General features: G+C 67.6%; 225 protein-coding genes and 2 pseudogenes (2 of these 227 cut by a window edge). 118 read left to right on the forward strand and 109 right to left on the reverse strand.

What is annotated here, in order from left to right:
- Positions 1-28, reverse strand: the beginning of a protein-coding gene (locus LTV02_RS11820) for a DUF5995 family protein (protein ID WP_233040029.1). Its footprint begins 986 nt before the window's first position; the window shows 28 of its 1,014 coding nt (coding positions 1-28); it begins with the start codon at positions 26-28; its stop codon lies off the left edge, out of view.
- Between the two features lie 272 nt (positions 29-300).
- On the opposite strand from LTV02_RS11820, the gene LTV02_RS11825 reads away from it, so the two are divergent.
- The 12 genes from LTV02_RS11825 (at position 301) to LTV02_RS11880 (ending at position 12,694) form a co-directional block, all read left to right on the forward strand.
- On the forward strand, positions 301-1,005 hold the full coding sequence (locus tag LTV02_RS11825; RefSeq protein WP_233040030.1) for a hypothetical protein: 705 nt from the start codon (positions 301-303) through the stop codon (positions 1,003-1,005).
- Between the two features lie 177 nt (positions 1,006-1,182).
- Positions 1,183-2,238, forward strand: coding sequence for an agmatine deiminase family protein (locus tag LTV02_RS11830; protein WP_233040031.1), 1,056 nt, complete (start codon positions 1,183-1,185; stop codon positions 2,236-2,238).
- The gene (locus LTV02_RS11835) at positions 2,235-3,173 is read left to right on the forward strand and encodes a nitrilase-related carbon-nitrogen hydrolase (RefSeq protein WP_233040032.1); all 939 of its coding nucleotides are present in this window, start codon (positions 2,235-2,237) and stop codon (positions 3,171-3,173) included. Before LTV02_RS11830 ends, LTV02_RS11835 begins: the two co-directional genes overlap by 4 nt.
- A gap of 76 nt (positions 3,174-3,249) precedes the next feature.
- Entirely contained in the window at positions 3,250-4,890 is a 1,641-nt protein-coding gene (locus LTV02_RS11840) for an ABC transporter substrate-binding protein (protein ID WP_233040033.1), read from the forward strand.
- Position 4,891: 1 nt separating this feature from the next.
- Positions 4,892-5,839 (forward strand): ABC transporter permease, encoded by a 948-nt coding sequence (locus LTV02_RS11845; RefSeq protein WP_233040034.1) that lies wholly within the window; start codon positions 4,892-4,894, stop codon positions 5,837-5,839.
- Complete coding sequence (locus tag LTV02_RS11850) at positions 5,836-6,717, forward strand: ABC transporter permease (protein ID WP_233040035.1); 882 nt, start codon at positions 5,836-5,838, stop codon at positions 6,715-6,717. The genes LTV02_RS11845 and LTV02_RS11850 overlap by 4 nt, the downstream gene beginning before the upstream one ends.
- Positions 6,714-7,748, forward strand: coding sequence for an ABC transporter ATP-binding protein (locus LTV02_RS11855; protein ID WP_233040036.1), 1,035 nt, complete (start codon positions 6,714-6,716; stop codon positions 7,746-7,748). The genes LTV02_RS11850 and LTV02_RS11855 overlap by 4 nt, the downstream gene beginning before the upstream one ends.
- Positions 7,745-8,569 (forward strand): ABC transporter ATP-binding protein, encoded by an 825-nt coding sequence (locus tag LTV02_RS11860; RefSeq protein ID WP_233040037.1) that lies wholly within the window; start codon positions 7,745-7,747, stop codon positions 8,567-8,569. Before LTV02_RS11855 ends, LTV02_RS11860 begins: the two co-directional genes overlap by 4 nt.
- Positions 8,563-9,537, forward strand: a complete 975-nt coding sequence (locus LTV02_RS11865) for a nitrilase-related carbon-nitrogen hydrolase (protein WP_233040038.1) — start codon at positions 8,563-8,565, stop codon at positions 9,535-9,537. Before LTV02_RS11860 ends, LTV02_RS11865 begins: the two co-directional genes overlap by 7 nt.
- A 31-nt stretch (positions 9,538-9,568) precedes the next feature.
- Positions 9,569-10,714, forward strand: coding sequence for a serine/threonine-protein kinase (locus tag LTV02_RS11870; RefSeq protein WP_332909595.1), 1,146 nt, complete (start codon positions 9,569-9,571; stop codon positions 10,712-10,714).
- A gap of 169 nt (positions 10,715-10,883) precedes the next feature.
- Complete coding sequence (locus LTV02_RS11875; RefSeq protein WP_332909573.1) at positions 10,884-12,014, forward strand: agmatine deiminase family protein; 1,131 nt, start codon at positions 10,884-10,886, stop codon at positions 12,012-12,014.
- Positions 12,015-12,121: 107 nt separating this feature from the next.
- Complete coding sequence (locus tag LTV02_RS11880) at positions 12,122-12,694, forward strand: TetR/AcrR family transcriptional regulator (protein WP_233040040.1); 573 nt, start codon at positions 12,122-12,124, stop codon at positions 12,692-12,694.
- A 15-nt stretch (positions 12,695-12,709) separates the two neighbouring features.
- On the opposite strand, the gene LTV02_RS11885 is transcribed toward LTV02_RS11880, so the two are convergent.
- On the reverse strand, positions 12,710-13,282 hold the full coding sequence (locus LTV02_RS11885; RefSeq protein ID WP_233040041.1) for a TetR/AcrR family transcriptional regulator: 573 nt from the start codon (positions 13,280-13,282) through the stop codon (positions 12,710-12,712).
- 17 nt (positions 13,283-13,299) lie between these two features.
- Entirely contained in the window at positions 13,300-14,445 is a 1,146-nt protein-coding gene (locus LTV02_RS11890; protein WP_233040042.1) for an agmatine deiminase family protein, read from the reverse strand.
- Between the two features lie 270 nt (positions 14,446-14,715).
- On the opposite strand from LTV02_RS11890, the gene LTV02_RS11895 reads away from it, so the two are divergent.
- Positions 14,716-16,056, forward strand: coding sequence for a hypothetical protein (locus LTV02_RS11895; RefSeq protein WP_233041937.1), 1,341 nt, complete (start codon positions 14,716-14,718; stop codon positions 16,054-16,056).
- Positions 16,057-16,114: 58 nt separating this feature from the next.
- Positions 16,115-16,618 carry a hypothetical protein gene (locus LTV02_RS11900; RefSeq protein ID WP_233040043.1) on the forward strand — a complete coding sequence of 168 codons (504 nt, stop codon included), beginning with the start codon at positions 16,115-16,117 and terminating at the stop codon, positions 16,616-16,618.
- Positions 16,619-16,840: 222 nt separating this feature from the next.
- On the opposite strand, the gene LTV02_RS11905 is transcribed toward LTV02_RS11900, so the two are convergent.
- A complete protein-coding gene (locus LTV02_RS11905) occupies positions 16,841-17,269 on the reverse strand; it encodes a hypothetical protein (protein WP_233040044.1) in 429 nt (142 codons plus the stop codon).
- Positions 17,270-18,460: 1,191 nt separating this feature from the next.
- Here LTV02_RS11905 and LTV02_RS11910 point away from each other — a divergent pair.
- Positions 18,461-18,850 (forward strand): hypothetical protein, encoded by a 390-nt coding sequence (locus LTV02_RS11910; protein WP_233040045.1) that lies wholly within the window; start codon positions 18,461-18,463, stop codon positions 18,848-18,850.
- A 220-nt stretch (positions 18,851-19,070) separates the two neighbouring features.
- Here LTV02_RS11910 and LTV02_RS11915 read toward each other — a convergent pair whose 3' ends face one another.
- From LTV02_RS11915 to LTV02_RS11925, 3 genes are all read right to left on the reverse strand, one after another.
- The gene (locus tag LTV02_RS11915) at positions 19,071-19,955 is read right to left on the reverse strand and encodes a hypothetical protein (protein WP_233040046.1); all 885 of its coding nucleotides are present in this window, start codon (positions 19,953-19,955) and stop codon (positions 19,071-19,073) included.
- Between the two features lie 103 nt (positions 19,956-20,058).
- Positions 20,059-20,382 carry a hypothetical protein gene (locus LTV02_RS11920; RefSeq protein ID WP_233040047.1) on the reverse strand — a complete coding sequence of 108 codons (324 nt, stop codon included), beginning with the start codon at positions 20,380-20,382 and terminating at the stop codon, positions 20,059-20,061.
- Between the two features lie 394 nt (positions 20,383-20,776).
- On the reverse strand, positions 20,777-21,646 hold the full coding sequence (locus LTV02_RS11925) for an AraC family transcriptional regulator (RefSeq protein WP_233040048.1): 870 nt from the start codon (positions 21,644-21,646) through the stop codon (positions 20,777-20,779).
- 44 nt (positions 21,647-21,690) lie between these two features.
- Between LTV02_RS11925 and LTV02_RS11930 the strand changes: the two genes are divergently transcribed.
- On the forward strand, positions 21,691-22,260 hold the full coding sequence (locus LTV02_RS11930; RefSeq protein ID WP_233040049.1) for an NAD(P)H-binding protein: 570 nt from the start codon (positions 21,691-21,693) through the stop codon (positions 22,258-22,260).
- A gap of 253 nt (positions 22,261-22,513) precedes the next feature.
- On the opposite strand, the gene LTV02_RS11935 is transcribed toward LTV02_RS11930, so the two are convergent.
- Entirely contained in the window at positions 22,514-22,942 is a 429-nt protein-coding gene (locus tag LTV02_RS11935; RefSeq protein ID WP_233040050.1) for a hypothetical protein, read from the reverse strand.
- 312 nt (positions 22,943-23,254) lie between these two features.
- Positions 23,255-23,845, reverse strand: coding sequence for a hypothetical protein (locus LTV02_RS11940; protein ID WP_233040051.1), 591 nt, complete (start codon positions 23,843-23,845; stop codon positions 23,255-23,257).
- Positions 23,846-24,188: 343 nt separating this feature from the next.
- On the opposite strand from LTV02_RS11940, the gene LTV02_RS11945 reads away from it, so the two are divergent.
- The gene (locus LTV02_RS11945) at positions 24,189-24,983 is read left to right on the forward strand and encodes a PIG-L deacetylase family protein (protein ID WP_233040052.1); all 795 of its coding nucleotides are present in this window, start codon (positions 24,189-24,191) and stop codon (positions 24,981-24,983) included.
- A gap of 209 nt (positions 24,984-25,192) precedes the next feature.
- Here the strand turns inward: LTV02_RS11945 and LTV02_RS11950 are convergent, their stop codons facing one another.
- The 18 genes from LTV02_RS11950 to LTV02_RS12035 form a co-directional block, all read right to left on the reverse strand.
- A complete protein-coding gene (locus LTV02_RS11950; RefSeq protein ID WP_157762846.1) occupies positions 25,193-25,408 on the reverse strand; it encodes a hypothetical protein in 216 nt (71 codons plus the stop codon).
- 78 nt (positions 25,409-25,486) lie between these two features.
- The gene (locus LTV02_RS11955) at positions 25,487-26,722 is read right to left on the reverse strand and encodes a DUF3558 domain-containing protein (protein WP_233040053.1); all 1,236 of its coding nucleotides are present in this window, start codon (positions 26,720-26,722) and stop codon (positions 25,487-25,489) included.
- Positions 26,723-26,882: 160 nt separating this feature from the next.
- A complete protein-coding gene (locus tag LTV02_RS11960) occupies positions 26,883-27,554 on the reverse strand; it encodes a DUF6461 domain-containing protein (RefSeq protein ID WP_233040054.1) in 672 nt (223 codons plus the stop codon).
- Positions 27,555-28,216: 662 nt separating this feature from the next.
- Positions 28,217-28,723, reverse strand: a complete 507-nt coding sequence (locus tag LTV02_RS11965) for a hypothetical protein (RefSeq protein ID WP_233040055.1) — start codon at positions 28,721-28,723, stop codon at positions 28,217-28,219.
- 365 nt (positions 28,724-29,088) lie between these two features.
- Positions 29,089-30,642 carry an aldehyde dehydrogenase family protein gene (locus LTV02_RS11970; RefSeq protein ID WP_233040056.1) on the reverse strand — a complete coding sequence of 518 codons (1,554 nt, stop codon included), beginning with the start codon at positions 30,640-30,642 and terminating at the stop codon, positions 29,089-29,091.
- A gap of 46 nt (positions 30,643-30,688) precedes the next feature.
- Positions 30,689-31,702, reverse strand: coding sequence for an NADP-dependent oxidoreductase (locus tag LTV02_RS11975; protein WP_233040057.1), 1,014 nt, complete (start codon positions 31,700-31,702; stop codon positions 30,689-30,691).
- A gap of 63 nt (positions 31,703-31,765) precedes the next feature.
- The gene (locus LTV02_RS11980) at positions 31,766-33,220 is read right to left on the reverse strand and encodes a carotenoid oxygenase family protein (protein ID WP_233040058.1); all 1,455 of its coding nucleotides are present in this window, start codon (positions 33,218-33,220) and stop codon (positions 31,766-31,768) included.
- A 10-nt stretch (positions 33,221-33,230) separates the two neighbouring features.
- Entirely contained in the window at positions 33,231-33,455 is a 225-nt protein-coding gene (locus LTV02_RS11985) for a lipoyl domain-containing protein (RefSeq protein WP_233040059.1), read from the reverse strand.
- A 59-nt stretch (positions 33,456-33,514) separates the two neighbouring features.
- Positions 33,515-33,706 (reverse strand): ferredoxin, encoded by a 192-nt coding sequence (locus tag LTV02_RS11990; protein WP_067721310.1) that lies wholly within the window; start codon positions 33,704-33,706, stop codon positions 33,515-33,517.
- A gap of 17 nt (positions 33,707-33,723) precedes the next feature.
- The gene (locus tag LTV02_RS11995; RefSeq protein ID WP_233040060.1) at positions 33,724-34,875 is read right to left on the reverse strand and encodes a thiolase family protein; all 1,152 of its coding nucleotides are present in this window, start codon (positions 34,873-34,875) and stop codon (positions 33,724-33,726) included.
- Positions 34,875-35,648 carry an OB-fold domain-containing protein gene (locus tag LTV02_RS12000; protein ID WP_233040061.1) on the reverse strand — a complete coding sequence of 258 codons (774 nt, stop codon included), beginning with the start codon at positions 35,646-35,648 and terminating at the stop codon, positions 34,875-34,877. Before LTV02_RS12000 ends, LTV02_RS11995 begins: the two co-directional genes overlap by 1 nt.
- A gap of 6 nt (positions 35,649-35,654) precedes the next feature.
- Complete coding sequence (locus tag LTV02_RS12005; protein ID WP_233040062.1) at positions 35,655-36,866, reverse strand: acyl-CoA dehydrogenase family protein; 1,212 nt, start codon at positions 36,864-36,866, stop codon at positions 35,655-35,657.
- Positions 36,850-37,971 (reverse strand): acyl-CoA dehydrogenase family protein, encoded by a 1,122-nt coding sequence (locus LTV02_RS12010; protein ID WP_233040063.1) that lies wholly within the window; start codon positions 37,969-37,971, stop codon positions 36,850-36,852. The genes LTV02_RS12005 and LTV02_RS12010 overlap by 17 nt, the downstream gene beginning before the upstream one ends.
- Positions 37,968-39,509, reverse strand: a complete 1,542-nt coding sequence (locus LTV02_RS12015) for an AMP-binding protein (RefSeq protein WP_233040064.1) — start codon at positions 39,507-39,509, stop codon at positions 37,968-37,970. Before LTV02_RS12015 ends, LTV02_RS12010 begins: the two co-directional genes overlap by 4 nt.
- 2 nt (positions 39,510-39,511) lie before the next feature.
- Positions 39,512-40,522 carry an alpha-ketoacid dehydrogenase subunit beta gene (locus LTV02_RS12020; protein ID WP_408639398.1) on the reverse strand — a complete coding sequence of 337 codons (1,011 nt, stop codon included), beginning with the start codon at positions 40,520-40,522 and terminating at the stop codon, positions 39,512-39,514.
- An 11-nt stretch (positions 40,523-40,533) separates the two neighbouring features.
- A complete protein-coding gene (locus LTV02_RS12025; RefSeq protein ID WP_233040066.1) occupies positions 40,534-41,523 on the reverse strand; it encodes a thiamine pyrophosphate-dependent dehydrogenase E1 component subunit alpha in 990 nt (329 codons plus the stop codon).
- Positions 41,524-41,578: 55 nt separating this feature from the next.
- A complete protein-coding gene (locus tag LTV02_RS12030) occupies positions 41,579-42,973 on the reverse strand; it encodes an aromatic ring-hydroxylating oxygenase subunit alpha (RefSeq protein WP_233040067.1) in 1,395 nt (464 codons plus the stop codon).
- A gap of 48 nt (positions 42,974-43,021) precedes the next feature.
- Positions 43,022-43,795 carry an SDR family NAD(P)-dependent oxidoreductase gene (locus LTV02_RS12035; protein WP_233040068.1) on the reverse strand — a complete coding sequence of 258 codons (774 nt, stop codon included), beginning with the start codon at positions 43,793-43,795 and terminating at the stop codon, positions 43,022-43,024.
- 136 nt (positions 43,796-43,931) lie between these two features.
- Here LTV02_RS12035 and LTV02_RS12040 point away from each other — a divergent pair, with 136 nt between their 5' ends.
- The 13 genes from LTV02_RS12040 to LTV02_RS12100 are packed head-to-tail and all read left to right on the forward strand — an operon-like array spanning position 43,932 to position 57,398.
- The gene (locus LTV02_RS12040) at positions 43,932-45,218 is read left to right on the forward strand and encodes a cytochrome P450 (RefSeq protein WP_233040069.1); all 1,287 of its coding nucleotides are present in this window, start codon (positions 43,932-43,934) and stop codon (positions 45,216-45,218) included.
- A gap of 8 nt (positions 45,219-45,226) precedes the next feature.
- Positions 45,227-46,081 (forward strand): MlaE family ABC transporter permease, encoded by an 855-nt coding sequence (locus LTV02_RS12045; protein ID WP_233040070.1) that lies wholly within the window; start codon positions 45,227-45,229, stop codon positions 46,079-46,081.
- Positions 46,082-46,084: 3 nt separating this feature from the next.
- The gene (locus LTV02_RS12050; protein ID WP_233040071.1) at positions 46,085-46,936 is read left to right on the forward strand and encodes an ABC transporter permease; all 852 of its coding nucleotides are present in this window, start codon (positions 46,085-46,087) and stop codon (positions 46,934-46,936) included.
- A 5-nt stretch (positions 46,937-46,941) separates the two neighbouring features.
- Positions 46,942-48,216: an MCE family protein gene (locus LTV02_RS12055; RefSeq protein ID WP_233040072.1), complete on the forward strand. Its 1,275-nt coding sequence runs from the start codon at positions 46,942-46,944 to the stop codon at positions 48,214-48,216.
- Positions 48,213-49,253, forward strand: a complete 1,041-nt coding sequence (locus tag LTV02_RS12060; protein ID WP_233040073.1) for an MlaD family protein — start codon at positions 48,213-48,215, stop codon at positions 49,251-49,253. The genes LTV02_RS12055 and LTV02_RS12060 overlap by 4 nt, the downstream gene beginning before the upstream one ends.
- Before the next feature lie 5 nt (positions 49,254-49,258).
- Positions 49,259-50,356, forward strand: a complete 1,098-nt coding sequence (locus LTV02_RS12065) for an MCE family protein (RefSeq protein WP_233040074.1) — start codon at positions 49,259-49,261, stop codon at positions 50,354-50,356.
- Positions 50,353-51,462, forward strand: coding sequence for an MCE family protein (locus tag LTV02_RS12070; RefSeq protein WP_233040075.1), 1,110 nt, complete (start codon positions 50,353-50,355; stop codon positions 51,460-51,462). The genes LTV02_RS12065 and LTV02_RS12070 overlap by 4 nt, the downstream gene beginning before the upstream one ends.
- Positions 51,459-52,553 carry an MCE family protein gene (locus LTV02_RS12075; protein WP_233040076.1) on the forward strand — a complete coding sequence of 365 codons (1,095 nt, stop codon included), beginning with the start codon at positions 51,459-51,461 and terminating at the stop codon, positions 52,551-52,553. Before LTV02_RS12070 ends, LTV02_RS12075 begins: the two co-directional genes overlap by 4 nt.
- Positions 52,550-53,824: an MlaD family protein gene (locus tag LTV02_RS12080; RefSeq protein WP_233040077.1), complete on the forward strand. Its 1,275-nt coding sequence runs from the start codon at positions 52,550-52,552 to the stop codon at positions 53,822-53,824. Before LTV02_RS12075 ends, LTV02_RS12080 begins: the two co-directional genes overlap by 4 nt.
- An 18-nt stretch (positions 53,825-53,842) precedes the next feature.
- Positions 53,843-54,490, forward strand: a complete 648-nt coding sequence (locus LTV02_RS12085; protein ID WP_233040078.1) for a hypothetical protein — start codon at positions 53,843-53,845, stop codon at positions 54,488-54,490.
- A 35-nt stretch (positions 54,491-54,525) separates the two neighbouring features.
- A complete protein-coding gene (locus LTV02_RS12090; RefSeq protein WP_233040079.1) occupies positions 54,526-55,224 on the forward strand; it encodes a hypothetical protein in 699 nt (232 codons plus the stop codon).
- A 32-nt stretch (positions 55,225-55,256) separates the two neighbouring features.
- The gene (locus LTV02_RS12095) at positions 55,257-56,696 is read left to right on the forward strand and encodes a carotenoid oxygenase family protein (protein WP_233040080.1); all 1,440 of its coding nucleotides are present in this window, start codon (positions 55,257-55,259) and stop codon (positions 56,694-56,696) included.
- 48 nt (positions 56,697-56,744) lie between these two features.
- Positions 56,745-57,398, forward strand: a complete 654-nt coding sequence (locus LTV02_RS12100) for a PAS and ANTAR domain-containing protein (RefSeq protein WP_233040081.1) — start codon at positions 56,745-56,747, stop codon at positions 57,396-57,398.
- Positions 57,399-57,419: 21 nt separating this feature from the next.
- Here the strand turns inward: LTV02_RS12100 and LTV02_RS12105 are convergent, their stop codons facing one another.
- From LTV02_RS12105 to LTV02_RS12125, 5 genes are all read right to left on the reverse strand, one after another.
- The gene (locus tag LTV02_RS12105) at positions 57,420-58,220 is read right to left on the reverse strand and encodes a ThuA domain-containing protein (protein ID WP_233040082.1); all 801 of its coding nucleotides are present in this window, start codon (positions 58,218-58,220) and stop codon (positions 57,420-57,422) included.
- Positions 58,192-58,959: an SDR family NAD(P)-dependent oxidoreductase gene (locus tag LTV02_RS12110; protein ID WP_233040083.1), complete on the reverse strand. Its 768-nt coding sequence runs from the start codon at positions 58,957-58,959 to the stop codon at positions 58,192-58,194. The genes LTV02_RS12105 and LTV02_RS12110 overlap by 29 nt, the downstream gene beginning before the upstream one ends.
- A gap of 147 nt (positions 58,960-59,106) precedes the next feature.
- Entirely contained in the window at positions 59,107-59,733 is a 627-nt protein-coding gene (locus LTV02_RS12115; protein ID WP_233040084.1) for a TetR/AcrR family transcriptional regulator, read from the reverse strand.
- A gap of 19 nt (positions 59,734-59,752) precedes the next feature.
- Positions 59,753-60,349, reverse strand: coding sequence for a hypothetical protein (locus tag LTV02_RS12120; RefSeq protein ID WP_233040085.1), 597 nt, complete (start codon positions 60,347-60,349; stop codon positions 59,753-59,755).
- Between the two features lie 138 nt (positions 60,350-60,487).
- Entirely contained in the window at positions 60,488-61,951 is a 1,464-nt protein-coding gene (locus tag LTV02_RS12125; protein ID WP_233040086.1) for a dihydroorotase, read from the reverse strand.
- A gap of 144 nt (positions 61,952-62,095) precedes the next feature.
- Here LTV02_RS12125 and LTV02_RS12130 point away from each other — a divergent pair, with 144 nt between their 5' ends.
- The 4 genes from LTV02_RS12130 to LTV02_RS12145 all read left to right on the forward strand — a co-directional run bounded on the left by LTV02_RS12130 (position 62,096) and on the right by LTV02_RS12145 (position 66,829).
- A complete protein-coding gene (locus LTV02_RS12130; RefSeq protein WP_233040087.1) occupies positions 62,096-63,283 on the forward strand; it encodes a CaiB/BaiF CoA transferase family protein in 1,188 nt (395 codons plus the stop codon).
- The gene (locus tag LTV02_RS12135; RefSeq protein WP_233040088.1) at positions 63,280-64,101 is read left to right on the forward strand and encodes a cyclase family protein; all 822 of its coding nucleotides are present in this window, start codon (positions 63,280-63,282) and stop codon (positions 64,099-64,101) included. Before LTV02_RS12130 ends, LTV02_RS12135 begins: the two co-directional genes overlap by 4 nt.
- 141 nt (positions 64,102-64,242) lie before the next feature.
- Entirely contained in the window at positions 64,243-65,655 is a 1,413-nt protein-coding gene (locus tag LTV02_RS12140) for an MmgE/PrpD family protein (RefSeq protein WP_233040089.1), read from the forward strand.
- A gap of 202 nt (positions 65,656-65,857) precedes the next feature.
- Positions 65,858-66,829: an alpha/beta hydrolase gene (locus LTV02_RS12145; RefSeq protein ID WP_233040090.1), complete on the forward strand. Its 972-nt coding sequence runs from the start codon at positions 65,858-65,860 to the stop codon at positions 66,827-66,829.
- A 63-nt stretch (positions 66,830-66,892) separates the two neighbouring features.
- Here the strand turns inward: LTV02_RS12145 and LTV02_RS12150 are convergent, their stop codons facing one another.
- Positions 66,893-67,786: a hydroxymethylglutaryl-CoA lyase gene (locus LTV02_RS12150; RefSeq protein WP_233040091.1), complete on the reverse strand. Its 894-nt coding sequence runs from the start codon at positions 67,784-67,786 to the stop codon at positions 66,893-66,895.
- Positions 67,787-67,917: 131 nt separating this feature from the next.
- On the opposite strand from LTV02_RS12150, the gene LTV02_RS12155 reads away from it, so the two are divergent.
- The 12 genes from LTV02_RS12155 (at position 67,918) to xdhC (ending at position 84,106) form a co-directional block, all read left to right on the forward strand.
- Positions 67,918-69,129, forward strand: coding sequence for a CaiB/BaiF CoA transferase family protein (locus LTV02_RS12155; protein WP_233040092.1), 1,212 nt, complete (start codon positions 67,918-67,920; stop codon positions 69,127-69,129).
- A 10-nt stretch (positions 69,130-69,139) separates the two neighbouring features.
- Entirely contained in the window at positions 69,140-69,772 is a 633-nt protein-coding gene (locus LTV02_RS12160) for an isochorismatase family protein (RefSeq protein ID WP_233040093.1), read from the forward strand.
- Positions 69,773-69,932: 160 nt separating this feature from the next.
- Positions 69,933-70,760, forward strand: a complete 828-nt coding sequence (locus tag LTV02_RS12165) for an alpha/beta fold hydrolase (RefSeq protein ID WP_233040094.1) — start codon at positions 69,933-69,935, stop codon at positions 70,758-70,760.
- A 19-nt stretch (positions 70,761-70,779) separates the two neighbouring features.
- A complete protein-coding gene (locus tag LTV02_RS12170; protein ID WP_233040095.1) occupies positions 70,780-71,613 on the forward strand; it encodes an alpha/beta hydrolase in 834 nt (277 codons plus the stop codon).
- A gap of 14 nt (positions 71,614-71,627) precedes the next feature.
- Positions 71,628-72,446: an MBL fold metallo-hydrolase gene (locus LTV02_RS12175; protein WP_233040096.1), complete on the forward strand. Its 819-nt coding sequence runs from the start codon at positions 71,628-71,630 to the stop codon at positions 72,444-72,446.
- Between the two features lie 6 nt (positions 72,447-72,452).
- Positions 72,453-73,253 (forward strand): alpha/beta fold hydrolase, encoded by an 801-nt coding sequence (locus LTV02_RS12180; protein ID WP_233040097.1) that lies wholly within the window; start codon positions 72,453-72,455, stop codon positions 73,251-73,253.
- Between the two features lie 236 nt (positions 73,254-73,489).
- Positions 73,490-76,237 (forward strand): helix-turn-helix transcriptional regulator, encoded by a 2,748-nt coding sequence (locus LTV02_RS12185; protein WP_233040098.1) that lies wholly within the window; start codon positions 73,490-73,492, stop codon positions 76,235-76,237.
- Between the two features lie 79 nt (positions 76,238-76,316).
- Positions 76,317-78,062: an AAA family ATPase gene (locus tag LTV02_RS12190; protein WP_233040099.1), complete on the forward strand. Its 1,746-nt coding sequence runs from the start codon at positions 76,317-76,319 to the stop codon at positions 78,060-78,062.
- A 23-nt stretch (positions 78,063-78,085) separates the two neighbouring features.
- Entirely contained in the window at positions 78,086-79,069 is a 984-nt protein-coding gene (locus tag LTV02_RS12195) for a helix-turn-helix transcriptional regulator (protein ID WP_233040100.1), read from the forward strand.
- Positions 79,070-79,513: 444 nt separating this feature from the next.
- Positions 79,514-80,917 (forward strand): xanthine dehydrogenase small subunit, encoded by a 1,404-nt coding sequence (locus tag LTV02_RS12200; protein WP_233040101.1) that lies wholly within the window; start codon positions 79,514-79,516, stop codon positions 80,915-80,917.
- Positions 80,914-83,289, forward strand: coding sequence for a xanthine dehydrogenase molybdopterin binding subunit (gene xdhB / locus LTV02_RS12205; RefSeq protein WP_233040102.1), 2,376 nt, complete (start codon positions 80,914-80,916; stop codon positions 83,287-83,289). Before LTV02_RS12200 ends, xdhB begins: the two co-directional genes overlap by 4 nt.
- 1 nt (position 83,290) lies before the next feature.
- Positions 83,291-84,106 carry a xanthine dehydrogenase accessory protein XdhC gene (gene xdhC, locus LTV02_RS12210; RefSeq protein ID WP_233040103.1) on the forward strand — a complete coding sequence of 272 codons (816 nt, stop codon included), beginning with the start codon at positions 83,291-83,293 and terminating at the stop codon, positions 84,104-84,106.
- Positions 84,107-84,136: 30 nt separating this feature from the next.
- Here xdhC and LTV02_RS12215 read toward each other — a convergent pair whose 3' ends face one another.
- Both LTV02_RS12215 and LTV02_RS12220 read right to left on the reverse strand, forming a co-directional pair.
- Positions 84,137-84,550 carry a VOC family protein gene (locus tag LTV02_RS12215; protein WP_233040104.1) on the reverse strand — a complete coding sequence of 138 codons (414 nt, stop codon included), beginning with the start codon at positions 84,548-84,550 and terminating at the stop codon, positions 84,137-84,139.
- A 57-nt stretch (positions 84,551-84,607) separates the two neighbouring features.
- A complete protein-coding gene (locus tag LTV02_RS12220) occupies positions 84,608-85,132 on the reverse strand; it encodes a helix-turn-helix domain-containing protein (protein ID WP_233040105.1) in 525 nt (174 codons plus the stop codon).
- Between the two features lie 358 nt (positions 85,133-85,490).
- Between LTV02_RS12220 and LTV02_RS12225 the strand changes: the two genes are divergently transcribed.
- The 8 genes from LTV02_RS12225 to LTV02_RS12260 all read left to right on the forward strand — a co-directional run bounded on the left by LTV02_RS12225 (position 85,491) and on the right by LTV02_RS12260 (position 93,432).
- On the forward strand, positions 85,491-86,081 hold the full coding sequence (locus tag LTV02_RS12225; RefSeq protein WP_233040106.1) for a hypothetical protein: 591 nt from the start codon (positions 85,491-85,493) through the stop codon (positions 86,079-86,081).
- Positions 86,082-86,158: 77 nt separating this feature from the next.
- Positions 86,159-86,485, forward strand: a complete 327-nt coding sequence (locus LTV02_RS12230) for a hypothetical protein (RefSeq protein WP_233040107.1) — start codon at positions 86,159-86,161, stop codon at positions 86,483-86,485.
- A gap of 158 nt (positions 86,486-86,643) precedes the next feature.
- Complete coding sequence (locus LTV02_RS12235; protein WP_233040108.1) at positions 86,644-87,411, forward strand: cupin domain-containing protein; 768 nt, start codon at positions 86,644-86,646, stop codon at positions 87,409-87,411.
- 21 nt (positions 87,412-87,432) lie between these two features.
- Entirely contained in the window at positions 87,433-88,221 is a 789-nt protein-coding gene (locus LTV02_RS12240) for a hypothetical protein (protein ID WP_233040109.1), read from the forward strand.
- 418 nt (positions 88,222-88,639) lie between these two features.
- Entirely contained in the window at positions 88,640-90,154 is a 1,515-nt protein-coding gene (guaB, locus tag LTV02_RS12245; RefSeq protein WP_233041557.1) for an IMP dehydrogenase, read from the forward strand.
- A 282-nt stretch (positions 90,155-90,436) separates the two neighbouring features.
- The gene (locus tag LTV02_RS12250; RefSeq protein ID WP_233040110.1) at positions 90,437-91,369 is read left to right on the forward strand and encodes an NADP-dependent oxidoreductase; all 933 of its coding nucleotides are present in this window, start codon (positions 90,437-90,439) and stop codon (positions 91,367-91,369) included.
- 131 nt (positions 91,370-91,500) lie between these two features.
- A complete protein-coding gene (locus LTV02_RS12255) occupies positions 91,501-92,796 on the forward strand; it encodes an APC family permease (RefSeq protein WP_332909574.1) in 1,296 nt (431 codons plus the stop codon).
- 75 nt (positions 92,797-92,871) lie between these two features.
- Positions 92,872-93,432: a TetR/AcrR family transcriptional regulator gene (locus tag LTV02_RS12260; RefSeq protein ID WP_233040112.1), complete on the forward strand. Its 561-nt coding sequence runs from the start codon at positions 92,872-92,874 to the stop codon at positions 93,430-93,432.
- A gap of 8 nt (positions 93,433-93,440) precedes the next feature.
- Here LTV02_RS12260 and LTV02_RS12265 read toward each other — a convergent pair whose 3' ends face one another.
- On the reverse strand, positions 93,441-94,583 hold the full coding sequence (locus LTV02_RS12265; RefSeq protein ID WP_233040113.1) for an alpha/beta hydrolase: 1,143 nt from the start codon (positions 94,581-94,583) through the stop codon (positions 93,441-93,443).
- 114 nt (positions 94,584-94,697) lie between these two features.
- Positions 94,698-95,081 carry a hypothetical protein gene (locus LTV02_RS12270; protein WP_233040114.1) on the reverse strand — a complete coding sequence of 128 codons (384 nt, stop codon included), beginning with the start codon at positions 95,079-95,081 and terminating at the stop codon, positions 94,698-94,700.
- A gap of 633 nt (positions 95,082-95,714) precedes the next feature.
- Here LTV02_RS12270 and LTV02_RS12275 point away from each other — a divergent pair.
- Positions 95,715-98,387 (forward strand): LuxR C-terminal-related transcriptional regulator, encoded by a 2,673-nt coding sequence (locus tag LTV02_RS12275; RefSeq protein WP_233040115.1) that lies wholly within the window; start codon positions 95,715-95,717, stop codon positions 98,385-98,387.
- A gap of 173 nt (positions 98,388-98,560) precedes the next feature.
- On the forward strand, positions 98,561-99,304 hold the full coding sequence (locus LTV02_RS12280) for an SDR family oxidoreductase (RefSeq protein WP_233040116.1): 744 nt from the start codon (positions 98,561-98,563) through the stop codon (positions 99,302-99,304).
- Between the two features lie 222 nt (positions 99,305-99,526).
- On the opposite strand, the gene LTV02_RS12285 is transcribed toward LTV02_RS12280, so the two are convergent.
- A complete protein-coding gene (locus LTV02_RS12285; protein WP_233040117.1) occupies positions 99,527-102,283 on the reverse strand; it encodes an ATP-binding protein in 2,757 nt (918 codons plus the stop codon).
- Between the two features lie 266 nt (positions 102,284-102,549).
- Here LTV02_RS12285 and LTV02_RS12290 point away from each other — a divergent pair, with 266 nt between their 5' ends.
- The 4 genes from LTV02_RS12290 to LTV02_RS12305 all read left to right on the forward strand — a co-directional run bounded on the left by LTV02_RS12290 (position 102,550) and on the right by LTV02_RS12305 (position 106,314).
- Positions 102,550-103,224: a sigma-70 family RNA polymerase sigma factor gene (locus LTV02_RS12290; protein ID WP_233040118.1), complete on the forward strand. Its 675-nt coding sequence runs from the start codon at positions 102,550-102,552 to the stop codon at positions 103,222-103,224.
- Positions 103,225-103,307: 83 nt separating this feature from the next.
- A complete protein-coding gene (locus tag LTV02_RS12295) occupies positions 103,308-104,252 on the forward strand; it encodes an alpha/beta hydrolase (protein WP_233040119.1) in 945 nt (314 codons plus the stop codon).
- Between the two features lie 34 nt (positions 104,253-104,286).
- Positions 104,287-105,018, forward strand: a complete 732-nt coding sequence (locus tag LTV02_RS12300; protein WP_233040120.1) for an alpha/beta fold hydrolase — start codon at positions 104,287-104,289, stop codon at positions 105,016-105,018.
- A 96-nt stretch (positions 105,019-105,114) separates the two neighbouring features.
- Positions 105,115-106,314: a low temperature requirement protein A gene (locus LTV02_RS12305; protein WP_233040121.1), complete on the forward strand. Its 1,200-nt coding sequence runs from the start codon at positions 105,115-105,117 to the stop codon at positions 106,312-106,314.
- A 38-nt stretch (positions 106,315-106,352) separates the two neighbouring features.
- On the opposite strand, the gene LTV02_RS12310 is transcribed toward LTV02_RS12305, so the two are convergent.
- From LTV02_RS12310 to LTV02_RS12325, 4 genes and pseudogenes are all read right to left on the reverse strand, one after another.
- Positions 106,353-108,086, reverse strand: a complete 1,734-nt coding sequence (locus LTV02_RS12310; RefSeq protein ID WP_233040122.1) for an L-aspartate oxidase — start codon at positions 108,084-108,086, stop codon at positions 106,353-106,355.
- Positions 108,087-108,149: 63 nt separating this feature from the next.
- The gene (locus tag LTV02_RS12315) at positions 108,150-108,893 is read right to left on the reverse strand and encodes an SDR family oxidoreductase (RefSeq protein WP_233040123.1); all 744 of its coding nucleotides are present in this window, start codon (positions 108,891-108,893) and stop codon (positions 108,150-108,152) included.
- Positions 108,894-108,991: 98 nt separating this feature from the next.
- Positions 108,992-109,912: pseudogene (locus LTV02_RS12320) on the reverse strand (alpha/beta fold hydrolase); the annotation flags it as partial.
- Positions 109,887-110,927, reverse strand: a complete 1,041-nt coding sequence (locus LTV02_RS12325) for a ferritin-like domain-containing protein (protein WP_233040124.1) — start codon at positions 110,925-110,927, stop codon at positions 109,887-109,889. The gene LTV02_RS12325 and the pseudogene LTV02_RS12320, both read right to left, overlap by 26 nt.
- 177 nt (positions 110,928-111,104) lie before the next feature.
- Here LTV02_RS12325 and LTV02_RS12330 point away from each other — a divergent pair, with 177 nt between their 5' ends.
- Genes LTV02_RS12330 through LTV02_RS12340 form a run of 3 tightly spaced genes read left to right on the forward strand, consistent with a single transcriptional unit; the run spans position 111,105 to position 113,544 of the window.
- The gene (locus LTV02_RS12330; protein ID WP_233040125.1) at positions 111,105-111,536 is read left to right on the forward strand and encodes a cupin domain-containing protein; all 432 of its coding nucleotides are present in this window, start codon (positions 111,105-111,107) and stop codon (positions 111,534-111,536) included.
- 18 nt (positions 111,537-111,554) lie between these two features.
- Entirely contained in the window at positions 111,555-112,415 is an 861-nt protein-coding gene (locus tag LTV02_RS12335) for a hypothetical protein (protein WP_233040126.1), read from the forward strand.
- 25 nt (positions 112,416-112,440) lie between these two features.
- The gene (locus LTV02_RS12340; protein ID WP_233040127.1) at positions 112,441-113,544 is read left to right on the forward strand and encodes a hypothetical protein; all 1,104 of its coding nucleotides are present in this window, start codon (positions 112,441-112,443) and stop codon (positions 113,542-113,544) included.
- A gap of 125 nt (positions 113,545-113,669) precedes the next feature.
- Here LTV02_RS12340 and LTV02_RS12345 read toward each other — a convergent pair whose 3' ends face one another.
- Positions 113,670-114,263, reverse strand: coding sequence for a transglutaminase-like domain-containing protein (locus LTV02_RS12345; protein WP_233040128.1), 594 nt, complete (start codon positions 114,261-114,263; stop codon positions 113,670-113,672).
- Positions 114,264-114,934: 671 nt separating this feature from the next.
- Here LTV02_RS12345 and LTV02_RS12350 point away from each other — a divergent pair.
- Complete coding sequence (locus LTV02_RS12350) at positions 114,935-115,357, forward strand: hypothetical protein (RefSeq protein ID WP_233040129.1); 423 nt, start codon at positions 114,935-114,937, stop codon at positions 115,355-115,357.
- Between the two features lie 66 nt (positions 115,358-115,423).
- On the opposite strand, the gene LTV02_RS12355 is transcribed toward LTV02_RS12350, so the two are convergent.
- Both LTV02_RS12355 and LTV02_RS12360 read right to left on the reverse strand, forming a co-directional pair.
- Positions 115,424-117,184, reverse strand: coding sequence for a leucine-rich repeat domain-containing protein (locus tag LTV02_RS12355; protein ID WP_233040130.1), 1,761 nt, complete (start codon positions 117,182-117,184; stop codon positions 115,424-115,426).
- Between the two features lie 177 nt (positions 117,185-117,361).
- Entirely contained in the window at positions 117,362-117,709 is a 348-nt protein-coding gene (locus LTV02_RS12360) for a hypothetical protein (protein WP_233040131.1), read from the reverse strand.
- A 90-nt stretch (positions 117,710-117,799) separates the two neighbouring features.
- Here LTV02_RS12360 and LTV02_RS12365 point away from each other — a divergent pair, with 90 nt between their 5' ends.
- Positions 117,800-118,021, forward strand: coding sequence for a DUF2283 domain-containing protein (locus LTV02_RS12365; protein ID WP_233040132.1), 222 nt, complete (start codon positions 117,800-117,802; stop codon positions 118,019-118,021).
- A gap of 24 nt (positions 118,022-118,045) precedes the next feature.
- On the opposite strand, the gene LTV02_RS12370 is transcribed toward LTV02_RS12365, so the two are convergent.
- Complete coding sequence (locus tag LTV02_RS12370) at positions 118,046-118,648, reverse strand: dihydrofolate reductase family protein (RefSeq protein ID WP_233040133.1); 603 nt, start codon at positions 118,646-118,648, stop codon at positions 118,046-118,048.
- A 131-nt stretch (positions 118,649-118,779) separates the two neighbouring features.
- On the opposite strand from LTV02_RS12370, the gene LTV02_RS12375 reads away from it, so the two are divergent.
- Together LTV02_RS12375 and LTV02_RS12380 are read left to right on the forward strand one after the other, a co-directional pair.
- Positions 118,780-119,676: an NAD(P)H-binding protein gene (locus LTV02_RS12375; RefSeq protein WP_233040134.1), complete on the forward strand. Its 897-nt coding sequence runs from the start codon at positions 118,780-118,782 to the stop codon at positions 119,674-119,676.
- Positions 119,673-120,326 carry a CPBP family intramembrane glutamic endopeptidase gene (locus LTV02_RS12380; protein ID WP_233040135.1) on the forward strand — a complete coding sequence of 218 codons (654 nt, stop codon included), beginning with the start codon at positions 119,673-119,675 and terminating at the stop codon, positions 120,324-120,326. The genes LTV02_RS12375 and LTV02_RS12380 overlap by 4 nt, the downstream gene beginning before the upstream one ends.
- A gap of 41 nt (positions 120,327-120,367) precedes the next feature.
- Here LTV02_RS12380 and LTV02_RS12385 read toward each other — a convergent pair whose 3' ends face one another.
- A complete protein-coding gene (locus LTV02_RS12385; RefSeq protein ID WP_233040136.1) occupies positions 120,368-120,598 on the reverse strand; it encodes a hypothetical protein in 231 nt (76 codons plus the stop codon).
- Positions 120,599-121,355: 757 nt separating this feature from the next.
- Positions 121,356-121,598, reverse strand: a complete 243-nt coding sequence (locus LTV02_RS12390; protein ID WP_233040137.1) for a hypothetical protein — start codon at positions 121,596-121,598, stop codon at positions 121,356-121,358.
- 504 nt (positions 121,599-122,102) lie between these two features.
- Here LTV02_RS12390 and LTV02_RS12395 point away from each other — a divergent pair.
- The gene (locus LTV02_RS12395) at positions 122,103-122,957 is read left to right on the forward strand and encodes an oxidoreductase (protein ID WP_233040138.1); all 855 of its coding nucleotides are present in this window, start codon (positions 122,103-122,105) and stop codon (positions 122,955-122,957) included.
- 254 nt (positions 122,958-123,211) lie between these two features.
- Positions 123,212-123,979 carry a MerR family transcriptional regulator gene (locus LTV02_RS12400; RefSeq protein WP_233040139.1) on the forward strand — a complete coding sequence of 256 codons (768 nt, stop codon included), beginning with the start codon at positions 123,212-123,214 and terminating at the stop codon, positions 123,977-123,979.
- Between the two features lie 201 nt (positions 123,980-124,180).
- On the opposite strand, the gene LTV02_RS12405 is transcribed toward LTV02_RS12400, so the two are convergent.
- From LTV02_RS12405 to LTV02_RS12415, 3 genes are all read right to left on the reverse strand, one after another.
- Positions 124,181-124,564 (reverse strand): HIT family protein, encoded by a 384-nt coding sequence (locus tag LTV02_RS12405; protein WP_233040140.1) that lies wholly within the window; start codon positions 124,562-124,564, stop codon positions 124,181-124,183.
- A gap of 219 nt (positions 124,565-124,783) precedes the next feature.
- Positions 124,784-124,957, reverse strand: a complete 174-nt coding sequence (locus tag LTV02_RS12410) for a hypothetical protein (protein WP_233040141.1) — start codon at positions 124,955-124,957, stop codon at positions 124,784-124,786.
- Positions 124,958-125,250: 293 nt separating this feature from the next.
- Entirely contained in the window at positions 125,251-125,745 is a 495-nt protein-coding gene (locus tag LTV02_RS12415; RefSeq protein ID WP_233040142.1) for a Dabb family protein, read from the reverse strand.
- Between the two features lie 50 nt (positions 125,746-125,795).
- On the opposite strand from LTV02_RS12415, the gene LTV02_RS12420 reads away from it, so the two are divergent.
- The gene (locus tag LTV02_RS12420; protein WP_233040143.1) at positions 125,796-126,470 is read left to right on the forward strand and encodes a TetR/AcrR family transcriptional regulator; all 675 of its coding nucleotides are present in this window, start codon (positions 125,796-125,798) and stop codon (positions 126,468-126,470) included.
- A gap of 352 nt (positions 126,471-126,822) precedes the next feature.
- Here the strand turns inward: LTV02_RS12420 and LTV02_RS12425 are convergent, their stop codons facing one another.
- The 3 genes from LTV02_RS12425 to LTV02_RS12435 form a co-directional block, all read right to left on the reverse strand.
- The gene (locus LTV02_RS12425; RefSeq protein WP_233040144.1) at positions 126,823-127,056 is read right to left on the reverse strand and encodes a TetR/AcrR family transcriptional regulator C-terminal ligand-binding domain-containing protein; all 234 of its coding nucleotides are present in this window, start codon (positions 127,054-127,056) and stop codon (positions 126,823-126,825) included.
- A gap of 269 nt (positions 127,057-127,325) precedes the next feature.
- On the reverse strand, positions 127,326-127,682 hold the full coding sequence (locus LTV02_RS12430) for a VOC family protein (protein ID WP_233040145.1): 357 nt from the start codon (positions 127,680-127,682) through the stop codon (positions 127,326-127,328).
- A 378-nt stretch (positions 127,683-128,060) separates the two neighbouring features.
- Complete coding sequence (locus LTV02_RS12435) at positions 128,061-128,774, reverse strand: esterase/lipase family protein (RefSeq protein WP_233040146.1); 714 nt, start codon at positions 128,772-128,774, stop codon at positions 128,061-128,063.
- A 633-nt stretch (positions 128,775-129,407) separates the two neighbouring features.
- On the opposite strand from LTV02_RS12435, the gene LTV02_RS12440 reads away from it, so the two are divergent.
- Together LTV02_RS12440 and LTV02_RS12445 are read left to right on the forward strand one after the other, a co-directional pair.
- Positions 129,408-130,391 carry an alpha/beta hydrolase family protein gene (locus LTV02_RS12440; protein ID WP_332909575.1) on the forward strand — a complete coding sequence of 328 codons (984 nt, stop codon included), beginning with the start codon at positions 129,408-129,410 and terminating at the stop codon, positions 130,389-130,391.
- A gap of 322 nt (positions 130,392-130,713) precedes the next feature.
- Positions 130,714-131,199, forward strand: coding sequence for a DUF4189 domain-containing protein (locus LTV02_RS12445; RefSeq protein ID WP_233040148.1), 486 nt, complete (start codon positions 130,714-130,716; stop codon positions 131,197-131,199).
- 12 nt (positions 131,200-131,211) lie between these two features.
- Here the strand turns inward: LTV02_RS12445 and LTV02_RS12450 are convergent, their stop codons facing one another.
- Positions 131,212-132,090: an alpha/beta hydrolase family protein gene (locus tag LTV02_RS12450; RefSeq protein WP_233040149.1), complete on the reverse strand. Its 879-nt coding sequence runs from the start codon at positions 132,088-132,090 to the stop codon at positions 131,212-131,214.
- 100 nt (positions 132,091-132,190) lie between these two features.
- Here LTV02_RS12450 and LTV02_RS12455 point away from each other — a divergent pair, with 100 nt between their 5' ends.
- On the forward strand, positions 132,191-132,898 hold the full coding sequence (locus tag LTV02_RS12455) for a hypothetical protein (protein ID WP_233040150.1): 708 nt from the start codon (positions 132,191-132,193) through the stop codon (positions 132,896-132,898).
- 21 nt (positions 132,899-132,919) lie between these two features.
- On the opposite strand, the gene LTV02_RS12460 is transcribed toward LTV02_RS12455, so the two are convergent.
- Complete coding sequence (locus tag LTV02_RS12460) at positions 132,920-133,705, reverse strand: IclR family transcriptional regulator (protein WP_233040151.1); 786 nt, start codon at positions 133,703-133,705, stop codon at positions 132,920-132,922.
- 160 nt (positions 133,706-133,865) lie between these two features.
- On the opposite strand from LTV02_RS12460, the gene LTV02_RS12465 reads away from it, so the two are divergent.
- The 5 genes from LTV02_RS12465 to LTV02_RS12485 are packed head-to-tail and all read left to right on the forward strand — an operon-like array spanning position 133,866 to position 139,594.
- Entirely contained in the window at positions 133,866-134,339 is a 474-nt protein-coding gene (locus tag LTV02_RS12465) for a flavin reductase family protein (RefSeq protein WP_233041558.1), read from the forward strand.
- Positions 134,336-135,628: an acyl-CoA dehydrogenase family protein gene (locus LTV02_RS12470; RefSeq protein WP_233040152.1), complete on the forward strand. Its 1,293-nt coding sequence runs from the start codon at positions 134,336-134,338 to the stop codon at positions 135,626-135,628. Before LTV02_RS12465 ends, LTV02_RS12470 begins: the two co-directional genes overlap by 4 nt.
- Positions 135,625-137,022: an aldehyde dehydrogenase family protein gene (locus LTV02_RS12475; RefSeq protein ID WP_233040153.1), complete on the forward strand. Its 1,398-nt coding sequence runs from the start codon at positions 135,625-135,627 to the stop codon at positions 137,020-137,022. Before LTV02_RS12470 ends, LTV02_RS12475 begins: the two co-directional genes overlap by 4 nt.
- Positions 137,019-138,161 (forward strand): FAD-dependent oxidoreductase, encoded by a 1,143-nt coding sequence (locus LTV02_RS12480; RefSeq protein WP_233040154.1) that lies wholly within the window; start codon positions 137,019-137,021, stop codon positions 138,159-138,161. The genes LTV02_RS12475 and LTV02_RS12480 overlap by 4 nt, the downstream gene beginning before the upstream one ends.
- Positions 138,158-139,594: an aldehyde dehydrogenase family protein gene (locus LTV02_RS12485; protein ID WP_233040155.1), complete on the forward strand. Its 1,437-nt coding sequence runs from the start codon at positions 138,158-138,160 to the stop codon at positions 139,592-139,594. The genes LTV02_RS12480 and LTV02_RS12485 overlap by 4 nt, the downstream gene beginning before the upstream one ends.
- A gap of 70 nt (positions 139,595-139,664) precedes the next feature.
- On the opposite strand, the gene LTV02_RS12490 is transcribed toward LTV02_RS12485, so the two are convergent.
- From LTV02_RS12490 to LTV02_RS12505, 4 genes are all read right to left on the reverse strand, one after another.
- Complete coding sequence (locus LTV02_RS12490; protein WP_233040156.1) at positions 139,665-139,970, reverse strand: Dabb family protein; 306 nt, start codon at positions 139,968-139,970, stop codon at positions 139,665-139,667.
- A complete protein-coding gene (locus LTV02_RS12495; protein ID WP_233040157.1) occupies positions 139,967-140,548 on the reverse strand; it encodes a neocarzinostatin apoprotein domain-containing protein in 582 nt (193 codons plus the stop codon). The genes LTV02_RS12490 and LTV02_RS12495 overlap by 4 nt, the downstream gene beginning before the upstream one ends.
- Complete coding sequence (locus LTV02_RS12500) at positions 140,545-141,180, reverse strand: neocarzinostatin apoprotein domain-containing protein (protein WP_233040158.1); 636 nt, start codon at positions 141,178-141,180, stop codon at positions 140,545-140,547. The genes LTV02_RS12495 and LTV02_RS12500 overlap by 4 nt, the downstream gene beginning before the upstream one ends.
- Before the next feature lie 149 nt (positions 141,181-141,329).
- Entirely contained in the window at positions 141,330-142,652 is a 1,323-nt protein-coding gene (locus LTV02_RS12505) for a hypothetical protein (protein WP_233040159.1), read from the reverse strand.
- A gap of 335 nt (positions 142,653-142,987) precedes the next feature.
- Between LTV02_RS12505 and LTV02_RS12510 the strand changes: the two genes are divergently transcribed.
- Genes LTV02_RS12510 through LTV02_RS12550 form a run of 9 tightly spaced genes read left to right on the forward strand, consistent with a single transcriptional unit; the run spans position 142,988 to position 151,342 of the window.
- Positions 142,988-144,610 (forward strand): nitrilase-related carbon-nitrogen hydrolase, encoded by a 1,623-nt coding sequence (locus LTV02_RS12510; RefSeq protein WP_233040160.1) that lies wholly within the window; start codon positions 142,988-142,990, stop codon positions 144,608-144,610.
- A gap of 31 nt (positions 144,611-144,641) precedes the next feature.
- Positions 144,642-145,451 (forward strand): oxidoreductase, encoded by an 810-nt coding sequence (locus LTV02_RS12515; protein ID WP_233040161.1) that lies wholly within the window; start codon positions 144,642-144,644, stop codon positions 145,449-145,451.
- Positions 145,448-146,416 carry an alpha/beta hydrolase family protein gene (locus tag LTV02_RS12520; RefSeq protein ID WP_233040162.1) on the forward strand — a complete coding sequence of 323 codons (969 nt, stop codon included), beginning with the start codon at positions 145,448-145,450 and terminating at the stop codon, positions 146,414-146,416. The genes LTV02_RS12515 and LTV02_RS12520 overlap by 4 nt, the downstream gene beginning before the upstream one ends.
- Before the next feature lie 12 nt (positions 146,417-146,428).
- The gene (locus tag LTV02_RS12525) at positions 146,429-147,550 is read left to right on the forward strand and encodes an aromatic ring-hydroxylating dioxygenase subunit alpha (protein ID WP_233040163.1); all 1,122 of its coding nucleotides are present in this window, start codon (positions 146,429-146,431) and stop codon (positions 147,548-147,550) included.
- Positions 147,547-148,236 carry a hypothetical protein gene (locus LTV02_RS12530; protein WP_233040164.1) on the forward strand — a complete coding sequence of 230 codons (690 nt, stop codon included), beginning with the start codon at positions 147,547-147,549 and terminating at the stop codon, positions 148,234-148,236. Before LTV02_RS12525 ends, LTV02_RS12530 begins: the two co-directional genes overlap by 4 nt.
- A gap of 37 nt (positions 148,237-148,273) precedes the next feature.
- On the forward strand, positions 148,274-149,182 hold the full coding sequence (locus tag LTV02_RS12535) for a hypothetical protein (RefSeq protein WP_233040165.1): 909 nt from the start codon (positions 148,274-148,276) through the stop codon (positions 149,180-149,182).
- The gene (locus tag LTV02_RS12540) at positions 149,179-149,949 is read left to right on the forward strand and encodes an SDR family oxidoreductase (RefSeq protein ID WP_233040166.1); all 771 of its coding nucleotides are present in this window, start codon (positions 149,179-149,181) and stop codon (positions 149,947-149,949) included. The genes LTV02_RS12535 and LTV02_RS12540 overlap by 4 nt, the downstream gene beginning before the upstream one ends.
- Positions 149,946-150,602, forward strand: a complete 657-nt coding sequence (locus LTV02_RS12545) for a hypothetical protein (RefSeq protein ID WP_233040167.1) — start codon at positions 149,946-149,948, stop codon at positions 150,600-150,602. The genes LTV02_RS12540 and LTV02_RS12545 overlap by 4 nt, the downstream gene beginning before the upstream one ends.
- Positions 150,599-151,342 (forward strand): maleate cis-trans isomerase family protein, encoded by a 744-nt coding sequence (locus tag LTV02_RS12550; RefSeq protein ID WP_233040168.1) that lies wholly within the window; start codon positions 150,599-150,601, stop codon positions 151,340-151,342. The genes LTV02_RS12545 and LTV02_RS12550 overlap by 4 nt, the downstream gene beginning before the upstream one ends.
- Before the next feature lie 63 nt (positions 151,343-151,405).
- Here the strand turns inward: LTV02_RS12550 and LTV02_RS12555 are convergent, their stop codons facing one another.
- Positions 151,406-152,149: a maleate cis-trans isomerase family protein gene (locus tag LTV02_RS12555; protein WP_233040169.1), complete on the reverse strand. Its 744-nt coding sequence runs from the start codon at positions 152,147-152,149 to the stop codon at positions 151,406-151,408.
- Entirely contained in the window at positions 152,146-152,748 is a 603-nt protein-coding gene (locus LTV02_RS12560) for a TetR-like C-terminal domain-containing protein (protein ID WP_233040170.1), read from the reverse strand. Before LTV02_RS12560 ends, LTV02_RS12555 begins: the two co-directional genes overlap by 4 nt.
- An 81-nt stretch (positions 152,749-152,829) precedes the next feature.
- Here LTV02_RS12560 and LTV02_RS12565 point away from each other — a divergent pair, with 81 nt between their 5' ends.
- Positions 152,830-153,723, forward strand: coding sequence for a DUF4437 domain-containing protein (locus tag LTV02_RS12565; RefSeq protein ID WP_233040171.1), 894 nt, complete (start codon positions 152,830-152,832; stop codon positions 153,721-153,723).
- An 11-nt stretch (positions 153,724-153,734) separates the two neighbouring features.
- Here LTV02_RS12565 and LTV02_RS12570 read toward each other — a convergent pair whose 3' ends face one another.
- Positions 153,735-154,562: an HpcH/HpaI aldolase/citrate lyase family protein gene (locus tag LTV02_RS12570; RefSeq protein WP_233040172.1), complete on the reverse strand. Its 828-nt coding sequence runs from the start codon at positions 154,560-154,562 to the stop codon at positions 153,735-153,737.
- Between the two features lie 196 nt (positions 154,563-154,758).
- Here LTV02_RS12570 and LTV02_RS12575 point away from each other — a divergent pair, with 196 nt between their 5' ends.
- Positions 154,759-155,715: an alpha/beta fold hydrolase gene (locus tag LTV02_RS12575; protein WP_233040173.1), complete on the forward strand. Its 957-nt coding sequence runs from the start codon at positions 154,759-154,761 to the stop codon at positions 155,713-155,715.
- A 16-nt stretch (positions 155,716-155,731) separates the two neighbouring features.
- Here the strand turns inward: LTV02_RS12575 and LTV02_RS12580 are convergent, their stop codons facing one another.
- The 8 genes from LTV02_RS12580 to LTV02_RS12615 form a co-directional block, all read right to left on the reverse strand.
- A complete protein-coding gene (locus LTV02_RS12580; protein ID WP_233040174.1) occupies positions 155,732-156,040 on the reverse strand; it encodes an STAS domain-containing protein in 309 nt (102 codons plus the stop codon).
- A 202-nt stretch (positions 156,041-156,242) separates the two neighbouring features.
- Positions 156,243-156,497, reverse strand: a complete 255-nt coding sequence (locus tag LTV02_RS12585) for a hypothetical protein (protein ID WP_233040175.1) — start codon at positions 156,495-156,497, stop codon at positions 156,243-156,245.
- A 1,081-nt stretch (positions 156,498-157,578) separates the two neighbouring features.
- Positions 157,579-158,043 (reverse strand): CinA family protein, encoded by a 465-nt coding sequence (locus tag LTV02_RS12590; protein WP_233040176.1) that lies wholly within the window; start codon positions 158,041-158,043, stop codon positions 157,579-157,581.
- Between the two features lie 4 nt (positions 158,044-158,047).
- Positions 158,048-158,761, reverse strand: coding sequence for a phosphodiesterase (locus LTV02_RS12595; protein ID WP_233040177.1), 714 nt, complete (start codon positions 158,759-158,761; stop codon positions 158,048-158,050).
- Positions 158,762-158,866: 105 nt separating this feature from the next.
- Positions 158,867-159,445 (reverse strand): TetR/AcrR family transcriptional regulator, encoded by a 579-nt coding sequence (locus LTV02_RS12600; protein ID WP_233040178.1) that lies wholly within the window; start codon positions 159,443-159,445, stop codon positions 158,867-158,869.
- A 67-nt stretch (positions 159,446-159,512) separates the two neighbouring features.
- The gene (locus LTV02_RS12605; RefSeq protein ID WP_233040179.1) at positions 159,513-160,616 is read right to left on the reverse strand and encodes a PDR/VanB family oxidoreductase; all 1,104 of its coding nucleotides are present in this window, start codon (positions 160,614-160,616) and stop codon (positions 159,513-159,515) included.
- Positions 160,617-160,624: 8 nt separating this feature from the next.
- Positions 160,625-161,521, reverse strand: coding sequence for a metal-dependent hydrolase (locus LTV02_RS12610; RefSeq protein ID WP_233040180.1), 897 nt, complete (start codon positions 161,519-161,521; stop codon positions 160,625-160,627).
- On the reverse strand, positions 161,518-162,420 hold the full coding sequence (locus LTV02_RS12615; protein WP_233040181.1) for an alpha/beta hydrolase: 903 nt from the start codon (positions 162,418-162,420) through the stop codon (positions 161,518-161,520). The genes LTV02_RS12610 and LTV02_RS12615 overlap by 4 nt, the downstream gene beginning before the upstream one ends.
- A gap of 215 nt (positions 162,421-162,635) precedes the next feature.
- On the opposite strand from LTV02_RS12615, the gene LTV02_RS12620 reads away from it, so the two are divergent.
- Positions 162,636-164,429: an N-acyl-D-amino-acid deacylase family protein gene (locus LTV02_RS12620; RefSeq protein WP_233040182.1), complete on the forward strand. Its 1,794-nt coding sequence runs from the start codon at positions 162,636-162,638 to the stop codon at positions 164,427-164,429.
- A gap of 77 nt (positions 164,430-164,506) precedes the next feature.
- Complete coding sequence (locus LTV02_RS12625; protein WP_233040183.1) at positions 164,507-165,550, forward strand: alpha/beta fold hydrolase; 1,044 nt, start codon at positions 164,507-164,509, stop codon at positions 165,548-165,550.
- On the opposite strand, the gene LTV02_RS12630 is transcribed toward LTV02_RS12625, so the two are convergent.
- On the reverse strand, positions 165,540-167,888 hold the full coding sequence (locus tag LTV02_RS12630; RefSeq protein WP_233040184.1) for a molybdopterin oxidoreductase family protein: 2,349 nt from the start codon (positions 167,886-167,888) through the stop codon (positions 165,540-165,542). The genes LTV02_RS12625 and LTV02_RS12630 overlap by 11 nt on opposite strands.
- 164 nt (positions 167,889-168,052) lie before the next feature.
- On the opposite strand from LTV02_RS12630, the gene LTV02_RS12635 reads away from it, so the two are divergent.
- From LTV02_RS12635 to LTV02_RS12660, 6 genes are all read left to right on the forward strand, one after another.
- Positions 168,053-168,457, forward strand: a complete 405-nt coding sequence (locus LTV02_RS12635; RefSeq protein ID WP_233040185.1) for a low affinity iron permease family protein — start codon at positions 168,053-168,055, stop codon at positions 168,455-168,457.
- A gap of 181 nt (positions 168,458-168,638) precedes the next feature.
- Entirely contained in the window at positions 168,639-168,917 is a 279-nt protein-coding gene (locus LTV02_RS12640; RefSeq protein ID WP_332909576.1) for a cold-shock protein, read from the forward strand.
- Positions 168,914-169,300 (forward strand): hypothetical protein, encoded by a 387-nt coding sequence (locus LTV02_RS12645; RefSeq protein WP_233040186.1) that lies wholly within the window; start codon positions 168,914-168,916, stop codon positions 169,298-169,300. Before LTV02_RS12640 ends, LTV02_RS12645 begins: the two co-directional genes overlap by 4 nt.
- Positions 169,301-169,410: 110 nt before the next feature.
- The gene (locus LTV02_RS12650; protein ID WP_233040187.1) at positions 169,411-170,889 is read left to right on the forward strand and encodes an aminotransferase class I/II-fold pyridoxal phosphate-dependent enzyme; all 1,479 of its coding nucleotides are present in this window, start codon (positions 169,411-169,413) and stop codon (positions 170,887-170,889) included.
- An 87-nt stretch (positions 170,890-170,976) separates the two neighbouring features.
- Positions 170,977-171,438, forward strand: a complete 462-nt coding sequence (locus LTV02_RS12655) for an SRPBCC family protein (protein ID WP_233040188.1) — start codon at positions 170,977-170,979, stop codon at positions 171,436-171,438.
- Between the two features lie 59 nt (positions 171,439-171,497).
- A complete protein-coding gene (locus tag LTV02_RS12660) occupies positions 171,498-172,106 on the forward strand; it encodes a flavodoxin family protein (protein WP_233040189.1) in 609 nt (202 codons plus the stop codon).
- 27 nt (positions 172,107-172,133) lie between these two features.
- Here the strand turns inward: LTV02_RS12660 and LTV02_RS12665 are convergent, their stop codons facing one another.
- The 3 genes from LTV02_RS12665 to LTV02_RS12675 are packed head-to-tail and all read right to left on the reverse strand — an operon-like array spanning position 172,134 to position 174,044.
- Positions 172,134-172,343: a CDGSH iron-sulfur domain-containing protein gene (locus LTV02_RS12665; protein ID WP_233040190.1), complete on the reverse strand. Its 210-nt coding sequence runs from the start codon at positions 172,341-172,343 to the stop codon at positions 172,134-172,136.
- Positions 172,321-172,962 carry a class I SAM-dependent methyltransferase gene (locus tag LTV02_RS12670; RefSeq protein WP_233040191.1) on the reverse strand — a complete coding sequence of 214 codons (642 nt, stop codon included), beginning with the start codon at positions 172,960-172,962 and terminating at the stop codon, positions 172,321-172,323. The genes LTV02_RS12665 and LTV02_RS12670 overlap by 23 nt, the downstream gene beginning before the upstream one ends.
- Positions 172,963-172,973: 11 nt before the next feature.
- On the reverse strand, positions 172,974-174,044 hold the full coding sequence (locus LTV02_RS12675; protein ID WP_233040192.1) for an iron-containing redox enzyme family protein: 1,071 nt from the start codon (positions 174,042-174,044) through the stop codon (positions 172,974-172,976).
- 132 nt (positions 174,045-174,176) lie between these two features.
- Between LTV02_RS12675 and LTV02_RS12680 the strand changes: the two genes are divergently transcribed.
- From LTV02_RS12680 to LTV02_RS12695, 4 genes are all read left to right on the forward strand, one after another.
- Positions 174,177-174,500, forward strand: coding sequence for a hypothetical protein (locus LTV02_RS12680; RefSeq protein WP_233040193.1), 324 nt, complete (start codon positions 174,177-174,179; stop codon positions 174,498-174,500).
- A 109-nt stretch (positions 174,501-174,609) separates the two neighbouring features.
- Positions 174,610-174,879, forward strand: a complete 270-nt coding sequence (locus tag LTV02_RS12685) for a GlsB/YeaQ/YmgE family stress response membrane protein (RefSeq protein ID WP_067720848.1) — start codon at positions 174,610-174,612, stop codon at positions 174,877-174,879.
- A gap of 144 nt (positions 174,880-175,023) precedes the next feature.
- Positions 175,024-175,533: a flavin reductase family protein gene (locus LTV02_RS12690; protein ID WP_233040194.1), complete on the forward strand. Its 510-nt coding sequence runs from the start codon at positions 175,024-175,026 to the stop codon at positions 175,531-175,533.
- Positions 175,534-175,741: 208 nt separating this feature from the next.
- A complete protein-coding gene (locus LTV02_RS12695; protein WP_233040195.1) occupies positions 175,742-176,092 on the forward strand; it encodes a hypothetical protein in 351 nt (116 codons plus the stop codon).
- Positions 176,093-176,117: 25 nt separating this feature from the next.
- Here LTV02_RS12695 and LTV02_RS39605 read toward each other — a convergent pair whose 3' ends face one another.
- From LTV02_RS39605 to LTV02_RS12715, 4 genes are all read right to left on the reverse strand, one after another.
- The gene (locus LTV02_RS39605) at positions 176,118-176,408 is read right to left on the reverse strand and encodes a cold-shock protein (RefSeq protein WP_408639356.1); all 291 of its coding nucleotides are present in this window, start codon (positions 176,406-176,408) and stop codon (positions 176,118-176,120) included.
- Positions 176,409-176,451: 43 nt separating this feature from the next.
- Positions 176,452-176,697, reverse strand: coding sequence for a hypothetical protein (locus tag LTV02_RS12705; protein WP_233040196.1), 246 nt, complete (start codon positions 176,695-176,697; stop codon positions 176,452-176,454).
- Positions 176,698-176,881: 184 nt separating this feature from the next.
- Positions 176,882-177,307 (reverse strand): Hsp20/alpha crystallin family protein, encoded by a 426-nt coding sequence (locus LTV02_RS12710; RefSeq protein WP_233040197.1) that lies wholly within the window; start codon positions 177,305-177,307, stop codon positions 176,882-176,884.
- 136 nt (positions 177,308-177,443) lie between these two features.
- Entirely contained in the window at positions 177,444-178,142 is a 699-nt protein-coding gene (locus LTV02_RS12715) for a PAS and ANTAR domain-containing protein (RefSeq protein WP_408639357.1), read from the reverse strand.
- Between the two features lie 295 nt (positions 178,143-178,437).
- On the opposite strand from LTV02_RS12715, the gene LTV02_RS12720 reads away from it, so the two are divergent.
- Complete coding sequence (locus tag LTV02_RS12720) at positions 178,438-178,887, forward strand: SRPBCC family protein (protein WP_233040198.1); 450 nt, start codon at positions 178,438-178,440, stop codon at positions 178,885-178,887.
- Between the two features lie 158 nt (positions 178,888-179,045).
- On the opposite strand, the gene LTV02_RS12725 is transcribed toward LTV02_RS12720, so the two are convergent.
- Positions 179,046-180,008 (reverse strand): ferritin-like domain-containing protein, encoded by a 963-nt coding sequence (locus LTV02_RS12725; RefSeq protein WP_233040199.1) that lies wholly within the window; start codon positions 180,006-180,008, stop codon positions 179,046-179,048.
- Between the two features lie 287 nt (positions 180,009-180,295).
- Between LTV02_RS12725 and LTV02_RS12730 the strand changes: the two genes are divergently transcribed.
- Positions 180,296-181,087: an ATP-binding protein gene (locus tag LTV02_RS12730; RefSeq protein WP_233040200.1), complete on the forward strand. Its 792-nt coding sequence runs from the start codon at positions 180,296-180,298 to the stop codon at positions 181,085-181,087.
- A gap of 30 nt (positions 181,088-181,117) precedes the next feature.
- Here LTV02_RS12730 and LTV02_RS12735 read toward each other — a convergent pair whose 3' ends face one another.
- The 3 genes from LTV02_RS12735 to LTV02_RS12745 all read right to left on the reverse strand — a co-directional run bounded on the left by LTV02_RS12735 (position 181,118) and on the right by LTV02_RS12745 (position 184,003).
- A complete protein-coding gene (locus LTV02_RS12735; protein ID WP_233040201.1) occupies positions 181,118-181,723 on the reverse strand; it encodes a DUF1345 domain-containing protein in 606 nt (201 codons plus the stop codon).
- A gap of 115 nt (positions 181,724-181,838) precedes the next feature.
- A complete protein-coding gene (gene mug, locus LTV02_RS12740; RefSeq protein ID WP_233040202.1) occupies positions 181,839-182,408 on the reverse strand; it encodes a G/U mismatch-specific DNA glycosylase in 570 nt (189 codons plus the stop codon).
- A gap of 50 nt (positions 182,409-182,458) precedes the next feature.
- Complete coding sequence (locus LTV02_RS12745) at positions 182,459-184,003, reverse strand: acyl-CoA synthetase (RefSeq protein ID WP_233040203.1); 1,545 nt, start codon at positions 184,001-184,003, stop codon at positions 182,459-182,461.
- A 141-nt stretch (positions 184,004-184,144) separates the two neighbouring features.
- On the opposite strand from LTV02_RS12745, the gene LTV02_RS12750 reads away from it, so the two are divergent.
- Positions 184,145-185,290 carry a PucR family transcriptional regulator gene (locus LTV02_RS12750; protein ID WP_233040204.1) on the forward strand — a complete coding sequence of 382 codons (1,146 nt, stop codon included), beginning with the start codon at positions 184,145-184,147 and terminating at the stop codon, positions 185,288-185,290.
- Here the strand turns inward: LTV02_RS12750 and LTV02_RS12755 are convergent.
- The 3 genes from LTV02_RS12755 to LTV02_RS12765 are packed head-to-tail and all read right to left on the reverse strand — an operon-like array spanning position 185,281 to position 186,984.
- Entirely contained in the window at positions 185,281-186,141 is an 861-nt protein-coding gene (locus LTV02_RS12755; protein WP_233040205.1) for a helix-turn-helix domain-containing protein, read from the reverse strand. The genes LTV02_RS12750 and LTV02_RS12755 overlap by 10 nt on opposite strands.
- Entirely contained in the window at positions 186,138-186,674 is a 537-nt protein-coding gene (locus LTV02_RS39480) for a DUF6879 family protein (protein WP_332909577.1), read from the reverse strand. The genes LTV02_RS12755 and LTV02_RS39480 overlap by 4 nt, the downstream gene beginning before the upstream one ends.
- The gene (locus tag LTV02_RS12765; RefSeq protein WP_233040207.1) at positions 186,658-186,984 is read right to left on the reverse strand and encodes a hypothetical protein; all 327 of its coding nucleotides are present in this window, start codon (positions 186,982-186,984) and stop codon (positions 186,658-186,660) included. Before LTV02_RS12765 ends, LTV02_RS39480 begins: the two co-directional genes overlap by 17 nt.
- Before the next feature lie 218 nt (positions 186,985-187,202).
- On the opposite strand from LTV02_RS12765, the gene LTV02_RS12770 reads away from it, so the two are divergent.
- From LTV02_RS12770 to LTV02_RS12805, 7 genes and pseudogenes are all read left to right on the forward strand, one after another.
- A complete protein-coding gene (locus LTV02_RS12770) occupies positions 187,203-187,718 on the forward strand; it encodes a hypothetical protein (protein WP_233040208.1) in 516 nt (171 codons plus the stop codon).
- Positions 187,719-187,840: 122 nt separating this feature from the next.
- A pseudogene (locus LTV02_RS39485) lies at positions 187,841-188,383 on the forward strand (DUF6879 family protein).
- Between the two features lie 133 nt (positions 188,384-188,516).
- Positions 188,517-189,290, forward strand: a complete 774-nt coding sequence (locus LTV02_RS12785) for a methyltransferase domain-containing protein (protein ID WP_233040211.1) — start codon at positions 188,517-188,519, stop codon at positions 189,288-189,290.
- 233 nt (positions 189,291-189,523) lie between these two features.
- A complete protein-coding gene (locus tag LTV02_RS12790) occupies positions 189,524-189,967 on the forward strand; it encodes a hypothetical protein (RefSeq protein ID WP_233040212.1) in 444 nt (147 codons plus the stop codon).
- A 29-nt stretch (positions 189,968-189,996) separates the two neighbouring features.
- Entirely contained in the window at positions 189,997-190,800 is an 804-nt protein-coding gene (locus tag LTV02_RS12795; protein ID WP_332909596.1) for a maleylpyruvate isomerase family mycothiol-dependent enzyme, read from the forward strand.
- A 110-nt stretch (positions 190,801-190,910) separates the two neighbouring features.
- Entirely contained in the window at positions 190,911-191,654 is a 744-nt protein-coding gene (locus tag LTV02_RS12800) for an AAA family ATPase (protein WP_233040214.1), read from the forward strand.
- A gap of 72 nt (positions 191,655-191,726) precedes the next feature.
- Complete coding sequence (locus tag LTV02_RS12805; protein ID WP_233040215.1) at positions 191,727-192,224, forward strand: hypothetical protein; 498 nt, start codon at positions 191,727-191,729, stop codon at positions 192,222-192,224.
- On the opposite strand, the gene LTV02_RS12810 is transcribed toward LTV02_RS12805, so the two are convergent.
- The 10 genes from LTV02_RS12810 to LTV02_RS12855 form a co-directional block, all read right to left on the reverse strand.
- Entirely contained in the window at positions 192,145-194,436 is a 2,292-nt protein-coding gene (locus tag LTV02_RS12810; RefSeq protein WP_233040216.1) for an MMPL family transporter, read from the reverse strand. The genes LTV02_RS12805 and LTV02_RS12810 overlap by 80 nt on opposite strands.
- The gene (locus LTV02_RS12815; RefSeq protein WP_233040217.1) at positions 194,430-195,188 is read right to left on the reverse strand and encodes a thioesterase II family protein; all 759 of its coding nucleotides are present in this window, start codon (positions 195,186-195,188) and stop codon (positions 194,430-194,432) included. The genes LTV02_RS12810 and LTV02_RS12815 overlap by 7 nt, the downstream gene beginning before the upstream one ends.
- The gene (locus LTV02_RS12820; protein WP_233040218.1) at positions 195,185-199,495 is read right to left on the reverse strand and encodes a type I polyketide synthase; all 4,311 of its coding nucleotides are present in this window, start codon (positions 199,493-199,495) and stop codon (positions 195,185-195,187) included. Before LTV02_RS12820 ends, LTV02_RS12815 begins: the two co-directional genes overlap by 4 nt.
- Complete coding sequence (locus LTV02_RS12825) at positions 199,492-199,776, reverse strand: acyl carrier protein (protein ID WP_233040219.1); 285 nt, start codon at positions 199,774-199,776, stop codon at positions 199,492-199,494. Before LTV02_RS12825 ends, LTV02_RS12820 begins: the two co-directional genes overlap by 4 nt.
- Before the next feature lie 31 nt (positions 199,777-199,807).
- Positions 199,808-201,544 (reverse strand): fatty acyl-AMP ligase, encoded by a 1,737-nt coding sequence (locus tag LTV02_RS12830; RefSeq protein WP_233040220.1) that lies wholly within the window; start codon positions 201,542-201,544, stop codon positions 199,808-199,810.
- A gap of 184 nt (positions 201,545-201,728) precedes the next feature.
- Entirely contained in the window at positions 201,729-202,781 is a 1,053-nt protein-coding gene (locus LTV02_RS12835) for a hypothetical protein (protein WP_233040221.1), read from the reverse strand.
- Between the two features lie 206 nt (positions 202,782-202,987).
- Positions 202,988-203,731 carry an IMP cyclohydrolase gene (locus LTV02_RS12840; RefSeq protein WP_233040222.1) on the reverse strand — a complete coding sequence of 248 codons (744 nt, stop codon included), beginning with the start codon at positions 203,729-203,731 and terminating at the stop codon, positions 202,988-202,990.
- Between the two features lie 45 nt (positions 203,732-203,776).
- On the reverse strand, positions 203,777-203,983 hold the full coding sequence (locus LTV02_RS12845; RefSeq protein ID WP_233040223.1) for a hypothetical protein: 207 nt from the start codon (positions 203,981-203,983) through the stop codon (positions 203,777-203,779).
- 388 nt (positions 203,984-204,371) lie between these two features.
- Positions 204,372-204,572, reverse strand: coding sequence for a DUF397 domain-containing protein (locus tag LTV02_RS12850; protein WP_233040224.1), 201 nt, complete (start codon positions 204,570-204,572; stop codon positions 204,372-204,374).
- A complete protein-coding gene (locus LTV02_RS12855) occupies positions 204,569-205,450 on the reverse strand; it encodes a helix-turn-helix domain-containing protein (RefSeq protein WP_233040225.1) in 882 nt (293 codons plus the stop codon). The genes LTV02_RS12850 and LTV02_RS12855 overlap by 4 nt, the downstream gene beginning before the upstream one ends.
- A 211-nt stretch (positions 205,451-205,661) precedes the next feature.
- On the opposite strand from LTV02_RS12855, the gene LTV02_RS12860 reads away from it, so the two are divergent.
- Positions 205,662-205,865 (forward strand): hypothetical protein, encoded by a 204-nt coding sequence (locus tag LTV02_RS12860; RefSeq protein ID WP_233040226.1) that lies wholly within the window; start codon positions 205,662-205,664, stop codon positions 205,863-205,865.
- A 248-nt stretch (positions 205,866-206,113) separates the two neighbouring features.
- On the opposite strand, the gene LTV02_RS12865 is transcribed toward LTV02_RS12860, so the two are convergent.
- The 9 genes from LTV02_RS12865 to LTV02_RS12905 all read right to left on the reverse strand — a co-directional run bounded on the left by LTV02_RS12865 (position 206,114) and on the right by LTV02_RS12905 (position 217,244).
- Positions 206,114-206,926: an ABC transporter permease gene (locus LTV02_RS12865; RefSeq protein ID WP_233041560.1), complete on the reverse strand. Its 813-nt coding sequence runs from the start codon at positions 206,924-206,926 to the stop codon at positions 206,114-206,116.
- Positions 206,923-207,597, reverse strand: a complete 675-nt coding sequence (locus LTV02_RS12870) for a phosphatase PAP2 family protein (RefSeq protein WP_233040227.1) — start codon at positions 207,595-207,597, stop codon at positions 206,923-206,925. The genes LTV02_RS12865 and LTV02_RS12870 overlap by 4 nt, the downstream gene beginning before the upstream one ends.
- A gap of 349 nt (positions 207,598-207,946) precedes the next feature.
- Positions 207,947-209,350, reverse strand: a complete 1,404-nt coding sequence (locus LTV02_RS12875) for an ABC transporter ATP-binding protein (protein ID WP_233040228.1) — start codon at positions 209,348-209,350, stop codon at positions 207,947-207,949.
- A 29-nt stretch (positions 209,351-209,379) separates the two neighbouring features.
- A complete protein-coding gene (locus LTV02_RS12880; protein WP_233040229.1) occupies positions 209,380-210,201 on the reverse strand; it encodes an ABC transporter permease subunit in 822 nt (273 codons plus the stop codon).
- A complete protein-coding gene (locus LTV02_RS12885) occupies positions 210,198-211,139 on the reverse strand; it encodes an ABC transporter permease (RefSeq protein ID WP_233040230.1) in 942 nt (313 codons plus the stop codon). The genes LTV02_RS12880 and LTV02_RS12885 overlap by 4 nt, the downstream gene beginning before the upstream one ends.
- Positions 211,124-212,659 (reverse strand): ABC transporter substrate-binding protein, encoded by a 1,536-nt coding sequence (locus LTV02_RS12890; RefSeq protein ID WP_233040231.1) that lies wholly within the window; start codon positions 212,657-212,659, stop codon positions 211,124-211,126. Before LTV02_RS12890 ends, LTV02_RS12885 begins: the two co-directional genes overlap by 16 nt.
- 56 nt (positions 212,660-212,715) lie before the next feature.
- Positions 212,716-213,804 carry a 3-oxoacyl-ACP synthase III family protein gene (locus tag LTV02_RS12895; protein WP_233040232.1) on the reverse strand — a complete coding sequence of 363 codons (1,089 nt, stop codon included), beginning with the start codon at positions 213,802-213,804 and terminating at the stop codon, positions 212,716-212,718.
- Positions 213,801-215,672, reverse strand: coding sequence for a ThiF family adenylyltransferase (locus LTV02_RS12900; protein WP_233040233.1), 1,872 nt, complete (start codon positions 215,670-215,672; stop codon positions 213,801-213,803). The genes LTV02_RS12895 and LTV02_RS12900 overlap by 4 nt, the downstream gene beginning before the upstream one ends.
- Before the next feature lie 312 nt (positions 215,673-215,984).
- On the reverse strand, positions 215,985-217,244 hold the full coding sequence (locus LTV02_RS12905) for an amidohydrolase (protein ID WP_233040234.1): 1,260 nt from the start codon (positions 217,242-217,244) through the stop codon (positions 215,985-215,987).
- Between the two features lie 148 nt (positions 217,245-217,392).
- On the opposite strand from LTV02_RS12905, the gene LTV02_RS12910 reads away from it, so the two are divergent.
- Positions 217,393-218,184 (forward strand): SAM-dependent methyltransferase, encoded by a 792-nt coding sequence (locus LTV02_RS12910; protein ID WP_233040235.1) that lies wholly within the window; start codon positions 217,393-217,395, stop codon positions 218,182-218,184.
- Between the two features lie 12 nt (positions 218,185-218,196).
- Here the strand turns inward: LTV02_RS12910 and LTV02_RS12915 are convergent, their stop codons facing one another.
- Both LTV02_RS12915 and LTV02_RS12920 read right to left on the reverse strand, forming a co-directional pair.
- On the reverse strand, positions 218,197-218,397 hold the full coding sequence (locus LTV02_RS12915) for a DUF397 domain-containing protein (protein WP_233040236.1): 201 nt from the start codon (positions 218,395-218,397) through the stop codon (positions 218,197-218,199).
- A complete protein-coding gene (locus LTV02_RS12920) occupies positions 218,387-219,298 on the reverse strand; it encodes a helix-turn-helix domain-containing protein (RefSeq protein WP_233040237.1) in 912 nt (303 codons plus the stop codon). Before LTV02_RS12920 ends, LTV02_RS12915 begins: the two co-directional genes overlap by 11 nt.
- Before the next feature lie 380 nt (positions 219,299-219,678).
- Here LTV02_RS12920 and LTV02_RS12925 point away from each other — a divergent pair, with 380 nt between their 5' ends.
- Positions 219,679-219,984, forward strand: a complete 306-nt coding sequence (locus tag LTV02_RS12925; RefSeq protein WP_233040238.1) for a hypothetical protein — start codon at positions 219,679-219,681, stop codon at positions 219,982-219,984.
- Between the two features lie 624 nt (positions 219,985-220,608).
- Here LTV02_RS12925 and LTV02_RS12930 read toward each other — a convergent pair.
- Positions 220,609-220,974, reverse strand: a complete 366-nt coding sequence (locus LTV02_RS12930; protein WP_408639358.1) for a helix-turn-helix domain-containing protein — start codon at positions 220,972-220,974, stop codon at positions 220,609-220,611.
- A gap of 586 nt (positions 220,975-221,560) precedes the next feature.
- Between LTV02_RS12930 and LTV02_RS12935 the strand changes: the two genes are divergently transcribed.
- The gene (locus tag LTV02_RS12935; protein WP_233040239.1) at positions 221,561-221,980 is read left to right on the forward strand and encodes an Hsp20/alpha crystallin family protein; all 420 of its coding nucleotides are present in this window, start codon (positions 221,561-221,563) and stop codon (positions 221,978-221,980) included.
- 525 nt (positions 221,981-222,505) lie between these two features.
- Here the strand turns inward: LTV02_RS12935 and LTV02_RS12940 are convergent.
- Positions 222,506-223,294 (reverse strand): SDR family NAD(P)-dependent oxidoreductase, encoded by a 789-nt coding sequence (locus LTV02_RS12940; RefSeq protein ID WP_233040240.1) that lies wholly within the window; start codon positions 223,292-223,294, stop codon positions 222,506-222,508.
- Positions 223,295-223,502: 208 nt separating this feature from the next.
- On the opposite strand from LTV02_RS12940, the gene LTV02_RS12945 reads away from it, so the two are divergent.
- The 3 genes in view from LTV02_RS12945 to LTV02_RS12955 are tightly spaced (each overlapping or abutting the next) and all read left to right on the forward strand, a layout consistent with a single transcriptional unit that may run on beyond the window.
- Positions 223,503-225,086, forward strand: a complete 1,584-nt coding sequence (locus LTV02_RS12945; RefSeq protein ID WP_233040241.1) for a lipase family protein — start codon at positions 223,503-223,505, stop codon at positions 225,084-225,086.
- On the forward strand, positions 225,086-226,141 hold the full coding sequence (locus LTV02_RS12950) for a lysophospholipid acyltransferase family protein (protein WP_233040242.1): 1,056 nt from the start codon (positions 225,086-225,088) through the stop codon (positions 226,139-226,141). Before LTV02_RS12945 ends, LTV02_RS12950 begins: the two co-directional genes overlap by 1 nt.
- On the forward strand, positions 226,138-227,449 hold the 5' portion of the coding sequence (locus LTV02_RS12955; RefSeq protein ID WP_233040243.1) for a patatin-like phospholipase family protein. Its footprint extends 194 nt past the window's final position; 1,312 of the gene's 1,506 nt are visible here — the first part of the coding sequence; the start codon lies at positions 226,138-226,140; the stop codon falls past the right edge of the window. The genes LTV02_RS12950 and LTV02_RS12955 overlap by 4 nt, the downstream gene beginning before the upstream one ends.

Consider the following 227,449-nt stretch of genomic DNA (forward strand, 5'->3'; position numbering starts at 1 on the left):
TCACCGACGGGAAACGCTTCACTGACACCAAGATCTCCTATTCGCGCAGAGCAGCAGAAGAACCGGACCGTCACACAGGTAACCAATCAGTAGCTGCAATGAGCTTAGTCAGGCTGCGGCGATAGCCGACCGCCGCCTCGGGCAGGGGCCGGGGTGTACAGACCGGCAAGCATTGACTAAATTTTTAAACAGGCCATTGCGGCCTGTCGCGTGTGGGGCAGCACACGTCGATTCGAACGCTCCGGATGTGCGCCGGTAGCGGTTCGACTCCCGAAGCACCTCACCGAAAGAAAGCTGAGCATGACGTTTCGTATCTCCACCGTGACCGCCACCCTGGGCGTCGCGGCCCTAGCCGCCGGCTTCGCCTCCACTCCGGCCACTGCCGCGCCGGCGGAGGGTCCCGGGATTCACTATCAGGCGAGCCTGGCCGGGCGCTCGGTCGTGATCACCACCGATGGCGGCGGACTGGCCGCGCGCGACAATCAGTTCCAGGTCCTCGACGACGGCGGCCGGGTGATCGCCGCCCTGCCGCTGGACTATCAGATGCACGATCGGGTGTGGCCGATCGCGGCGGTCATCGAGGGCAATCGCGCGACGCTCACCCCGAGCACCGATCCCGCCGCCAGCACGCCGGTGCCCGCGGGGACGCCCAAGCTGGATTCGATCGATGCCACCGCGAACCCGAATTTCAATCAGGCCCTGAGCAATCTGTCGAGCGCGACCGCCATCGGCGCGGCGGTGGGCACGCTGATCGGCACGGCGATCGGGGCGGGCGTGGGCTGCCTCGCCGGTGGCGCACTGGTAGGCGCGGGAGCGACCGCGGCGACGCTGGGGACCTTGACGATTCCGGGTGCGATCGGCGGCTGCATCGTGACCGCCGCCGCGGCCGCGCCGCTGGGTGCGGCGGCGGGGCTGGTCGCCATCGGCGGGCCGATCACCGTGATCGCGCTGATCCAGTTCTTCGCCGATCTGGCCACCCCGCCCGCCCCGGCGCGCACCGCCTGACCGGCCCGCGAACCGGGCGCGGCGCATTGCGACCGCGCCCTGTTCGCGGTGTCGCGAGACGGTCGAAAAACCCTGTGACGTAGCACAACTCGGGCCGCATGTTTCGGGAATGAAAAATACTGCTCATATTCGAACCAGTGCTTGACTAACTTTTTAGTCAGGTGTGATGATCGGCCCATGACAACGACCACCGACGATCAGAGAACGCCCGGCGACTCCGGGACTCCACCGTGGCGAATGCCCGCCGAATGGGATCACCACGAGGGCTGTCTCATGGCATGGCCGACGCGAAAAGAGTTGTGGGGACCGTATTTCGCCGAAGCGAAGGCGGAATACGCGGCGACGGCGAATGCGATCAGTCAATTCGAGCCCGTGCTGATGATCGCGGCGCCGGGGCAGGCACACGAGGTGCGGCAGGCGTGCGGAAGCGCGGTGGATGTCGTCGAATTGGCCATCGACGATTCCTGGATTCGCGATTCGGGGCCGTCGGTGGTGCTCGCGCCGGACGGGCGGCGCGCGGCGGTCGACTTCCGGTTCAACTCGTGGGGCGAGCGGTTCCTGCCCTACGACCAGGACGCCACCATCAGCGCGCGAGTGCTCGAAGTGCTGGGTATCGAGCGGATTGCCTCGACGATGATCCTCGAGGGCGGTGCGATCACGGTGGACGGTGAGGGGACCTTGATCACCACCGAACAGTGCCTGCTGCACCCGAACCGGAATCCCGGGATGTCGAAAGCCGAAATCGAAGCCGAACTGCGTGCGCGACTGGGCATTTCGAAAATCATCTGGCTGCCGTACGGGCATTACGACGACGCGCATACCGATGGGCACGTCGACGGGGTCTGCACCTTTGTGCGGCCGGGCGTGGTGGTCGCGCAGACCTGCGAGGACCCGGCCCTGCCCGACTTCGAAAGAATGGCAGCCAATTTGCGGGTGCTGCGCGAATCCACCGATGCCGCCGGGCGGCCGTTCGAGATTCTCGAATTGCCGGAATTCCCGATCGTGACGTTGCCGGACGGCACGAAGACAATGGTGGCGTACGCGAATTTCTATATCGCCAACGGCGCGGTGATCGTGCCCATCGCCGAGCACGAACTCGACGAACCCGCCCTGAAGACGCTGCGCGCGGCGTTCCCGGACCGGGAAGTGGTGGGCGTGCCGAGCAATATCATCGCCTACGGCGGCGGCGGCACCCATTGCATCACCCAGCAGATTCCGGCGGCGGCGCTATGAGCGAGTTCGTCATTCACACCGCCATCGACACGCCACTGCGTTCACCGGCGCGGACCGAACCGCCGACCCGCGAAACCCTCCGCGTCGGCGCGGTCCAGACCGCGTGGCATCCGGACCCGCGGGAACACCGCGCCGTGCTGGCCGCCGGCGTAGCGCACGCCGCCGAGCTCGGCGCGCAGGTCGTCTGCCTCCAAGAGCTCACGCTCAGCCCGTATTTCGCCACGGTCCCCGACAGCCCGGACGCCGCCGCGCATCGCGAGTCGATCCCGGACGGCCCCACCACGGCCTTCGCGACCGAACTCGCCACCCGCCACGGCATCCACGTGCACGCCTCGCTCTACGAGCACAGCGACGACGGCCGCGGCTTCAATACCGCGATCCTGGTGTCCCCCACCGGCGAGCTGCTGGCCCGGACCCGCAAGCTGCACATTCCACGGTTCCCGGGCTATCACGAGGACCGCTACTTCGATCCCGGCGACACCGGCTATCCGGTCGTCGACGCGCTGGGCAGCAAGTTCGGTCTGCCGACCTGCTGGGATCAGTGGTTTCCGGAGCTGGCGCGGGTGTATTCGCTGCGCGGCGCCGAAATCCTGGTCTACCCCACCGCGATCGGCAGCGATCCCGATATCGAGAACTTCGACACCGAGCCGATGTGGCATCAGATGATCGCCGCCAACGGCCTGGCCAACGCGACGTTCATGATCGCGGTGAATCGCATCGGCACCGAGGACGGCATCACCTTCTACGGGTCCTCGTTCATCTCCGATCCCTACGGGCGCACCCTGGTGCGCGCCCCGCGGGACCGCGATGCCGTGCTGGTCGCCGACCTGGACCTCGATCAGCGCCGGGACTGGCTCACCTTCGGGCTGTTCAGCACCCGCCGCCCCGCCAGCTACGGCGATCTGACCGCCGAACTCTCCACCGCCGAGGCATAAGACGCCGACTACTCGTGCCCGGCGGCCGGCCGGGCACCCCAGATGGACCCGCTACACACCCCCGAGGGATCGCACAATGCGTATAACGGCAATGAAATTCGCGGCGCTGGCCGCGTGTACCACGACACTCCTCGCGGGGTGCGGCGGACGACCCGAGTCCGGTGGCGCCGCCATCTCCAATGCGGCGTTCCTGAACCTGCCCGTCACCACCGATGCCGCGGTCGGGTCCGCGGACAGCGCCACCTGGGCGCTCTACCGCGATCCGACCACCGTCGATCCGGCCCAGGCCTTCGACTATCCGGAGAACACGGTCGTCTCGACGCTGTGCGACGCGCTGTTGCGCCAGCAGCCCGACGGCTCGCTCGCGCCGGGCCTGGCCAGCGAGTACCGGTTCACCACGCCCACCACGCTGGTGCTGAAACTGCGTGCGGGCGTGAAGTTCTGGGACGGTCAGCCGTTGACTCCGGCGGATGTGGCGTTCAGCCTGCGCCGCAATATGGATGCCAAGACCGGCGGCTTCTACGCCACGGTGCTCAACCGGGTCACCGCGGTGACCACCGAGGGCGCCGACACCGTCACACTCACCCTCAGCAGCCCCGACTATTGGCTGCCGGGCGAGCTCTCGTCGATGGCGGGCATCGTGATCCAGGAGAAGTACGCCCTGGACAAGGGTCAGCGGTACGGCACCCCGGACGGCGGCGCGATGTGCACCGGACCGTACAAGCTGGGCGAATGGACGGCGGGCCGTACGCTCAAAGCCGTTGCCAATCCGGACTATTGGGATACCGGGATGCGGCCGCTCACCGCCACGATCGACTTCCGCGGCGTGTCCAGCGCGGCCACCCTGACCACCGGGCTGTCGACCGGTGAGATCAGCGGCGCGTACATCACCGACACCTCGACCTTCCGGGAGTTGCAGCAGGTCGCCAACACCAGCATGCACGTGGGCCAATCGGGCGAGACCGAGTTCTTCATCCCGGCCGATCTCACCGGCGTGCTCGGCGATCTGCGGGTGCGGCAGGCACTGTCGCTCGCGTTCGACCGCAAGAGTTTCGCCGATGCCGTCTACGGCGGCAACGCGGTCGCCCCGCGCATGTCGACCAATCCCGGCACCTGGGGCTATGCCAAGGACACCTTCGCGGCCGCCTGGAACGCCGCGACGGAACCCGCCACCGATCTGGCGCGCGCCAAGCAGTTGATCCGGGATGCCGGGGCCGAGGGCAAAACGCTGGTGATCGGCACCTCCACCGGCTTGGCGACGGTCAATACCGCGGCCAATGCCTGGCTGGAAGCGGCCAATTCGATCGGGCTGAAGGCCAGCCTGCACAATGTCTCCCCGCAGAACTACATCAACTTCTTCACCGATCCCAAGGCGCGCGAGGGCGTCGACGGCTTCAGCACCACCACCTACGGCGATTACGCCGATCCCGCAGCCTTGATCGCCAGCTACACCGAACCCGAAGGGGTGCAGAACTATTCGGGCTACGACAATCCGGACCTGCATGCCGCGCTCACCAAGGCGCGCGAACAAGCCGATCCGGTGCAGCGGGCGGCGGCGACCATCGAGGCCGACCGGATCGTCATGTCGGACCTGCCGTGGATTCCGATGGTGCATCCGGCCCTGTTCCTCATCACCAACGGCAAACTCACCGGCGCGCCGTCGTCCTTCGCCTACATGCAGGCGCCGTGGCTGGCCAAGCTCGGGCAGGGGAAATGAGATGCGCCGCTTCCTGATCCGGCGCGGGGCGCTGCTGCTGGCCACCATGTTCATCGCCAGCATCGCCATCTACGCCGCCATGTATCTGGCTCCCGGTGATCCCATCGCCGTGCTCACCGGCGGCCGGCAGCTCAGTCCCGAAGCGCGGGCGATCGTGGCCGAGCGCTATCACCTCGATGACCCGCTACCGGTGCGGTATTGGTATTGGCTGACCTCGGCGCTGCACGGTGACCTCGGCTATTCACTGGGCACCCGGCAGGACGTCTCGACCTTGATCGCGCAGCGCGCCCCCACCACGCTCATGCTGGTCGGGTACACCTCGGTCCTGATCGTGGTGCTCGGCATCGGGATCGGGGTGCTGAGCGCGCTGCGTCCGGGCCTGACCGACACTCTCGCACTGCTCACCACCACCGTGCTGGCCGCCGTCCCGTCCTTCGTCGCGGCGCTCGCCTTGATCAGCGTCTTCGCCGTGAAGCTGGGCTGGCTGCCGGCATTGGGCGACGGTTCCGGGTTCGGCGGGCGCATCGAACATCTCACCCTGCCCGCGATCGCGCTGGCCTGTTCGTCGCTGGCGCTGGTCGCCCGGATCACCCGGGCGGCGGTGCGCACCGAAGCCAAACGGCCCCATGTGCAGACGGCGGTCAGCCGGGGCCTGCCCGCGAGACATGTACTGCGCAAACACATTCTGCGCAATGCCGCCATTCCGATCACGACCGTGACCGGGCTGACCCTGGCCTCACTCATCGTGCTGGTCTCGATCGTGGAGCAGGCGTTCAATCTCAACGGGCTCGGCGCGACGCTGGTCACCGCCGCGCAGAACAAGGATTTCGCTGTGGTGCAAGCCATTTCACTGCTCATGGTGGTGGCGTTCGTCGCCGTCAACAGCCTCGTCGATTTCCTCTACGCGCTGCTGGACCCGCGCGTGAGCCTCGGAACGGCGGCGGTATGACGACCGCGACCGGACCCGTGGCCCTGATCACCGAAGCCCCGCCGCAGCGCCGCCGGGGCGTGAGCCTGCGCGGGGTGGGCTGGATCGGTTACGCGGGGGCGGCGATCATCGTGCTGGCCATCGGCATCGCGCTGTTCGGGCCGCTGCTCGCGCCGTACCCACCCGATCAGAGCGATCTGTCGCACGCCTTCGTCGGGCCGACGCCCGCCCATCCGCTCGGCTACGACTCGCAGGGCCGGGATCTGTTGTCCCGCTTGCTGGTCGGGGCGCGCTCGTCGATGCTGGGCGCGTTCATCGTCACCGTCGTCGCGATCGTGGCGGGCAGCGCGCTCGCGGTGATCGCGGCCTGGCGGCGCGGCTGGACCGACAGCGTCATCTCCGCCGGCTCGGATCTGGTGTTCGCGTTTCCCGGGCTGCTGCTGGCGGTGCTCGGGGCAGCGGTCTTCGGGCCCAGTCAATGGTCGGCCGCGCTGGCGTTGGCCGTCGCCTACACCCCGTATGTGGCGCGGATCGTGCGCGGCGCGGCACTGCGCGAACGCTGCCTGCCCTATATCGAAGCCCTCGAAGTACAGGGCAGCAGCGCCTGGTCCATCGGAGTACGGCATCTGATCCCCAATATCGCGCCCCTGCTCGTAGCCCAGGGCACCATCCTGTTCGGCTGGGCCGCACTGGATCTGGCGGCGGTCTCGTTCCTCGGACTCGGCGTGCAACCGCCGCAGGCGGACTGGGGCGTCATGGTCTCGGAGGGCGAAACCGGTGTGCTGCAGAGCTATCCCGCCGAATCGCTGATCGCCGGTATCGCGCTGGTGCTGGTCATCGTCTCCTTCAATGTGCTCGGCGAACGCCTCAACGACAGACAGGACAGGGACATCTCATGACGGCGGCCATCCCGCAGGCCGGGGCCCGGAGTACCGCCATCGGTGCGCCGCTGGTCGCGGTGGACGGATTGAATCTGACGCTGACCGTGGACGGGCGGCCCCGGCAGGTGCTGCGCGAGGTCTCGCTGACCCTGGAACGCGGCGAGGCGCTGGGGCTGGTCGGGGAATCCGGGGCGGGCAAATCCATGACCTTACGGACCATCGCGCGGCTGCTGCCGGAACGCGCGCAGGCCACCGGCTCACTGCGCTTCGACGGGCAGGATCTGCTGGAACTGCGCGGGGAGGCATTGCGCCGCATGCGCACCGAAATGGCGGTGATCTTCCAGGATCCGCGCGCGCACATCAATCCGGTGCGGCGGATCGGGGATTTCCTGGTCGAACAGGCACGGACCGTCGCCCATGTGGACCGGCGCGAGGCGACCCGGCGGGCGCAGACGATGCTGTCGGAGGTCGGAATCACCGATACCGCGCGCCGCATGCGGCAGTATCCCGGCGATCTGTCCGGCGGACTGCTGCAACGGGTCATGATCGCGTCCGCGCTGCTGGGCCGCCCCAAACTCATCCTCGCCGACGAGCCGACGACCGCGCTGGATGTGACCACGCAATCGGAGGTGATGGCCATCCTCGACGAGCTGCGGCACGACGCCGGGGTAGCGCTGTTGTTCATCACCCACGACCTGGATCTGGCCGCCGCGGTGTGCGATCGCACCGCCGTCATGTACGCGGGACAGATCGTGGAAGCCCAGGATTCCGAAGCGCTGCACCACAATCCGCGCCACCCGTACACGGCGGCGCTGGCCGCGGCCCGTCCGGACCTGCACGGTCCCCGCCGGCGGCTCGCCGCGATTCCCGGGCGGCCCATCGGGGCGTGGGAGGCCGAGCGCACCTGCGGGTTCGCCTCGCGCTGCCCCTTCCGGGAACCCGAATGCACCGAATCCGGCCCGGTACCACTGACTCTCGAATCCGATCACGCGGTGCGCTGCCTGCGCGCCGGCGAGATCGGACCCCGGCTGCGAAAGGACGCCGAATGACCGACCACGCGCTGCGGGTCTCGCATCTGGGCAAGAAGTTCGGCACTTTCACCGCCGTGGAGGACGTGTCGTTCGAGCTTCCGGCCGGCGCCTCCATCGGAATCGTGGGGGAATCGGGTTCGGGTAAGACCACGGTCGCTCGCATGATCATCGGCCTGGAACAACCCAGTTCCGGAACCATCGTCTGCTGCGGCAACGACCGCTCGCGCCCCTCCCGCTCCACTCGGGCCCGGCGGCTGCGGGCACGGGAGGCGCAGATCGTCTTCCAGGATCCCTCCACCAGCCTCGACCCGCATCGCACGATCCGGCAGACGCTCACCGAGGCGGTGCGCCTGCATCATTCCGCGCACGCGGCGAGCGCCGAAGTGGACGAACTGGCCGATATGGTCGCCCTCGACGCTCGCATGCTCGCCTCGCTGCCCGCTCAGCTCTCGGGCGGGCAACGCCAGCGGGTCGCCATCGCGCGCGCCCTGGCCGCGAAACCGCGCGTGCTGGTGCTCGACGAAGCCGTTGCCGCACTGGATGTCTCGATCCAGGCCCAGATCCTCAATCTCCTCGCCGATATCCGCGACAGCACCGGCATCTCCTACGTCTTCATCACCCACGATCTCGCCGTGGTCCGGCAGGTCACCGACTCCTGCCTGGTGATGCGCGCCGGACAGGTCGTCGAGACCGGGAATACCGAGGAACTGCTGCGTGAGCCCCGGCATCCCTACACCCGCGCACTGCTCGACAGCGTGCCCCGCCCCGGCTGGAAGCCGCGCCGGCGCGCCCTCACCCCGGAACCGCTCCCCGAATCGCCCGTAGGACAACCATGTTGACCATCCGATCCACCGCCATCCCCGACTCCCCCGCGCGCGCGGCGAAACCCGTGCGCGAACCGCTGCGGGTAGCGCTCGTGCAACACCGCCACCACCCGAATCCCGATGATCTGCGGGCGGAACTGGACACCGGCATCCGGCTGGCCGCCCAGCAGGGCGCGCGCGTGGTGTTCCTGCCCGAACTGACCCTCGGCGCGTATCCGGCCTCGATCCCTGGCGGCGACAACCCGGTTCGCGCGGCCGAGCCACTGCGTTCGGGCCCGACCTTCGCTTTCGCGGCCGCGGCCGCCGCCCGCCACGGGCTCCTGGTACACGCCTCGCTCTACGAGAACTGTTCCGACGCAACCGATCCGGCCTCCACCGACGGGCTCGGATACAACACCGCGATCCTGGTCTCCCCCGACGGCGAACTCCTGGCCCGCACCCGCAAGCTCCACATCCCGGTCACCGCGGGTTATTACGAGGACACCTACTTCCGGGGCGGCCCGGCGGGCGAGGACGCGTACGCCGTGCACCGGCCCGGGCAACTCGGCGGCGCGGGCCTGGGCATGCCGACCTGCTGGGACGAATGGTTCCCCGAGGTCGCGCGGCTCTACGCGCTGGGCGGGGCGGACATACTCGTCTATCCGACGGCCATCGGCTCCGAGCCCGACCATCCCGCATTCGACACCCGCCCGCTGTGGCAGCAGGTGATCGTCGGCAACGGCATCGCCAACGGGACGTTCATGGTCGTACCCAACCGGTGGGGAACCGAAGGGCCCATCACCTTCTACGGCTCGTCCTTCATCTCCGACCCCTACGGCCGCATCCTCGCGCAAGCTCCGCGCGGGGAATCCGCGGTGCTGGTGGCCGATCTCGATCTGGACCAGCGCCGCGATTGGCTCGCACTGTTCCCGTTCCTGGCCACCCGCCGCCCCGACACCTACGGCCGGCTCCTCGCGCCGGTCCACCCCCACCGTCTTGACTAATATTTTAGTCAGAACTAGGGTGGGCGCGGTGATGTTCGGACGCTATGCCCTTCAGGCGACCCTCGGCGACGGCGGCATGGGCCGGGTGTACCGGGCCTACGACGCCGAGACCGATCGGGTGGTGGCGGTGAAGGTGCTGCACGAGCACATCGCGGCCGATCCGGAATTCCGCGAACGGTTCCGGCGGGAGGCGCACGCCACCGCCCGGCTGCGCGAACCGCATGTGATTCCGATCCACCGGTTCGGCGAGATCGACGGGCGACTGTATCTGGATATGCGGCTGATCGACGGCATCGATCTACACACGCTGTTGAAGCAGCGCGGGGCGATGCCGGCGCCGCTCGCGGTGTCGGTGATCGATCAGGCCGCCGCGGCGCTGGATGCCGCGCATGCCGAGGGCCTCGTCCATCGCGATGTGAAGCCGTCCAATCTGCTCATCAGCGGACGGGACTTCGTCTATCTCATCGATTTCGGGATCGCGCACTCGGCGGGCGTGCACGGGCTGACCGAGACCGGTTCCGCCATCGGCACTTTCGCGTACATGGCCCCCGAGCGGTTCCGGACCGGGCATGCCGACGCGCGCTCGGATGTCTACGCCTTGGCGTGCGTGCTCTACGAATGCCTGACCGGTGCGCGCCCGTATGCCGGTGAGAGTTTGGAGCAGCAACTCACGGGGCATCTGAATACCCCTCCCCCGCAACCGAGTCTGGTGCATCCGGGAGTCGGCGCGGCTTTCGACGAGGTCATCGCGCGCGGACTGGCCAAGCTCCCGGACGAGCGTTATACCAGCGCGGGAGCGCTGGCGACCGCCGCGAAGCAGGCGCTCGCGGCGGGTTCGCCGCCGATCACCAAGGGCCCTAGGCATTCTCGCACCGCCGCTACCGTCGCAGCCCCGCGCTACACCATGCCGCCGGCGAATCATGCCGCAGTTCCGGCGAATCATGCTGCGGCCCCGGCGAAGCACGCGGCGATTGCGGCGGCCGCACCGGTCCGGCGACGACGGCGCGCGGTGCTGGCGGTCTCCGCGACCCTGCTCATGGCGCTCGCACTGACCGCCGGCGTCCTGTATTTCTTCGGCACGCCCGAGGATGAATCGACGCCGACCGGAGAACATCCGAGCCTGTACTACACCGACGATCCCACGAGCGAGACCTTCGCGCCGAGATCGACCGAATAGCAATCCCTTTCGTATCCCCACGAACGGATACGCGACCGAGCCGCGCCCGGCGATCCCGGCCGCTCATCACGTCTGACCAAATTTTTAGTTAGGAATAGGCTGCACCGGTCCCGCGAGGCGCCGGTGCGGATCCGCTGCCCGGCAGCGGCGATTCATGAGGAGTGATGCAATGCAACGGCGGCGATTCGTCCAAGCGGGCGTGGGTGTGCTCGGCGGACTGCTACTGGCGGCCAAGACCGCTTCGGCCGCACCCGATCTGGGTACCGGCAGCAGCGGACGCAACGGGGCCGGCGACAGCACCGGGGCCTGGCTGATGCCCGAGGAAGGCGACCCGCACAAGCGCACCTGGATGGCCTTCGGCGCGGCCGCGCACTACGGGGACGTGCTGCCGGAGGCGCAGCGCAATCTGGCCGCCATCGCAAGGGCCATCGCGCAATTCGAGCCGGTCTCCATGCTGGTGCGGCCGGAGGAGATGGACGTGGCGCGCGGCCTGATGGGCGGCGGCAATATCGAACTGGTGCCGGCCGGGATCGATGATCTGTGGATGCGCGACACCGGGCCGGTGTTCGTCAAACGCGGGGGCGGCAAAGCCGGTGTGGACTTCAACTTCAACGGCTGGGGCGGCAAGCAGGAGCATGGACAGGACGCCGGAGTGGCCGCGCTGACCACCGGCCGGGCGGGCGTCGAGCGGCTGACCACCGGGCTGGTGCTCGAAGGCGGCGGCATCGAGGTGGACGGTCAGGGCACGGCGATCATCACCGAAAGCTGTGTGCTGAACGGCAATCGCAATCCCGGCTGGTCCAAAGCGGATGTGGAGGCCGAGCTGGCGCATCTGCTGGGTTTGACGAAGATCATCTGGTTGCCGGGTATCGCGGGCAAGGACATCACCGACGGGCACACCGACTTCTACGCGCGATTCGCCCGGCCCGGCGTCGTGGTGGCCGCACTCGACACCGACCCCAAGTCCTACGATCACGAGGTCACCAAGCGGCACCTCGAGATTCTCAAGACCGCCACCGACGCGCGCGGGCGGCAGGTTCAGGTCGAGGTCATCAAGGCGCCGACCAGCGTGCGCCCGGAATACAAGTCCAACGACTTCGCCGCCGGGTACATCAATTTCTATGTCTGCAACGGCGGCGTGATCGCCCCGGAATTCGGTGACGCCGAAGCCGATTCGGCCGCCAAGGCCACCCTCGAGCGGCTGTTCCCGAACCGCCGGGTCGTGCAGGTCGGCATCGACGGCATCGCCTGGGCGGGCGGCGGAATCCACTGCACCACACAGCAAGAACCCGTGGACTAGAACACCCGGGTCTCGATCGCGCCCGGAGCGGCTCCCCCACGGCCGTTCCGGGCGCGCGGTCACCCGCATCCCGCCGTTCGGACTCCGGATCCGTAAAGTGAGATCCCGTGTCCGACCGTCAGACCCAAATCCTCGAAGCCGCGATCCGCGTGATCGCGCAAGACGGCGTGCGCGGGCTGCGCATCGAAAAGCTCGCCGCCGAAGCCGGTGTCTCCACCGCACTCATCTACTACCACTTCAAGGACCGGGCCGGAGTGCTGCACGCCGCACTCGGATTCATCAACGCGCAGGCCGAGCGCTACACCGACGACGCGTTCGCGCACGCCAACCCGCGTGCGGCGCTGGAACAGTCACTGCTGCTCGAGATCCAGGACAGCCCGGACGTGCGCAACAACAGCATCGCCTGGGGCGAGTTGCGGGCGAGCGCGGTCTTCTCCGAGGAACTGCGGGAGCAATTGCGCGAGACCACGCGGGTGTGGGTCGACGATGTCGCCGAGCTGATCACCCGGGCACGCGATGCCGGGCACGCGGCTGCCGATCTCGACCCGGTCGCGGCGGCGGATCGGCTCACCGCGCTGGTCGAGGGTTTGAGCGAGCGGTGGCTCAGCGGATCGCTCACCGCCGAACGCGCCCGCGAACTGCTCTCCGGTGCGATCGTCACCGAACTCGGCCGGAACTGAAGGGCCGCAACTCGATCAGCGGGATAGCCGCGGACCGAGCTCGGTGACGATCGCGCCCGACAGCGATCGCCGGATCGATTCGAGGCTGGCCGAGCCGCTGAGCCAGCGGGCCGTCAGGCCTTCGACCAGGGCGGTGAGGCGCTCGGCCGCATCCAGGGCGAGGCCGGGCGTGCCGGGCCGCATCGCCCGGCCGATGACATCCGCGACATGGTCGATCCAGCATTGGGTGGTGGTGCGCAAGGGTTCCCGCAGGTCCGGGGTGAAGACCGCGCTGGCGCGCAACTCGCCCCAGGCGACGCAGTTGCGGCGCACATCGGCGGAATCGTCGATCTCGACCAGCAGCATCGATTCCAAAGTGGCCAGGGGACAGTCGTTCTCGGGCGCCGCGTCGATATGGGCGACGGCTCGCTCGTCGAGATGTACCAGGGCACTGTGCAATACACCCGCCCGGCCACCGAAGTAGTGATAGATCAGGCCGGCGGACACGCTCGCCTCGGCGGCCAGCTTCTCGATGCGCAGCCCGCGCACGCCGTCCTGCGCGATCACCCGGACGGCGGCTTCCAGGATCTGAATTCTTTTGTCGGACACAGAATCTCGTGAAGGTCCTAGAGCGCCGGCTGCTGCTGGGTGGTGCAGTGGATGCCGCCGCCACCCGCGGCGATGCCGTCGATATCGATCTGCACCACCGTCCGCTCCGGGAACAGCCGCTCGAGGGTGTCCTTGGCGGCCGCATCGGACTCGGCGTCACCGAACTGCGGGGCGATCACGCCGCCGTTGCAGACATAGAAGTTGATGTACCCGGCCGCGAAATCCGAATGGTCGCGGTACTCGGGACGAACCTCCGACGGGCCTTCGATCACTTCCACTTGCAAGGGATTTCCGTGCACGTCGGTGGCGGTCTTCAGGATCTCGAGGTGCCGCTGGGTGACGTCGTGATCGTAGGAGTCCGGATCGGTGTCGAGTCCGGCCACCACCACGCCGGGGCGGGCGAATCGCGCGTAGAAATCGGTGTGCCCGTCGGTGATGTCCTTGCCCGCGATGCCCGGCAGCCAGATGATCTTCTGCAGGCCCAGCAAGTAGCGCAGTTCGGCCTCGACATCGGCCTTGCTCCAGCCGGGGTTCCGATTCTTGTTCAGCACACAGCTTTCGGTGATGATCGCCGTGCCCTGACCGTCCACTTCGATACCGCCGCCCTCGAGCACCAGATCGGTGTGCAGGGTCTCCACCCCGGCCTGCTGGGTGACGAACTCCGCCACCTTCGCGTCGCGCGCGTGCTCCTGTTTGCCGCCCCAGCCGTTGAAGTTGAAGTCGACACCGGCCAGTGCCCCGCCGCCTTTGACGAACACCGGCCCGGTGTCACGCATCCACAGATCGTCGAGCGGCGCGGCGATCAACTCCACCGCGGCATCACCCAACAGTCCACGCGCCAGGTCCATCTCGTCGGCGCGGACCAGCATCGACACCGGTTCGAAGCGTGCGATGGTTCGCGCGATGGTCGCCAGGTCACGGCGCACCACCGGCAGCAGTTCGCTCCCCCACACCTGCTCGCTTGCCGCGAACGCCATCCAGGTGCGGGTGTGCCGATCGCCTTCCTCGGGCATCAGCCATTGCCGGGCGTCGTGCTGGATACGCCCCGGCGCTCGCGTCCCACTCGATTCACCACCGGATTCGGAGGACTCCTCGTCGCACGCCGCCAACAACAGACCGGCGGCCACGACCGTGCTCGCCTGGAAGAACAGCCGCCTGCGCATCACGCCACTCCCCTGTCCGGTCCGCATCAGGGCCACCCGCAAACGAAGCAGCCTCGGGCACTCTATCTTTTGACTAAATAGTCAGTCAATCTCCGTGAACGGCAACCTCACTCCCGCCGGACCAGCATCCCCCGAGAACACCGGGCGGCCCCGCCGACACGCCCACGAGTCCATCACCGGCCGCGAGTTATGTTTGCAGGATGATTGCCGACTGTCGTACGGTCGGCGCAGCGTAAAGCTCCACCACCGCCGATCCGACGGAGGCTCCGCGTGCGTGCAGATCGGTTCACCGACCCGGAGACGCGCACTCGGCGCGCCGAAAGCCTTCCGGGACAAGCACTCCGGATCGCGACCGTCTTCACCGCCGCCGCCACCGCCGGCCTGGCCAGCGCGATGCCCATCAGCGCCGGCTGGTTCGCTTCCGCGCCGCGCCAAGTCGACCTGATGATTCGCAGCGTCCCGCTGGCCATGGCGGCCGGAGCGATCGTCGCCGTCGTGGTGGCGGCCACGGTGGCCAGTGTCAACTCCCGCCGCGCCGCCTGGCTCGCCATCACCGTGGCCCTGCTCGGAATTCTGATCAACCACACCGGCCTGCCCTGGCTGGACATCGACTCCATCACCACCTGGAACTACATCGATTCCCTGTGGGCGGGCACGATTCTCGGCAGCCTGCCGGTGGTGATCTGGAACGAACCGCCCGCGGTGGGCGCCTACCTGTTCGGCTGCGTGGGCTCCCGACTGCTCGGCGATCTCACCCAATCCGCGGCGGTCACCGGCCCCGTCAACGTCATCGAACGCCTGATCGGCGGAGCGCCCCCGATCTGGCTCATCGCGATCGCACTGACCCTCCTTCTCGCCTACCTGCTGCTGTGCGAACCATTGACCCCCACCCCGCCCGCACCGCCCATGTACTTCTATTCGCAGGTAGTCGCCGGCCTGATCGCCGTGGTCACGATCAGCACCGTCTCCACCTGGATGGCCCACCGAGGCGAAAGCCCCCTCGTCATCGCGGCCGGAATCGCACTGGTCATCGCCGCCGCCCTCACCGCCGCCCTGATCCTGCCCGACCGCGACGGCATCCTCCTCCTGCTCATCATCGCCCTCACCACCTCCTGCAGCGCCGTGGTCACCGTCCCCCGCCCCGAATGGACCGACCCCGCAGTCCTGGCCCTCGCCGCCATCGGCCTGTTCACCTCACTACGAAGCCCCAAGCCCTGGATAGCAATTGCGGCAACCGCCACCCTCGCCGCCGCCGCAACCCTGGTAGCACTCGTCGGCGGCGGAGGCGGCACCGCCATCGCCGGCGTCCTAGCAGTCGGTTTCATCAGCGGCTACACCATCGGCGCCGCCGTCCCCCCACGCGCCACCAGCGCCGTCGTAGCCATCGCCATCCTCTTCGTCCCCGCCATCTCGGTAGGCCTCCGCGGCCGCTCCTTCGGCCGAGTCAGCTACTCCCCCTACTGGTATCGCCTCCCCTCCATCCCCACCCAACCCGCCCCCGGCGTCGCCGCCCTCCTCATCACGGCAGGCTGCGCCCTCGGCATCCTGCTACTCACCCGCCGCCCCATCACCCCGCAAACACCCACCCACCACACCGACACCCTGATGTGAGTTTCGGCCCTTCTGCACCGAAGCGCTCTACGCAGCGCGAGGCTGTCAGGATCAGTACATGGAAGTCACCGCGCAATGGGTCCGCACCTGGTGGACCAAACAGTCCCGCAGCGGCGCCGCCGCGACGCGACGCAACCAACTTCCGGTGGCCTTCCCACTCCCCGAAATTGCCGCGCCCTTGACCCACGAAGTCGTTATGCGGGAATGGCATTACGACTTCGAGCCGGAATCGTCGATCCTGTACGCCCTGCCCGACCGGAGCGAGGTGGCGATCAAGGAAGAGGGTTCGACACTGCGGGTCATGCCGGCCAGCGCACAGCCGAAAGGCGTCATCCGGCGACGCCCGCCCGCGGTCCGGATACGAGAAGGCGAATGGCTGCGTTGGCAAATCACCTACCGTCACGCCAGCTTGCTCGGCCGCGGTCCCTGGTACTACCGATTGGACACCCTCAACGTCGCCTACGGCCCGGTGACAGCAAATGTCTTCCTAGGAACACCGAGCCGCTTCGTCGATGAGCGCGCCCAACTGACCACCTATCACAGGCAGCGCAGCGCCAGATGACTCCAGCACAGAAGGGGCGCCATCCGATGCGGACGATGCTCTAGCCGCAGGTCGTGCAATGCCTGGCGTTCACGAACATGGACACCAGGATGCGTTGCGGCGGACCAGGTTTCGATCCGCACAGGCCGAGGCCCGGAACGGTGCATCGGCAGCCCGCTCAGACGACGCGAATCAAGTCACAGCGCTTACTGTTTCGCCGATACGGGGACACCGACTCGTCGGTCAGTGAGGCCGTTTGAACCAGGCGCCCGCTTCAGATCGAGCGAGCAGGATGATGATCGCGAGGTTGGGGGCGAGATTGAGGAGGCCACCCACACGGCTCAGGACGAGGAGAAGTCCGAGGCTCGCGAAGATGATGGACGCCACGCGCAGGCCATTGCCGTTGACGGTGTAGCCGAACGCCAGGATGGCCAGGAAGTAGGCCGGGAGAAAGACTCCCACCAGCGCACCGCACAGTTCGTAATTGCCGGTGACGCCCGCGACGACCGGCAAGGCAATGCCCAGCAGTCCGTAGAGCCACGAGATGATTCGCGCGGCACGGACCGAGCCGGGCATTTGGGTGGGGTGGGCAGGCGGATCGCCGCCCGCGCCATGCGGAAATGGTTCATAGGCTCGATCGCCCGGCGTGGCGGCGTTGTTGCCGAGATCCACTGCTCTTCCCTGTCTCTCCCGTTCCGGCTGCTCACTCGCCGGATACTCCGGGAACAGTACAGCGAGCAGAGCCATCACGGCCGACCGGACGCACCTGCTCACGACGCGCCGGGCGGCGGCCTGGAACGTCACCCTCGAGGCGGTGAACGCTGCCATGTGTGGCTCGAGCTGAGGGCGGCATCGGTGGCCGCGACCGCGATCGATCGGCCGAATTCCGCGCGCATGTTGGGAACGTGCACAGCCGTTGCCTGCCCCGGAACTTCGTCGTGGCCGGGTGCCGTTATCAACGCCAACTGGGGAGCCAGAGCTGGTTGTGCCAGGTGCTGGCCGTGATCGGTGTGCCGGTCCACAGCCAGATGCGCTGATCGACTCTGCCAGTGCGGAGTATCGGAAGATCAACGAGCAGTGTCGATTCGGGGGTGGCCGAACGTACTGCACTGCCGAATGCATGGTGATCGTCCGCCGTCTCGAGCCGCGTTTCCAAGGTCTGCTTGACGTGCAGAACATCCACTACTGCCGCGACGCGCGCGATTCGACCGGAGGATCCGACAGAACGCGCGAGGTCGAATCCGCGGGGTTCTGCGGTTGATCGTCAATGATTGCCAGTCATGAGTGACCTCGGCCAGCAGTGGACTCAACCCAAGGTCTGCGATCAATGTCCACACCCCATCTCCGAACACACGGTGTGGAAACCAGACGAGCAGTGCGCCGGCTGGATGCATTGCCGTGCGGCGGACTGCTCATGCTGGCACGACTGGCCGCGACTCACCCGCGCCTGATCGAGGCAGAGGCTGACTACATACGACGGTAGTGAGCGCTCATGCCGCGTCCCGGGCGTTCGGAACCGGCGGCGGGCTCGGCCGACGAGTGCACGCAAATGCAGGCTGCTTGTGTTGAAGCCTCGCCCGTAGAGGGTCGGAAGTGGCCGAACTCGAAGAGAACGATGAGGGTTTGAGCTGAAAAGCTTCTGCGCTGCTTTCATCAGCCTTCGGAGTCGGTACGGTCGACGATCGTGCAGTTGTCGCCAGTTGGATGGCTGCGGCGTTGCGCGGCAATGGCATTCGAACAAAGGATCAGCACTTGAAGCTCCGCAGGGGTGGGCGCATCGCCATCGCGGTACTCGCCGTAACTACCGCACTAGGCCTGTCAGCATGCGGGAGTGGCGACAAGGCGGCAGCCTCCAAACCTCCAATGACCTCGACATCGAAAGGCATTGCTGCCCAAACCTATCCACCAACTCCGACCACAGCAGACCTGAACAACGCGATGCAGCGAGTGCTGGATCCGAGCGTTCCCGACTCCGAGAAGCTGGATCTGATGCAGGGCATGCAGGCCGATCCGGGCCTGCCCTCGCGAATCATCGAGGCCTACAAGCAGAACAACGCCTCCATCACCGTCACCGGCGTCACCGATCTGGGCAACGGCACCCTCACCGCTGAAGCACAAGCCGCGATCAACGGCGGCGCCGCGCAGCAAGCCGTCGTGCCCTTCATCGCCGAGGACGGCAAATGGAAAGTTCAGAAGGAATGGATCTGCAACATCCTGTCGCTCGGCAATCAGACCTCGCCAGCATGTAGTTGATTCCGAGACACCCTTACATCTCGCTGGTCGCGCCGACCGAACCGGTCAGCGAGGAGGGGTGATAGTCGGCGGCCGAAGCCGATCTGGCACCGGCCCCAACGTACCAACATGCCGCATGGCGCGCTGGCCAAACCAGCCACCGCCGATGGGCGAAGCCCAACGGGCCGAGCCGATTTGGCGTCGGCCGAACGCACCAGACTGCCGAATGCAGTGCCTCTATTCACCAGTACGGGGGTTTCAGCGCGATGATCTCTTTGTCGGTCAGTCCGTTGGTGTCAACAATCTGGTCTGGGTGAACAAGTCCGACCGCAGCTCGTAGGGCGTGGAACTGGTCGTCGGTCACCGTCCACGGGCTGTCCCCGAGGCGAACGATGGTGCCACCGCTGCGCGGTTCGATGGAGGTGACAGCATTCTCGGGAAGCAGCGTGCTGTCGAGCGGTGTGTGGGTCTCGATCAGGTTCAGCCATCCGACGCTGGTCATCGCGAAGTGGCTGATCGTCTCCTGATCGATCTTCCGGTAGGTCGTAAATTTGCCCAGTCGTTGCGATACAGCGGTCGCGATCTGGTCCGCCTGTTTGGTCACGTAGTAGAAGGATGTCGGTTCGAACCAGCGCAGAACCGCGTCGAAGAGCGCTAATCCCACTGCTCCGGTTGTCGCGCGGGTGGTGAGTCCCGCTTGGGCGAGTATCGGTTTGGGGCGGATATCGAAGGACAGTTGGGTCAGCGTTCCGTCCTTCGATGGGACCGGATACGCGGGCATGGTGAGGACCGGCGTCGCCGCAATCGATGCGCCGTAGGGGGTACTGACGACGAAGTGGATGAAGCTCGCGGACGGAATGTAACCCTGATCGTCGCGCGATATCCGGAACAGTTCCTCGAACCCGGCTTGGTCAGCGGGCACGATGACCCGCTCCGACTGTTTCATCAGACGGCATGACCAGGGACCAGACCAGACCGGGTCGAGCCCCGCCAGGTCGGAGATGAGCCCTTCGAATCGGCAGGCCGCAACCGCGTCAGTGTCGACACGGTCATATACGCGTGCCCACACTCGAAACACCATGTTGCCCTCGGGCGCAGGAAGTTCGAGATCTGCTGAATCGGTCACAATCGCCTCCAATGCCGCACCAACCACCACAGAACCGGGTCAAACCTCGCAAACAACCAGTAAACATCCTGTGTCATGCATGCGGCCTCAGACGGCCGGCGCTTCATTGCGCGGGTGGCGCTGGTGGGCTTCCCCACCAATGAATACCGCGGTCGTCTGATCGGAGGCTGCCCGCGACTGTTCCCAGCGGTTCACCAATATCGAAATCTGCGACGTCGCGGCCGTACCGCCGCGGATCCGGTGCTGCGGTCAACTGCGGGTCGTACATGCTCGAAAAGGTGTTGCTACGAGGGTCGTAGGTCGAGCACCGCAACCCGATCAGGCCATCGAAATACGGGGATCGATAGACGACTGCGAAGGTCCATTCGTCTTCGACCCAGGCGTCCTCGACAGCGATGCGCGCGGCTTCTGTGACGGTGCTGGTCATGAGGTGTCTCAGGCACGAGGAAAGAGCCTGCTCGGCCCACTGAGGAGATTCCACCGCAGTGAATTGCTCGCTGAGGCGGCGATGGGCATCAGTGAGAACTCGGGGCTGAGGCTGAAACCGATGGTTGGGCTCGGGATCCACATGATCATTGTGCTGCCTTGGCACTCGATACCCGTGCACCAGTCCTTCCGGCAATCCGAGGCGACCCACGGCGTACGCCAAACAACGCACTACGTTGCCGCGACCCGCGCTGATCGAACCGGCCAGCGCGGCGGAGAGAAGAGCAAGTAGCGAAGGCGGTCTGAGGTCGTCCGAACGTCATGCACTGCCGACGAGCGACCGTTTACCCCTCGCCCCAGGATCTTTGATGATGTTCAGGGTCCTGCAGGGTCTATCAGACCGATTCGATGGGCAGCCACAGCTCGCAGGTCGCGGTGGCGAAGTCATCGGCGCGCTCGAGGACCGCGACGATCGAGGGCCCGGGTCGCAACCGCCAGGGGTTGGCGGGGAACCATTCGGTCGCGGTCGCGGCCCATGCATCCTGCAGAGTCTGCGGGTGGGGTCCGCTGGTGTGGAAGACCGCCCACCTGCCGGCCGGTACCTCGATCGCGTCGAGGTCACCCGGGATCGGAGTGTCCTGGGAGATAGCGACTCCGTGCAGGTAGGTCAGTTCGCTGCCCTCGGTGGCGTCGGGGTCGACGTCGTCGGAGACCTGCAACAGGCCCGCCGGTTCGGTGTCGCCGAGGGCCTTCAACCGGGCATGTTCCTCCAGCGGTAGCGCGGTGATATGCCGCTGAATGTGCGGGTTGACGCCCCGGTGGATGAGTGGGACCCGGGCTGAGTGTCCGATGAGCCGGAAAGCGGGACGGTCGACGATGCGGGTGTCCATGGGGATGCTCCCTTCGACGGTCAGGCGGAACCTGAGCTGTGGTTGTGTGCGAAGAGGGCCTCCGTCGCGGCGGACGTCGCTTGGGCGGGCGCCGTGAACTGCTCGGAACGCCCGCCCGAAAGCCTCGGTCGAGCCGTATCCGTGCCGGACGGCGATGCTCAGCAGATCTTCCTGGTCCCGGACGACGTCACCGGCGGCGATCGTCATGCGGCGTCGGCGTACATATTCCGACAGCGGCATACCGGCCAACGACGAGAACATCCGGCGCAGGTGGTATTCGGTGGTGCCGAGTGTCCTGGCGGCTGCGTGGACGTCGAACTCTTCGGTGAGGTGTTCCTCGACCAGAGCCACAAGCCGGTTGAGTGCCGAGATCATGAGGCCTCCCTTCGACATCAACTCTGGTGGAAGGCACCCCTACCGTGCCCGACTATTCCGATCCGATCCGATCATCTGATCACGCGCGTCGGCTGGCGCGCGCTCATGCCGCGACCCGGGCGACCCCGAGGCTGACCAAGATCGTCGCGGACGTGTTCCACACCGGCGAGATCGACTCGGCGCTCGAAGGCAGTGGACTGGTGCTGTCCGGACTGGGCGTGCCCAAAGGGACGAAGCCGGGCGTCCTGACCGCGGGCGCCCGGTCAGCGGTGGCGTCGGGCGCCCGCGTCATTTGGCTGGGCGCGTACGGCACCGGCCCCTCGGCCGCGGTGGCAAGCACGCTCAACCGGCTGGTCCTCAAAGGACTCGGTGCGGAGGTCGCCGACAAGGTCGAGTCGGACGCCATCGTCACCGAAGCCGGCGGGACGGTCTTCCACGCCGGCCCCCTGTCGAACAAACCGATCAGCCCGGACCGGCGCGCCGTCGGGCTCGATGCCTCCCCCAGGAGCATCTTCCGAATCATGGTGAGCCGCAACACCGTTGCCGCCGCGATGCTCGACGAAGCGGAGAACCCGCGGTTCCCGGGCCGGATCGCTGTTCCACTCACGCGCTGACCCTAAGGCCCATGGGCGGCGCGCCCGCAGGTCGCTCACGCCGCGCGCGGCAGCGGATTGTTCTGGGGGCACCAAGAACTCGAAGCACGAACTCGAGAACCCGGGTTCTCCGCAGTTCGGGCGTACCGTCCGTCCGCTCCTGCCGCCTATCGCGCGGTCCCGAACGCGCTTTGGCGACCAGAGCCCGGCTGACTGCCTGAGCCGCCGCCGTGGCGAATCCACGCCCGCGCCACCGGACGCGCGCCGGGCGAGATCAGAGACCGCAGGGCGTGCCGGCCGCATCCAAGGCAGCGGTGAGGGTGGGATCCCCCATCACCCTGTAGAAGTCGTCGAGGTTCGTCGCGGTCTCGAGCCGACTCAGCTGTGCCACAGCAGTATTGAGCCCGTCCTTCACCGCACCCGGGTCTGCGGCATCCGCTACGACGCGCAGGTCCGCGGCTGTCTCGAGATAGATCTGTCGCAGTTCGGAGAACGAGCCCGGACCGCCGAGTGCTGCGAGCCGGTCGTTCAAATCGGTCCAGGCCTCGTTGAAGGCGGCACAGGTCGTTTTGTCGTCGACCGCTCGCGCTGCACCGGCAACCACGGTGAGGCCACACGTGACGACCATCAGCGCCGATACGATAAAAGCTGCTCGTCGCACCACATTCCCCTTCTGCCCGAGGCGATCTCCGGCATCGGACATCTTCTCAGCACGGCGAACTGATGTGCGACGACGGGGTCCTGGCCCGCGCCGTGCAGGCATCAGCGGAAGGCCGTTTCGAGGTTGAGACTTACCAACGCTGTTGTGCCACCAGATCGAAATCCGAAGCGACGAGTGTCCTGGCCCGAAGTCACAGTCGACTTGTCCCGCTTCACGCCGCTCGGCTCTGATCGGAGGCAGGTGTCCGTCGGCAAACATCCGCCTCGGCCGCTGATCCCTCGATTCAGGACGCTGCGGCATCCGCTGAGTTCGTCGATGCATGTCTCGTCGACGGCTACCGGTATGGGGCCTGGTTTAGTGGGTGGTATCCAGCACCGGCTCGACCGATTGCAGCAGGCCCCAATCGAAGAGTGCCCGGTAGGAGCGCCTGTGCCCAGATTCTGGGTCGGCAGCCTCGAATTCGTATCGGTGCCCGGTTGAGCCGAGGTCGATGTCTTCGACGAACGGGCCCAGTTCGGAGTTCAGAAACTCCTCCTGTGTGCACGACCATGGAGTCAGGTCCGTGACGGAATCCAATTGCGGCACCGGAACTCCTGGCTTTCGCAGCAGTCGATGAAGGAGATGACGAGGACCCACCGCCCTGAACTCGAACTGCGTGCCGGGCCAGAACGTTAGATCCCACCGAGCCGATCGGACTTCTCTTTCGCCGTAGAGCTCGATGTGCTCCGAATCCGGTGTCCCCCAAGCAGTTGCATATTCGGAGAGTGTCGTGAAGTTGTTCGTAGCGTCACCGAACCACCACCGTGTCTCGGCGATCGCCGTGTCGGCATGCGTCGCGCCGACACGCTCGAGCAATTCCGCGGCCTGCGCTGGGGCACTCCGACACATCGAGTGAAGCATCGACAACTGAAAGTCGTACAGCGTTGTCACAGGTTCGCCGGCCATCTTGCCCTCCCGTTGCCGCGATCGCAGTCGAACGTACCAGCTCGCCGATACAGGCCGTTCAAACCGATCGGTACGGGCAGAATGCACGTGCACCGCACCGCCAAGTGCCGGACCTCCTTGCAAGGCGAGTGGCCGAACTTGCGTTCGACCATGGCGACAGCCTCCGAATCGACCGGACCGAAATGTGGTTCTGGTGGCGCGTCACCGAATCGGCTGACACCCTGGGAACAACCAGTAGAGCACTCAACTGCCGCGGCCCGCAGGTTCGGGACGGCCACGGTACCCGCTGGCGAACGCACTGGTCTGTCGGCGTTCGTGAGTTCGCTGCGGTCATACTGGGACCGTGGCAACAGTTGTGGCCTTTCACGCGCACCCGGACGACGAGAGCATCCTGACCGGCGGCACGCTGGCGAAACTGGTTCAGGCCGGTCACCGGGCGGTGATCGTGGTTGCCTGCGACGGGCATCCGGGGCCGTTCGACGGCGCGGTCGCACCTCGATTGCGCGAATTGCGTGCCAGCGCTGACATTCTCGGTGTCGCCAGGGTCGAACACCTCGGTTATGCCGACAGCGGACACGGGCCGATCCTGTATCCGGATCCACCGGGACGAACCCGATTCGCGCGCGCCGATATCGGGGAGGCCGCCGAAAGGCTGGCATCGATTCTGACCGAAGAGCAGCCGGAAATCCTGCTCAGCTATGACCGCAACGGCGGATACGGTCACCGCGATCATGTCCGGGTCCATGAAGTTGGCGCCAAGGCTGGCGATCTGGCCGGTGTTGCGCGAGTGCTGGATGCGACGCTACCGCGAGAGCTGCTGCGACAGTTGACGATCCCCGCACAATGGCTCGGCTATGACGCGAGCGCCATCCGTCAGGGTTACACCGCTCGCAGCGACATCACTCACCGCATCGATGTCGGGCCCTTCACGGAGCTGCGTCTGCGCGCGCTGGCCGAGCACCGAACAGTGCTCGACAGCGCCAGCCGCTTCGCCACGATCGCACGTGCGCTGCGCCGCATCCCGAAACCATTGCAAACACGCCTGTTTCGATGGGAATGGTTCAGCGAGGAGGGACACAGTCGGCCGCCATCCGGGCCTGTCGACGACATCTTCATCCAGCCGATCACAAACCAGTAATTCCCGTACGCCGACACCAAACCGTCGGTGCCACTATGCACTGCCGAGCATCCACCACTGCCGCGACAAGGCCGTTCCGAGGCTTGACAGCTCGTAGGTTCCGGCGGCTTCAGACCGGATGCAGGGCAGCATATTTCGCGCGCCGATCCCATCCGTCAGGAATCGGGACCGCGTCCCACCGCGATGCCTCATAGGGACGGGATGCGGAGTCAGGAATCCTGGTTGGTGTTCGTCTTGATCCGGACAGCACTGCCGAAGAACTTCGCCGCGCCCAGCAAGCAAGCACCCAACACGCCCGCAGTGATGGGACTGGGCTCGACGCCCAACGCCCAGAACAACGTCCAGAACACGACGAGCGCGGCCAGCGCCCCGACGCCACTTAGGTACAGGTTGCGGCGCTTTTCAATAAGTTGATCTTCGGTCATGCAGCGCACCATAGCCGGATTCGGCTCGGGTTCGCCACCGCGTAAAATCTTGTCGCACACCTGCAGACAAGCGTCGCCCTAGGTGAGTGCACGTTCGGGCGGCAGATGAGGTGCCAGCGGCCGCGCGATCCGGAAGAGGATGTCGCACAACTGCTCTCGGGTCGTGTAGCGACGTTCCCAGCTACTCACCTCCATCTCCACCGCTCCCACCGGAGCCGCGTTGCGTTCCCCGAACGGAGTGTCGAAGACCAGGTTGCAGCTGTGTTCGGGGGAGGTCACCTGCGGCAGGCTCATCGAGCGGCGCCCGTTCACCGTGATCTGGGTGAAGGTCTCGTGGAAGCCCGGGTAGTAGTAGGCACGCAGAAATCCACTTTGACCGGCGCTGATGGTGAACAGGTAGCCGTCCTGGCTCCACATGCAGCTCTTGTGTGATTCCAGCACGCTGAAGCCCCCTGGCTGTTTGGCGGCTGGGTCGAGGCCGGCGGCGGCGAATACCTCGTCCGCGAGGGTGCAGGGATCCCACACGGTGATCGGCGCATCGGCTGCCGGAGCCGGAAGGGGCGTGGGCAGCGGCGGGAGTGTCCAGTCGAAGGTGCTGCGGGGCAGGGCTTTCGGTACCTCAGCGGCCAGTACAGTGATCAGCGATTGCGCGCTCGACCGCAGATCGGCCTGTAGGTAGCGCGAGTGGTTCACCGGAACCTTGTCTCCGCCTGTCCAATCCATTCCGGACATGCCGACATCGATTTGCAGGTTGTCGATCTTGGCGACCGCTCCGGCTCGATCAGCATCCAGGAACGCGCCCCCGACCCAGGTCAGCGCCTCATCGCCCACACCTGGAAGTGGTGTGGTCGTGTCCAATTCCGAGGCGGGCACTGCCGGTTTCACCGAGGTGCTGATCGTGCGAATGGGCCGGTCGATGGAGACGCTGATATCGATGGTGCGTGAGAGCGGGCCGGCGGCCGGAACCATGGATCCGCGCGGCATCGGGTCTTCGAACACGATCCGGCATCCGACAACACGCACATTCGCGCTCTCGACATCGGTGCGCGTCGTAATCAGGTGCCTGGAGGCGCGATACAGCTCGTCGCCGACCACTTCCCGCAGGGTGGCAGTCAATGCGGGTTCGATCTCGGCGCAGGTGGGCAGGGAGACGAACCCGGTGTAGCCGGCGTCCGAGTCGTCTCTGCCGCAGCCGGATCCGCCCGCACACACTCCGATCAGCATCAGCGAGACCACGAGCCGACCCGTCACCGTGCGCATACCCACCCCGTAGAAATTCGCGCCGGTCCCCGACGTGGCGGTTGATCTTGCCACATTCGCTGTCCGACCAGGCGAACGCATTTATCTGCCGCGCCCCGGGCGCACGGAACCGGTCGCGGTTCGGCAGCGAGTGCAAGCACTAGCCGATGTGCGAGCTTGTCTGGTTGGGCGGATAGTTCTGCGAGCTGGTGGAGCGATTCGGGTGGCCGGTCGATCACCTATATGCAACGGGTCCGACGACCATCGCGTCATCGAGGAGTTCCGGGACGAACCGCACTTGGGTGAGCTTCGCGGCCAAGGCGAAAGCTCCCGGCAGCGCCGCGAAATAATCACTGTCCCAATCACTCTCGTCCCGGTCGTACTCGTCGTCGAGATCACCCTCGTCCTCCCGCATGTCCAGCTTCATGCCCAGTTCCCGCATGAACCCTTCGAGCCGATCGGGATCGGAGCCGTATCGAAGGTGGGGGCAGTCCAATGGGTGATAGCCCGTGACGATCGTGCCGTCGATCGCGTACGCGAAGCTGTCCTCGGCGTAGTCGTGCCGAGTAATGGCCAGTACCTCACAATCACGCGACAATTCGGCCAGGACATCGTGCAGCGTGGCCATCCATCCGATCGGCTCGATGGCCACGCTCCACGCACCGACCCGCACGACACCTACGGCGCCTCCCCCGGACCCTCCGCCGGTCTCGATGCAGAACTCGCTGGCCTGCTCCATGAGCCCATCGAAGCCGGATTCCTTGCCGTGGTCCTCGCCGCGGCTGAAGCGGCGCACCACTTCCGACGGGTCGAGCCCACGAAAGAAGGCCACGGTGAAGATCTCGCCCAGCCGGCAATCACCGCCGTGCAGCCACCGGAATGGGGCCAGGAGGTCGGAAGTCGTCATAGCGTGCATGGTGGCAGGTGCTACCGACAGCTGCCGAAAGTACGGTACTGCTGCGGTCAGAAGCTGCCATTGCAGATCGACACGAAACCTCCACAAGTTGCCCTGAAGTCGCAGCCCTTCGAACCACTAGGCTTCTGCTGACAGCAAGGGGGCGGGGTGCGTCGACTATCCGCGATGGTGTGGCGGCTGTTGTTGGCTGGGGCGGTTGGTTGCTTGATCCTGCTGAGTGCAGGCTGGGCGCTCACACGCAGCGTGCACCTACCGGTCGCATCCAGCTGGGATTGGGATGGAAGCGTTCATTTCGTCGTGGGTTCCGGGCCTGACGATGCCATTGGAACCGGGGGTTCGTTCTTGCCTGCGGGCGACGTCCTGCTGACGAGCGTGCCGGAGGAAACCCCGCGCCGGGCACTCGTGGACTCGAGTAGCACCATCACGACCATGCTGGATTCGGGTGCGATACCAGGCTTGCGAATCGGTGATCGAGTGGTGTGCGGTCTCCACGTCGACGGGTCCGGCGGGGGCCCGGGGGTTGGAGGGCCAAGCTGGACCGTCACGAACTGCCGGCGCTCGTAGTCTCTGCGGTTCAAGCTGAGTGCAGACACAGGCTCGCCTAGCCGTGCCATCTCATGAGGTTGGTGCCGCCGGCCGAGTCGGCAGCTCACCTAGTCCTCGCGGTAGTCGCTTTCCTCGCGCCCGTCTCGGGTGGTGACGGTGACCAGTGGCCGTTCACCGGGCTGGGCCCGGATCAACGCCAGGACCAAACCGTCGTTTCCGATCTCCGGATAACACGATTCGAGCGTCGTCAGGACGCGCACGGACACCACGTCCAATGCCGCCGTTCCGGTGACCGCGTGCCACACGAACTCATGGTTGATGCTCGAGCGCATATCGCTCGACTGTTGCGCCAACGGCATGGTGGGAAAGTTGGTCACCCGTCGCTCCGGGGTCGGGATCACTCCGCCGATGATCAGACCCGGTGAGAGCCACTGCTCACCCTTGCGCAGAATGACGGTGACGTACTGCCCGTCGTCGGTGCGAACGTTCACCGCCGCAGCACCGTCGTCCTCCCGGACGACCGAGTCCACCACGCGGGCGCTCTCGTCGTGCTCGGACACGGCCGCGAGCGCGACCGCGAGGGCCGGATGCATCGAACGACTACCTTCGTCCATGGGGGCCAGCATCGCAAACGACCAGCCGCGTCCCGCTACACACCTATCGGCTCGGCGATACCGCGATCGCCAGCTGCGCGCCGCGCATAGTAGATCCCGAGCAGTTAGCCCTTGAGATCGACTTCATGGAACCAACGTCATGAGACACCACACCTAGCCGTGTCCCGTCAACGGGCAAGCAAGGTCGTCATGGAGCTACAAGACTGGATTTGCTGTGGCCCGAATGGAATTCGAGGATTACTTCGATCGAGGTGGGTGAACTGGCCGAGACGGCGACCAAGCCGTGCACGATGTGGTGCCAGAGCGAGGATGCGGTGAATTTCCGGAGCATGGGACCTCCTGGTAGAGCGGATATCGAGGGAGGGCTAGGTATTTCGGGTTCGCATCGGTAGTTTGCGGAGGCCGCGGGCGTCGACGGTGCGCATGAGGGTGGTCACCAGGCGGGAGCGGAGGCGTGAAGCGGGGTACCAGAGGGGTTCTCGGGACAGTTCTGGTCCGCGCGGCACTGTGATGGCTTGCTGGCGGCAGTATTTCTGGATTCCGGCTGGGCCGCCCCAGCGGGTGCCGATGCCGGAGGTTTTCCAGCCGCCCATGGGGAGGGTGAAGTTGAGCAGGTTGGCGAAGGCGTCGTTGATGTTGACGGCGCCGGCTTCGAGGCGGCGGGCTATGTGTTCGCCGTGGGCGCGGTCGCCGGTCCAGACGGCGGCGGAGAGGCCGTAGGTGGAGTCGTTGGCCAGACGGATGGCCTCGGCCTCGTCGGGGACTCGCATAACGGGGATGAGCGGTCCGAAGGTTTCCTCGGTCATGCACAGCATCGAATGGTCGACGTCGACCAGCACGGTGGGTTCGAAGAAGGCGCCGTCGGCGGCCGGGCGGCCGCCGGTGAGGATCCGGGCGCCCTTGTCGCGGGCGTCGTTCACGTGGCGGGTGACGATTGCGGTTTGCGCGGGGGTGGCCATCGCTCCGATGTCGAAGGCGAAGTCGCGGCCGTCGATGCCCTGGCGCAGCTTTTTCACCTGTGCCACAAGCCTTTCCACGAAGCGCTCGTAGACGGGCGCTTCCACGTAAACCCGTTCCACCGAGATGCAGGCTTGCCCGGAGTTGAACAGCCCGCCGTAGACGATGCCGGCGGCGGCGCGGTCGATGTCGGCGTCGGCCAGCACGATGGCGGGGTCTTTGCCGCCCAGCTCGAGGCTGTAGGGAATGAGCCGTTGACCGCAGGCGACGGCGATGGCCCGGCCGGTGCGGGTGGACCCGGTGAACTGAACGAAGTCCACCGTGTCCACCACCGCCGCACCGGTCGCGCCCGCGCCGGTCACCACCGAGAACACCGGCGGCGCACCGATTTCGGTCCATCCGCGCGCCAGTTCGACGGCGCTGAGCGGGGTCACCTCCGATGGTTTCACCAGCACCGCCGATCCGGCCAGCAGTGCGGCGAAGGCGTCGAAGCAGGGGTTGAGCAGGGGCAGGTTCCAGGGTGTCACGATGCCGACCACCGGGTGCGGGCGCAGGGTTCGCACCAGGCGTTTGGTGCGCCCGATCGGGCTGTGCGGGGTGGGGTGCGCGTCGGCCAGGAACCGTTCGGCGTGGCGGGCCCAGTATTTGGCGAGGTTGATGGCCGCGGGCGCTTCGATCGCGGCGTCGAAACGGGTCTTGCCGGTTTCGGACTGCACCACATCGGTGAGCCGATCGGCATTGTCGACCAGCCAATCTTGCAGGCGTAGTAGCCATTTCGCGCGGCCTCGTACGCCCAGGGCTTCCCATGCGGGCTGGTGGGCTCGCAATTCCCGCACCGTCGCAAAGACGACGGCGGCCGGTTGGTCGGGCACCCTTCCCACGGGGCGCCTGTCGGCGGGATTGCGCACGTCTATCACGCCGGGTGCGATGGCGGCGGTGTCCCGGGTTGCGGCGTCGGGCATGTGAACGCTCCTCGATAAGCGAAGTACGACAGTGTGATTCGAAGTTTCAGGACGGTCGCAGCCGAACCAGCGTCTTACCGGTATTGGCCCCGCGCATCATGCCGAGGAACGCCTCGAGCGCCTGCTCGATGCCTTCGGTCACGGTCTCCTCGGTGCGCAGCGTGCCCTCGGCCAGCCAGCCCGCGGCGGTGCGCAGCCATTCCGCGGACTTGCCGGTGTGATCGCCGAGCAGGTACCCGCGCAAGGTGATTCGCTTGCGGATGGCCAGGTGCAGATTGCTGGGACCGGGCGTGGGGTCGGCGTCGTTGTATCCGGAGATGGCCCCGCACAATGCCACCCGCCCGAAGGTGTTGAGCACCGACAGCGCCGCTTGCAGGTGTTCGCCGCCGACATTGTCGAAATACACGTCGATGCCGTCGGGCGCAGCGGCCCGTAACCGCTCCTCGAGCCCACCCGCCCGGTAATCGATGGCGGCGTCGTATCCGAACAACTCGCACAGGCGCGCGCATTTGCCCGGACCGCCCGCCGAGCCGATTACCCGCGCGGCTCCCAGTTTGCGGGCGATCTGTCCCGCGACCGACCCGACCGCGCCCGCCGCACCGGAGACGAACACGACGTCGCCCTCGCGCACTCCGGCGATTTCGGTCAGCCCGATGTATGCAGTCAACCCGGTCGCACCGAGCACACCCAGATAGGCCTGCGCCGGTGAGCGTTTCACGTCCACCCGCTGAACGTCGGCAGCTTCCAGGACGGCATGCTCACGCCAGCCGTCGAAGTGGATCACACTGCACCCGACCGGCAAGGCCGGTGCCCGCGAGGCGATCACCGTGCCCACCGCCGCGCCGGTCATCGCCGCGCCCAGTTCGAACGGCGGCAGATAGGACTTCCCGGCGTTCATCCGCCCGCGCATGTACGGATCGACGGAGAGCCAGTCGTTGGCGACCAGTACCTGCCCGGGCCCCGGATCGGCGAGGGTGCGTTCGACCAGGGCGAAGTCCGCGGGCTGGGGCACACCGTGCGGGCGGGCCAGCAGCCGCCATTCACGCGTGGAAATCGGCACGGCACAGTCTCTTTCGCTCGAACAAGCGCGACCCGGACGGCCGCGAGGCAGGCGGGACGCGGGTCATGGGGCACCCAGCGCCTGCCGGTACAACGGGCTGTCGACGCTGTAGTAGTTGCAGTGGAATCCGCTCGGAATCACGAACGGGATGTGCACCAGGGCCAGTGGCCCGGCGGCCAGATCGCCGGCGTCGAACACCGCGAGCTGGGTGTCGGCGGCCCCGGCGCGATGCACGAGGGTCACCGCGTAACCGTCCAGTTCGCCGGTGCCGCCGATGCGGGGCGCGAAGATGAGTTCGCCCGCCGCCGCGCCGTCGCCGAAATGGTAGAGATCCTCCGAACCGTCGGCGGTGTCCACCCGCACCACCGAGTCCATGCCGTCGGCGCGGCCGTCGGCCGAATGCAGGTTGCTGTTGGCGAAGGCGTACCGGCTGGGTGTGGTGGCGAGCCGGTCGTCAGGCCGCGGGAACTGGATGTCGCGATCGTTGAGGATCTCCTCGCGGACCACGGCGGTGGCCGCGGCGGGGTCGATGATCCAGCGGCGCAGGCTCTGCCGCGTCTCCCGGTGCGGGCGGCGGGTGCCGTCGAGGCTCGGGAACAGCGAAGTGCCCTCGGCCGCGGCGAGATCGGCGATCAGGCGGCCGTCCTGCTCCCACACATTGGCCTGATGCATCATGTGCCGGGGCGGGGCCTCGAACCAGCGCACGTCGGAAGCCCCGCCGCGGCGCGGCATGACGCCGAGCAGGGTGGGCCGGTCCGGATCCCAGGCCACCATCGGACCTCCGGAGATCGCCCGCCGGAGACTGACATCGAGCGGCGTCACCGGGAACACCACGTGGTTCGCGGTGACGAAGAAGGTGTGCAGCATGCTCTGATACGGCACCGGCACCGTTTCGGACGTGATCAGCTTCCCCTCGAAATCGATGATGTCGTAACGTAATTCGGGAGCGGTGCCCTTGCGCCGCGCCACCGAGCCGATATTGATCATCTCCCCGGTGCCGTGATCCACCGTCGGGTGCGCGCCGAAGGTGGTGGTGACGACGCCGCCGTAGTGTTCCTCACCGAGGGTGTCGAGGGTGCGCGGGTCCAGTTCCACCGGCGGCGCGCCCTCCATGAGCGCGAGCAGCTTCCCGCCGTGCAGGACGATATTGGTATTGGCGGTGTTGTAGCGGGTTCCCGCGGCCAGCGGATCGGTCGTCGCCGGATTGCCGTGCACGCCGAAAAGCCTTCTGCCCTCTTTCATTTCCAGCAGCAGCTTGCCGGTGCGCACCCACCGGTTGCGCAGCGAGACCCGGCCGTCGGCGAGGAAGAAGGCGTACACCATGCCGTCGCCGTCGAACCAGTGGTAGTCCTCGGCGGTCGGTGGATACAGCGGTTCGGCCCCGTTGCGATAGAACACGCCCGCCAGGTCGGCGGGCAGTTCGCCCTCGATGAACAGGTCGGGGGCATCGACCTCCATGCGATTGGGGCGGTGATGCCCAGTGAGGAACGGGCTTTCGCGATAGCGGCTGTAGGCCATGACGGGTTCCTCACCGCCCCGATTCCAGCAGGCCCAGCGTGGTGCCCACCGGATAGTCGCTGTCCACTTCGGCCGCGCCGTGACGCAGCACGCCGCCGGTAGGTGCGGGAATCTCGGTTTCGACCTTGTCGGTGCCGACGGTGTAGAGCGGGTCGCCCTCGGCGACGGCCGCGCCGTCGGCGACGAGCCAGCCCAGGAAGGTGCCCGCGGTCATGGACACGTCGAGTTTGGGCATTCTGATTTCCATTGGTACGCATTCGCTTTCGTCTGCCGGACCATCCGGGTCCGGACCGGCTAGGTCTCCAGGCGCAGGGCCAGGCTCGGGCAGGCCGCGACCGCTTGGCGGGCCCGGTCGAGCAGCTCGCCGGGCAATTCGTCCAGCAGCACCCGTGCCACCCCGTCGTCCTCGACGGTGAACAGCTGATCGGCGAGCGCCTCGCAGAGGCCGTGCCCGACGCACAGGTCCCGGTCCACCACTACCTTCACGACTGGCTCTTCCTCGCTCATCGGGTCAGGACGGTGCAGCCGCTCAAACCGGGCGCGCCGTAGACGTGGGACAGTGCAACCCGGGGCGCGACGGACACCTGCCGGGCCCCGGCGGTGCCGCGCAATTGCAGGACGTTCTCGTGGATTTGGCGCAGCCCGGAAGCGCCGATGGGTTCGCCGTTGGCCAGGCAGCCGCCGTCGGTGTTGACGGGCAGGCGGCCGTCGAGCGCGGTGGCTCCGCTGTCGATGAGCTCGGTCTGCTCGCCGTGCGCGCACAGCCCGGTCTCGGCCAGGTGAATGATTTCGGCGCCGGCGTCGGTGTCCTGCAACTGGGCGATATCGACCTCGCCGGGCTCGATGCCGGCGAGTTCGAAGGCGGCGCGGGCCGCGTCCACGGTGGGGCTGTCGCCGCGCCGCAGCGACAGCGACGGGCTGAGCACCTCGAACGAGCCCGGTCGCCGGGTCCGTACCGCGACTCCGGCGACGAAGACCGGGTCGGGGCGGAATCGCTTGGCGGCCTTGGCATCGCACAGGATCAGTGCGGTCGCGCCGTCGCCGGGCGAGCACAGCATGTACTGCCGCAGCGGATCCACCAGCAGGGGTGAGGCGTCGATATCGGCCACGGACAGCGGTTTGCGCCGCCAGGCCAGGGGGTTGAGCGCACCGTTGTGGAACGCTTTGGCGGCCACCTGGCTCAGCAGTCGTGGGGGCAGGTCGTGTTCGTGCAGGTAGCGCTGGATCTTCAGGGCGAAGAACTGGGCGGTCACCGCCAGGCCGGTGGTGCCGTACCAGCGGCCCAGGCCCATCTGCTCGGTGGAGATGGTGAACGCGCCGCGCGGGTGCGCGTCGAAGCCCACCACCAGGGCCAGTCGCGCCGCACCGGAGGCGATGGCGTGCACGGCCGAGACCAGCGAACTGCTGCCGGTCGCACAACCGTTGAGCACGTTGACGAAAGGCACGCCGGTGAGGCCGAGTTCGGTGACGAGGGTGTCGGCCGAGCCGCCGGAGAGGCTGCCGCCGACCGCATAGTCGAGTTCGTGCCAGGCCACCCCGGCATCGGCGAGGGCGGCCCGTACGGCGGCCACGGCTTCGGCGCGCACGGTGGTGTCCTGAAAGCGTCCGAAGGGCCGGCAGCCGACGCCGATAATGGCGACTTCGTTCGGCGCCATCACAAGTCTCCGTTCAACGGCGCAAAGGCGAAAGTGGATGCGGTCTCCCCGTTTTCGACCGGTACGCGCACAGCGACCAGCTGCATCGGCATGCCGATGCGCAGCCGCCCCGGATCGGATTCGGTCAGCAGCGATTCCACGATCAGCTCGCCGGGCAGTTCCACATAGCCGAGCCCGAACGGTTCGAAGTCCCCGGAGCGCACATGTGGCGGACTGGGTGGCGGGAACCGCTGCACGGTCCAGCTCCACAGCACCCCCCGGGTGGCGAGCCGTGACACCGTGATGTCGGCGGAGCCGCAGCGCGGGCAGCTCGGGGCGGCCGGGAAATGGTGATCGCCGCAGGCGGCGCATCGGCCACCGCGCAACCGCACCCCGTCGTCCACCGCCTCCACTACGTGCGGGTCGATCACCGGGGGCAGGGGCTCGGCCGTCACTGTGGTTCCTCTCTCGCCGGTGTGCTGCCCGCGCACACCTCTTTTGTGTACGACGACATCGCCGCGCACCGTGGCCTGACAGGCCAGCCGGACGGGTCTGCCACTGCGGGCGCGCAATTCGCGCACGGCCTGGGTCTCGCTGTCGCCGGGTTCGTCCAGATGCTCGGCGTGTTCCAGGACTTCGACGTGGCACACCAGGCAATCGCCGAGCCCGCCGCAGATGGTGGGCCAGCGATATCCCGCCGCCGTGGCGGCCGCCATGATGGATTGCCCACGGGCGGCGGGGAATTGGATACCCCGGGGCCGCACGGTCACGGTCGCCGCGTCACTCTCGCCCATGCCCGTTCACCCGCGCCTGGTCCGGCTCCAGGGCTGTCCCCGGTCCGGATCGATCTCGCGGTCCAGGCCCAGCACCCGTTCGGCGATGATGTTGCGCTGGATCTCGGAGGTGCCGCCGGCGATGGTGAGTCGGCGACTGTCGAGCAGCCCGTGGGCGGCGGGCGTCAGCTCCCCGGTCTCGGTGTACGCCGCGCCCGGTCCCGCCAGTTCGAAATCGAGTTCCGCGATCCGCTGCGACAGCTCCGATTGCGCCAGTTTCGTGATCGATCCGGCTGCGGCGCCCGACATTCCGGCCCCGGCCACACCAGCGCGCCGATTCGTCCACTCCAACGCCCGCTCGCGCACCAGCAAGTCGGTGAGGCGATCACGCGCCCCCGGTTCTCGCCAGGCCCCGGAGCGCCGGGCGCGGGCCAGCACCGGCCCCAGCGCCACCCCGCCGGCCTCGGAATCCCCAGAAAGCCCGGATCTTTCGGCCCCGAGCGTGGACAGCGCCACCCGCCAGCCCTCCCCTACCGGCCCGAGCCGCGCGGCATCGGGCACCACGACCCCGTCGAGAAACACTTCGCAGAAATGCTCGGTACCGGTGAGCTGCCGCAGCGGGCGCACGGTGACCCCGGGCGCACTCATGTCCAGCAGAAAACAGGTGATCCCGGCATGTTTCGGCACGTCCGGGTCGGTGCGCGCCAGCAGCATGCCGTACCCGGCCAGGTTCGCGAAGGAACTCCACACCTTCTGCCCGTGCACCACCCAGCCCTCACCGTCGCGCCGGGCGCGGGTGGATAGGCTCGCCAGATCCGATCCCGCCCCAGGTTCACTGAACAGCTGGCACCAGATGTCCCGGCCTCCGGCGATCCCGGGCAGATACTCTTCGTGCTGTTGCGCGCTCCCCCACTGCATGATGGTCGGCCCCACGAGCGTGCGAGACACGAAATAGGGTCCGGGCAGATCGCATCGGTAGCGCGCCAGCACCGCCGCCACCGTCGCGGCATCACGATGGTCGAGTCCCGCCCCACCGAACTCCCGCGGCCAATCCGGCACCGCCCAGCCCCGCTCGCACAGCGCCGCGTGGAACTCGCGCGCCGCCTCCGGATACGCCACGGCCGGATCGATCGCACCGTCACCGGCCGCCACCGCGTCCAGCCACTCCCCCGGCAATCGCGACCGCATCCAATCCTCCACCGCCGCAGCGGTTATGCCGTCCTCACGCGCCGCTGCCATGGCGTTCCTCCTCGAGATCGATGAGCGCGGCGAGCCGATGCCGATATGCGGATGCGCCGCCGGTGAACGCCGCCGTCTGGTGCGCGCGGCGCAGATAGCGATGCGCCGGATGCTCCCAGGTGATGGCGATCCCGCCGTGTAACTGCACGGCCGCCTTGGTGACCGCGGTGGCCGTGCCGGAAGCCAGTGCGCCCGCCACGGCGAGATCCCGCTCGGTCCGCGGGTCGGTGGGGGCCACGGTCAGCTGCCACGCCGCGCCGTACACGGCCGACCGGGTCAGTTCGACCTGCGTCACCAGATCAGCGAGGCGATGTTTGATCGCCTGGAACGATCCGATGGTCCGGCCGAACTGGACGCGACGGCCGACGTACTCGACGGTCCGCTCGAAGGAGCGCTGAGCCACGCCCAGTAGATCGGCGGCCATCACCAGGTGAGCCCGTCGCCGCACGGCCTCCAGGTCCGCGCCGTCGAGGATGACCGATTCCGGTGTCACGTCCCGGCATTCGATCCGCCCTAGAGGCTGTGCAGGATCCAGCGCTGACAGATCGGTGACAGTGACTCCGGGCGCGTCCGCGCGCAGCAATGCCAGCACAGGCGCGCCGTCGATGAGCGCCGGGCAGCCGATCAGACCGGCACCGTCCAGATTCAGCACCGGCTCCACCACGCCGCTGAGCCGCATGCCGTCCGATCCGCTGATACCCGGCAAGGGGTCCCGGGCCGCGCCGAGGAATCCGGCGCTCAACGCGATGCCCGGCCAGGGCCCGGAACCCGCACCGGGCGTGCCCGATTCGCCCGCCGCCCCGACGAGGGCCGGGCCGAGCGCAGCGCCGGCGAGCAGCGGGCCGGGATACAGCGCCGCGCCCGCTTCCTCGGCGAGAATGGCGAGATCGACCGGAGTGGCACCGGTTTCGTCGCGGGGCCGGGCGAAGATTATGTCTTCCGCCCCGAGCCCGCCGAGGAGCGTGCGCCAGCCGTAGCCGGGGCTCCGGGTTGCCTCGGCGGTGTCGAAGAACCGCCGCAGTACCCCTCGCAACGCGGCGTGTTCCTCGGTGAAGGCGAACACCGGAGGAAAGTCGGCGACCGGTGCCAGGTCGGTGCGGGTCATGACGGGCCTCCCACCGCGGCATTGCGCCGCTCCGCCAGGTACTTCCGGCGCAGGGCCCGTTTGTCGATCTTGCCCATGGCGGACCGCAGCTCCCCGTCCACGAATTCCACCCGGACGGGACATTTGTAGTGCGCCAGCCGATCCCGGCACCACGCGACGAGTTCCGCCGCGGCGGGCGGCTCCTCCCCCGCCACCACCAGTGCGCACAGCTGCTCGCCCAGATCGGGGTGCGGGATGCCGATCACCGCCACATCGAACACACCCGGATGGGCGCGCAGCACCGCCTCGGACTCGGCCGGATACACATTGACTCCGCCGCTGACGACCAGATCGGCGGCACGGTCGGTCAGATACAGGTAGCCGTCGGCGTCGAGGTAGCCGATCTCGCCGATGACGAACCAGTCGCCGTCGAGGTAGGCGCGCCGGGTCTTGCCCGGATCATTGTGGTAGGCCGGGCGGACGCCGAGAGTCGACCGGGCGCACACCAATCCGGGTTCCCCGGCGCCCAGCGGCACACCTTCCTCGGTGCGCACGCTCAGTTCGTATCCGGTCATGGCCCGGCCGACCGAGCCGGGGTGGGCGAGCCATTCGGCGGAGCCGATGAAGGTCACCGTGCCCACCTCGGTCGAACCGTAGGCTTCGGACAAGACCGGGCCGAACCAGTCGATCATCGCGTGTTTGATATGGACCGGGCACGCCGCTCCGGTGTGCACGATGGACCGAATACTGCTCAGGTCGTAGCGTTTTCGCGTCTCCTCGGGCAGCGCCAGCAGTCGCGCGAAATGGGTGGGGACCATCATCGTCGATTCCACGCGATGGTCTTCGATGAGGCGCAGCACCGCCTCGGCATCGAAGCGGCGCAGGATCACCAGCGGGTTCCCGACCGCCAGACCGCGCACCCCGCCGATCGGCCCGGTGTGATGCATGGGCCCGACGATCAGATGCCGCCCGCTCGGCCGCACCGGCGACTGCTCGAGCCGGCGCACATGCTCCACCATGGTTTCCCCGGTGGGGTACATCTGTTCCGGCAGCCGCACGCCCTTGGGCAGGCCGGTGGTGCCGGAGGTGTAGTACAGCGGCGCGGCGGGGGCGATCAGCTCCGAGGGTTCGGCGTCAGGGAACCGCGCGAGTAGTTCGTCCAGACTGTCGACGCCGTCGATTCCGGTTGCGCCCCAAGCGATCACCCGCACCGTATCGCTCGCTGCACGGACGGTCGCCGCCGTGTCCGCCGAGCACAGCACGGTGCGCACGGCGGCATCGTCGAGGATGTGCCGTACCTCGGCGGGGGTGAGCTGATAGTTCACCGGCACCACCGACAGTCCCGCGTACGTGGTGGCCAGGTGCGCGAGCGCGGTGTGCACGCTGTTCCCGGCCATGATCGCGACCCGGGCGTGCGGGCCGATCCCGAGCGAGAGCAGCAGGCCGACGGCGCGGTTGACCATCGAATTCAAGCGCGCCCAGGTCCATTCCAGGTCGCCGTCGGTGACGGCGACCCCGGCCGGATCCCGCAGCGCCGCCGCTGCCAGACCGTACGCCACGCTCAGCTCCCCACCCGCGCCCGCGAGCGCGCCAGGGTGGCGCGGGCCGCGGTGAGAATGGCTTCGGTCCCCGGCACGAACGCGTCCTCGAGCGGTTTGGCATACGGGACGGGCGTATTCGCCCCGGCGACGCGGGCCACCGGCGCACCCAGTTCGTCGAAGAGCCGCTCGCCGATCAGGGCGGCCAGTTCCGCGCCGAAACCATTGCGCCGCACCGCCTCGTGAATCACCACCGCGTGCCGGGTGCGCGCCACCGAGGCCAGGATCGTCTCCTCGTCCAGGGGCACCAGCGAGCGCAGATCGATCACCTCGGCCTCGATGCCGTCCGCGGCCAGCACCGCCGCCGCGGCCACGGCGTCGTGCACCTGGCGGCCGTAGGAGAGCAGGGTGATGTCGTCGCCGGCGCGCAGCGTGTTCGCCACCCCCAGCGGCACATAGTGCCGGCCGACCGGAACCGGTTGCGGCGGTGCGAAATACAGCAGGCTCTGCTCCACCATCACGCACGGGTCCGGATCCTCGATGCAGGCGGTGAGCAGCCCCTTGGCGTCGGCCGGATTGCTCGGCACCACCACCTTGATGCCCGGGATGTGGGTGAGCCAGGCTTCCAGCATTTCCGAATGCTGTGCGCCGAACTGCATTCCGGCTCCGGCCGCACAGCGCACCGTGAGCGGTACGGTGGTCTGCCCGCCGGACATGTAGCGCAGTTTGGCGGCGTGATTGGACAGCTGGTCCATGCAGACGGCGAGGAAGTCCATGAGCATGATCTCGGCCACGGGCCGCATTCCCGCCACGGCCGCGCCGATGGCCGCGCCCATGATGGCCTGCTCGCTGATCGGCGTGGCGCGTACCCGGTCGGTGCCGTACTTACTGGAGAGCCCGGCGGTCACCTTGAACACGCCGCCGCCGGGATCGGCGATGTCCTCCCCGAGCAGGAATACCGTGGGGTCGTGTGCCAGTGCGTGATCCAGGGCGCTGCCGATGGCCTGGAAGCCGAGCATCGGCTGGGTTTCGATCGCGGGGCCGTTCATATCAGCGCCTCCTGGTACACGTCGGTGGTGAGTTCGGACAGCTCCGGCGGCGGGCTGGCGGTGGCGAACTCGACGGCGTCGGCGATGAGCGCCCGCTCCGCGGATTCGATGCCCGCCAGCTCGTCTTCGGGCACGCCGTGCTCGATCAGGTACTCGCGCAGGCGGATCACCGGATCGGCGGCGCGCGCGGCGGCGAGCTCACCGGGTTGCATGTATTCGTTCTGATCCGACATCTGATGGCCGTAGAACCGGAAGGTCATGGCCTCCAGCAGGGTCGGGCCCGCGCCCGAGCGCGCCCGTTCGATCGCCTCGCGCGCCGCGCCGTACATGGCGATCGGATCATTGCCGTCCACCCGCACGCCGGGGAAGCCGTAGGCGGCGGCCCGGTCGGCGATGCGGGCGACGCTGGTGCCGTCGGCGTAGGCGGTGTGCTCGGCGTAGCGATTGTTCTGGCAGCAGAACACCACCGGCAACCGCCACAGTCCGGCGAGGTTGCAGGCTTCGTGGAAGGCGCCGATATTGCCGGCCCCGTCACCGAAGTTCACCACCGTCACCTGATCGGTGCCGCGCAGCTGGGCGGCCAGCGCCAGCCCGGCCGCGATGGGCAGCCCGCCGCCGACGATGCCGGTGGTCACCATCAGCCCGGACGCGGGGTGGGTGATGTGCATCGGTCCGCCCTTGCCCTTGCAGGCGCCGGTGGCCTTGCCGAAGTATTCGGCCCAGAGTTCGCGCAGCGGAACGCCTTTGGCGAGCTGGTCGTGCAGACCGCGGTAGGTGGTCACGACCTGGTCGTCCGGGCGCAGCAGCGTGCCGAGCGCGGCGGGGATGATCTCCTGGCCGCGGGGCGAATAGTACTGGGCGCTCACCTGCCCGGCCAGCACCAGGGCCCGGAACTTCTCGTCGCACAGTTTGATTCGGGTGGCTTTGCCGAAGATCGAGAGCAGCGTCTCGCGACCGATCTCGGCGGGAATGTCGGTATCCGACACGTCGACCCCATCTCTTGGTTGGTCCGAACAGGTGTTTCGTGGCGCGCGAGCGCGGCTAGTCGGCGAGGTACCGGTCCAGGTCCTGATGGAACTGCCGGATCCGGACCTCCTGGTAGTCGGCGAGCGTCACGCCGGGCTTGGTCATCGCCTTCAAACCCCGTTGCACGCGGGGCAGATTCGACAGGTCCTGGTTGAAGACCGGCACCAGGCCGCCCAGTTCCGGGGCGGCGCCGAAGTCCTCGTCCACGCCCAGCCAATGGATGGCGGCGCCCTTCGGCTTGGGCACCCCGGGCGGCAGCGGCACCAGCAGCATGATGTCCATGACGCACTGATCGGGATCGTTGCCGTAGGGCCGGAAGCGGTAGGTGATGGGCGCGCCGACCCCCGCCCACGGGCACATATTGGGGAACACGAAATACTCGATGGCATCGACGATCTCGGCATCGCTGAAGACCGACACATCCGCACCCGACGTTTCGGCCAGCCGCAGCCGCAGCGCCTCGGCCACCACCGGCCGGGCCGCCTGGCCCTCGGGTACGTGAATGGCGCCGACGCCCTCGGGATAGAAATCACGGAACATGGCTTCGAGCACGTCCTGCGGCTCGAGCGTTTCCAGATGCGGACTGTTGACCGCCTGCGGGGTGATCATCCGGTTGAAGCCCGGCTGCCCGTCCGCGCCCCGGTACACGTCGTACTGGGTGTTGCTGTCGCCCAGGTATTCCAGCAATTGTGGGTGGGTGGAGATGACGTGATAGGACTCGATGAACGCCTCCAGCGCCACCTTCCAATTGCAGGCGATCACCTTGGCGACGTGCACCGCCTTGAACCGCTCCTCCAGTTTGAAATAGGAGAAGTGCTTCTCGATCTCGCCCAGATAGGCGGACAGCGGCGCCGCGTCCGGGTCGGGATTGACGAAGACGAATCCGGCCCATACGCCTGTCTTCGCCTGCGGCAGTGCGAATTTCTCGTCTTCGACGTGCGGGAAGTCCCAGCGGCTGGGCACGTCGGTGAGCGCGCCGTCGAGGTTCCAGGTGAAGCCGTGGAACGGGCAGCGCAGCTGTTGCGCCTGCCCGGTCCCGTCGCAGAGCCGGGTGCCGCGATGCAGACAGGCATTGTGATAGGCGCGGATCTCGCCGCCGCGGGTGCGGACCACGATCATCGACAGGTCGGCGATGTCGTAGACGATGTAGTCGCCCGGTTCGGGGATGTCCTCCTCCCGGCAGGCCAGCTGCCACACCTTCTTCCACAGCCGTTCGACCTCGCGGCGGTGGAATTCGGGGCTGAGGTACCGGTCCTTGCCGATGTCCTCGGAGCCGAGATATTCGTAGGACTCCTCCAGCAGCGGCGGCGGCACCTGCCGGGTGTCGGTGGCGAGCAGGCTCTGCACGCTCGGCCCGGGTGAGCGGGCCTCGCCCGGAGCCGGCCGTCCCGGTTCTCGAAGGTCGGTCATGGGTTCCTCCAATGAGAGCGAAAAGTATTGGCGGGCAAGCAGGCTCGTTCAGTCGCGCGCCGCCGCCATCAGCTGCGCGACGTACTGCTGGGCGGCCAGGCCGATGAAGGCCGAGCCGTTGCTGGTCCACCCGCCGTCGACGAACAGCACCTGCCCGGTGATGTAGCTCGCGGCCGGGGAGGCCAGAAAGCCCACGGCGGCGGCGATATCGGCCGGTTCGCCGAGCCGGCCCAGCGGCATGGCCGCACCGATCGCCTGTTGTAAGCCGGGATCGCCGAATTCCGCGCCGGTGCCCTCGGTGACGACCAGGCCCGGCCCCACCGCGTTCACCCGGATCTTGCGCGGTGCGTATTCGATGGCCATCTGTTTGGTGAGCGCCACGATGGCGGCCTTGGACGCGGGATACATGCCGCGCCCCGGGCCCGACATCTGCGCCAGCACCGAGGTCAGATTGACGATCGCTCCCCCGGCCGCGCCGAAGTGCGGCGCGAACGCGCGGGCGACGAGCCAGCTACCGATCACATTGGTGCGCAATACCGCATCGACTTCGGCGAGCGTGGAATCGTCCAGGGTGCGCGAGCGCCAGATCCCGGCATTGTTGACCACCACGTCCACCGCACCGACCGCCGCGGCCAGCTTGGCGACCGACTCCTCGTCGGAGACATCGCATTTCACCGCCTCTCCCCCGGTATCGGCTGCGGTCGCGGCCGCGGCGGCCTCGTCGAGATCCACCGCGATCACCTCGAATCCGTTGTCCCCCAAGTGTTTCGCCACCGCCCGGCCGATTCCGTGACCGGCGCCGGTGACCAGGGCTTTGGACATCCCCGACCCTCCGTTTCAGGCGACCGCGGGCACGATCACCGCTTGTCTATGACACGCATCACTATTATATTGGCCAGATAATTAGTCAAGACATGTTCGTCTGCGCCCACTTCGGGCGGCATCCCTGGAGGCGGCTTTGACCGACACCTCACCCCGCACCGTCACCGACTTCGATCCCCTGGATCCCGTTGTCCTGCAATGCCCTTACGACTGGCATCGCACGCTGCGCGAGCAGGCCCCCGTGCATTTCGTGGCCGCGCGCAGCATGTGGTTCGTGACGTCACGGGAACTCGTCGCGGCCGCGCTCGCCGATCACGCGGTGTTCTCCTCGAATTTCGGGCTGCCGCAACTGCCCGCGCCGGAATCGATCAAAGATCAACTGGCCGAGATCGAAGCGCAGGGCTGGCCCGCGGTGCCGACCCTGCTCACCGCCGATCCACCCGAGCACCACTACTACCGGCGCATGCTGGCCAAGGCGTTCACGCCGCGCTTCGTCGCGCGGCTCGAACCCCGGATCCGGGAGATCGCAAGGTCTTTGACCGCCGCGCTGCCCGCCGGGGAGCCGGTCGAGTTCGTGCGGCAGGTGGCCGCGCCGCTGCCGCTGCGGGTGATCGCGCACGTGCTCAATGTGCCCGAGGACCGGATCGACGATTTCAAACGCTGGTCGGATCAGTTCACCGCCACCGTCGGCGCGGAACTCGACGAGGCGGGCCGGCTCGAGCAGGCGCGCGGGCTGCTGGAGTTCCAGCGCTTCTTCGCCGCCGAACTCGACGAGCGCCGCGCCGCGCCGCGCGATGATCTGCTCAGCGCCCTGGTGCACGCGCCCAGCGCCGCCGACGGTGACGAACCCATCGGCACCGCAGCGTGTTTGAGCATCATCCAGCAACTGCTGATCGCCGGGAACGAGACCTCCACCAAACTGCTCACCGGGGTGCTCGAGCAGGTCGCCCGCGATCCGAAATGGTGGGGCTGGCTGCGCGATGATCCCGCCTCGCACGCCGCGCTCATGATCGAGGAGGGGCTGCGGCTGCTGAGCCCGGTGCAGAGCATGTTCCGCATCACCAAATCCGAGGCGCGCCTGGGCGACTACACCATTCCGGCCGGGCAGCTGGTTGTACTGGGCTTCGGTTCCGCCAATCGCGACGAGACGGTGTTCCAGCGGCCCGAAGACTTCGATCCGCTGCGGCCGGATGCCAAGTCGCACTTGGCGTTCGGGGCAGGCATCCACGCCTGTCTGGGTGCGCCGCTGGCCCGGCTGGAAACCCGGATCATGCTCGAGGAACTGGCCGCGCGGTTCGGCGCGGCCGGTTTCGGTCCCGGCAACGACTTCGTGTACGAGCCCAGTTTCATGCTGCGCGGGTTGAAGAAACTGTCGTTGATCTTCGACACCGACGCCGCCGACCGCCCGGCCGCACGTCGATAGGCCGACCCATGACCGTCGAATCCGGCCCGTCCGCCGACCGCGCGACCCAGCAGCTGGCGCGCTGGTCGCGCGCCTACGCCGACCGGCATCCGGGCGCCGCGCTGCGCACCGTGGGCGGTCAGTTCGTGCTCGGGGTGCGCAGCTGCCAGTACCTGTTCCTCGATATCGCGCGGCGGCGCTTCCCGTTCGGCGAGTTCGTCGAGCAGGCCACGTTCATGGCGCGCACCGCCGTGGTGCCGACACTGTTCGTCACCGTGCCCATCGCGGTGACGCTGTCCATCCAATTCGGTTTGCTGGCCGGGCAGCTCGGCGCCACCTCGCTCGCCGGGGCCGCCAATGGCCTGGCGGTCATCCGGCAGGGCGCGCCCCTGGTGGCGGCCATTCTGATGGCGGCCGCGGTGGGTTCGGCCATCAGCGCCGATCTGGGCTCGCGCACCATTCGCGAGGAGACCGCCGCCATGGAGGTGATGGGGGTGTCGGTGATCCGGCGTCTGGTGGTGCCGCGGCTGGCGGCCAGTGTGGTGGTGGCCGTCGCGCTGACCGGATTCACCTGCTTCATCGGCTTTCTCGCCGGCTACGGTTTCACGGTCATGCTGCAGGGCGGCACCCCCGGCAGCTACACCTCCACCTTCGCCTCCTTCGCCACCGTCGATGATCTGGTGCTCACCCTGATCAAGGCGACGGTGTTCGGCGTCATCGTCGCGGTGGTGTCGTGTTACAAGGGCCTCGATGCCCGGCACGGTGCGTCCGGGGTGGCGAATTCGGTGAATGCCGCTGTGGTGCAGTCGATTCTGCTGCTCATGCTGGTCAATGTCCTGATCAGCCAGCTGTATCTGATTCTCTTCCCCAAAGCGAGTTTCTGACCGATGGCGACCTACACCGCGCCCGGGGTACGACCGCTGCTGACCGGCGCGCACGCGACCCGGCGGCAGCTGGCGCGCATCGGGCACATGGTGGCCTTCTTCTTCCGCGCCGTGGCCGCCGTTCCGATCACCTTGCGCCGCTATCCGAAAGAGTTCTTCCGGCTGCTGTCGGATGTCACCTGGGGCAACGGCTCCATCGTGGTCGGCGGCGGTACCGCGGGCGTGGTGCTGGTGGTGGGCGGGGCGGCGGGCGCGATCGTGGGCATCGAGGGGTACAACGCGCTGCAATTGCTCGGGCTGGGCCCGGCCACCGGGTTGATCACCTCGCTGGCGGCGGTGCGGGAATTGGCCCCGCTGATGGCCGCGCTGGCCTTCGGCATTCAGGCCGGTTGCCGGTTCACCGCGCAATTGGGGGCCATGCGCATCTCCGAGGAGATCGACGCGCTGGAATCGGTGGCGATCCGGCCGATTCCGTATCTGGTCACCACCCGGGTGCTGGCTTCGGCGCTGGCGATCCTGCCGCTGTTCGTGGCCTGCCTGGCCTTGAACTTCCTGGTCTGCCAGCTGGTGGTGTTCGTCTCCAGCGGTCAGGGCTCGGGCACCTATCTGCACTATTTCTCGCTCATGCTCAATGGCCGCGACATCGTGTTCGCGGTGGTCAAGGTGTGCGTCTTCGTGGCGGTCATGTCGACCATCCAGTGCTATTACGGCTTCTACGCCACCGGCGGCCCGCGCGGCGTGGGTATCGCGGCCGGGCGTGCCATGCGCGCGAGCATCACCATCATGGCCGTGCTGAACATGCTGCTGACCATGGCGTTCTGGGGCATCGACGCCGGCGGCCGGCTCGGAGGTTAGACACGGTGCGGGGCAATGATTTCGAACTCGACGGCCGGGGGCCGTCCACCCGGCTGCTGCTGGTGACCGGCGCGCTGTTCCTGGTGCTGTGCACGGCCGCCACCCAACTGCTGCTGGCCGAATCGGAGGGCCGGCTGGATCCGAAGGTCCGCGTCACCGCGCGGCTGGTCAGCGTCGGCGACGGTCTGCCCGCCAAATCCGATGTGAAGTTCCGGGGCGTGCTGGTCGGCATGGTGCGCGCCGTGATCCCGGCCGGGCACGGCGAACCCAATGTGGTGCACATCGACCTGAAACCCGACTACGCGCAGGGGATTCCGGGCACCGTCACCGCACGGATCGTGCCCGGCAACGCCTTCGCGGTCTCGACGGTGCAGCTGGTGGACAACGGCCCGGCGCCGGCCATCGGCGACGGCGCGGTGATTTCCGAGGATCACACGCTGCCCACCCAGCTGTTCCAGACCACCCTCGCCAAGATCCGGGAACTGCTGAACGCGGTGGGCCGCACCGACACCGACCGGACCCTCGGCCTGGTGCGGACTCTGGCCGATGCCACCGCCGGGCAGGGCGTGACGCTGACCGCCGCGGTCGACGGCCTCAACCGGGTGGTAGACGAGATGAACAAGTTCAGCATCGCCGACACCGGCCCGGCCACGCTGCGCACCTGGGAGCAAGCCCTCGCGGCGTTGGAAGGAACCGCACCCGAACTGGTCGACGCACTGCACAGCACGGTCGCCCCGATGCGCACCGTGGCGCGGCGGCAGCAGGAGCTGACCGCGTTGCTGGCGGGCACCGGCGCGACGGTCGACACCCTGCGCACCGCCATGGACAACCACACCGATGAACTGATCGGCATCACCACGCGATTGACGCCGGTGATCGGCGTGCTCGCCGACGGCTCCTCGGAGTATCCGGCGGTCATGCTGCGCCTGAACACCGTGGTGGACAAGTTCTTCCAGCAGCTGTGGACCCGCACCGGGGAGAAGCTGGCGTTCAGCTTCAAGCTCGTGGTGTCGCTGACCCCGCTGCGCATGTACGTGCGCGCCGACTGCCCAGTCTACGGCGAATTACGCGGCCCCAGTTGCGATACCGCGCCGGAGACCACCCCGGTCCTCGAAACCACGGGTCTGCCCGATCCGCGCGCGTATGTGCCGCCCGACGGCATTACCGTGCCCGCCACCGCGGCCGAACGGATCCTGCTGGGACCGCTCGCGAACCCCACTCCCCCGGCGTCTTTCGTCCCCGGCGTGACGCAGCCCGGCGAGAGCGGGGGCGAGCGGTGACCCCCGTGCGGCGGCAGGCGCTGTGGCTGGCCGCGTTCCTGACGGTCTGCCTCTCGCTGACCTGGACCATCTTCGTCACGCTGCGGCGCGATGTGCCCGGGCCCACCACCACCTACACCGCGATGTTCACCGATGTGTCCGGGCTCAAAGCCGGATCCGATGTGCGGATCGCCGGGGTGCGGGTGGGGCGGGTGGATTCGGTCGACCTGGACGGCGATCGCGCCAAGGTGCGCTTCCGCGTCCAGCGTGAGCAGCACGTGTACGGCAATACCCGGATCTCGGTGGTGTACCAGAACATTGTCGGGCAGCGTTATCTCGGCCTCACCCTGGCCGATTTCGGGCAGCCCGGCGAACTGCCCGCAGAGGCCGTGATCCCGGTCGAGCACACCGAGCCGTCGTTCGATATCACCAACCTGCTCAATGGTTTCGAACCGATGTTCACGCTGCTGGATCCGAAGAATCGCGGCAACCTGTCCACCGCGCTCATCGACGCGCTGCAAGGCGACACCCGCGCCATGGCGACGCTGATCACCGAGACGTCCGCGCTCGCCCAGACCGTCGCCGGGCCGGACGAATTGCTCGGCAAGGTCATTGTCGGTCTCGACCGGGTGATGGCCGATCTGGCCGAGCAGGGCACGCGATTGCAGACCACGCTCGCCCAGGTGCGCACCGTGGTGGACGGGCTGGCCGCGCGCCGCGGTGAGCTCGTCGCCTCGACGGGCGCCATCGCCGGAGTGGTCGGGCAGCTGTCGCGGGTGATCACCGGGACCGCCCCGGATCTGAACCAATTGTTCGCGCGCCAACCGGGATTCCTGGCCACCCTGGTCGGCAATCCGGACGGCATGGCCACTCTGGGCGCGAACTTGCCCGCGGTGTTCAAGGGCCTGGCCCGCATCACCGGGGACAGCGCCGCCATGAGCGCGCAGGCCTGCGACTTCAACTTCACCATCCTCGACTTCCTGACCCCGATCGTCCCGGCCATCGTCGACGGCGCGACGCCGGGCGGGCAGCGCAAGTACTCGGCAATGTGCAGGTGACACCCATGGCAACGAAAGTGCGAGCCGCACTGACCCGCATCCGAATGTTCCAGCCGGGCAGACGGATTCCCGTGCTGCGCGGGCGCGCATTGGAGTCCTTCGACACCGCCTGGCTCGGCGGGCTGGCGCTGCTGGCCCTGGTGGTCGCGGTGGCGGCCACCACGCTGGTGACCACCCTGCACGTCGGGCAGGTCGAATACAGCGCGGAATTCGGTCAGGCGGCCGGGATCCGCTCGGGCGATCAGGTGACGGTGGCCGGGGTGCCGGTGGGCACGGTCAGCGGCACCGAACTGGCCGGGGATCGGGTGCTGGTGCGCGTGAAGGTGCGCGGCGAGGTGCGCCTGGGCGCGGACAGCCGGGCCGCCATCACACTGACCTCGGTGCTGGGCGCCCGTCAGGTCACGCTGCAACCGGCCGGTACCGGGGAGCTCGCCGATCGGCGAATCCGGCTGGCGCGCACCAGCGTTCCCTATGACCTGCAGAAGCTGCTGCAGGATTCGACCAGTACCTTCGAGCAGGTCGACGCCGACCGGTTCGCGCAATCCATGCGGGCGTTGTCGGCGCAGTTGCGCGAGACACCGGCCGTGCTGCCCGAGGCGCTGGCCAATGTGCAGAACCTGTCGGCCATGATCGCCGACCGGCGCGATCAGATCGGCTCGCTGCTGCGCAATACCGCGCGCGTCACCGGCGTGCTCATCGACCAGCAGGCCGATCTGGCCGCCCTGGTGGGCCAGGGCAATGCGCTGGTGCGCGAGGTCGTGAGCCGCCGCGACGGCGTCACCCGGCTGCTGGACGCGGCCACCGCCCTGGTCAGCACCGCCCGCGACGTCTCGGTCGGCAATCGAGGCGATATCGACCAGCTGCTCACCGATATTCGCGCCATGACCGCCATGATCGGCGATCACGACGCGTTGCTGCGCAATATGTTCCAGGCGCTGCCGCTCGCCATCCGCAATATCGCCAATGCCACCGGCTCCGGCCCGTACCTGGACTTCCTGCTCCCGGGCGGACTCATGATCGACTCCTGGATGTGCGCGATCAGCGCCAATGCCAAGCAGTCCGACTGGCCCGAGCATTTCCAATACTTCAAGGACTGCCGATGAGAGCTCGCCTGCCGCGCATCGCCGCGCTGCTCGCCCTGGCCCTGGCCGTGTGCGCGGCCGGTTACGCCCTGCTGCCCGCGCGGTCCGGCGGCGGGCAGCGCACCATCGTCGCCCAGTTCGACAATGCCATCGGGCTGTATCGCGGCAATGCCGTGGCCGTGCTCGGCATGCCGGTCGGCACCGTCGAGCAGATCACCACCAAGGGCGATTACGTCGAAGTGGTGCTGAAAGTCGATGCGGGGGTGAAGATTCCCGACTCGGTGCAGGCCGTGACCGTCGGCACCTCCATCCTGACCGAACGCCACGTCGAACTGACCCCGGCCTACACCGGCGGTCCCACCCTGGGCGACGGCGCGGTGCTCGGACTGCGGCGCACCCGCACCCCGATCGAATTCGACCGGGTGCTGAAAATGGTGGAGAAGCTGGGCGGTTCGCTGGGCGGCGACGGAAAGGGCGGCGGCCCGGTAGCCGATATTCTCGACTCCACCGCCACCCTGGCCGCGGGCAGCGGGCCGCAATTGCGCACCGCGCTCAGCGGGCTGGCCGCGGCGCTGCGCACCGGCGCGGACGGCGGGCAGGCCACCGCGGAATCGCTGACCGCCATCGTCACCAATATGAGCGCTTTGGTCGATGCCGCCGCCCGCAATCAGCAGGTGCTGGGCGACTTCGGTTCCGGCGTCCGGCAATTGAGCGATGTGCTGGCCGAGGAACAGCTCGGGCAGGGCAGTACCGGTCGGCAGCTCAACGAGGTGCTGGCCGCGATCACCGCCCTGTTCACCGACCATCGTGACGAATTGCGCGCCACCGTGGCCAGCAGCGAAGCCTTCACCCGCGCCCTGGTCGACTACCGGCGGGAGCTGGCCGAGGTGTTCGATGTGGCCCCGCTCGCGGTGGACAATGTGCTCGGCGCCATCGACACCCGCAACGGGTACCTGCGGGTGGGCGGGCACTTCGACTCGGTGTTCTTCGACAGCTCCATGACCAAGGAGGTGTGCAATCTGCTGGGCTTGCGTCAGCTCGGCTGTGCCACCGGCACTTTCAGCGATATGGGCCCCGATTTCGGCATCACCTCGGTGCTCGGGGCCATGACCAGGATGAACCGGTGAGCCGCCGGTTCGCCCCGGCCGTGCTGGGGGTGTGCGCGGCACTGCTGAGTGGTTGCGCGGTCACCGTGGCGGATCTGCCGCTGCCCGCGCCCGGCGTCAGTGGACCCAGCTACCACCTGACCGCGGTGTTCGGCAATGCGCTCAATCTGCCCGACCGGGCCAAGGTGCGCGTGGCCGGGGCCGATGTCGGCGAGGTGGAGTCCATGACCGCGCGCGACTACACGGCGGTGGTCTCGCTGCGCATCCTCGACAGCGTGCGGCTGCCGGCGGGCACCACGGCCGAATTGCGTTCGGCCACACCGCTGGGCGATATCTTCGTCTCACTGGTGCCGCCCGCCGGCACCGCCGGCGCGGCGACGCTGCGCGACGGCGACACCATCCCGATCGGATCCACGGTCACCGCCGCCACCGTGGAGGAAGTGCTCTCGGCCACCACCCTGCTGGTCAACGGCGGCGTCATCCGCAATCTGACCCGGGTGCTCAACGGCATGGGCGAGGCCATGAACGACGGCGGCGACCGGCTCACCGCACTCATCGGCCGCTCCCGGGACTTGTTGTCCACCATGGCCGCCCGTTCCGAGGACCTGCGCGGGGTGCTGACCCGGACGGCGGCGCTGGCCGACGCCCTCGATGCCCGGCGCGATGCCATCGAGGAGGTGCTCGCCTCGGCCGCACCGGCGTTGACGGTGATCGCGGAGAACACCGCGCAGATCGTGGACCTGGCCGACCGCATCTCGGCGGTGACCGCGCAACTGGCGAAATTCCCGGCGCTGCAGGGCACCGACACCCGCGGCATCGTGCACGACATGAACGTGCTCGCCGGCGCGTTCAACGAATCCGCGGTCGACCCCCGGGTCACCATGGCCAATCTGCTGCGGGTGCTGCCGCCGACGCTGAAGTTCTTCAGCGCCAATGCCGCCCACGCCGATGTGGAATTGCGGCAGGTGGTGCTGGGACCGGTCGACGATCCCGCCCACCTGGCCGATCCGGCGTTCCGGCTGCCCGAATCCGCGGACTGGGCCAATTTCGCGGGCTCGCTGGCGTTCGTGCTCACCCAGCTGGGCAATCGCGTGTATGGCGGTGGGCGATGAGCAGTCTCGAATCGCCCGCCCGCTGGCTGGTGCGTGCCGCCGGGGTGGTGCGCGGTCATCGGCTGCTGCTGTCCACGCTCGCGCAGATCGTGCTGGTCGCGGTGGCCGGCAGCTACATTCTGTTCGGGGCGCTGCGCACCGACCCGTTCGCGAGCCAGATGTCCATCCGGGTGCGGTTGACCGAATCCGGCGGGCTGCTGGCCGGGCAGGACGTCACGTTGCGCGGGGTGCCGATCGGCAAGGTCGCCTCGGTCGAGCTCACCGGCGCCGGGGTGCTCGCCGTCGCACGGGTGGACGCCGGTGCGCGAATTCCCCGCGACGGCACCGTGATCCGGGTGTCGGGCCTGTCCCCCGCCGGTGAGCAGTACCTGGAGTTCACGCCGTCGGGCACCGACGGACCGCTGCTCGGCGACGGCAGCGAGATCGCCGAGGACCGCACCGCGACTCCCGCGCCGCTGTGGCGGGTGCTCGGCAATATCGACGGCGTGCTGGCCCAGACCGATCCGGCGAAACTGCGGGCCGTCGTGCGGGAGCTCGGCGTCGGGCCGGACGGGCCGGACAAGCTGCGCGATCTGCTGTCCGGTGCGGGCCTGCTCATGTCGACCCTCGACGGGGTGCTGCCGCAGACCATGACCCTGTTGCGCAGCAGTCGGCCGGTGTTCCAGATGATCGGTGCATCGGCGGACGGAATCCGTTCGACCACTGGCAATCTCACCGCCACGCTGAGCGCCGTCGGCGCCCGGGACGGCGGGCTGAATCAGCTGCTGGATCTGGCTCCGCAGGCGTTGCGGACCATGGACGCGATCATCGCCGACAACTCGCCCACCATGGTGGCGCTGCTCGGCAATCTCGCCACCGTGGCCCAGCTGTCGTATGTGCGGGTGCCCGCGCTCACCGAACTGCTGCGCAAGGACCGGGGGTCGGTGCTCGAGGCGGCGGCCTCGATCATGCACGACGGGGGCGTGTGGGCGGTCGCCAATCTGTACTTCCGGCATTTCTGCGATTACGAGCATCCGCGCGATGTGCCGTTCCAGCCGGACTATCCGGAGCCGTATCTCTACACCTATTGCGCCCAGGACGATCCCGGGCAGCTGGTGCGCGGGGCCCGCAACGCACCCCGGCCGCCCGGTGACGACACCGCCGGACCACCGGCCGGATACGACCCCATGCGGCGCACCGATCCGACGCCGATCGGACCGCACACCATCCCCCTGCCCTACGGCGGGCCCACCATGCCGCCCGAATCCGAGCCGACGCGCCGGGGCAATTAGTTTCCGCGAAGGAGTGCCATGCCCGACACCACCGATGTCCTCGAGGTAGCGACCGAAGCCGAGGACGAAAAGAAAACCGAAGAGCCCCAACCGGATTCGCCCCCGGAAGCAGCGGAAGAGGCGAAGAGCGCGCCGCGCAAGCGGGGTGTGGCGCCGATGCGCAGAGTTGCCGGTGTGCTGCGGTCCGCCCGCACTCGCCGGGCGCTGCCCATCGCGGCGCTGCTGCTGATCCTCGGATTGGCTTCCACCACCGGGTATTACGGCTGGCACTACCGACAGGATCGGGCGGTCGACACGGCCGCCGCGGCCGCCCTGCAGGCCGCCAACGCTTACGCCGTCACCCTGACCTCGGTCGACACCACGAAGCTGGATGCCGATTTCCAGGCCGTCCTGGACGGCTCCACCGGCGAATTCCGGGATACCTACACCAAATCCAGCGCCCAGCTGCGCCAACTGCTGATCGATCACAAGGCGACCGGTTCCGGTGTGGTGCTGCAATCGGCGGTCGAATCCGCCGCCGCCGACGAGGTCGTGGTGCTGCTGTTCGTCGATCAGACGGTCACGAACACCGAGATGCCCGATCCCCGCATCGACCGCAGCCGCATCGTGATGACCATGCGCCTGGTCGACGGCCACTGGAAGGCCGCCAAGGTCGACATCCCCTGACGACGGGCTCCGCCGCCGGATCCGAGAGGTGAAAGATGAACACAACCAAGCCCACTCGCACGCTCACCGCCGTGCGCGACGACCTGATCATGCGGTCCATGCTGACCAAGGTCGGCGACGTGCCCGAAGGGGTGCTGCTGCCGGTGCTGCGCGTGGTCGCCGACGATCGCGCCGCCGTGGACGCCGCCTGGACCGCCGTCGCCGCCGGGCGCACCGGCAATCGGCTGCTGGAGGGACCGCGCTGGTCCTGGAAGCGGCGCTACGGGCAGTTCGTGCGCGAACTCGAATGGACCAGTACCGAATTGACCAAGGTACTGCCCGCCGAGGAGGTCACCGACCTGGTCGCGGACGCGGTATCGCTACGGCTGCGCCGCTGGCTGCGCTACCTCCTGCCCGCGTTCGGCTCGGTCCGCCTGGTGCCGCGACGCCTCTACCCGGCGGTCATGGACGCCGGGGTGAGCGTGGCCACCTTCCTGGTCGGGCCCATCCACCGGGTCGGCGAAGAAGCCGACGGCACCCTCGTCTACGAGATCCCCGAATGCGCCATGCACACCTCGGTGTCCTCACCTCAGGCGCAGGTGAATTCGTGCCTGATGGGCTGCAAAGCCGCCTGCGAGCGCGTGTTCGACGCGCACTCGGCAATGCCGCTGGAGTTCGATCCGCACCTGCCCGGTCTGTCCTGCACGCTGCGGGTGCATCCGGCCGCGTCCCTGCCCGCCACCACGACCGCCTGAGCGGCGGCCCCATCAACCCTTCAGGAGAGGCCATGTCCGGTCCGGCCGACGCCCCCGCACGCCCACGCGACTACATCCCGCTCTACGACGAATTCGATTATCCGGTTCATGATTTCGACGGCGCGCTGCCGGAGGGCCTGCGCGGCACCATGTATCGCAACGGGCCCGGCAAGATGGAGGCCGGCGGGCAGCCGCTCGGTCACCTCTTCGACGGCGACGGCATGCTGTCCATGTACGCCATCGGCGACGGGACGCTGCACTTCCGCAATCGGTTCGTGCGCACCAAGCACTACCGCAAGTCCCTGACCGCGCACGGCGCGCCCTATCGCGCACTGGGCACCATGCGCCCGGGCGGGGTGCTGACCAACGCGCTGCAATTCCCCGCGAATGTGGCCAATACCAGCGTCACCATGCACGCGGGCAAACTGCTCGCGCTGTGGGAAGGCGGGCGGCCCACCGAACTCGACCCCGACACCCTCGACACCCTCGGCGTGCACGACTTCGACGGCGGCCTGAAATGGATCGGCGCGTTCTCGGCACATCCCAAGTGGGACAACCGAACCGGCGACATGTACAACTTCGGGCTGGCCATGTTCCCGCGCCCCGGCCTGGCCTGCTATCGCGTGGACCGCACCGGGCGGCTGCACGAACTGGGCCGGCTGGATCTGCCGACGCCCATGTTCAATCACGATATGGGCCTGACCGACCGGCATCTGGTGTTCGTCATCCCGCCGCTGGTGTTCCCGCTGCGCAAGTTCCTGGGCGCGGGCCTGGCGTTGCGCAATTTCATCGAGGCCATCGACTACGACGCCCGGCGCGGCACCATGATCGGCCTCGTACCCCGCGACGGCGGCAGACCGCGCATCCTGCACACCGACGCGCTCATGCATCTGCACCTGGCCAACACCTACGAGGACGGCAGCGACACCGTCGTCGAACTGCTGAACTACCAGGCCACCTGGGAAGAGCTCAACGGCCAGCTCAGCAATGCGCAATCCGGCCTCACCGGCGCCAAGCCCTACGGCGGGAAGCTCATGCGCGTGCGAATCACCCCCACCGGCCGCGTGATTCACGAACCGGTCTCCGATCTGCAAGGCGACTTCCCGGCCTACCATCCGGCGTACGCGAGCCGCCGCAATCGCTACGTCTACCTGGCGGCCGGCGCCGACGGCACCCCGCACCCGAGCGCGATCGCCAAGATCGACAACGACACCGGCAAGGAATCCCTGCACCGGCTGCCCGAGGACACCGCCGCCCACGAACCGATCTTCGTGCCCCGCCCCGGCTCCGGCGGCGAGGACGACGGCTGGCTGCTCGTGCTGACCCAGCCACGCTCCGGCGACTCCGCGTCCCTGCTCGTCCTGGACGCCCGGGACCTGTCGGCCGAGCCGCTCTACCGCGGCCGCCTGCGCCATCACATGCCGCTGACCTTCCACGGCACCTTCACCCCGCGACTGGCGCAACCGGCGTGATGGCAGGTATCGGACGTCGATAGCCGGCGTGCCGGGCATACTCGGGTGATGGAGCTCAACGGACCGGTCAAGGACGCGGTCGAACAGGTGGTCGCCGCGGGTGTGCCCGAAAAGGTCGGCAGTCTCCGCTTCTGGTTCGGCGAGCAGCGCTGGGAGTGGTCGGACGAGGTCGCACGGCTGCACGGGTACGAGCCCGGGGAAGCCGAGCCGACCACGGAGTTGCTGTTGTCGCACAAGCATCCGGAGGACCGCGGCCGGGTCGAGGCGGAGTTCGTGGCGTCGGTGCGCGACCACGGGCCGTTCTCGAGCCGGCATCGCATCGTCGACCGCGCCGGCGACGTGCACCACGTGATCGTGGTGTCGCGGCCGATCACCGACGGATCGGAGCAGGTGATCGGCACCGAGGGGTTCATGGTCGATGTCTCCGACGTGCTCGCCGACCAGCACCGTCAGGCATTGAACGACACCCTGCCGGTGGTGATCGAGCAGCGCGCGGTCATCGAGCAGGCCAAGGGGATGCTGATGCTGGTCTACTCGCTCTCCGAACAGCAGGCGTTCAGGGTGCTGCGCTGGCGTTCACAGGAAACCAATCTCAAATTGCGCGAAATCGCGACGCGCCTGGTCGAGCGCGCGCACGAGCTGCCGATGACCGCGCAGTGCCGCAGCCGTTGCGATCATCTGCTGCTCACCTTGCATCTGTAGCGCGCATCACCGACGACCGGACTACGGCGCGATCGCGGCCCGCACCGCCCAGGACAGACAGCGGCGCAGCACCGTGCGGTAGGCGGGCACATCCCAACTGCCTCGATCCGGTTCGCCGAGGTCCGGCACTCCCAGGTCCTGGAGATCGAAGCGGCCGCGGCAGTGGCCGAGGGTGAAATAGCAGACGGTGCCGGGGCCGTGTTCCTTCAGATAGAGCACCGGGCGCGGTTCGTCGAGGGTGGTGTGGCCGTCGGCGAATCCGGTGGACTCACCGACGAATCGGGTGTGGGCGAGCACTCGCAGTGGTGGCCGTAGCTCGCTGATGTAGAGCTCGTCGGTCACTTCGAACGGTCCGATGCCTCGCATCAGCGGATGCTCCGGTTCGGTCGGGGTCACCGTGTACGGGGCGATCGGGGGGTGACCGAGGAACCGGCTGCCCAGCAGTTCGGTGACCTCCTCCGGGATCGGCGGCGTGCTGAAAAGGGTTGCGGCCGTGGGCGGGTTGCGCACGACGGCGGCATTGGTGCCGTGTAGTGCGAGCCACCGGCCGCCGCGGGACAGGAACCCGGCCAAGGCCGCGCTCTGTGCCGCGTCGGGAACCCGGTTGCAGGTATAGGTGATGAGGACGTCCGCGGCGTCGAGCGCGTCGATCCGGGCGTAGTCCTCGAACACCCGGGTTCGCACCTGCTCGAAGGCCGCCAGTTCCGCGAGCAGGCACCGTCGCGCGTAATCGAAGTCGTGCCACTGGCCACCGCAGATCAGCACCGCCTCGATGCGGCGGGTGCCGTCCGGCTCAGAAGTCGAAGCGATTGGTGAAACCACCGTCGATCACCAGGTTCGTGCCGGTAACCTGCCCGGCCGCCGGAGAGGCCAGGAACGCCACGGCATTGGCCACATCCTCGGCGGAGGCCAGCTTGCCCAGCCCGGTGGCGGCGACCGCGCCCTGATAGAGCTCGGGCATACCGTTCTTGATCTGCTCCCACACGCCCCCTTCGAAATACACCGGGCCGGGTGAGACCGAGTTCACCCGGATCCCCTGGGGCGCAAGCTCCTTCGCCTTCGCGGCGGCATGCTGCAACATGGCCGCCTTGAACGCGCCGAAGCTGTTGGCGGTGGGCAGGATTCCGGCTTCGAGGGCCGAAGTGGAGGCGATGGCGACGACCGCTCCCGCTTGGCCGGCCGTCAGGTACGGGGTGGCCGCGTCGATCAGGGTCACCAGGCTCATCAGATCGGTGGCGAAATTGTGCTCCCACGACTTGTCGTCGGCGCCGACCGACGCCGAGGCATTGGCCACCACGATATCGAGACCGCCGAGGGCTTCGGCGGTCTCGTGCACGAACGCGGTGAGCTCCGCGCGGTCCGCGACGTCCAGAACCCGGTGGTACACCGAGCCTCTGGCCTGCGCGGACAGCTTCTCGGCGGTCTCGGTGAGCTGCCGCGCGTCGCGGGCGCAGATGCTCACCGAAGCGCCTTCGGACAGCAGGGTACGGGCGATGGCAAGGCCGATGCCGCGGCTGCCTCCGGTGATGAGGGCGCGCTTGCCCTCGAGATCGAGATCCATGAACGCTCCTTGCCGCCGGGCGCGGAATCGACACACCGCCCGTATTAGCTAGCTGGACAATTAATTTCTAACAACAGTCCGCGCCCGGGTCAAGATGCGATGCGAGGGATCGACGAAAAAGACTGAGATGCAATGTGATCGACGAACCTACCGCGCCGATTCGAGCAACAGCGTCTCGAACAGTTCGGTCAGCCGGTCCATGGCGATCGGGTCGGTCGCCGCGGCGGCATGGGCGAATCCGTCCACCACCGCACTCACCAGGCGCGCCACTTCCCTCGGATCGAGGTCCGCCGGGATCAATCCGGCCGACTGCCCCAGCCGCACCGCATCCGACAGCCCTTCGTTCATGCGCTCGCTCACCGCCGAGAACGGTTCGGACAGTTCGGGATAGCGTCGCGCGTCGATCGGCGCCGTGGCGACGAAGCCGGCGAGCTCCGGATACTGGTGATTGATTCGCATGGACGATTCCAGCAGCGCCCGCAGCAATCCCCGCACCGACAGCGGCTCGGTCAGATGCTGATGCGTGTTGTCGATGATCCGCCCGTACACGTCCGCACACACCGTCTCGAACAACTGCCGCTTGGTCCCGAAGTGATAGAACACCGCACCCGCCGTCACCCCGGCCTCGGCGGCGATCTGACTGTTGGTCGCGGGACCGTAGCCATAGCGGGCGAAACACTGGATGGCAGCCTCGATCACCCGGGCCCGGGTATCGGTGCTATCGGTCCCGGCCGGACGGCCCGGACCGCTCCGAGCCTGTTTGCTCTGCGTCATCCGGCCATTATCGCCGATATCACGCCGCTATCCGATTCGAGCGCCGCCCGGTGCGAGCGAGATCGGCGGCGCTGCGCCTGGCTGTCGCCACGACGGCGGCCAGGAGGACCGCCTCGCCGGCATTGCCGAGTGGGGGCAGGGTGACGGCGGCGGCCGCGGTGCCGATGAGCAGGACGGCTGCGAGGGCGAGCCAGGGCCGGTTGGTGGTGCGCCACAGGCAGATTCCCGCGATCGATATCAGCAGGCTCACGACGAGGGCGGGTATGGGTGGACCGGCGTGGGCGGTGGCTGTGTAGCGGAGGGTGTCGGCGAAAGTGCGGGGTTCCAGGTGCAGGCCGGGTAGGGCGGTCAGGACGCGCCAGGTGAGCAGTGCGAGGGTGAGCAGTCGGCAGCGGGGGCGTGGCCAGCCGAGCAGGTTGATGGTGACCCACATCGCGAGCAGTGGCGTCAGTACGGCGTGGCCGATGAAGCGGAAGGTGCACAGGGTGTGTAGCGGTTCGCCTGCGCCGAGGAGGGTGCCGAGGCCGAATACGAGTGAGTCGTAGGCCAATCCGAGTCCGACCAGGGCCAGGGGTAGCGAGTGCGAGGGTCGGTCGCCGCGCGGGAGGCGGGCCACGCATGCGAGTTCGAAGATGCCGGTCAGTACCAGGGCGAGGGAGACCAGTGGACCAGCCTTTCAGGATGTGCCGCGACGGCAGCGCGGCACCAGCGATCGCAGCGCGGGCGCGGGCGATCGCGGGCTGTTGGGGGGCGTTCAGGCCGGGTCGCGCCGCAGGTACCGGCCGCGGGGATCGCCTTGTACCCGGCCGTCGCCGAAGATGCGGTGGCCGCGCAGAAAGACGTCGGTGACGCGGGCGGTCATCTCGAAGCCTTCGAACGGCGTGTATTCCTGGGCGGATTCGGAATCGGTGGCGCGCACGGTCCAGCGGGCGTCCGGGTCGACCAGTACGATGTCGGCGTCGAAGCCGGCGGCGATGGTGCCCTTGCCGCGTAAACCGTAGCGGCGGGCCGGGTTCCATGCGGTCAGGGCGGCCACGCGCGAGAGTGGCAGTCCGCGTTTGCGCCCCTCCCCTACCAGGCCGGGCAGCAGGTATTCGGCGCCGCCGAAGCCGGATTTGGCGGCGAACACGTCGTCGCGATCGGGGCCGAACTTCTGTTCGTCGCGGCAGCAGGCGTGATCGCTGACCACCCAGTCGATCTCGCCCGCGAGCAGGTGCCGCCACAGGGCTTCCACGTCGGGGCGTTCGCGCAGCGGCGGGTTCACCTTGCCGCCGATTCCGTGGGCGGTGTCCACGTCGGCCAGCAGGTGGCCGATGGTGACCTCGCGGCGGAAGTCGACCTGCGGGAAGGCCTTCGCCATGGTCAATGCGGCGGCGACCGCTTTGGCCGAGGACAGGTGCAGCAGGTTGATGTTCGCCAGGCCGGTCTCGTGGGCGAGGTAGGACGCCATGGTGATGGCCAGGCCCTCCGAATGCGGTGGGCGCGAGGCGCTGTAGGCGCGCAGGCCGGTCAGGGTGGGGTCCTGTTCGACCAGTGCGGTGTAGGCGGCCATGATCTCGGCGGTCTCGCAGTGCAGCGACAGCGACAGGCCGGGGCCGAAACGCTTGCGGGCGTGCTGGATTCCGCGCATGACGAATTCGAAGTGGGCCAGGTCGTAGCGTTCGGTGGCCGGGATCATCAGGAAGTCGGCCTGATCGGCGGAACGGCCGTGCAGGCCGTGACCGCCGTAGAACATGAAGATCTTGAACGAGATGACGCCGAATTCTTTTATGAGTGAGGGGATTTCGGCGATGTGCTCGGTGGTCATCGGGGCCAGGTGCAGGGCGTGGTCGACGAAGGCGCGTCCGGCCATGCGGTCGAGCACCTCCGGCACGAAGTCGCGGTACGCGCCGCCCCGATTCAAGTAGTAGCGGCCGGTGCGCATATACGTCAGGGCGGTGGTGACCCCGCCTTGCGCGCAGGCCCGGCTCTCGCTGTCGGTGTCGGCGGCCAGATCCTGGTAGATGCCCCAGTGCTGGTGGGCGTCGATCACGCCGGGAAAGGCGAGCAGGCCGTCCGCGTCGAGCACTCGATCCGCCCGCGCCACCGGCAGATTCGGTCCGACCGCGGTGACCACGCCGCCGGAGACGGCGATATCGACAGCGGCGGGGTCGTCGGTGGACGGATCATCGGGACGCACCACGCGCGCGTTCTTGATCAGCAGGTCTGCGTCCGCCACGGTCGCGCTCAAGTTTCTCTGTGGGAAACGTCTTTTCCGACTCGGCGATCATCGCAGTATGGTGTGCTGATAGTCAACGCCGCGAACCCATTCGAGTGTTTCGCATGGGGAAACTTGATGGCGGTGGAGCGAGGAGGGTGGCCGATGGAGGGCCCATTGTCGGGACTACGGGTGCTGGATACGGCGACACTGTTCGCCGGACCGCTGGCGGCCACGCTGCTCGGGGATTTCGGGGCGGAGGTAGTGAAGATCGAGCACCCCCGCGGTGACCCGGTCCGCAGCCACGGCGCGCAGCGGGACGGCGTCGGCCTCTGGTGGAAGATGCTGGGGCGCAACAAGAAATCGGTGACGCTGTATCTCGGGTCGGACGAGGGCCAGGAGCTGTTCCGGCAGCTGGTCGCCGACGCCGATGTCGTGATCGAGAACTTCCGGCCCGGCACCCTCGAACGCTGGGGGCTCGGGTATCCGCAGTTGCGGGAACTCAATCCAGGTCTGGTGCTGGCCCGGGTCACGGGATTCGGTCAGATCGGGCCGTATTCTCGCCGACCGGGATTCGGCACTCTCGCCGAGGCGATGAGCGGTTTCGCCGCGCTCACCGGCGAGCCGGACGGGCCGCCCACCCTGCCGCCGTTCGGTCTCGCCGACGGGATCGCCGCGCTGGCAACGGCTTTCGCGGTCATGACCGCATTGCGGGCCCGCGCGGAGAGCGGGCACGGGCAGCAGATCGACCTGGCCATCATCGAACCCATCCTCACCTTGCTGGGACCGCAGCTCATCGCCTACGACCAGCTGGGCGAGCTGCAACCCCGGATGGGAAACCGGTCCTCCAACAATGCTCCCCGCAATATCTACCGCACCGCCGACGGCGGCTGGGTGGCGGTCTCCACCAGCGCGCAGTCGGTGGCGGAGCGGGTGATGCGCCTGGTCGGGCGGCCCGATCTGATCGATCAGCCCTGGTTCGGTTCGGGAGCCGAACGCGCCGCGCACGCGGACGAACTCGATGCCGCGGTCGGGGCATGGATCGCCGAGCGTGACACCGATGCGGTGCTCTCGGCCTTCGAGAAGGCCGAAGCCGCCGTCGCTCCCGTGTACACCGCCGCGGACGTGCTGGCCGATCCGCACTTCCAGGCGCTGGGCACCATCGCCGAGGTGCCCGACGCGGAGCTGGGCCTGATCCGTATGCAGAACATACTGTTCCGGCTCTCGGAGACACCCGGTGCGATCCGCTGGGCGGGACCGCCGCTGGGCGCGCACACCGCACAGGTCCTCGCCGGCTACGGGGTGGATGCGACCCGGCTGGCCGAGCTGCGCACCGCCGGGGTGGTCCGGTGAGTCGCCGACTCGATCCACTGGTCACCCTCGTCCGAGACGGGGTGCGGCTGATCGAGCTCGGGCAGCCGTTCTTCACCGGCATGCCCTGCTCCCCCAATCACCCGGGCTTCCGGATGACTTTGGCGCGCAGGCACGGTGACATGGTGCGCGCCGACGGCGGCTCGGCCGCCAACGAGGTCATCGTGACCGGCGGTCACGTGGGCACCCATATCGATGCCCTGAGCCACGTCAGCCATGACGGGCTGCTGCACGGCGGTATCGACGCGGCGGCGGCACAGCGCGGCGGCCGGTTCACCAGCCACGGCGCCGAACACCTCCCCGGGTTCCTGTGCCGCGGCATCCTGCTCGATATCGCCCGCGTGCACGACACCGAAACCCTGCCCGGCGGTTACGAAGTGACGGTCGCGGACCTCGAGGCCGCCGCCACCGCCGCGGGCGTCGCACCGGAACCCGGCGATGTCGTACTGATCCGCACCGGGTGGGCGCGCCTGTTCGACGACCCGGCGGCCTACCTCGGATCCGCCGGCGGAGTGCCGGGCGTCGGGGTCGCGGCGGCGCGCTGGCTCGCAGCACGCGGCGTCGTCGCCACGGGAGCGGACACCACCGCCTACGAGTGCATCCCACCCGACGCGGGTCACAGCGTGTTGCCCGTGCACCGGGCGCTGCTGGTGGACGCGGGCATCTACATCCTCGAACACTTGGCGCTGGAAGAACTTTCGTCCCTCGGGATTTCCGAGTTCGTGTTCGTGCTCGCTCCCCTGCGCATCGTCGGCGGCACCGGCTCGCCGGTACGCCCGCTCGCGGCGGTGACCCGATGAACCGCCCTGCCCCATCGCAAAACACAGCGGCTGCGGCCAGCCGCACACGGCGGTTGGCCCGCACCGGGGGTACCGCCAGGAATTACGCGAAGGCCGACGCCACGTGGTCCCGCGATCGGTCCGTGAGAGGAAGGTTCGCCGATGAGTGAGAGCACGGTGGTGGCGCGGTTGGCGGACTTCGCCGAACAGGTCCGGAGCAAGGGGGTGGGCGCGGAGTTGCGGGCCGATGCGTCGCGGCGGGTGCTGGATGTGCTCGGCAACAGCCTTGCGGCGCAGCACACTCCGGCGGCCGCGGCGGTCGCAGCATTGATCGGCGAGTGGGGCGGTGCGCCCCGGGCCACCGCGCTGGGGATGGCGGGCCGGTTTCCCGAGGCGAGTGCGGCGCTGCTGGGCGGGACGCTGGCGCACGCCCTGGATTTCGACGACACTCATCTGCCGTCGATATTGCATCCCTCGGCGTCGGTGGTGCCGGCGGCGCTGGCGGTCGCCGAGGCGGTCGGAGCGTGCGGAGCGGCGCTGCTGGACGCGGTCGCGGCCGGGATCGAGGTCACGGTGCGCCTCGGGATGGCCGGATACGATGATCGCCTGGGTAATTCGGTGTTCTTCGAGCGCGGGCTGCACGCCACCGCCATCTGCGGGACGCTCGGTGCGGCGACCGCGGCCGCCATGTTGTACGGGCTGTCCGCCGACGGCATCGCGCACGCGCTCGGCATTGCCGCGAGCATGGGATCCGGGTTGCTGGAGGCGAATCGGACCGGCGGCACGGTCAAGCGGGTGCACTGCGGTTGGGCGGCGCACGCCGGGGTCAGCGCGGCCGGATTGGCCCGGCACGGCCTCACCGGGCCGCCGACCGTCATCGAGGGCAGATTCGGCCTGCTGCACGCGTTCTGCGGTGAGCAGGCGCGGGTGGCGGCGATCCTCGACCGGCTCGGTGACGAGTGGGAGCTGCCCGGCGTCTTCTTCAAACCGTATCCCTGCAACCATTTCACGCACGCCGGCATCGACGCCGCGCTGCGCCTGCGGGCCGCCGGCGTCACCGAGGACGCCGTGGCGCGGCTGATCTTGGGCACACCGACGCCGGCACTACGCACCATTGGCGAACCACCGACCGCCAAGCGCAGACCGGAATCCGGTTACCACGCGGCGTTCTCGGGCCCGTACACGGTGGCGGCGGCGCTGCTGGGCGGCGGCGGTCTCGGGGTCTTCCACGCCGACTTCACCGACGCCGCCGCCCGCGACCCGCGCCGAATCGCCTTGGCCGCCAAGGTCGAATGCGTCTCGGACGCACGGTGCGACGCGGTGTTCCCGCACCAGTTCCCGGCCGTCCTGACCGCCGAACTGCACGACGGCCGCACGCTGACCGAACGCGTGGAGGTCAATCGCGGCGGGCCGGGCAATCCGCTGTCGGCGCACGAGCTGGCGACCAAGTTCCGGCTCAATCTCGAGTCCGCGGGCAGCGCGGCTCCGGCCGACGACATCAGCGAGATCGTCTATGCCCTGGCCGGTCTCGACGACTTGACGAAACTCCTTGCCGTGATTCGCCCGCCGGAGTAGGAAACCGGCCGATCTCCGGAGGGGCCCGACCGCTGCGGCGGCCGGGCCATTCGGCATGCCCGGCCCGCAATCCGGAATCCGAAACACGCTGCAGGAAAGCTCTTTTCGACACCCTCAACCCATTGACTCGCGAGCGTTTCAGACCCCTAATTGTCGCCATGAGAGAAACATGGTTTCTCGATGAGAGACAAAGGAGTCATCCGTGAGAACCAGAGCCCTGGCCGCCATCCTCGGCCTCACTGCGGCCCTCGCCGCCTACTGCGGAGCGGTCCAGCCCGCCGCGCACGCCGACGCCGCGGTCACCAAGGTGGAGAACAAGGTCGATATCCGCTGCGCATTCCAGACCCTGCACCAGAGCAGCGACTGGTACTTCCCCGCCGGCAACCCCAAGGCCCTGCTGTGGTTGCAGCACGGGTTCACCGGCTCCAACGACGCCATGGACGACACCGCGCGCAAATTCGCCGAGCAAGGGTTCCTCGTCTTCGCCCCGACGCTCCCGACCGCCAACCTGCTCGGCTGCACCATCGCCAATCTCGGCAACAACACCGATTTCCTGCACAATGTGGCCGACCTGTTCGGCAAGGCCGGCGATCCCGGCGACAAGCTCGGCCGCAGCTTCGCCGACGCCAGATCCAAAGCCGGGCGCGGGAACCTGACCCTGCCCACCGCGATGGTGTTCGCCGGGCATTCGGCCGGCGGCGAAGCGGTGCCCTATGTCGCGCAGCAATTGCGGTCCGGGTACGCCGGCGCGTTCGCCAATCTGCGCGGGCTGATCCTGTTCGATCCGGTGAAGAGCTTCATCGGCAACAACCTGAGCAGTTCGCTCAACCATCTGAGCAACAGCACCCTGCCGGTGCTGGCCATCAGCGCTCCGCCCTACAGCTGCAACAACAACGGCTCCGGCACCGCCGAACTGCAAGAGCAGCTGAACCGCTCGTTCCTGGGCGTGCGGCTCACCAGCGGCGCGCACATCGATGTCGAGGCCGCCAGCGCACCCGGGCCGGACAAGACCGCCTGCGGCACCCCGCAGGACAAGAATGTGGCCGCGCTGCAGAAGCTCTCGACCGGTTGGGCGAACGATTTCGTCAGCGGTTCGACCACCGCGGATTACTACCCCGGCGGCGGCTACTACGAGGGCCTGCGCACCGCGGGCACCATCGAAACCCTGTCCTGATCCCGCTCGGCCCGTGGTGACGGCGGAACACCGTTCGCACCACGGGCTTTCGCCCGTCCGTGCTCAGGCTGCCGGAAATCCTCCGGCGCGTCCGAGCAGGGCGGGCACCGGCTTGCCGAGCACCTCGCCCAGCCAGGCGCCGGTCTCGTTGACACGGTCCATCCGGACACCGGTTTCGATTCCCATGCGGTCGAGCATGTACAGCAGATCCTCGGTGGCGATATTGCCGGTCGCGGCCGGCGCGAAGGGGCAGCCGCCGACGCCGCCGGTGCTGGCGTCCAGGACGCGGGCGCCGGCCTCGAGCGCCGCGATCGCATTGGCGTATCCGGTATTGCGGGTGTTGTGGAAGTGGCAGCGCACGACCACTTCCGGGGCCAGCGCGGCGGCGCCGGTGACCAGCGTCCGGACCCGGTCCGGGGTGCCGACGCCGATGGTGTCGGCCAGCGCGATCTCCTCCGGTCCGGCGGCGGCGACCCGGCGCACCAGATCCAGCACCCGCTGCGGGGGCACCTCACCTTCGAACGGACAGCCGAAGGCGGCCGCGATGGTGACGGTGCGGAGCAAGCCGGAGGCGGCGGCGCGATCGGCCAGCGCGTGCCAGCGGTCGATCCCTTCCTCGGTGCCGCAGCCCTGATTGCGGTGGCTGAAGGTATCCGTCGCCACCACGACGACATTGATCTCGTCCACGCCGCAGGCCAGCGCCCGATCCAGGCCGCGCTCGTTGAACACCAGCCCGGCATAGGAGACGCCATGACCGCGCGGTACGCCCGCCATCACCGCTTCGGCGTCGGCCATCTGCGGAACCCGTTGCGGGTGCACGAAACTCACCGCCTCGATACGGCGCAGCCCGGCCGCGACGGAGCGTTCGATCAGCCGGACCTTGTCGGCGGTGGCGACGATCTCCGATTCGTTCTGCAGTCCATCCCTGGGCGCGACTTCCAGCACGGTGACTTCCACGGCGACCTCCCTAACTCGAACCTTGCCGCGTTGTTTCTCTCAGGGATACAGTGTATCCACTTTCGCGTACCGTACCCCGCCCGCGCCCCGATTCGATTGCGGCGGCGCGGGTTCCGAGATGGAGGGCCACCATGCCAGCCGTACCGTCCCCGACCGGCCCGCTGCGCGATCTGCGCGTCATCGAGATGGGCCAGCTGCTGGCCGGGCCGTTCTGCGGCCAACTGCTCGGCGATTTCGGCGCGGAGGTGATCAAGCTGGAGGCGCCCGGCATAGGAGATCCCATGCGGCAGTGGGGCCGCGAACAATCCCAGGGCAAATCCCTGTGGTGGCCGGTGGTGGCGCGCAACAAGAAATCGGTCACCTGTGATCTGCGCGATCCGGAGGGTCAGCGGCTGGCTCGTGAGCTCATCGCCCGCGCGGACATCGTGATCGAGAACTTCCGGCCGGGCACTATGGAGCGCTGGGGGCTGGGCTATGAGCAGCTGCGCGAAGGCAATCCGGGGTTGATCATGGTGCGGGTCACCGGGTACGGCCAGACCGGGCCGTACGCCCCGCGCGCCGGGTACGGCTCGATCGGCGAGGCCATGGGCGGAATCCGTTACACCACGGGCGATCCGGACTCCGCCCCGGCGCGCACCGGCATCTCGATCGGCGATTCACTGGCGGCGGTGTTCGCGACCATCGGCACCCTCGCAGCCGTGCATCACAAGGACCGCACCGGGCAGGGGCAGCTGGTCGACTCGGCCATCTACGAAGCGGTGCTGGCCATGATGGAATCGCTGCTGCCCGAATACGCCATCACCGGATACCAGCGGGAACGCACCGGATCGGTGCTGCCCAACGTCTCCCCCAGCAATGTGTATCCGACCGCGGGCGGGGAGATGATCCTCATCGCCGCCAATCAGGACTCCGTCTTCGCCCGGCTCACCGAACTCATGGGCCGGCCCGAATTGGCCTCGGATCCACGATATTCCAATCACACCGCCCGCGGCGCGCGCATGGACGAGCTCGACGACCTGATCGCGGAATGGACCCGCGGCGCCGACGCCGACGACCTGCTCGAGCGGCTGCACCGCGGCGGCGTGCCCGCCGGGCGGATCTTCACCGCGCGCGATATGTTCGCCGACCCGCATTTCGCGGCCCGTGAGGCCATCGCGCGCATCGCCCATCCCGAGTTCGGCGAGCTGCCCATGGCGAACGTGGTGCCCAAGCTCAGCGCCACCCCCGGCAATATCCGGCACGCCGGACCCGAACTGGGACAGCACAATTCCGAGATTCTCGGCGGACTCCTCGGGCTGGACGCCGAGCAGCTCACCAAACTCGCCGCCACCGGCATCATCTGAGGGCCGCGCGATGCAGGATCTGAACGAGGACGCCCGCACCGCCGGCTACGGACTGCCGCTGGGCGCGGGCGAACGCCCGGCAGTGCTGGTGATCGACGTGTGCGCCGCCTACCTCACCGACGGCTCACCGCTGCGCGCCCCGGTCGAAGACGCCGTCCGCGCCACCGCCACCCTGGTCGCCCACGCGCGAACACATGGATATCCGGTCGTCTTCACCAGGGTCAGCTTCCGCCCCGGCACCGCCGACGGCGGCCTGTTCCGGCGAAAGATCCCCAACCTGGCGGTCTTCGAAGAGGGCAACCCCCTCGGCGAATTCCTCGACGACCCCCGCCCACTCCCCCGCGAAGCCGTCGTGACCAAGCAATACCCGAGTGCCTTCCACGGCACCGCCCTGGCCGGCAACCTCACCGCCGAACGCATCGACACCCTGCTCATCACCGGCCTCACCACCAGCGGTTGCGTCCGCGCCACCGCCACCGACGCCATGCAGCACGGCTTCCGCAGCCTGGTCGTAGCCGACGCCTGCGGCGACCGCGACCCGCGCCTGCACGACGCGAACCTCTACGACCTCAACGCGAAATACGCGGACGTGATCACCCTCGACGCCGCCCTGCGCCTGCTGTCGCCGCCCGGCCCCGCCTGATTCCGGACCGGTCGAGGCGTACGGGTGGCGGACTCGGCAACGTGCGTAGTCGATGCGTAGCCGGTGCCGATCGGACTACGCGCGTCACGTGATTCGCAGGTGGGGTCGGATACGGGACCTTTGAACGGTACCGCTGCGGTACCGCATCGAAGGAGACCCGATGAGCTATGTGACAACCGAGGACGGAACCCGGATCTTCTACAAGGACTGGGGACCCGCGGACGGCATTCCCGTGGTATTGAGCCACGGCTGGCCGCTCAACTCCGACAACTGGGAAAGTCAGGCGCTGTATCTCGCCGAGCACGGCTGCCGGGTCATCACCCACGATCGGCGCGGGCACGGCCGGTCCACCCAAACCTGGACCGGCAATGAAATGGACACCTACGCCGACGATCTGGCGACCGTGCTGGCGGCGCTGGATCTGGCCGGGGTGACGCTGGTCGGGCATTCGACCGGCGGCGGTGAGATCACCCGGTACCTGGGCCGGCACGGCTCGGCGCGGATCGCGAAACTCGTTCTCGTCTCGGCTGTTCCGCCGTTCATGCTGCGCACCGACGACAACCCCGAGGGGCTGCCGATCGAAGTCTTCGACGCCATCCGCGACGGAGAGCGGGCGTCACGGGCGCAGCTGTATCGCGATCTGGCCGACGGGCCGTTCTTCGGGCACAACCGCCGGGGCGATATTCCGCAGGGCATGCGCGACGCATTCTGGGCCCAGGGGCTGGCCTCGGGGCACCGCAATGCCTACGAATGCATCGCGGCGTTCTCGGCCACCGACTTCCGTGACGATCTGGCCAAAGTCGATGTGCCGACCCTGGTCATTCACGGTGACGACGATCAGATCGTTCCGTTCGCCGTGGGCGGCGAACGGTCGGCCAAGCTGGTCGCCGGCGCCGAACTGAAGGTCTACCCGGGGGCGGGTCACGCCCTGCCCGATACCGAGAAGCAGCGGCTGTCGGAAGACCTGCTCGCTTTCATCCGCTCGTGATCAGCGCAAAGGACCGGACATGAACAACATTTCGCACCAGCCGCCCGTCGTCCTGATCCACGGACTGTGGATGACACCGTCGAGCTGGGACACCTGGGCGCAGCGGTTCCGCGAGCGCGGTCACGAGGTCATCGTGCCGGGCTGGCCGGGCATCGGGGACCGCACGCCGGCCCAAGTGCGCGAGGATCCCCGCGCGCTGGAAGGCGTCGGCTTGCGCGAGATCGTCGATTCCTACGACGACATCATTCGCGCCTTGCCGGAACAGCCCATCGTCATGGGTCATTCGTTCGGCGGCATCATCATCCAGATGCTGCTCGATCGCGGTCTGGGTATCGCCGGTGTCGGCGTCGCGCCCGGTCAGACGGCGGGTGTCACGGTGCTGCCGTTCTCGACGCTGCGCACGGGTCTGCCGGTGCTGTGGAATCCGTTCCGCAAGAACAAGGCGAACCCGATCACCAAACGCCATTTCCACTACACCTTCGGCAACGACCTCTCGCGCGCCGATTCGGATCGGGAATGGGAAGCGAGCGCGATCAATTCGTATAATCGCGTGTTCTTCGAGGGTGTGCTGTCGCTGCCGAAACCCGAGACGGGCATCACCGCCGTCGATTTCCGCAAACCCGATCGCGCGCCGCTGCTGCTGATCTCCGGTGGCATCGACCATGTGGCGCCGCCTTCGGTGCAGCAGGCCATGCTGAAGAAGTACGCCGCAGGACCGGCACTGGTCGAGCGGGTGGAGTACCCCGGCCGGACCCACCGCCTGGTCAGCCAGGACGGCTGGGAAGAGATCGCCGATCACGCGCTCGACTGGGCCTTGCGGCACTCGGCGAGCCGTTTCCCGCAGTCCCGGTAGCCGGGGATGCCACCATGACCGGCGTCAAGATCACCCATATCGGCGGGCCCACGGTGCTCATCGAGGTGGACGGGTGGACCATCCTCACCGATCCGACCTTCGACGCGCCCGGCCGCCGCTACGGCTTCGGGCTCGGCACGCATTCGGTGAAAACCGGTGCGCCCGCGCTGACGCCCGCCGACCTGCCCGCGCTGGACGCGGTCCTGCTGTCCCACGACCATCATGCCGACAATCTGGATGCGGCCGGCCGCCGCCTGCTCGACACCGTTCCCGTGGTGCTGACCACCGTGAGCGGCGGCAAACGGCTCGGTCTCGCCCACGCCCGCGGCTTACGACCTTGGGAGCGAACCACTTTGAGCAAGCCCGGGACCGGTGCACTCGAGGTGATCGCCACTCCGAGCCGGCACGGCCCGCCGCTGAGCCGTCCGCTGGTCGGGCAGAATCTCGGCTTCGGCCTGCAACGACCGGGCGAGCAGCGGGTGGCGGTGTGGATGTCGGGAGACTCGGTGCTCTACCGCGGTCTCCTGCAGGTCGCCCGCCGGCTCGATGTCGATATCGCGCTATTGCATTTGGGCGCTGTGCGATTCGGTCTGACCGGCCCGCTGAAGTACACGATGGATGCCCGCGACGCCGCGCGCTTCATCGACCGCCTCGCCCCTCGGGTCGCGGTGCCGGTGCACTACGAGGGCTGGAGTCATTTCAGCGAGGGCTACAGCGCCGCGCAAGCACTGTTCGCACGACAACCCCCGGATATCCGCCGCCGGGTGCGCTGGCTCGAGCTCGGCGAACCCGTCGTCTTCCAGCCCGATTCCATTCCCTCCCAGAAGGATTGAACGATCATGTCCCGCACACCGTCCCCCCGCCGTCTGCTGACGGTGCTGGCCGCCGCCGTCATCGCCACGGCGCCGCTGGTCCCCGCCCTCGCCACGGCCGCACCGGCCGACCCCACCATCGTGCTGGTGCACGGCGCCTTCGCCGACGCCACCAGCTGGGACGGGGTGGCCGCCGAACTGCGCGCACGCGGTTATCGCGTGCTCGCCGTGGACAATCCGCTGCGCGGGCCCGGCAACGACGCCCAGGCCGTGCAACGCGTCCTCGACACCATCGACGGGCCCGTGGTGCTGGTCGGGCACTCCTATGGTGGCGCGGTCATCACCAATACCCATGACACGAAGGTGAAAGCCAACGTCTACATCGCCGCGTTCGCACCCGCCCAGGGCGAATTCGTGCATGGCCTGCTCAGCCCGATCCAGTTCCCCGGCAGCCGGATCCTGCCGCCCGCACTGGAAGTCAAGGCCGTCGCCGGCGGCCTCGACGGCTACATCGCCGAACCCTACTTCCGCGACATCTTCGCCCAGGACGTCAGCACCGCCACCGCCGCCGACATGTTCGCCCACCAGCATTCGGCGGCGCTGTGGGCCAACCTCGAACCCAGCGGCACACCGTCGTGGGCGAGCACGCCGAGCTGGTATCTGCTCTCGCAGAACGACAATGTGATCCCACCCGCCTCGCAACGCTTCATGGCCTCGCGCGCCGCCCCGAACACCACCACCGAAATCGCCGCCTCGCACGCCTCGCTCGTAGCGCAGCCCACCGTGGTGGCCGACACGATCCAGGCCGCCGTCACGGCGACCCGATGAACCCCACCGTCCGATGACGGCTCGCTGGTACCGGTGCGACCCGCGCCGGTACCAGCTTTTCCCGAATCACCCGCTACCGCAGCAACCCTGCATGATCAACCTGCGACAGACCTTGCGCGCGTGGCCATTTCACGCGGACGGAAATGCTAGGCTGCTGCTCTCTGTTTCGTGCTGGGGAGGGTGCCGATGTTCGTGCCGCTGTGGGCTGATCGGCGCGAGCGCGTGGTTGCCCGGCCGTGAGCAGCCGGACACTACTGATCGGCCGCGACACCGAACTGGACGAACTCGGCGGGCTCGTGGCTGCGGCACGCAATGGGGCCGGGCAGTCGCTGCGCTTGCTCGGTGAGCCCGGGATCGGCAAGACCGCGCTGATCGACGCGGTCATCGAGCGCGCGGCCGCTTTTCGCGTCCTGCGGGTGGACGGATACGAGGCGGAACGAATCCTGCCCTACGCCGGTGTGCAGCGGCTGCTCGACCGGCTGGGCACCGAGTGGTCCGGACTGCCCGAACCCGAGGAAGAAGCGCTGGCCATCGCCTGCGGTCGTCGGTCGGGTCAGGCCCCCGATCGGTTCCTGGTGGGACGCGCGCTGCTGGCCCTGCTCGCGGCCACCGCCCAGGAGCAGCCGGTGCTGTGCGCGATCGACGACGCGCAGTGGATGGACCCGGAGTCGTTGGACGCCTTGGGTTTCGTGGCCCGCCGGCTGCACGCGGAGGCGTTGCTGCTGTTGTTCGCCACCCGGGAGGATCCCGCCGTGGACGTCCACTTCGGCGGCATTCCCCATCGGCCGGTTCCGGAGCTGGAACGAGCCGCCGCTATCGGGTTGCTGACCGATCGTCTGGGCACCCGGTTCGATCCGCGTGTGGCCGCCGGCATCGTGGACGATCTCGGCGGCAACCCGCTGGCGTTGTCCGATCTCGCCGACGAGATGAGCAATCAAACCCGGCCCGAGCCGTCCCTGCCGTCCGCTCCGCTGGGAGCCGGTCCGCGGCTGGAACGGCTGTATCAACGCCAGGTGCGGGCCCTGCCGTCGGCATCGCAGCAGTGGATCCTGCTCGCGGCGGCCGAATCCACCGGCGACCTCCGGCTGATCGATCATGCCGCCACCGCGTTGGGAATCGGTGAACACGCCGGGGAGAGCGCTGATTCGGCGGGTCTGGTGGTCATCGACGGGGTGGTGCGCTTCCGGCATCCGCTCATCCGCGCCGCCGTATACGGGGCCGCTCCCGCCGCCGACCGGCGTCGAGTGCACGGGGCCCTGGCTCGTGCGGCGGCCGCGCTGCATCTCGACGACGCCGAGGCCCGGCATGCGGCCGAAGCCGCCGCCCGCCCGGATGAGCAGGTAGCGACGCAGCTCGCCGCCGCGGCTGTCCGTGCGGCCCGACGCGGCGGCCTGCTGTCGCAGGCGAAGTTGCTGAGCAAGGCCGCCGAACTCACCGTGGACGCCACGATCCGATACGAACGTCTGCTCGCGGCGGCCGAAGCGGCCGCCGAGGCCGGGGCCGGTCCGGCCGCGCTGGACCTGCTCGACCGCGTCGATGCCGAGGCGCTCACCGACCCGGTCCTGGCCGGGCGCCGCCTGATGCTGCGCGCGACGCTGTCGGTCTTCACGCTCGACGCGCAACTCATCCCCCACGCCACCCGCGACCTGGCCACCGCCGCCGAGCTGTTCCACGGCCTGGATCGAGAGCGCGAACTCCTCGCGCTGCTACACGCTTTCGAGGTCGCGCTGCCGGCCGAACGATGCCTCCGCGGCATTACCGTGGCCGAGCTCGGCGCGCGGATGCGTGCGGCGGTCACGCCGGACGACGGTCTGATGGGCACGGTCCTGACCGGGCTGGCGGCGCTCATCCTGGACCCCTACGAGGAGGCGATCGGCCCGATGCGCGCGGCGGTCGCGGCGCTCGCCGAGCTCGAGGATCCGCGAATCCTGTTGTTCGGCAATGCCGGCGTGGCTTTGACCACCGCGCTCTGGGACGAGCGGGCCCGCGATCGGCACCTGGACACGGTGGAACGCGTCGCGGTGACCATCGGAGCGCTCAAGGCCGTCGACCTGAGCCTGTGGGTCCGGTCGCTGTGCGATCTCGATCGCGGTGACGTGACGACGGCGGGCCGGACGATCGAACGTGTACGAGACACCCGCCGCGCCATGGGATATCCCGCCGAACATGTCATCAACAGCGCCTACCTCGCCTGGACCGGAGCGGATCGCACGTTCGTGGAACAGCTCGCGGAAGCGACACTGGTCTTGGGGTTCGGTGGCGTGCACACCTCGACGACGCTCGCGCTCGCCATCCGGGATCTGGCCGAGAGCCGCTACGACGAAGCGTTCGACACGCTGACGGCCTTGCGTCCCAACGCTTTTCTGCAGACGGGTCCGCTGCAGCTGCCCGAGTACGTGGAAGCCGCGACCCGCAGCGGGCACCCGGCCGAAGCACAGCAGGCCACCGCGGAACTGCTGCGAATCGCCGCGAGCAGCCAAGCACCCTGGGCCCGCGGGGTAGGCGAACGGTGCCTCGCGCTCAGCGGGCCGGCCGCACAGGCCGAGAGCCACTTCCAGGCGGCACTGGAAATCCTCACGACCACCGACACTCCCGGCGACCTCTACCGAACGCATCTGCTCTACGGCGAATGGCTGCGCCGCAAACGCCGCCGCAAGGAAGCAGGCCTGCATCTGCGCCGGGCCTTCGACGGTTTCCAGCGTGCGGGAACGACCGCCTTCGCCGCACGAGCCCAGCGCGAACTGGCGGCCCTGGGCGATAAACCCGCACCGGCGGAGACACCCTCGACCCCATCTCGATTGACCGTGCAGGAATCTCAGGTCGCGACGCTGGCCGCCGCGGGCGCCACCAATGCCGAAATCGCGGCGACGCTGTTCATCAGCCCGAACACCGTCGACTATCACCTGCGAAAGGTGTTCCGCAAGCTCGACATCTCCTCCCGACGGCAATTGCGGGAGCTGCCGGAAACCGAGTTGCACGCATGACTACGAACATCACGTGGTCCGCGTGGCGGGCTCGATGCGAGAGTCTCGAATAGACCCGCGATCGCACCGAGGAGATGCCGTGCCGCACACGACTTCCCTGCCGTTTCTCGGCCGCCAGCAGGATATTGCGTGGGTGCGCGGGCTGTGCGCGGCGGCCGTGTCCGGACGTAGTGCGGTGGCGGTGCTCGAAGGCGGTGTCGGCATCGGCAAAACCCGCCTCATCACCCATGCGCTGTCCGAGCTGGACGGATTCGATCTCGTCGCCATCGCGGGAATCGAGGCGGAGTTCGAGCTTCCGTTCGCGGCGCTGCAACGGCTGGTCCTGGCCAGGCGGGCGGTGCTGGACGAACTCAGCGAATCGCATCGCACGTCCCTGCTCGTGGCCGCCGGGCTCGCGGACGGGGTCATTGCCGATCGCTTGGCCATCGGGATCGCCCTGCTGGCGCTGGTAACGACGCTCACGGCGAAACAGCCCGTGTTCCTGTGGATCGACGACGTCCAATGGGTCGATGAAGAATCGTTGAGCGCCTTCGCGTTCGTCGCGCGGCGGCTGCTCGCGGACCCCGTGGTCATGATCTACTGCCGCCGCCTCGATACCGACGAAAGCGTGTACCTGACCGGGCTGCCCGTGCACCGGCTGCACGGCCTGGACATCGAACCCGCGGTCACCCTGCTGCGCTCGGTGGTCGATACGAAAGTCGAACGCGTGGTCGCGGAGCAGATCGCGCTGGCGACCGAGGGAAACCCACTGGCGCTGCGCGAGTTGACCAGCGAGTTGAATCAACGTCAGCTCGACGGTGCGGCATTGCTTCCCGAACCGGTGCCGCTGGGGGCGCGTCTGCAGGCGTACTACCTTCGCCAGGTGAAGCTGCTGCCGGAGCAATGCCAGCACTGGATGCTCATCGCCGCGGTCGAAGCCGACGGCAATCTGCGCACGATCACCGCCGCGGCCGAATCGGCGGGATTGCCCCGCGACTCGTCCGGTGCGGCCGAACTCACCGAACTGGTCGTGGTCACCGATCGAGTCGTGTTCCGGCACCCGCTGATTCGATCGGCGGTCTACGCCGGGGCCACCTTCGATCAACGCCGCGAGACGCATTCGCGGCTCGGCCGCGCGTCCGCGGAGCTGGGGCTCGAGCATCGCGCTCTGCTGCACCGGGCCATGGCCACCGACGGCATCGACGACGAGCTCGCCGAGCGCCTGACAACCGCCGCGGCCGTCTCCGGGCAGCGCGGCGATTTCGCCACCCGCACCCGCCTGCTCCTGCGCGCGGCGGCCGCCAGCACCGCCGCCGGGCGGGCCGCACGCCAGCTCGCGGCCATCCAATCCGCGATCTTCTCCGGCGCCTTCCGGCAAGCTCACGCGCTCGCCGCGGACATCGACGAGCAGTTCCTGGGCCCGGATCAACGAGCCGAACTCGCGTTGCTGCGCAACGAGATTCGCTTGCCCACCTTCGAGCCCGGCGCGCTCGGCGTCCGCGCCGCCGCTTTTCTCCGCCTTGCTGTCGCGCTCGAGGACGCGCACCGGCACGCGGAAGCGGTCGGCGCCATCGCGATGGGCATCCGTTCCACGTGGTTGTCGACCCACCTCACCGCCGACGCCGCCGCAGCCGAACTCGCCTACGTCGCACTGCGACTGGTCGCCGACGACGTTCCCGACGCCACGGTCCTGTCGTTGCGCTGCTACGCGGAGTTCGTCCTCGACCATCCCACGGCATTGGCCACCTACCGGACGGCTACCCGTTCCTCATCGAGAACCCTTCCACCGACCTGCGATACCTGCACAGCAATAGCGGCGCCGTCCTGCATATCGCCACCGCGCTGATCGACGACGCCTCCCGTGACGCGGTGCTGGCCGGTCTCGAGGAGTACGCGCGCCGCGACGGCGACAATTTCCTGCTCGCCAATGTCGTTTCTTTTCGGTGCCTGTTCGACCTCGAGGTCGGCCGCGTCGCCTCCGCACGCGCACGCCTGGCCGAAACCATTGTGCTGCTGGGCGCTTCCGGCTATCCGGAGGATCACTTCTCCCTCGTCGCACTGCGCGCCGGACTGCGCGGGTGGACCGGAGCACCCGCCATCGACGCCAAGGAAGCCGCGATCGCCATCGACGCCTGCCGGTCGGCGACCTTCGGGGCCGGGGTCGACCTGTGGCAACGCGCCGAACTGCTGGGGTACCTCGCGATCGGTGACTTCTCCAGCGCATTCGACGCCGCGCGCCAATTGCTCGACGCCGACCCCGAACCGGCCGCCTGCGTCCTCGCCGATCTCGTCGAAGCCGCAGTCCACGCGAAAGAACTCAGCACCGCCGCGACGCTGCGAGACCAACTCGTGCGACGTTCCCAACTGCTCGACACCCCACTCGGCGCCGGGCTCCGGGAACTGGTCGAGGCCGCCCTCGCCGATGACCCGGAACCCCATTACGAGCGAGCCATTCACCAGCTCGCCCGCGCCGACGCACCGATGTACACCGGACGCGCCCACCTCCAGTTCGGCGAATGGCTACGCCGCCGCCGGCGCCGCACGGAAGCGACCACCCACCTGGAACGAGCCGCCCACCTCTTCGGCACCCAGAACGCTGCCGCCTGGTCCGCCCGCGCGGCCCGGGAGCTGACACCGCTCGGCATCGCCACCGTGGCACCGCACCATCAAGCCGTACCCCTCACCCCACAGGAGGAAGCCATCGCCAACCTGGCGGGGCGCGGGGCCACCAACCAGGAGATCGCCGACCACCTGTTCCTCAGTGCCAGCACCGTCGACTACCACCTGCGCAAGGTATTCCGGAAACTCGACCTCACCTCACGCAGGCAGCTCGCCGCGGCACTGCACCATTGACCACCGCACCCGCGATGTCAGGGCGGAATTCGGCCGGGCTTGCTCGCGTCGGCTTGACCGGCAAACCATGACACCGTAATTTCGGGCGAATCAGCTCGTGAAATGTTGGAAGGAGGCGAAGTCGGATGTCGAACAACTCCGATCTGCGCCGCCTGGCGCACCGGACTGCCTGGACTCCGGGTCGGGTAGCGCACGGCTCCTGAGCAGCGTTCTCGGCGGACGCTCTGCGGCGCCGGGCTTTTCGATCTCTGTCACCACTCGCAGCACATCCGCATGTGCTGATTCGCGCTCCGGATTCTCCGCTGCGCCAGACAAATAGAAAGCCTCTGACATGGCGACCAGGGTTATCGTATCGACCGCGCACCGGCCCGAGGATGCGCGATGGTAGGGCCGCGGATAACGGTCAATGGGAAAGTGCTGCCGATTTCTGCGGCCGGACCGCATATGACGTTTCTGGATTTCCTTCGGGAGAACGGCCTCACCGGGAGTAAGGAGGGGTGCGCCGAGGGCGAATGCGGCGCGTGTTCGATTATGGTGGCCCGCCCGGGTGTGCACCGGCCCACCGACTGGGTCGCGATCAACTCCTGTCTGGTGCCCGCCGCCGCGCTCGACGGCCAGGAGATCGTCACCGCCGAAGGTCTCGGGGCGATGAGCTCGGCGGGCACGGAATTGCACCCGGTGCAGCATGAGATGGCGGTGCGTGGTGGATCGCAATGTGGTTACTGCACACCGGGATTCATCTGCAGTATGGCCGCCGAGTACTACCGTCCCGACCGCTGCGCCGGCGTGGGGCCGGACGATCCGCAACCGGAGGCGCCCGCGGGTGAACACGGTCCCAACGGCTTCGATCTGCATGCGCTGAGCGGAAACCTCTGCCGCTGCACCGGATATCGGCCGATCCGTGACGCGGCGTTCGCGGTCGGTGCGCCGAGCGCCGAGGATCCGCTCGCGCGACGCCGCGAGCAGGCCCCGCCCGCACCGGTTGCCACCGAAGTGGCGCGTGAGGGGCGCACCTTCCGGCGGCCGGATACCTTGCCCGAGGCACTGCGGCTGCTGCGCGACCATCCGGGCGCGGTGGTCGTGGCCGGGTGCACCGACTGGGGCGTGGAGGTGAATATTCGGGCGCAGCGCGCGGATTACGTGATCGCGATCGACCGTCTCCCCGAATTGCGGGAGCTGCGGGTGCAGTCCGATCACCTCGAGATCGGAGCCGCCCTGTCGCTGACCGAGATCGAGCGGCGGCTCGACGGGCGCGTGCCACTGCTGTCGGAGCTGTTCCCGCAGTTCGCATCCCGGCTCATCCGCAACGGGGCGACGCTGGGCGGCAATCTGGGCACCGGGTCACCGATCGGCGACGGCCCGCCGGTGCTGCTCGCGCTCGGTGCGTCGGTGCTGCTGGCCGATGCCGACGGTGAGCGCGAGGTCGACCTGGCCGAGTTCTTCACCGGTTACCGGCGCAGCGTCCGGCGTCCGGATGAGCTGATCCGGGCCGTCCGCATCCCGCTGCCGCTGTCGCCGGTGACGGCATTTCACAAGATCGCCAAGCGGCGTTTCGACGATATCTCCAGTGTGGCAGTGGCTTTCGCGTTCGATATCGCGGACGGCAGCGTCCGCGCGGCGCGCATCGGACTGGGCGGTGTGGCCGCCACCGCGATCCGCGCCCGCGATACCGAGGCCGCGCTCCTCGGCCGGCCCTGGTCGGCGGCGACCGTCGATGCCGCCGCGCAGGTGCTGCGATCCGAGGGCACCCCGCTGACCGATCATCGCGCGAGCGCCGAGTATCGCTCGGCCATGCTCGGCGAGAGTCTGCGAAAGCTGTACGCGCACACCATCGAGGTCCAGTCATGAGCCATCTGTCCCAGCGGCCGGACGCCCCCGTCGTCGGCGTCTCCATGCCGCACGAGAGCGCCGTCCTCCATGTCACCGGAACCGCGCTCTACACCGACGATCTGGTCTATCGCACCAAGGATGTGCTGCACGCCTACCCGGTGCAGGTCATGACCGCCCACGGCCGGATCACCGCGCTGCGCACCGCGCCCGCGCTGGCCGTGCCCGGTGTGGTGCGGGTGCTCACCGCCGCCGACGTGCCCGGCGTCAACGATGCCGGCATGAAGCACGACGAGCCGCTGTTCCCGGACGAGGTCATGTTCCACGGCCACGCCGTCGCCTGGGTGCTGGGCGAAACGCTGGAGGCGGCCCGGCTGGGCGCGGAAGCGGTAGAGGTGGACGTGCAGGAGCTGCCCGCGCTGATCACGCTGCCGGAGGCGATGGCGGCCAACAGTTTTCACGGCAGCCGCCCGGTCATGGTGTGCGGCGACGTGGCGGCCGGATTCGCCGATTCGGCCCGGGTGTTCACCGGGGAGTTCCAGTTCTCCGATCAGGAGCATTTCTACCTCGAGACGCATGCGGCGCTGGCGCAGATCGACGAGGCCGGGCAGCTGTTCATCCAGAGCAGCACCCAGCATCCCTCCGAGACCCAGGAGATCGTCGCGCACGTCCTCGGACTGGCCAGCCACCAGGTGACGGTGCAGTGCCTGCGCATGGGCGGCGGTTTCGGCGGTAAGGAGATGCAGCCGCACGGGTTCGCGGCGATCGCCGCGCTCGGCTCCCAGGTGACGGGCCGGCCGGTGCGAGTGCGGCTCAACCGGACTCAGGACCTGACTATGTCCGGCAAGCGGCACGGCTTCCACGCCACCTGGAAGATCGGCTTCGATGCCGAGGGCCGCATCCAGGCGCTGGAGGCCACCCTCACCGCGGACGGCGGCTGGAGCCTGGATCTGTCCGAGCCCGTGCTGGCCCGCGCGCTGTGCCATATCGACAACATCTATTGGATTCCGCACGCGCGCATCGCCGGTCGCATCGCCAAGACCAACAAGGTGTCCAACACCGCCTTCCGCGGCTTCGGCGGACCGCAGGGCATGTTGATCATCGAGGACATCCTGGGCAGGTGCGCGCCGCTGCTGGGCCTGGACCCGGCGGAGTTGCGCGAGCGCAACTTCTACCGGCCCGGGCAGCACACGCCGTACGGGCAGCCGGTGCGCAATCCGGAACGGATCGCGGCCACCTGGCAGCAGGTCACGAAGGACGCCGCCCTCGCCGATCGCCGCCGGGAGATCGCGGCGTTCAATGCCGCCCACGCCCACACCAAGCGCGGCCTGGCGATCACCGGCGTCAAGTTCGGCATATCGTTCAACCTCACCGCCTTCAATCAGGGCGGCGCGCTGGTGCTGATCTACAAGGACGGGTCGGTCCTGATCAACCACGGCGGCACCGAGATGGGCCAGGGTCTGCACACGAAAATGCTGCAGGTGGCCGCGACCAGCCTGGGCATTCCGCTGCACCGGGTGCGGTTGGCGCCGACCCGAACCGACAAGGTGCCCAATACTTCCGCCACCGCCGCCAGTTCCGGGGCGGACCTCAACGGCGCGGCCGTGAAGAACGCCTGCGAGCAGCTGCGCGAGCGACTGCTGGCGGTGGCGGGCGCCCGGCTCGGGGTGGACCCGGCGGAGGTGCGCATCGCCGACGGCGTCGCCCGCGTCCGCGGCGGCGACGGCCGGCTCGCGTGGGACGATCTCGTTCGCACCGCCTATCTCGAGCGAATTCAGTTGTCGGCGGCCGGTTTCTACCGCACCGAGGGCTTGCACTGGGACGCGCGGTCCTTCCAGGGATCGCCGTTCAAGTACTTCTCCTACGGCGCGGCCGCCACCGAGGTGGAGGTGGACGGCTTCACCGGCGCCTACCGCATCCGGCGCGTCGATATCGTGCACGATGTCGGCGACAGCCTCTCCCCGCTGATCGACCTCGGCCAGATCGAAGGCGGATTCGTGCAGGGTGCGGGCTGGCTGACCCTGGAGGAACTGCGGTGGGACACCGGCTCCGGACCCCGCCGCGGCCGGTTGCTGACGCAGGCGGCCAGTACCTACAAGTTGCCGAGCTTCTCGGAAATGCCCGAGGTCTTCAATGTGACGTTGCTGGAGAACGCGACCGAGGAGGGCGCGGTGTACGGGTCCAAGGCGGTGGGAGAGCCGCCGCTGATGCTGGCGTTCTCGGTGCGCGAGGCATTGCGGCAGGCCGCCGCGGCGTTCGGGCCCGCGGGCGTGGCGGTGGATCTCGCCTCCCCCGCGACGCCGGAGGCGGTGTACTGGGCGGTCGAGGCGGCACGGCGCACCGCCGGGCGCAGTGAAAGCAGCACCGGCGCAAGCACATCGATCAGTGTCTGAGATGACCTGGGTGGCCGCGGTCGCGCGATTGCGGGCGCGGCGGGAGCCCGGCGTGCTGGTGACCGTCGCGGCCGTGCGCGGGCACGCGCCGCGGCGCGCCGGTGCGAAACTCGTGGTGGGACAGACCGAGACGTGGGGTTCGATCGGCGGCGGCAATATCGAGGCCGTGGCGATCGATCGGGCCCGCGAGCTGATCGGCATGCCCGAGGCCGAGCCCGAGCTGATGGAGTTCGCCCTCAACGACAAGGTCGGCAACCGGCACGGCGTGCAATGCTGCGGCGGGACCGTCACCGTCCTGCTCGAAACCCTGCCCGTGGTCCCTGCGGTCGCGATCTTCGGCGTCGGGCACGTCGGGCTGGAGCTGGCGCGCATCCTGGCTCGCCACCACCTGGACCTGCACCTGATCGACACGCGCCCCGAGCAGCTCACCGGCGACCGGCTCGCCGTACTGGCGGACGCGGTAGCGCAGCTCCACATCCACCACACCCCGCTGCTTCCGGAGGAAGTCCTCGCAGAACTACCGACCGGCACCCACGTCCTGATCATGACTCACGATCACGCCGAGGACGCCGCACTGTGCGACGCCGCCCTGCGCACCACCTGCCTCGGTTCGATCGGATTGATCGGCTCGGCCGCCAAATGGGCCCGGTTCCGCCAACGCCTGGCCACCGAAGGCGGCCACGACCCCGCCACCATCGCCCGGATCACCACCCCCATCGGCCTACCCGAAATCACCGGCAAGGAACCCGCCACGATCGCGGTCAGCGTCGCCGCGGCCCTGCTCCGGACCTTCGAATCGAATGCGCCGCATGGTTGATGGCTGTCCGGACGCCGGAGTCATTGCCGCCTAGGACGAGGTGTCCTCGCTCAGCGCATTGGCGTTGTAGGCCAGCAGTTCCCAGGTGTGACCGTCCGGGTCCTCGATCGCCCGGTTGTAGAGCCAGCCCAGGTCCTGGACCTCGCGGGGTTCGGTAGCGCCCGCGGCGAGCGCCGCGTCAGCCAAGCGGTCCACCTCTTCCCGCGATTCGGCGCCGAGCGCATTGATCACCTCGATCTGCCCCTCGGCGGTGGCGCGCTTGGTGAAGGCCGCGAACGCTTCTCGCGTCATCAGCTGCACCATGATCGACTCCGCGAGAACCAGCTGGGCGGAGGTGTCCCCCGTGAAATCCGGATTGATGGTGCCGCCCATCGCCGTGTACACCTTCGTGCTCGCGTCCAGGTCGCTGACCGGCAGGTTGACGTAGATCTGCGTGATTGCCATGACGTGCCTTTCCAAGAATTCTCTGGTGTGCCGGGCGTCCCGGCGACACCACAAAACCTAGGGACGCACCTCGACCTCGGTCTTGTACAGAAGCGACAGCATCTCCTCGTCATCGCCCTGCTGCAGTTGCGTAGCCGTACGCCCGATGAACCGCACCATCGAACGCGCGAGATGCGGCTGGTCGTGATACCCCGCCAGCTGCGCCACCTCGCTCGCCGAAATCCCTTGCCGCAGCAGCAATACCGCCTGCCTGGCCCGCTCGATCTGCCGAATCGCCCCCTGCGTCAACCCCGTCGCCGCAGCCACCCGCCGCTGCACCGACCGCGGAGTCACCAGCGTCGCCGCCTCACCACGCAGCACATCAGTCACCAACGGATCACGCACCAACAGCCCAGCCCGAACCAGCCGATCCGCAAAAACCTCGGCATTGCCGTAATCCGGGATCTCCCACTCCTCCCCCTGCAACACGAACGACCGCGCTGTCGTATACGAACTCGACACCGCGCTATCGACCAACGCCGACACCGGCATCGGCGCCAAAAACGCCCCATGCCGGAAAATAATCCCGAACGTCTCCCCCATCCCAGACCCCAACTCCAACACCGTAGGCCCGGTCTCCGGCCCACGAACCGAAACGTGCGTCTCCCCCCGATCCCGCCAAACGACAAGCTCCCAATTCGAATTCGCCACCGACCGCATCCGCGGCGCCACCACCCCCGAATCCGGCCCAGCCCGATACACCCGCTCGACATACGGCGAATCGGACAAGCGCTGCTCGACGCCACCGTCCGACTGGAGACTCACAACCCGAAACTAACACCGGCCACCCTCCACCACCGCGCGAGGGGACATTCCCTACCGCCCGGGTCTGGGTAGCACCGGAGCTAGCCGAAGGTCGGCCGCGGGATGCGTGGGTAGGATCCGATTCGAGGAGGCTCGGATGGGATTTGCTGTGCGGCAAGATGGTTCGACCGCGTTCGTCAGATCGCGTATCCGGAAGATTGCCTTCATGCTGTTGGGCCTCGCGGCGATGGCCACGATGGTCATGGTGGTTCTTGTCCTAGCACTGTCCGAACTCGCCGGCGCGGCTGAATCTCTGATCGGCCCCGACGTCGTGCGAGAGGAACTGTCCGAAAGCGAAGCCAGGACCAGCATGATCAACCTGTTCCAAGCTCACATCCCGGACGACTGGCATCTGAGCGTGATGACATCGACTTGCCACGACATGAGGCGATTGCCCATCTGCACACTCGACGGATCGTTCACCGGCCCGGCATCCGAATTCACTCTCGACTCCCCCATCTTCCAAATCAAGAACGGCCGGACGGGAGCGCAACCGGCCACCCAACTCGTCACCTGCGAGGATCTCGCCGCCAGAAACCTCGACCTGGCAGCCGATCTCGACTGCGCGAGCCAGCAGACCCTGGTCCTGACCGAACTGACCGGCGGCCGCGCGCTGCCTGGAAGCCGCGTGCTCATCGCACGCTCCGCCACCGCGACCACCCTGCGAATACGAGTCAAGGTCGTCTGACTCGACTCGCTGACCAGCCGCGAAAGATGGCGTCGTGTACCAGGGTTTGAACCTCCACCATGCAGCAACCTCTGCCGATGGATCTCGGTGGCGGTTATCGCGAGCGCGGCAACAGAAGCAGAGTCAACGCCAATCCGGCGCTCACACTCACACCGGCGATGACCACGGTGCCGATCGACCGCGTGATCGCCGAGATACCGAGGGTCAGGACAAGACTGATCGACAACGCCAGTACCACTGTCCCCCAGTCGATTCCGATGATGTGCATAGGCCTTTCGTTGCTCGCTGTCATATCCGGGGAGTACCCATTCTGCCGTTATCAAACCGTGATTCTCGATCTCGGGCACATCGGGCTGCGGATCACGGCGGAGGCATACCAGACAGGCATCGTCCATCGACACTGAACATCTATAGAAATAGCAGTCAGCTATTTCTAGTGCGCCTGACGGAATCATGGCTTGTCGAGAGGGTTTCAGCCTGAACGGCACTACCCTCGCGTTCAAATAGTGTTCAATGCTAGTGAACACATACTGATCATGGGTACGGGAACAGGGGTTCGCGGATGCACGACAAAGTGGGGCCGGCGCTTCGGCAGGCACGCCTGGCTCGAGGGCTGGGTCTGCGCGAACTCGCCGGTGCCGCGGGCATTTCGGCGAGTCAGCTGTCGCAGATCGAGACCGGCAAGTCACAGCCATCGGTCAGCACGTTGTACGCGCTGGTCACTCGGCTCGACGCCTCACTCGACGAACTGCTGGGCATCGACCGGGGACGGGCCGGGTCACCGGGCTCGGCATCGCGGCGCGACGGCACGCGACAATCACCCGGCGTCGTGCAGCGGGGTGCGGACAACCCCGTTCTCGAAATGGCGAACGGGGTTCGATGGGAACGGCTCGCGGTCGGCCCCGCCGCCGATGTCGATGTCCTGTTGGTGACCTACGAACCGGGCGCCGCGAGCTCGGCCGACCGAACCTTGATGCGCCACCAGGGAACCGAATACGGATACCTGTTCTCCGGAGAGTTGACGCTGCTGCTCGACTTCGACCGATACACCATCGGGGCCGGGGACTCGCTGTGCTTCGACTCCACTCGGCCGCACATGTACGTCAACCAGAGCGCGGAGCCGGCCCGTGGATTGTGGTTCGTCGCCGGTGGCCGAGGACCGGACCGCATGCGCGACTGGGTTACCGAGCAACTCGGCGCCGCGGTCTCCGAGGCCTCACCGCGCCTCGAGAACGCCGTCGATGTGCTCAACCTGTTGGCCGCCGCCCGGCACGGGCATACCGGCCCCGGCGGCGAAACCGTGCAGGTACAGGACACCTCGCGCGACTGAGCGCGATGAGAAGGAAGAACCATGACCAAGAACACCGAAGTTCGCGCGATCATCGACGGCAGAACGATCTCACGAGATCAGTTGCGCGCCTGGGAATCACGCAGGAACCGAGCCGTGCTCGGCAAGCTCGCCCACCGGCTGGGTCCGCGCGCAATGGCCGAACTCACACCCGACCCCTTGGAACGGATCCTGGCCGCCCCTCTCGACGTACAGCGAACCACCTTGACCGCCATCAAGACCGGGCTCGGTCACGCCGGGATCCTCGCGATGCTCAAACGCGAACTCGAACTCTCCGACCGGGTCGCGCGCACCAGTGTCGCCGTCAGCCGAGGACGCACCAAACACGCCGTCACCCGCCTCGCGGTCGATGGCTACTCGGCCGAACGATTCGCCGCCTGGTTCGACAACCTGACCGCTACCAACGACGAAACCGCCATGATCGACGCCTGCCCGGACCACTACCTGCTCCGCGGACTCCCCGACGGCCGTCAGGAAGTCGTCGAAACCACCGGCGGCTCACCGGCAGCCTCTCGATTCCTCGTCGACTACACCGCCTCCGACACCCTGACCATCCCCATCGACCCCCGCCACCCCATCCAGATCGCCGGCCACGCCGTACTCGACGACGGCCTGGTCATCGGCGGCGTCCGGCACCAATTCCGCGACAACGACGGCACCTGCGAAGCACTTCTCACCGTCCAGTTCCCGGCTTCGACACCCAACCGCCTCATCCATCAGCATCAATGGCATCTGGCAACGGAATTCAGCAACTGGCTCATCGCCGCCGCACCCACGGCCGCCCTCATCTGACGAGCTCGCCGAGTCGCTGAATGCCACTCTGCATGCCTTCGACTGCGACTTTCGAGCGTTCACCGACGACGCAGCACGGATATTCGAGGACAAGGCCGCAACGTCCGGCGCGGGTGCCTCGGATGATCCGTGTGGTGCGCTGTATTGGGAGTTGGCATGGGCTGTCGTGCATTTGGCCACGGTTCGTATCGGCGGCTATGGGGTGATCGAGCATCCCGGGCCCGGCTCACTGGAGACCTCGACCGATTGAATGGTCGCCTACCAGCGCGAACCACGATGCGGCACTGCGCAAAGTCCGCTGCCCACCTGAGCGGACTACCGGCTTACACCCCAGGAAAAGTCGAGTACCGGGGTTCGAATACTGTTGGCGCTCAAATCTTCTCCCACGCCGCAGCAATCAGGAAGGCCAGCAAAGCCTATGACGACCAGTTTCGCCGGTGACAAAGTACCCGAGAAGTTCGAGTCGCTGGGACTGACCTTCGATGATGTTCTGTTACTCCCCGCGGAATCGGATGTGATCCCCAGCGGCGTCGATACGACGACGAGACTGTCGCGCAACATCACCCTGAACATTCCACTCGTATCGGCCGCCATGGACACGGTCACCGAGGCCCGGATGGCCATCGCGATGGCGCGGCAGGGCGGGATCGGGGTGCTGCATCGCAATCTCTCGATGCAGGATCAGGCCAGGCAGGTGGAGATCGTGAAACGCTCCGAAGCCGGCATGGTCTCCGACCCGGTCACCTGCTCGCCGGACAGCACCCTCACCGAGGTCGATGCGCTCTGCAAACAGTTCCGTATCTCCGGTGTGCCCGTCACCGATGGGGACGGCGTCCTCATCGGCATCATCACCAACCGCGACATGCGTTTTCAGCGCGACCGTGAACGACCGGTTCGTGAGGTGATGACAACCGCGTCATTGGTCACCGCGCCGGTCGGCGTCTCGCCCGAGACCGCGCTGGAACTCCTCGACACACACCGGGTCGAGAAGCTGCCGATCGTCGACGGCAACGGCAGATTGACCGGGTTGATCACCGTCAAGGATTTCGCCAAGGCGGACCAGTACCCCTCAGCCGCAAGGGATTCCAGTGGACGGCTGCTGGTCGGCGCCGCGGTCGGCGTGGAGGAGAACGGCTATCAGCGCGGCATGCTGCTCGCGGACGTCGGCGTGGACGTGATCATGGTCGACACCTCGCACGGTCACCAGCGCAACGTTCTCGACACAGTCGCCAGGCTCAAGAAGGATCTCGGCGATTCCGTCGACATCGTCGGCGGAAACGTCGCCACGCGGGCCGGAGCTCAATCCTTGATCGACGCCGGAGCCGATGGAGTCAAGGTAGGAGTCGGCCCCGGCTCCATCTGCACCACCCGCGTCGTCGCCGGGGTCGGCGTGCCGCAGGTCACCGCAATCTACGAGGCGTACCTTGCCTGCTCGGCCGCGCAAATCCCGGTGATCGCCGACGGCGGGATCCAATCCTCGGGCGACATCACGAAGGCCATCGCCTCGGGCGCCAGTACCGTGATGCTGGGCAGCCTGCTCGCGGGCACCGCCGAATCCACCGGCGAACTCGTGTTCGTCAACGGCGAGCAATTCAAGGTCTACCGCGGCATGGGCTCGCTGGCCGCGATGAAAGGCCGCGGCGAAGGCAAGTCCTATTCCAAAGACCGCTACTTCCAAGACGATGTGCTCTCCGAGGATCGCCTCGTACCTCAAGGCGTGGAGGGCCGAACCCCCTTCCGCGGTCCACTGGCGAACGTCGCGCATCAACTGGTCGGCGGACTGCGTGCCGGAATGGGCTTCACCGGTTCACGAACGATCGCCGAACTCCAGCAGGCTCGACTCGTGCGCATCACATCCGCCGGGCTGCGGGAAAGCCACCCCCACCACATCACCATGACCGCCGAGGCCCCGAACTACACACGACGACACTGATCCAAGCGTCCACGAAGTGTCGCGAGCAAGCACGACCGGTGATCCACCGCGTTGCCACTTACGCCCTGTCGGCGACCCTGCATGGAGAAGATGCCGGCAGCGCTGATACGTGAGGCCGGGCACGGCCGAGACCCCGCCACCGGAGCCGCGCTTGTTCTCCATCGCGAGACGATCTCCGTGACACACCGCGAGTGCCGCGGTTACGGCGCGAGGTCCGGCGACTCGTACAAGCTGGTATCCGCCTACCGGAGAAGCTGTCCGCCTACGGAAATGGAGGAAGCCATGCGAGCTGCCGTGGCGCAGGATCTGACCGGCATCGACGGGCTCACCGTCACCGAGTGGCCGACTCCGCCCGAACCGGCAGCCGGGCAGGTACTGGTACGAGTCCACTGCGCGGGCGTCGGTCCGTGGGATGTCGGAATGCTGAGCGGCGGTTTCCCAGGGCTCGCAGCGCCGTTCGTTCCGGGCCAGGAGCTCTCCGGTGTCGTCGAAGCGGCCGAGCCCGGCTCCGAAGTCCAACCGGGACAACGGGTTTACGCAACGACCTTTCCGACCGGTGGCGGGCTCGCCGAGTTCGCGCTCGTCGATTCCGCCCGGGTGGCCGCGATGCCCGCCGCACTGGATTTCCCCGAGGCGGCGGGTTTGGTGATAGGCGCGGGCACCGCGTATGAGGGACTCATCGACAAGGGACGGCTGCGGGCCGGTGAAACGGTCCTCATCACCGGCGCGGCGGGTGGCGTCGGCAGCAGCGCGGTGCAGATCGCGGCGGCCGTGGGCGCCCGCGTCCTGGGGGTCGCCAGTTCCGGTAACCACGACTACCTGCGCGGCTTGGGCGCCTCCGACGTGTTCGACTATCACGATCCCGAGTGGGCTGCGCAGGTCCGGCACGCGGTCCCGGGCGGCGTCGATCTGCTGTTCGACGGAACCGGAGGACAGACCCGCGACAGCGCCCTGACCACGATCCGCGATGGCGGCCACGCTGTTTCGATCATCGCCCAGGCTCCGCTAGGCGAGCTGGATCGCGGAATCACCGGAGAGACCTTCGCGGCCCACGTCGATCGGCAGCGCCTCGACGCCCTCTCCCGCTTGGTCCAGGCCGGCCAGTTGCGTCCGGCCATCGAGGCGATATTCCCGCTCGAGCACGTCCACGATGCGCTCGCCCGCGTCGCCGGTGGACATACGCGAGGCAAAATCGTGGTGCAGATCGCGGCGTAGCTCGGCCGACCACGAACCTGCATCCCGCGACGCTCGGATCGGCTGGGGCTGAGCCGAGCGGTTGCTCGCGGTCGGTTCGGCACCGATCGGACGGGTATGCGTTCGGTGTGTCCACTCCCTTGAATCGCGCCGTGAGCACCCCGCTGCTTTACTTCTTCATCCTGGGCGACGTCCTGGGGGCCGGGGTGTACGTGCTGGTCGGCTCGGTCGCGCAGGTGTCCGGTGGCGCGGTCTGGCTGCCGTTGCTGATCGCCCTGGTCCTCGCGGCACTCAGTGCGGGTTCCTATGCCGAGCTGGCGACGAAGTATCCGCGGGCGGGCGGATCAGCGCACTACGCCACTCGAGCGCTGGGTCCCGCGGCCGGGTCGCTGGTGGGCTTCTGCATGCTGGCCGGCGGCATCGTATCGGTGGGCGCGCTGGCCCGGGCGTTCGCCGGCGATTATCTCCAGGCTCTCATCACGGTGCCGATACCGCTGGTGGTGGTCGTCTTCCTCCTCGCTCTGGCGGCGCTCAATATCCGCGGTATCCGAGAATCGTTGCGCGCCAATGTCTTAGCGACCTTGATCGAACTCAGCGGACTGGTGCTGATCATCGGCTTGGGCATATGGATCATGGTCCGCGGGGACGGGGACCCCGGCCGGTTGACGGAAATCGGCACCCCGGACCGCGGCGTGATGTCCGCGGTGCTCGCGGGCACGGTACTGGCCTTCTATTCCTTCGTGGGCTTCGAGACCTCGGTGAATCTGGCGGAGGAAGTCCGCGATCCCCGCCGCTCGTACCCGACGGCGCTGTTCGGTGCGCTGGGCACCGCCGGCGTCGTCTACATCCTCATCGGTGTCGTCGCCGGCGCGGCAGTGCCCACCGAAGAACTGGCCCGATCCAGCGGACCGCTCCTCGAGGTGGTGCGGATCGCCGGCGGGGTGCCCGATCGGCTGTTCAGTGTGATCGCGCTGGTCGCCGTCGCCAACGGCGCGCTGCTGACCGGAATCATGGCGTCACGATTGACCTACGGCATGGCTCGCGACGGATTGCTGCCCGCCGCGCTGGCCCGCGTGCTGCCCGTGCGCCGCACCCCGTGGGTCGCGATCCTGGTCACCGCGTCGATATCCCTGATGCTGGCCCTGACCGGCGAGGTCGCCACCCTCGCCGAAACCCTGGTACTCCTGCTCCTGGTGGTCTTCGCGGCGGTGAACTGTTCGGTCCTCATCCTGCGCCGCGAACCCGGCGAACCCGGCCACTTCCGAATCCCGACCGTCATACCGTGGCTCGGATTGGCATCCTGCCTGTTCCTGGCGACGCGCATCGACGGACAGATCTGGCTGCGCGGGCTGATCCTGGTCGGCGCCGGTGTGCTCCTGGCCCTGGTGAACGGACTGCGTGCGCGCCAACGCGCAAGTGCGGAACGCGAATACGCACGTTCTCGCTGACCGTCCCGAGCACCGGCATCGTTCTTGGGGGTCGGTCAAGATAGCATCGGGGCCGGGACTAGGTCAGGACTGGAGATGCCTCGCAACAGACGTCCGCAGGATCGGGAAGAGAAGCGTGCGGAGATCGTGGTGGCTGCTCGGCGGTTGTTCGTCGAGGAGGGATACGACGCGGCGTCGATGACGCGGATCGCTCGCGACGCCGGCGTGGTGTCGAACACGCTGTACTGGTACTTCCAGGACAAGGACGCGGTCTTGATCGCGGTCCTGGAAGCGGTTCTGGCCGACTCGATGGCCGCCTACAGCGACATTCTGGACTCGAGCCTGGCTGATCGGCTGCTGTGGCTGGTCGGGGAATTGGAGCAGCTGGGCCGGTTGGTGAGCACGGTGCACACGCGCGCCGCCGAGTCCGCGGCCATCGGTGAATGGCACGAGCAGTTCCACGCGCTGGCCGAGGGATTGTTCCGGGCGGAGCTGATCGAGCTCGGCGTGCCCGGCCACGAGGTGGATCCGCTGGTCACGATGGGCGTTTTCGTTGTCGAGGGCTTGCTGACGCATCCGGCGGAGCAGGCCCAGCGGCGCGCGGTGATCGAGACACTGCTCAACAGTGCTCGCGGTCTCGCCGCGGCCGCCGGGTGATTGCCCGATCAGTACCGACCCGCGGGGCGGTCTACTGCGTGGTGTGCGGTGTAGTCGAATTGTGTTGCCAGGAAATAGAGTTGGTCACGCACGGCGCCTTCGAAGTGCTCGTCCACATAGATGTCGAAGTGGTCGCAGGGATAGTTCTGGACGTGCACGTGCGCCAGGCCCTGCGCGCGCCGTTCGGTGGTCTTCGCGGGCGCGGCCGCGTCGTTGTCGCAGACGCACAGCAGCGTCGGAGTGCTGAAGCGGGCCAGCGCGCGACCGGGCCGATAGAGCGGAAGGCGCAGTGCCAACCGTGCGGCCAGGGCATTGGCGGCATCGAATTCGCCGTCCGGGCCGCGCAATACACCCCACACGGTGTCGCGGCCCACCGCAGCGACGGGTTCCTGGCCACCATCGTTCTCGGTCAGCTCGATGTTCTTCGACACCTGAGCCCGCACCGACGGCAGCCGCTTCAGCACCGCACTGGTGCGCCACGAGAGCCGGGTCCCCGCGGGCAGGAGTGCCGAAGCACCGGCGAGGGCGTCGGGTGAGGCGACGAACGCGGGCATCCACGACGTTCCGGCCATCGGCAACAGGATCGGCTTGGCACCGAACCAGGAACCGACCGTATCGAGAATGCCGGCGACGGTCAGCGCTACCACACTCAACGGGCCGGCCTGGATACGCGAGCGCAGCGACGCCGGTCCGTCGGTGAAGGGACACTGGGCCACGACCGCCGCGATACCGGTGTCCTCGGAGGCGACCTGAAGAACGTGACCGCCTCCGAAAGAGCTGCCCCACAACGCGATCCGTTCGACATCCACGTCCGGCAGTGTGCGCGCGAAGGCAAGGGCGGCATGCCAATCGGCACGTTGCCGGCCGATATCGAGCAGCTGGCGCGGCATTCCGCCGCTGGCCCCGAGATGCCGGTAGTCGAACACCAGCACCCACCACCCCGCCTCGGCGAACCGTTGCGCGAAGGCATCCAGACGCATCTCCCGCACGGCCCCCAGCCCGTGCCCCATGATCACCATCGGGCGCGGGCCGTTCAGATCAGACGCGGTGTACAACCATGCCGCGCACTCGTCCTGACCGGAGCGGAACGAGACCTCGCGCCGCCGCACCGCCACCGCCTCGCGCCGCTCGGCAGGCTCACTGATTTCCATGACTCGCGTCCTCCGCTCCACCATCACTCTTCTTGAACGCCATCCAAGAAGGGGGTTGCGGTAACCGTAGAGACTTCTTGAATGGCAGTCAAGAAGCTGGCCGGCGCAGAGGCATCAATAGCTGCACAGCTTGATCCACTCGTCATCGGGATCTCGGTTGTCACGGACGAACAGCCCCGCCCCTCTCACGTACGGCACCGCGAGGTCGAAATCGCCCGTGCGGTAAACGATCCAGGTGCGCTGCTTGCCGTTGAGCAGGCGCGCGTTCTCGGCCCCGGACAAGAATCCATCGAATGCGAAGTCATGAACCTCGTCCTCGATCGTGCCCGCCGAGATAAATGCGTACTGATAGGTGTATGCATAAAAGAACCCCCAACTACCCACCGTCCCGGAACAACTCCCGGAGGTGCTCCCGGAGAAGCTGTCTGCCTGAGCGGTCCCGGTAGACAAGCCCGCAATAATCCCGAATGCTCCGAGCACCAGCAGTATTCGCTTCATTATCCCCCGTCCAGCAGGCCGGATGCCCGCTCCGAACAGAGCCGACCGTAGGGTGATCGCTCTGGCGATTCCCTTACGGATCCCATAAAACCGCTGGTCCGCCACCACGTGGGCGAGCCGCGCCGCCGATCGGCCCGGGACGCGCCCAGGGTGAGGCCAGTGGGATTCCCAGGCGCGAGAGGTTGTGCGGGCGCGCGACTCTGGTTGATGCCGCAGTTCCGATCTGGGCTGCGCGTGTCGAACTCGAAGTGGAGAGAATGATGTTCCGGAATCCGCGTTGGGCGGTTGCCTTCATCACCATGGCGATCGTGACGCTGGTGACAGCCCCGATCTGGGCGGCGGGTCCGCTGTGGGACGCAGCAGGGCCTACGGTCGTTCTCGCTCCTGGTGGGTCCGCAGACGTCGACGCTCGGCAAGTGCCTTTCGTCACGCCGATCGTGCTCGGAGCACCGATCCCGAGTTCGTGATCAGGTCGCGCTCTTCCAAACTGGAGCATTTCAAGACAGGATGATCACTCTGTGGTTGCTGGAGCCGGCCGGCTCGGATCCACCGTGGAGAAGGCAGGCGAGAGTGGCGTTTCGGGGGCAGGTCGAGTTAGTCGGACGAGGACCGGAATCGGCTGCCCTGGATCGATTGGTCGCAGCGATCCGCACGGGTGAGAGCCGGGTACTGGTCTTGCACGGCGGGGCGGGCGTCGGCAAATCCGCGCTGCTGGACTACGCGGAAGGTGTGGCGACCGATCTGCGAGTGATGCGGGCGGTCGGTGTCGAGTCGGAGATGGAGCTCGCGTACGCCACCCTGCATCAATTGTGTGTGCCGGTGCTGGATCGGCTGACAGCCCTGCCGGAGCCGCAGCGGCACGCGCTCGAAACCGTTTTCGGGCTGCGGGCGGGCACTCCTCCCGAACGGTTCCTGGTCGGGTTGGGGGTGCTGAGCTTGCTCTCGGACGCTTCGGAGAGCGGCCCGCTGCTGTGCGTGATCGATGACGCGCAATGGATGGATCGGGCCTCGGCGCAGGTGCTGGGTTTCGTAGCCCGCCGGCTGCTGGCCGAATCGGTCGCCCTGGTTTTCGCGGCCCGGCAACGGTCCCATGATCTTCTCGGATTGCCGGAGCTCGAATTCACCGGACTGAACGAAACCGACGCTCGCACCTTGCTCGACACGGCGACTCCTGCCCGGCTCGATCACCGCATTCGCGATCGGATCGTGGCCGAGGCCAGGGGCAATCCCCTTGCGCTGCTCGAACTTCCACGAGAGCACACCGTCACCGACCTCGCGGGCGGGTACGGGCTGTTGCCCACCGACAGCGTGCCGGGACGGATCGAGCAGAGCTTCCTGACCCGGATCGAGGAGTTGTCCGCGCCCAGCAGGCTGCTGCTGCTGATCGCGGCCGCCGAACCGGTGGGTGATCCCGCGCTGGTGTGGCGCGCCGCCGAGCGGCTCGGAGTCACCCCGGCCGCGGCACTCGACGAACAGACCGACGAACTACTGTCCTTCGACATCCGCGTCACGTTCCGGCACCCGCTCGTTCGCTCGGCGGTGTATCGCGCTGCCGCGGAAGAGGATCGCCGGGCGGTGCATCGTGCATTGGCCGAAGTCACCGATCCGCAGGTCGATCCGGACCGTCGAGCCTGGCATCTGGCCTCGGCCGCGGCGGAACCGGAGGAGACCGTCGCCGCGGAACTGGAACGGTCCGCCGATCGGGCGCAAGCCCGGGGCGGATTGGCCGCCGCGGCCGCGTTCCTGCGACGGTCGGTGGACCTGACCGCCGATGCCTCGCGCCGCGCCGAGCGGGCGGTCGCGGCCGCCGATGCCAGTGCCCGGGCCGGTGATCTGGATGTGGCGCGCCGGCTGGTCGATCTCGCCGACATGGAGGTGGGCACCGAATTGCTGCGTGCCCGAGCACAACTGGTACGCGGCAGGATCGCACAAGCCGCCGGATTCAACGATCAAGCGCCGCCGATCCTGCTGGCAGCGGCACGGCGGCTGGAACCGTTCGACCGCGATCTGGCCCGCGAAACCTATTTGCTGGCCTGGGGCGCGGCGGCGTGGGGCGCCGCCGACAGCGCGAGCCTCACCGCGATTTCCGAAGTGATCCGGGAACTTCCGGCCCCGCCGGCGAATCCGCGGCCGATCGACCTGGTGCTCGAGGGCTGCGCGCTGCTGGGCACCGCCGGCCGGGGCACCGCGATCGGACCGCTGCGGCGCGCGATGACCGCGCTCGTCGATCTACCTGTAGCGGACCTGCTCAAATGGGGTTGGGCCGCCTGCGGACTGAGTCCGGCGGTCTGGGACGAGCGGGTGATGATCGAAACCTACACGCGCGCAGCGGAAGCGGTGCGCACCGCCGGAATCCTGACCGAGCTGCCGATCTATCTCGCCTCGCTCGGCGCGGCGACGTCGCTGATCGGCGACTTCACGGCCGCGGCGGGAATCGTCGCCGAATCCGAAGGCATCGCGGCGGCGACCGGCATCCCCCTCGCGCCGTACACCACGCTCATCCTGACCGCCATGCAGGGCAAGGAGTCCGAAGCCACGGCCCTCATCGCCGCCACCATCGAACAGACCGCGGCCGACGGCCAGCTGACGGGAGTCACCACCGCGCAATGGGCGGCCGCGGTCCTCTACAACGGCCTGTCCCGCTACCACGACGCGTTGTCGGCGGCCCAGGCCAGCACCCGGATCGCTCAGCTGGTCGTATCGGTGTGGGTGCTGCCGGAGCTCATCGAAGCGGCGGTCCGGGTGGGTGACGACCGGGCCGCGAACGACGCCTTGGACCGGCTCACCGATGCCGCCGCGGCGGCCGAAACCGACTGGGCGCAGGGGATTCTGGCGCGCTGCCGGGCGCTGCTGTCCGACGGCGTCAAGGCGGACGACCAGTACCGGGAGGCCGTCGAAAGGCTGAGCCGGACGCTCATGCGCCCGGAGCTGGCGCGTGCGCACCTGCTGTACGGCGAATGGCTGCGCAGGCAATCCCGCCGGGTGGACGCGCGGCACCAATTGCGCACCGCCTACGAGATGTTCGACGCGATCGGCATGACGGCCTTCGCCGAACGCGCCCGCCGCGAACTGCTCGCCAGCGGCGAGAAGGTCCAGAAACGGATCGTCGAGGTTACCGGTGAGGATCTGACGCCGCAGGAAAGGCAGATCGCGGTACTGGTCGGTGAAGGTCTGTCCAATCCGGAGGTGGCCGCCCGGCTGTTTCTCAGCCCGCGCACCGTCGAATGGCATCTGCGAAAGATCTTCACCAAGTTGTCGATCACTTCCCGGCGGCAGTTGCGCGGGGCCCTGCCCGTTGCCGACTGAGGCCACCGGTGGACGCTTCGACGCGTTCGCGATGACCTTCCGCACCCGTGTCGCGATCCCTGGTCCGAGAGAACCAGGGTGTCTCCCGGGGGCCACCGGCAGCCCGGATCCCCGAGTCTGATCGCACCGGTTCATGGCGCCGGGTGTCCTCGACCCAGGGAGATGAGGCAGTGATGTCAGATCAGCCGTTGCGTGGAGCCGCCGCGCTCGTCACCGGCGCCAGCGGCGGCATCGGCGCGGCGACCGCGGCTCGATTGGTCCGTGAGGGCGCGGCGGTCGCCCTGATCGCACGCAACCGCGAACGCTTGGCCCGGCTCGTGGACGAGCTCACCGCACAGGGCGGGCACGCCGTCGCGGTGCCGGCCGATCTCACCGTCCCGGTCGAGGCGTACCGGGCGGTGGAGCAGGCCTGTGATCGGCTGGGGCGTCTGGACATCGTGGTGAACAGCGCCAGCACCATGGTGCTGGAAACGGCGCTGCACACGCCGATCGAGGAGTGGGACCGGATGATCTCACTCAATGTGTCGGGGCTGCTGCACGTTACCCACGCCGCTGTCCCCTACCTGATCGACGCGGCCGCGACCTCGCCGCGGCGAGTGGCTGATCTGGTGAACGTGGGCTCGGCCGCCGGGCGGGTCGCGCGGCCGGCGGGCAGCGTCTACCACCTGACCAAATTCGGTCTCAACGGGTTCACCGAATCACTACGCCAGGAACTGCTTTCGGAGGGCGTGCGAGTGAGTGTCGTGGCTCCCGGACTGGTGGACACCGCCGCCCGGCACAGGTCGCGCGAGGCTGCGGGTCGGCCGGAACGACTACGGCCGGAGGATATCTCGGACTCGATCGCCTATATCGTCACCCGCGATCGCCGCATCGCAGTCAACGAAATCGTCGTTCGGCCGGGCGGCCAGCTCTGGTGACCACGCGACCGGTCGGCGCGGGTGTCACATCGGCGTCGGCCGGGTGGTCCTTGTTCTCGGCAGGCGCCCGGTCGAGTCACGAGGTAAGAGCACGGAATACCGGGTTTCAGACGGCTCCCCCACGGAGTACGCGTCAAGCAGAGCGCGGCTGGTCCCACCCGCCGCCGGGCGCCTGCCATTCGAAAACGGCCACGGGCATGGCATGACGGCCCCGGCCCCGGATCAGTTTTCCAGTGCGCCGCGGATTTCCTTGCGTGAGGTGATCCCGAGCTTGCCGAACACCTTGCGCAGATGCCATTCGACCGTGCGCGCGCTGAGGAACAGCTCCGCGCCGATTTCGGAGTTGGTCAGGCCCTCACCGGCGAGCCGCGCGATCTGGGCTTCCTGCGCGGTCAATGCCGCGTGGGCTTCGATCGTGCTGTGGCGCACCGATTCTCCGATGGCGAGCAGTTCCCGGCGGGCACGCTCGGCGAACGCCTTGGCGCCGAAACGATTCAGCATCTCGTAGGCCGTCCGCAATTGCGCTCGGGCCTCGGCCCGCCGCTGCTCGCGCCGCAGCCACTCGCCGTACACCAGGTGGGTCCGCGCCAGGTGCACCGCGATTCGCGTGCGGCCCAGATGCTCGATGGCCTCACGGTACAACCGGTCTGCGGTTTCGCCCTCGCTGAGCAGGGCGCGCGATCGCGCCGAAACGCCCTGTGCCCAATCTGTTCCGCTGGCGTCGGCGCGTTCGGTGAGTTGCCGGACCGCGGTCTCGCCCGCAACATGGTCTCCGGCGTAGGCCGCCGCCTCCACCAGCTCGAGCAGCACGAATCCGAGCATGCCGAGGTCGTCGTGTTCGGCGGCCTGCTGCGCGCTGCTCAGCGCGGCTCGATAGTGGCCGAGTCCGTTGTGGAGCAGCGAATGCAGGTAATGGCCCCCACCAAGCGTTCGTCCCTCACCCCAGGCGGCGGCCAGGGCGACCTCGGTATCGATCAGCGCGGGCGCCTGCGCGTCCTCCCCGCGCCAGGCCACGAGCAGCAAGGTCGTGTACATGATCGGAGAGTTTCGCGTCACCTCGAGCAGCGCCCGGGATTCCTCGACAAGTACTGCGGCGATGTCGAATTCGCCCGCGTGCAGGTGCACCCCGGCGCGGTAGCTCAGCGCGAGGGGGAGGAAGTTCAGCGCTCCGGTTTCCCGAGCGGCCCGCACCGCCCGGGTGGACAACTCCTGCCAGCTCTCGTCGTCCCACAGTTCTGTGGCCGTCGGCCAGGTCAGCCAGAGCCAACGCATACTTCGCTCGGCATCGGCTCCCCCGCCCTCCCAGAATGCGTGGAGGGCGCGCCGCAATGACGCGGCGCTCGCGGAGTAGCCGGTCGCGAACCGCGTCGCCAAACCGGCGAGCAGCGCGTCTGCCGGGTTGTCCGGCGCGCCCGCGTCCGGCAGCGCGGCCAGCGCCTTCTCCGCCACCATCCGCAATTCGCCGTGCCGGACGAGACGACTGGCGAAGACCGCCGATCCGATCGCCTCGAGATACGCGGCGCGGGCCTGATCGGGGTAGCACGGTGTGAGTCGGGCCGCCGCATCGAGCAGTAACGGCAGCGCTTCACCGCCTCGTCGACGCGCGAAGACGATCTGGGCCCGCAGCCGCGCGACCCGTGCGCGCTGGGCTTCGTCCAGCGGGCCCATTTCGGCGGTGGCCAGCAGTTCGTGTGCCGCGTCGGGGATTCCGGCTTCGAACGCGGCCTGTGCGGCGGCCACCGCACGCTCACCCCGCTTGCTCGGATCGGGTGTCAGCCCGGTCGCCCGCCTGAGGAAGGCCGCCGCCGCGGCGATCCCGCCGCGGGCCTGCGCACGCTGTGCCGAGCGCTCGAGCGCGTCCGCGACCGCCTCGTCTGGCTCGACCGCGGCATTGGCCAGATGCCAGATCCTGCGATCCGGATCGGCCGCCGGGTCGGTCACTTCCGCCAGCGCGCGGTGCGCCTCTCGACGCTCTCTCGGGTCGGCCGCCCGGTACGCCGCCGATCGCACCAATGGATGCCGGAAACGAACGTGCGCACCGAGTTCGATCAGTCCCGACATCTCCGCCGCCGCTACCGCATCCGATTCGATGCCCAAGAGCGCGGCCGCGCGGCGCAACAGCGCGGCATCACCCACCGGCTCGGCCGCGGCCAGCAACAACAGCCGGCGCGGCGGTGCCGGCAGTGCGACGATGCGTCGCAGGAAGCTTCGCTCGATCTGGCTGGCCACCGGTTGCGCATCCGGGCGGCCGAACCCGCCGGCCAGCTCCGCGGCGGTCAGTCCTTGCGGTAATTCCAGCAGCGCCAAGGGATTACCGCGGGCTTCGGAAACGATGCGATCGGTGACACGCTGGTCGAGCCGGCCCGGGACCGCCGCCGCGAGCAGGGCGCGCGCGTCGCTGTCACGCAGGCCGCGCAGGACGAGTTCGGGAAGACCGGCCAGCGGATCGTCGTCGGATGCCGGGGTTCGCACCGCGAAAACCAGCGCCACCCTTTCGGCCAGCAGACGGCGGGCGACGAAAGCCAGCGTCTGCGCGGACACCTGGTCCAGCCACTGCGCGTCGTCGATCACGCAGACCAGCGGCGTGTCCTCGGCGACTTCGGCCAGCAGGCTGAGCATCGCCAATCCGACCAGGAAGCGGTCCGGGGTTGTGCCGCTGCGCAGTCCGAACGCGACCGCGAGCGCGTCCCGCTGCGGCTCGGGCAGCCGGTCGAGGTGGCTCAGCATCGGCGCCGCCAGCTGGTGCAGTCCGGCGAAGGCCAGTTCCATCTGGGATTCGACGCCGGTCGCCGGGGCGATCCGGCACCCTATCGCGCCTCGCACCAGATATTCGAGCAACGCGGATTTGCCGATGCCCGCCTCGCCGCGCAGCACCAGTACTTGGCTGTGGCCGGATGCGGCCTCGGCGAGCAATCGTTCCAGCGACTCACATTCGCCACGCCTACCGCGCAGTCCACGAAGCGGATTGCCGCCCGACATCAACCATCACCGCCGAATCGAAGGAGCCCAACCACGTCCACGTTAGGCCCGCTAATGATCTCATCCGAGCCTCGGCCTCCGAGCATGCCCCGGGCATTGCGGCGCCGGGCACGTGTCCCTGGCCCGGGTATCCCCGGGGGTCCGCCCGGGATTGCCAAGGGCGCGAGCAGGACCCGGCCGGGACGACGGTGAGAGGGCGGCTCAGCAGCCGCTCCTCGAGATCGCCGAGCCGGAGGGCGGTCGAGGCCAGATGAAAGGACGACGCAATGTGCCCGTCGAGCACCCTCACCGTCCCATCCGAAGCGAGTATTTCGCCGCGCCCCCTCCCGCCGGAGCCGAGCGGGTACGTGACGGACTTCCAGGGCCTACGGCCGCGGCTGTTCGGGATCGCCTACCGCGTACTGGGCCGGGCGGCCGATGCCGAAGACGTCGTACAGGATGTGTGGCTGCGCTGGCAGGGCGCGGATCGGGCCGTCGTCCGGGATCGGGTCGCGTTCCTGGTGACGATCACCACCCGGCTGACCCTCAATGCCGCCGGTTCGGCTCGGGCGCGCCGGGAGATTTCGGTCGATCACTGGTTGCCGGGGCAGGTGCTCGACGCCGAGGACCCCGCGCGGGCGACCGAACGATCAGCCGATCTCGAACAGGCGGTTCTGCTTCTGCTGCAAAGGCTCTCGCCGATGGAGCGGGCCGTGTTTGTTCTCCGTGAGGCGTTCGATTATCCCTTCCGCGATATCGCCCAGCGGCTTCGGATCAGTGAGGCCAATGCCCGCCAGCTCGGGCGGCGCGCTCGCACGCATCTGGGCGGACCTCGCTGCGAACCGGTGCCTCGAGCAGCCCGAGACCGGCTGCTGAGCGCATTCCTCGAGGCCGCACGCAGTGGCGCCGTGGTGGGCCTGGAACGGCTGCTCACCGACGACGTCGTCACAACGAGATCGTAAGTCGGCCAAGGTATCACAGCCGCCGTCACGAATCCGGGAACCACCCGGTCCTTGGTTTCGACACAACCCGGAAAGGCTCACCGATGACGAAACCCATCCTCGAACCGTCGGCGCAACAGTTCGCCGACGCCACCGCCCGACCGCCGCTCCTGTACGAACTCGGAGTCGAAGGCGCCCGCAAGGTCCTCGATGACGTGCAGGCGGCGCCGATCGACAAACTTCCCGTGCGGGACAAGTGGATCACCGTACCCGCCGAAGTCGGGGATGTACGGGTCCGCATCGTCAAACCCGTTGACGCGGAAGGTGATCTGCCCGCGATCCTGTACATCCACGGCGGCGGCTGGGTGCTCGGCAATGCCGGCACGCACGACCGGCTGGTCCGGGAGCTGGCCGTCGGGGCCCGGGCCGCGCTCGTGTTCGTGGAGTACGACCGGTCGCCCGAGGCGCGCTATCCGGTGGCGATCGAGCAGGCCTACGCCACCGCGCGGTGGATCACCGAACACGGTGCGAGCGAAGGTTTGAACGCGTCCAGGCTGGCGGTGGCCGGGGATTCGGTGGGCGGCAATATGACCGCAGCCGTGACGATCCTGGCCAAGCGCCGCGGCGATGTGCGGTTCGTCCACCAGTCGCTCTACTACCCGGTCACCGACGCCGGTCAGGACACGCCGAGCTACCGCGAGTTCGCCGACGGCCCCAACCTCACTGCCAAGGCGATGGCGTGGTTCTGGGACGCGTATCTGCCGGACCCCGAAGGCCGTGACGAGATCACCGCCTCACCGCTGCGGGCCCGCCTCGAGGACCTGGCCGGGCTGCCCGAGGCGTTCCTGGTCGTAGACGAGAACGACGTCCTGCGCGACGAGGGAGAAGCCTACGGCCGCAAGCTCACCCAGGCCGGAGTGCGGACCACCAGCCTCCGGTACAACGGCACCCTGCACGACTTCATGATGCTCAACCCGGTGCGCGACACCGCGGCCTCCAGCGCCGCGATCGAACAGGCCATCCGCGTGCTGCGGGCCGCGCTGCACTGACTCGACCAACCCCCTCCCCGGAAGAGAGAATGAAATGACCCATCAGAAGCCCACCGTCGTCCTCGTGCACGGCGCGTTCGCGGAATCCGCCAGCTGGTCCGGCGTCGTGGAACGGTTGCAGGCCAGATCCCTCGAGGTGGTCGCCGCCGCCAACCCGCTGCGCGACCTGCCCGGCGACGCCGCCTATCTACGTGATGTGATCGCGAGCATCGACGCCCCCGTCGTGCTCGTCGGCCATTCCTACGGCGGCCTGGTCATCACCGAAGCGGCCACCGGCAATGACAAGGTCGCCGCGCTCGTCTACGTCTGCGCGTTCGCGCCCGAAGCCGACGAGTCCGCGCTGGAACTGTCGGGCAAATTCCCGGGCAGCACCCTCGGCGAGGCACTCACCGCCTATCCGATCACCGATGGCGGTAACGAATTCGCCATTCGGCCCGAGGCGTTCCATCACCAGTTCGCCGCCGACGTACCGGCCGCCACCGCCGCGGTGATGAGCGCGACCCAGCGCCCAGTCACCGAGCTCGCCCTGACCACGGGATTGCCGTCGCGGAACCCGGCCTGGAAATCGGTCCCGTCCTGGTTCGTCTTCAGCGACGCGGACCTCAATATCCCGGTGGCCCTGCACCGTTTCATGGCCGTCCGGGCCGCGGCCAAGGGCACCCGCGAGGTACCGGGCGCTTCGCACGCGCTGGCGGTCTCCCAGCCGGACGCGGTGGCGGCATCGATCCTCGATGCGGTGCGTGCGACCACACCCGCGCACGCCTGACCGGCACCCTCTGCACGTCACTGAGCCGCAGTCGGCCGAAACCGGCTGCGGCTCAGCGTGTTTCCTCTTCCCCCAACACTTCAGGAAGTACTGTCCATGAGCACGAACTCACGTCCTGCCGACCGGAGAGGGCCGCTGCGGGTCCGGATGCGCGGCCGGTCGATCGACGAACCGCATCGGGCGGCGACGGGGCTGGAGCTGCTGTTCGACCTGACCTTCGTGGTCGCGGTCGCCGGTATCGTCGCGCAGCTCGGTCACGCCCTCGGCGCGGGGCATCCGATGCCGGCGCTGGCGCCGTTCCTCCAGGTGTTCTTCGCTATCTGGTGGGCGTGGATGAACTTCACCTGGTTCGCCTCCTCCTACGACACCGACGACGTGCCGTACCGGCTGCTGACCCTGCTGCAGATGGCGGGCGTGCTGGTGCTGGCGGCCGGTGTGCCCGCCGCGTTCGAGCACGACGACTACACCGCCATCACCATCGGCTATCTGGTGATGCGGAGTTGCCTTGTCGTGCAATGGTTACGCGCGGCATACGGGGACCCGGCAGGCCGCCGCACCGCGCTGCGCTACGCGACGGGCATCGTGGTGCTGGAGGCGCTGTGGCTGGTGCGGCTCGCGCTGGCACTGGCCGGCGTGCTGCCGGATCTCGCGTCGCGGCCGGTGTTCCTGATGCTGGTGGCCGCGGAGCTGGCGGTGCCGGTGTGGGCCGAGCGGGAGGGCGGCACCGCGTGGCATCCGCACCATATCGCCGAGCGCTACACGCTTTTCACGATCATTCTGCTCGGGGAGAGCGTGCTCGCGGTGTCCTCCGGAGTGGCCGAGGCACTCGATGGTGGTTTCCATCCGGCACTGGTGGTGGTCGCGTTGTCGGGGCTGGTGCTGCTGTTCGTCCTGTGGTGGCTCTACGACCTACAGCCAGGCGGTGCGGGCCTGGCCGAACGCCGCACCTGGTCGTTCCTGTGGGGCTACAGCCATTACGCGATCTTCGCGGCGCTGGCGGCGCTCGGCGCGGGGTTGGAAGTGGCCGTGCGCGAGAGCGACGGCCGCGGTACGTCCGTACTCGCCGGTGGCTTCGCGGTCGCGATTCCCGCGGCAGTGTTCCTGATCCTGTTGTGGGCGGCGCATGCCGGGTTGCCGTCGGTGTCGCGCCTTCGCCCGCGCGTACTGTGCACCGGGGCGGCGCTGATCCTGCTCACCCCGCTCGCCACCGCGGGCTTCCCGGTCGCGACGGTGGCGACGATCGCCCTCGTCGCCGCCGGGGCCCTGGCGCTCGCCCTGCGTGCCCCGGCGGTGTGAAAAGGGGTATGGGCGCTCGAAGCGCCCGTACCCCAGCATTATTCGACCAGCTTTCCCGCGCTGGAGACATCCCGCATGAGCGGCGCGATGTCCTCGGGAACCTCGGGAATCGGTTCGTGTTCGAGCCGCCCGGGTCCCGACCACACCAGGTTCACCCGCAGTGCCGGATCCAACTCCGGATAGTCGGAACGGTTGTGGCAGCCGCGGGTCTCGCGTCGTTCGAGGGCGGCCTCCAGGGTGGCGCGCGCCGCGAGCATCGAGGACTTCAGATCGAAGGCGTGCGCCAGGTCCTGGAATCCGGCGGCATCGGGGTGCACACCGATATTCGCCGCTCGCTGCTCGACCTCGCCGAGTTCGGACAACCCCTGGCGCAGGCCGGCCTCGTCACGTACCACGCCGGCGTGTTCGGTCATGGTGTTGCGCAACGCCCGTTGCAGAGCGCGAACGTTTTCTCGCCCGTCGGCCGCCAGCAGGCCGTCGACTTCGCCACGCGCCTCGTCGACCGCGCCGGTCGAACGTTGTTGCGCGGACAGCTCGTTCGAGTACCGGGCGGCCGCCTCACCGACGATGCGGCCGTAGACGAGCAGCTCGATCAGCGAGTTGCCGCCGAGCCGGTTCGCACCGTGCAGGCCGCTGGAGGCCTCGCCGATGGCGTAGAGCCCCTCGACCCCGGTGCCGTGGTCCTCGGATCGAACCCACACCCCGCCCATCGAATAGTGGGCGGTGGGCGCGATCTCGATGGGGTCGCGGGTGATGTCGAGCATCTGCAGTTCGAGCATCGTCTGATAGACCCGTGGCAGCCGCCGCATGATGGTCTCGCGCGGCAGATGCGAAACATCGAGCCACACACCGCCGTTCGGCGTTCCGCGCCCTTCCTTGATCTCGGTGTAGGCGGCGAGCGCGACCCGGTCCCGGGTGGACAGTTCCATGCGTTCGGGGTCGTATCGTTTCATGAACCGTTCCCCGGCGGCGTTGCGCAGGATGCCGCCTTCGCCGCGCGCCGCCTCGGACACCAGTGTGCCCGCGGCATTCTCGGGTTCGATGAGCCCGGAGGGATGGAACTGCACCAGCTCCGGGTCCCGGATGCGGGCCCCGGCCAGCACTGCCAGGCGGAACGAGTCACCGGTGTTCTCGTCGCGGCGCGAGGAGGTGCGCCGCCAGATCCGGGTGTGTCCCCCGGCTGCCAGGATCACCGCGTCGGCATGGAACACATAGCGGGATCCGGTGTCGAGATCGAACCCGTACGCGCCGAAGACCACGTTGTCGCGCACCAGGATCCGGGTCACATAGCAGGTGTCGATGATCGGGATGCCGAGCAGCGCGGCGCGGTTCACCAGGGTGCGCTGAATCTCGAGCCCGGTGTAGTCGCCGGCGAAGGCGGTACGCCGGTAGGTGTGCGCGCCGAAGAACCGCTGCGAGATCCGCCCGTCGGATTCCCGGGCGAAGGGCATTCCCCATCGTTCCAGGTCTTCGATACCGCGCGCGGCGTTCGCGGCGACCACCCGCACGGTATCGGGGCGGGCCAGCAGATAACTCTCGGTGATGGTGTCGGCCGCGTGCTGCTGCCAGCTGTCCTCGACGTCCATGGTCGACAGGGCGGCATTGATACCGCCCGCGGCCAGGGTGGTGTGGGCGTCGGCCTTGGGTCGTTTGCCGAGCACGATGACGTCCACGCCGCGTTCGGCCAGCTCGATCGCGGCGCGCAGGCCGGCGCCGCCGGTGCCGATGACGAGCACGGACGTCGCGAACCGGCGTTCGTCCGGAGTAAACATCGTTTCATTTCCCTTCGAACGGAACCGATGCGCGGGCGGCGCACGGCCGCCCGCGCGGTCAGCTCACTGACGAGCCAGCCACTCCGACAGCCGGATTCGCGCCAGGTGCGCGCCCGGTCCCGGCAGCAGGCTGTCCTGCTTCAGGACGGCTCCGAAGTAGCGGGCCTGCGGGTCGGTGATGACCTCGCGCACATCCTTGCGTGCCCGCAGTACGGTCCCGATCCACTGGTCCATACCGAACACCTCGGGTCCGCCGATCTCGAGGGTGCCGTTGAGGGGTGCGCCCGCCGCGGTCGCCCCGACCACCGGCGCCACTTCCTCGGCGGCGATCGGCTGCACGCCCGCGCCCGGCAGCCGGATCTTGCCGTCGACGGTCGCGGAATCGGCGATGCCCCCGGCGAATTCGAAGAACTGCGTCGAGTGCACGAGCGAATACGGCAGGCCCGAACCCTTGATCAATTCTTCCTGCGCCACCTTCGCGCGCAGATATCCGGACTCGGGCAGCCGGTCGGTGCCGACCACCGACAGCGCGACATAGTGCCCGACGCCGGCCGCCTCGGCCGCCCGCAGCAGATTGGTGGTGGAGGTGCGGAAGAAGTTCATGACGTCGTCGTCGGCGAACGACGGCGAATTGGAGACGTCGACAACGACGTTCGCATCCTGCAGCACCTCCTTCACGCCTTCGCCGGTCAGCGTGTTCACGCCGGTGTTCGGGGCGGCCGCTACCGCCTGGTGGCCGTGCTCGTTGAGACGGGTGACGACCTGCGAGCCGATCAGGCCGGTGCCGCCGATGACGACGATCTTCATGCTCGATCCTTCCGTGTGACTGTTGCGGTGGGGCTGGTGAGAGTGCCCTGTATCGAGGACAAGGCAGACCGCGAACTCGTGACATCGACCTCGCGGGCGAGCCGGTCCGCGTCGAGGACGGCCCGGGCGAACTCCGCCGGGGCCTCCTGCGGCACGTTGTGTCCGACACCGTCGAGGACACGATGTTCGTAGGGGCCGGTGAACTTGTCGCGGTAGGACTTTCCGTCCTTGTTCGCCCCGTCGAAATCGCTGCCGATGCTGATGGCCGGGACGGTGAGGGCGGGCGCAGCGGCGAGTCGCCGTTCGTAGTCGTCGTAGCGGGGTTCGCCCGGGTCCAGGCTCAGCCGCCAGCGGTAGTTGGAGATGACGACGTCGACATGGTCGGGGTTGTCGAAGGCGGCGGCGGTGCGGTCGTAGGTGGCGTCGTCGAAGTCCCACTGCGGGGAGGCGCGCTGCCAGATCAACCGATTGAATTCGTAGCGATTGCGGCTGTAGCCGCGGCGGCCGCGTTCGGTGGCGAAGTAGTACTGATACCACCAGCCGAGTTCGGCCCCGGGCGAGAGCGGCTGCTGCTGGGCCTCGCGCTGGGTGAGGATGTACCCGCTGACCGGCACGATCGCCCGGCATCGCCGCGGCCACAGCGCGGCGATGATGTCGACTGCCCTTGCGCCCCAGTCGAATCCGCCGAGAATCGCGGACTCGATGTGCAGGGCGTCCATGAAATCGACGATGTCGCGGGCGATGGCGGACTGCTGGCCGTTGCGCACGGTCCGATCGGACAAGAATCTGGTGGGACCGTATCCGCGCAGGTACGGCACGAGCACCCGGTATCCGGCGTCGGCCAGCAGCGGGGCGACCTCGATGAAGCTGTGCACGTCGTAGGGCCAGCCGTGCAGCAGGATGACCGGTGGCGCCGTGGCGGGACCGTATTCGAGGTAGGCGACGTTCAGCAGGCCCGCGTCGATCCGCTTCGGTTGGGGCGTGGTCATGCGACTACTCCCGGTCCTCGGGCGCCACATATTCGAATGTCGGTCCCGCCGTGGTTCGTCCGTCGCCGCTGGGCATCTTCATCAGTGCCTGGGCTTGGGATTTCAGGGCGTACATCGCACCCACCGCGTCGCGCATCTGCGATGGGCTGCCGTTGAAGGTGTCCTCGAGGAGATACAGCAGCAGGCAGTAGGTATTGTCGAATTCGCGCTGCGCGGCCCGAATGGGGCTGTCCTCGGGATAGTCGGTGCTGCGCGGATTGGCGCGCATCGGCTGAACTTTCGTGAAATCCAGCTGGATCGGTTCGCCGGTCGGACCGGACTGGGGCGTGTCGCCCGGGCGGAAGCGCCGGCCCTCCTTCAGTTCCAGGAAGCGGTAGTAGTGCGCGACCTGGTCACGTTCGGGGTCGAAGACGTCCTTGTCGCCGTCCCACACTTCGGTGGGGGAAGCTCCCTCGCCCTGCTCGATGATTTCGGACAGCGCGGCGAGCGCCGACTTCAGGTCCCGCACCGGAATCACTTGTCCGCCACCGCTGCTGAAATGCATTTCGCTGAGTTGCCGCTTGGGATCGCCGCTGAACACCGTGTCCTCGCCGAGCGTGTCGACCAGGGTGCACAGCCCGTTCTCGATGGCCGCGTAGAACTGCCCGATCGTGTGGTAGCGGTCGCCTTCGGGCTGGGCGTCGACCGGTGCGGGTCGCTCGACGGCCAGAAACAGCTCCAGCGATTCCGGACCGAACGGTGCCAGGTTCAGCTGTATGGACGGGTCACTGTGCGGCAGCGGGTGCGGGTACGACGGCAGCAGCTCGGGCGCGTCGAGTTTAGGTGCACCGCCCACGGCATTGAGCAGATTCGCCGCCAGCGCCAGATGCAGCATCTCCTCCACGAACACGCTGCCGATCACCTGCGCCGCTTCGGCATTGGCGGCCGGATCCAGGGAGTACAACGCGCACAGATAGGGCGGAATGGTCGCGTGTTCCAATTCGATCGCCCATTGCAGATGACGCCGCAAGTCCTCCAGCGTCTCGATGGGGTCGGCGATACCCATGGTCGAACCTCTTCTCGGCAAATCGTCCGGATGTGTGTCGACAACTTGGACAAGGCGTCTCGGCGAAGCGTGACAGTCGGCCACACCTGCCCCGCAATCTCGGCGGGTGGTTGTCACAACCCGCGATCGTCCCCGGTCCTTGTTTTCGACCCTGCAGAACGGCTTTGAGGAGTACCGATGACCGAGGCAGCATCGACAGCGAAGAGCAGCGTGTGGCAGACCGCGTTCACGGTCGTACAAGAGGCCGCCCCGCCGTTCATTCCTGATGGGGCGCATGCGATGACGGTGGTCGTCGCCTATCCGCCGGGTGATCCCGGCGCGCCGCCGCACCGGCATCCGGGCGGGCCCGCGTTCGGCTACGTCGTCGAGGGCGAGATGCGATTCGAACTCGAAGGGGAGGCGCCACGCGTCATCCGGGCCGGAGAAGCCTTCTGGGAACCGGGCGGCGACGTCATCCACTATTCGGACGGCAACAACCGCGACGATATCGGGCTGCGCTTCGTCGTCACCATGATCTGCGATCCGGCCCAGCCGATGCTGGCGCTCGTCGAGGAAGACGAACTGCGCGCCCGCGCCGGCCGGCGTGTCCCGGCCGCACCGAAAGAATAAGCGAGGGAGTCCGTTTCGATGTCGAAGATCCTGCTGCAAACGACGATCACCGCGCACCCCGACGATTGGAGCATTACCCGGTTCGCATTGCTGGCCGCCGAACTGCGGGCCGCCGGCCACGATGTCACCGCCCGCGACCGGGCCGTGCACGGCGCGAACGATCCCATCCTGAGCCGTCTGGACGACTCGGACTTCGACCAATTGTGGCTGCTGGCAGTCGACACCGGCGACGGGCTCACCGACACCGAGACGGCGGCCATCGTCCGGTTCCGCGAGAACGGCGGCGGGGTGTTGACCGCGCGCGATCATCAGGACCTGGGCAGCTGCCTGCTCGGACTCGGCTCACTGGGCGAGGTGAACCATTTCCACCAGCGCAATCCCGATCCCGCCCGCGCACGCGACGACCAGGACACCCCCGCAATCTCCTGGCCCAACTACCACTCCGGGGCTAATGGCGACTACCAGCCCGTATTCGCCATGGCACCGGTGCACGACCTGTTGCGCACCGGCGCCTCCGGGAGCGGCCGCATCGAATGGTTCCCCGCGCACCCGCACGAGGGCGCGGTCTCGGCGTGCGCACCCTTCGCCACCGTCGTCGCCCAAGGCCGCAGCATCGTGTCCGGCCGCCGGTTCAACCTCGCGGTCGCGCTGGACGGGGAAGTCGCGGCGGACGGCCGGACCATGGGCCGGGCGCTTGCCGAATCGACCTTCCACCATTTCGCCGACTACAACTGGGATCTCGACCGGGGAGCACCCTCGTTCGTCAGCGAATCACCCGGCACCCAGATCAAAGCCGACCCGGCCCGGCTGACGACCTACCTGAACTACATCCGCAACATCGCGACCTGGCTCCACCCGATCACGGCGGAGGGCAGATGACGGCTGTCCCGACTAGGTTTATCAGGTGGAACGTGAAGTCTTCGCCGCACGGCTTGCCGCCGCCTCGGCAGCGGCCGTGCGGTGCGCACGCACCCAGCTGATCGAGGATCTCCCGGCGCCGCTGGCATTCAGGGTTCGGTTGAACCAGTCCTACGACGGTATTCCGGCACAGCCGGGCGAAATCCGGTTCGCCGAGGACGATTCCCGGAGCCGCGCTATCGCCTTGCACCGCTGCGACTTCGAGACAGTGGTCGACACATTGTGGCGGCGCGGCCACGTTCCCCAATGGGTGAACCTCGCCGTTGTCGGCATCTCGTACACGGCGACGATCATCGAAGTCATCTGCTGCGGCCGGTACAGCGCCGACGAGGACGAGCTCTACCAGATGCCCGGTGGCACAACGCCATTCCATGCAGTCGGCCCCGTCCTACCGCCCGCCCACGACGGCAACCGATTCAGCATCCACACGCGTAGCGAGTGCTGGGGCCACGAAGACCTGGAGACTCTCAGGTCATCCCCGGACCAGGTGTGGTCATTGAAAATCGAAACCTCCGACTTCGACCACCGAATGCTCGCCGCCGTCCCCGATCTGCCCAACGTGGAGATCATCGAACATACCGCATGCACCCTCACCACCGAGGTATCAGCAGCCTTCACCCGCTTCCCGAAACTACGAATCCTGCGACTGGACCTGGAAGCCAACCATTTCCATCTCGGCGCCAGCCCCCTCCCCGCCCTCACCAGCCTCGAGCTGCACGGCCGAGACACCATCCGATTGGACCTCTCGTTCCCGAAATCCCTCTCCCGCCTTCGCCTCACGGCATCTGGAGTCACCCCCACCGCTCGATCGCCCCTCCGTGTCACCGACCTCGATCTCCACCTCCCCCACAGCTCAGACGGCGCCATCACCGACCTGCTGAACGCCATCTCCCCCCACCGAAACCCTGAGCCTGCGCGGCACCCCCGTCACCGATTCGATCCTGCCAGTCCTCGAGTGCTACCACCTCACCCGCATCGATCTGACCGCCACCCAGGTAACTACCGCAGCACTGAACGACTTTCGGACCCGGCACCCCGACTGCACCCTGTACCCCCAACCACCGGCATCGAAATCGATTCGGACCGCTGACATCTGGGCCTATCAGCACATCCAGCTGCACAGACCACACAACGACCTCGACGCGGTCGAAGGAAGCCCGCCAACCACCAGCTGAGGAACAATTGCATCCGTGCCGTATGCGTGTGCGGCCCGAGTCAGAGATCCGATGGAAGCCCGGCGTCGTAGATCGCGAGGGTGTCGGACGCTGCCCGCAGTGCATCGACCACGACCGGTGCCGTCGTACGGAAGAGCTGCGGGTAGTCGATCTCGCCCTGGGCAGGGTCGACCGAATAGGCGAGTCGTTCCTCGCCGATCGAGAACTCGGCGGTGACGTGGGCGTTGTTGCCACGCGGGTCTTGGCGATACCAACCACCGTCGAGATGCACGGCAACCAAGCCGTGTATCACATGACCTTCGCCGTGAGCCAGCCGCTGATAGCACAAGGCGGTCGGTATCCCCTGCGCCCGCAACAGCGCGGTGAGCAGATTCGATTTCGCGTAGCAGAGCCCAACGCGATGTTCCAGCACTTCCGACGCGGTGAGCGTAACCCGAGGATCGCGTACGTCATAAGAGTGTCCGACCTTGTCGCGAACCCATTCGAATGTGTTGCGCGCGTAGTCGATCGGGCTACCTGACTCGGACCACAATGCCACTGCGAGCGCTCGCACCGCCGGATGGTCGACCTCGATGATCTCATCACCCAGCAGGTAGTCATCCGGATCCACATCCGACCGCATGAAAATAGACATGTCTGCAATATTATGCAGAGCTTCGAGTGCGCCACCGAGCGGCCCCGACTTCACCAGTCCGTGACTGGCGGGTAATAGGGCATGCGCGGTCGGCGATGAACGCAAGAGGTCCGGGTGAGCGGATCGAAATCCGCAGTAGTTGAGGTTAGGCCGCGATGACCGAAACTCCGTCCAGTGATTCGGTTCCGGTCGATCGCGCGGGAGCCAACCGATTCGGGGCCCTCCTACCGCTGAGATTGCCGCGGGCTGTACTGATCATGGCGACGGTACTGGCAGTGGTCCTCATCATCGATGTCGTTACCGAACAGTTGGCGATAGGAACCCCCGCCGCACCGCACCCTGAGATTCCCACCGGATTGGCCAGCGGCAGTTCTGCGCCGGTAGGCCCCTGGCGGCTGACCATGTCCGACTACAGACTCGCCGGGGACCACTACGAGGTAACGGTGAAGGCGCGCAACGAGAGTTAACAATCCGCGGATCTGGCCGCGCTGAAGTTCTTCGGCGGCGCTACCAACCGCAACGGCTTCACGGATTCGAACAGCCAAGCCAGCCTGAACTGCTCATCCCATGACAGCCCTGCGCTACCCCGGACAGGAATGATCGCGCCCGGCGCCGACACGACCGGGCGAGTGTGCTTGCCGATCAACACATCTCGATACCCATCAGGTGGGATGTGGAGCCAGGTCAGTGCATACATCGGCGACGGCACGTCGGTCGATTCACCCATCGTCACCGATCTCATCAGCGGCCAGGTCAGTTCGTACGGCGGTAATGGGGGCAGTGTCCCCGACGGCGACCATGTCTCGGCGCAGGTCCACGCCGAAATAGGCGATATCCGCACCGAGGGCCCCGCCACGCACATCAAGTTGGCCTTGGCCCACGGCCGCCTCTACCGCGATTGGCTGCTCTACGTTGCCGCCGGCGGCGGTCGTGAATGCGAACCCGGATCGGATCACCACGTGCTCCTGGAACCTGCGGGCCCCCGAACGGTCCTGAGCGGCGACACAGTCGAACTCTGCGTGCTCGGCTCACTCGAAAGCTACACAGTCGGACTCACCCCCCGCGTGTTCTGGGAGTTCCCCCGCGCGAACTGAACCAGACCCCGTGCGGCCCCGAAGCCGCACGTTCATGCGACGCGATCAGTCCTGATCGTTGGGCCGTTATGACCCGAAGTTGATCCGAGCGCTCGGGTGCGCAGCGGTGATCCGGTCGCGGACCTCTCGGCGGAACCGGTTGCCGTCGAGGTCGACGGTCTCGAGGTCGGGGAGTGTGTCGAAGTCGGGCGGCAAGTCTTCGAGGCCGTTGAAGGCCAGGCGGAGGGTTCGTAGCCGGCGGAAGGTCCCGATGCCGGCGAAGTGCTCGGGCTTGATCCGGCGGCGCTTGCCGTCGCGGCGCCACCTGTCGATCCGGAGTTCCTCCAGACCGGTCAGCTTCATTGCGAACAGCTCCCGGAGGAAGACGTGCCCGGGCTCCGGGCCGCGGCCGGCCTGCCCGCTGAAGCCGAGGACCCGTAGCTCGGGTAGGCGGCCGAGGTCCGGCAGCGGCTCGCGTAGCAGGCCGAGGCTGCCGCCGAGGTCGAGGTGCACCAGCCGGGTCAGGTGGAGCAGGCTGTCGGGGACGGTGTCGAAGTTGTTGCAGCTCAGGTCAAGTCGGCGCAGGTTCGGGAAGGTGGTGACCACCTCGGGGAAGGTCACCAGGTACCGCGCGGCAGTACCGGACATCGACACCTCCTCGACGCCGTTCAGGCCGCGCGCGGAGTCGGGGAACACGACGTTGGTGCCGTCGGCGATCAACTTCCGCAGACCGACCAGGCCGCCGAAAGTGTCCGGCAGGACGAACTGTGTCGACTCGGGCGGCATCCCGCCCGGCTCGTACTCCGCGTCGGTGCGGACGGACAGCGAGGAGATGTCGAGTTCCTCCAGCGCCGACAGCCGGCCGATAGTGGCGGGCAGGGTGAACTCGACCTCGTTCTGGTCCAGGGACGAGTTGCCGGAGACTCGAAGCACCCGCAGCCCGGCCAGGTCGCCGATCGATTCGGGCAGGGCGGTCAACTCGCAGTCGCACACCGACAGGAGCTCCAGCCCGGTGAGCGACCCGAGCTCCGCGGGCAGCTCGCGGATCGGATTGCGGTCCAGGATCAGGGTGCGAAGCCACGGCATCCGGAGCACGTCGGTGGGGAACGCCTTCAGCTTGCGCCCGGTCAGATCGAGATGATCGGCCCGGTCGGCCAGTGCCCGGGACAGGTGATCGTTCAGCGCCGCGGTCGCCGATTCGCGCGCCGATCTAGCCCCGGGCCGCAGGACGGGCAGTCCGGCACGGAGCCGGTCCAGGAATGCGTCGATGGCCAGGCGGCCCTCGTCGTCGACGACCTCGGGCACGAACGCCTCGTCGAGGCCGTTCCCGGCGACGAAGTCGACGTCCCGGTCGCAGACGCCGAGGTTGTCCACCCAGCGCGCGCCGGGGGCCGTCAGTGCCATGTAGTGGTCGGAGTCGATGACCCAGGGGGTGTCGACCACTTCGGCCGTCAGGGAGCCGTGGTTGTAATAGCCATATACCAAATGCGTGAAAGTGCCGTCGTGGATACGGATCTCGGCATCGCCACCCTCCAGCGTCTCGGCCCGGGTACAGCCACCGACGTAGAGCCCGGGCCGGTCCTCGTAGAGCGCGATCGGGCCGTTGACCGTCAGGTCACCGGTCACCACGATCAACTCGACATCCACGTCGCCCTCGTCATCCACGCCGCGCAGCTCGGCGATGGCGGACAGGAAATCCCCGTCGAGGGTGAGGTCACCGTCGAAGAACAGCACCGTGGGATCGTCGGGATCGTCTCCCGCACCCTCGAATTCGGTGGATAGCACGCCGCCCAAGCGCGCGTCCACATCGGCGTAGGGCAGGAGGTCGGGCATGGAAAAGGTCGACATGCGGTGAGCATATGTGCGTGGCCCGGCTGCGTCGCTCGTTCGACGGGCAGCCGCTCGCCGACAGGGTCAATCGCCGAAAGAGATTGTCAGTAGGCGGCATTGGCTCCGTACTCGGCCTGCGCGCGTGGGATGGCAGTCCATCTCCCCCGAGCAGCTCCGGATCCCCCGTCGGAGGCGTCAGTCCTCGACTCCGTATGTCACGAACGCGTAGACCCCGGGAGCGCACTCCTCGACGCGCGCCGCCACTCTCGCGCCCTCCCGTTCCCAGCCGCGTTCCACGTCGGCCCAGACTTCTTCGGGCATTCCAGCGTAGGCAAACGAGGAGTACAGCAGGATTCCCAGCGACCTGGCCTCCTCCTCGTCGTAGCCGTAGTTCGACGGTTCGACCGGAAACCCCTCACCGTCAGTCATTTTCAGGCCCGCGCATACTTCTCGAACGAGCTCGAACACCCGCTCCTGCTCCACCGCAGACAGATCCGCGCCGTCTTTCCGAGAAACGAAAAGCGCTGGGCCATAAGCCGACATGGATACCTCCTGATCATCGAGCCGCATTCAATCAGATAGGCCCCGAGCCATCGATGCGTGCATTCTTCGGCCGTCGAGCAGGATGTGTACATGATCGCACCCAGAGTCACCTACGACCCGGTAGCCGACGCCGCGTACATATACCTGGCGCACGAGATCCTGCCCGGTGGCGTGGCGAAGACCGTTTCGGTTGATCCGATGACGATCGGCGGCATGGTCAACCTGGATCTCGACGCCGAGGGCCGCATTGTCGGGATCGAGGTGCTGGGCGCCAAGTCGAGGCTGGATCCGCATTTGCTGTCCGATGAGTGACCGACGTCCGCACGAGCCGTGCGGTCATTTGCGCACCACGTAGCGCAGATGCAGGACGCCGGGATCCTCCAGCGTGCGAACGAGATCGAGTTCTATGTGCTCGGCGGGGAGCCCGTCGAACAGTCGTCGGCCGCGACCGAGCAGGACCGGCCGGAGCTGGATGTCGATCATGTCGAGTACGCCTGCCTTCAGGGCCTGCTGGCCCGTGTAGGCGCCGTGCATCATCACGTTCCGCCCGCCAGCGGCCTGCTTGGCCTGCTCGACACAGGCGGCGATACCCTCGGTGACGTAATGCACTCGCTCGTAAGGGTTTTCGGGCGGCGGCCGGTGTGTCGGCACGAAGATCGGCACCCCGTCGTGATGGTCTCCGCCCCAGTACCCGGCGAAGTCTCCGGTCCGTTTCCCGGTGATCACAGCTCCGGTCGCCATGGCCTCATCGAACACGAGCCGGCTGTTGGGGTAGGTGGGGCGGAAGGTGTGGGGCACGTCCGCATCGGATGCGCCGCCGCCGCTGAGCCAGTCCATCAGCCGCATCCCGTTGGTACCGGCGGGGTTCTCGGCGTTGTCGTCCGGACCGGTGATGAACCCGTCGAGTGACATGGCCATGGTCAGGAATACTTCAGACATTCCGTTTCCTCCTTCACATCCGATTGCCGGTATGCGTGTAGAGGTTCCACGGACTCTCTCCGCATATCGGTAATGTTCATGGCATCTCGCGTTCTGGTTCCGCTCGTCTCGCTCACGGAGAGGAATCTCGCATGACGGTGCTCGTGGCAGGCGCCTCCGGTTTCGTCGGCACCTGGTTGTGCCCGAAATTGGAGCGGGCAGGACATGCGGTGCGGGCCATGACGCGCCGGCCGCAGTCCTATTCGGGGGCGGGGACCGCAGTGCTCGGAGATGTCGATGATCCTGCCTCGCTGCGGCAGGCGATGGAAGGGTGCGACAGCGCCTACTATCTGGTGCATTCGCTCGACGACCCGAACTTCGAGCAGCACGATGCCGAAGCAGCGCGGCGCTTCGGCCGGGCCGCCGCCGACGCGGGGCTGCGCCGGATCGTCTACCTCGGTGGATTGGGCGATGATCGCGACGACCTGTCCCCGCATCTGCGCAGCCGCCGTGAGGTGGAGCGGCTGCTCGGCGCGGCGGACGTGCCGGTCACCACGCTGCGGGCGGGCGTGATCGTCGGGCACGGCGGTATCTCCTGGGAGATGACTCGCCAACTGGTGGAACACTTGCCCGCGATGGTTACCCCGAAATGGGTGCGGGTCAGGACGCAACCCATCGCGATCGCCGACGTGGTCCGCTATCTCGTCGGGGTACTGAACACTCCGGAAGCCGTCAGGCGCACCTTCGACATCGGCGGGCCCGAGGTCCTGTCCTACAGCGATATGCTCCGCCGCCTGGCGGCCATCGAAGGCCGTCCGCTCGTGGTGATGCCGGTCCCGCTCCTGTCGCCGCGGCTGTCCGCTCTATGGCTGTCCCTGGTCACTGATGTCGACGCCCGCACCGGGCGCTCGCTGATCGCCTCCATGACGAACGAAACGATCGTGCGCGACAACAGCATTCGTGACGTGGTGCCCTTCGAGCCGCTGGACTACGACGAGGCGGCATTGCGGGCGCTCGGCCAGCGGGCCAAAGCTCGGCGGGCCGCGTGACAGCGGCACCCTGGCGGCGCGCCGCGGTCGCCGGCTGCACCGCGCTCGGGGCCGGGCTGCTGCGCGCATCGCTGTCGGCGCGCCCGGACAGCCGAGCGTTCTACGGCCTGAGCTTGGCGACCGCCGCCACATGGGCCGTGAGCGGTACGGTCCTCGGTCCGCCACGGCTGGGAAACAAATCGGGCGCACTCTTCGCGCTGCCGATCGGCGGTGCCGCGTTCGGGGTGTTCTACGGTTGCGCGCTGGTGGCCCGCCGCATTCCGACGCTGAGCCGGGCGATCGCCGATGTACTGCGCTACGCCGACGAGGCTCCGTCGGACCGGACGCTGTTCATCGCGCTGGTCAGCGGGGCAGGCGAGGAACTGTTCTTCCGGGGACCGGTATACGACGTGGCCGGAACGCACCCGGTCGCCGTATCCACCGGCGTGTACTGCCTGACCACCACCGCCACCCGCAACCCCGCCTTGGTCCTCGCCTCGGCGGTGATGGGCACGCTGTTCGCGCTGCAACGCCAGGCAACCGGCGGTGTCGTCGCGCCCCTGCTCACGCATCTCACCTGGTCCACCTTGATGATTCGCTACCTACCCGCGCTTTTCCCCACCTCCCCGGCGGCCCCACCGAGTCAGGCTCGACCGAGGCTCACCGGCTGATCAGGACGTACGGCAAGTCCTTGAACGCGGGGTCAAAGCTCCTAGTCTGGTCCGCCGAGCACGATCGGCCGGTACGCCAGCGCCCTGTCCACGATTTGTTCCGCGGTCAAAGGTGGTTCGGTGAAGTCCCAGAAGATGTAGTCCGAAATATTCGGGTCTGATACCGAATCCTGGATCCGGCCCAGCCATTCATCGAGCTGCTTCTCGCTACCCGCGGCGTTCTGGATGAGACCGACGAGCTCGATGAGATGCTCGCGATCAAGCTCGGCCATGGCTTCCTGCTCTTTTCGTCGTGAGGTCCAGCCCAATCATCGCAGGGAGCGGTTTCCGGATAGTCGTTGGCGTACGCGGTCGATCGCGGGGTCGAGTAGTCGAGCAAGCGTCGACCCGCCCCCGCCACCCGTAGCAAGGCGTCAAAACTGTTGCCGTACAGCGTTATCGCGGATGGAAATCAGATTGCACGCGATCCGCGAGCGATCCTACGATCAACACGCCAGCCACACAATGTGGCTGACTCGACCAAGGGGGGACGATGCTCCGCAAAATCATTGGGATCGCCACTATTCTCGTCGGTGTAAGCGTCGGCCTGACCGCAACCGCAAGTGCTGAAACGGTTTCTGGACCCTACACACTGCTCGTCGAGTGCGAGCGGGTAGCTGCGGGCTCGTTTGGCGATACCCACTGCGAACAGAGCCACGGACTCTGGTATGTCGTCCGATAGGTAGACGTAGGCGCGGGGCCAATCATCCGACTGCCCCGCGTTGCGTTGTGTCCGAATACGTGCGGCGTGCCGAGATAATCTCTGTGCGTACGGATTTCGGGCTGGCCGCGACGCCGCTCGTACGGCGTGCCAGGGCCTCGTCGGCCTTCAGTCCAACGGATCGACCGAGGTACGGGGGCGGTGGATCGGCGCCTCGGTCTACGAAGAAATCTTGACTCTTCGCGCGGTCGGCGGGCAAAGGTAAACCCTTGACGTCACAAACCCCGCCGACCGGTGAAATAACCTCACCCAGAAGCTATTTCAATTGATCAGCAACGAAGTTGGCTATCGTCGAGTATTCCCGGCGGCAGAAAAGAACGCACGATGCAGGCCGAACCGGTTTGGATCCACGGAACACCGTCAGCGGTCGGACGCGCCGCTGGGGCGCCCGGGTCGGATGCACTCGGCGACGGCTCCAGAACGATTGCCGCGCCCGCCTGGCCGGTGCTGATGGTCAGCGCCGCTGCAGCTGCGGTGACCGCACCGGCGGTAAAACGCTTGATGGACAACATATTCCCCTCCTCTACAGAATGTTCGATCCCATACTGGACAAGGCAGTTGCGCCTGTGCGCCCGATGATCTTCCTCGTCCACACCTGGCTTTACCTCGATCGGAGCCGTATCAAACCCGATCTCGTAGCCCGGTTCCCACGCAAGATCGCGATGAGACGGTAACGCCGCCAACAAGAACGGCCGACTCCGACGCCCGCGGTTGAGCTCCACAGCGGCTCCGCACCGCACCGACTCTGCACATCGTGAGAAGTCCAGCGCCCGACCCGTTGATCCTCGCCCCCACCGGCCGAATCGGTCAGCGCGACCAGCGGCATTAGCGCTTCTTCGGCACTCTTCAAGTGCGGGTGGAGCCTCGGCGGCAGCACGAGGTTCTGAACTGCGGTTCGGTATGCCTGGTCGTGGCATGCCTAGGCACGGTCGGGTGGTGGTTGTGGTGCAGCAGTGCGGCGAAGCTTGCAGAGCAGGCCGGAACGGTTCCCGGCCGTCGTATCAAGGAGCAAGACCATGAGTGTTTGGTTCATTACCGGTGCCTCCCGCGGCTTCGGACTGGAGATCGCCCGTGAGGCGCTGGACCGCGGCCACCGGGTCGTGGCGACCGCACGTTGTTCCGAGGGCATCGGCGATCTGCTGCCCGACGCCGGTGACCGGCTGCTCGCCCTGGATCTGGACGTGACCGACCAAGCGCAGGCCCACCGGGTGGTGGACGCCGCCGTCGAGCGGTTCGGTCGCATCGACGTCGTGGTCAACAACGCCGGACGGGGTCTGCTCGGCGCGGTCGAAGAAGTCTCCGATCCCGCGGTGCGCGCCGCTTTCGACGTGAACGTCTTCGGCGCCTTGAACATTCAGCGTGCGGTCCTGCCGCACCTGCGCGTGCAGCGGCACGGACACATTGTCAATATCAGTTCCGTCGCCGGTGTGGTGGGGATTCCCGGTTGGGGCCTCTACAACGCGACCAAGTTCGCCATGGAGGGGTTCAGCGAGGCCACGTCCCAGGAACTCGCCCCGCTCGGCATCAAGGTGACCTTGATCGAGCCCGGCTACTTCCGCACCGACTTCCTCGACGATTCCAGTCTGGACACCGAGTCCACGATCATCGACGACTACGCCGACACCGCCGGAGCCACCCGCACACACGCCCGAGGCGTGAACCACGCGCAGCCCGGTGACCCGGTCAAGGGCGCCAAAGCGATCGTCGACATCACCGAGGTCGTCGAGCCGCCACTGCGCCTGATCCTGGGCTCGGACGCCTACGGTTTCACCCAGGCCAAGCTCGACACCCAGATCTCCGAACTACGGACCTGGCGCAAGGTCTCCGAATCCACCGACCACGACGACCAGGCACCGGCTGGCCGGCCCTGAACCACTGCGCGGATCTACGCCCCGCGACAGCAGGCGCGGTTGGACGACAATGCGACATTCGGCACATCAGTGCGTTCGGCCCGGCCGAGAACGCCTCAGCGCGTTGATCTTCGGCCCTGCCGCGTGGCCGCTTCGAACCGCGCGCCTCGCGGCAGCGCCGGATGTTCTGGCTGGGCTTGCTCCTGACGTAGCGTCAGGTCCTAGCGTCGGCGGTGCTGGCGCAGGGTGCGTCAGTGGGAGCGAGACGAAAGCAGATGGCGGAGTCGAGAATCGAGCCGGTATGGAAGATCGGTGAGCTCGCGTCCGAGGCTGGATTGACGGTGCGGGCATTGCATCACTACGACCGCATCGGATTGGTCTGCCCGGCCAGGCGCACCACTACCGGACACCGGCTCTACACGGAAACCGATGTCCGACGCCTGTATCAGGTCTTGGCACTGCGGCAGCTGGGGCTGAGCTTGGATCAGATCATGAACGTGCTCGCGGGCACCGTGGCAATGGCTCAGGTGCTGGGCGCGCATCGTGATCGTCTGGCGGCTCAGCTGGCCGTGCTGCAGGACTTGCATGCCCTGGTGACGAGGCTGGCTGCAACCGCGGAGAACGAGCCCGACATCTGCGCCGATCGCTTCCTGGCACTGATCAGGAGAACTGCCATGATCGATGACACCGTCAGGACCTACTTCACCCAAGACAATGCCACGGCTTTTACCGTCCTCTATTTCGCGCAGCTCAGGGCCAGGCAAGGTGCTCTGGAGCTGTGGTACGCCGCGGATGCGCAACTCACGGTCGGGAACACCCCGCACGTTGGTCGGTTGGCGATCTTCGAACAGCTCGTTCGATTCCCGCAGGCTGACTACAACGTCAGGGCGATTGATGTCCAGGCAGGCAACGGTATCCCTGCGCTCGTGCGGGTGACCGGAGATCTGATGTTGGAAGGGATGTCCGATGCTCGTCAGTTCGAGACCTCGTTCACGCTGAACGACGCTCACATGATCGAAAACCAAACGTTCCAAGGCATTTAGATCGCGATTGCGCGACTCCGAAGAGCGCGTTCTCGAGCCGCAAGTTCATGGCAGTGCAGCATGCCGGGGCAGGCCGAGGCAGGAACTATCGAGATCGAAGACGGTCGGCCCGTTGATCTTCGGGCCGACTGTTTGACCATTTCGAACCGCGCGGGTCGCGGCAGTACCGGATGTTCTGCGCGACCGGGCAGTGAACCCGCGTTAGTCGCTCATGGCTGCCGCCAGCTCGGTGCATAGGCCATCAAGTTCGGAGGCATGGATCTGGGGCGCATCCGGAGAATCGGCGTTGTGCCATGCCACATCTCGTGCCGTTCCGACGGGCCGGGTGAGGACGTGTTGGTGTAGGTGTACCCCGGCAATGCTCAATCCCGCGACGAAGGTGAAGACATGGGCGGGTTCGAGAACCTGCCGCAGGGCGCTGATCGACGAGCGGACCGTGCGGGCGAAGGCAATTGTCTCGGTATCGTCGAGTCGGTCGAGTGTCGCAGCGTGGCGCCGAGGCTCGACGAACAGATACCCGGGCCGGACCCAATCGCCCTGTGCTGGACGATGAGTCACCACCACCAGCTCATCCGCGAGCACCACTGGGCTCACCAATGGCCCGAATCCATTGTGTTTGTCGCAGATCACGCATCCCCGCATACCGGTGACGATATCGCTGTGCTGGCAGCGGTGCTCAGCCTCAGCACGAGCTTCGACGAGGCAAGACCGCGCGCCACGCGGCAATGCAGGATGTTGGTTGGTCCGCTACTCCGGTCCGCCGAGCACGATTGGCCGGTAGGCGAGCGCCTTGTCTACGATCTGCTAGGGGGTCAACGGCGGATCAGAGAAGTCCCAGAACAGATGGTCGGAGATGTGTGGGTCCGCCACCGAATCCTGAAGCTGCGTGAGCCATTCATCCAACTCTTCCTCGCTTCCTTCGACGTTCTGGATGCGTGCGACTAGTTCGATGAGCTGCTCGCGATCGAGCCTGGCCATGGTGCCCGCCTTCGTTCTGAGTTCTATCCACGATCGCAACGAGGACGCGGGGGGTGCGGACCGTGCACGCTCGTCGGTAATATGGTGCGTTTGGCCGGCACCAGTCCGGCTCTGCCCGTTGATCTTCGCCCCATCCGCGCTGGCCGGTTCGGTCAGCGCACCACGCGGCAAAGTAGTGCGTTCTTATTGGCGGGTCTATTGGTACCGGCTGTCAGCACTCCCCCGATGACAACCGGTACCAGAGACAAAGCGCGCACCTGACAAATGCCGCGAAAGTGCGTGCGGCCCGCAGGCTATGGTCGCGGCCCGGATCCGGCGCCAGGCTCGGGGTTGTCGTCACGGCGGAGCGTGATCGCCGGTGTGGGTTCGACCCCGGCGGCACCGAACAGCGCCGTCACTTCACGACCCCAGGCGGGATACATTTCGACTTTGCGGGCGTGGAGTGCGTAGATCTTCTGCGACAGTTCGGGGTCGGGATCATCGGACAACCGCACTGACGACAGCTTCGCCAATCGCGGCAGGATGTAGTCGTCACCCTTCAGATGCACGGGGTCGTGCAGGTAGCGCTCGAGCGCGTCCAGGTCAGGGATCGCCGTCAGGTAGGCGTGAGTGAAACCGTCAGCCGGGTCACCGAGATCCTGTCCGACAGTGGAGAACACCGTCGACTCGACTGCGGAAGTGCGTCGCATCGCGGCCAGTACTTCCGCTCTCTCGTCCTCGGCGACACCGGGCTTGAAGCTGAACCGCAATAGGTTGATTATCATCGTCCCTCCAAGGTTGAACTGCACTAGCTAGTGCAGATTAGCGCACGCGTTGGTGCAATCGCTATGGTTGTTCCGTGCATGGAGCGAATCTGGCCGGCCCTAGCGGGCGGATCGACAAGCGGCAAGCGATCTTGGATGCCGCGTTCACAGTCTTTGCCAGGGACGGGTATCACCTGGCAGGTGTCGATGCGATCGCCGGCGAAGCGGGAGTCGCCAAGCACACCATCTACAACCACTTCGGTGATAAGGAGGGCCTTTTCCGCGAGGCGGTTGCCGCTCTGTCCGACCAAGCGCTGACGCGAAACCTCGCCGCGGTCGAACTGCTCAGTGGGCGTGGCGATCTCGCTACACTGCTGACCCGGACCGGGCTCGGGCTGGCCGAGTGTTACTGCGATGAGCGTTCCGAGGCGCTGCGGCGGCTACTCCACACGCAGGTATCAACAATGCCGGATCTACTCGATATCGTCAGGGAAAGGGCCACCGACCGGGTCTACGACGCGTTGGCGGCGCAGTTGGCCAGGCTTGCCCTGGCAGGCAAGTTGAAACTCGACGATGACCCCGCAATCGCCGCCGAGCAGTTCGGCGCGTTGCTCACCGGCCCTCTGGAAAATCGTTCCCGTCTGGGAACGAGAAAGGTCTCTCGACCCGAGCTCCGTCGAGTCACCAAAAACGCCGTCGCAACCTTCCTCCGCGCCTTTGCCAACGATCGGCAAGACAGCCCGGACACGCACCAACCTCAAAGTACGTAGCCATAATTCCATTCCCAGCCCAATCTCCGCGGACCGCAAGCGTCGCCGACGCCATCCGACATTCGGCACGATGGTGCGTTCAATCGACTTCGAATGGGCTCGGCAAGTTGACCTTTCGCCGCGGCCCGCTAGCCGCTCTGCCCCGAGCGATAAGCGGCAAGAGAGAGCGTGATAGAACGCGACCTGGCAGGCGTGCGCACTGAAGCCGGCGGGCCGAGGCAGCGGGCTTATTTGCGTCAGCGGAGCTCGAAGTCTAGTCCAGGCACGACGACGTGCCCGGAGGGCAAGACGGACAAGGTCCTAACAGAATCTCCTCGGACTCGAAGGGTGCTCGACGCACACTGCGGCGCTGTCAGGGGCGGGTGGTGAGGGCGGGCCAGAGGGTGGTGGTGAGCTGTTCGGGCAGGCTGGCGCGCGCGGCGGCATCGCCGCGCAGGAACGCGCCGAAGACCATGGTGGCGATGGTGCGGGTGTCGATATCGGCGCGGACCGCGCCGCGCTCGATGAGCTGGTGCAGGACGTGTTCGGCCTGGGTGACGCGGGGTTCGACGGCGCGGGTCACGACGCCGGCGAGGAGTTCGGGCACGCGTTCGGCTTCGCTGATGAAACCCGCCCTGCACGAAATCGGCCGCGCCGCAACAAAAACGGCCGGTAACCTGACTTGGCTCAAGATCGCTGATCTTGGGTAGGGTGCTGGCCGTTGAGCTGCGGTTTCGTCGTGTCAACGGCGAATCTGCGCACTAAGCCGACCGGTTCCAGGGGTCTGCCCATCGATTCCCGGTTACGGCTTCAGTGACAAGCCGGGCGTTGTTCGTCGACGAGGTCCGGTCATTCTCCCGGCGGTTCCGCTGATGGTCACCCATTCTCGGTAAGCGGCTGGCTGAAGATCAACAAGTGCCCATCGGGCGTCCGTACGTTGAAGTCGCGCATCCCGTAGGGCCGGTCAGCCAGTGGCTCGACGATGTCGGCGCCGCGGGCGCGCAGCTCGTCATGGCAGGAATCGACGTCGTCGACGACAACCACCACCCTGGCCGGGCCGACGCTGCTTTCGGCGTATAGGTGGAACTCGGCGGTGTCGCGGATCACGGCCGCGTAGCTAGGTGGGGTCTCCCAGGTGAATATGGTGTCGAATCCGAGCACGTCCGTGAAGTACGACCGCGCTGCCTGCACATCTCGGCACGGAAGCGCCGGAACCGCCACCCGCATGACCATTCCGTCACCATAGCTGACTTTGGCTCAGGATCGCTGATCTTGGGTAGGGTGCTGGCTGTTAGCGGTTCCTCTCGGTGGTAAGGGGTAGCTCTGCACGTTCACGATAGGACCTGCAGAGGCGGGCCGTGCGGTCAACGGAATTCCGTACCGATCGTGAGATATGTTGCGCCACAAGATCGCATTACAAATGCGCGCCTCAGCGAGAATGCTCGCTCATCGGCATGTTGGTGCGTTCGCCGGCGAGCGCCACGGGACGGCGCTGGCCACTTCGAACCGCGCGGGTCGCGGCATTACCGGATATTGCCGGTGTTCACCGGTTCGGTGTGTTCATCTCGTGCCCGCGGTCGTCGATTGGGTTGTGGTAGTTACCAGAAGGCGTCAGATCTGGAGTTGCTGTGCTACCCAATTCGCGGTGGCTGGGGTCGAGCGCAGGGTGGAGTGCCCGACAGGGGCGGCGCCAGGGAACAGATCCTCGTAGAAGTTCATATTCACGCCCGGCTCAGTGAGATTGGTGCACACAGTGGCTGGTGTCGCGAGTTCGTCGTTGCGGGTGGACAGCACCGAGTAGCGGACGCCGGGCTGCGTGATGGGACCGTTGAAGACGGCCTGGTACACCGGTGAGGACGGCAACATCTGGACGAGGTTGGCTTTGTCGGGGGCGATCAACGCCAGGACGGTGCCCAGGAACGGGAACGCGGACAGCGCTTGGACCGGGCTGATGGGTGAGTTCTTGATGCCAAGCGCGCTGAAGAACCCGGCGCCGTCGCAGCCTCGCACTTCGGGGGTGAGAAGTACCGCGTGTGCGACGACGGGGGCGCCGCCGAGGACTTTGAGGAAGTAGTTGGCGACGATCGTTCCCGCCGAATGCGCGATGATGTCGACCTGATCAGCGCCGGTGGTCCGGCGCACCTCGGTCACGAAGTCCGCGACTTGCTGTGCGGCGCTGGGAATGTCGCCGGTCCAGCGGTTGCCGTTGATGATTCCGCCCTGGAATAGGAATGCGCAGTGCCCGGCTGCGCGGACGGTGGTCAGCATTGTGTCCCATTGAGTCGCGGTGTCGGCGGTGGTTCCGTCCCCGCCGGGCAGCACCACGACCGGACGGGGGTGCGCAGAGTCCGGTGTGCAATCGATGGGCGGTTCGATCGTGTTGCCTGCGGGTACGACCGCTGACCCGGAACCGGTGTCCGGGGCGGCGGGAACGGGTCCGGCTGCCATCACTGCGACCGTGCCCGCGCTGATCAGCGCTGTTATGAACTTCGCGGTGAATCTCATCTTTCGACAGCCCCTTCGGCATCAGCTTCGTGATCGACCCCCGACCGAGTGCGAATCTCGCACCAGCACACGACGATACAGCGACAACGGCAATTCGGCAGCCGCTGGAATACGTCGGCGAATTCGGACGAGTATGAGCCCAGCAATCATTCGCAGGTTGGGTGCCGCCAGTTGACAGGTTGGGGTCACCCGCCGTGACTGCTACTGTCGGCGCAATACTCAAATACGCCGCAACTCAAGTGATTTAGGCATCTGGTAGGGGGATCGTTGATCATGAGGCTGGCTGCCGCTGCCATCGTTACAGCGGCACTGATCACGGCAGGTTCCGCGGTTTCGGAGGCTTCGCCGTTCGGGATCGCGGTACTTCCTCGGCCGGTCGGCCAATTCGCCGTCGGGACAACGACTCTGCATCTGGTCGATCAGAATCGGCCCGATCCTTTCCAAGCGGATAGGGTGCGTGAACTCATGGTGTCGGTGTTCTACCCGGCTACCGATGTCGATCGGCGCTCGCGGGCACGCTACCTGTCGACGCAGCTGATGACCGATGTCGACAGACAACTCGGGTTCCAGCTGCCAGGTGTGTTCACGAACTCCTACACCGACGCGGACGCGGCCTTTGGTGGGAGCTATCCGGTGGTGTTGTACTCTCCGGGCGCGGGAGTCACCCGCCTGATGGGTACCGGACTGGCCGAGGATCTAGCAAGCCGCGGCTACTTGGTGGTCACCCTCGATCACACCTATGAGACCACCCCGGCGGTGGAGTTTCCCGGCGGCCGATTGGTTCAGGCGGCCGCGATGCCGAGCGGGATCACTCCGGAAGTCCGCAAGAAGTTCATCGATGCCAGGCTCCTGGACACCACCCTGGTACTGGACTCGCTTGCCCGAGTGGCACACGGGGACAACCCCGATGCCGAACACCGCGCGCTACCCGTGGGCCTGGGCACGGTTCTCGATATGAACCACATCGGAATGGTCGGGCACTCCTCCGGTGGCTATACCGCCGTCGAATCGATGCACGAAGACCCTCGTATCTCCGCCGCCGTCGATTTGGACGGGCAGATCGGTGTCGATGACGACTTCGGTCGCGCGGTCACCGAGGGAGAGGATCGCCCGGTGCTGGTGATGACCAGTCAGCAGATCGAAGAAGTCGGGGATGCCGAGCCGTCACTCGACGCCTTCTGGAAACATTCGACCGGCTGGAAACGGCAAGTGACCCTGCGGGATTCGGCCCACTACGACTTCACCGACATGCCGTTGTTCATACCGTCCCCGGCGCGCACGGCCGCGACCAAGTACGCCGGGCCCATCGCCCCGGCCCGTGGTACGACACTGGTTCGCACCTACGTGGCAGCAATGTTCGACAAGTTCTTGCGCGGGCGCGGCGATACAGTCCTCGAACAACCACCGACAGAACCCGAGTTGACCGTCCTCCGTTGAAGAGCACTGCACATCTGTTGAACCGTTGAGCCGCATCCGGGGCTCGTGTAGAGGGGGGTGCTTGATCCGAGCCAGCCAACTTTGCCACAGGCCGACGCGACGTAGGCAAGAGCGGCACACCGGCCCCGCAGTTCCACCTCAGAGGTGACAGCCCGGCCATGGTCAAAGCCGATGACCACGCACCATGGTGCTCGGTCATCGGCAGTAGCGTGCGTTCCGCGCGTCGTCGTGAGCGGCACGCCCGTTCGCGCGAAACCTTGACAGTCGGTTCTGTTTTCGCCATGATCAGCCGCTGTTGATGTTGCACCTGGGGGTTGATCGCGTGTCGCTGTTGAAGAACTCTGCCTTGGCCATCGCGGTCCCGCTTGCAGGGACGTTCATGATGTGCGGAGCGGGGACCGCGCAGGCGGGTACTGATTTGTATGGCGCGGTCTCGATCGGTGTTATGCCCTTTCGGATCGGGGTGGCGGTGGATTATCCGAGTCAGGAGGCTGCGGACCAGGCTGCGAAGGATGCTTGTGGCAGCAAGGTCGTCAACGGGACGACTCTCGAGTGCAATGTTTTCGGGCAGGTTCACAACGAGTGCGGTGTGTTGATCCAGCGCAATATCGAGGGTGGTGTGCTGCCCGGGTCCAACCAGCCCATGTGGCGGTTCGGGAAGGGGGCGACCGCCGAGGCCGCCCAGAAGAATGCGGGATATACGCCTGGCGTCAATCTCAGTAAGGGGTTTCCGATTCTGTTGGGCCTCGGCGGGTACTTCGGTGACGAATTCGTGCTGGATACGCTGTGCACCGCGAACGCTGGGTGAGGGATCGGTAGCTCAGGGGATCTCCACTCGCACTGTGGGATCGGTGCGTGGGCCGACTTCGTAGACGTAGCGGCGGGCTTCGGTGTCGCCGAGTTGGGCGAGGAACCACATCGCGGTCCAGCGGGCGGCGGCGGAGACGGTTTGGGCGCGGGGTGCGGTGGCGGGGTGTAAGTCGGGGGATGCGCCGGGTGGGTTGTCCTCGTCGGTGAGGCCGAAATGGTTGGCGCCCAGGACGTTTACGAAGACCGCGGCGGGGGTGCCGGACATGCGGGTGAAGCTGTCGTGGGCTTCGGCGGGCTCGCTCACGCCGTCTTCGGTGCCGTTGATGTACATCACGGGAATGCCTTGTACGGCAACCGAATCGATGTAGGGGCCGATGGTGGTGTTGGTGCCGTGGCCGGCTATCGCACGTAGTTCGGGTGGGTGGCGGTAGGCGGGGCCGAAGCAGAACGGCATCTGGCAGCGGTCAGCGGCGGCGTAGAGGGCGGTGGCGCCACCGTAGGAGTGGCCGGCTATCACCAGTTTCGAGGGGTCGATGAGGGCGCCGAGGGTGGAGTTCGCGGCGGCTTGCGTACGGGCCCAGGTGAGTACGTCGTCGACCTCGTATTCGCTGGGCAGGCTGTAGCCGGGCATCAGGAAGTGTTCGGGGGCGACCACGACGAACCCGTAGCGGGCCAGCGCTTCGGCGAAGGTCGAGTAGTAGGAGCGGTGCACGTTCGCGCCGGTGAGCAGAAGTGCCACCGGGAGGCGGTGATCGGCGTGGGCGGGATGCCAGACGGTGGCCTCGTCCGTGCCGATGCGGGCGTCCTCGTGGGTGACGTCTTCGGCGGCGGCCGTGGGTGCGGCGGTGAGCAGGAGCAGGGACAGGGTGGCAGCCAGTAAGGAGCGCACGAACCCCCCGTTTCGATTGTGGAAACAGTGTTTCGATGTGAAACTAGCGACGGAGCCTACACCGAAACAGCGTTTCGCAGAAGAGAACAGGGAGAGTTGGATGGGCGCGCACCCGCACGGCTGGTGGATTCTGTTGCACCTGGTGTTGTTCGTGTTCTGGCTGGGCGGGGATCTCGGGGTCTACTACTCCAGCCGGTTCGTGATCGACCCGGAACTCACCCCGCCCGCCCGCGCCACCGCCTTGGCCGTGATGAGCGGCCTGGACCTCGGCCCGAAGATCTGCCTGGTACTGTTCCTGCCCAGCGGGCTCACCCTGATGGCCCTGGAACCGCACGGGGCCTCGATCTTCGGCATCGACTTCTTCCCCTGGTGGGCCGTGGCTGCCGCCTGGCTGCTGGCCGCGATCTGGTTGGCGCTCACGGTGATTGCGCATCGCACACACGGCCGCTTCCCGATCGTGGTTCGCGCCGACCTCGCGATCCGCTGCACGATCGTCACCGCCATGGCGGCCGCCGGGCTATACACACTCTTTGCCGACGAACCGTTCGGCGTCACCACCGAGCCGCGCTGGCTGGGCGGCAAGATCCTGCTCTATGCCACCGCCATCGCGGCCGGTCTGGGCATCCGAATAACCTTGCGCCCCTTCGGATCCGCCTTCGCCACGATCATGACCGGCGGGTCCACCCCGGCGGTGGAGCGCACGCTACGGCGCAGCGTGGACGGCTGCCTGCCCTATGTGTGGGCGATCTGGGGCAGCGTGCTGGCGGCCGCCGCACTGGGGGTGCTCAAGCCCGGCGCGCACCTGTGACGCGGTGTGCCCGAACGGGATTCAGCCGACGTAGCCCAGCTGCGCGGACACCGCACCGGCCGCTTTCTGCAACTGCGGCGCATAGTCCTTGATGTGCGGTTCGAAACGCGAGAGCGGACCGCACACGCTGATGGCCGCGACCACTCCGCCGTCGTGATCGAGCACCGGCGCAGCCACCGAGGCCGCGCCGATCTGCCGCTCCCCCAACGAGATCGCGAAACCGCGCGAGCGGATCTCGGCCAGCTCGTTGCGCAGTTTGCGTGGCGTGGTGATGGTGGCGTCGGTGAACGGTGTCAGCTCGTGCCGATCCAGGTATTCGTCGACTTCGTCGGTGCGCAGGTAGGCCAGGATCGCCTTGGAGGAACTGCCCGCGTGCAGCGGATACGGCACGCCGAGCGCGACTTCCATGCGCAATTCCTGATCGGGCACCACCTGATCCACGTACATGCGGGTGTCGCCGCGGCGAATGGACAGGGTGGCCGTCTCACCGGTGGCGGTGGCCAGGCGGCGCAGTTCGGGCGCGGCCATCACTCGAAGATCGGTGCGGGCCAGATAGGCCCGGCCGAGCGCGATGGCGGCATGACCGAGGGCATAACGCCGCGTGGTCGGCTCCACCGTGACCAGTTCGCGATTGCGCAGCGCGGTGAGGATGCGGTGCACCGCGGCCTTGGTGATGCCGAGCTCATTGGCGATCTCGGTGACGCCGAGGTCGGGCCGCCCGGTCCGGCCGAACAGCAGCAATACGTCCATGGCCCGCTCCACGGCGGCGATGGAACGACTCGGATTCTCGGCCTCGGTGTCCGACACGGGTACAGCTTAGGCCACTCCATTTCCCGATGGGAAACGCCCCGCCGAATCCGCCGCCGCCGCACTGCTTCCCGCTCAGCCCTTGCCGAACCACCATCGCAGCCGTTACCTTGTGCGTAACAGCGTTTCCTCTATCGAAACAGGATCTGCAGTGGACGCGATGAACCTCCGCGGCGTGCTCGCCCAATGGGCCACCGGCGTGGTCGTGGTGACCACCACCCGCGACGACGGCGACCGCCACGGTATGACGGCGAGTTCGTTCACCAGTGTGGCGCTGGATCCGCCGCTCGTCTCGATCTGCCTCGCCTCGGCCGGCACGACGGCCCGGCTGATCCGCTACAGCGGCGTCTTCGCCGTCAATGTCCTGGGCCACGATCAGCAGGACATCGGCCGCCGTTTCGCCGCCGCCCCGCACAGCGCGGACCGTTTCGCGGTCGGTGACTGGACGACCGCCGCCAGCGGCGCCGCGGTGCTCACCGACGCGGTCGCTTGGCTGGATTGCCTTGTCGCGGCCTGCTATCCGGCCGGCGATCACACCATCGTGCTGGGCCTGGTCCAGGAGGCCCGCGCACCCCGGACCGCACCCCCGCTCATCTATCACGACCGCACCTACCACGAGGGGATCAGCCGATGACCGGCGAACGACTGACCGGCGAGCGACTCGTCGAAGACATGACCGCACCGGAGCGCGACCGGGCCCGCCGCGTCGAAGCCGTCCTGCCCGCACTGCGCGAGGCCGCCGAGAACGCCGACCGCACCGCCACTTTCCCGCCCTCGCACCTGCCGCTGTTGCGCGAGGCCGGACTGCTCGGGCTGGTCGTGCCGGAGAAATTCGGCGGATTGGGCGGCACCCTGCGCGATCTGGCGGCCGCCACCTTCGCCATGGGCACCGCCTGCCCGTCGACCGCGCTGGCCTATTTCTTCCACAACACCAGCGCTTCCCGGGGTCTGCTGCCGCTGGAGGCCATCGACGCCGGGCTCTTCGCGGCCGAGGAGATTCCGGCGGTCCGGGCCTTCGCCGAGAAGGTGCTGACCCGGATGGCCGAGGGTGTCTGGCTGGCCAATTTCGCCTCCGAGGCGGTGAAGACCGCCCAGGCCAATATCACCATCGCCACCACCGCCCGCAAGGTGGACGGCGGCTGGATCCTGCAGGGCGAGAAGTCTTTCGGCTGCGCCACCGGCGTCGCCGACTACTACCTGACGTCCGCGAAATTGGCGGGCTACGACACCGCCGAGGGTCTCGCCACTTTCTTCGTGCCGCGTGACGCGCCCGGGGTGAGTGTGCGCGCACCGTGGGACGGACTGGGTATGCGGGCCACCGCCAATAACGGTATCCGGCTCGATGAGGTGTTCATCGCCGAGGACGAGGCGCTGGCGGTGCCGGGCGCGTTCACCAAAATGCTCACCATGAGCCGGGGCAGTTTCGTCGGCAATCAGCTCGCCATCGCGGCGGTGTACACCGGCTGCGCGCAGCGGGTGTACGACGAAACCCTGGCGGCCACCACACGAAAGACGTTCGCCGACACGGGCGAACCCATCGCGTCCTCGCCGGTGCATCAGGTGCTCATCGGGGAGATGACCCGGCAGTTGCAGACCGCCTACCTGTGGCTGCGCTACCAGCTGGGCATCGAGACGGTGGAGCCGCCGATCAAGCCCAAACCTGAGGTGTTCACCCAATGGCGGCTGGGCAAGGGCGCTGTCACCGAGGCGTGCTTCCAGGTGGCGCTCGGGGCGCTCAAGGCCGGTGGCACTTCAGCGGCCTCGATGGACGGTGTGGCCGGACGGGCACTGCGTGACCTGGCCATGGGCTTGGTGATGACCTTCCCGGCCGAGCGGGGCGTTCTCGAAGTCGCGCGCATCGTCACCGATGCCAAAGCCAACGAGTTGTTCGCCACCGCGCCCGGAGCGGAGGCCGTGCGATGACCGCCGCGCTGCCCGCCATCACCGATCTCATCGACGGCGAATGGGGCACCCCCGCAACCGATCTCGGCTTCGATCTGGAGAATCCGGCGACCGGTGAGCCGGTGGCTCGCGCGGTGGCCAGCGACGCCGGCCGGGTCGAGCGGGCGCTCGCCGTCGCCGCCGCGAGCACCGGCTCGATCACCCCCGAGGTGCTCGACGCCATCGCCGACACCCTGGAGCACCGACTCCCATGGATCGCCGAGGTCGACGCCCGCGCCACCGGGGTCCCGATCCAGCAGACCCGGCTGCTGGCCGTCATCGTCCCGGGCGCGTTCCGCCTTGCCGCCGAACAACTTCGGGCGGGCGCGCTGCGCGCGGATCGCGACCACATTCAGGTGCACCGGCTGCCGCTGGGACCGGCCTTGTGCCTGGTGCCGTGGAACGCGCCCGCGCCGATGGCCGCGCACAAGGTGGCCAATGCCCTGGCCGCGGGCTGCCCGGTCATTCTGAAAGTCAGCGAACTCGCGCCCTACAGCGCTGTTCCGATCGCCGAGGCCATCGCCGAGCACGTGCCGCCGGGCATGTTCCAGCTGGTGCAGGGCGGCGCGCAGTCCGGCGCGCGATTGGTGGACGACGAACGGATCAAGGCCGTCTCCTTCACCGGCGGCCTGGTGGGCGGGCGGTCGGTGGCGGCCGCGTCGGCTCCGCTGCTGCGCCCGTGCCAGCTCGAACTCGGCGGCAACAACCCCTTGGTCGTGCTGCCCGACGCCGAGACCGACACCGCCGCGCGGATGGCCGCCGAACTGCTCACCACCCTCAACGGCCAGTGGTGCCGGGCGCTGGGCCGGCTCATCCTGCCCGCCGCGCGCGCCGCGGAACTCCGCGAGGCCATCGGAAAACGCCTGGCTGACTTGCGCATCGGGCCGCCGCTCGATCCCGGCACCGAATTCGGGCCGCTCGTGCACTCGCGGCACGTGCGCGCGGTCCGCGGCGTCCGCACCGCCGTGTCCGGCCGCCGGGCCCAATCCTTCGGCACCGCACCCGAACACGGCAACTATGTGCTGCCGACGCTGCTGGACAACGATCTGGCCGACGAGGTGTTCGGCCCGGTCGCCGGGACCGTCACCTACGACACCGTCGAGCAGGCGGTCAGCCTGGCCAATGCCGGGCAGTACGGACTCGAGGCCTACGTGTGCGGCGTCGACGAAGACGCGGCACTGGCTGTCGCACAACGTATCCGGGCCGGAGAGGTGAAGGTGAACGGTTCCTCGGTGATGAGCCTGCACCTGATGACGCCGCGCCCGGCGTGGGGCTGGTCGGGGCTCGGTGAGGAGGGCACGGCGGAAACACTGCGCTTCTTCACCGGTGCGCGGGTCGTCGGCGTCGAGGGCCGCTTCGCCCTGCACACGTCGTGAGCACCGTCATCGTGGTCGGGGCGGGGCCGGTCGGTTTGACCGCGGCGCTGGTGCTGGCGCGGCGCGGCATCGACGTCCTGGTCCTGGAGCAGGGCGTCACCCTAGCCGCGGAATCGCGGGCCTCCACCTTTCATCCCCCGACCCTGGAGATGCTCGACGCGCTCGGGGTGATCGAGCCGCTGCTCGAGCGGGGCATCGTGGCCCGGACCTTCCAGTACCGGGAGCGCGGCGGCGACGCTATCGCCACGCTGGATCTCGCTGTGCTGCAAGCGGATACGACCTATCCGTTCCGGGTGCAGTGTGAGCAGAGCAGGCTCACCCCGATTCTGCTGGCCGCGCTCCCCCGCTGCGCCGAAGTCCGGTTCGGGCATCGTGTCGAAGGGGTGTACGCCGGGGACGACGGCGTGGTGGTGCACACGAATCACGGTCCGCTGCGTGCGGACTGGGTGATCGGCGCGGATGGCGCGCATTCGGTGGTGCGCACCGCCGTCGGGGCCGGATTCGACGGCAGCACCTACCCCGAGCGGTTCCTGGTGGCCTCGGTGCAGGAGGACCTGACCGAGATCCTGCCCGGGATCGCGCCCATCAACTACGTGTTCGATCCGGTCGAATGGCTGGTGCTGCTGCGCACGCCCGACTATTGGCGGGTGCTGCTGCCCACGCCCGCCGACACCGCCGACGAACTCGAAACCACCCGGCTGCCCGGCCGATTGGACACGGTCGCGGCGCTCGGACGGCCCTGGCGCATCCGGCATGCCTCGCTCTACCGAGTGCATCAGCGGGTCACCGATCATTTCCGGCGCGGCCGGGTGCTGCTCATCGGCGATGCCGCACACGTGAACAATCCGCTCGGCGGCATGGGCATGAACAGCGGCATCCACGACGCCGTGCAGATGGCCGGCACGCTGGCCGATGTGCTCGAGGGCGATGCGGAAAGGGGATTGGATATCGTGGCCGCCCGGCGGCGGGCGGTGGCCGTCGACCATGTGCAGCGGGCCAGCCACGACAATTGGCGCCGATTGCGCGGGCACGATGCCGGTTATGCCCAGCAGTTGCGGGAGCTGGCGGCCGACCCCGCAGCCGCGCGCGCCTACCTGCGCCGGGCCTGCCTGCTCGATTCCCTGGAGCAGCGATCGTGACCAGTACTGGTTCGGCCATCGTCCGGGAGAATCCGGCCCGGCCCAGCGAGATCGTCGGCTCGGTGCCCATCACCGCACCGGAAAATGTCGAAGCCGTTGTTGCCCAGGCTTTCCGGGAGTTCCGAGACTGGTCGGCTCAGCCGCTCGCCGACCGGTTGGCCGCCCTGGCAACCGCCGCCGACGGGCTCGATGCCGCACGCGGCCGGCTGAGCGAGCTGCTGGCCCGCGAAACCGGGAAGCCGGTCGCCGACTGCCGGGGTGAAATCGGTTTCGCCGCAACGTATCTGCGCTGGGTGTGCGCGAACGCGACACGGGTGCTCGAATCCGACCCGGCGTCGGTGGACGACGCGCACGGCCGTATCGTGGCGACCCGTGCGCCGTTCGGCGTCATCGCGGCCATCACCCCGTGGAACGCGCCGGTCATCCTCACTGCGCTCAAACTGGGCCCGGCGCTGGCGGCGGGAAACACGGTGGTGCTCAAGCCTTCTCCCCTGGCACCGCTGACCGTCACCGAGATGGCCCGCCTGTTCCCGGGCACCCGGGTCATCCACGGCGGCCCCGATACCGTCGCCGCGCTCATCGCCGACCCACAGGTGGGCAAGGTGACCTTCACCGGCGGCGCACAGGCCGGCCGCAGCATCGCCGCGGCGGCGGGCGCGGCGCTCACACCGGTCGTGCTCGAACTCGGCGGCAACGATCCGGCCGTCTTCCTCGACGACTTCGCGCTCTCCCCCGACGATTACGAGCGACTGGTGCTGGCCTCCTTCGCCACCGCGGGACAGGTTTGCATGGCGGCCAAGCGCCTGTACGTCCCCGAGCGCCGGTTCGACGAGTTCACCGAGGCGTATCTGGCTGCCGCCCAGCGCATCCTGACCGTCGGTGATCCCCTCGACGAGAAGGTCACCATGGGCCCGGTGGTGAGCGCGGCCGCCGTCGAGCGCATGAACGACCTCATCGCCGATGCCTGGAACCGCGGCGGCTGGCTCATCCCGCTCGCGGGCCTCCCCGCCGATACCGCGGGCGGCTACTACGCCACCCCCGCGCTCGCCCTCGACCTGCCCGATGACGCGGCCCTGGTCCGCGACGAGCAATTCGGCCCCCTGGTGCCGATCCTCACCTACCGCACCGAGGAGGAAGCCCTCGCTCGCGCCAACGACTCCGATTACGGTCTCGGAGCATCGGTCTGGTCCGCCGACGAAGCCCGCGCGTTCTCCGTCGCCGCCCGGCTCGAAGCCGGATTCACCTTCGTCAACACCCACAACCGCACCGGCATGTCATTGCGCGCCCCGTTCGGCGGCATCAAGCGCAGCGGTTTCGGGCGCGAATACGCCGACGAGGGCCTGCTCGAATACACCCAGACCACGATTGTCCACGCCCCCGCCGCATTCCGCCCCGGCGGCCGGGGCATGGCGGCCCGCGCCTACCCCGAATAGCCGAGACCGCCGCCGAGTGACCGCGGCGACGGCCGCGTTCCAACGCGGCCGTCGGCGGTCACTCGGTCGTTCAGGGCGCTCGATCGGCCACGGAATCCACTACGGCGCGGGACGCGAGCCGGGGCACCAGCCAGCCGGCGAGTTCGCGATGCGCCGGATGCTGTTGATAGGCAAGTAGTTCCGACTCGGAATCGTGCTCGGTGATCAGGCACAGATCATAGGACACCGGCGTGCCGAGCGCGTCGAGGGTGACGCGCAGGGCGCGCAGGTGCGGGATCGCAGCCGGGAGCGCGGTGAGCAGCCGCGCCGCTTCCTCTCTATCGGCGCGCTCGTGGAACTTCATGAGCACCACGTGCGTCAGGACGCGCACGCTCACCGGGTTCCCGCACCACGCCGGCGGAACAGGACCACGCCGACGGCCGCGGCCACCGCGACTACCGCCGCGCCGATTCCGACCGCCACCCCGGCGTTGTCGTCGTCGCTGTCCGAGGATGGCGCGGCCGCGGGGCTGGAGGTGGGCGGTGTCTGCTTGGCGCCGAAGGTGAGTGGGACCGAGGCGAGGATGTGCGAGGGGTCGGTCAGGCTGGTCACGGAGACCGTGCACGCACCCGCCGACGTCGCGCAGTCGGTGCCGTTGATCGCGGCCACCAGCGTCAGAGTGCGATTGCCGCCGTTGGGTTGCCACACTCCTTGCGCGTCGGCGCGGCCCATGAGCGATCCGGTGAGATTGCAGTCGGTGGGCTGGACGATCTGCGGTTTGCACTGCCCGACCGCCACGGTCGCCAGATTGGCCGGCAGGCCGTCGAGATTCACGGTGACGGTGTGCCCGGCGGCGAGACCGGCGGTCTCACTCACCCGCAGTGTGGCATCGGCGTGGGCGGCGGGTGTGCTCAGCAGCAGGCCGCAGGCGGCAGTGGTCAGCAGCAAGGCGCAACGGGTCGCGGAACGATTCATAGGGTTCTCCTCGGGGGATGCCACAGACGTCGCCGGTCGGCGAGCGCGAAAACTGCGATGATCGACAACAGCACGGCGGTGACCGTCCACAGCGCGGCGGACGGGCCTCGGTTCTCCGAGTCCGATTGCACCGCAACGGAAATCGGCACGGAGGTGACGGCGACCGGCGGCGCGCCTGCGAATCCCACCGGCACCTGCGCGGAGTTCGCGTCGATGATCGATTGGGGTTCGCTGCCCGGCAACGGCGCGGCGGCGAGCACGCACTGCTGGGTGGTGCAGTCGATATCGCGGAAGCGCGGCCGTACGGTGAGGGTGACGGTCGGGAAGGTGCCGTCGGCGGCGATATTCACGAAGGTCGCGCCGCCGTCCAGATCGCAATCCTTCAGCCCGTTCTTGTAGCCGGATTTGCAGAGCCCGACCGCGACCGCCGCCAGGCCCGGTTGAAAGCCGCTGCCGTCCAGCGTGATTCGCTGCCCCTCGGTCAGCCCGGTACTGGCGCTCACCACCAACGACGCCCGCCCCTCGGCGTGAGCGGGCGGAACGGCGGAGGTGAGCGCCGCTGCGGCCAGGGCCGCGGCTATCGGCAGGGCTCGCCGGTTCGACACCGCGATGGACGGACGCTTCGCCTTCACCGAGCCCGGCACTGCACGCGATACCGGCGGACGGGTTCGCCTCTTCGGGAGCGGGCTGATACTCACTCGCAAAACGGAACCGGGACGCGACGTCGTCGGCGCGGCAATGGCGTTCATGGCGTGGGATGCGCGGATTGCCGCGAAACGGTTCACGAGGAGCCTCCTTCGAGCGCGGGGGCGGCGCTGCGAACCACTGCGGCCGGCGCGAGCATTCGGCCGTAGCACGCCGCCGCGAGAGCGATAGGGACCGCGAGCAGGGTGAGAGCGGTGCCGGTGCCGACCCATCGACCACACACGGTGACCGCGCCGAGTCCCACCACTCCCGCGACGGTCAACAGCCCGAAAGGCACTGCGGCACTGCCGAAGCGACGGATCCGGCCCAGGTACACGGTGTCCAGCCCGTGGGCGGCGCGAGCGGCTGCCGCCAGTGTGAGACCGAGACCGACGGCGGCCGTAGCGCGGCCGGGCGCCGTGGCCACCAGCACCGGGCCGCCCGCAGCCAGTAGCAACAGGATTGGGATCGCGGTCGTATGCGGGCCGGGCAGCGCAACCACGAAAACCGCGGGCAGCGCCGCCAACAGCAATAGTGCGGCTTGGTCGGCGGTCAGCGCGTCCCAGCGGAACAGCAGTAGGTGCAGCGTAGGTAGAACCGTGCCGCCGACGAGCACGCCGAGGCCCGCGTAACCGAGTGTCATCGCACCCATGGTGACCGCGGCCACGGCAGTCGCCGAACGGGTTCCGCCGACGAGACCCGCGCCGGTGGCCGGTTCGCCTCCCGTAGCGCGACTGGTAGGCGTGGCCGAACCGGTTCCGCTACTGGACGCTGGGCCGGTGGCCGGTTCGCCTCCCGTAGCGCGGCTGGTAGGCGTGGCCGAACCGGTTCCGCGACCGGGCGCCGAGCCGGAGGAGGTGTGGGTTTCGTTTGCGGCGGGCATCGAATCGAGTTGGGCCCGAGTTGGTTCGAGGATCGACAACGGCACGCCACAGAGCACGGTCGCGATTCCGGCCACGAGCAGGGCGGCGTCAGGGTGCCGGGTGCCCGCCGCGGCGAGCGCGGCGGCCGCTGCCAGACCTGCGGTCATGGCCAGATGCCACGCGGTGAGCCACGAACGGCGCGAACAGGATTGGATGCGTGCGGTGACCAGCAGCGGACCGACCGAGGCGGCGGCGAGCAGGATCGCGGTCGTGAACAGCAGCGGCGAAGTCGTCGAACCCGCTGCGGCGACGGCCGCACCGGCGGCGATCGCGCATCCGCCCGCTCCCCGGGCCGGGAGCGGGAATCGGGTGGCCGCCGCGCCGGTTACGGAGCCGAGCAGCAGGGCGGTGAGCGCGAGGTATCCGACCGCCGCACCGGGAATGCCGAGCGTGCCCCCGAAAGGCTTGGCGAGCAAGGCGAGCTGACCACCGGCGACCGGGCCGGCGCTTGCTGCCGCGGCGAGCAGGGCGGCCCGGCGGATCGTGGCGGCTCTCATCGCGGCGCCCGGCGGACACGCGAATCGGTTCGGCCGCTGGTGGATTCGGTACTGAGTCGGGATGACGATTCGCAGGTCGTCACGTTCACCTCCCGCGAGCGTTTCTCTGATGGAAACGCGGTTTCGGAATTGCCATATTGAACCCGCGCCCGGGAGAGGTGTCAAGGCGGCCGGGCGCAATACCGCTGAAACCGTGGGCGTTTGGACCACCCAGTTGTTACGGCGCGGGGAAATCCGGCGGCAGCCCTGGACAGATCACCGCCCCCGGTACAGAATCCCAAGAGAGGAAACGTCGTTTCGATGTACGAAACGCAGCAGCGGAAGGGTGCCTGCCCATGACCCGAGTCGCGGCCGCCCAGCTCGCCGCCGGAACCGATCCCGAGGCGAATCTCGAGGCCTGCCTGCGCATGATCGACGCCGCCGCGGCGGCGGGAGCCGAACTGGTGGTGCTGCCCGAGTTCTGTAATCACCTATCCTGGTACGACGATCGCGCCCACGCCCGGCGAATGGCGTGCCGGCTCGGGGATTCCTTCCTGAGCGCCATCGCCGCTCGCGCCGCCCGGCACCGGATGTACGTCAAGATCGGCGTCACCCGCGCCCGCACCGACGGCCGGACCACCGGCACCAGCCTGCTCTACGCCCCCGACGGCGCACTGCTCGGTGAATCCGACAAGCAGATCCTGATGGGCGCGGAGAACGACCATCTCGACGCGGGCACCGACGATTCGCCGGTCATCGAGACCGCGCTGGGCCGGATCGGCATGTATGCCTGCATGGAAGGCGTCATCAGCGAGGTGACCCGGTCCTTGGTGCTGCGCGGTGCGCAATTGCTGCTCAACAGCCTCAACTCGTTCGCCATCGATGAAGCGAGCCTGCACATTCCGGTGCGCGCGGCCGAGAACAAGGTGTGGGTGGTGGCAGCCAACAAGATCGGCCCGCTGCTGCCCGACGCCCAGCTGCCCGCCATCGCCGAACGGCTCGGCGTACCGGCGGATCGCCTGCACGGTGCGGGCGAGAGCCAGATCGTCGCACCCGATGGCACCCGGGTGGCGGTCGCGCCGGTGCGGGGCGAGGCCATCGTGATCGCCGATATCGACCTGCGGCAGGCCGACGACAAGCGTGACGCCGGTGGCACCGACCTGCTCGCCGATCGCCGCCCGGAGCTGTATCGCCCGCTGGTCACCGCGACCGGTATCCGGCAGGCCGCGCCCGGTGCGGATGCGATCACCACCGCCATAGCGGCACCCGATGCGGCACTGGTGCACGAGTTGGCGCAGCGGGGCACCGATCTCATCGTGCTGCCCGGCCCGGCGACCGTCACCGTGCTGGAAATCGTTGCCGCCCTGCGCAATACCGGCAGCCACGTGGTGCTGAGCCGGCGCGAGGGCGACGCCCACCACGGCGTCCTGGTGAACGCCGACGGCATCGCCGGTCGGCAGCCGCAATTGCACCGTAGCGCCCGGCACCCGTGGGCGGTCGAACTCGGCTCGGAGCTGAGCGTCTTCGAATTGCCCTGGGGCCGATTGGCTCTGGTCGTCGGCGACGACGCCCTGTTTCCCGAGACCTTCCGGCTGGCCGCCGTCGCGGACGCGGATGTGGTCGCTGTCCCCGGCATCGCCGGGCAGCCCTGGGAACTCACGCTCGGCCTGCCCGAGCGGGCCGCGGAGAATCGGCTCAATGTGGTCGCCGCCGGCCTCGACGACCACGGGCTGACCGGCGGAATCTATGGCCTGAGCCGGGATTTCACGCTCTGGACCACCTGGTCCGGTCCGTTCACCGGCCGGATCAGCCATCCGGAGATCACCGTCGTCGAGCCCGGAGCAACCAGCGCGCACGCCGTCATCCGCCCGGCCCAGGCCGTCAACCGCCTGGTGTCGCGCGGCACCGACCTGGTGGCCGGCCGCCCGCGCCGCCCCTTGGACGCCATGGCCGCGTCCCGACCGAAAGCCCGCGCGTGACAACGCGATCGACAACCGCACCGGAGCACCCATGAGCGAAACCCTCAAACACGTCGAAGACATGGTGGACGGCACCCCGCGCGCCGATGTCACCGAGACCTTCGAGGAATGGCGAAACCTGTTGAGCGGCTTGCGCGATCGCATTGCCGCCCGCTTCGAGCTGACCCGCGATCCCTCGACCGCCGACCTCGACAGCTACGGCAATGCGGCGACCGGCCCGTCCGGCAGTCTGGCCGCCTACTCCGGGCCGGAGATCGACTGGCTGGTGCACTCCTGGATCGGCGACCCGCGTACCGGATTCGTGAACCTGCACCTGACGGCGTGGCTCGGGCCGCAGATCAATGTGCCGCACTTGGGCACCGCGCTGCTGCTGTGGCCGGACGGCTGGTTCTACACCGATGCCATCCCGCGCGGCGATCTGGTCGGCGACACCGGCTATTTCGACCGCTACTACACCGGCAATGACGCCCCCTGGCTGGAGTTCAAGGAAGCGCATCCCGATTTCACCTGGTTCACCAGCCGCACGGGTTTCATTCGCGCCAGCCTGTCCCCCACCGCCTACTGCTATTCCTTCCCGCCCACCCGCCCGAACCTCGATACGGTGGCCGATATCCTGACCGCCCGCGTGGACCAGTGGCTGGGCTGGGTCGAGGACGCCGAACCCGTACCGCACGAGGAACGGGCCGCACTGGCGGACCGGGATCTGGCCGTGCGCCGCAATATCGCCGAACGTGATCCCGCGAACGTGATGGGCGAGCGGCTGTTCGGGGCCGAGCTGACCGGACGCCTGGTGCGTGCCTTGTGGGGCGGGGACCGCGAACTACCCAGGCCGGCCGCATGACCGCCACGACCTCGACGCGGCTGATCCGTTCGCTGTGGTGGTCGGCGCGCACCGACGGCACACCACCGTTCGACACCGCCCATCTCAAGGTCTACTACCCGGCGGCCGTCGCGGGCGACGACACCGAACGGCTCACCGGCGTCTTCGCGCCCGACCCGGCCGGTGCGCCCTATCCGGTGGTGGTCTTCCTCTCGGGAGTGAACGTCGGGCAGGACTCCTACCGCCGCTTCGCCTGCGCCGTCGCCGAGGCGGGCTTCGTGGTGGTCACCATGGATCGCGTCGCCGAATTGTTCGGCGGGCAACGAGGACTCACACCGGGGGTGGAACTGGATGCCGCCCGGCCCGACGCCTACGGCACCCGCCCGACCTGCCCGGCCATCGGCGCGATACTGGAAGCGCTGACCGAACTCGACGCCCACTCACCCCTGCGCGGCGCCCTCGATCTGGACCGGGTCGCCTTGGGCGGGCATTCCGCGGGCGGCACCGTGGCATTGCAGTCCGCACGCTATTTCCCTTCCATCGCAGCCGTTTTCGCCTGGGGCGCACACACCATGGTGGCCACCATGCTGGGCTGGGGGCCCGGGACGGTGCTGCCCGCCCAGGTCAACGGTCCGGTGCTGCTGGGCGTCGGCACCCGCGACGGCGTCATCCAGGGCAGCGCCGACCGTTACGGCGAAGACGGGGCCGAGCGGCCGGATCCGGTGCGCCGCACCTTCTTCGAGGCTCTGCCCGAGAGCGGTGACCATCTGCTCGCGGTGGTGCCGGGCGCCAACCATTTCGGGATCGCCGATGCCGACCCCACCGCCGCCCGCGCCTTCCTCGACCTCCCCGGCGAAGTGGATGCCCTGGCCCCGTTCGCCCGCTTGGTCTCGACGTTCCTGCGCACGCATCTGTGCGCGGACGCCGCGGCCGCCTCCGCGCTGGCCTCGTTCGAGGACGACGCCGTACAACTCCATCGGCGTTAGGAGCGCCCCACGATGCTCAAGAACTTCTGGTACGCGGTCGAATTCGCCGATCGCGTCGGCCGCCAACCCCACAAGGTCACCTGTCTCGGCCAGGATTTCGTGCTGTATCGCACCCGGTCCGGGGCGGTGACCTGCCTGTCGGATCTGTGCGTGCACCGCGGCGGCGCGCTGTCGATGGGCACGGTCACCGGCGATTGCATCGCCTGCCCGTATCACGGCTGGCAGTACGACGCCGACGGCGCGTGCGTGAAGATCCCGGCCAATGCCGAGGAGCGCAAGATTCCGCGCAAGGCCCGCGTGGACGCCTATCCGACCGTGGAGCGCTACGGCATGATCTGGGCTTTCCTCGGCGATCTGCCCGAGGCCGAACGCCCGCCCATCCCGGTGCTGCCCGAACACGACGATCCCGCGTTCCGGGCCGTCCAGTTCGAGATGGAGATCAACGCCAACTACGAACGGGCCTTCGAGAACGTGGTGGATGCCGCGCACACCCCGTTCGTGCACGGCACCTCCTTCGGCAATCCGGACAAGCCGCAGATCCCGGATTTCCGGGTCACGCAGACGGAGTGGTCGGCGGAGGCCGATATCCAGCTCAGCCCGCCGCTGCCCAAGGGACTGTGGGGTGTGCTGGCCAAGCGGCGGCCGCGTCCGGAGTACGTCACGGTCACCAATGCCTGGTACCTGCCCAATATCGTGAAACTGCACGTGCGGCTGCCGATCGGCGATCTGCTGCTCTACGACTTCAATATCCCGCTCTCGCAGGACCGCACGCTGATCAAGATTCTCGGGTACCGGAACTTCTTCACCGGATCGTGGGCCGACGGCAATACCCGCAAACGCATCGAGAAGATTCTGCTGCAGGATCGCCCGGTGGTGGAATCGCAACGGCCCGAGCTACTTCCGTTCGATCTGTCCGACGAACTGCACGTGCGCAGCGACAGCCTGCAGGTGGCCTATCGGCGCCGGCGGCTGGAGCTGATCAAACAGGGCTGGTGGGTGGGCGATGACGACATCATCGTCGGCGACGGGCCGCGGCGCACCGCGACCGTGATCGCCTCCCCCGCCCGACGCGACAATCCCGAATTCGCCAGTGCCTGGGTGCACAAGGCCCGCAGCGGAGGAAACGCCCAATGAGTCTGCCCACCGCCCTCGCCGACCGCATCGGCGACGCCCTGACCTCGGCTCTCGGTCTCGAACTCGCCGAGGATCTCCCGTTGACCAGTGCCATGTCCCCGGAGCCGGTGGGCCGGCTGCGGGTGCTGCGCGGCGGTCCGATCGACAAGGCGGTCCGGGTGGACCTGGTGGTGCCGCCCATCGGGCTGGACAGTCACATGATCTTCGCGTTCACCGGAACCGATTCGGCCGTACCGCATTTCACCCTCGATGCGGTCTACGGCGGCGACTATCACGCCATGCATCTGGATCTGATCCCGCGCGCCGATCTGGCTGTGCACTTGGAATACCTCGATGCTGCGTTCCTGCCGTTGACGCCGCTGCTCGAGGACGCCTGGCGCATCGAGGGCGTTTCGCCCGCCGCGATCGGGCCCCGCCAGCGCGCCATGATGTCGCCGTGGATGGTGGTGTGCCGGGCCACCGCCGACGCGTTCCGAGCCCTGGACCCGATTGTCGATGCCTATCTGGCGCACTGGCTCTCCCTGGTGGACAAGGGAGTTCCGGCGGTGGACGGCGATCCGGCCGTGCGTGATCGCGCCAACCGGGCCAATCTGTTCAGTCCCGCGGTGGATCCGGTGTGGACGCAGGTCACCCGGCTGCTGGGCGCCGAGCAGGCCGAACGCGTCCGCGGTGAACTCCTCGCGTGAATCCCCCGCCGCATCCGGCGAGAAGGAAGGTTGAGCGATGAGCGCTCCCAGCAACTTTCAGCAGCGCATCGAAGGCGAATGGGTGGGCCGCCCGTCCCTGTTCGACGGTCAGGGCACCTGGCGCGGATTCGAGGACATCCGCCGGTCCTCGGTGTTCGACGACGGCGTCACCACCTATTACATGGACGGCGGCCTGACCGGCGGCGGGGAGCTGGCGGGACGGTTCGCTCTCGGTGCGCCGTTCGCGTTCGGCGTACGCGACTCCGACGGCGACCGGGTCTACACCGGACCCGACTTCTACGGATCCGGGCAGCCCTACGGCGGATTCGTGGACGCCAACTATTACGGGCCGGGCTGGCAGGTCTCGCTCAATACCTGGAATCAAACCATCGGCGACACCCAGATCTACTCCTCGCAGCTGTTCCAGGGCCCCGCGCTGGTGGGCGTGTTCAACGGCCTCTACACCCGCGACCCGGCCTTGGCGGAGCGACACCTCGAAAGCGAAACCCGCTGCGGTCCCTCGGTTTTCACCGCACCGACCAAGGAGAAGAGCGCCTATGCCGGCGAGCTGGAACTGTGGAGCGCCGATCAGAAACCACTCGGCGGGCTGCACATGGAGCTCACCATCGAACCGCTGAATCTGCTGGTCGCCGAGCATCACCTGGTCATGTCCGGGCCGATCGCCTCGGATTCGCGCATCACCGTTCGACGCGACGGCGTGCGCTCCTTCCACGAAGGACCGGACGTGTGGGGCAACGGGAACTCCTACGGCCGAGCCAATTTCGTGCGCCTGCACACCAGTGAGGGGCAGCGCTTGATCGGCCGGGAATTCATGATGGACGCCGAACCGGGCATGGGTGCGGGACGGCGGCTGGCCGTGGTCTATCAGATGTTCGATCACAACAGCCTGGCCGTGGTCATGCACGGTGTGCTGGAGCGCGCATGAGCACCATCGTGATCACCGGCGGCACCCGCGGCATCGGGCTCGGGATGGCACGAGCCCTGCTCGCCCAGGGGCACCGGGTGTCGGTATGTGGTTCGGATCCGGAGCGAGTGGAGCGGGTGCGCACCGAATTGCCCGATACCGCACTGGTTTCCACCGCCGATGTCACCGATCGCGCGCAATTGCGGCGACTGTGGGACGCCACCGCTGACCGGTTCGGCCCGGCCGAGATCTGGATCAACAACGCGGGCATCTCCCACGATCGCAAACCGCTGTGGCAGTTGCCCGCCGACACCGCGAACCGGGTCGTCGACACCAATCTGCTGGGCGCACTGCACGGCTCCGCGGTGGCCATCGAGGCCATGGCGGCGGCGGGCGGCGGCCACGTCTGGAACATGGAGGGCCTGGGCAGCGACGGGCGCACCGTGGCCGGGCTGGCCACCTACGGGGCGAGCAAGCGGGCGGTCACCTATCTGACCACCGCGCTGGCCAAGGAGGTGCCGCCCGGGGTATCGATCGGGCTGCTCAGCCCCGGCATGGTGGTGACCGATCTGCTCACCCACGGTTACGCCGACCCGGACGAATTGGCGAAGGCCCGCAAGGTGTTCAACATTCTGGCCGATCCGGTGGACACGGTCGCGCCCTGGCTGGCCGCGCGGGCCGTCTCCCAGCGCAGTAACGGCGCGCACGTGCGCTGGCTGACCACCCCCAAGGTGATCGGCCGTTTCGCGCTGGCCCCGTTCCGCCGCCGGGACCTGTTCGCCGCATGAGCGCGGCCATCGACTACCCGGTCTCGCTGGCCGTCGAGGACTTCGTGCCGGTACTGCTCACCACCGCCGGTGTGCTGAGCCTGCGCCGGGCGTTCCCCCGCGGCCGCCGTATCACCCTCGCCGCGGCGCTGATCGGGGCGGGCGGCACCGCCAAGGCCACCGCCAAACTCATCGCCGCCTTGGACGGCCCGCACCTGAACTGGCTCAGCGGCATGCTCTTCCCGCTGCTGACATTGGGTTTCGGGCTGCTCTGCCTGGAACTGGCCCGGACCTCAGACGGCCGAGTGCCGCGCTGGCTGACAGTGCTGGTCCCCGGTCTCACCGCGGTCTGCGCCCTGGGCGCGGTATTGGCCGGCGATCCGTTGCCGATGCTGGTCTCCACCAGCGTGTTCGCCACCCTCGCCGGCATCCGGCTGATCGGTCGCGCGCGCGAACGCGGGGACACTGCCACCGCCGCACTGTTCGGCGTGCAACTGCTGGTCTTCTTCATCCTGGGGCCGCTGGCCTCGCGACCCGACCAGACGGTGGCCCTGCAATGGGTCGAGCAGCTGTGCAATACCGCGGCACAGGCCGCGTATCTGATTGCGGCCCGCCGGCTTTCGGCCGCACCCCGCCCGACCTTCCCCTCGCAACCACAGGAGACGAACTCATGACCGACGCGCTGGGCTGGCGCCGCAAGTTCGGCGTCATCGCGCCCTCCACCAACACCATTGTCGAACCCGACTTCTACCGGATGACGGTGCCCGGCGTCACCGCCCACTTCGGCCGCATCCATATTCGAGACCAGGATATGAGCGACGACGCGGGGATGGGCCGGCTGCTCGAGCAGATCCGGGCCGAGATCACCGGCGCGTGCGAGCGGGTGCTCACCTGCGCCCCGGACTACATGGTCATGGGCATGTCCGCGGAGACCTTCTGGGGCGGGGTGGAAGGCAATCGCCAGTTCGTCGAGCAGATCCACGACATCACCGGATTGCGAGTCGCCACCGGCGCGGAAGCCTGCCGGCGGGCGCTGAACCTGTTCGACGCCAAGCGGATCGGCGTGGTGACGCCGTATCAGCCGGTCGGGGACGAGAACGTCGTCCGGTTCTTCGGCGAACTGGGTTTCCAGGTCAAGAACATCAAGGGGCTGCGCTGCCCGACCGCCGTCTCGATCGCGCACGTCACCGAGGACGAGCTGCGCGCCGCGCTGCTGGAGGTCGACGGCGAGGACATCGATGCCTTGATCCAGTGCGGCACCAATCTGTCCATGGTGCGCCTCGCCGACGAGGCCGAACGCTGGCTCGGCAAGCCGGTGATCGCCATCAATGCCGCGACCTGGTGGATGGCGCTGCGCGACAACAATATTCCCGACCGGGTGGAGGGCGCGGGCAGGCTGCTGCGCGAGTACTGAACCACACACGCGAGACCGGGCGCTCCAGCACCCGGTCTCGCGGCGCAAGGGCGCTACCGCTCGTCAGTAGTCGCGCAATAGCCGGCCCATCCCTTCGAGGCGATCGCCGAAACCGTGCTCGCGCAGGGCATGCCAGAGCGTCGCAGCATTGATGGCGATCACCGGTTTGCCCAGTTCGGCTTCCAGCCGGTCGGCCTGGGCCACGAAGGAGAGGTTGGTGCCGACCTGGACGATGGCCTGCACGTCCGGGCCGTCCAGTTCGGCGACCACGGTGCGCAGCCGCTCCTCGTCCACCCGGGCGATATCCATCGCGGTCGGACAGCGCAATCCGGTGATGGCGGCGACCTCGAACCCCGCTTCGGTGAAGAACCGCCCGACCTCACGATCCGCGATCGGCTGATATGGCGAGAAGACCGAGATCCGGCGACAACCCAACTCCCGCAACGCAGCCCGGCAGGAACTCGCGCCGGTGGTGACGGGCAGGCCGGTGCGCGCGCCCAGTCGCGCCTCGAACGCGGCGTTGCCTGCCACTCCACCCCAGAAGGTCTCCGCGGACATGCCCATGACCATGCGGTCCGGTTCGGCGGTGAGCACGTCGCGCACCGCGGTGTCGATGGAGGCGCGGATCTGCCCGAGCAACCCCTGGAAATCCTCGTCGTCGCCCATGCGCGGGTCCGGGATGTACATCGATCCGGTGCGGTAGGCGACGCCGGGCACGGCCGCGCGCCAATAATCGTGTTCGACAACGGTATTGGTGCTGGGCACGATGACCCCGAACACGGCCCGGGGTCCCACGGCATTGGTCATCGTCGATCCTCGCTGCTGGCGCGCTTACCGGTGGTGCGCCCCGAACCGGCGGAGGCGAAGGCGCTGTCGACGGCCCGGTGCGCGCGTTCGCGATCCACCGGACGATCCAGCAGCAGCACATCCAGCAGCAGCGGCGCGACCACCGCGGCCGCCAGTTCCTCGATCCGCGCCGCGTCGCTCACGCCGTCGGCCCGCAGCGCCGTGCGGAACGGTTCGAGCAGATCCGATACGTAGCGCCGCCGCAGTTCCGCGCACTCCGGGTCCGCCGACGAGGCGGTCACCAGTGCCCGCAGGAACGCCGCTACCGGCTTGTCGCGCAAGCGATCACACAGCAGGTCCACTTCGGTGTGCAGGTCCGCCGCGACGTCGCCGGTGGTGCGGAGCGGCTCGTGCGGGGCGACCGCGATGAGCGCGGCCAGCACGTCGCGCGGCGTCGGCCAGTGCCGGTAGATGGTGGTGCGCGCGATCCCCGTCGCCGCGTGCAGGCGCTGCGGCGTGAGCGCGGTCGCGCCCTCGGTCAGCAGCAGGTCCAGGGCGGCGGTCAGCACGATGGTCGCGGTGTCGGTGGCCGGGCCCGTGGGCCGTCCAGGTCTGGTCACGAAAATTTACGATACACCTTGTAGTGCTTATTAATAAGCACTACATTTTGTATCGATAAATTCTCTCTTCAGGAGGACCTCATGCGTCCACATGTAGAACTCATCGACGACCGCGACCTGATCGAGCATCCCGCCGAGTTCGAGCACGCCGAAGGCACTGCGCTGCAACGCAATCTGAGCTACGACGAGGAGGACGGCTCGGCCTCGCTCAGGGTCCGGTTCACCAGCGACTGGTCCCGGCCGGCGGGCGTGCACTTCGCGGAGACCGAATGGTATGTGCTGTCCGGTGAGCTGACCATCGGCGAGGAAACCCTTGGGCCCGAGGCCTATTGGATGGCGCCGATCGGGGTGTGGACCCCGGCGATCACCGTCGTCGCCGGGACCGAGATCCTGCTGTTCCGTGAGTACGGCGACTGGCATTTCGAGCTCGCCGACGCCGATCGCGAGTCGGTGCGCCCCGATCAGCGACTGGTCGTGCTGAACTCCGCCGACATGCCGTGGATCGATGTCAAGGACGGCAGCCCTATGCGCTTCGACCTCGGCGGCACCCCGGTGCCCGGCCTGTATATCAAACTGCTGCACCGTGATTCGGAGACCGGGTTCTACACCCGCCTGATCAAGGCCAAGCCCGGCTGGCGCGAGGAGCCCCTGGCCCACCACCCCTGTTCGGAGGAGGCGTACTGCCTCGACGGGGGCTTCGACTACAACTTCGGCAAGATGTGGCCGGGTACCTATTTCTGGCGGCCCGCGCTCATCCGGCACGGCGACTTCACCGCCGACGCCGAGCAAGGCTGCACCTGGATCGTGCGCTCCGATGCCGACCTGGTCGACTGGTACACCGACAATGCCACGGTGACCATGTCCGGTGACGCCACCAACTGGGGGCCGGGCTTCCCGCAGAGCCTGGCGCCGCAATTCATCTCACCGGTGCGCTCCCGGTCGATCGGAGCGTGGGCCGAGCCCACCCACCAGTAGCCCGAATCCGTTCAACCGCTTTGGGATTCGAGTAGGCGGCGGGCCTGGCGCACTACCGCGAGATCGACCATCCGGCCCGCGTCGTCGAGCAGCACTCCCCCGGCGGCGGCCTCGTAGCGGCGCACCAGCTCCCTAGCTTGCTCCACTTCGTGCGCTGCCGGGGTGAACACCGCGTTCACCACCGGCACCTGGTCGGGGTGGATGCACGAGCGGCCCCGGAAGCCCAGGCGGCGCAGCGCCACGGTGGTCTCGCGCAGGGTGTCCAGATCCCGGAAATCGGTGCGGGCCGGGCCGATCGGCGGGTCGATGCCCGCCGCCGCGCTGGCCAGCACGATTTGCCCGCGCACCGCGAGCAGTTCCCGCTCGTCCGGGCCCGGGGTGATGCCGAGGTCGGCCCGCAGGTCCGCTTCCCCGAGCTGCAGGCGCGAAACGCGCGGCGCGGCAGCGATTTCCCGCGCCGCGTACACGGCCGCCGGACTCTCGAGCACCGGGCACAGGCGAATCGTTCCCGGTCGCGTCTCGTATCGCGCCAGCAGCGCGCCTGCCGCCCGGACCTGTTGTGCCGATTCGGTTTTGGCGAGCGAGACCGCCTCGATCGCGGTCCGCGCGAGCGCGCGCAGCTCGGCCGCGCCCCACTCCCCCGGATTGACCCGCACCCAGATCCGGCGGCCCGAGGCGGCGACTGTTCGTAGCCAGCTCACCACCTCCGCCCGCGCGGAGTCCTTGTCCCGCAATGGAACCGCGTCCTCGAGATCGAGCAGTACGACGTCCGCCGAGCCCGCCAGGGCCTTGTCGAACAGGTCCGGGCGATTGCCCGGCACGTACAGCGCCGACCTCATCCGCACACTCCGCCGAACCCAGCCGCCACATCATTAGAGAAACGCCGTTCCACACATGGAAACGTAGTGTTCAAATCTCTCCCTGTCCAGATCGCCGCGCTCGGCTTGACAGCACGTCCCCGATGCCCGCTAATGGTCACCCAATATCGAAACGCCATTCCGGCAGCGGAAACCGGCGTCTGCCGTGGGAGTCTCCATGTTCCTTCGCCGCCCGGCCGCGTTCGTCCTCGCGCCGCTGCTGCTCGCCGCCGCTCTGGGCCACGGCGCCGCCCGCGCCGACACCGTATTGCCCGGCTCCATCGAAATCCGTTGTTCGGCAAGCACGATCGAGCAGAGCGCCGATTGGTACCTCCCCGCCGGTACGCCCACCGGCCTGATCTGGCTCCAGCACGGCTTCGCCCGCAGCAACGCCCACGTCGCCGACCTGGCCACCCGCTACGCCGCGGCCGGATACCTGGTCTTCGCCCCCAGCCTGCCCTTCATGAACCTGAACGGCTGCACCCTCCAAAACCTCGGCGACAACACCGGATTCCTCGACAATGTCGCCGCCCTCTTCGGCACCGCGACCGACCCTTCCGGCCCCTTGGCCACCAGCCTCGCCGCCGCCGCCCGCCGCGCCGGCACCACCCCACCCGCCCTGCCGCACCAGCTCGTGTTCGCCGGCCACTCCGCAGGCGCGGAAGCGGTCGCGTTCGTCGCCGACCGCCTCCGCACCAGCTACCCCGAAACCTGGACCGACCTGCGGGGAATCATCCTGCTCGACCCGGTCCGCTCCTTCCTCGGCAACAATATCGACCAGGCCCTGAGCGGCATCGACACCACCGATCTCCCTCTGCTGACCATCTCTGCTCCGCCCGCGCTTTGTAATGCGTTCGGCTTGGGCACCTTTGCGGTCCAATCCCGCCTGCACCGCGCGTTCGTCGGCGTCCGCCTGCCCACCGGCAAGCACACCGACGCCGAAGGCGCCAGCACCGACCTACTCGGCAGTCTGCTGTGCGGTTCACCGGATTCCACCGCCACCACCGCCCTGCAAACCCTCGCACTCGGCTGGACCCGCGACTTCTTCACCGGAACCCCCACCCCCGGCCTGTACCCGGCCGCTGAAGCTACCGTCGCAGCGGCACCCCAAGCCGAAATACTCACCGGCGCGTGACCGGGCCGTGCTCTTCTTATTCGCCGACTGCGCCGGCCGCCTCGAAAACGCGGTCCACGCACCGTGATCCGAGCACCTGCAAATCGCAATGCCTCGCCTCGGCCAGGCGCTGCAATTCGAGCAGGGCCCGTAGTGCGCGGATGCTGAAGAACGTGACGGAGCGCAGGTCCACGACGACGGTCTCGCCGGCGCGTAACGCGCCGAGAACCTGAGTACGGAATCCCTCCACGGTCAGAGCGTCGAGCTCACCAGCGATAACGCAGATCGGGACCGCGGCGGAGGTCTCGATGGCAGGCTTGCTGCCGCGTACAAATTGAGAGGTCATTACGAGACCCGGACTTTCGTCAGCAAGGGCAAGCGGATACCACCGGATAACGGTCGGGACCCGCCGCCGGACACGGGCTGCACCTCTCAACCCTGCTCACCGGGTTCCCGCTTCGCCGGCGTCCAAACGAATGCTCACCCCATGGCGATGACGAAGCGGCGCGGCGGCCCTCCGATCGGAGACCGCCTTCGTCGCTGACCCGCTAGCGGGCGATCGGGATATCCGAGCCCTGCAGCCGAGTGGCCAGCAGCGCCTTGCCCTTCTCGCCGCCGGTGCGGCTTTCGCTCTGGGCGCGCCGGAAGAAGTCGGCGAGTTCGTCGTCGCCGTCGCGTTCCGCATCGGCGATGTAGGTGTCCAGGCGCAGCGCATTGTCCAGTGAGGCCTGCACGAACCAGAGCAGGTTGTAGTCCTTGTCCCTGGTGCCGGTGATCGTGCCGGTTTCGTCGCTCTTACCCATGTCGATCGTTCCTTCCCGATCCGGTGCTCGTTTCCCCGCCCTCGCGGGGCGCTTACCCTTTGGGCATGCCCCCAAACGGTGTTCGGCAGGCCGCGGTGCGTCTGTCCCGCGGCCGGCGCACCGGGCGCAATGGGCGGGGCAGATGGCGCATTTCGCACCAGTACGCCCAGGCGACAGTCGTGTAGGCCGCGGCGGCGGCTCCGGCGGGTATCAGCGCGCCGGCAATGGCCAGCATGGGTATCGACATCAGCGACTCCGTCCGGAGTGGGGGTTTTCCCGCCCACGCTGGCGGTCGATCATGATCGCCCTACCCTGATCGGATTGCGCCCCAACATATCCCACGCGCCGCAAACTGTGTGTCGCGCCACTGAAATACGATTCGGCTATCGACGAACGCAATGCGGGATCCGTGACCTGCCGGTGACCTTGCTCGCCTAGGCTGGCGCGTAGTCGATCCTGTCGTCCGGGCGGCGTGGGGGCAGCGAGGCGGTCACGGCGGGGGCCGGATCCAGTGACGAGGTCGACTTCCGGCGTTCACGATTGCCGCGAGTTGATGATGCAGCTTGCGCCAGCGAGATCGGGCGCCGGGCAAGCGATTCGGAGATGTGCGATGACTGCTATTCCGCCCGAGCCAACTACTCCTGCCCGCGGTGACGGGAAAAAGCGCCCCGTGCCGCTGATTTCCGAGGACGCCGAGGACGTGCCCACGGTCAACTGGCCGGAGCCGAGTGAGCTGGATTCGTGGTGGGAGGCTGTTATGCGGCCCTCTTCGCGCGGGGGCTCGGACTAGGGTTCGCGTGAGCCCTCGGGCACATCGGGCTCTTCCTGTGCGAGCCGCTCGGCGTGTGATTGCCCCTCGCGCTGTCCGCGCTCGGTCACTTCGTCGCGGTCGGTGGCCTGCCGGTCGGGTGGAGTGACGGGCTCGTCGCCGTCGTCATTGCGGATCTCGTCCGAGTCCAGGCTTTCGGTGGGGCCGAGGGTGTCTCCAGGTCCGGATTCAGGTCTTATGCCGCACGGATGCCCGGATGGGCTCGAGCGAAACCGATCATGATCGACCCGGCGGTGAAAACCCTTGGGAATTTCACTCCTCGATAGCCTCGAGCAGCATGGTGAGAGCGGTACAGATCGCCGCTGTCAGGACTTCCTCGGGCTCACAATCGAATTGCTCGTGCCGGGCCCATTGCTCGTCCTTGGCATCCACGGCCAGCCAGACCGAGCCCGCGGGCTCGCCGTCCTGGGCACCGGGTCCACCGACGCCCGTGACCGACACCGCGATATCGGCATCGAGCAGCGTGCGCACCCCGGAGGCCATGGCTCGCGCAGCAGTCTCCGAAACGACCGGCACGTCGGGGACTCCGAGCACCTGATGCTTGACCTGCTCGCTGTAGGCCACCACCCCACCGCGCAACCACTCTGCCGAGTCGGGTGCCGCGCCGAGCGTGGACGATAATTTCCCACAGGTCAACGATTCCGCGACCGCCACGGTGCGACCGGTCCGACCGGCTACTTGGGCCAGCCGATGCGCGAGATCGTCGATCGCGGTCATTGCCTCATCCTCTCGAATCGACTGGGGAATCCGTGTCGTACGCGGAGACGGCCCGGTGGCTGCCGCGCCGGCTGCCCGCGTAGGCCCATGCCCGCACCGTCGCCAAAGCGCGCGGCAGTATCTCGACATCGGCGGGGCAATTGCGGACCGGGTCGAAATAGCTTGGTGCGCCGCCGATTTCCATCTCGGTGACCAGCAGTTGAGCCAAGGTGCGTTCCGGCCCGGAACGCGGAGATGCGGTGAGTTCGAAACTGGTCGGGCCCGAGCGGATGCGCTCGGACAGATCGGCGAGATGCGCGGTCTCCGGCTGCGGCGCGATCGGTCGCGCGGTCAGCCATTCGGCCGGTCCGTCGCCGAAGCGGTAGGCCATCAGGCTGCCATAGCGTGCCGAGGCCCACCCGCGTGCGGGCTGAGGCACCAGTCGGGTGAAATCGCCAACGCCGGTGGTCGCCAGCGCCAGATCCCACGGCTCGCCGTCCTGATCGAACACACGAAAAGCCAAGCCCAGCACATCCGGAACCCCGCCGGGCAGCCCCAGGCCTTTCGAGATCCGCACGACCGCAGAACATTCCGACGCACCGAGCAGCTTCTGGTAATACGGGTCGATCGCCTGCACCCGGCCCGCGAACGGCATCCCCGCGGGATGGAAAACCCGTCCTCTGCGGGCACGAGCGGTGAGCTCGAAAGTTCTGGAAACGGCGGTGTCGGCTAAGCCCACGATGTTCTCCCGGTTACGAGATCGCGTTCACGGTTCGCTCACAGCGGTACCCAGTCACGGTCGACTGAATCGCGAGCACCTGCGCACCGGGCGGTAACGCCTGTCTCAGTTCGCGGCCTCCGGTGGCGTGCGGACGTCGTCGAGCATCTCGGCCCACCGATCGGCGACATGGGCGCGGCGGCGGGTGTCGTCGTTGAGCATTCCGGCCAGGCCCAGGCCGCGGGCGGAATCGAGGAAGGCCTGCACGGTCGTGCGCACTGTCGGGTCGTTGCCGTCCAGGTGCAGCAGTTCGATCAGCGCCCAGAATCCGCGGGCGCCGACCTCGAGTTCCATGGCCGCGACCCGGGACCGCAGGGCGGGGTCGTCGGAGGCGGCCATGCACAGTTGCAGGGCGGCGGAGAACGTGCTGCCCTGGTGCATTTCGACGACCGTGTGCACGATCTCGCGGGTGCGCTCGGCCGCCGGGTAGGAGACCTGCTGCAGTGCCTCGATCTGGCTGATGCGCTCGTTCAGGATGTGCTGGACCGCCGCGGTGAACAGTCCGTCGCGGTCCTTGAAATGATGCTGGACCGCGCCGCGGGTAACGCCGGCGCGTTCGGCGACCTCGGCCATGTTGGTGTACCGGAAACCTCTGGTGGCCAGCACATCCAAGGCGGCTTCGACGATGCGCTGGTAGGTCGCCACACCGTTCTCGTTCTGCGGCTGCCGAGGGGTCCGGCTCGCGGGCTGGCGGGCCGGGGTCATCGCCGCTCTACAGGTCGAGGGTCAGGCATCCGTCGGATCGGGAAACACATGGCAGAAAGTATCCCTGTTCCAATTCGGCGGGACTCAGGGCGGTCGAGCGGTGGTCGGGCGTGCCGTCGAGCACCCGCACCGCGCAGGACCGGCAGAATCCCTGCTGACAGGAGAAGGTGGCGTCCGGCCGCGCGGTGAGCAGCGCAGCGAGTGCGGTCTGCTCGGCCCCGACGGTGATCTCCTCGCCGGTGGCGGCGAGCCGCATCCGGAATTCGCGACCGTCCACCACCGGTGCGGCCGAGAAACGCTCGTAATGGAATTCGATCTCGGGGCGGTCGGCCAGCGCGGTCCGCAAGGACTCGATCATGGGCGGCGGGCCGCAGGTGTAGACGGCGGGCACACGGGTGAGATCGCCTAGTAGGGTGTCTGGAGTGGCGATTCCGTCCTCGTCGTCGAGATGAACGGTGACCTTGCCGCCGAAGCGCTCCAGTTCGCCCAGGAACGCCAGGGATTCGCGGGTGCGCCCGCAGTAGATCATCGACCAGGGCAGGCCGAGGCGGTCCAGGACCGCGAGCATCGGCAGGATGGGGGTGATACCGATGCCGCCCGCGATCAACCGCACCGGCGCGGGACGCTGGTTGAAGCCGCCGACGGCGAGCGGGAAAGCGTTGCGGGGCTTGCTGATCCGCACCACCGTGCCGATCTCCAGCGTGCGGTGAACCTCGGCGGAGCCGCCGCGACCGTCGGGAATCAACCGGACGGCGATGCGGTACCGGCTGCGATCTCCGGGATCGCCGCACAGTGAATACTGCCGCACCGCACCGGAATCGAGTCGCAGATCGATATGCGCGCCCGCCGACCAGGCCGGCAGCGTCTCCCCGCCGGGTGCGGCCAGGGTGAGTGCGACGACGTTCTCGTCCTGGGCCACCACCTCCCGGACGGTGACGACCGCGTCGAAGAAGTCGGTCGCGATCCCGTTGCCCGGTTCCGGGGCGGTCAGTAAGCGTTCGGCCCACTGCAGCAGGTCGTAGCCGGCGGTCACCGCCAGCAGCAGCGGGTCGCGGCGGAACCGGCCGTAGGCGTGCGCGGGAACGTCGAGGTCTCGGTACTTGGTGAACACGGGATCTCCTATGCCGCACGGGATTCGATGGTGGCCAGATACGACAGCGCCTGTGCCATCGATCCGGTGTCGTCGGGCCGGAAGGAGGGTTTCAAATAATCCAGTGCCGAGCCGATCACCGTGCGCGCGGTGGGCAGCATCCCGGCCCGTCCGTCGCGCAACACCGTCAGCAGCACCCGCAGGCGCGAGGATCGCACGGCGGGATCGTGTTCGACCATGTACCAGACGAACCGGCTGGAGATCCAGATGACGAGCGGGAAGATGACCACCATCGTGCGGACCCGCCGCCAGTAGCCGGGGTCGAAGTACATCGCGACATCGTGGGCGACGGTGCGGTGTTCCATCTCCTCGGCGCCGTGCCAGCGGAACAGCGCGGTCATCCCCGGATCCGAACCGGCCTCGTCCCAGCGGCAGTTCAGGACGAAGTGCCCGAGGAAGGCGGTGAAGTTCTCGAACGCCGCCGTGATCGCCAGCCGGTTGATCAGGTGCCGGCGGCGGGCGCGGTCGGTGCGGAACTCGCGCGGTCCCAGCACCCGGCCCAGGAGGTAACGCGACTGCGCCAGCAGCGGTCCGGGATCGATGCCGTTGCGCTGGAAGTAGTCATCGAGCGAATCCTCGTGCGCGTTGGCGTGCACGGTTTCCTGTCCGATGAATCCGAGCACGTCCTCGCGCAGGCGCGGATCCACGATCTCGGGCAGCGCTTCCTTGAACGCCGCGATGAAGAACCGCTCCACTTCCGGGAACAGCAGATGGTAGGCGTTGAGGGTGTGCCCGGCCACCGGGTGACCCGGGATCCAGTGCAGCGGAGTCGCCGACAGGTCGAAGTCGACCTTGCGGGCTTTGAGTTGCAGGGGGCCGATGTCCACGGTGTCCATCGGGAAGCGATTCTTCTTGCCGAGCTTCATGATTCGGTTCCGTCTTTCAAATACTCGAGGATGTGGCCGGTGACGGCCGCGGGCTGTTCCAGGTGCGCGAAGTGGCCCGCGTCCGCGACCACGATGCGGCGGCTGCCGGGCGGCAGTTGCGCGAGCGCGCCGGCGCCGGTGGCGGGCAGGCCGCAGGTGTCGGTCGCGCCCTGCAGGACGAGAGTGGGATTGCGGGGCGAGCCGAACGCCAGGCGCTGGGTGCGGGCGTGCGCGGAACCCCGGCGGTACCAGGGATTCCAGACGGCCCGGTAGTAGGTGAACGCCGCGCGTATCCGGTCGCCGCCTTGCAGTGCGAGCAGGCCGCGGCGGCGGTGTTCGGCGAGGTCCGCGCTCGGCGCCCACAACCGCCACAGCAGCGAGATCAGCCATCGCCCGATCGTTTCCGAGTACGGGACCGATACCACGGGCATGTACCAGCTGCGCGGGGCCTGGCGCAGCATCGTCGGGAGCTGTCGCGGGGAGGTGAGGAGTGCCTTGATCGTGGCCAGTGGCGGGATGGCGATCAGCACGGCTCGGCGGAACAGCTCGGGATGGCTGCTCGAGGCTGCGCTGACGATGGCTCCGCCCCAGTCGTGGCCGATGAGCACCGCACGCGCATCCGCTCCGATCGCGTCGTGCACGCGCACCACGTCGGCGACCAGCGCACCGATCGAGTAGTCGTCGTCGCGGGCCAGAGTGGTGGGTGCGTAGCCGCGGGTGAACGGCGCCACCGCGTAGTAGCCGCGTGCGGCCAGCTCGGGCCCGAGGACCTCCCACGTCCATGCGCTGTCGGGAAAACCGTGGATCAGCAAGGCGGCCGGATCGCCGGGATCTCCCCACGCCAGCGCCGTGATGTCGACGTCTCCGAAGGCGAACCGCGGCACCTGTGGTGCAGTCACGCGTCAGCTCCTCGCTCCTCGCCGCAACCCGGTGCCGAGTCCGGCGGACCGATCTTGCGGGATTCCATTCACTAGTGCATTGTTTTATGCGTTACAGACAGTAACGTCAAGTCGCGAATTGCGAGGGAAAGTACTTCCCATCGGGTTTTCGCGGACTGTCGAGGCTCCGAACAGTGAGCATTCACCGGTGCATGCCGGGTGGGAGAGGAACTCGTGTGGCCGAGTACGACATGATCGTGCGCAACGGGATCTGGTTCGACGGAACCGGAGCCGCACCGCGGACCGCGGACATCGGCATCGTGGCCGGGGAGGTGGCGGCGATCAGCTCCGCTCCCCTGCCGGCGACCGCGGCGACGGAGGTCATCGACGCCACCGGCCAGTGGGTCGTGCCCGGCTTCGTCGACATCCACACCCACTACGACGTGGAAATGCTGGTCGCGCCCGCGCTGACGGAATCGGTGCGGCACGGCGTCACCACCGCCGTCATCGGCAACTGTTCGCTCACCACGATCATGGCCTCCGATACCGAATGCGCCGACATCTTCAGCCGGGTCGAAGCGGTGCCGCGCGAGATCGTGATCTCGACCCTCGACGCGCACCGGACCTGGTCGAACCCGGCCGAATACGCCAAGGCCGTCGACGCGTTGCCGCTCGGACTCAATATCGCGGCCTTCCTGGGACAGTCGGATATGCGGATCGCCGTGATGGGCATGGACCGGGCCGTCGACAAGGCCGTCGAACCGACCCCGGCCGAGATCGAGCGCATGACAACGATTCTCGAAGAAGCGCTCGACGCGGGCTTCCTGGGCATGTCGGCGACGACCAACCCGATCGACAAGCTCGACGGCGACCTGTACCGCTCGCGCACCCTGCCGACCACCTTCGTCAAACGTCGCGAATTCCGCGCACTCAACAAGGTGCTGCGCCGGCGCCATCGCATCCTGCAGAGCACCCCGTCGATCATGCCGGTGCCCAATATCCACAAGTTCTTCCTCGCCGCCAGCGGGCTGCTGCGGCGCGATCGCCTCAAGGTCTCGATGCTCGCGGCCGCCGACTCCAAGGCCTACCCGCCGCTGGTCTACTTCATGATCTACGGGCCGCCGCTGCTGAACAGGTTGCTGCGCAGCGACTTCCAATGGCAGCACGTGCCGGTGCCGTTCACCGTCTACGCCGACGGCATCGATCTGGTGGTGTTCGAGGAGTTCGGGTCCGGCTCGGCGGCAATGGACATCAAGGATCAGCTCGAACGCAACGAGCTGCTGCGCTCGGAGGAATACCGGCGCTGGTTCCGCCGCGACTACGAGAACAAATTCTCCCCGAAGATCTGGCACCGCAACCTCTATGACGCCACCATCGTCGACTGCCCCGATCACAGTCTGATCGCCAAGAGCTTCGGCCGGATCGCCGACGAGCGCGGCATTCACCCGGTCGACGCCTTCCTGGACCTGGTGCTGGAATACGGCCGTTCGATCCGCTGGCGCACCACGATCGCCAACGACCGCCCGAAGTACCTGGACAAGCTGGCCAAGAGCCCGAGCGTGCACATGGGGTTCGGCGACGCCGGCGCGCACCTGCGCAACATGGCCTTCTACAACTATCATGTCCGGCTGCTCGAACGCGTCAAAGCCGCTCAGGGGCGGCGCAAACCGTTCCTCACCATCGAGCGCGCGGTGCACCGGCTCACCGGCGAACTCGCCGACTGGTACCAGCTCGACGCAGGCTATCTACGAGTCGGCGATCGTGCTGATATCGCCATCATCGATCCGGCCGGGCTGGACCAATCCGTCCACGGGCTGTCCGAGCAAGCCGTTCCCGAGTACGGCGGCCTGCGGCGCATGGTCAACCGCAGCGACAACGCGGTGCGGGCCACCATCGTCAACGGGCGCGTCGTGTATCGCGAGGGGACCTTCGCCGCCGGACTCGGCCGTGAGTGGGGTCCGGGCAGGTTCCTGCGCGCGGCCGAAAAGGTGCGTGGCGCTACCGTTCTCGCGGACTCGCCGGTCGAGTGAACACCCGCGCGCGGGGTCCACGCCCAGTGTCGGCACGCGTCCGCGTTGCTGTCCCATCTCATGTCGAGGAGAATGTCGTGATCGCCACCGTGGCGAGTCTGCCGCGAGCCGCCCGCCAGGTGTGGTCGGCAACCTTCGGCTCCGGCGCCGAGTCCTATCAGCCGACTCCTGTGACCACCGTGTACCGGAAACCGCACGCGCACCTGCGCCGCTACGAGGGCGCTGCGGCGGCCACCGGCAATCCGGTGCTGCTGGTGCCGCCGCTCGCGGTGACACCCGCGTGTTTCGATCTGCGGCCCGGTCAGAGCTTGGCGCGGTACCTCATCGAGCACGGGCGACAGCCGTACGTGATCGACTACGGCAGTTTCGGCGCCGCGGATCGTGAACTCGGACTGGAGGATTGGACCCAGGGCATCCTCCCGGACGCGATCCGGGCGGTGGCCGCCGCACACGGTGGGCCGGTCGATGTGATCGGCTGGTCGATCGGCGGCGCTTTGGCGATGATCGGCGGCGCTGCGCACGCGGACCTGCCGCTGGCCTCGATCACCGGGCTGGCCACCCCGATCGATCAGCGGCACACTCCGCTGCTCGTGCCCGTCCGCCTGGCCGGGCGGATCACCGGCGGGCGCGAGATCGCCTGGGCGACAAAGCTCATGGGCGGCATCCCGCAGGAGTTCGTACGAGTGGGATTCCGCCTGCAAGCCCTGGACCGCGAACTGCTGCGCCCATGGTTCCTGCTCACCCACGCCGGGGATGCCGAGGCGCTGGCCAGGATGGCGGCGATCGACCGGTTCACCGCGACGATGCCCGGCTATCCGGGACGTTCCTACCGGCAGATCCATCGCAGCTTCATCGTGCGCAACGAACTGGCCAGCGGATCGATCCGATTGCGCTCGGACCTGACCGTCGACCTGGCGAAGCTGACCTGCCGGGTGCTGCTCGTCGGCAGCGAATCCGATGCGCTGGTGCCCGCGGCGGGGGTCCGCCGCGGCGTCGATATCCTCACCGGGGCAACGGAAGTGCGATTCGAAACCGTGCCCGGCAGTCACCTCGGCCTGCTCGCCGGTCCGGCCGCCGCGACCACGACCTGGCCCGCCGTGCTCGACTTCATCAACGGCTGAGCCGGACCAGCTGTACAGCACCGGATTTGAACAACGGCTGTTTGGACGCCGGATCCCAGTCGGTGCGGGTGAGCTCGTTGGCCGCACGCTCATGGGTGGCGTCCTCGGTGTCCCAATAGCCGTAGTGGAACGGTACGAACACCACGCCGGGGCGGATATCGGAGATGCGGGCGGTGGCGGTGATGCTGCCGCGCGGGGTGGTCAATCGGACGTGGTCGCCGTCGGTGATGGATCGGGCGGCCGCGTCCAGTTCGGAGATCTCGGCCCAGACGTCGGGTGCGGCGCGTTGCAGTTGCGGTACGCGGCCGGTTTTGGTGCGGGTGTGGAAGTGGTAGATGGTGCGGCCGGTGATGAGTGCGAAAGGATAGTCGTCGCAGGGTGTTTCGGCGGGCGGTGAATAGGGCGCGGGCTTGAGCATCGCCTTGCCGTGCGGGTTGCGTTCCCGATAGGCCGATTCGCTTACCGGTTCGCCGGTGACGAGGTCCTTGCCGTAGGTCTCACAGGTGTCCGGGTCCGCGAAGAAGACTCCGTCGGTGTACAGGCGCTCGGTTCCGGCGGGATGCGTAGTGTTGCAGGGCCATTGGATGCCTTGGTCGCTGAGTTTGTGGTAGTTCAGGCCGGTGTAGTCGCAGGGGCGTCCCGCACTGCATTGCTGCCAGGCGTGGAATGCGCCTTCGGGATCATCCCAGGCGGGCAGGGGTTGACCGGCGCGGTCGCGCAGTTCGAGGCGGCGGGCGAAGTCGACGAAGATCGCCAGATCGGATCTGGCTTGTCCTGGCGGAGACACCGCCTGCCCTGAAAAGTGGACCGTGCGATCGGCATTGGTGAAGGTGCCGGTCTTCTCGCCCCATGCGGCGGCCGGCAGCACCACATCGGCCAGTTCGGTCGTCTCGGTCGGGAAGATGTCCTGCACCACCAGGAACAGGCTCTCTGCGGACAGGATGCGGCGGATGCGCGCCAGCTCCGGCAGGGACACCGCCGGGTTGGTGGCCGAGACCCACAGCATTCCCAGCTCACCGGACTCGGCCAGTCCGATCATCTGCATCACATCGGTGGGTGGTTTGCCGTGATCGAGCTTGTCGGCCTCCACATTCCACAATCGCGCCAGCTCTTCCAGGTGGGCGCGGTTGGCCCAGTTCCTGAATCCGGGCAGGTCACCGTCCGCGCCGCATTCGCGGGTGTTCTGTGCGGTGGGCTGGCCGTTCATCTGCAGGACACCGCACCCGGGTCGTCCCAGCATGCCGCGCAGCAGGTGAATGTTGTTGACCTGCACCGCCGCTGCCGTCGCCTGATGCGCCTGGTAGAAGCCTTGCAGGACCGTCGATACCAGGTGTTCGGCGGTGCCGATGAGTCGTGCCGCCTCGCGCAGACTGTCCGCGTCCACCTCGCACACGGCTGCTGTCCTCGACAATGGCCAGTCGGCGACCGCTTTCGCGAGATCGTCGAATCCGATGGTGTGCGCGTCGATGTAGTCGTGATCGATCCATTCCCGTTCGATCAGTTCGTGGATCAGTCCGTTCATCAACGCCAGGTTGGTGCCCGGCAGCGGCGCGAGATGGACGGTCGCGGCCGCGGCGACGGGGGTGCGGCGCGGATCGACGCACACCAGCGCGGGCGGCTGGGGTCCGGCGAGGCGGTCGAGAATGCGTGACCAGAGCACACTTTGGGTTTCGGCCATATTGTGGCCGTAGAGGGCGATGACGTCCGCGTGATCGATGTCGGTGTAGGAACCGGGCTGGCCGTCGCAGCCGAAGGACTGTTTGAGGCTTTCCGCGGCGGTCGCGGTGCACAGCCTGGTATTGCCGTCGAGATGGTTGGTGCCGATGCCCGCCCGTGCGAGCGTGGACAGCGTGAAGTACTCCTCCAGGAACAGCTGGCCGCTGGTGTAGAAGCCGATCGCGTCGGGTCCGGGGCCGTCGAGCAGTTGCCTGGTCCGGTCGACGATCCGGTTCATGGCGGTATCCCAGTCCGTGGCGACCAGACGCCCGTCGACCCGGATCAGCGGTGTGGTCAACCGCTCCGCCGATGCGGTGGCCTGCCATCCGTACAGGTCCTTCGGATCCAGGCGGCCCCGATTGACGCGGTCGTGCGCCCGGCCCCGCACGCCCACGATCCGGTCGTCACGCACCGCGATATCGAACGCATCGCCGTTGGAATGCAGCACCGACGCCGACGGCACCCAGCGCTCGACGTCCTCGACCTCGACGCCGTCCTCCAGGCACAAGTCGACGCGGGTAGGCCACCCCGCACCTTTCGCATAGGGAGTCCGTTCACCCCACGGGTCCCCGATCCGCTGCGGCCGAGCCTCTCCGGCGCCACTGCGCCCGATTCCGCGCATGATCTCCTCCTCCGTCTCCGTAGGGAGCACGTCGGAGCGCTACCCGCTATCCCGGGCTTCAACCCCTGCCCGCAGCCGAGGGCCGCCGCGCACGGGACCGTTTACCAGGAGTTTTCAGTGGTACCACTGCACCAACCGAGCCGCCGGGCGTAAAGGAGTGCGAGATGAACACCTCAGCGGGCAAACAGAGCGACAACGGCAGCGTGTCGGTGTTCGATCGCTTCGCCACCAGCGTCAGCGCACTCGCTTCGCGCGCAGGATTTTTCGTCTTCTGTGTGGCGCTGGTGCTGATCTGGGCGCCGTCCATCCTGCTCTTCCCGAGCATCGACACCTGGCAGCTGGTCATCAACACCGCGACCACCATCATCACTTTTCTGCTGGTGGCGCTGTTGCAGAACACTCAGCGCCGCAGCGACGCCGCAGTGCAGGACAAGCTCAATGCGATCGCCGACGCACTGGCCGCTTTCATGGGCGAACTCAGCACCGAATACCCGGAGCTCGGACGCCACCGCAGTGAACTCGCCGACGCGGTGGGACTGGAGAAGCGCGAGGGCTCACACCAAAAATGACCGCGAGAATCGCGGATTCGCCTCGGTGACGGTGCTCGACGCAGGCACCGGGCAGGTTTGAAACGCCCGGCGCCGGGAATCGCCTGCCCGTAAACGCCACCAGCGCAAAGGGATCGAACGCGCGATCGGCCACACCGAAGTCGCCTGTCGGAGAAAGCGAGCCCGCCCGAAGGAGCCCGACATGACCACGACCCCGGTTGCCGAAAGTGGCGGCGATGCTGGAACCGACACTCCGTGGCCTCGCGTCGGCGGGGTGGTCCTATGGTTCGACACCGCCAAGGGTTTCGGGTTCATTGCCCCCGACCGGCAGCCGGAGCGGCGCGTATTCGTCGAATACTCCGATATCGACACTCCCGGCTATCGCACCCTGACCGAGCATCAGGCGGTGACCTTCACCCTCGAGCGGGACGAGCGCGGGCTCCACGCCGCGACCGTGCGGCCGCAAGCGAACAACGCATGACCCCCGCCGAAAAACGTCTTCTCGCTTCGACATTCGTGGCCCTGCGACTGCTGCGCCGAATGATGGACGAACAAGCCTCACTGTGTGCCGGCTACGGACTGCCGCACGACATCAAAGCCACCCTCGCACGCCTCGACGCCGCGATGACGGTCCTGCGGGCTCGCCTCGACGTCGATCCCGACGATGCCGACCTGCGATTTCGTCCCGGCGAGCGGAGCTGTCCGATGCGGGACTCGTTCCCGTTGTCGCCCGCGGCGGTGCGCGGCGCGTGGATCGGCGGCAGCGGAAGGCATCCCCGCCGGCGCGCCGACCTGTCCGGGCCCAGGCGCGTCCGCCCGAATTCCACGCCACCACAATCGTGGGGCACCGGCGGGGTCGAATAGCCGCCGCACCTGGAGATACTCGCTCCCCTGCGCCTGATCGTGGCGACGCTGACGGTTAACTGCCGCAGATCCGGTTATCGCCGAGGCAGAAGCATGCGAAGGAGGAGACGATGGATCATTCGGTGGCCCCGGTACTCGACGCCCTGGCCGAATACCAGCGGCTCGGCCGCTACGGGTTCACTCCGCCCGGGCACCGGCAAGGTCGCGGTGCTGATGAGCGGGTGCGCGAGGTGCTGGGTGGCGCCCTGCGCGCGGATGTGCTCGCGGCGCCGGGCATGGATGATCGGCTCGCGCGCGGGCATCGTCTCAGCGATGCCGAGGAGCTGATGGCCGATGCGGTGGGCGCTGAATACGCGTTCTTTTCCACCTGCGGGAGTTCGCTTTCGGTGAAGGCGGCGATGATGGCGGTCGCGGGCGGCGACGGCGGGCTGATCCTGGGCCGCGACAGTCACAAGTCGATCGTCGCGGGGTTGATCTTCTCGGGGGTGCGGCCGTATTGGATCACCCCGAGATGGGATGCTGAGCGGCACTTCTCGCATCCGCCGTCACCCGAGCAGGTCCGCCAGGCGTGGCAGGACCATCCCGAGGCGGCGGGGGCGCTCATCGTCAGCCCCAGCCCGTACGGCACCTGCGCGGACCTCGAGGGCATCGCGGACGTCTGCCACGAGCACGGCAAACCGCTCATCGTCGACGAGGCGTGGGGCGCGCATCTGCCGTTCCATGCGGACCTGCCCACGTGGGCCATGGACGCGGGCGCGGATATTTGCGTGGTCAGCGTCCACAAGATGGGCGCGGGTTTCGAGCAAGGGTCGGTGTTCCACGTGCAGGGCGACCTCATCGACCGCGCCCGGCTGACCGAGTGCGCCGACCTGCTGATGACCACCAGCCCGAATGTGCTGCTGTACGCCGCGATCGATGGCTGGCGACGGCAGATGGTCGAGCACGGCCGCGAATTGCTCGGCGACGCACTACAAGTCGCCGCCTACGGCCGCGAACGCCTCGGCACCATTCCGGGCATCACCGTCATGGAAGACGAACTGCTGGGCGTGGAGGCGTCCCACGACCTGGACCGCTTGCAGATCCTGATGGACGTCTCCGAGACCGGCGCGACCGGCTACGAGATCGCCGACTGGCTCCGCGAGCACCGGCTCCTCGACCTCGGCCACAGCGACCATCGCCGCATTCTCGCGACCCTGTCCATGAGCGACGACAAACACAGCCTCGATACCCTCCACGACGCACTCGCCGCCTGGCGCGTTCAGTGCAAAGACCCGAAGCCCCACGGCATCCGGCTGCCCGCACCGCGCGAACTGCAACTCGACACCGTGATGTCGCCACGCGACGCGTTCTTCGGGCCGTGCGAAACCGTCCCGGCCGAGCAGGCCGCGGGTCGGATCGCGGCCGAGCAGGTGACGCCGTACCCGCCGGGGATTCCGGTGATCGTGCCCGGCGAACTCATCGATGCCGCGGTCGTCGACTACTTGCGCACGGGTATCGCCGCCGGAATGAACGTCCCCGATCCCGCGGACCCGGAACTGCGGACCTTGCGCGTGGTAGCACATGACGCCGGCGATCCGGCGCACCGTTAGCAAGCACGAACGCCCTTGCCATCGAACCGTTTCCGTCGCGAGTGACGGGGTAGGCGGTGGAAAGTACCGACAAATTGAGGAGATCACATGAGCACCATCACCGCGTCGGAGAACGTCGAGGTCCCGTTGCACACCGCCTACAACCAGTGGACGCAGTTCGAGTCCTTCCCGGAGTTCATGGAGGGTGTGGAGCAGGTCGAGCAACTCGGACCGACGCGCACGCACTGGCGGGTCAAGATCGGGCCGGTGGAGCGCGAATTCGACGCCACCATCACCGAACAGCATCCCGATGAGCGGGTGGCCTGGCATTCCGACAGCGGGCCGTGCCATGCCGGCGTGGTGACCTTCCACCGCATCGACGACGACACCACCCGCATCATCACCCAGATGGATATCGATCCCGAAGGATTCATCGAGAACGTCGCCGACAAGACCGGCGTCCTCGACCATCGGATCAAGGGGGATCTGAAGCGGTTCAAGGAATTCATCGAGAACCGGCCGCACGAGACCGGCGCGTGGCGCGGTGACGTGCCGCGGCCCGGTCAGTGAACAACGCAGGGGCACAGCTGGTTTCCGTGAAAGGCCACTGAATCGAGGAGTGAGTTGCGATGACCGAACTGAGCGCGCTGGCGCTGGTCTGCACATTGAAGAAGTCCCCCGCACCGTCCAGCAGTGATCTCATCGCTCGCCAGGTGCTCGACGAGCTCGCGGCGCATGACGTCAAAGGCGCCACCTTGCGAGTGGTCGACTACGACCTGGCGCCGGGCGTCGAGGCCGACGCGGGGCCCGGGGATGAGTGGCCGACCATTCGCGCCGACATTCTGGCCGCGGACATCCTGGTGGTGTCGACGCCGACCTGGCTCGGCCACATGTCTTCGGTCACGCAACGCGTTCTGGAGCGCTTGGACGCCGAGCTGTCCAATACCGACGATGCCGGGCGGCCCGTCCTGACCGGGAAGGTCGCCACGGTGGCGGTCGTCGGCAATGAGGATGGGGCGCACAAGATTTGCGCCGATCTGTTCCAGGCGCTGAACGATATCGGGTTCAGCATTCCCGCTCAGGGGTGCACTTATTGGAACGATCAGGCCATGGGCAGTACGGATTATCGCGATCTGGACGAAACGCCGTCCGCGGTTGCCGCTGCCACCTCGACCCTGGCTCGGAATGCGGCGTATCTGGCGCGGCTGCTCGCCGAGCAGAACTATCCGGGAGAGTAACGTCTCAACGAGTTCGCAAGCGCCGGATCAGCTTTCCGGCCTCCGGCGCTTGCGGTGACTCGTGTCGCACAACGGGTAGATGGCAGAACGCCGGCATTGACACAGGGCCACCACGCAGCGGTCGCAATGGATGGTCCGGCCATCGGCGGTAACCACGTCGACGGGCCCCTCCACCAGGGCAGGCCCGTCGGCGGTGTAAGTGATTGTGCGGCGGCTATTTCCGGGGTCGGTCGGCACGGATCACCACCAGTTCCTCTCTGAATTGACCGGGCGAGATCAAGCCCCGTTCCAGTAACCACCCGAAACGGCCATTGAGCACCGGACCGAACGGCACCTCGGCGCGGGCTACGACGGCAGCCTTCAGACCGGAATCCCGGAGCTGGTGGAGAGTGTCGTCGACTCCGCACAGGGCAGACTGCACCATCAGCAATATGCCGGTGCTGGAGAGCAATTCAGGCGCGAGCAGGCACAGCGAATCGATGGCCGAACGACCGTCGGCGCCGGCGTCCCAGCTGCGCGCGGCGCCACGCGGCGGCTCACCGCCGGGGCAGGGCACATACGGCGGATTACAGACGATCGCTTCGAAGTTCCTGCCGCGCAGCGCGGTTCGGAAATCGCCGTGGATCAGTTCTATGGGGCGCCCGCGCATCCGGGAGTTCAGCCAGGCCGTGACCAGCGCGGACCGTGAGATATCCACGGCCGTCACGGCCGTCGCGGGAATCCGGGTGGCTTCGATGGCAAGCGTTCCAGTTCCCGTGCAGACGTCGAGAATACGGCTGCCCGGCGGTATCGCCGCACCGTGCATGGCCGTTGCCAGCAAACGGGTATCGGCTTGCGGCCGGTACACACCGGGCATGCGAATCAACATCACGTGTTCCGAGTAGCCGCATATTCGCGCTCTATTCGCGGTGGGGCCATCGAAGTATCGCCCGCGGCATCGGGCTCCGGATTCCCGAGCAGCGAACTGCGGTCGGCGCGCCAGCATTCCAGTACATGGTCGGCGAAGCGGTCTTCCAGGAGTCCGGTGGCGCGAATACCGAAAGCCATCGAGGCGTCGAGTTCGGGTTCGCGCTCCAGCAGATCACCGATCACCTCGCGCCGCATGAGTTGTTCGTGTACGGCGTCGGCTTCGACGTGTTCGCGATAGAAGGTGATGCACGCGGGGTCGGCATCGAGCCGTTCGAGTGCTTCGACCATGCGGCGCGAGGCGGGCGAGGAGGTGATTTCCACAGACGCGAAATGCCCGACTCCCGCACCGCGCAGCTCACGATGTAAGCCGAACAGCGACATCATGTTCACGAGCGCGAGCATCGGTGCGGGCACCACGTCGAGGTAGTGCAGATAGTCGGAGTTCAGTCCCGCGCCCTCAAGCAGATCGGCGAAGAGCCGCTGATGAATTCGGTCCGCACGACCGCCGCCGAACTCGTCGAACTCGACCGCGACCAGCGCTGCTTTGGCGCGACCGCGCAATCGCGGGATCAGCCAGGCATAGGGATCGGCTTCCTGGTGATGCAGGATCGATCGGTGCACGAAATACTCGCGCACCTGCCATGGCTTGCCCTCCTCGCGCAGGAACGCCGCGACACCGGACTCTTCGTCCGGCACCAGGAGTAATTCGTCGAGCTCTGCCATGACGCCATCGCCTTCACCGGCATCGGCGTACAGCGCGTCGAGGAAGTGTCGTTCCAGTCCCGCACGAAGGCCTAACAGTCCGGGATCCCATTCCCAGCCGTCATCGACTCCGGCGAAACCCTGGTAGTGCAGCGCATAGCAGAGGTACAACGCCAACTGCGGATCGCGATCGTAGGGGTCGGCCGGCGCGGGTAATGCGGGCACGGGCGATCCTGCAGGCTGGCCGAGCGTCTCGAGCACCAATGCTGACAATTCGCCACAGGGTTGCGGTAGCGGCGTTCTCGCCACGGACTCGGTCCGCACCATCGTCTCCTTCGAAGCGGGTACAGCTGACTGCCTCGATCTACCCGCTACCGATCCAGTCAATCGGGACGATTCGGCAATCGGTCTCGGGGTAGTACCGGACCGACAGGGGGACCTGGTGCGAAGGAGTTGTCGATGGCGAACCACGGAACTACGCCGCGCGGTACCGCGGGCCGGAATCGTGCCGGTTCACGCTGGGGTCGGGGAACCCCGAAGCGGCATGCGGGCGAAGGAATCGAAGACGGCACCAACGTGGCGGGACTCACCCTGCTGGGACTGAGCATCGTCGCCCTCGCCTTGGCCCTGGTCTCCGCGGGCTACGGATTCGGAGGATGGGCCGTTGTCGGCGGGGTCGCGTGCGCGGTGCTGTTCATCGCGGGCGCAGTGCTGCTCTTCCTGGAATGGCGACGCCGGCATCGCGGCAGGAATGCCGATCCGGAGATCCGACAGGGACATTGACCCTTCCCACAGCCGGCGGCATCACGCTTGCCGGATTAGCACCGATTTGCCGGGGTAAGGCACCGGCGGAGGCACCGGGCGACGGTGCCGCGCACTCGAAGGAGGAGCCATGCTCGGACTAGGGATTATCGGCTGGATCGTGATCGGCGGACTTGCCGGCTGGATCGCCAGCAAGTTCATGGGCACCGACGCTCAGCAGGGCATCCTGCTGAACATCGTGGTCGGCGTGATCGGCGGTTTGATCGGCGGATTCCTGTTGCGCCTGTTCGGCGTGGACGTCGAAGGCGGCGGCCTGATCTTCAGCTTCCTGACCTGTCTCGCGGGAGCCGTCATCTTGCTGTTCCTGGTCGGCTTGGCCACCGGACGGCGACGAGTCTGAACCGTCCCGCCACGGGAGCACAGCCACGGCGGTCCTGACCGCCTTGCGAGAGCGGGCCGGGTTTCACACCCGGCCCGTTCGCCCAATCACCCCTACCCTGAAAATCGACCGATTCATGTGGACCCTCGAGAAACGGGAGTGCCGATGGCGGATGAAGCGGTAGGGATCAGCGCGGTATTCGACGCCGTCGTCGCCCAAGCGGACACCCCGATGTGGGTGGTCACCGTCGCCGCGGGCGATCAACGCGCAGGCTGCCTCGTCGGCTTCGCGACCCAGGTCAGCATCGAACCCCGCGTCTTCCTGGCCTGCCTGTCCAAGGCCAACCGCACCTACGAGATCGCCCGGCACGCGACCCACCTGGCCGTACATCTCCTCGGCACCACCGCACTCCCCCTCGCCGAACTCTTCGGCAGCGAAACCGGCTCGGAGATAGACAAATTCGACCACTGCGAATGGGAGGAGGGCCCCCACCTGCTGCCGATCCTCACCGGCGCCACAGGCTGGTTCACCGGCAGAATCACCCGCACCGACGACTTCGGCGACCACGTCGGCTTCCTGCTGTCCCCCACAGCCGCCCACCTGCGCAAGCGCCCACCGGCTCCCTTGCGCTATCACGCCGTAGCGAGCCTGACCCCGGGCCACGCGGCCGACTAGGACCGGTGTGTCGCCAGCGGCATGGCCGAGGCGCGGCGCGCCCTCGGCGGCGAACGCCCCGACCACGTCCCTCAAACCGACCGAGCTGCTTTCTTAACCCGCCCGGTCTTCGTCGAATAGCCCCAAACAACCGCGCCCAATCAGAACGCCCGAGACGCATGCCCGGCAACCGATCCGGGCCGACGGCCGAGACGTTTAGGCTTTGAAGATGGCCAAGCCCGCTGCCGACCGCGCCGAGGCCCGCGCCCGAGAGCTCGCGCGACGCCGCGAGCAACTGGCCGCCGGCCAGCCCGTCACCGCGGCCGACGCGGCGGTCGCGGCCGCACGAGCACAGCAGTCCCGAGCGAGCTCACGCGCGGCCCACCTCAGGGCGGCCGCAGCTCACGAGCGCGCCGCCGCCGTCCACGAACGTGCCGCAAAAGTTCATGACAACGCAGCGGCGAGCGACGAGCGCATCGGTGTCGACCACCGGCAAGCCGCCGCCGACCATCGACACGCGGCGGATGCCGACCGTGCGGCGGCCGCTGCCGCGCGTCTGGCGGCCGACGCCGACAGCTGACGGGTGTGGCGGCTCCTTCACAACCTCACTGCCCGAATACATCCCGCCCGGGTAGTCGGCGGGCGGTCCAGCGTGACCGCCGTAGGCGGGTGGTACCTGCCGTGTGGTGGCATCCCAGGGTTGGGGATGGGTCGGGGATGACGCGGGTGGCTTCGGGGCCGCGATCGGTGTCGGTGGCGAGGTAGGCGACGGGCTGGCCGGGGGCGAGGGTTTTGTAGCCGGGGACGTCGATGGTGATGTAGTCGACGAAGACGGCGGGGCCGCCGGCGGCGGGGGTGAGGAAGCCGAAGCCTTTGGCGGTGTCGAACCAGGACACGTGGGCGCGGCGCCAGCGCGGCGGGCACGTGGGTGTGGCGGGGTCAGTAGGCGAGGCAGTAGTCGTCGTCATCATCGGCATCGGTGTGGTCGTAGTCGCGGGGGCGAGGGGTGATCCAGTTCTGGTCGATGCGGTCGGCGATATCGGCGGAATCCCAACCGGCCCAGTCGCTCTCGCCGGAGGGGTGCAGGGCTGCGATGTCCAGGCCGAGGTCGTGGTCGCGGTCGTCGACGAAGGTCTGCCGGTCCGCGCGATCGAAGTCGCTGCCGACGGGAATGACGGTGCTCATCACGGTCTCCTCTCTCACCATGGGGGCAGTGCGGGAAGGGATCGGAAGAAGAGGGCCGGGTGAGCCCGCAAGCCTTGCGCTGAGCGGGCTCACCCGAGGGGGACGAGGTTGTGAGAAATGTCTGCTGCGAGGGATGTTCGACAGGCATCACCTCTCTTCGGTCGGGCCGAGGGCCGCTTCCGGATCAGGCGTTGATGGCCTGACGGTCGTGGCCGTCGGCGCGGTTGATCTCGATCTTGCGCGGCTTGGCCTTCTCCGCGACGGGGACGACCAGCCGCAGCACGCCGTCGCGGTAGTCGGCGCGGATGGCGTCGGTATCGAGGTTCTCGCCCAGGAACAGCTGACGGGAGAAGACTCCGCGGGTGCGTTCGGCCGCGATCATCGACCGGCTCTGATCCAGTTGCGGCCGTGCGGCTTTGACGGTCACCACATTGCGCTCGACATCCAGGTCGAGGGAGTCGGGGTCGATGCCGGGCAGGTCGAACTCGACGAAGAACTCGTCACCCTCGCGCCAGGCATCCATCGGCATCGCGGCGGGCCGCGCGGGGGTCCCGAAGACCTGCTGGGTCAAACGATCCAGATCACGGAAGGGATCGGTACGCATCAGCATGGTCGCCACCTCCAGCTCACTCCATTCTCGTTCGTAGGAGACTCAGATAACCTCTGTCATCTGACATAGATAATTTTTAGCACTCGGCATAGTCGAGTGCAAGTGGGTTCGAAAGATAATCTTCCGGCCGGACAGCTCAGCCGCGCGGGATGCGTTCGTGCACGGTGAGCAGGATGTGGTCGAACGCCGCCACGACACCCGGCGCGGGCGGCGGCACGGCGGGTAGCTCGGCGATCAGCGCCGTGGCCAGGTCCCGCAGTTTGACGTTGGTCTCCTGTGAGCGCCACACCAGCACTTTGAACGCCTGCTCGGCATCGATGCGATAGAGCCGCATCAGCACCCCCTTGGCCTGCTCGATCACCGCGCGCGCCTCGATCATTCCGGGCAGCAGCCGGTCGAGGGTCTCGCGCTCGGTCTCGGCCAGGGTGTCGGACAGATCGATGTAGTAGCCGCTCGTCCCGGCCGGGGCGCCGTCGTCACGGCTGATCCGGTCGGCCACCACCATCACCTGATGCTCGCGGCCACGCGTGTCGATGAATCGGTGCCGGCTCGAGAACGGCTCGCCGTCGGTGATCGAGCGGGTGATCGCCTCGGCCACGTGCGCACGGTCGTCCGGATGTTTGTGCGACAGCAGCAATTCCGTCGTCGGCTCGACCTCGCCGGGATGGTAGCCGTGCATGCGGTAGAGCTCCGGCGACCATTCCCACCGCTGAGTAGCGAACCAGAACCGGAAACTACCCGTGCGCGGGCTCGGCCCCGGCTCGCCGGATGATGACACCGGATCGCCCGGCTCAGCAGTTGCATTCACCACCGAATTGTCCCTGTCAGCACCCATTTACGCGCGCCTCCCGCGCCGGAAGCCACGTCGCACATCCGGCGGCCCGTGGATCGCAACTCGGCCCGCGGGTGGCGCCCGATGGGGATCGCTCCGTCGACGCGATCCGAACGAAGCCTTGACTCGGGATAGCCGCTGGATCGGCAACTAATGGGTAAGCCGACCGTATGGGCGTCGCTGTGCTGCGAGGCAGGGCATACGACGAATCGCTGACCGCCCCGTGGCACCCTGGGAATTACGACAGCAAATGAATTAAGACCGGCCAGCAACAGCCGTGTCGGCGAGAGGACGTGTGATGGTCGCTGAACCGCAGATCACGGTGCCGGTGCCGATCGAACAGGCGTTCGAGGTGATAGCCGACGGTTGGCTGTTTGCGTTGTGGGTGGTGGGGGCCTCGCATATTCGCGGGGTTGACGAGGGCTGGCCGCGGGTCGGCACTCGCATTCATCACAGCGTGGGGTTGTGGCCGTTGACGGTCGAGGACTCGACGACGGTGGTCGCGGTGGATCCGCCGCGCAGCATCGAATTGGAGGCCGCCGTGTGGCCCGCGGGTACGGCTCGCATCTGGTTGACGCTGGATGAGGAGTCGGCGGGCCGCACCACGATACGGATCGCCGAACGGGCGCACCGCGGGCCGGTCGCGCTCATGCCGGGGTTGCTGCAGGATGCGATGCTCGTGCCGCGCAACCGGGAATCGTTGCGCCGCTTGGCCGCGATCATCACCGGTCGCCAGCAGTCCAGCTGACCGAATTCTTGCCGCGCCGTTCGCGTTTCCGTGGCCCGGGCTCGGGTAGGCGGTCCGAAACAGCGGACTGGCTGGGGCCGACGCCCGCCGGGAGCGGGCCGCAGCGGCCGCGTTCCCGGACGGGCGGCGTCCATCGGTCGATCTCATTGCGCCGCAGGTCAATTCAGGCCGGTCAGCTCCGGAGCGATCGCCGCGAGACGGGTCTGCGTGGCCGAGACGACGCCCTGCCGGTTCTTGTGCGCTTCCTCGTAGGCGAGAACCGCGCGCAGCTCGGAGGGCGAGTCCAATTCCTTGACGGCCGCGACGGTCTGGGAGACGTTGAGGTCGTCGTAATCGCGGATCGGCAGTTCACCGGGCTCGAGCACCCCGGTCGCGGTGCGGACCGAGCGCAGTGCGTCGGCGGTGCCGGCGGCTCCTTCACGGCGGGCGACCTGCTCGGCGGTCTGCAGGGCGGCGTCACGGGAGGCGCTGAAGGTCTTGGCCGCGACCTCCCTGGCGTGCGCGCCGCGGGCCAGCAGTTCTTCCAGCGCCGGCGGCGCGGACCGGAAGGTGTCGAGCACCCGGTCGATGCCGCGTGCGGACAAGGAGGCCGGAATATTGGCCACCTTGATGGCCGTTCCGGTCGCGACCTGCAGCGGAGTGCGGCGCAAGGCGGCCGGGCCGCCCAGGGCGTCTTCGGCCAGCACCGTGGTCAGCCAGTTCACCGTCGCGGTGTGCGCCTTGATCAGTCCGTCGGCCAAGGTGACGACGCTGGAGAGCTTCGCGTCCTCGGCGAGGGCCTTGATATAGCGGGACCGGTCGAGCAGCTGGTGCTCGAGCGACAGGTCGCCGAGCAGCGCTTCCTCGAAAGGCCTGGTCTGCTCGCCCAGCGCCTTGAACATGGCCAGGACGCGGCCCAGGAACGGGCCGACCACCGCCGGTACGCCGCCCAGCTCGCGAATGGCGGATTCGATGGCCTCGACGCGGGCGCGCCCGTTCTCGGCGTTCTCGGACAGCTCGCGGCGCACTGCCTCCGTCCGCGCCTGCGCGATCCGGGTCTCGGCGATCTGAATCTCGGTATTGGTCAGATCGCGGACCGCCCGCAGCTGCGTCAGCAGGGTTGTGGTGTCGCGTGTGCTCATGGGTATCTCGTCCTTCGTCAGGGTTCGATTGGTCGGCGCAACGATGCACCGTCCCTCGCACTACCCGGAGTTGCCGATCGAAAACAAAGTGCTGCAATCGATTTCGATTGCGAATTCCGTCGATACCCATGCCGGATACAACTTATCGCGTGTGTTTCGAATTCGGCCGTGCGCGCGCCGCGAGTAGACTGGAGGCCGGCTTCGCGAATTGTTGATCGACCCGCGCTGCGCAGACCTGGCAAACGGTTGCCGCGGCTATCCCAGGCGAAAGGAGCGCTGCGGGCAGAATGAGTGAATCCGTGGACACCGAGGTCCGATGGAGCCACGCCGCCAGCGACGGGTGCGCGGTCGTCACCGCGCACGGCCGCCTCGACACCAGCAGCTACCGGCGCTTCACCGACGATCTGGTGAAATTCACCGTCGAAGGGCCCCGCGCGGTCATTGTCGTCATCGACGATTTGCATATCGCCTCCGAGGCCTTGTTGACCGCGTTCAGCCGCGCGTGGATGCGGGGCGAGGACTGGCCGGCCGTCCCGATCATGATCGTGTCGGAGTCCGCCCTGGTGCGAGAATGCTTGCACGCCAGCGCAATCAGCCGGTTCATACCCGTGTACGCCGGTGTGCGCGATGCCACCGCCGCCGTGGACGACCCGCGCCGACGCCGCACCCACCTCACCGTGGCCCGCCGGCCCAGCGCCGGGCAGGACGCGCGCCGGTTCGTCACCGAGATCTGTGAGCGCTGGAGCACTCCGGAAGTGCGGGTCGACGCCCATTTGATCGTCACCGAATTCGTCGAGAACGCCTGCCTTCACAGTCGTGGCGATGCCGATCTGACCGTGCGGCTGGAGCTGTACAACGGGCTGTTCGCCATCGCCGTGGAAGACGAGGACCCGCGCGAGGCGATACTGCGCGAACCCGCTGCCGACAGCACCCGCAGGCCCGGGGTACACGCCATCCCAAGGCATTTGGGCCTGCACACGGTGAGCCGCCTGGCGCGCCGGTGGGGCTGTTCACCGCGCCGGCCCACGGGCAAGGTCGTGTGGGCGGTCCTGCCCACTCACGCCCGCCCGCGGCAATAGCGCGCACGCGGTCCCGCGCCGGGCGACGAATCAGCTCTTGATCCAGTCGATGGCGATCGCGATGAGTGCGGCGTTGAAGAAGAAGCTGACGATGCTGTGCACGATGACTCGCCGGCGCATGGAGCGCGTGGTGACCGTGACGTCGGAGACGGCGAACGAGGTGCCGATGGTGATCGCGAAGTAGAAGAATTCGGTGAACTGGGGCAGCGGGCAGTTCGGGAAGTCCAGGCCGCCTTCGGCGGTGTTCTCGCGCGCGTAGATCTGGGCGAACGCGGAGTGCAGCAGGAACCACGACAGCACGATCGTCGCGGCGGCCAAGCCTTGCAGGAGACCGTCGGCGTGGACGTCGTCGCGGGCGGTGCCGACGATGAGGCCGCCGGCCAGGCCGAAACAGCTGACCAGGACCGCGAAGAACTGGGTGTACCAGCGGGGACTGCTCAGTTCGGCGATATCGTCCACCGGCTGTGCGGGCAGTTCGCGGCGCAGGACCGTCCAGCCCGCGGCCATGTAGACGACCGCGACGATGTTCCAGGCGAGCAGCGGCGCGGTCACCGGCTCGTCGCGCAGGAACAGCGTCAGCCAGGCGACGCCGAGAATCGCGAGGATCAGTTCCAACGCCCACAACAGTTTTCGCACTGCCCGCTCCTTCGACGAGCCATGTCGATGCTCGGATCCCTGTCAGACGTTACCGCTGCGGGCCGACGCGATCCGGTAGCGGCGGGTCGGCCGTACGGGCGGGATCGAGCCTGGATCAGATCGCACCCGCGTCGAGTGCCTCGCGCAGCGTGCGGAATTCCGAGGCGAGGGCATCGAGGGTGTAGTGGGCGTTGAGCCCGCTGGGGTTGGGCAGCACCCAGATGGCGGAGTCGCCGATCCGCTCGGGCTGAGGGCCGATCGTGGTGCGCGGGCGACCGAAGGCCGTGCGGTAGGCGCCGATACCGAGTACGGCCAGCACCTGCGGCCGGTAACGCTCGACGCGTTCGACCAGGGCGAGTCCGCCGGTGCGCAGTTCGTCCGCGGTCAGTTGGTCGGCTTTGGCGGTCGTGCGTGCGGCCACATTGGTGATGCCCAAGCCCAGCTCGAGCATCTCCCGCTGTTCGTCGGGGCGCAGTTGGCGGGGCGTGAAGCCGGACCTGTGCAGGGCGGGCCAGAACCGATTGCCCGGACGAGCGAAATGCTGTCCGGTGGCCCCGGACCACAGGCCCGGGTTGATGCCACAGAACAGCACGCGCAGGCCGGGACCGATCACATCGGGAATGGTTTTGTCCTGCGCCGCGGCCAGATCCGCGGGTGAGGGCCGGGACGGGGAGCAGGAGTGCATTCCCTCAGCAGATCACACCGTCCCGATCTCCCCGAACCTGGTGGCCGGGGTCAGTTGACCAGGCGCGCGTGCGCACCCCAATGCTTTTCTCGCAGCTCGCGTTTGAGGATCTTCCCGGCTCCCGAGACGGGCATGGCGTCGAGGATTTCGAGGCTGCGGGGCGCTTTGTAGGCGGCGATGAGCTGTTTGGTGTGCTCACGCGCCTGCTCCAGGGTCACGGTCTGCCCGGGGACGCAGGTGACGACCGCGTGCACTCGTTCGCCCCATTCGGCGTCGGGCACGCCGATGACCGCGACGGCGGCGATCGCCGGATGGGCGGCCAGGGCGTTCTCCACTTCGGCGGAGTAGACGTTCTCACCGCCGGAGACGATCATGTCCTTGAGCCGGTCCACGATGTACAGGTAGCCCTCGTCGTCGAGGAAGCCGCCGTCCCCGGTGTGCAGCCAGCCCGCGCGCAGGGTCGCGGCGGTCTCCTCGGGTTTGTTCCAGTAGCCGAGCATCACGTGGCCGCCGCGTGTCACGACCTCGCCGACCGTGCCGTTCGGCAGGGTGTGGCCGTCCGGGTCGAGGATTCGGATCTCGCTGTGCGGCGCGGCTTTTCCGGCCGCACGCAGGCGTCCATCGCGATGATCGCCCGGGCTGAGCAGGGTGATGATCGGCGCGGCCTCGGTCTGGCCGTACGCCTGGACGAACCCGGCGTGCGGGAACAATCGCATGGCTCGTTGCAGTACCGCCTCGGCGATCGGTGACGCGCCGTACATGACGTGTTCGAGGCTGGACAGGTCGAATTCGCCGGCGCGCGGATGATCGACCAGCAGCTGGATCATCACCGGCACCAGCACGCTGGAGGAAACCCGGTGCTGCTCGATCGCGTTCAGGGTCGCGACCGGATCGAAGGCGGGGATCATCACGTGCGTGCCGCCCATCATGAGCACGCCCAGCCAACCGGCCAGATCCGCCAGATGGAACATGGGGGCGGCGTGCAGGAACACCGCGCCCGGCGCCATCAGGTACCCGGTCGCGACACCGCCGAGCGCCGAGGTCGCCAGGTTGGCGTGGCTGAGCATGACGCCCTTGGGGAATCCGGTGGTGCCGCCGGTGTAGAAGATCCCTGCGAGCGCATCACCGCCGCGCCGGGCATCTTCGACCGGGTCGGCCGCCGCGATCAGCGCCTCGTAGGACTCCATGCCTTCGGGCGTCGGGCCGTCGCCGCAGTGGATCACCGTGGCCAGTCCCGGGAAGTGCTCGCGCAGCGCGGGCACCACGGCCGCGAACACGTCGTCCACCAGGAGTACGCGGCTGTCGGAATCGGCCAGACTGTAGGCGATTTCGGGCGCGCTCCAGCGAATGTTCACCGGGTTGAGCACCGCGTCGGCCCACGGCACCGCGAGGAGGTATTCGTGGAAGCGGTCGGAGTTCAGCGACAACATCGCCACCCGATCCCCCGCACCTACGCCCAGCCCGCGCAGCGCGCCGGCCAACCGGCCCACTCGTTCGAAGACTTCCCGGTTGGTGCGGCTGCGTTCACCGCAGATGGTCATCACGCCGTCGGGGTTCTGCTGGGCGGCGCGGTGCAACCCCTGCGTCAGGTACATCGAGAATCCTTCGTCGAACAACGGTGGTCGGTGTCATGAGTATTCGCGGGCCGATGTGACCTGCGCCATGGAAACAGCGTCGAACTCCCCCACCGGATCTTGTTGATTTCTCCAATCTCCCGGACGTACTGTCGGCACACCATGAGCGCCCACCGCCCCACCGCGAAACAGCGGATGATCGGCCGGGTACTGGACCGCCTGCCCGAGGTGACCACCCGGGTCGTCACCCGCGCCCGCGCCGAAATACCCGGCTATGCCGAGCTGTCCGCCACGACCATCGCGCGCAGTACCGAGACAATCCTGACTCGCCTCGCCCACGCACTGCTCGACGCGCACCCGCTCACTCCCGACGACCTCGCCGCCCTCCGGGAGTTCGGGGAAACCAGAGCGCACCAGGGAATTTCACTCGCCGAAATCCAGAACGGCTGGCGCATCGCCATACGCGAGATACTCGCCGAACTCACCGCAGCAGCCCGCGCCGCCAAAGCCGCCGACCGGCTGCTGCTCGACATGACCACCGACCTGCTCGACCTCGTCGACCAAGCCACCATCGCCTACAGCGCCGGGCACCGCGAGGTGGAAATCGCCCTGGCACGCAATGACGAACAGTTCCGCGCGGACTTCACCCGCGCACTCCTGCTCGGCACGCTCAGCCCCGCCGATCTCCAGGTTCGAGCCCAGCAATTCGAACTCGACCCCGAAGGCGAGTACTGCGCCTACCGCGCCCGCATCCCGGCCGATGAACCCACACCCGTTGTGTCACAACGCAAAAGTCGATCGACACCACAGTCCCGCCCCTTCACCACCACCATCGACGGCGACCTCGCAGGCTTTGTGGAAATCACCAGACGCACCGAAACCCCCGACCCCATCGCCTACGGCCCGCCAACCCGCCTCGCCGACCTCGACCGCTCCTTCCGCCTCGCCACCCGCATCCTCACCACCGCCCAACTCTTCGACCTCCCCGGCCCCCTGGACCTGGACCACGTCGGCCTCCTCCCCGCCATCGCCGCCGACACCGACCTAGGCGCCGAGTTGGCCCGCCGCTACCTCGACCCCCTGGGCCACACCGAAACCGCCCAAACCCTCATCACCACCACCGCCTGCTTCCTCGACACCGGCATGCGCGTAGACACCACCGCCGAGCGCCTGGTAGTCCACCCCAACACCGTCCGCTACCGCCTGTCCCGCTTCGAAGAACTCACCACCACCAACCTCCGCTCCGCCGGCACCGCCCTCCAGATCTGGTGGGCGATCCAATACCGCCGCGCAATGCATCACGACTGAGTGTCCGCCTCGCGTAATGCATTTCGCCTGCTCATTGCTTCATAGATCAAGGCTCTCGCGGCCTTTCCGGTGACCGCCTGACTGGCCAAGGTATCGAACGCGCGGCCGTAGATGGCGAGCTCCCGAGGTTGGGTGATAGTCAGCTCTGCAGCTGTTCCCTCGACCATCACCAGACGATCGTCGTACATCGCGAAATTGCTGGAAACCACAAGCATCTCAGCCATGGCGGGCACGATGCCGATGGTCACTCTAGGTAGCCCGATCGCCGCGACCAGCCTGTCGAGCTGCCCGATCATTACATCATCACCGCCGACGGTCCCGTACAAGGCTTGCTCCGCAATGATGAAGTGGAACCGGTGATCACGCTTGTAGAGGATCTGCTGGCGCTCCATTCGCTTGGCCACACCCTCGGCCAGGTCGTTCGGTATCCGATAAAAGTCTATTCCAGCTTTGAGCTTCGCCTCGGCGTACTCCGGAGTCTGCAGGAGCCCTGGAACGATCTGCGGCTGATAGACGCGAATGTGCGCGGCCTCGGCTTCGATTCGGAGCGACTTCTGCTGCCGGCGCTTCAACCCCGTGCTGAGAACCCGCCTCCACTCGACGTATGCGGCGTCGATGTGGTGGCGGGTAGCCAGCAGGTCCGGAAGTTGATCGAGGTTGCCTGTGTGCTCGCAGTACGCCTGTAGATCGGCGTCGTTGGGCTTGGTGATCGCCGACTCGAGCTTGGACACTTTCGACTCGTGCCAGCCCGATAGCTCGGCGAGTCGGCGCCCGGTAAGCCCCGAAGCGCGGCGAAGCTCCCGAAGACGTGCTCCGAGAGCCTCCCGCGCGTCGTACACGCTGTCGGTCACTGGCGGGCGAACTCGCTTTCGATGTAGTCGGCGTACGGGATGGCCGACTTCCAGAGTCGCTGCCTGACTTCCGCACAGTAGGCCGCGATCCTCGGATCGGTCGTCACCGCCAACCCGGCCGGCGTTCCATCCGCGTTGATCAGGTTGTACGCCACCCGTTCCGCATCCATGAGCCACCAATCATCCGGAGGCACTTCGCCTGCGAGATGACGGGGCAGGTAGCGGATGTCCTCGCCGTCGTCCACGCGGACCTTGGTGACCGAGAGAAGCCAGCGGTGATACTCCGTGTGCGGCACAGTTACCACCCGGACCCTGGAGACTGCCACACCTCTACCGGTGGCCTCTCGAATGAGATCAGGCCATTCCCTGCTCGGCGCAGGCGCGGCCTCCTCCCCTGAGAGGTAGCGCCGTATCCGCTCGGCTTCCTCGGGCACCGCATAGCTGTCTCGCTGTTCGAGGTGGAACGCCGAATGCCGGCATGCGGCGAACAGACTGGGCCAAAGCCCTGGTTCGTCCCTAGACCTCAGCAGCACCGTAAAAGGTCCTTCCCACCTTGGGTGCTTCGACTGCGGTTTCGTGGGGATGGAGGGTCATCTGCGAGAGCGTATCGGGTTCCGTAATCGGGCGGCCGGTGAGCGTGAACGTGCCCCTGCCGGTATCGGTCAGCTGTGTGCCGATGAACGTGTCCGGCTCCGCGAATCCCAGGAGGAGATGCGGTATTTCGATCGTTTCCGCATCCCTTGTCCCCCATCCGACGATCACATACGACCCCTGATCTGTCGCGTACAAGGTCGGGCACTCTCCGACGTCCGAGCCACCCCTACCCAAAAACGTCAACCGCATCGCCGCTCCCCTAACTAACGTTCTGCCACTTGAGCTTTCGACACCTCCAATGATCCATCAGCAGTGCTCCGGTGGGAATGTTTTGCCAAGTTTGCTGCAAAACACTGCAAACCAATAGCCACGAACGTCGTCCCGTTCGTAGCGTCGGTTCATGGCGTCTGGAGGCGGTCGCAGTCGTCTCGGCCACGGATACCTCACCCGCGAAATGAGGGGCGCACATGAACGACCACGAAGGGAACCGTTCGCGACTGTTCGCCTTTCCAGGAGGAACACTCGAGCTTCAGTCCTACGAAGATGAGGGCGACGGATACCAAGGCTTCTACCTGGAAATTCACGGCAGCACCGGACCGGTTAACCACCAACAGAGGGATGTAATGCGCTGGCGACCAACATGTCTCGGATATCTGCGGACCGACGTGTCCGGCATCGCCCAACTTTGGGACGAGAGCCAGATCCGCAGACTTGCCGAACGGTATGGGTATGACCTGGCTGCCGTCATCCTCTACGACCCGAACACAGGTCGGCCGCCGTTGGCTCGTCTGAAATCGCAAGCAACACGCCTGGATGCCGAAGCGGTCATCGTGCCGAGCCCAGAACACTTCGAAGACAGCGAGATTCCGGGCTCTCTGGTGCAGCAGCTCGATGTGATCACCGCGAGTCCCGAAGCCACGTACGCCCGCCGGGCGATGCCGCCGCTCCGGAACCTTCCACCCGCGCGGGCCGGTGGGGCTTGACACCAGCACTGTCGCTGATGCGCATTGAGTACCGGCGCAAACATCGAACTCCCCGCTCCACAGTCTCGATAGCCCAAACGAGGCAGCCGTGCGGATACCGAAGGTCGAAAGGACGTTCCACGATGCAGCTTCTTGACAGCCGTGCCCATACGCAGCTGATCGGTGCCAGTGAGCGCGAAGCGTTCCACCTCGAACTGAAGGACAGCTACGACTCACCTGGGGAGAACGAGGCCTTTCGCAATTGGCTCGAAGGCGGACCCGGCGATGATTACGGTTGGTTTCAAGGATGGTTGGGGACGGTCCGGGATCTGACGGCCCGGGGAGCGGCTATGCGCCGTGTTCGGGTTGTAACCGAGCCGCACACCGACTACATCCGGTAGGAGTTGGAAGTCGCGCGGCTCAATGCAGAGGTCGGCGAGCAGATCGGTTATGTGCCAAGGCATCTGGTTGACGCGACTCGACTCACCGATTTCGATTGGTGGCTGCTGGACGATCAAACGGTCACCTTCACATTGTTCATGCCCTCCGGTCGGATCGCCGGCTCGGTCGTCACGGAAGACCCGCGGATCGCTGCCTACTGCCAGGAGGTTCGGGACTACGTCTGGTCGGCGGCTGTGCCCTACGCCGAGTACGTTGCCCTCCATCCAGGACGACCAGCGCAGTAGAGGAACAACGGCGGAGCTCTCGGACCAGGCTCCGAGCGCTTCGATGATCACCGGGCGGGGCACACAGATAGCAGACACCAGCGCGCAGAACTGTCTGAGACGATATACAGTGTCGAGGGGACAAGGAGGTCTCATGCCGCACACCACACACCATCAGTCGGGGCACGCCGTACAGAAGCTGGCGAAGCTGATCGATCGCGATCGCGCTCACATCACGGGCGAGTTCGATATCTCGGCCGGCTATGTGAATCTGCTGGGCAGCGAGAACCGGGCATCCGGAATCGGCCAGAGCATCATGCAATCGACCTTGTATCCGCTGATCTATCGGCCGTGGCGCGCGTTGGGTACGCGGCTGATGCTGGGGCGGTCGGTGGCTTCCGAGCGTGCGCTCGCTCGCGATCTTCTGGATCTCGAGGTCGGCGACAAGGTACTCGATGTCGCCTGCGGCCCCGGCAATTTCACTGACTGGTACGGGGATGTCGTCGGCTCCGAGGGGCTGGCGGTGGGTTTGGACCTCTCGCCCACCATGCTGGCGCAGGCGGTGGCGGGTTCGCGCAGTCCGAATGTGGCTTATCTGCGCGGTGACGCGCTCGAATTGCCGTTCGCTGATGGTACTTTCGACTCTGCGAGCTGTTTCCTCGCACTGTTCCTGATGCCCGATCCCCTGCGGGCGGTGAGCGAGCTCGCCCGCGTGGTGCGGCCCGGCGGGCACATCGCGATCATGGCGCCGACGGCGGGGCCGGGGCCGCTGGGCATGGTCGTGCGCAGCTCGAATGTCGTGCGGGCGGTCTCGGGTGTCACGTTCGTCGGTCGTGCGCAGCTCGCGGCGGCGCTGACCCGAAATGGGCTAACCATCACCACGACTCGGCACATCGGCATGGTCACCTACGTGGGTGCACAGAAGTAGCGTCGCCGCGGGCGGCAACCGTCGCGCAGGGTGATTCGATCGGCCGCCGGATCGGTTATCGAATCGGTCGTGGAACGGGCGTTCGGAGAAACGAACACCATTCCTCTGGACGATCTTTCAAGCACGGCTGTAGCGTGAATTGACGATGCAGCAGGGTGATGGGGGCTCGGCGTGAGGCTCGATCCGCTCATCGGTTCAGCCTCACGATAGGTAGCACGTCAAGGAGTACTTCGATGCGTCGACCAGCCCGAACCTCGATCGGCACGAGACTGTTCGCGGCATCGACGCTTGTGCTCTTGTCCTCGGCATTGTTGCCTGCCTTGTCGGCTGCTCCCGCCGCGGCATCCCCTGCTGCTCAGCTGAACCGGTACTGCACCGACCACGGCGCCGTCGACCAGCTTCCCAATGGGCGCACCGTGTACTGCACCCAAGTCCAGCGCACGGATGCCTTCGTGTGGTCCTACAGCCGCGATCCGATCCCCAGCGACCCGAACGCCAGGCAATACACCTGCGACGAACAAGCATGCCGCTGGCCGGATGGCTCGTTCGTACCGAACTACCAGCGCTGCGGAATCCTGTGCGGCGAGCCGCCTACCAGCGGCGACATACAGAGTGGTCTCTACGACTGCTTCAGCACCGGCACGGACTTCGAGGACTGCGAGAAGCGCATCCGCTGATCTCGACGGCACTCAGGGAAGGCGATTCGATGGTTGAGCTGAACGCGGAAGACGCCCGGCAAGCGATCGCCGAACACACCGAGCGCCTGGCGGAGTCGGCTGCCGCGGCGGGACCTGAGGCCGCCGTGCCGACGGCCCCGAAGTGGACCATCGCCGATCTGGTCGAGCATGTGGGCCAGACCCAGCATTGGGTCGCGGAAATGGTCGAGCGCCGGATCACCGACCCCGGCCGATTGCCTACGGAGATGGTCCCCCTGCCCGCCGACCCTCGCGAATGGCAAGACTGGCTGGCGAATTCCGCTCGTCGGGTGACGAGCGCATGCTCGGATGACGCGCTCGATACACCGGTGTTCAACCCCGCCGCCGACGAGCGTTCCGGGACGCGATTCTGGCTTTCCAGCCTCCTCAACGAGGCTGTCGTCCACGGCTTCGACGCCGCCGCTGCGGCGAACCGGGCCACCGACATCGATGCCGGCATCGCGGCCGCGCTCGTCACCAATCATCTGGCGATGCTCACTTCGCCCACATGGGAAATGCAGCGGCCCGCATCCGCGCACGCTCTCCGCGGTACCGGTCAGACCTTGCAGTGGCGGGCCATCGACATCGGTGACGACACCGGTGCCTGGTTCATCGAGCGCCGGCCCGACAAGCCGGCATGGCAGCACGCAATCCGACCTGCCGATGTGACGGTGAGCGGCCCGGCCCAGTCGCTACTGCTGATCCTGACCCGCCGGCTTCCCCTCCCCGCACAGCAAGTGGGGGGCATCGAAATCAACGGCGATATCGATCTCGCCCGGCATTGGCTCGACCACACCGCCCACGTCAGCGGCTGACAGACACACCCCAGGCAGCCTGAACACGGGCACCATCGACCAGCCCATCACGCCAACGGGCAGACTGGCCTGATGGACTCATCGCATCCGGTATCCGAGGACGACCGCCAGTGAGCGCTCCCTACGTCCGGCGCGCGGTGCTGGACCGGCGCGAGGTGCCGTCCTTCGATGAGTATCCGTTCTCGCTGCCGGCCGTGCGGGGGCTCGCCGAGCTGGAGTTGCATCCGCGGGTGACCTTCGTCGTCGGTGAGAACGGCAGCGGGAAGTCGACGTTGCTGGAGGCCATCGCCACCGCGTGGGGTTTCAACCCTGAGGGCGGTACGAAGAACTTCAACTTCGCCACGCGCAGCTCGCATTCGCGACTCAATGAGCATCTGCGGCTGGTGAAGTCGATTCACCGGCCGCGGGACGGGTTCTTCCTGCGCGCCGAGAGCTTCTTCAATGTCGCCACCAATATCGAGGACCTGGACCGCGAGCCCGCGCCCGGACCGCCGCTGATCGACTCCTACGGTGGCGTGTCGTTGCACGAACAATCGCACGGGGAGTCGTTTTTCGCGCTGCTGATGCACCGGTTCGGCGGGCACGGATTCTATGTGCTCGACGAACCCGAAGCGGCCCTGTCCCCCAGCCGCCAGCTTGCCATGATCGCCCGCTTGCACGAACTGGTGAACGCGCGTTCGCAGTTCCTGATCGCCACCCACTCCCCCATCCTGATGGCCTATCCGGATGCCTGGATCTACCAGATCGGCGAAAACGGCTGCGAACTGGTCGAATACGAGGACACCGAGCACTACCGAGTCACTCGCACCTTCCTCGACAACCCGGCGAAATACCTCGACATGCTCCTGGAATGACCCCACGATATTTCGAGACTCCAGCGGGCAGTCTATCGACGAAGGGGGCGGTCCTTCGAAGGAGTGGACGATATGACACAACGGCTTTCGACAGCCGATCCCCAATGGTCGGATTGGATGCGGGAAAAGGACAGCCTGTGGAAGTGCCCGGCCGATCGCGTGCTCGTCGGGCGTGAACATCGCGGTGACGAGAACGGTAAGACCAGGTATCGATATGCGCGGCTGGTACTCGGTGAGGGAAACGACGCGGTCACCGCCACGGTCACGCCGGGTGAATGGAGCAGCCCGATGCGCGAGTCCGGCAGCCGATTCGTCGCCGAGGACAGCCGGGTGCTGATCGGGCGCGAGCATCAGGGTGATGAAGCCGGGGTGACCCGGTATCTCGTCGGCACCGTGGAGATCGACGGTCAGCCGGTGTCGCTCACCGACACCGGCTGGTCGGAATCCATGTCCGAGTCGGAGAGTCAGCTGGTCGCCCGCGACGGCGAGGTCATGATCGGCCGAGCGCATTCCGGCGACGAGAACGGTGCCACGCAACATCAGAACGCAGCGCCGATTCTCCCGGACTGACCATGGCGCCGGCTCCCGTTGTCACCGGCAGCGGGACGCCCGGAGTGGACGACTCGTGCAAGCCGATGCGGGCGTGCAGGCGGCGCAATGGTTTCGGCGCCCACCAGTTCAGGTCGCCGGCGATGCGCATGAACGCCGGCACCAGGACGCCGCGAATCAATGTGGCGTCGATCAGGACGGCCAGCGCGGTGCCTATGCCGAACATCTTCATGAACGACAGGCCGGTGGCGAACGACAGCAGGGTCACGGCGAGCAAGGCTGCCGCGCTGCTGACCAGGCGCCCGACCCGGCTCAGGCCTTCGATGGTGGCCTCGGTGGTGGCGGCGCCGGCATCGTGCGCCTCCTTGATGCGGCCGAGCAGGAATATCTCGTAGTCCACCGACAGGCTGAATGCGGTGCAGCACAACAGCACCACCATCGCGATGTTCAGTGGGGCGGGCGTGAAGCCGAGGACGCCGGCCAGATGACCGTCCTGGAATATCCAGACCATGGCGCCCAGTACTGCCGAGAGCATGAACAGGTTCAGCACCAGCGCCTTGATCGGCACCACAATGCTGCCGGTGAACAGGAACAGCAGCACCAGTGTGGCCGCCGCCATGATGCCCAGCGCAAGTGGCAGCCGGCCGGTGATAGCAGTGCGGCTGTCGATCAGCGACGCTGTCGGCCCGCCCACCGCATGCTCACCCGGTAGCGCCCGAATCGCGCGCACCAGGTCTTGCGCCGCCGGCGTCTGGGCACCCGCCGACAGCTGCACCCGCATGAATCCGGCTGTCTCCGAGGTGAATCCGGCGGCCGCCGGCCCCGGCCCGGCCAGCAGCGCGCCGCCCGCGTACCGCCCGAACGCACCGTCGACCTGCACGACGCCGGGCATGGCCGAGATCTGGCGGGCCAAGGGTTCGAGCGTCTGCGGGTCGTTGTCGGACAACACCGTCACCGCGTCGGCGATGTCGGTCGGATAGCTCTCACGGATCGAGGTGGTGACCTGCCGGGCAGTGGAGTCGGCCGGCAAGGCGCGTTCATCGGAGGTCGCGAGCTGCGCGTGCGTGAACGGGATGCCCATCAGCAACAGCAACACGATCACGCTCAGCGCCGCCCGCAGCGGGCGGCGGGTCACCGCCGCCGCGATGCCCCGCCACAATCGCGATGGCTGGGCCAGCCGATCCTGCCGCCGGGGCAGTCCCAGTGCGTCGACCCGTGTGCCGAGCAGACTCATCAGTGCGGGTAGCACGACGATCGCGCCCAGGGCTGCCAGCAGCACCACCACGATCGCGGCGATGCCGACCGACCGGAGGAAGGCGGTGGGGAACACCAGCATTCCCGACATCGCGACGGTGACCGTGGCCGCGCTGAACGCGATGGTGCGCCCGGCCGTGGCGACCGTCTCCACGACGGCCGCCCCGGGCTCGTGGCCGCGGTGGCGCTCCTCGCGAAATCGCGACACCATCAGCAGGCCGAAGTCGATCGCCAGTCCGAGCCCGAACGCGGTGGCGACGGTGAGCGCGTAGACCGACACGTCGGTTACGTGGGCCAGCCAGAACAGCACGAGTGTCGTGGACAGGATCGAGACGAGGCCGACTGCCAGCGGCAGCAGCGCCGCCACCACGCCGCCGAACACCACGATCAGCAACAGCAGGGTCGCCGGCACCGCGATCGATTCGGAGACAACGAGATCCCGGTGCACGCGGTTGTCGATGTCGTTGGTCACGCCGAGCTTGCCGCCGGCCCGGACCTGGATCACCGGGTCGTCGGCGGGTAGCTGGTCCACGATCTCGCTGGTCAGCCGCGCTGCGGTATCCGGACTGCCGTTGGGGTGCAGCAAGATCAGTCCTGAACGGCCGTCCCTGCTGCGCAAATCACTTGAACCGGCGCCGGATTCGATGCCCGAGCCGGTAGGCCAGTACGAACCGATCACCGTCACCGGTTCGGTGGCGAAGCGTTGCACCACGTGCCCTACCGCGGTCGCCACCGCGGGATCGTCGATATTGCCGCTGCGCGCGGTCACCTGCAGCACCAGATCCGGTGAGCCCCCGAACCGGGTATCGAGGATGTCCTGCACCCGCGCGGACTCCGAGTGCTCGTCATCGAAGCCGCCGACCTGCAGTCGCTCGGAAACCCCGGAACCGAGCACCCCGGCGAGTGCGAGGAACGAGACGGTAACTGCCAGCACCAGTTTGGGATGCGCGACGACGAGCAGAGCCAGACGTCTCAGCATGGCAGGCTCGCTTCCGCCCGGGCATAACGGCGCAGCAGCGACCGCAGGTGACCGAACAGTTCATCGCTGCTCTCGACAAGGTAGAAATGACCGCCGGGAAAGGTCCGCACCGTGCTGTGACCGATGGTGTGCCCGCGCCAGGCCGCCAGGTCGAATTCGTCGACCATCGGGTCGGCGTCGCCGCCGAAGATGTGGATCGGGCACGGTAGCGCCGGTCCGGCGCTGTCGCGGTCACCGGCGCACAGCCGCAGGTCGTCACGGATCACCGGAAGCATCGCGGCCAGCAGCGGGGAACATTCCAGGAGTTGCGCCGGCATACCGCCGAGATCGGTGAGCAGCCTGATCAGTGTCGCGTCGTCGAGCCCACCGGTCAGCGGTAGCGCCAGCGGCAATCCCGGTGCGGCACAACCGGATACCAGCAGCGCGCGGGGCGCGGTACGTCCGGCACGGTGGCGGCGGCAAGCCAGCCGGTAGGCGATCTCGGCGCCCATACTGTGCCCGAAGAACAGATGCGGTCCGGTGAGGTACTCGTCGAGCTGGTCGTCGAGGTCCGCGACCAGTTCCGCCATATCGGTGCGACAGGGTTCCGCGGCGCGGCGTTCCCGTCCGGGCAGCAGCACCGGGCAGACCGTCGCGTGCGGGTGCAGCGCCTGCTGCCACCCGCGGAACAACGAGTCGCCGCCGCCGACGTGGTGGAAGCAGAACAGCCGCAGGCCGGGTTCGCTCACCGCCCGATCCAGGTAGCGGGTCATCGCAGTGCCGCCATTTCCTCGGCGAGCGCCTGCACGGTCTGCCGGATCTGGTCCTCGGTGTGGCAGGCGGTGACGAAGAATCGCAGCCGGGCTTTCTCTTCGGGCACCGCCGGATACAGGATCGGGTTGACGTTGATTCCGCGCCGCAGCAGCGCCGACGACAGAGCGAGGGTCTTCATCGAATCGCCGACGATGCAGGGGATCACCGGCGTCGCGAAGCTGTCGCCGGTGTCGATCCCGATCTCCTTGGCCAGCTTCAGGAACAGCTCCGACCGGTCCCGCAGCTGTTCGAGCAGTTCGGGCCGCCCCCGCAGTTGCCGCAGCGCCGCGAGGGAGGCCGCCGCGTTCGAGGGGGTGATGCCGACGCTGTAGATGAACCCGGGCGTGGTGTATTTGAGGTATCGGATGAGCGCGGCACTGCCCGCCACGTACCCGCCGCAGCCGGCCAGCGCCTTGGACATCGTGCCCGACCACAGTTCCACATCGCCGCGGTCCACACCGAAATGCTCGCCGATGCCCGCGCCGGTCGCGCCGAGGACGCCGATGCTGTGCGCCTCGTCGATCATGAGCAGCGCACGGTGTCGTTTCTTCACCGCGATGATCGCGGGCAGATCCGGAATGTCGCCGTCCTGGCTGTAGATGCCCTCGATCACGATGAGCACGCGCCGGTACTGGTGGCGGATGTCGGTGAGGATCCGGTCGAGCGCGGCGTGGTCGTTGTGCGGGAAGGGCCGCCGGGTGGCGCCGGACAGCTTGCAGCCCTGCACGATACTGTCGTGGGCCAGGCTGTCGTGGATGATCAGGTCGCCCTCCCCGACCAGGTGCCCGATCACGGTGACATTGGTGGCATGCCCACTGACCAGTGCGATCGCGTCCTCGGCGCCCAGCAGTGCGGCCAGTTCACGTTCGAGTTCGGTGTGAATCGGCTTCTCGCCCGACAGCATTCGGCTGGCCGAGCAGGAGCTGCCGTAGCGCGCCACCGCGTCCTGCACGGCCGACACGACCGCGGGGTGTCCCGACAGGCCGAGGTAGTTGTAGCTGGAGAAGGTCAGCACCTGCTCGCCGCCGATCGTCGAGGTGTCCCGGCTGATGCCGTCGTTGACGAGGAAGTACGGGTTGCTCATGCCCATCTGTTCGGCCAGCGCGATGCGCTCGGCGATCGCCTTGACCTCGGGAAAGTCCTCGATGCGGTGCTGGGCTTCGACAGCCGCGCTAGGGTGGGCGACCGGTTCGGGGACGCCCGGTCGCGGTTCCGGGACGACCGGCTCCCGACCCGGCACGAGCGCGATCACGTCGCCGAGAGTTGTTGCGGGCGTGTACCACTCGGGTTCGACGACCAGTCCCGGGAACTTGCGGCCGAGGGCGTTGAGCAGATCGGCGATCATGATCGAGTCGAATCCCAGGTCGCCGGACAGGGTTTGGCCGCTCGCGAGTTTGCCCGCGGGGAATCCGCTGACCCGGGCCGCCTCCGCGCGCACCGCCTCGGCGACGTCCGCTCCTTGCGGCTCGTGCGAATCCGGCTGCCGGTCCGGTGACTGGGCGGACGGGATGTGCGTGGGGGCCGAGCTGCCTGTGGCCACGGCGGTGAGAACCGCGGCTTGTTCCCGAAAGAGTGCGATCAGCTCGTTCATGACGCCTTCCGTGGTCGGTGCGGTTGCGGGGGTTTCGAGCTCGGGAGTGGCTGTGTCGTGTTCGATCCAGAAGCGGGTGGCGGTGGAGAACTCGTGACCGCCGAGCCGGTGGCGCACCCGGGCCGCATCGTCGTAGAGGACATCCCAATTCGGGTTCAGGCCGTCGCGGTAGAGCGCCGCGATGGTCGCGGCCAGCTCGTCGCCGGTCGCATCCGGTCCGGGGCAGGGCGCCGGCACCGGCCGGTCGATCCCGTGTGCCCGGGCGATCATGGGAGCCAGCACGCGCCGCGGACCGACTTCGATCAGATGGGTGGGCTCGGCGCGCATCGCGGCCGCCGCCGCGTCGGCGAATTGCACCGTGGCGTGGACGTGTTCCACCCAGTAGGCGGCGTCCATCGGTTCGCCGGGCTCGAGCAGGCGTCCGCGGACGGTCGAATAGATCGGGATCTCGGGTTGCTGATACCGGCATTCGGCGGCCACCTCGGCGAAGGCCTCGAGCATCGGCCGCATCAGCGGTGAGTGGAACGCGTGCGAGACCGGCAGTGAGCGCACCGTGATCCCGCGGTCGGCGATCTGTGCCCCGAGCCGGGCGACGGCGTCGGCGGCGCCGGAGATCACCACCTCGCCCGGGCCGTTCACCGCGGCGATGGCCACTGTGGACTCGGTGGCGATCAGCGCACCCACTTCCTCCGCCGTACCACGCACCGCCAGCATCGATCCCGCGCCGGTCAGCTGTTGCATGAGTCGCCCGCGCGCGCAGATCAACCGGCACGCATCCTCCACGCTCAGCACACCGGCGAACGTGGCGGCCGCGTATTCGCCGACGCTGTGGCCCAGCAGCCAGGCCGGCTCGACGCCGAGCTCGGAGAGCGCGCGGGCCAGCGCGTACTCGACGGCGAAGATCGCCGGCTGGGCGAAGTCGGTGCGATCCACGAGTTCGCTGTCGCCGAGCAGCAATTCGGTCACCGACGACCCCAGGTGCGGGGTCAGCTGCGCGTCCACCGCCGCCAGCGCCGCCCGGTACGCCGGACTGCGTTCGTAGAGCGCCCGCGACATCCCCCGATACTGTGCGCCCTGACCGGGAAACAACCATCCGATCGACAACGGCTGCGCGACACCGCAATCGACGTCTTCTCCCCCGGCGGCGGCATGCAAGGCCGACACCGCGTGCGCGCGGTCGGTGACCGCCACGCCCAGCCGGTACCGGCCCGAAGACCGCGCCAGATTGCTGGACCAGCACAGCCGGTTCAACGCGGCGGGGTCGTCGCCGATCCGCGCGGCGAGCTGGGAGGCGTTGCGCCGCAACCCGTCCCGGTCGTTCGAGGAGACGGTGAGCACGCCGCCGCCGTCGGTCGCCGCCGGAATCGAGGTCTCCGGTGCGCTGGACAGCAGCATGTGCGCATTGGTGCCGCCCATGCCGAAGCTGCTGACCGCGCCGTGAATCAGGCCCTGCGGCAACGGCATCGGCTCGGCGAGCAGCCGCAGGCCGTGCTCGGCCAGCCGCAGCCGTGGATTCTCGTCGGCGGCGTACCGGGTGGGCGGCACCAGGCGGTGGCGCAGGCTCAGTGCCACTTTGATCAGTCCGGCGATGCCGGCCGCGCCCTCGGTGTGGCCGAGGTTGCCCTTGATCGATCCGAGCGCACACGGCCGGGGCCGCGGCACCGCGTGCACCGCGCCGAGCGCCTTGGCCTCGATCATGTCGCCCAGCACCGTGCCGGTGCCGTGCGCCTCGACGAAGGCGACTTGCGCGGCGTTCACCCCGGCCCGCCGGTAGGCTTCGGCGATAACCTGTTGCTGTGCCCAGCGATTGGGCGCGGTGATGCCGTTGCTGCGCCCGTCGTTGTTCACCGCGCTGCCGGTGATCACGGCGTAGATCGGCAGCCCGTCCGCCTGGGCGTCGGCCAGCCGGCGCAGCACCAGCACCGCCACGCCCTCACCGCGGCCCATCCCGTCGGCCTTGCCGCTGAACGGTTTGCACCGCCCGTCCGGGGCCGCGACGCCGGCCTGGGTGTAGAAGACGTTGAGGGCCGGCGTGATCGCGATATTGACCCCGGCCGCCAGCGCTTGATCGCACTCTCCCGCCGCCAGCGCGGCACACGCCTGATGCACCGCGACCAGGGAGGACGAGCAGGCGGTGTCGATCGCCAGGCTCGGGCCGTTGAGGTCGAGGTGGTAGGAGATCCGGTTTGCGGTCATGAAATAGCCGTTCCCGGTGCCGATCTGGGGTGTGATGCGGGTGTAGTCGCGCATGTGCACGGCCGCCCACTCGTTGGCCATGACGCCCACGAAGACACCGGTGCGCGACTTGGCCTGGCGGCGGGGATCGAGCGTGGCGTCTTCGAAGGCGCGCCAGGCGGCCTGCAGCAGCAGTCGCTGTTGCGGGTCCATGGCGGCCGCCTCTCGGGGTGTGATGCCGAAGAACTCGTAGTCGAATGCGTCGGCGTCGCAGAGGAATCCGCCGTTGCGGTTGTTGACCGTTCCGGGCCCACCGTCCGGGTCGTGCAGATCCGCGGCCTGCCAGCGCTGTGCGGGGACTTCGGTGACGGCGTCGGTCCCGGCCAGCAGCAACTGCCACAGCGCGTGCGCGTCCGGGGCCTGCGGGAAACGGCAGTCGAGACCGACGATCGCGATGGGTTGTGCGGTGTGACGCGGCGTTGTGAGCTCCGGCTCCCTCATGCGGCCGACTCCCGGTCTCCGGCGGCCTCGTCCGCGATGAAGCCGGCCAGGTCGACGATCGTCGGGTAGTCGAAGACGATGGTGGCGTCGAGTTGCAGCTCCCACCGGTCCTCGATTTCGCCGCACAGGCTCACCGCGCACGCCGAGTCGAGGCCGAGTTCAGCCAGCGGCACGGTGGCATCGACGGCGTGCGGGGGCGCATCGAGATAGGCGGCGACCCGGCCGACCAGCCAGGTGACGATCGAATTCTGTTCGCGGATCATCGTGCGATGGCGCATCATGGTGTGCTCCTTTCGGTTTCGGTCGGCCGGATCAGGCGTTCGCGGCAGCGCGCAGCCTGCGCACGGACGGTTCGATCTCTTCGTGCAGGACCGCGTCGAGCGTGTTGTCGAGGAAGGCCGATCGCATCGAGTTGCGCTGCACCTTCCCGCTGGTCGTGCGATGCACACTGCGGTGCTCCACCAGCACCACGTTCGGCGCGGGCAGCTCGAACGCTTCGGCTATCGCGGTGCGGATCCGGGCCGCCAGTTCGGCGGTGGTGCAGTCGCCCAGCGCGGCGGTCCGTACGCCTTGGATCAGCACCAGCCGCTCCTGCCGGCCGGTATCGACACCCACCACGGCGCCTATCGCGTCGGCCAGCGCCGGATGCAGTGCGCGGACGGCGTCCTCGATATCGCTCGGGTACAGGTTGCGGCCGTTGACGATGATCAGATCCTTGATCCGCCCGGTCACGAAGATCTCCCCGGCGTGGATGGCGCCGAGATCGCCGGTGCGCAGGTACGGCCCTCGCGCTGCCAGGCGCGCGCCGAATTTCTCCGCGGTGTCCATGGGCCGGTTCCAATAGCCCTGTGCCACACTGGCTCCGGCGATCCAGATCTCTCCCACGTGTCCGTCGGGCAGTGCCTGCCCACTGCGTGGATCCACGATCCGGATCTCGATGCCCGGCCCGGGTTTCCCGTTGCCGACCAAGCGGATACCGGCGTCGGCGGGCACCAGTCGGCGATCTTCGAGCGAGGCCCGGTCGAAGGTCACGGTGGTGAGCGGGTGCCCGGCCCGGCTGGCCGACGCGACCAGCGTCACCTCGGCCAAACCGTAGGCGGCGACAAAGGTCTCGGCGGCGAATCCGGCCGGGCCCAGCCGCTCGATCACGGTCTCGAGGGTCTGCGGCCGGATCGGTTCGGCGCCGGCCAAGGCCACCCGCAGCGACGAGAGATCCAGTGCGGTCAGCTGTTCCGCGCGCACTCGCCGGGCGATCAACTCGTAGGCGAAGTTCGGTGCGACCGTCACCGCGGCGCGATAGCGGTGGATCGCGTCGAGCAGGATCGTGGGCCGTTTGAGGAAGGTCAGCGGTGACATGAACACCAAGCTCCCGCCGCTGTAGAGGGGCTGTAGCAGCATGCCGATCAAGCCCATGTCGTGAAAGTGCGGCAGCCAGCCCACCCCGGTATCGGCGTCGGTGAGATCGAGGACCGCGCTGGTGACGTCCGCGTTGTGCAGCAGATTGCCATGGGTGACGACCACACCCTTGGGCTCGCTGGTGGAGCCGGAGGTGTACTGCAGGAAAGCGACTGTGTCGCTGTCGATCTCGGGCATCGCCCAGGCGTCGGCATCCGCGAGCCCGGCGGTATCGGTCGCGGTGATCGACACCGGAACACCCGCTTCCCGCACCCAGGCGGTGAGCGGCTCCGCGAACGCGCCGACGGTGAGCACCAGTTCGGCGCCGGTGTCGGCGAGTATGCCCGCTACCCGCGCCATACTGCGCGCGTCGTGCGGGATCGGAGCCGGTACCGCGATGACTCCCGCGTAGAGGCAGCCGAGAAAGGCCCGCAGGAATTCGAGGCCGGGCGGATACAACAGCAGCACCGGCTGACCCGCCTCCGGGCGTTGTGCCAGCCAGACCGCCATCGCCCGCGCATCCCGATCGAGTTCGCGATAGCTGACCGCCTCCTCGGCCAGCCCGCGCTGCTGCTCGCGCAGAAAGGTGTAATGCCTTGTATCGCCGTACGCCTCGGTCTGTCGACGGACGTGCGAAACGAAAGTCGAACGCATGCGTGCACTCCCCCAGTGGTCTGATTCGTGAATGGACGCGGCTGTTCCGCCGCCCCCCTGTCGATCTCCCCTTGCACCTTGCATAAGGAATCTTCTATGCCGAAGCACGCACGAAACAGCCACCCAAGGTGGAGATCACCATCACCCCGCGGGGGCCGGGTTCACCGGCGCGGGTGAATACCGGTCATAGCGCCCGCAGCGCGGCGGCCGCAGGGCGGCGCGGAGCCGACGGGAACCGTTCGGCCGGATAGCCCAGGCGGGCGATGAAGAAGACCCGGCCGGGCAGATCGAAGCCGGCCTGCAGCTCGCGACGCAGATCCTCGTGCTGGATGACGACGCTGACCGGATGCAGCACCAACCCGAATGCCGTTGCGCGCAGCCAGTAGTCCAGCAACACCCCGCCCGCCGTCACCAGATCCCACTCCGGGTCGGCGGAATCGGGCAGGCTCATGGACACGATGACCGGCGACCGCCGGACGATCGCGGCGAGCTTTCCGGACAGCAATCTCGGGAATCCGGTCAGCCGTAGAGCACTCATGGCGGCCGGGGCGAGCACCACCCTGCGCAACAGCAGACTGCCCGTCGACAGCGGCCCGAACAACGTGGTGAAGGCATAGCCGTCACCCCGAATCCGCGCTTCGGTCTCGGTGCGGCGAATGAACGAATACGCCTCCCGCCACGCCGCCCGATGAGCAAATTCACGGCCGCCGTGCCGAGCAACGAAGGCGGCGAACAGGTTTCGGTCTCGCTCGATGGTCAGGTGGCGAATGTGGACCCGGGGTTCGGCGACCGCGCCCCGCATCCCGAGTTCCCCGAGAACGGTGGACGGCACCGCCCGATCGAGGTACGGACCCCGGTTCGTGTGCCGTCGCCCTGCTATCGACCGCAGGTCATCGAGAGATCCATCCGGGGCGCCGTTGAAGTGGAACCGCGCCACGCGCAAGGGAGTCCAGGTCGGCGGCAGCTCGGACAGCTCGGGCATCGACTCGGTGTCGACCACCCAGCCCTGCGCCGCAAGCGCCAGATGCAACAGCCGCCAGAACAGTCCGCAACTGACCCGCATTTCCGCGCGGTGAGCGGGCAAGGTCCGCAGCTCCCGGTCCCGGTCCGACACCAGCAGGAGGGCTTCCGGCCCCAGGCGGACAAGCACCCAGGGCTGGCAATTGTGCGACGACGGACTGGTCGCCGCGATCTTCAAAGCATTCGCGAGAGCATCGTCGAAATGAGTCGTCAGCAACGCAGCCCACCCCCGTTGGTCTGATTCGTGCACCGGTCGCGGCAGCATCGCCGCCCCCAGCGATCCCCCGCACCGAAAATCTTCGGTCCGGAAGCACCCACGAAACAGACCCCCAAGGTGGCGCTCACCATCACCCCGCAGAACCGAACTCACCGCAGCAGGTGAGCTCTCGCTGTTTCGTGATCAGCAGTGCCAGATTAGGCAATTCATATTGTGGCGCAATCGGTTCCGGCTTGGAGCAGCAGCGGGTCGTGGACGCCGATGAACCGGCCTTCGCGCAGATCACCGGTCAACGGCACCACCGCGGCCGCGACCCGCAGCTCCGGATCCAAACCAGCCCAGACCCGTTCGAGCAGCTCGGGCCATGGCGCGTTCACCTGCACCGCGACCGGTTGTCCGCTGGTCACCACCGTCGCGGTATCGCCCGCGTAGGTGGTCGTGGCGTAGCCTTCGCCGACGGCGAGTGCGGGCACATGCACCAGATTGTGCAGTGATGACGGCGCATCGGGCCACCGCCGGTGCGCCACCGCCCCGGACATGATCACCTCCCGCACGTCTGCCCCGTCCACGATCGCGGTCGCGGTGATGCGCGGGGTCAGGATCGGCGGATCGGGCTCACACTCCAATTCGGTCAACGCCTTCCACATCGAGGCTCCGGCAGCGACATTCGCTACGACCTCACCGACCTGGGTGCCATTGCCGACCACGATCCGATCATCGCCGGTGCGCATGATCGCGACGTAATGGCGCAGCGGGTCCGACGGTCCTGCCGTGGTGTCCACGATCTCGAGCTCGTCCGGGCCGACGACCATCCGCCGCGACCGGCTCGCCTCGCTCCGGCCGGTCAGCCAGTACGCGGCGAACCCTGCGCCGTCGGCATCGCGCCCGAGCACGATCCCACGACCGGGATACCGGTATCGCACCACGAACTCATCGAAACCCAAGGTCATGAGCCGGGATTCTAGGGCTCGCTTCCTCCCAGGGGTGTTTCGAGGTCAGTCGGCGGGTGGGCGCGTGATCGGCTCGGTTCGGCGATGCCGGCCGGCCGGGGCCGCCGGGGGCAGCCATACCGACGGAAGTCGCAGGGTCGGGGCGTCGAGGCAGGCGTTGAGGTAGTCGCGGAAGGCTTCGAGTGTGCCGTAGCGGGCCAGGATCTGTCCCAGCAGCTGTTGTGCGTCGGTACTGAGAATCCGCTGCTGCATCCGGTGGTCTCCCCGCTCTGTGCCGCGACGTTGTGGATCGACATGTGTGCAGGCATTCTGCCCCACCGACACCAGCTACCGCCGGGATATCTGTGACTCCGGAAGGCCGGTTTCACGCCAAAACGCGCCATTCATCCGGTATTCGCCCCGCTCGGGTCCCGCTTTCGGAATACCGTCGCAGACGGGGAATCCTCGACAGGCTTGCGTCTTGCGCGGATACGGTTATCGAGGCGCAGTCATGTTTCGGATTCCTCCGGACGCCACCGCGTTTCGTCCCGCGGCGGCGTCCCGGTGTCCCGCTCGACGCCGCCCGCTAGAGCGGGACACCAGCGCGAATGGAGGGGAGACTGATCGGTGGCGGCCGCCGGGCAGGGCGAGCCGCCGCCGATCAGTCGAGGACACCCACGGCTACGGCGAACGAAAGAAAGGCATCCCACGCCTCATCGGAGAACCACAGTTCGGGGCCACCAGGGTATTTGGAATCCCGTACTCCCACTTCACCGACGGTATGGCAGACCTCGATGCACTCCTGGACTCCTTGGCTGTAGCTGCTTTTGAACCACCCGGCGTGGGCGGGGTCAACGTTCACGCCTCATACTCCTTCGCGATCCTTCTCAGCAGCAGGCGACTGTCCTCCGGGCTCGAGGACGCGTCGTGGAGTGCTGCCGATACCGCACGATAGCGCTCGAGGTCGGCCGCTTTCTGCAGATAGATGTCGGCTGTGAGAACGCTCTCGAGATACACGACAGGGGGCTCGACCGGGCGGCCCTTGCTGTCCGTACCGAAGTCGAGAATCACGAACGGGCCCGGGAGCAGGCCCATGGGGATACCTGCGCCGAATGGGAGCACGCGCAGTTCGATATTGGGGCGGGTCCCGGCATCGGCCAAGTGGCGCAGTTGTTTTGCCATGATGCGAGGGTCACCGACCAGGCGCCGCAATGCGGATTCGTGGAGGACGACGTCCAACGCGACAGGTGTCGTCTTCCGGGTCACGATCGCCTGTCGTCGCAGCCGCAGGTCGACGAATCGGCGGATTTCCGCATCGGGCACGTCCCGCAGGTGATTTCGAGTCATGGTCCAGGCGTAATCGGGCGTCTGCAGTAGGCCGGGAACCAGTTCCTGGTATGAAACCAGCTGTCTTGCTGCGGCTTCCAGGCCGACGTAGTGGTCGAAGCGGCCGGGAATGGGGTCGCCGTATTCCTGGTACCAGGTCTTCGCTGCGGCTTGCTCGGCGAGGCGCTTCATTGCGGCGGTGTCCTCGGCAGAACAGTCGTAGATCTCGCAGAGGTGCGCGACGATTCGGACACGCACCTTGTCAGCGGTGCCCTTCTCCAGACGGTGCAGCGTGGATGTTCCGATCTCCACCACCTTGGCTGCCTGCGCCATGGTCATGCCGACCTCCTCGCGGTACTGACGCAGGAATCTCCCGAGCTGGCGTCGTGGCAGGGTGCTGTCTTCGTCGGCCATCGCTGGTTACCCCCAGGTACCGGAAAGGCTGGACCGCATCGAACGAAATCAGTGTGGCACCGGAACCGGAAACGCACCTGGGGAAATGGCAATTCTCGTTTGGAATTCCAGGAACTGCTCGCTGCCGCCCACCTGCGGTGATGTCGTATTTCCGTACCGCCACACCGAGTTCCGGCCGGGTGGGAACGCCCACAATCCGAGGGGTTTCACGATGGTGTCCGCCGTCATTCAGCTTGTCCTCGTCACTGCCGCCGTACTGGCCTGCCTAGCCGTGATCGTCTGGGGGATCTCCGCCGACCATGCCCAAAACCCGCCCGCGCCAACGGATTCGTTCCTGGTCGCGGGCGGGCGGCGATTCCATCAGGTCCCGGTCGGCAACACCCGCCGCCTGCGCGGCCGGCATCGAGCCGGGTGACGGCATGTACTCACGGCTCACTCACTACCGCATCCCCGCCACCGTTCAGCTGAGCCCCATCACCGTCAAATGCCTGCTGTGGCGGCACCGGAATTGCGTCGAAGGCGACTCGCCCGCCCCCTCACCGGTTTCGTGCAACGCCAAGCGGCAACTCGTCACGATCCATCGCGACAACGCCTGGACCTGGACGCTCCCGGCCCCCGATGATCGGGACACGCTTCACCGCCGGTGTGCTCAACCGGACGTCCTCAGCCCCTGAAACCACGACGGCGTACCGGGCGCCTGTCCCCAGCGACGCCGGATCCCAGGGACATCTCGTCGGCCACCCGATGCACTCGGCCGCGCGCCACGAGTTCGATGGTGGTGGCCACCGCGCACGATTGCGCCAGCAGCAGGCCCACTAGGACCAAGATCTGGACGGCGGCGGCCTGGACTGCGGAGCCGCTGGCGAGGAGCACGCCGACGAAAGCGCCGGGGAGGGTTACCAATCCGACGGTGCGGGTCTGGTCGACGCCGGGGAGCAGGGCGGTGGTCGCCGTCGGGCGGATGATTTCGAGGCGGGCGTCGCGGTCGGTGAAGCCCAGGCTCATCGCGGCCTCGACTTCACCGCGGCGCAGCTCGAGGGTGTCGAGTGCGGCTTTGGCGGACAGTGAGGTGGCGGTCATGGCGCCGCCGAGGACTATTCCGCCGATGGGGACGATCGCGACGCCGGTGAGGGGAACGACGCCGCTGATCAGCATGGCGGGCAGGGTGGTGAGGGTTCCCGTGGCGAGTGCGAGTGTCAGCCAGCTCGCGGAGCTGCCCGCGCGGGCTCGGCGTGCCGAGGTGACCGCGGCGGCGGCGAACATGACCGCCAGCACCAGCAGGGATGACCAGAGGTGAGCCAGCGCGGCGGCGAGTACGAGTGCGACGACGGCCAATTGGAGGACGGCGCGGGCGGCTGCTGCCGGGGCGGTACTGATCGGGCCGAGTCCGGCGAGCCGGTAGACCAGCGCCGTGGCCAGTACCAGAACCGTGCACAGGACGATCAGTCCGGCATCGGGTGTCACCACGGTGTTCAGGCCGCACCTTCGATTCGGGGCTCGTCGGCGGAGCTCACCTGGGCGCGGCGCTCCCACCTGATCTCCATTCTGCGGTATCCGAGCAGGCAGATGCCGAGCCAGAGCGCGCCGAGCAGCCAGCCGCCGAGCACATCGGTGGTCCAGTGCACTCCCAGATACAGGCGGGAAAGCCCCACCGCGAGAACGAATATCGCCGCCGGCACTACTACGGCCAGCCGGGCGCGCCGGGTGCGCAGCAGGCTCACCACGACGATGGTGACCGCACCGACCACCACGAAGGACCCGAGGCTGTGGCCGGAGGGGAACGCCGGGTTCGTCACCTCCACCAGGTGATCGGCGACCGGCGGCCGGGCTCGGCCGACGGACCGCTTGCCGAGGTAGGACAGCCACGAGCCGCCGATGCCCGCGACCACCACGAACAGCGCGGGCAATCGATGGCCGAACCAGAGCAACGCCACGCTCACGGTCAGTGCCACGAGCGTCATCGTCGCGCCGCCGCCCAGGTCGCTGATGGTCCGCATGGCGGAGGTCATGGCCGCTGATCGGTGATCGACCATCCAGTCGAGAATAGGCTGATCGAGGGCGCGCTTGGTGTGCCCGGCAACGACGTTCAAGGTGAGCGCGGCCAGCACGGCCGCCGTGGCCACCAAAAGCAGCACCGGAACGGTCACCAGGCGCAACGGTGCGTTGTCGGCGCTCGTCGTGACGAGATGGATCCACGACCTCCCCTCGGCCCTCGCCGAGCGCCGTCGGCTTCCGGCCGGGACCGTGTCCGCGCGCTCAGTCTCGGGCACCCGGGCCACCCCCGTGAAGGTATCCGCCTGCGCGTTGAGCACAGGGATTTCGACCGCGACCACGAGGGCGTCGGCAACGAAGCGGCGTCCGCGTGTGCACACCGGGTTCTCGATCTAGTCGGTATCCCATCCCGGCCATTGTGTCCCAGTCGCTCGCACGATCGACACCGAGGTGATCGATGCCGCAGTGTGTGGATCGCGGGCGTGCCGGTCGATCGAGGATCTCTCAGACCAGCAGGGACCGTGTTTCGGGGGCGGTCGGTGCGGCGAGGACGGCCGCGGTGTCGCCGCGTTCGACGACCCGGCCCTCGGAGAGCACCAGAATTCGGCTGCAATGGCGGGCGACCATGGTCATGTCGTGGCTGACGACGAGCACCGCGGTATGGCGAGTGATCCGGCAATGCTCGAGCAAGTCCATGATCGACGCGGCCGTGGCGGCGTCCAGGGCCGAGGTGATCTCGTCGCAGATGAGCACGTCCGGCTCGGCGGCGAGAGCGCGGGCGATGGCGACACGCTGGCGCTGACCGCCGGACAGTTCGTCGGGGTATCGGTTCGACATGGATCGATCGAGGTCCACGTCTGCGAGAAGTTCGGCGGCGCGTTCGGTGATCGCCGCACGTCCGGTCATCCCGTTGAGCCGTAGGGGGCGTGAGAGGGCCTGCCCGACAGTGTGTTTCGGGTTGAGGGTGGACAGCGGGTCCTGGGGGATCAACTGGACGCGGCGGCGGTCGCGGCGGGAGCGGCGCGCCTTTCCGACTGCGACCGGTCGTCCGGCCACTTCCAGGCTGCCGCGCGATTCGCGGTGGATGCCTGCCAGCACCCGCGCCAGAGTGGTCTTGCCCGCGCCGGACGGGCCGACCACCGCGACGGACTCGCCGGCCGCGAGGTCGACAGCGACGGAGTCGAGCAGGGTTCGCCGCCCGGCCCACGCGCGTAGGTCGTTGCCGCGCAGCGCGATCGAGTTCCCCGGGGCAGCCGCTGAGGCGGTGGCGATGAGCTGGGTCTGCCTCGGCCGGGTCGTTCCCAGCGGGATCACGGTGTCGGCGACGCGATGCAGGACTTCGGTGTCGTGTCCTGAGACCAGTACCGTGACGCCGTCGTCGGAGGCGAGTGATCGCAGTAGTTCGGCGATCTCGGTGCGCAATCGGGCGTGCAGCCCCGCCAGCGGTTCGTCGGCGATCAGGACGCCGACCTCGCGCACGATCGCGAGCGCGAGCGCCAATCGGCGTTGTTCGCCGCCGGACAGCTCGCCCGAACGCTTACGCAGGCATTGCGATGGCAAGCCCACGCGATCGAGCACGGCGGCGGCGTCGGAGCGGGGGGCCGCCTCGCGGAAGAGTGCGTCGATACGCATCCGGGGGTTCAGGGCGGCGCCGGGATCCTGGGTCACCAGTGCGAGATGACGACGGCGGAAATGCTGGAGCGCAGCCGATTTCAGCGCGAACACATCCTGGTCGGCGACGTGCACCGTGCCGCCCACGCGGATGGCGCCGACCGGCAGGTGCCCCAGGATCGCCCGCATGAGCGTGGTCTTTCCCGATCCCGAAGGACCGGCCAGCGCGGTGACACTGCCGGAGGGTAGTTGCAATGAGGTCGGCGCGAGCAGCTGAGCGCCCGAAGCCGAACGCACGCTGAGATTCTCGACGATCACCCGGGCGTTCACAGACTGCGCCGCCCTCGTCCGAATGCCGCTACGGCACCGTTGACGCTCACCGCGAGCAGGCCGATCGCAACGGCTGGCGCCAGCACCGCGGCGGGGTTCAGCAGGATCCCGGAGGCGTTCTCCCGCACCATGACCGCCCAATTGGCGTCGCCGAGGGTGGCGGGAAGTTGCAGGAACGCGGCGGTGCTGACCAGATACATCGCCTCTACGAAACGCAGGCCGAGCTGGGTGATGAATGTTTCGCGCAGGTTGGGCAGCAGTTCACGAAAAACTATGTACCCCAGATGTTCTCCCCGAGCTACAGCGGCTTCGATGAACCCCGACCGCGCCACTCCGCTCGCCGCGGCCGCGAAAACGCGTGCAGTGTAGGGGGTTCCCGCGATCACCGAGACGGCGATCAGTCCGGGCGCGCCGGATTCGGGCCAGGAGAGCATGAACAGCAGGATCGCCAGCACCGGCGGCAGCAGCATGCCCAGGTCGGCGGCGCGTTCGATCCAGGCGCCCAGGCGTGGGCGCAGCGCCGCGCAGGAACCGAGCAGGGCCGCCAGCCCGGTCACCAGCAGTGCGATGGTCGCGGCGAGCAGCAGCAGACCCCAACCGCCGCACAGCAATTGGCTCCATACGTCCCGGCCGAGACGATCACCGCCCAGCCACGCATGACCGCCGGGCCGCTGGAAGCTGATCCCGATCCCGTGATCGACCGCGTAGGGGGCCAGCGCGGGCCCGGCGAGAGCGAGCGCGCCGATCAACACGGCCGGGACGACCGCTAGCCACCAGCGCCGCCGCCGCGTGACCGGCATCGTGTACTCACCCGTCACGTCCGTCCTCGATTCGCCCACGCGCGCACGGCATCCGCCGCCAGCAGCACGCACATGATGGTGGCGCCGGTCATGGCGACGACCGCCGCGACCAATGCGGTGTCGCGGTCGGAGACCGATCCGGCGATCATCGCCCCCATGCCCGGGTAGTTGAACACCGTCTCCACGACCAGCGCCCCGCCGAACAGCGTGCCGACCGAGGTCGCGAACGAGGTGGCGATGGTCGGCAGCGCGAACGGCAGGATGTGGCGCAGCAGCACCGTCCGCTCCGGAAGTCCGTTGAGCACAGCGGCTTCCACGTGCGGGGCGGTGGCCGCGTCGGTGATCGCGCCGCGCACCACCCGCAGATTCCACGCCGATTGCGGGATCGCGAGCGCGGCGACCGGAAGGATCAGCATCGACGCGGTCGCCGGATAACCCGACCGGTCGGTGAAGGTGACCGCGGGCAACCAATCCAGCCACAGCGCGAACACCAGCACCAACAGGGTCGCCACCACGAATTCCGGAATGGCGATGACGAACGCCGAACCGGGCTGGAGCAGCCGAGCCGCCAGACCTCGTGGCCGTGCGGCCCACCACAACCCGCACAGCAGCGAGATCACGATCGTGACCGCCATCGCCGTCGAGGCCAGCAGCAGGGTTTGCGGGAACTTCGACGCGAGCAGGTCATTGATCGGCACTCCACGTGCGGTGGTCCCGAAGTCACCGGTGAGCACGCCACTGAACCAGTGCCAGAAGCGCACCGGCAGTGGACGATCCAGGCCCAGTTCGTGTTCCTTGGCCGCGATGCGTTCCGGTGTGGCATCACGGCCGAGCACCGCACGCGCCGCGTTGCCGGGCAACAGGTTCACGACAACGAACACCAGGGCCAGCAATGCGATCAGCAGTCCCAGCCGGCGCGCGATCAGTCCGGCGAAGCCGATCAATTCGACATCCACACCCGCTCGAGCTGCACGCGCCCGTACCCACCCAGTCTGGGCAGATCGCGCACCGACCGTGCCGCCACATCGATCCCGTCGGCCATACCCCACACGATGTAACCGCCGCGCTCGTGCTCGATCCGCTGGATCGTCCGGCTGGCGGCGGCGAACTTCTCCCCGGCCGGCGCGGCGAGGGCGTCGGTGTACGCCTGGTCGAAAGCGGCGTCGTTGAACCCGGTTTCGTTCCATTTGGTGCGCGAGTACATCACCTTGCTGGCGAAGAACACCACCGAATCGTTGGTGCCCCAGTTCGCGGTGTACAACGGCGCTTTGAGCCAGGTCTGATCGTAGAAGGCGTTCGCGTCCTGCACGACGACCTCGATCGACACCCCGATGTCCTTGGCCTGGCTCGCGAACACCTTCGCCGACTCGACCTCTCCGGGCGCTTCCTGCTTGGTGATCAACTGGTAGGTCTTGCCGGTATCGAACTTGGCCTCGGCGAGCAGCTGTTTCGCCCGCGCCACATCGCGGGTGCGCTGGGCGATCGACTTGTCGATGCTCGGGTCGGCGGTGCCCAGCACATCGTTGCCGATGGTGCCGTAGCCCGAGAGCACCTGGGCCACCATGGCTTGACGGTCCACCGAAAGCCGCAGCGCTTCACGAACTTTGGGATCGGCGAAGGGACCGTCGGCGGTGCGCATCGCGATCACGACCGCGATGTCGTCGGGCCGGCGGATCACCTGCAGATCGCCCCGGCCCTCGGCGGTGCGCCCGGCGATCGCGCCGACGCTCGAAGCCAGGTCGATCTGCCCCGCCAGTACCGCGTTCGCCATCGACTCCGGGCTTTCGAACAAGGTCACCTCGATCGCGTCCAGCAAGGGAGCGCCACCGTGCCAGGCGTCATTGCGCACCAGGCGCGCATTGCCGTTGGCGTAGCTGTCGAGCTTGAACGGCCCGCTGCCGACCGCCTTGGTGAAGTCGGTAGTGCCCTTCGGCACCGTGAAGGTCATGAGCCGCAACAACAGTGGCAGCTGACTGTTCGCGCTCGCACAGGTCAGCACCACCGCGTTCGGCCCCGCGACCTTGATGTCGTCGACGGAAGCGACCGGCACCTTGGTCTCCCCCGCGATCTCCCGCAACCGGCGCAGCGACCACACCACGTCCTCCGAGGTGACCGGGCGACCATCGTGGAAGGCGGCGCCGTCGGCGATGGTGAAGGTCCAATTGCGCTGCGCGGCATCGGATTCCCACTTCGATGCCAGCCGCGGCGCGACATTCGGGTCGGCTCCGGGAACCGTCAGCGGATCGTAGACCAGCGACATGATGAGAAAGTCGCTGTCGTTGCTGAGGGTGGCATGGGGATCGCGTTCGGCCTTGGCGGACTTGCCGATCGCGCCGACGCGCAGGGTACCGCCGCTGCGGGGTGCGCCGGGGTCGGTGGACGTGTCGCTGCCGCAGGCCGCGAGCGTCAGGATCGCGCCGAGTCCAAGGCCGGCTTTGAAGAGCTGACGCCTGTTCACATCCACTGCCGACCCCATCCGCTTCACGATTGATAGGTTAGCCTCCGCTAACTCGGCATAGGCTAGCTTGGCGATTATCGCCAGGCAATATCCTCTACGCCGTTAGCGCCGGCACCGGGGTCTTGCCGGAAACAGATCGTTCCCCACTGGAATCCGGCCCCGATGGCCGACAGGACGAAGGTGTCTCCGGGGTGCACGCGATGCTCGGAACGGGCTCGATGCAATGCGGTGAACACGCCCGCGGACCCGGTATTGCCGAGGGTGTCCAGGGTGATCGGGGCTCGCTGCATGGGCACGCCGAGGTCGGTCATGGCCGCGGTGAGGATATTGAGGTTGGCCTGGTGCAGGAAGAAGTGGTCGATGTCGGTGACGGCGAGTCCGGCGCGGTCGGCGGCGGCGCGGATGCTGTGCGGCAGGCGGCTGGTGGCCGTCTCCCAGACCGCGCGGCCGTCCATGCGCAGGAAGTGCTCGCGCGCGGCGACGGTCCGGTCGGTGGTCGGCAGACGGGATCCACCGGCGCGGATCTCCACGCTGTGCGACAGCTCGGATCCGAAGTCCCAGGACAGGATTCCGGCGCCGGGCGTCTCGCTGCGGGTCAGCACGACGGCGGCCGCGGCGTCGCCGAAGAAGACGCCGGTGGTGCGGTTGCGCGGGTCGGTGACCCGGGACGCGCAGTCGGCGGCGATCACCAGCACCGCGTTCGCCGAGACCTGCAACAGGTGCCCGGCCAGCAGCATCGCTTGCAGGCCATTGGCGCAGGCGGCCTGGGTGATGTCGATGGGGAGGGCGCGGTGCGCGCCGATGCGTTCCTTGACCATCAATGCCGTCGAGGGCAGGGGCTGGTCATAGGTGTAGGTCGCGACGATGACGGCGTCGAGCTCGCCGGGTGCGATGCCCGCGTCGGCGAGTGCCGCCGGGGCCGCCGCGACGCACATGTCCGAGACGGCCAGTTCCGGTGCCAGCCGCCGGCGTTCGCGAATGCCGGTGCGATCGACGATCCACTCGACCGAGGTGTCCAGCGTCTCGGTGAGTTCGGCATTGGTGACGACGGTGGCGGGCAGATGAACGCTCGAACCCGCCACCGCCATCGGCAGCGGACGGGCGAGCTGCGACCGGAGCGCGGCCGAACGCGGCTGATCGGCCGCCGTGCACGCGAGGGTCATGCGTGGATCCCGTCTTTCGTTGCGGCGGTGTTGTATTCGGGGGCGATCAGCTGGTCCAGGTCCACATAGAAGCGCCCGGATTCGCACGGGGCCCCCAGCAGGATGCGGCGGGCGGCCGCGGTGACCAGGGCGCCGCCGAGCGCCACATCGGAGGCCAATTGCGGCCAGCTGCTCAGCGTCCGGCCGATTTCGCCGAAGGAGGCGGCGAGTTCGGGGCTGATGCGCTCGGGATCGACCATGGCCAGGATGAGATCGGCCTTGGCCTGGGCGGTCAGCTCGCGTAGTTCGGCGGCGCGCAGGTCGCCGATTCTGCCGTGCAGCAACGGCCGGTCGGGTTCCAGATCGAAGCGCTCGATGTCGAGCATGCCGCGGTCGTTGCAGTCCATGATGACCGGAATCCCCAGTGCGCGTGCGTATTCGCGGGCCGCGACCTTGATGTAGGGGGTGTCGCACTCCTCGACCAGAAGGTCGATCGGGGTGTCGTCGCCCTGGAAGAACTCGGTCATGCCGTCGTCGGTGAGCCCGGCCGTCATGATCTCGATGTCCAGGTAAGGGTCGATCTCGTACATCTGGCGCGCGCACAGCACCGCTTTGCCGAGGCCCACGTGATGCACGCCCGCGCGCAGCCGGTTCATGTTCGACAGGCTCAGCTCGTCGAAGTCGGCCAGCCGGAATGCGCCGCCCACGCCTTCGAGCGCCAGGGTCACGGCGGCGCTGTTCCCGACGGACAGTCCGATGATCCCGATGCGGTGCTCGCGGAGCCGGCGTTGCTGGGGGCGTTCGATTTTGCCGCGATTGCGGTCGGCGCGCACCAGCCGGAACTCCTCCCGCGGCAGCACGTGGACCAGGCGGCCCGACCACGGGTACCAGAACCAGCTGCCGTAGGCCCACGGCTCCACGCCGGCCAGCTGTTGTTCGATCTTCCGCTCGAGTTCCGGGCCGGTGTGGCGAAGCTGCGGTTCGCGGCAGCGGATCAGTTCCGCCAGCTGACCCTCGATGGTGTCGCACACTTCGGTGACCCGCTCCGATTCCAGCAGCGCGGTGAGCGCGGCGTAGTCGGCGGCGTGCGCGGGTTCGAGCAGGACGGGTTGCCACACTTCGCGATCCGGTGCGGCCGCGGCGGTGAGCGGTACCGGCGTAGGCCGGTGTCCGGTCTCCTCCGATGACCACGCGATCGGGTCCGCCGCCACGAGCGCGGGGAACTGATCGCGCAAGGTGGCCACGAGGTCGGTGTATTCCCCGGCGCCGTCGGCGGTCCGGTGCAGCAGGATCACCACGTCCTCGGTGTATCGCTCGACATAGCAGCGGGTTCCGGGCAGCGGGTGGAATCCGAAGCGCCCGTGGAACAGGTCCTGGCCGTCCTTGGTACCGGAGGTGCCGATCATGAGCTTGGCGCCGAGATGGTGTGCCGCGCCGATGGCGAGCGCGTTCAGATAGACGCCCAGTCCGAGTTTGCGGGCTCGATGCTCGACCACCAGCCGGCTGTGCTCGTAGGTATCGGCGAACCCGGCGTTCTCGGCGGCGAGCACCTGCCGGTATCGCTCTTCGCCCAGGTGCGCGCGGGACTGGAACAGTTCACCCGTCTCCGGTGTGGACAGGCGGATGTAGCCGAGCACCGGACCTCCGGGATGCCGGCGGGCGATGAAATGCCATGCCCCGTAATCCAATTCCTGGTCATCGACATGGGCACCGCTGATGTCGCGGAATTCCGGTCGCCTGCCGTGGTCGTAGAGGATCCGTGCGCGCAGTTCACGGATCCGGTTCACCTGGTGCGCGTGATCGTCACCGTGCCGCGGTATCCGGAACGCTGAAACATGCCATCGCACATCATGATTGCGGTCACGGATATCACGTCGTTCGATAGACATGCGAAATCCGCCAGCTGCCGACACGGCAAGGGTCCTTTCCGGAAGGTCGTGCATCGAGTGAGTGAGCGACTGTGGGACTCGAAGTGTTCGGTGACACCGGCTTCGGACCACATGCTCGGTAGCCAGATATTAGCTGCCCAGGTGCCGCGGCGCTGGATTGCATTCTCTTGCGGCGCGGCGAAATTGGCCGGAAACCGGCCGGAGAACGAAGATTCTGTCCCAGAACCGTTGAGAACAAGCCGACAAACGATCTTGATGCTGAAAGTTAGCTGCCGAACTTCGATGAAATTGGCCGAATACGGTCGGCCCGGATCACCTCGAGTCGTCGCCGGCGCGGCCGGTACCGAGCCACGCCATCGCAGCCGCCGTGAACGCGGTGATGCCACAGGCGAGCGCCGGTTCGGCGAGCGGCGCGAAGTGCGGCGAGTGGTTCATCGGAATATCGAGCTCGACGGTGCCCCGCTGTTGTGCCGCCGCGACTTTCGCCGGATCGGCACCCCCGAAGAACCAGAACGACAGCGGCGCGCCCGCGGCCTCGGCCAGAACCCCGACATCCTCGCTGGCGGGGAATGCCCCCATTTCCCGGACCTGCTCCGCACCGAGCGCGGCGCACAGCGCGGCCCGGGTCCGCTCCAGCGCGACCGGATCGTTCACGGTGATGGGCAGCCGGGTCAGCTCTTCGATCGTCGGCATCCGATCCGCGCCCGCGGCTTCGGCTTCCGCGCGCACGATCCGCCGCACCGCCGCGAGTACGCGGGTTCGCACTTCGGGTGAATACGTGCGGACGCTGAGGCCGAGCCGGGCCTCGTCGGCGATGATGTTCTCCTTCGTGCCCGCGTGCAGGGTGCCCACGGTGACGACCGCCTGGTCCGTGGCGGCGACCTCCCGGGACACGATGGTCTGCAGGCGCAGCACGGTCGCCGCGGCCAGCACGATCGGGTCGACCGTCGTCTCGGGCCGCGAACCGTGCCCGCCGCGCCCGTGCAAGGTGATCAGCAGACTGTCGTTCGCCGAGAGGATCGCACCGGCACGCGTCGCCACGGTGCCCACCGGAATCGGCAGGACATGCTGGGCCAGTACGATCTCCGGCCGCCCGAAACGCTCGAACAGCCCGTCGTCGACCATGGCCTGGGCGCCCGCGCCGATCTCCTCGGCCGGCTGGAACACGCCCAGCACGGTCCCGGACCAGCGCTCCCGGAACGACGCCAGCCGCTCGAGCGCGCCGAGCAGGCAGACGGTGTGCATGTCGTGCCCGCAGGCATGCATGAGCGGCCGCCCCTCCGGATCGGTGGCGACCGAGGCGTACGGCAATCCGGTTTGCTCGCCGACCGGCAGCGCGTCCATGTCCGCGCGCAACAAGATCCGCGGACCGGGCCCGTTCGCCAGCCGGGCGACCACCCCCGTCCGGCCGACGCCCTCGACCACCTCGTAGCCGAGCGCCTTCGCGCGCCGGGCGACCAGCGCCGCGGTGCGGTGTTCGGCGAACGAGAGTTCCGGATGGGCGTGCAGGTCCCGGTACAGTTCCGCGAGATCGCTGCTGACCCGGGCGACGCGATTGCTGATCGGCGGCACCCTGTCAATGATCCACCGCGCCGGCTGGAACAGAACAGTTTCCCGGTTTTCCGTCGCATGCCTTCGCGAAACCTGTCGGTACCTTCGCACCGAGGACTACGCTGTGCGATAACTCATGTGCTTTTCAGACGATCGAAACGGTGATGGGATGAACACGGATCTCGCGACGGATCAGCCCCACACCTCTCGGGTCTACGACTACTTCCTCGGCGGCAAGGACAACTACGAGGCCGATCGCCAGGCCGCGGAGGAGATCCTGAAGGTGTGGCCGGACATTCGGGTCGCGGCGCGGGTCAATCGCCAGTTCATGCAGCGCAGTACGCGATTCCTGGCCGAGAGCGGCATCCGGCAGTTCCTCGATATCGGCACCGGGATTCCGACCGAACCCAACCTGCACCAGATCGCGCAGGCGACGGCCCCCGACGCGAAAGTCGTGTACGTGGACAATGATCCGCTGGTGCTGGCGCATGCCCGCGCCTACATGACGGGCACCGAGCTCGGCGCCACCACCTATATCTACGGCGATGTCACCGATCCCGGCTCCATCCTGAAACCGCCGGAACTGAGCGATTTCCTCGACCTGAGCCAACCGGTCGGCTTGAGCATGATCGCCCTGCTGCATTTCGTGGAGGCCGACGTCCCCGCCATCCTGTCGGCCTTCCTCGACGCCCTCGCTCCCGGCTCCTACCTCGCAATCTGCACCATCACAGCCGATTTCGCCCCCGACGCGGTCCTGCGCGCCCAGGACGTCTACCGCGTCCGCAACCTCCCCGCCCAGGTCCGCACCCGCGACGAGGTCACCTCCTGGTTCGCCGGCCTGGAGCTGCTCGACCCGGGCGTCGTGCCGCCCCACCGCTGGCGCGCCGGAGAGACCACCGACTTCTCCCCCTCCTTCGACGCCAAGGTCTCCTGCTACAGCGGCGTAGCCCGCAAACCCTGACCGACCCGCGAATCAGTCCAAGACGCCCGCGGCGACGCCGGCGGTGAACGAATCCCATGCCTCGGGTGTGAAGAGCAGCGGCGGACCGGCGGGGTCCTTCGAATCACGCACGCCGACAACTCCTCCCGCCAGCCATGCGACTTCGACGCAATCCCCCTGGCTGCCGCTGTGGCTGCTCTTGAACCACACGGCTCCCGGTAGGTCAGTGGTCATACTCGAACTCCTTCGTGACTCGACGAACCAGCTCGCGGGTTGGTCCGTCCTCGAGCGCGGTGCTACGAATTGCCGTCGCCAGCTCACTGTAAAGCCGTACCTCGTCGGCCTTTTCCAGATAGACGTCCTGGGTCGGACCGCCTTCGATGTACACGATGGGCGGCTCGACGTTGTCGCCATTGGCATCGAATTCGAGCAGTGTGAACGCTCCGCGCGGCATGCCCCAGGTCAGTCCGGCGGAGAACGGGTGGATCCGGACCGTCACATTGGGCAGCTTCGATACCTCGGCGATGTGGCGCAACTGAGCTGCCATAGTCGCCCGGCCACCGATCACCCGATGCAACGCCGACTCGTGCAGCAGCACCTCCAATTCGATGGGCCGCGTCTTGCGAGTCACTATGGCCTGCCGCTTCATTCGATGCTCGACCCGGCGGTCGATATCGCTGTTGCTGGTGAACCCCGGGTAGGCACCGATCACAGCCCTGGCGTACTCGGCTGTCTGCAAGAGCCCCGGAACATGTTCGTGGTAGGTGATCAGCCGGCGCGCGGCGGCCTCGAGACCGGTGTACATGTTGAACGCGTCCGAGTACAGCCCGCCGTAGGCGTGATACCAGCTCTGGGTGCGCGCGATCGTCGCGAGGTCGATAGCGGCCCGAAGCTCGGCAGCGCCGACTCCGTAGATCTCACACAGGGCACGCACATCCTGCTTACGCACCTTTTGCGTTTGCCCGGCCTCGATCCGCTGCAGCGCCGACGCCGACAGGTCGGACAGCTTGGCGGCCGCCGCGATCGTGAATCCGTTGGCATCCCGGCATTCCCGTAAAAACCGGCCGAGTTGCCGCCTCGGCAAGGTGGAACCCGCCGCAGCGCCCACCGGGTCTGCATCATCATCGCTGGCCATACCGACTTCCTCATCGTCGAAACCGGGTGGATCGGGTCACGAAATCGGGTGCTGCGTAGAGCATTATCGGGCAGAGCCCTGGCCTTTCGGGTGACTTTCGATCGGGTACCCGATTTCTCTCGAACCGCTTCCTCGGCGGTGGTGTGCTGATGTCACAACAGCGGCAGGGAGGAGATCGCAAATGTCCGGCGACAACCCGTGGTCGGTTCAATCCATCATCGGTCGCATCGAGGCCGATCGGTCGCACAACCCGGGCGGCAGGCGGGCACGCCGGCGTCCCGCTCCGCATCGCAAGCTCCGGCGCAACTCATGGCGATATGCCCTGGCGGCACTCGAAGTGGCCCTCTTCGGCGACAGCACAATGCGATTGGCGGGCCGCCATGCCGCACGATGACCCCGCCGGGATCGAGCTGCAAGTCATCCAGGATGTCCTCGACACCGTGGAGACGCGAATCCGCGCGGCCGAACAGTGCGGCCTGCGCCTGACGGTACCGCGCTCCCGCGTCTACGCCGCGGTCCTGCTCGCGGTCATCGTGAGCGCCAGGGAAACCCATCGAATCCCAGCCACCCTCGACCACGCGGCGATCCTGGACGAAATCCTCGACGGCGCGGAACCATTCGGGACACCGGGTGCGAATCAACCCGTAGAGCAGGTAATCCGCAACCACGCAACGCCGGTGAACTGAACCGTCATCCACCCTCCTGGACATGGGTGACGGGTTACCGTAGCGTGAGCGCAGGTGCCCGATCCGGGCAGCTGAGTGCGGTTCGATGTTCGATCCAGCTGTCGACCCTGTCAGCAGTTCCAGGAAAGGAACATTTGAGGTCGCGGCAACACGCATGCCGACGCGTAACGAGATCGATTCCGACATACGCACGGAGGCTCGCGAGATGAATTCCGATGAGCCTGACGGTCTTGCTGCCGCCGAATTGCCCACGCTGCCGGCGACTCTGATCGGCCCGAATGTCCGGGCACACCAATCGACAACCTGGAGAACACCTTTGAGTCAGCCACCATGCGCCGGGCCCCGACTGTTCAGTCACGAAGACCCCGCCGTCGATAGTTCACACATTGCCGCGCCCACCGACCACCGACCGATATTCTCCGCTGTGCCCACACCGCAAGAGGACTCGAACAGCGGCGCGTTCGATCCTCATCCCGCCGCCGGTCCGGTGGGCCGTCCCGCCGGAGGAAGAGCTCGGCCGTCCTCGCGATAGGACCGCGTCCCGCTACCGCAGCTGTCGCGGAAATCTACATTTTTCAATGGAGATACCCTCGTCCAGCCGCCGTAGTGCCTGCCCGCCTGGACTCAGCGTGGCTGATCGGGTGATCCGTGCGCGTCGAGGGCGTGCTGCAGGGTGGCGTTGAGGGCTTGAGCCTCGGCGAGCTGGTCTTCCAGAATCACGATCCGGCACGCCCCGTCCAGGGAATTGCCGGCGTCGACCAGCTCGCGCACCCGCGCGGCGATGCGCAGCTGATAGCGCGAGTAGCGGCGATGGCCGCCTTCGGAACGCTGCGGGGTCAGCAATCGAGCATTGTCGAGGGACCGCAGGAATGCCTGCGTGACGCCGAGGATCTCCGCCGCGCGACCCATGCTGTAGGCGGGGAAATCCTCGTCGTCGAGCCTGTCCACCCCGCCGGTGCCGGGGGTGGGGTTCGTATCCGGTTGCTGCACAACACCTCTCAGGGGAATTTGAAACGACGGGAGGCCCCGGCGCGGGTGCGCCGGGGCCTGGAAACTACGTATACGAAAGGGTCGAACTGTTCACCGGCCTCCATGGGCCGATGGCGTACACCGCGCCCGGGGAGGCGCGAGTCGCGAAGCAGGGTGTCGGCTAATCAGTGGCACCACCTCCAATTCGTATGGAACTTGCCTTCAGGTCTCTTCGTCGCTGTGCCTCGCCCTTGCCGGGGGCGGTCGGGCAGCCAGAAAGCCAGCCGGACTCACGCCTGCCCCGGCAAGGGCGAGGGGTACCGCATACCAGGTAGTTCACCTACCCAGTCCTTCGATCTCTCACTTCAACGACAGTGAAATTACACAACCGCCAAGGGAATGTCTATAGCCTGCACTACAGATTTCCGGACCGCTGCATCATCGAATTGGCGTCGGCTCAGACTGCTTCACCTACCACTCCAGAGCAGCCGCCGAGAACCGACTCTTGCACATTCCTATGTTGAGTGCTAAAACTTATCTATGTTAGATGACATAGATTATCTGATCTTCCTTCGACAGAGAATGATGCTAGTTGGAGGTGACGACCATGCTGATGCGCACCGATCCCTTCCGTGAACTGGATCGCTTAACCCAAGCCGTGTTCGGCACCCCGGCGCGGCCGGCCGCGATGCCGATGGACGCTTGGCGAGACGGGGACGAATTCTTCGTCGAACTCGATCTGCCCGGCATCGACCCCGATTCCCTCGACCTGGACGTCGAGCGCAACGTAGTCACGGTCAAAGCGACTCGCCCGGAACTGGATCCGGGCCGGTCGATGCTCGCCGCCGAACGCCCCCACGGGGTGTTCTCGCGGCAGTTGTTTCTGGGTGAGAACCTCGACACCGATCGGATTCGCGCCGAGTACCGCGAAGGCGTGCTGCGGCTGTCGATCCCGGTCGCCGAGCAGGCCAAGCCCCGCAAGATCGAGATCACCCGCGCCGAGGAGCGTCAGGCCATCAACGCCTGACATCTGCGCCGAGGGGGTTCCGATCATGGTGGCGGAGACCGGCACACGCACCGAGTCGCTCTCGTGGCTCGACGAACGACTGCTCGCGCTCGATCCGGACGTCGAGGAGTTGTTCGCCGAGGTCGAGGACATTCTGCGGGCCGCGGTGTGCCGGCCGCCCGGCCCACGACCGGCACCCCGGCCCTTGCGAGATCGGCCTCTGATTCAGAAGCCGGTACGCGGTCCGGGTGGCCGGATTCCCGTGGCGGACGGCCGCGGTGGCCGCGACCCGCCCAGGCTCACGGTATCGATCCGAAGGAACACACAGTCAGGAGGTGATGCCCGTTCCAGCACGAGCCCAGTCTCCGGTTGGCGTGCGTGCCAAAGAGTCTCGGCCCTGAAAACCGCACTCTCGAGCACCTGTACCCCTTGCCGGAACACACTCCGGCGGTCAGTGCACCGCCTGTCGACAGGCAACACATGTGGGCCCGAGTACTCCCCTCGCGCACGCCCCCGGCGACGCCGAGACTCAGTGAAAGCGAGTCGCTACGGCAGAATCGAATCGACGTAGCCGCCGTCGACGCGCAGCGCGCCCCCGGTGGTCGCCGAGGCGAACGGGGAGCTGAGGTAGACGACCATATTGGCGATCTCATCCGGTTCGATGAGCCGCTGGATCAACGATTGCGGGCGATGCAGGCGCATGAATTCACGCTGCGCCTGATCCCACGGCAGCGCGCGATCCACCAACTGATAGACGAAATCCTCCACCCCGGCGGTGTGGGTCGGCCCGGCAATCACAGCGTTGACCGTGACTCCCGTCCCAGCGGCGTCTTTGGCGAAACCGCGTGAAAGCGCCAGCAGCGCAGTCTTGGACACCCCGTAATGGATCATCTCCTCGGGGATGACGATCGCCGAGTCGCTGGCGATCTGCAGAGCGCGACCCCAGCCCCGATCGATCATGCCCGGCAGGTAGGTCCGAATGAGACGGGCCGCGGCGAGAACATTGACCTCGAAGTAGGTGCGCCACTGCGCATCGGTGATCTCGCGCGCCGGGACCGCCCCGAAGATGCCCAGATTGTTGACCAGGATATCCACCTCGGGCAGCTCGCCCACCAGCTGATCGACGCCCTCGGCGGTCGCGACATCGGCTGCCACGCCGAGCACTTCCCCACCCGCCGAACGCAATTCGGCGACCGCCGCCTCGACCCGGTCGGCAGTGCGCCCATTGACGGCGACCCTGGCACCGCTACGGGCCAGACCTGCGGCAATGGCCAGCCCGATGCCCTGCGTAGAACCGGTGACCAACGCGGTCTTCCCACTCAGATCAATGTTCACGAGCGACACTCCCTCCGCCGGCCTTCCAGCACACGAATCAGAACAACCATCTAAATGTTTGCTGCATGGATGCTAGCGTGAGTGGCGCCAAACGCTCTTCGGAACCCATCGCCATGCAGTGCAGCGACAACGTGTCGGGGTAACTACCTCACTCACGGTTCGGCCAGCTAGCGACATCACATGAACCGGCCTCTGGACGGAGCGGACGATGATCACGGCGGAAGAATCATTGCTGGACAGTGCTTTTCAGGCGGGGACGCTGGTGCGCAGCGAGGAACTGCCGGCCGCGTTGTGGCCCGAGCACACCGGTGCGGGCTATCGGGTCTGGTATCAGGGCATCGGCTATGACGGCACGGGCCGGATCGTGTCCGGGTCGGTGTTCGTTCCCGAAGGCGAACCACCCGCCGATGGCTGGACGGTGATCAGTTATGCGCACGGCACCACCGGGCTGGCCGATCACACGGCACCGTCGATCGCCGGGTTGTCCCGGCCGGAAAGCCGTCATGTGGCCGGGTGGCTGGCCGCCGGTCACTGCGTGACGGTCACCGACTACGAGGGGCTGGCCTCCCCCGGGCCGCACCCGTATTTCAACGGTGAGGCCGCCGCGGACGACGTGGTCGATATCGTGCGCGCCGCGCGCGGGCTCGGGCACCGGCTGGATCCGCGCTGGGTCGCGGTCGGTTTCTCCCAGGGCGGGCATGCCGCGCTGTTCGCGGGTCTGATGGCCACCAAGTACGCCCCGGATCTCGACTTCCGGGGCACGGTGGCGTTGGCTCCGCCGGTGGAACTGCCGCTGATCGTGGACTTGCAAACCGAGGCCGACGCCGCGCCGGTCACGCTGTTCCTGCCCTATCTGCTGGCCGGGCTGCGCATCACCCGCGGCTTGGCGACCGAGGAGTTCATGACCGGCCTCGGGCAGCGGCTGATCGGACTCGCCGAACATGCCCCGGTGCGCGATATCCATTACGCGGTCACGGTTTTGACCAATGCCGACATCGGCACCACCGCGCTGATCCGGCGGCCCGGCGTGGCGGACATGCTCACCGCCTGCCGAGTCCCCGCCGCCCGATTCGACCGGCCGGTGCTGCTCGCGGCGGGCACCGCCGACGCGGTGTTGCCGATGGCCGCGGTGGAGCGCTTCGTCGCCGCCGCCCGGCGCGCGGGCTCCGACATCAGCCAAATCACCTGCGCGGGAGCAGATCACACCGGCATGCTGTCGGCCACGCCCGAACTGCACGACTGGGTCGGCCAGCGGATGACCACCGCCCCGCAGACGCCCGGGCACGGGTTCAGCCTCATGGACATCACCGGCGACGGCTATCTGACCGTCGACGATTTCGACGCCTTCGCACTGCGGCTGGCCCAAGCGTACGGCGAACCCCCGGGCTCGCCCCGGGCACTGGCCGTCCGGGCCGGATACCGCGCGCTGTGGCGGTCGATGGCCGAGCGGGCCGACGCCAACCGCGACGGGCGGATCACCGAGGCGGAGTTTCGCGCCTGGCTCGACACGCACTGGGACAACGACGCATTCGATGCCGATATCGCACCACTGGCGCACGCGGTCCTCGAGCTGGCCGACGCCGACCGCAACGGGGTGCTCGATCGCGAGGAACTGGTTCGCCTGCTCGTCGGGTGCGAGCAAACACCCCTGGAAGCGTCCGCGATTTTCGACCGGCTCGACCTCGACCGCTCTGGGACCATCACCACCGACGAACTCGTCACCGCCATCCGCGAGTTCTGCCTGAATCCCACCGCGGATCAGCCCGGTGCCTGGCTCTTCGGGCGGTTCTGATGATTCTGCGACTGCTGCACCCGGTATCGGCCGCTCTGGGTTCTCTGCTACTGCTGCTGGCGGCACCGGTTCTGCTGTGCGCCAAGGCGATTGTGCACTTGCCCGGCACGCCGGACCGGCTGCGTGCCCGCGCGCGATTGCTCCTGCTGGCGGCGGTCTTCCTCGTGGTCTTCGAGGTACTCGGCGAGATCGGCGTCACCGAGCGCCGTCCCGGCCGCCCTGGCGGATGCGACCTGCTGGCCGTACAGAACCGGCGACTGCGCCGCTGGGGTTTCGCCCTGGCGGGTTTGCGGCTGGTACCGGACCAGCAACCGACGGTGGCACGGGACCGGCCCTTGATCGTGCTGGCCCGCCACGCCGGGATGTTCAACAGCCCACTGGTCGCCCACCTCATCGACACCGACCTCGGCCGCGACATCTACTGCGTCGCCAAAACCACGTCGGCGCTCACACCCGGGCTTCGGCGTTCCTATCTCGGTTCCGGGGTGCGGCTGTTCCGATTCGGGAACAAGCGCGGCAGAGCGGCGGCTGCGAGTTGCATGCGCGGCCAAGCCGCGGGCGCGATGCCCTCGGACGCGCTGCTGATCTTCCCGGAGGGCGCCAACTACACCGCCACCCGCCGCCGTGCCGCGATCTCGGCGCTGCGCGATCGAGGACGGCACCGGCTGGCCCATCAGGCCCAGCGCTGCCGACACGTCCTGCCGGCTCATCCCGCCGGCGCCTGGGCATTGGTCGAAGCCGCACCGCACGCCGACGTACTGATCCTGGCCCAGACCGGACTGGAAGACCTCTCGGGGCTCGACGGTCAGCTCGACTATCCGCTGATCCACACCGGCACAGTGCATTACACCTGGTGGCACACCCACGCCCAGGACGTGCCGCGCGATCGCGAGCAGTTCGCGCAGTGGCTCAACGACCGCTGGTACGAGGTCGATTCCTGGATCGGCGCGGTTCGCGGTCGTCCACGGCGCGATTCGACCACCGTCATCTGGACCGGCACGGGATCGGTTCACACGCAATCGAATTCGACTCTTTCCGCCCTGGAGCAGTCATGAGCGACACCTTCTCGGCCACGCCGGGCACCGCGTTCGTCCTGGGCGGCGGCGGTCTGCTCGGCGGCTACCAGGTCGGCATGCTGCGCGCCCTCGACGAACACGGCATCACCCCCGACCTGGTGATCGGCACCTCCGTCGGCTCCATCCAGGGCGCGATACTGGCGACGTACGGGTCCCGTGACGCCATCGACGCGCTCACCGACTTCTGGCACGAAGCGCTCACCCGCAAAGTGATGGGCGTCCCGGTGCGCGCACTGCTGTCCAACCTGGTCCGGTTGCGCCCCGCACTGGCCACCCAGGACGCGCTGCGATCGGTACTCGAACGCCATGTCGGGGCACACACCCTCATCGAAGATCTCGATATCGCGTTCCAATGTGTCGCCGCGTCCATCGAACGTTCGACCGCACGCTATTTCGACCACGGCCCTTTGATTCCCGCGTTGCTGGCCTCGAGCTGCATTCCAGGGCTGTGGCCGCCGATCGCGATCGGCGAGGAACATTACATCGACGGCGGCGTCGTGGAAACCGTGCCGCTGACCCGTGCTGTTTCCTACGGAGCGACCGACATCTACGTGCTGCGCCTGCGCCAGCGCGAACTGCCGCTGCGGGCGCCACGACTGCCGTGGCAGCTGGGCCAGACCGTCTTCGAGGTCTCGCGCCGCCACCGCCTCGGCCAGGTGATCAATATGCGGCCCACCGGGGTCACCGTGCACCTGCTGCCGACCGGCGAAGACCTGCTCGAACCGCCCGACACCGGCCTCTACACCACCGTCACCGAACAACTCGAGGTCTTCGAACGCCGCGTCACCGCCGGCTACCGCAGCACCATCGACTATCTCGAGGCACCCGCCGACCGCAAGACCGCAACCATCCGCTCCCGCACCAGAACTCGTTCGAGCGCCGATCACACCATCCGCTTCGCACCGCACCGGCCACCCCTGGCTTCCGACTTCGTCCGAGCGAAACTGGCGAAGTTCTTCGAACTCCTCGACACCGACCGCGACGGCCGCATCGACGCCGCCGACTACAGCGCGGTCGCCGACCGTGTCTGCCTCGCCTTCGGCCACCCCGTCGACAGCCACACCGGCCGACGCCTGCGCACCACCTTCGCCGACCTGTGGACCGGACTCTGCCGCACCGCCGGCGTCACCCTCGAAACCCCCATGACCGCAGACGATTTCGTGCACGCACTCGGCGCACTCTCCACGAACCCCGCCGCCTACGACGCCACCGTCCTGCCCGCCGTCGCCGCCATCCTCACCGCCGCCGACCACGACCGCGACTCTGTCCTCAACACCGTCGAACTCG

The sequence above is a fragment of the Nocardia yamanashiensis genome (assembly GCF_021183565.1).
Classification (GTDB): Bacteria; Actinomycetota; Actinomycetes; order Mycobacteriales; family Mycobacteriaceae; genus Nocardia; species Nocardia yamanashiensis.

What these genes read in the sequence shown, in the direction of transcription:
- LTV02_RS12235 (WP_233040108.1), top strand. Translation starts at nt 86,644, where the DNA reads ATGCACGACAAAGTGGGGCCGGCGCTTCGGCAGGCACGCCTGGCTCGA.
- LTV02_RS12680 (WP_233040193.1), top strand. Translation starts at nt 174,177, where the DNA reads ATGGCGAACCACGGAACTACGCCGCGCGGTACCGCGGGCCGGAATCGT.
- LTV02_RS12095 (WP_233040080.1), top strand. Translation starts at nt 55,257, where the DNA reads ATGTCCGGTCCGGCCGACGCCCCCGCACGCCCACGCGACTACATCCCG.
- LTV02_RS11985 (WP_233040059.1), bottom strand. Translation starts at nt 33,455, where the DNA reads ATGCCCAAACTCGACGTGTCCATGACCGCGGGCACCTTCCTGGGCTGG.
- LTV02_RS11925 (WP_233040048.1), bottom strand. Translation starts at nt 21,646, where the DNA reads ATGATCTCGGCACTCAACCGGCTTGTGGCTCTGGTCGAGGAACACCTC.
- xdhC (WP_233040103.1), top strand. Translation starts at nt 83,291, where the DNA reads ATGACCTGGGTGGCCGCGGTCGCGCGATTGCGGGCGCGGCGGGAGCCC.
- LTV02_RS12550 (WP_233040168.1), top strand. Translation starts at nt 150,599, where the DNA reads ATGACCGACGCGCTGGGCTGGCGCCGCAAGTTCGGCGTCATCGCGCCC.
- LTV02_RS12585 (WP_233040175.1), bottom strand. Translation starts at nt 156,497, where the DNA reads ATGGGTAAGAGCGACGAAACCGGCACGATCACCGGCACCAGGGACAAG.
- LTV02_RS12230 (WP_233040107.1), top strand. Translation starts at nt 86,159, where the DNA reads ATGGATCTCGGTGGCGGTTATCGCGAGCGCGGCAACAGAAGCAGAGTC.
- LTV02_RS12745 (WP_233040203.1), bottom strand. Translation starts at nt 184,003, where the DNA reads ATGTACCTGACGCAGGGGTTGCACCGCGCCGCCCAGCAGAACCCCGAC.
- LTV02_RS12710 (WP_233040197.1), bottom strand. Translation starts at nt 177,307, where the DNA reads ATGCTGATGCGTACCGATCCCTTCCGTGATCTGGATCGTTTGACCCAG.
- LTV02_RS12795 (WP_332909596.1), top strand. Translation starts at nt 189,997, where the DNA reads ATGGTTGAGCTGAACGCGGAAGACGCCCGGCAAGCGATCGCCGAACAC.
- LTV02_RS12900 (WP_233040233.1), bottom strand. Translation starts at nt 215,672, where the DNA reads ATGTCTATCGAACGACGTGATATCCGTGACCGCAATCATGATGTGCGA.
- LTV02_RS12385 (WP_233040136.1), bottom strand. Translation starts at nt 120,598, where the DNA reads ATGGCCGAGCTTGATCGCGAGCATCTCATCGAGCTCGTCGGTCTCATC.
- LTV02_RS12170 (WP_233040095.1), top strand. Translation starts at nt 70,780, where the DNA reads ATGAACAACATTTCGCACCAGCCGCCCGTCGTCCTGATCCACGGACTG.
- LTV02_RS12345 (WP_233040128.1), bottom strand. Translation starts at nt 114,263, where the DNA reads ATGTCTATTTTCATGCGGTCGGATGTGGATCCGGATGACTACCTGCTG.
- LTV02_RS12000 (WP_233040061.1), bottom strand. Translation starts at nt 35,648, where the DNA reads ATGGGCGAGAGTGACGCGGCGACCGTGACCGTGCGGCCCCGGGGTATC.
- LTV02_RS12915 (WP_233040236.1), bottom strand. Translation starts at nt 218,397, where the DNA reads ATGACCACTGACCTACCGGGAGCCGTGTGGTTCAAGAGCAGCCACAGC.
- LTV02_RS12005 (WP_233040062.1), bottom strand. Translation starts at nt 36,866, where the DNA reads ATGGCAGCGGCGCGTGAGGACGGCATAACCGCTGCGGCGGTGGAGGAT.
- LTV02_RS12175 (WP_233040096.1), top strand. Translation starts at nt 71,628, where the DNA reads ATGACCGGCGTCAAGATCACCCATATCGGCGGGCCCACGGTGCTCATC.
- LTV02_RS12705 (WP_233040196.1), bottom strand. Translation starts at nt 176,697, where the DNA reads ATGAGCACCGTCATTCCCGTCGGCAGCGACTTCGATCGCGCGGACCGG.
- LTV02_RS12330 (WP_233040125.1), top strand. Translation starts at nt 111,105, where the DNA reads ATGACCGAGGCAGCATCGACAGCGAAGAGCAGCGTGTGGCAGACCGCG.
- LTV02_RS12130 (WP_233040087.1), top strand. Translation starts at nt 62,096, where the DNA reads ATGGAGGGCCCATTGTCGGGACTACGGGTGCTGGATACGGCGACACTG.
- LTV02_RS12315 (WP_233040123.1), bottom strand. Translation starts at nt 108,893, where the DNA reads ATGAAGATCGTCGTCATCGGCGGCACCGGCCTGATCGGCTCGCAGGTC.
- LTV02_RS12455 (WP_233040150.1), top strand. Translation starts at nt 132,191, where the DNA reads ATGGGCGCGCACCCGCACGGCTGGTGGATTCTGTTGCACCTGGTGTTG.
- LTV02_RS12090 (WP_233040079.1), top strand. Translation starts at nt 54,526, where the DNA reads ATGAACACAACCAAGCCCACTCGCACGCTCACCGCCGTGCGCGACGAC.
- LTV02_RS12265 (WP_233040113.1), bottom strand. Translation starts at nt 94,583, where the DNA reads ATGGAAATCAGTGAGCCTGCCGAGCGGCGCGAGGCGGTGGCGGTGCGG.
- xdhB (WP_233040102.1), top strand. Translation starts at nt 80,914, where the DNA reads ATGAGCCATCTGTCCCAGCGGCCGGACGCCCCCGTCGTCGGCGTCTCC.
- LTV02_RS12935 (WP_233040239.1), top strand. Translation starts at nt 221,561, where the DNA reads ATGCTGATGCGCACCGATCCCTTCCGTGAACTGGATCGCTTAACCCAA.
- LTV02_RS11890 (WP_233040042.1), bottom strand. Translation starts at nt 14,445, where the DNA reads ATGCGCAGGCGGCTGTTCTTCCAGGCGAGCACGGTCGTGGCCGCCGGT.
- LTV02_RS12370 (WP_233040133.1), bottom strand. Translation starts at nt 118,648, where the DNA reads ATGTCTGAAGTATTCCTGACCATGGCCATGTCACTCGACGGGTTCATC.
- LTV02_RS12290 (WP_233040118.1), top strand. Translation starts at nt 102,550, where the DNA reads ATGTGCCCGTCGAGCACCCTCACCGTCCCATCCGAAGCGAGTATTTCG.
- LTV02_RS12305 (WP_233040121.1), top strand. Translation starts at nt 105,115, where the DNA reads ATGAGCACGAACTCACGTCCTGCCGACCGGAGAGGGCCGCTGCGGGTC.
- LTV02_RS12590 (WP_233040176.1), bottom strand. Translation starts at nt 158,043, where the DNA reads ATGACCGCGATCGACGATCTCGCGCATCGGCTGGCCCAAGTAGCCGGT.
- LTV02_RS12250 (WP_233040110.1), top strand. Translation starts at nt 90,437, where the DNA reads ATGCGAGCTGCCGTGGCGCAGGATCTGACCGGCATCGACGGGCTCACC.
- LTV02_RS12655 (WP_233040188.1), top strand. Translation starts at nt 170,977, where the DNA reads ATGAGCACCATCACCGCGTCGGAGAACGTCGAGGTCCCGTTGCACACC.
- LTV02_RS12830 (WP_233040220.1), bottom strand. Translation starts at nt 201,544, where the DNA reads ATGCGTTCGACTTTCGTTTCGCACGTCCGTCGACAGACCGAGGCGTAC.
- LTV02_RS12525 (WP_233040163.1), top strand. Translation starts at nt 146,429, where the DNA reads ATGCTCAAGAACTTCTGGTACGCGGTCGAATTCGCCGATCGCGTCGGC.
- LTV02_RS12410 (WP_233040141.1), bottom strand. Translation starts at nt 124,957, where the DNA reads ATGGCCAGGCTCGATCGCGAGCAGCTCATCGAACTAGTCGCACGCATC.
- LTV02_RS12360 (WP_233040131.1), bottom strand. Translation starts at nt 117,709, where the DNA reads ATGTCGGCTTATGGCCCAGCGCTTTTCGTTTCTCGGAAAGACGGCGCG.
- LTV02_RS12160 (WP_233040093.1), top strand. Translation starts at nt 69,140, where the DNA reads ATGCAGGATCTGAACGAGGACGCCCGCACCGCCGGCTACGGACTGCCG.
- LTV02_RS12350 (WP_233040129.1), top strand. Translation starts at nt 114,935, where the DNA reads ATGTGGAGCCAGGTCAGTGCATACATCGGCGACGGCACGTCGGTCGAT.
- LTV02_RS12430 (WP_233040145.1), bottom strand. Translation starts at nt 127,682, where the DNA reads ATGGTCATGCGGGTGGCGGTTCCGGCGCTTCCGTGCCGAGATGTGCAG.
- LTV02_RS11840 (WP_233040033.1), top strand. Translation starts at nt 3,250, where the DNA reads ATGCGTATAACGGCAATGAAATTCGCGGCGCTGGCCGCGTGTACCACG.
- LTV02_RS12945 (WP_233040241.1), top strand. Translation starts at nt 223,503, where the DNA reads ATGATCACGGCGGAAGAATCATTGCTGGACAGTGCTTTTCAGGCGGGG.
- LTV02_RS12100 (WP_233040081.1), top strand. Translation starts at nt 56,745, where the DNA reads ATGGAGCTCAACGGACCGGTCAAGGACGCGGTCGAACAGGTGGTCGCC.
- LTV02_RS12140 (WP_233040089.1), top strand. Translation starts at nt 64,243, where the DNA reads ATGAGTGAGAGCACGGTGGTGGCGCGGTTGGCGGACTTCGCCGAACAG.
- LTV02_RS12695 (WP_233040195.1), top strand. Translation starts at nt 175,742, where the DNA reads ATGGCCAAGCCCGCTGCCGACCGCGCCGAGGCCCGCGCCCGAGAGCTC.
- LTV02_RS12240 (WP_233040109.1), top strand. Translation starts at nt 87,433, where the DNA reads ATGACCAAGAACACCGAAGTTCGCGCGATCATCGACGGCAGAACGATC.
- LTV02_RS12535 (WP_233040165.1), top strand. Translation starts at nt 148,274, where the DNA reads ATGAGCGCTCCCAGCAACTTTCAGCAGCGCATCGAAGGCGAATGGGTG.
- LTV02_RS12475 (WP_233040153.1), top strand. Translation starts at nt 135,625, where the DNA reads ATGACCGCCGCGCTGCCCGCCATCACCGATCTCATCGACGGCGAATGG.
- LTV02_RS12815 (WP_233040217.1), bottom strand. Translation starts at nt 195,188, where the DNA reads ATGACCCGCTACCTGGATCGGGCGGTGAGCGAACCCGGCCTGCGGCTG.
- LTV02_RS12575 (WP_233040173.1), top strand. Translation starts at nt 154,759, where the DNA reads ATGTTCCTTCGCCGCCCGGCCGCGTTCGTCCTCGCGCCGCTGCTGCTC.
- LTV02_RS11855 (WP_233040036.1), top strand. Translation starts at nt 6,714, where the DNA reads ATGACGGCGGCCATCCCGCAGGCCGGGGCCCGGAGTACCGCCATCGGT.
- LTV02_RS12530 (WP_233040164.1), top strand. Translation starts at nt 147,547, where the DNA reads ATGAGTCTGCCCACCGCCCTCGCCGACCGCATCGGCGACGCCCTGACC.
- LTV02_RS11960 (WP_233040054.1), bottom strand. Translation starts at nt 27,554, where the DNA reads ATGACGACTTCCGACCTCCTGGCCCCATTCCGGTGGCTGCACGGCGGT.
- LTV02_RS12180 (WP_233040097.1), top strand. Translation starts at nt 72,453, where the DNA reads ATGTCCCGCACACCGTCCCCCCGCCGTCTGCTGACGGTGCTGGCCGCC.
- LTV02_RS12910 (WP_233040235.1), top strand. Translation starts at nt 217,393, where the DNA reads ATGAACACGGATCTCGCGACGGATCAGCCCCACACCTCTCGGGTCTAC.
- LTV02_RS12950 (WP_233040242.1), top strand. Translation starts at nt 225,086, where the DNA reads ATGATTCTGCGACTGCTGCACCCGGTATCGGCCGCTCTGGGTTCTCTG.
- LTV02_RS12805 (WP_233040215.1), top strand. Translation starts at nt 191,727, where the DNA reads ATGACACAACGGCTTTCGACAGCCGATCCCCAATGGTCGGATTGGATG.
- LTV02_RS12390 (WP_233040137.1), bottom strand. Translation starts at nt 121,598, where the DNA reads ATGTTGTCCATCAAGCGTTTTACCGCCGGTGCGGTCACCGCAGCTGCA.
- LTV02_RS12050 (WP_233040071.1), top strand. Translation starts at nt 46,085, where the DNA reads ATGGCGACCTACACCGCGCCCGGGGTACGACCGCTGCTGACCGGCGCG.
- LTV02_RS12540 (WP_233040166.1), top strand. Translation starts at nt 149,179, where the DNA reads ATGAGCACCATCGTGATCACCGGCGGCACCCGCGGCATCGGGCTCGGG.
- LTV02_RS12030 (WP_233040067.1), bottom strand. Translation starts at nt 42,973, where the DNA reads ATGACCGACCTTCGAGAACCGGGACGGCCGGCTCCGGGCGAGGCCCGC.
- LTV02_RS12515 (WP_233040161.1), top strand. Translation starts at nt 144,642, where the DNA reads ATGAGCGAAACCCTCAAACACGTCGAAGACATGGTGGACGGCACCCCG.
- LTV02_RS11940 (WP_233040051.1), bottom strand. Translation starts at nt 23,845, where the DNA reads ATGGCCGGCGAACCTGTGACAACGCTGTACGACTTTCAGTTGTCGATG.
- LTV02_RS12110 (WP_233040083.1), bottom strand. Translation starts at nt 58,959, where the DNA reads ATGGATCTCGATCTCGAGGGCAAGCGCGCCCTCATCACCGGAGGCAGC.
- LTV02_RS12580 (WP_233040174.1), bottom strand. Translation starts at nt 156,040, where the DNA reads ATGACCTCTCAATTTGTACGCGGCAGCAAGCCTGCCATCGAGACCTCC.
- LTV02_RS12505 (WP_233040159.1), bottom strand. Translation starts at nt 142,652, where the DNA reads ATGAGAGCCGCCACGATCCGCCGGGCCGCCCTGCTCGCCGCGGCAGCA.
- LTV02_RS11995 (WP_233040060.1), bottom strand. Translation starts at nt 34,875, where the DNA reads ATGGCGCCGAACGAAGTCGCCATTATCGGCGTCGGCTGCCGGCCCTTC.
- LTV02_RS12165 (WP_233040094.1), top strand. Translation starts at nt 69,933, where the DNA reads ATGAGCTATGTGACAACCGAGGACGGAACCCGGATCTTCTACAAGGAC.
- LTV02_RS12770 (WP_233040208.1), top strand. Translation starts at nt 187,203, where the DNA reads ATGAACGACCACGAAGGGAACCGTTCGCGACTGTTCGCCTTTCCAGGA.
- LTV02_RS12785 (WP_233040211.1), top strand. Translation starts at nt 188,517, where the DNA reads ATGCCGCACACCACACACCATCAGTCGGGGCACGCCGTACAGAAGCTG.
- LTV02_RS12325 (WP_233040124.1), bottom strand. Translation starts at nt 110,927, where the DNA reads ATGGGTATCGCCGACCCCATCGAGACGCTGGAGGACTTGCGGCGTCAT.
- LTV02_RS11870 (WP_332909595.1), top strand. Translation starts at nt 9,569, where the DNA reads ATGTTCGGACGCTATGCCCTTCAGGCGACCCTCGGCGACGGCGGCATG.
- LTV02_RS12555 (WP_233040169.1), bottom strand. Translation starts at nt 152,149, where the DNA reads ATGACCAATGCCGTGGGACCCCGGGCCGTGTTCGGGGTCATCGTGCCC.
- LTV02_RS11825 (WP_233040030.1), top strand. Translation starts at nt 301, where the DNA reads ATGACGTTTCGTATCTCCACCGTGACCGCCACCCTGGGCGTCGCGGCC.
- LTV02_RS12470 (WP_233040152.1), top strand. Translation starts at nt 134,336, where the DNA reads ATGACCGGCGAACGACTGACCGGCGAGCGACTCGTCGAAGACATGACC.
- LTV02_RS11900 (WP_233040043.1), top strand. Translation starts at nt 16,115, where the DNA reads ATGGAAGTCACCGCGCAATGGGTCCGCACCTGGTGGACCAAACAGTCC.
- LTV02_RS12260 (WP_233040112.1), top strand. Translation starts at nt 92,872, where the DNA reads ATGCCTCGCAACAGACGTCCGCAGGATCGGGAAGAGAAGCGTGCGGAG.
- LTV02_RS12300 (WP_233040120.1), top strand. Translation starts at nt 104,287, where the DNA reads ATGACCCATCAGAAGCCCACCGTCGTCCTCGTGCACGGCGCGTTCGCG.
- LTV02_RS11835 (WP_233040032.1), top strand. Translation starts at nt 2,235, where the DNA reads ATGAGCGAGTTCGTCATTCACACCGCCATCGACACGCCACTGCGTTCA.
- mug (WP_233040202.1), bottom strand. Translation starts at nt 182,408, where the DNA reads ATGCACTCCTGCTCCCCGTCCCGGCCCTCACCCGCGGATCTGGCCGCG.
- LTV02_RS11970 (WP_233040056.1), bottom strand. Translation starts at nt 30,642, where the DNA reads ATGCCCGACGCCGCAACCCGGGACACCGCCGCCATCGCACCCGGCGTG.
- LTV02_RS12840 (WP_233040222.1), bottom strand. Translation starts at nt 203,731, where the DNA reads ATGACCTTGGGTTTCGATGAGTTCGTGGTGCGATACCGGTATCCCGGT.
- LTV02_RS12675 (WP_233040192.1), bottom strand. Translation starts at nt 174,044, where the DNA reads ATGGTGCGGACCGAGTCCGTGGCGAGAACGCCGCTACCGCAACCCTGT.
- guaB (WP_233041557.1), top strand. Translation starts at nt 88,640, where the DNA reads ATGACGACCAGTTTCGCCGGTGACAAAGTACCCGAGAAGTTCGAGTCG.
- LTV02_RS12645 (WP_233040186.1), top strand. Translation starts at nt 168,914, where the DNA reads ATGACCCCCGCCGAAAAACGTCTTCTCGCTTCGACATTCGTGGCCCTG.
- LTV02_RS11935 (WP_233040050.1), bottom strand. Translation starts at nt 22,942, where the DNA reads ATGTCCGATGCCGGAGATCGCCTCGGGCAGAAGGGGAATGTGGTGCGA.
- LTV02_RS11920 (WP_233040047.1), bottom strand. Translation starts at nt 20,382, where the DNA reads ATGACCAGCACCGTCACAGAAGCCGCGCGCATCGCTGTCGAGGACGCC.
- LTV02_RS12365 (WP_233040132.1), top strand. Translation starts at nt 117,800, where the DNA reads ATGATCGCACCCAGAGTCACCTACGACCCGGTAGCCGACGCCGCGTAC.
- LTV02_RS12065 (WP_233040074.1), top strand. Translation starts at nt 49,259, where the DNA reads ATGGCAACGAAAGTGCGAGCCGCACTGACCCGCATCCGAATGTTCCAG.
- LTV02_RS12085 (WP_233040078.1), top strand. Translation starts at nt 53,843, where the DNA reads ATGCCCGACACCACCGATGTCCTCGAGGTAGCGACCGAAGCCGAGGAC.
- LTV02_RS11850 (WP_233040035.1), top strand. Translation starts at nt 5,836, where the DNA reads ATGACGACCGCGACCGGACCCGTGGCCCTGATCACCGAAGCCCCGCCG.
- LTV02_RS12685 (WP_067720848.1), top strand. Translation starts at nt 174,610, where the DNA reads ATGCTCGGACTAGGGATTATCGGCTGGATCGTGATCGGCGGACTTGCC.
- LTV02_RS12925 (WP_233040238.1), top strand. Translation starts at nt 219,679, where the DNA reads ATGCCGCACGATGACCCCGCCGGGATCGAGCTGCAAGTCATCCAGGAT.
- LTV02_RS12520 (WP_233040162.1), top strand. Translation starts at nt 145,448, where the DNA reads ATGACCGCCACGACCTCGACGCGGCTGATCCGTTCGCTGTGGTGGTCG.
- LTV02_RS11875 (WP_332909573.1), top strand. Translation starts at nt 10,884, where the DNA reads ATGCAACGGCGGCGATTCGTCCAAGCGGGCGTGGGTGTGCTCGGCGGA.
- LTV02_RS12355 (WP_233040130.1), bottom strand. Translation starts at nt 117,184, where the DNA reads ATGTCGACCTTTTCCATGCCCGACCTCCTGCCCTACGCCGATGTGGAC.
- LTV02_RS12545 (WP_233040167.1), top strand. Translation starts at nt 149,946, where the DNA reads ATGAGCGCGGCCATCGACTACCCGGTCTCGCTGGCCGTCGAGGACTTC.
- LTV02_RS12295 (WP_233040119.1), top strand. Translation starts at nt 103,308, where the DNA reads ATGACGAAACCCATCCTCGAACCGTCGGCGCAACAGTTCGCCGACGCC.
- LTV02_RS12215 (WP_233040104.1), bottom strand. Translation starts at nt 84,550, where the DNA reads ATGGCAATCACGCAGATCTACGTCAACCTGCCGGTCAGCGACCTGGAC.
- LTV02_RS11845 (WP_233040034.1), top strand. Translation starts at nt 4,892, where the DNA reads ATGCGCCGCTTCCTGATCCGGCGCGGGGCGCTGCTGCTGGCCACCATG.
- LTV02_RS12335 (WP_233040126.1), top strand. Translation starts at nt 111,555, where the DNA reads ATGTCGAAGATCCTGCTGCAAACGACGATCACCGCGCACCCCGACGAT.
- LTV02_RS12920 (WP_233040237.1), bottom strand. Translation starts at nt 219,298, where the DNA reads ATGGCCAGCGATGATGATGCAGACCCGGTGGGCGCTGCGGCGGGTTCC.
- LTV02_RS11980 (WP_233040058.1), bottom strand. Translation starts at nt 33,220, where the DNA reads ATGGCCTACAGCCGCTATCGCGAAAGCCCGTTCCTCACTGGGCATCAC.
- LTV02_RS11910 (WP_233040045.1), top strand. Translation starts at nt 18,461, where the DNA reads ATGACCTCGACATCGAAAGGCATTGCTGCCCAAACCTATCCACCAACT.
- LTV02_RS12810 (WP_233040216.1), bottom strand. Translation starts at nt 194,436, where the DNA reads ATGCTGAGACGTCTGGCTCTGCTCGTCGTCGCGCATCCCAAACTGGTG.
- LTV02_RS12375 (WP_233040134.1), top strand. Translation starts at nt 118,780, where the DNA reads ATGACGGTGCTCGTGGCAGGCGCCTCCGGTTTCGTCGGCACCTGGTTG.
- LTV02_RS12070 (WP_233040075.1), top strand. Translation starts at nt 50,353, where the DNA reads ATGAGAGCTCGCCTGCCGCGCATCGCCGCGCTGCTCGCCCTGGCCCTG.
- LTV02_RS12115 (WP_233040084.1), bottom strand. Translation starts at nt 59,733, where the DNA reads ATGACGCAGAGCAAACAGGCTCGGAGCGGTCCGGGCCGTCCGGCCGGG.
- LTV02_RS12660 (WP_233040189.1), top strand. Translation starts at nt 171,498, where the DNA reads ATGACCGAACTGAGCGCGCTGGCGCTGGTCTGCACATTGAAGAAGTCC.
- LTV02_RS12750 (WP_233040204.1), top strand. Translation starts at nt 184,145, where the DNA reads ATGAGCGCCCACCGCCCCACCGCGAAACAGCGGATGATCGGCCGGGTA.
- LTV02_RS11830 (WP_233040031.1), top strand. Translation starts at nt 1,183, where the DNA reads ATGACAACGACCACCGACGATCAGAGAACGCCCGGCGACTCCGGGACT.
- LTV02_RS12155 (WP_233040092.1), top strand. Translation starts at nt 67,918, where the DNA reads ATGCCAGCCGTACCGTCCCCGACCGGCCCGCTGCGCGATCTGCGCGTC.
- LTV02_RS12690 (WP_233040194.1), top strand. Translation starts at nt 175,024, where the DNA reads ATGGCGGATGAAGCGGTAGGGATCAGCGCGGTATTCGACGCCGTCGTC.
- LTV02_RS12790 (WP_233040212.1), top strand. Translation starts at nt 189,524, where the DNA reads ATGCGTCGACCAGCCCGAACCTCGATCGGCACGAGACTGTTCGCGGCA.
- LTV02_RS12825 (WP_233040219.1), bottom strand. Translation starts at nt 199,776, where the DNA reads ATGATGCGCCATCGCACGATGATCCGCGAACAGAATTCGATCGTCACC.
- LTV02_RS12635 (WP_233040185.1), top strand. Translation starts at nt 168,053, where the DNA reads ATGAACACCTCAGCGGGCAAACAGAGCGACAACGGCAGCGTGTCGGTG.
- LTV02_RS11965 (WP_233040055.1), bottom strand. Translation starts at nt 28,723, where the DNA reads ATGGACGAAGGTAGTCGTTCGATGCATCCGGCCCTCGCGGTCGCGCTC.
- LTV02_RS12080 (WP_233040077.1), top strand. Translation starts at nt 52,550, where the DNA reads ATGAGCAGTCTCGAATCGCCCGCCCGCTGGCTGGTGCGTGCCGCCGGG.
- LTV02_RS12280 (WP_233040116.1), top strand. Translation starts at nt 98,561, where the DNA reads ATGTCAGATCAGCCGTTGCGTGGAGCCGCCGCGCTCGTCACCGGCGCC.
- LTV02_RS12715 (WP_408639357.1), bottom strand. Translation starts at nt 178,142, where the DNA reads ATGGGTGCTGACAGGGACAATTCGGTGGTGAATGCAACTGCTGAGCCG.
- LTV02_RS12045 (WP_233040070.1), top strand. Translation starts at nt 45,227, where the DNA reads ATGACCGTCGAATCCGGCCCGTCCGCCGACCGCGCGACCCAGCAGCTG.
- LTV02_RS12860 (WP_233040226.1), top strand. Translation starts at nt 205,662, where the DNA reads ATGGTGTCCGCCGTCATTCAGCTTGTCCTCGTCACTGCCGCCGTACTG.
- LTV02_RS12630 (WP_233040184.1), bottom strand. Translation starts at nt 167,888, where the DNA reads ATGCGCGGAATCGGGCGCAGTGGCGCCGGAGAGGCTCGGCCGCAGCGG.
- LTV02_RS12720 (WP_233040198.1), top strand. Translation starts at nt 178,438, where the DNA reads ATGGTCGCTGAACCGCAGATCACGGTGCCGGTGCCGATCGAACAGGCG.
- LTV02_RS12725 (WP_233040199.1), bottom strand. Translation starts at nt 180,008, where the DNA reads ATGAGCACACGCGACACCACAACCCTGCTGACGCAGCTGCGGGCGGTC.
- LTV02_RS12765 (WP_233040207.1), bottom strand. Translation starts at nt 186,984, where the DNA reads ATGCGGTTGACGTTTTTGGGTAGGGGTGGCTCGGACGTCGGAGAGTGC.
- LTV02_RS12510 (WP_233040160.1), top strand. Translation starts at nt 142,988, where the DNA reads ATGACCCGAGTCGCGGCCGCCCAGCTCGCCGCCGGAACCGATCCCGAG.
- LTV02_RS11950 (WP_157762846.1), bottom strand. Translation starts at nt 25,408, where the DNA reads ATGACCGAAGATCAACTTATTGAAAAGCGCCGCAACCTGTACCTAAGT.
- LTV02_RS12035 (WP_233040068.1), bottom strand. Translation starts at nt 43,795, where the DNA reads ATGTCCAAAGCCCTGGTCACCGGCGCCGGTCACGGAATCGGCCGGGCG.
- LTV02_RS12400 (WP_233040139.1), top strand. Translation starts at nt 123,212, where the DNA reads ATGGCGGAGTCGAGAATCGAGCCGGTATGGAAGATCGGTGAGCTCGCG.
- LTV02_RS12010 (WP_233040063.1), bottom strand. Translation starts at nt 37,971, where the DNA reads ATGACCCGCACCGACCTGGCACCGGTCGCCGACTTTCCTCCGGTGTTC.
- LTV02_RS12270 (WP_233040114.1), bottom strand. Translation starts at nt 95,081, where the DNA reads ATGAAGCGAATACTGCTGGTGCTCGGAGCATTCGGGATTATTGCGGGC.
- LTV02_RS12565 (WP_233040171.1), top strand. Translation starts at nt 152,830, where the DNA reads ATGCGTCCACATGTAGAACTCATCGACGACCGCGACCTGATCGAGCAT.
- LTV02_RS12200 (WP_233040101.1), top strand. Translation starts at nt 79,514, where the DNA reads ATGACGTTTCTGGATTTCCTTCGGGAGAACGGCCTCACCGGGAGTAAG.
- LTV02_RS12225 (WP_233040106.1), top strand. Translation starts at nt 85,491, where the DNA reads ATGGGATTTGCTGTGCGGCAAGATGGTTCGACCGCGTTCGTCAGATCG.
- LTV02_RS12730 (WP_233040200.1), top strand. Translation starts at nt 180,296, where the DNA reads ATGAGTGAATCCGTGGACACCGAGGTCCGATGGAGCCACGCCGCCAGC.
- LTV02_RS12310 (WP_233040122.1), bottom strand. Translation starts at nt 108,086, where the DNA reads ATGTTTACTCCGGACGAACGCCGGTTCGCGACGTCCGTGCTCGTCATC.
- LTV02_RS12610 (WP_233040180.1), bottom strand. Translation starts at nt 161,521, where the DNA reads ATGAAGCTCGGCAAGAAGAATCGCTTCCCGATGGACACCGTGGACATC.
- LTV02_RS11860 (WP_233040037.1), top strand. Translation starts at nt 7,745, where the DNA reads ATGACCGACCACGCGCTGCGGGTCTCGCATCTGGGCAAGAAGTTCGGC.
- LTV02_RS12895 (WP_233040232.1), bottom strand. Translation starts at nt 213,804, where the DNA reads ATGACCCTCGCGTGCACGGCGGCCGATCAGCCGCGTTCGGCCGCGCTC.
- LTV02_RS12220 (WP_233040105.1), bottom strand. Translation starts at nt 85,132, where the DNA reads ATGGGGGAGACGTTCGGGATTATTTTCCGGCATGGGGCGTTTTTGGCG.
- LTV02_RS12285 (WP_233040117.1), bottom strand. Translation starts at nt 102,283, where the DNA reads ATGTCGGGCGGCAATCCGCTTCGTGGACTGCGCGGTAGGCGTGGCGAA.
- LTV02_RS12650 (WP_233040187.1), top strand. Translation starts at nt 169,411, where the DNA reads ATGGATCATTCGGTGGCCCCGGTACTCGACGCCCTGGCCGAATACCAG.
- LTV02_RS12845 (WP_233040223.1), bottom strand. Translation starts at nt 203,983, where the DNA reads ATGCAGCAGCGGATTCTCAGTACCGACGCACAACAGCTGCTGGGACAG.
- LTV02_RS12890 (WP_233040231.1), bottom strand. Translation starts at nt 212,659, where the DNA reads ATGGGGTCGGCAGTGGATGTGAACAGGCGTCAGCTCTTCAAAGCCGGC.
- LTV02_RS12495 (WP_233040157.1), bottom strand. Translation starts at nt 140,548, where the DNA reads ATGAATCGTTCCGCGACCCGTTGCGCCTTGCTGCTGACCACTGCCGCC.
- LTV02_RS12640 (WP_332909576.1), top strand. Translation starts at nt 168,639, where the DNA reads ATGACCACGACCCCGGTTGCCGAAAGTGGCGGCGATGCTGGAACCGAC.
- LTV02_RS12395 (WP_233040138.1), top strand. Translation starts at nt 122,103, where the DNA reads ATGAGTGTTTGGTTCATTACCGGTGCCTCCCGCGGCTTCGGACTGGAG.
- LTV02_RS12820 (WP_233040218.1), bottom strand. Translation starts at nt 199,495, where the DNA reads ATGAGGGAGCCGGAGCTCACAACGCCGCGTCACACCGCACAACCCATC.
- LTV02_RS11865 (WP_233040038.1), top strand. Translation starts at nt 8,563, where the DNA reads ATGTTGACCATCCGATCCACCGCCATCCCCGACTCCCCCGCGCGCGCG.
- LTV02_RS12670 (WP_233040191.1), bottom strand. Translation starts at nt 172,962, where the DNA reads ATGCCCGGTGTGTACCGGCCGCAAGCCGATACCCGTTTGCTGGCAACG.
- LTV02_RS12855 (WP_233040225.1), bottom strand. Translation starts at nt 205,450, where the DNA reads ATGGCCGACGAAGACAGCACCCTGCCACGACGCCAGCTCGGGAGATTC.
- LTV02_RS12570 (WP_233040172.1), bottom strand. Translation starts at nt 154,562, where the DNA reads ATGAGGTCGGCGCTGTACGTGCCGGGCAATCGCCCGGACCTGTTCGAC.
- LTV02_RS12465 (WP_233041558.1), top strand. Translation starts at nt 133,866, where the DNA reads ATGAACCTCCGCGGCGTGCTCGCCCAATGGGCCACCGGCGTGGTCGTG.